Origin of the sequence: Microbispora sp. NBC_01389 (assembly GCF_045040095.1) — a bacterium.
In the GTDB taxonomy this organism is placed as follows: Bacteria; Actinomycetota; Actinomycetes; order Streptosporangiales; family Streptosporangiaceae; genus Microbispora.
In genome coordinates this window covers 3,320,713-3,551,398 of sequence record NZ_CP109552.1, presented here as the reverse complement: position 1 = coordinate 3,551,398, position 230,686 = coordinate 3,320,713, and the positions used below count along the sequence as shown (strand labels likewise).

194 protein-coding genes, 1 other RNA gene and 7 pseudogenes (2 of these 202 running past the window's edge) are annotated in these 230,686 nt (G+C 70.5%); 74 read left to right on the top strand and 128 right to left on the bottom strand.

What is annotated here, in order from left to right:
• Nucleotides 1-646, top strand: partial view of a hypothetical protein gene (locus tag OG344_RS16140; RefSeq protein WP_405088918.1) — the 3' portion only. Its footprint begins 125 nt before the window's first position; 646 of the gene's 771 nt are visible here — the last part of the coding sequence; the start codon falls outside the window, past its left edge; the stop codon is at nt 644-646.
• Nucleotides 647-653: 7 nt separating this feature from the next.
• On the opposite strand, the gene OG344_RS16135 is transcribed toward OG344_RS16140, so the two are convergent.
• On the bottom strand, nt 654-1,601 hold the full coding sequence (locus tag OG344_RS16135) for a threonine/serine dehydratase (RefSeq protein WP_405088917.1): 948 nt from the start codon (nt 1,599-1,601) through the stop codon (nt 654-656).
• Between the two features lie 76 nt (nt 1,602-1,677).
• Between OG344_RS16135 and OG344_RS16130 the strand changes: the two genes are divergently transcribed.
• Nucleotides 1,678-2,670: a LysR family transcriptional regulator gene (locus OG344_RS16130; protein ID WP_405088916.1), complete on the top strand. Its 993-nt coding sequence runs from the start codon at nt 1,678-1,680 to the stop codon at nt 2,668-2,670.
• A gap of 653 nt (nt 2,671-3,323) precedes the next feature.
• Here OG344_RS16130 and OG344_RS16125 read toward each other — a convergent pair.
• On the bottom strand, nt 3,324-3,602 hold the full coding sequence (locus OG344_RS16125) for a helix-turn-helix transcriptional regulator (RefSeq protein ID WP_327044080.1): 279 nt from the start codon (nt 3,600-3,602) through the stop codon (nt 3,324-3,326).
• Between the two features lie 52 nt (nt 3,603-3,654).
• Between OG344_RS16125 and map the strand changes: the two genes are divergently transcribed.
• The 3 genes from map (at nt 3,655) to OG344_RS16110 (ending at nt 5,975) form a co-directional block, all read left to right on the top strand.
• Entirely contained in the window at nt 3,655-4,422 is a 768-nt protein-coding gene (gene map / locus OG344_RS16120) for a type I methionyl aminopeptidase (protein WP_405088915.1), read from the top strand.
• A 47-nt stretch (nt 4,423-4,469) separates the two neighbouring features.
• Entirely contained in the window at nt 4,470-5,108 is a 639-nt protein-coding gene (locus tag OG344_RS16115) for a LysE family translocator (RefSeq protein WP_405088914.1), read from the top strand.
• 126 nt (nt 5,109-5,234) lie between these two features.
• Nucleotides 5,235-5,975 (top strand): VC0807 family protein, encoded by a 741-nt coding sequence (locus OG344_RS16110; RefSeq protein ID WP_405088913.1) that lies wholly within the window; start codon nt 5,235-5,237, stop codon nt 5,973-5,975.
• A gap of 85 nt (nt 5,976-6,060) precedes the next feature.
• Here OG344_RS16110 and OG344_RS16105 read toward each other — a convergent pair whose 3' ends face one another.
• The gene (locus OG344_RS16105; RefSeq protein ID WP_405088912.1) at nt 6,061-7,293 is read right to left on the bottom strand and encodes a damage-control phosphatase ARMT1 family protein; all 1,233 of its coding nucleotides are present in this window, start codon (nt 7,291-7,293) and stop codon (nt 6,061-6,063) included.
• 148 nt (nt 7,294-7,441) lie between these two features.
• On the opposite strand from OG344_RS16105, the gene OG344_RS16100 reads away from it, so the two are divergent.
• Together OG344_RS16100 and OG344_RS16095 are read left to right on the top strand one after the other, a co-directional pair.
• Complete coding sequence (locus OG344_RS16100) at nt 7,442-8,401, top strand: LysR family transcriptional regulator (RefSeq protein WP_405088911.1); 960 nt, start codon at nt 7,442-7,444, stop codon at nt 8,399-8,401.
• Between the two features lie 115 nt (nt 8,402-8,516).
• Nucleotides 8,517-9,674: a S1 family peptidase gene (locus tag OG344_RS16095; RefSeq protein ID WP_405088910.1), complete on the top strand. Its 1,158-nt coding sequence runs from the start codon at nt 8,517-8,519 to the stop codon at nt 9,672-9,674.
• 63 nt (nt 9,675-9,737) lie between these two features.
• On the opposite strand, the gene OG344_RS16090 is transcribed toward OG344_RS16095, so the two are convergent.
• Nucleotides 9,738-10,688: a DUF3068 domain-containing protein gene (locus tag OG344_RS16090; RefSeq protein WP_405088909.1), complete on the bottom strand. Its 951-nt coding sequence runs from the start codon at nt 10,686-10,688 to the stop codon at nt 9,738-9,740.
• A 163-nt stretch (nt 10,689-10,851) separates the two neighbouring features.
• Here OG344_RS16090 and OG344_RS16085 point away from each other — a divergent pair, with 163 nt between their 5' ends.
• On the top strand, nt 10,852-12,102 hold the full coding sequence (locus OG344_RS16085; protein WP_405088908.1) for an acyltransferase family protein: 1,251 nt from the start codon (nt 10,852-10,854) through the stop codon (nt 12,100-12,102).
• Between the two features lie 2,124 nt (nt 12,103-14,226).
• Here OG344_RS16085 and OG344_RS16080 read toward each other — a convergent pair.
• The 6 genes and pseudogenes from OG344_RS16080 to OG344_RS16055 form a co-directional block, all read right to left on the bottom strand.
• Nucleotides 14,227-16,191: pseudogene (locus tag OG344_RS16080) on the bottom strand (alpha-(1->3)-arabinofuranosyltransferase family protein); the annotation flags it as partial.
• A 59-nt stretch (nt 16,192-16,250) separates the two neighbouring features.
• Nucleotides 16,251-17,426 (bottom strand): glycosyltransferase family 4 protein, encoded by a 1,176-nt coding sequence (locus tag OG344_RS16075; protein ID WP_405088907.1) that lies wholly within the window; start codon nt 17,424-17,426, stop codon nt 16,251-16,253.
• A gap of 32 nt (nt 17,427-17,458) precedes the next feature.
• On the bottom strand, nt 17,459-18,274 hold the full coding sequence (locus OG344_RS16070; RefSeq protein ID WP_405088906.1) for a glycosyltransferase: 816 nt from the start codon (nt 18,272-18,274) through the stop codon (nt 17,459-17,461).
• An 8-nt stretch (nt 18,275-18,282) separates the two neighbouring features.
• Nucleotides 18,283-18,411, bottom strand: a complete 129-nt coding sequence (locus OG344_RS16065; RefSeq protein ID WP_405088905.1) for a hypothetical protein — start codon at nt 18,409-18,411, stop codon at nt 18,283-18,285.
• Nucleotides 18,412-18,422: 11 nt separating this feature from the next.
• On the bottom strand, nt 18,423-20,273 hold the full coding sequence (locus tag OG344_RS16060) for a hypothetical protein (protein ID WP_405088904.1): 1,851 nt from the start codon (nt 20,271-20,273) through the stop codon (nt 18,423-18,425).
• A gap of 27 nt (nt 20,274-20,300) precedes the next feature.
• Nucleotides 20,301-22,637, bottom strand: coding sequence for an acyl-CoA dehydrogenase (locus tag OG344_RS16055; RefSeq protein ID WP_405088903.1), 2,337 nt, complete (start codon nt 22,635-22,637; stop codon nt 20,301-20,303).
• Nucleotides 22,638-22,773: 136 nt separating this feature from the next.
• Between OG344_RS16055 and OG344_RS16050 the strand changes: the two genes are divergently transcribed.
• On the top strand, nt 22,774-23,856 hold the full coding sequence (locus OG344_RS16050; protein WP_405088902.1) for a S1C family serine protease: 1,083 nt from the start codon (nt 22,774-22,776) through the stop codon (nt 23,854-23,856).
• A gap of 92 nt (nt 23,857-23,948) precedes the next feature.
• Entirely contained in the window at nt 23,949-24,989 is a 1,041-nt protein-coding gene (locus OG344_RS16045; protein ID WP_405088901.1) for an adenosine deaminase, read from the top strand.
• On the opposite strand, the gene OG344_RS16040 is transcribed toward OG344_RS16045, so the two are convergent.
• Nucleotides 24,962-25,597, bottom strand: coding sequence for a UTRA domain-containing protein (locus tag OG344_RS16040; protein ID WP_327044064.1), 636 nt, complete (start codon nt 25,595-25,597; stop codon nt 24,962-24,964). The two genes, OG344_RS16045 and OG344_RS16040, sit on opposite strands and share 28 nt — an antisense overlap.
• A gap of 24 nt (nt 25,598-25,621) precedes the next feature.
• Nucleotides 25,622-28,069 (bottom strand): DUF222 domain-containing protein, encoded by a 2,448-nt coding sequence (locus tag OG344_RS16035; protein ID WP_405088900.1) that lies wholly within the window; start codon nt 28,067-28,069, stop codon nt 25,622-25,624.
• A 335-nt stretch (nt 28,070-28,404) separates the two neighbouring features.
• On the opposite strand from OG344_RS16035, the pseudogene OG344_RS16030 reads away from it, so the two are divergent.
• Nucleotides 28,405-29,333 (top strand): annotated as a pseudogene (locus OG344_RS16030) (IS701 family transposase).
• Nucleotides 29,334-29,519: 186 nt separating this feature from the next.
• Nucleotides 29,520-29,783 carry a cell division protein CrgA gene (locus OG344_RS16025; RefSeq protein WP_327044062.1) on the top strand — a complete coding sequence of 88 codons (264 nt, stop codon included), beginning with the start codon at nt 29,520-29,522 and terminating at the stop codon, nt 29,781-29,783.
• An 805-nt stretch (nt 29,784-30,588) separates the two neighbouring features.
• Here the strand turns inward: OG344_RS16025 and OG344_RS16020 are convergent.
• The 6 genes from OG344_RS16020 to ftsE form a co-directional block, all read right to left on the bottom strand.
• Nucleotides 30,589-30,990, bottom strand: a complete 402-nt coding sequence (locus tag OG344_RS16020; RefSeq protein ID WP_405088899.1) for a hypothetical protein — start codon at nt 30,988-30,990, stop codon at nt 30,589-30,591.
• 175 nt (nt 30,991-31,165) lie between these two features.
• Nucleotides 31,166-31,553: a transfer-messenger RNA gene (ssrA, locus tag OG344_RS16015) on the bottom strand.
• 361 nt (nt 31,554-31,914) lie between these two features.
• Complete coding sequence (locus OG344_RS16010) at nt 31,915-33,798, bottom strand: penicillin-binding transpeptidase domain-containing protein (RefSeq protein WP_405088898.1); 1,884 nt, start codon at nt 33,796-33,798, stop codon at nt 31,915-31,917.
• Between the two features lie 3 nt (nt 33,799-33,801).
• A complete protein-coding gene (smpB, locus tag OG344_RS16005) occupies nt 33,802-34,284 on the bottom strand; it encodes an SsrA-binding protein SmpB (protein ID WP_405088897.1) in 483 nt (160 codons plus the stop codon).
• Nucleotides 34,285-34,350: 66 nt separating this feature from the next.
• Nucleotides 34,351-35,250 (bottom strand): permease-like cell division protein FtsX, encoded by a 900-nt coding sequence (gene ftsX, locus OG344_RS16000; RefSeq protein ID WP_327044058.1) that lies wholly within the window; start codon nt 35,248-35,250, stop codon nt 34,351-34,353.
• A gap of 14 nt (nt 35,251-35,264) precedes the next feature.
• Entirely contained in the window at nt 35,265-35,954 is a 690-nt protein-coding gene (gene ftsE, locus OG344_RS15995; protein WP_327044057.1) for a cell division ATP-binding protein FtsE, read from the bottom strand.
• A 178-nt stretch (nt 35,955-36,132) separates the two neighbouring features.
• Between ftsE and OG344_RS15990 the strand changes: the two genes are divergently transcribed.
• The gene (locus tag OG344_RS15990; protein ID WP_327044056.1) at nt 36,133-36,324 is read left to right on the top strand and encodes a hypothetical protein; all 192 of its coding nucleotides are present in this window, start codon (nt 36,133-36,135) and stop codon (nt 36,322-36,324) included.
• A gap of 12 nt (nt 36,325-36,336) precedes the next feature.
• Here the strand turns inward: OG344_RS15990 and prfB are convergent, their stop codons facing one another.
• The gene (gene prfB / locus OG344_RS15985) at nt 36,337-37,455 is read right to left on the bottom strand and encodes a peptide chain release factor 2 (protein ID WP_327044055.1); all 1,119 of its coding nucleotides are present in this window, start codon (nt 37,453-37,455) and stop codon (nt 36,337-36,339) included.
• A gap of 83 nt (nt 37,456-37,538) precedes the next feature.
• Between prfB and OG344_RS15980 the strand changes: the two genes are divergently transcribed.
• Nucleotides 37,539-38,663 carry a hypothetical protein gene (locus tag OG344_RS15980; protein ID WP_405088896.1) on the top strand — a complete coding sequence of 375 codons (1,125 nt, stop codon included), beginning with the start codon at nt 37,539-37,541 and terminating at the stop codon, nt 38,661-38,663.
• A 5-nt stretch (nt 38,664-38,668) separates the two neighbouring features.
• Here the strand turns inward: OG344_RS15980 and OG344_RS15975 are convergent, their stop codons facing one another.
• The 3 genes from OG344_RS15975 to OG344_RS15965 all read right to left on the bottom strand — a co-directional run bounded on the left by OG344_RS15975 (nt 38,669) and on the right by OG344_RS15965 (nt 45,503).
• On the bottom strand, nt 38,669-43,612 hold the full coding sequence (locus tag OG344_RS15975) for an NAD-glutamate dehydrogenase (RefSeq protein ID WP_405088895.1): 4,944 nt from the start codon (nt 43,610-43,612) through the stop codon (nt 38,669-38,671).
• Nucleotides 43,613-43,640: 28 nt separating this feature from the next.
• Complete coding sequence (locus OG344_RS15970; RefSeq protein WP_405088894.1) at nt 43,641-44,504, bottom strand: tryptophan 2,3-dioxygenase; 864 nt, start codon at nt 44,502-44,504, stop codon at nt 43,641-43,643.
• A 75-nt stretch (nt 44,505-44,579) separates the two neighbouring features.
• On the bottom strand, nt 44,580-45,503 hold the full coding sequence (locus OG344_RS15965) for a DMT family transporter (RefSeq protein WP_405088893.1): 924 nt from the start codon (nt 45,501-45,503) through the stop codon (nt 44,580-44,582).
• A gap of 179 nt (nt 45,504-45,682) precedes the next feature.
• Here OG344_RS15965 and OG344_RS15960 point away from each other — a divergent pair, with 179 nt between their 5' ends.
• The 3 genes and pseudogenes from OG344_RS15960 to OG344_RS15950 form a co-directional block, all read left to right on the top strand.
• On the top strand, nt 45,683-45,928 hold the full coding sequence (locus tag OG344_RS15960; RefSeq protein ID WP_405088892.1) for a hypothetical protein: 246 nt from the start codon (nt 45,683-45,685) through the stop codon (nt 45,926-45,928).
• 38 nt (nt 45,929-45,966) lie between these two features.
• Complete coding sequence (locus tag OG344_RS15955) at nt 45,967-47,058, top strand: DUF1996 domain-containing protein (RefSeq protein ID WP_405088891.1); 1,092 nt, start codon at nt 45,967-45,969, stop codon at nt 47,056-47,058.
• Nucleotides 47,055-47,462: pseudogene (locus tag OG344_RS15950) on the top strand (NADH-quinone oxidoreductase subunit I); the annotation flags it as partial. The gene OG344_RS15955 and the pseudogene OG344_RS15950, both read left to right, overlap by 4 nt.
• 254 nt (nt 47,463-47,716) lie before the next feature.
• On the opposite strand, the gene OG344_RS15945 reads toward OG344_RS15950, so the two are convergent.
• Nucleotides 47,717-47,881, bottom strand: a complete 165-nt coding sequence (locus OG344_RS15945; protein ID WP_405089235.1) for a hypothetical protein — start codon at nt 47,879-47,881, stop codon at nt 47,717-47,719.
• On the opposite strand from OG344_RS15945, the gene OG344_RS15940 reads away from it, so the two are divergent.
• The 6 genes from OG344_RS15940 to OG344_RS15915 all read left to right on the top strand — a co-directional run bounded on the left by OG344_RS15940 (nt 47,855) and on the right by OG344_RS15915 (nt 53,862).
• On the top strand, nt 47,855-47,992 hold the full coding sequence (locus tag OG344_RS15940) for a ferredoxin (RefSeq protein WP_405088890.1): 138 nt from the start codon (nt 47,855-47,857) through the stop codon (nt 47,990-47,992). The genes OG344_RS15945 and OG344_RS15940 overlap by 27 nt on opposite strands.
• Nucleotides 47,993-48,087: 95 nt before the next feature.
• Nucleotides 48,088-49,560: an FAD-binding oxidoreductase gene (locus OG344_RS15935; RefSeq protein ID WP_405088889.1), complete on the top strand. Its 1,473-nt coding sequence runs from the start codon at nt 48,088-48,090 to the stop codon at nt 49,558-49,560.
• Nucleotides 49,561-49,685: 125 nt separating this feature from the next.
• Nucleotides 49,686-50,336, top strand: coding sequence for a hypothetical protein (locus tag OG344_RS15930; protein WP_405088888.1), 651 nt, complete (start codon nt 49,686-49,688; stop codon nt 50,334-50,336).
• 63 nt (nt 50,337-50,399) lie between these two features.
• Nucleotides 50,400-51,029, top strand: a complete 630-nt coding sequence (locus OG344_RS15925) for an ABC transporter ATP-binding protein (RefSeq protein ID WP_405088887.1) — start codon at nt 50,400-50,402, stop codon at nt 51,027-51,029.
• Nucleotides 51,030-51,064: 35 nt separating this feature from the next.
• Entirely contained in the window at nt 51,065-51,814 is a 750-nt protein-coding gene (locus tag OG344_RS15920) for an ABC transporter permease (RefSeq protein ID WP_405088886.1), read from the top strand.
• 20 nt (nt 51,815-51,834) lie between these two features.
• On the top strand, nt 51,835-53,862 hold the full coding sequence (locus tag OG344_RS15915) for a polyprenyl synthetase family protein (protein WP_405088885.1): 2,028 nt from the start codon (nt 51,835-51,837) through the stop codon (nt 53,860-53,862).
• Nucleotides 53,863-53,898: 36 nt separating this feature from the next.
• On the opposite strand, the gene OG344_RS15910 is transcribed toward OG344_RS15915, so the two are convergent.
• Nucleotides 53,899-54,621, bottom strand: a complete 723-nt coding sequence (locus OG344_RS15910; RefSeq protein WP_405088884.1) for a TetR/AcrR family transcriptional regulator — start codon at nt 54,619-54,621, stop codon at nt 53,899-53,901.
• A 122-nt stretch (nt 54,622-54,743) separates the two neighbouring features.
• Between OG344_RS15910 and OG344_RS15905 the strand changes: the two genes are divergently transcribed.
• From OG344_RS15905 to OG344_RS15875, 7 genes are all read left to right on the top strand, one after another.
• Nucleotides 54,744-55,247, top strand: a complete 504-nt coding sequence (locus OG344_RS15905) for a hypothetical protein (RefSeq protein WP_405088883.1) — start codon at nt 54,744-54,746, stop codon at nt 55,245-55,247.
• 123 nt (nt 55,248-55,370) lie between these two features.
• Nucleotides 55,371-55,628 (top strand): GNAT family N-acetyltransferase, encoded by a 258-nt coding sequence (locus OG344_RS15900; protein ID WP_405089103.1) that lies wholly within the window; start codon nt 55,371-55,373, stop codon nt 55,626-55,628.
• Between the two features lie 103 nt (nt 55,629-55,731).
• Nucleotides 55,732-56,163, top strand: coding sequence for a hypothetical protein (locus tag OG344_RS15895; RefSeq protein ID WP_405088882.1), 432 nt, complete (start codon nt 55,732-55,734; stop codon nt 56,161-56,163).
• Between the two features lie 29 nt (nt 56,164-56,192).
• Nucleotides 56,193-57,785 (top strand): hypothetical protein, encoded by a 1,593-nt coding sequence (locus OG344_RS15890; protein ID WP_405088881.1) that lies wholly within the window; start codon nt 56,193-56,195, stop codon nt 57,783-57,785.
• Between the two features lie 99 nt (nt 57,786-57,884).
• On the top strand, nt 57,885-58,193 hold the full coding sequence (locus tag OG344_RS15885; RefSeq protein WP_405088880.1) for a hypothetical protein: 309 nt from the start codon (nt 57,885-57,887) through the stop codon (nt 58,191-58,193).
• A 118-nt stretch (nt 58,194-58,311) separates the two neighbouring features.
• Nucleotides 58,312-58,515, top strand: a complete 204-nt coding sequence (locus tag OG344_RS15880) for a hypothetical protein (protein ID WP_405088879.1) — start codon at nt 58,312-58,314, stop codon at nt 58,513-58,515.
• Between the two features lie 41 nt (nt 58,516-58,556).
• Complete coding sequence (locus OG344_RS15875; protein ID WP_405088878.1) at nt 58,557-59,183, top strand: Uma2 family endonuclease; 627 nt, start codon at nt 58,557-58,559, stop codon at nt 59,181-59,183.
• Nucleotides 59,184-59,186: 3 nt separating this feature from the next.
• On the opposite strand, the gene OG344_RS15870 is transcribed toward OG344_RS15875, so the two are convergent.
• From OG344_RS15870 to OG344_RS15835, 8 genes are all read right to left on the bottom strand, one after another.
• On the bottom strand, nt 59,187-59,816 hold the full coding sequence (locus OG344_RS15870) for a TetR family transcriptional regulator (RefSeq protein ID WP_405088877.1): 630 nt from the start codon (nt 59,814-59,816) through the stop codon (nt 59,187-59,189).
• Nucleotides 59,817-59,900: 84 nt separating this feature from the next.
• Complete coding sequence (locus tag OG344_RS15865; protein ID WP_405088876.1) at nt 59,901-61,196, bottom strand: hypothetical protein; 1,296 nt, start codon at nt 61,194-61,196, stop codon at nt 59,901-59,903.
• Nucleotides 61,197-61,499: 303 nt separating this feature from the next.
• Complete coding sequence (locus tag OG344_RS15860; RefSeq protein ID WP_405088875.1) at nt 61,500-62,177, bottom strand: DUF4166 domain-containing protein; 678 nt, start codon at nt 62,175-62,177, stop codon at nt 61,500-61,502.
• The gene (locus tag OG344_RS15855) at nt 62,174-62,881 is read right to left on the bottom strand and encodes a hypothetical protein (RefSeq protein ID WP_405088874.1); all 708 of its coding nucleotides are present in this window, start codon (nt 62,879-62,881) and stop codon (nt 62,174-62,176) included. Before OG344_RS15855 ends, OG344_RS15860 begins: the two co-directional genes overlap by 4 nt.
• Nucleotides 62,882-63,134: 253 nt before the next feature.
• On the bottom strand, nt 63,135-63,596 hold the full coding sequence (locus tag OG344_RS15850) for a GNAT family N-acetyltransferase (protein WP_405088873.1): 462 nt from the start codon (nt 63,594-63,596) through the stop codon (nt 63,135-63,137).
• Between the two features lie 13 nt (nt 63,597-63,609).
• Complete coding sequence (locus OG344_RS15845) at nt 63,610-64,932, bottom strand: UDP-glucose dehydrogenase family protein (RefSeq protein WP_405088872.1); 1,323 nt, start codon at nt 64,930-64,932, stop codon at nt 63,610-63,612.
• Between the two features lie 101 nt (nt 64,933-65,033).
• Complete coding sequence (locus tag OG344_RS15840; protein WP_405088871.1) at nt 65,034-66,224, bottom strand: hypothetical protein; 1,191 nt, start codon at nt 66,222-66,224, stop codon at nt 65,034-65,036.
• Between the two features lie 103 nt (nt 66,225-66,327).
• Nucleotides 66,328-67,629: an aminotransferase class III-fold pyridoxal phosphate-dependent enzyme gene (locus OG344_RS15835; RefSeq protein ID WP_405088870.1), complete on the bottom strand. Its 1,302-nt coding sequence runs from the start codon at nt 67,627-67,629 to the stop codon at nt 66,328-66,330.
• A gap of 201 nt (nt 67,630-67,830) precedes the next feature.
• On the opposite strand from OG344_RS15835, the gene OG344_RS15830 reads away from it, so the two are divergent.
• Nucleotides 67,831-69,198 (top strand): hypothetical protein, encoded by a 1,368-nt coding sequence (locus OG344_RS15830; protein ID WP_405088869.1) that lies wholly within the window; start codon nt 67,831-67,833, stop codon nt 69,196-69,198.
• A 127-nt stretch (nt 69,199-69,325) separates the two neighbouring features.
• Here the strand turns inward: OG344_RS15830 and OG344_RS15825 are convergent, their stop codons facing one another.
• The 3 genes from OG344_RS15825 to OG344_RS15815 form a co-directional block, all read right to left on the bottom strand.
• The gene (locus OG344_RS15825) at nt 69,326-69,580 is read right to left on the bottom strand and encodes a hypothetical protein (RefSeq protein WP_405088868.1); all 255 of its coding nucleotides are present in this window, start codon (nt 69,578-69,580) and stop codon (nt 69,326-69,328) included.
• Between the two features lie 91 nt (nt 69,581-69,671).
• On the bottom strand, nt 69,672-70,775 hold the full coding sequence (locus OG344_RS15820) for a methyltransferase domain-containing protein (RefSeq protein WP_405088867.1): 1,104 nt from the start codon (nt 70,773-70,775) through the stop codon (nt 69,672-69,674).
• Nucleotides 70,776-71,149: 374 nt separating this feature from the next.
• Nucleotides 71,150-71,302: a hypothetical protein gene (locus tag OG344_RS15815; RefSeq protein ID WP_405088866.1), complete on the bottom strand. Its 153-nt coding sequence runs from the start codon at nt 71,300-71,302 to the stop codon at nt 71,150-71,152.
• 285 nt (nt 71,303-71,587) lie between these two features.
• Between OG344_RS15815 and OG344_RS15810 the strand changes: the two genes are divergently transcribed.
• Nucleotides 71,588-71,788, top strand: a complete 201-nt coding sequence (locus OG344_RS15810) for a hypothetical protein (RefSeq protein ID WP_405088865.1) — start codon at nt 71,588-71,590, stop codon at nt 71,786-71,788.
• Between the two features lie 85 nt (nt 71,789-71,873).
• Here the strand turns inward: OG344_RS15810 and drmB are convergent, their stop codons facing one another.
• The 6 genes from drmB to OG344_RS15780 all read right to left on the bottom strand — a co-directional run bounded on the left by drmB (nt 71,874) and on the right by OG344_RS15780 (nt 86,034).
• Complete coding sequence (drmB, locus tag OG344_RS15805) at nt 71,874-73,613, bottom strand: DrmB family protein (RefSeq protein WP_405088864.1); 1,740 nt, start codon at nt 73,611-73,613, stop codon at nt 71,874-71,876.
• Complete coding sequence (locus OG344_RS15800; RefSeq protein WP_405088863.1) at nt 73,610-76,768, bottom strand: helicase-related protein; 3,159 nt, start codon at nt 76,766-76,768, stop codon at nt 73,610-73,612. The genes drmB and OG344_RS15800 overlap by 4 nt, the downstream gene beginning before the upstream one ends.
• Complete coding sequence (locus OG344_RS15795) at nt 76,765-78,567, bottom strand: UvrD-helicase domain-containing protein (protein ID WP_405088862.1); 1,803 nt, start codon at nt 78,565-78,567, stop codon at nt 76,765-76,767. The genes OG344_RS15800 and OG344_RS15795 overlap by 4 nt, the downstream gene beginning before the upstream one ends.
• A complete protein-coding gene (locus tag OG344_RS15790) occupies nt 78,564-83,276 on the bottom strand; it encodes a DEAD/DEAH box helicase (RefSeq protein WP_405088861.1) in 4,713 nt (1,570 codons plus the stop codon). The genes OG344_RS15795 and OG344_RS15790 overlap by 4 nt, the downstream gene beginning before the upstream one ends.
• An 86-nt stretch (nt 83,277-83,362) precedes the next feature.
• Nucleotides 83,363-83,980, bottom strand: a complete 618-nt coding sequence (locus OG344_RS15785) for a hypothetical protein (RefSeq protein WP_327044030.1) — start codon at nt 83,978-83,980, stop codon at nt 83,363-83,365.
• Nucleotides 83,981-84,951: 971 nt separating this feature from the next.
• The gene (locus tag OG344_RS15780; protein ID WP_405088860.1) at nt 84,952-86,034 is read right to left on the bottom strand and encodes a DNA cytosine methyltransferase; all 1,083 of its coding nucleotides are present in this window, start codon (nt 86,032-86,034) and stop codon (nt 84,952-84,954) included.
• Nucleotides 86,035-86,305: 271 nt separating this feature from the next.
• Here OG344_RS15780 and OG344_RS15775 point away from each other — a divergent pair, with 271 nt between their 5' ends.
• Nucleotides 86,306-86,692 (top strand): very short patch repair endonuclease, encoded by a 387-nt coding sequence (locus OG344_RS15775; RefSeq protein WP_405089102.1) that lies wholly within the window; start codon nt 86,306-86,308, stop codon nt 86,690-86,692.
• Between the two features lie 114 nt (nt 86,693-86,806).
• On the opposite strand, the gene OG344_RS15770 is transcribed toward OG344_RS15775, so the two are convergent.
• Entirely contained in the window at nt 86,807-87,490 is a 684-nt protein-coding gene (locus OG344_RS15770; RefSeq protein WP_405088859.1) for a hypothetical protein, read from the bottom strand.
• A 190-nt stretch (nt 87,491-87,680) separates the two neighbouring features.
• Between OG344_RS15770 and OG344_RS15765 the strand changes: the two genes are divergently transcribed.
• Both OG344_RS15765 and OG344_RS15760 read left to right on the top strand, forming a co-directional pair.
• Nucleotides 87,681-87,902: a hypothetical protein gene (locus OG344_RS15765; RefSeq protein WP_327044025.1), complete on the top strand. Its 222-nt coding sequence runs from the start codon at nt 87,681-87,683 to the stop codon at nt 87,900-87,902.
• A 125-nt stretch (nt 87,903-88,027) separates the two neighbouring features.
• Entirely contained in the window at nt 88,028-88,246 is a 219-nt protein-coding gene (locus tag OG344_RS15760) for a hypothetical protein (protein WP_327044024.1), read from the top strand.
• 57 nt (nt 88,247-88,303) lie between these two features.
• Here the strand turns inward: OG344_RS15760 and OG344_RS15755 are convergent, their stop codons facing one another.
• The 8 genes from OG344_RS15755 to OG344_RS15720 all read right to left on the bottom strand — a co-directional run bounded on the left by OG344_RS15755 (nt 88,304) and on the right by OG344_RS15720 (nt 95,042).
• Nucleotides 88,304-88,948, bottom strand: a complete 645-nt coding sequence (locus OG344_RS15755; protein WP_405088858.1) for a 2'-5' RNA ligase family protein — start codon at nt 88,946-88,948, stop codon at nt 88,304-88,306.
• Nucleotides 88,945-90,204: a hypothetical protein gene (locus OG344_RS15750; RefSeq protein ID WP_405088857.1), complete on the bottom strand. Its 1,260-nt coding sequence runs from the start codon at nt 90,202-90,204 to the stop codon at nt 88,945-88,947. Before OG344_RS15750 ends, OG344_RS15755 begins: the two co-directional genes overlap by 4 nt.
• 131 nt (nt 90,205-90,335) lie before the next feature.
• A complete protein-coding gene (locus tag OG344_RS15745; protein ID WP_405088856.1) occupies nt 90,336-90,644 on the bottom strand; it encodes a 4a-hydroxytetrahydrobiopterin dehydratase in 309 nt (102 codons plus the stop codon).
• 42 nt (nt 90,645-90,686) lie between these two features.
• Nucleotides 90,687-91,184: a hypothetical protein gene (locus tag OG344_RS15740; RefSeq protein WP_405088855.1), complete on the bottom strand. Its 498-nt coding sequence runs from the start codon at nt 91,182-91,184 to the stop codon at nt 90,687-90,689.
• A 952-nt stretch (nt 91,185-92,136) separates the two neighbouring features.
• Nucleotides 92,137-92,649, bottom strand: a complete 513-nt coding sequence (locus OG344_RS15735; protein WP_405088854.1) for a hypothetical protein — start codon at nt 92,647-92,649, stop codon at nt 92,137-92,139.
• Between the two features lie 192 nt (nt 92,650-92,841).
• A complete protein-coding gene (locus OG344_RS15730) occupies nt 92,842-93,339 on the bottom strand; it encodes a DinB family protein (protein ID WP_405088853.1) in 498 nt (165 codons plus the stop codon).
• The gene (locus tag OG344_RS15725) at nt 93,336-93,983 is read right to left on the bottom strand and encodes a winged helix-turn-helix transcriptional regulator (protein ID WP_405088852.1); all 648 of its coding nucleotides are present in this window, start codon (nt 93,981-93,983) and stop codon (nt 93,336-93,338) included. The genes OG344_RS15730 and OG344_RS15725 overlap by 4 nt, the downstream gene beginning before the upstream one ends.
• Nucleotides 93,984-94,133: 150 nt before the next feature.
• A complete protein-coding gene (locus OG344_RS15720) occupies nt 94,134-95,042 on the bottom strand; it encodes an acyltransferase family protein (RefSeq protein WP_405088851.1) in 909 nt (302 codons plus the stop codon).
• 108 nt (nt 95,043-95,150) lie between these two features.
• Here OG344_RS15720 and tnpC point away from each other — a divergent pair, with 108 nt between their 5' ends.
• Nucleotides 95,151-96,650 (top strand): IS66 family transposase, encoded by a 1,500-nt coding sequence (gene tnpC / locus OG344_RS15715; RefSeq protein WP_405088850.1) that lies wholly within the window; start codon nt 95,151-95,153, stop codon nt 96,648-96,650.
• Between the two features lie 24 nt (nt 96,651-96,674).
• Here tnpC and OG344_RS15710 read toward each other — a convergent pair whose 3' ends face one another.
• On the bottom strand, nt 96,675-96,953 hold the full coding sequence (locus OG344_RS15710) for an acyltransferase family protein (RefSeq protein ID WP_405088849.1): 279 nt from the start codon (nt 96,951-96,953) through the stop codon (nt 96,675-96,677).
• Between the two features lie 225 nt (nt 96,954-97,178).
• Here OG344_RS15710 and OG344_RS15705 point away from each other — a divergent pair, with 225 nt between their 5' ends.
• Nucleotides 97,179-98,486 (top strand): carboxylesterase/lipase family protein, encoded by a 1,308-nt coding sequence (locus OG344_RS15705; protein WP_405088848.1) that lies wholly within the window; start codon nt 97,179-97,181, stop codon nt 98,484-98,486.
• A gap of 17 nt (nt 98,487-98,503) precedes the next feature.
• Here OG344_RS15705 and OG344_RS15700 read toward each other — a convergent pair whose 3' ends face one another.
• Nucleotides 98,504-99,259 (bottom strand): SDR family NAD(P)-dependent oxidoreductase, encoded by a 756-nt coding sequence (locus OG344_RS15700; RefSeq protein WP_405088847.1) that lies wholly within the window; start codon nt 99,257-99,259, stop codon nt 98,504-98,506.
• A gap of 126 nt (nt 99,260-99,385) precedes the next feature.
• Between OG344_RS15700 and OG344_RS15695 the strand changes: the two genes are divergently transcribed.
• Entirely contained in the window at nt 99,386-100,246 is an 861-nt protein-coding gene (locus OG344_RS15695) for a helix-turn-helix domain-containing protein (RefSeq protein WP_405088846.1), read from the top strand.
• A gap of 17 nt (nt 100,247-100,263) precedes the next feature.
• Here OG344_RS15695 and OG344_RS15690 read toward each other — a convergent pair whose 3' ends face one another.
• Genes OG344_RS15690 through OG344_RS15680 form a run of 3 tightly spaced genes read right to left on the bottom strand, consistent with a single transcriptional unit; the run spans nt 100,264 to nt 102,305 of the window.
• Nucleotides 100,264-101,076 carry an alpha/beta fold hydrolase gene (locus OG344_RS15690; RefSeq protein ID WP_405088845.1) on the bottom strand — a complete coding sequence of 271 codons (813 nt, stop codon included), beginning with the start codon at nt 101,074-101,076 and terminating at the stop codon, nt 100,264-100,266.
• A 30-nt stretch (nt 101,077-101,106) separates the two neighbouring features.
• The gene (gene hxlB / locus OG344_RS15685) at nt 101,107-101,664 is read right to left on the bottom strand and encodes a 6-phospho-3-hexuloisomerase (RefSeq protein ID WP_405088844.1); all 558 of its coding nucleotides are present in this window, start codon (nt 101,662-101,664) and stop codon (nt 101,107-101,109) included.
• Complete coding sequence (locus OG344_RS15680) at nt 101,661-102,305, bottom strand: carbohydrate kinase family protein (RefSeq protein ID WP_405088843.1); 645 nt, start codon at nt 102,303-102,305, stop codon at nt 101,661-101,663. The genes hxlB and OG344_RS15680 overlap by 4 nt, the downstream gene beginning before the upstream one ends.
• On the opposite strand from OG344_RS15680, the pseudogene OG344_RS15675 reads away from it, so the two are divergent.
• A pseudogene (locus OG344_RS15675) lies at nt 102,246-102,371 on the top strand (polysaccharide biosynthesis protein); the annotation flags it as partial. The gene OG344_RS15680 and the pseudogene OG344_RS15675 sit on opposite strands and share 60 nt — an antisense overlap.
• Before the next feature lie 517 nt (nt 102,372-102,888).
• Here the strand turns inward: OG344_RS15675 and OG344_RS15670 are convergent.
• Complete coding sequence (locus OG344_RS15670) at nt 102,889-103,785, bottom strand: alpha/beta fold hydrolase (protein ID WP_405088842.1); 897 nt, start codon at nt 103,783-103,785, stop codon at nt 102,889-102,891.
• A 38-nt stretch (nt 103,786-103,823) separates the two neighbouring features.
• Nucleotides 103,824-104,468: a dihydrofolate reductase family protein gene (locus OG344_RS15665; protein WP_405088841.1), complete on the bottom strand. Its 645-nt coding sequence runs from the start codon at nt 104,466-104,468 to the stop codon at nt 103,824-103,826.
• Nucleotides 104,469-104,566: 98 nt separating this feature from the next.
• Here OG344_RS15665 and OG344_RS15660 point away from each other — a divergent pair, with 98 nt between their 5' ends.
• Together OG344_RS15660 and OG344_RS15655 are read left to right on the top strand one after the other, a co-directional pair.
• A complete protein-coding gene (locus tag OG344_RS15660; RefSeq protein WP_405088840.1) occupies nt 104,567-105,064 on the top strand; it encodes a winged helix-turn-helix transcriptional regulator in 498 nt (165 codons plus the stop codon).
• 7 nt (nt 105,065-105,071) lie between these two features.
• Complete coding sequence (locus tag OG344_RS15655; protein ID WP_405089101.1) at nt 105,072-105,758, top strand: cyclase family protein; 687 nt, start codon at nt 105,072-105,074, stop codon at nt 105,756-105,758.
• A 9-nt stretch (nt 105,759-105,767) separates the two neighbouring features.
• Here OG344_RS15655 and OG344_RS15650 read toward each other — a convergent pair whose 3' ends face one another.
• The 4 genes from OG344_RS15650 to OG344_RS15635 all read right to left on the bottom strand — a co-directional run bounded on the left by OG344_RS15650 (nt 105,768) and on the right by OG344_RS15635 (nt 110,087).
• A complete protein-coding gene (locus tag OG344_RS15650; RefSeq protein ID WP_405088839.1) occupies nt 105,768-106,193 on the bottom strand; it encodes a DNA glycosylase AlkZ-like family protein in 426 nt (141 codons plus the stop codon).
• 71 nt (nt 106,194-106,264) lie between these two features.
• Nucleotides 106,265-108,178, bottom strand: a complete 1,914-nt coding sequence (locus OG344_RS15645; protein WP_405088838.1) for an acetoacetate--CoA ligase — start codon at nt 108,176-108,178, stop codon at nt 106,265-106,267.
• Nucleotides 108,179-108,240: 62 nt separating this feature from the next.
• A complete protein-coding gene (locus tag OG344_RS15640) occupies nt 108,241-109,128 on the bottom strand; it encodes a serine hydrolase (protein ID WP_405088837.1) in 888 nt (295 codons plus the stop codon).
• Nucleotides 109,125-110,087, bottom strand: a complete 963-nt coding sequence (locus OG344_RS15635) for a LysR substrate-binding domain-containing protein (protein WP_405088836.1) — start codon at nt 110,085-110,087, stop codon at nt 109,125-109,127. Before OG344_RS15635 ends, OG344_RS15640 begins: the two co-directional genes overlap by 4 nt.
• A gap of 108 nt (nt 110,088-110,195) precedes the next feature.
• On the opposite strand from OG344_RS15635, the gene OG344_RS15630 reads away from it, so the two are divergent.
• On the top strand, nt 110,196-111,740 hold the full coding sequence (locus tag OG344_RS15630) for a penicillin-binding transpeptidase domain-containing protein (protein WP_405088835.1): 1,545 nt from the start codon (nt 110,196-110,198) through the stop codon (nt 111,738-111,740).
• Between the two features lie 134 nt (nt 111,741-111,874).
• On the opposite strand, the gene OG344_RS15625 is transcribed toward OG344_RS15630, so the two are convergent.
• The 8 genes from OG344_RS15625 to OG344_RS15590 all read right to left on the bottom strand — a co-directional run bounded on the left by OG344_RS15625 (nt 111,875) and on the right by OG344_RS15590 (nt 121,142).
• Entirely contained in the window at nt 111,875-112,660 is a 786-nt protein-coding gene (locus tag OG344_RS15625; RefSeq protein WP_405088834.1) for a thiopeptide-type bacteriocin biosynthesis protein, read from the bottom strand.
• Between the two features lie 9 nt (nt 112,661-112,669).
• On the bottom strand, nt 112,670-113,743 hold the full coding sequence (locus OG344_RS15620) for a lanthionine synthetase C family protein (protein WP_405088833.1): 1,074 nt from the start codon (nt 113,741-113,743) through the stop codon (nt 112,670-112,672).
• Complete coding sequence (locus tag OG344_RS15615) at nt 113,740-116,487, bottom strand: lantibiotic dehydratase (protein WP_405088832.1); 2,748 nt, start codon at nt 116,485-116,487, stop codon at nt 113,740-113,742. Before OG344_RS15615 ends, OG344_RS15620 begins: the two co-directional genes overlap by 4 nt.
• 83 nt (nt 116,488-116,570) lie before the next feature.
• A complete protein-coding gene (gene fxlA, locus OG344_RS15610; protein WP_405088831.1) occupies nt 116,571-116,702 on the bottom strand; it encodes an FxLD family lanthipeptide in 132 nt (43 codons plus the stop codon).
• A gap of 14 nt (nt 116,703-116,716) precedes the next feature.
• Nucleotides 116,717-117,949: a methyltransferase, FxLD system gene (gene fxlM / locus OG344_RS15605; protein ID WP_405088830.1), complete on the bottom strand. Its 1,233-nt coding sequence runs from the start codon at nt 117,947-117,949 to the stop codon at nt 116,717-116,719.
• 236 nt (nt 117,950-118,185) lie between these two features.
• On the bottom strand, nt 118,186-119,388 hold the full coding sequence (locus tag OG344_RS15600; RefSeq protein ID WP_405088829.1) for a helix-turn-helix domain-containing protein: 1,203 nt from the start codon (nt 119,386-119,388) through the stop codon (nt 118,186-118,188).
• Between the two features lie 257 nt (nt 119,389-119,645).
• Nucleotides 119,646-120,227: an NUDIX domain-containing protein gene (locus OG344_RS15595; RefSeq protein WP_405088828.1), complete on the bottom strand. Its 582-nt coding sequence runs from the start codon at nt 120,225-120,227 to the stop codon at nt 119,646-119,648.
• 195 nt (nt 120,228-120,422) lie between these two features.
• The gene (locus OG344_RS15590) at nt 120,423-121,142 is read right to left on the bottom strand and encodes an HAD family hydrolase (protein WP_405089100.1); all 720 of its coding nucleotides are present in this window, start codon (nt 121,140-121,142) and stop codon (nt 120,423-120,425) included.
• Between the two features lie 395 nt (nt 121,143-121,537).
• Here OG344_RS15590 and OG344_RS15585 point away from each other — a divergent pair, with 395 nt between their 5' ends.
• The 3 genes from OG344_RS15585 to OG344_RS15575 all read left to right on the top strand — a co-directional run bounded on the left by OG344_RS15585 (nt 121,538) and on the right by OG344_RS15575 (nt 132,540).
• Complete coding sequence (locus tag OG344_RS15585; protein ID WP_405088827.1) at nt 121,538-125,668, top strand: LamG-like jellyroll fold domain-containing protein; 4,131 nt, start codon at nt 121,538-121,540, stop codon at nt 125,666-125,668.
• A 64-nt stretch (nt 125,669-125,732) separates the two neighbouring features.
• A complete protein-coding gene (locus OG344_RS15580; RefSeq protein ID WP_405088826.1) occupies nt 125,733-132,098 on the top strand; it encodes an RHS repeat-associated core domain-containing protein in 6,366 nt (2,121 codons plus the stop codon).
• Nucleotides 132,091-132,540, top strand: coding sequence for a hypothetical protein (locus tag OG344_RS15575; RefSeq protein WP_405088825.1), 450 nt, complete (start codon nt 132,091-132,093; stop codon nt 132,538-132,540). The genes OG344_RS15580 and OG344_RS15575 overlap by 8 nt, the downstream gene beginning before the upstream one ends.
• Before the next feature lie 63 nt (nt 132,541-132,603).
• Here the strand turns inward: OG344_RS15575 and OG344_RS15570 are convergent, their stop codons facing one another.
• The 12 genes and pseudogenes from OG344_RS15570 to OG344_RS15515 form a co-directional block, all read right to left on the bottom strand.
• Nucleotides 132,604-133,236: an HAD hydrolase-like protein gene (locus tag OG344_RS15570; protein WP_327043984.1), complete on the bottom strand. Its 633-nt coding sequence runs from the start codon at nt 133,234-133,236 to the stop codon at nt 132,604-132,606.
• A gap of 50 nt (nt 133,237-133,286) precedes the next feature.
• Complete coding sequence (locus tag OG344_RS15565) at nt 133,287-133,796, bottom strand: DUF6912 family protein (protein WP_405088824.1); 510 nt, start codon at nt 133,794-133,796, stop codon at nt 133,287-133,289.
• Between the two features lie 61 nt (nt 133,797-133,857).
• Complete coding sequence (locus OG344_RS15560; RefSeq protein WP_405088823.1) at nt 133,858-134,577, bottom strand: HAD family hydrolase; 720 nt, start codon at nt 134,575-134,577, stop codon at nt 133,858-133,860.
• Nucleotides 134,578-134,775: 198 nt separating this feature from the next.
• A pseudogene (locus OG344_RS15555) lies at nt 134,776-135,000 on the bottom strand (integrase core domain-containing protein); the annotation flags it as partial.
• A 62-nt stretch (nt 135,001-135,062) separates the two neighbouring features.
• Entirely contained in the window at nt 135,063-135,362 is a 300-nt protein-coding gene (locus OG344_RS15550; RefSeq protein WP_405088822.1) for a DUF6262 family protein, read from the bottom strand.
• Nucleotides 135,359-137,263, bottom strand: coding sequence for a tyrosine-type recombinase/integrase (locus OG344_RS15545; RefSeq protein ID WP_405088821.1), 1,905 nt, complete (start codon nt 137,261-137,263; stop codon nt 135,359-135,361). The genes OG344_RS15550 and OG344_RS15545 overlap by 4 nt, the downstream gene beginning before the upstream one ends.
• Nucleotides 137,229-138,230 (bottom strand): tyrosine-type recombinase/integrase, encoded by a 1,002-nt coding sequence (locus OG344_RS15540; RefSeq protein ID WP_405088820.1) that lies wholly within the window; start codon nt 138,228-138,230, stop codon nt 137,229-137,231. The genes OG344_RS15545 and OG344_RS15540 overlap by 35 nt, the downstream gene beginning before the upstream one ends.
• Before the next feature lie 168 nt (nt 138,231-138,398).
• Nucleotides 138,399-138,941, bottom strand: a complete 543-nt coding sequence (locus OG344_RS15535; protein ID WP_405089099.1) for an IS3 family transposase — start codon at nt 138,939-138,941, stop codon at nt 138,399-138,401.
• A gap of 16 nt (nt 138,942-138,957) precedes the next feature.
• Nucleotides 138,958-139,098 carry a hypothetical protein gene (locus OG344_RS15530; protein ID WP_405089234.1) on the bottom strand — a complete coding sequence of 47 codons (141 nt, stop codon included), beginning with the start codon at nt 139,096-139,098 and terminating at the stop codon, nt 138,958-138,960.
• Nucleotides 139,095-139,463: a transposase gene (locus OG344_RS15525; RefSeq protein WP_405088819.1), complete on the bottom strand. Its 369-nt coding sequence runs from the start codon at nt 139,461-139,463 to the stop codon at nt 139,095-139,097. Before OG344_RS15525 ends, OG344_RS15530 begins: the two co-directional genes overlap by 4 nt.
• A 117-nt stretch (nt 139,464-139,580) precedes the next feature.
• Nucleotides 139,581-140,870: an IS110 family transposase gene (locus OG344_RS15520; protein WP_405088818.1), complete on the bottom strand. Its 1,290-nt coding sequence runs from the start codon at nt 140,868-140,870 to the stop codon at nt 139,581-139,583.
• A 396-nt stretch (nt 140,871-141,266) separates the two neighbouring features.
• Nucleotides 141,267-141,890, bottom strand: a complete 624-nt coding sequence (locus OG344_RS15515) for a hypothetical protein (RefSeq protein ID WP_405088817.1) — start codon at nt 141,888-141,890, stop codon at nt 141,267-141,269.
• 350 nt (nt 141,891-142,240) lie between these two features.
• Between OG344_RS15515 and OG344_RS15510 the strand changes: the two genes are divergently transcribed.
• The gene (locus OG344_RS15510; protein ID WP_405088816.1) at nt 142,241-142,684 is read left to right on the top strand and encodes a hypothetical protein; all 444 of its coding nucleotides are present in this window, start codon (nt 142,241-142,243) and stop codon (nt 142,682-142,684) included.
• Nucleotides 142,685-142,726: 42 nt separating this feature from the next.
• Here OG344_RS15510 and OG344_RS15505 read toward each other — a convergent pair whose 3' ends face one another.
• The 7 genes from OG344_RS15505 to OG344_RS15475 all read right to left on the bottom strand — a co-directional run bounded on the left by OG344_RS15505 (nt 142,727) and on the right by OG344_RS15475 (nt 148,862).
• Complete coding sequence (locus OG344_RS15505) at nt 142,727-144,082, bottom strand: glycoside hydrolase family 3 protein (RefSeq protein ID WP_405088815.1); 1,356 nt, start codon at nt 144,080-144,082, stop codon at nt 142,727-142,729.
• Between the two features lie 202 nt (nt 144,083-144,284).
• A complete protein-coding gene (gene ptsP / locus OG344_RS15500; protein ID WP_405088814.1) occupies nt 144,285-145,967 on the bottom strand; it encodes a phosphoenolpyruvate--protein phosphotransferase in 1,683 nt (560 codons plus the stop codon).
• Between the two features lie 115 nt (nt 145,968-146,082).
• The gene (locus OG344_RS15495; RefSeq protein ID WP_327043979.1) at nt 146,083-146,340 is read right to left on the bottom strand and encodes an HPr family phosphocarrier protein; all 258 of its coding nucleotides are present in this window, start codon (nt 146,338-146,340) and stop codon (nt 146,083-146,085) included.
• Nucleotides 146,341-146,364: 24 nt separating this feature from the next.
• Complete coding sequence (locus OG344_RS15490) at nt 146,365-147,000, bottom strand: HAD family hydrolase (RefSeq protein WP_405088813.1); 636 nt, start codon at nt 146,998-147,000, stop codon at nt 146,365-146,367.
• A gap of 7 nt (nt 147,001-147,007) precedes the next feature.
• Nucleotides 147,008-147,454: a PTS glucose transporter subunit IIA gene (locus OG344_RS15485; RefSeq protein WP_405088812.1), complete on the bottom strand. Its 447-nt coding sequence runs from the start codon at nt 147,452-147,454 to the stop codon at nt 147,008-147,010.
• A 104-nt stretch (nt 147,455-147,558) separates the two neighbouring features.
• A complete protein-coding gene (locus tag OG344_RS15480; RefSeq protein ID WP_405088811.1) occupies nt 147,559-147,795 on the bottom strand; it encodes a glucose PTS transporter subunit EIIB in 237 nt (78 codons plus the stop codon).
• 32 nt (nt 147,796-147,827) lie between these two features.
• The gene (locus OG344_RS15475; RefSeq protein WP_405088810.1) at nt 147,828-148,862 is read right to left on the bottom strand and encodes an SIS domain-containing protein; all 1,035 of its coding nucleotides are present in this window, start codon (nt 148,860-148,862) and stop codon (nt 147,828-147,830) included.
• Nucleotides 148,863-149,013: 151 nt separating this feature from the next.
• On the opposite strand from OG344_RS15475, the gene OG344_RS15470 reads away from it, so the two are divergent.
• The 3 genes from OG344_RS15470 to OG344_RS15460 all read left to right on the top strand — a co-directional run bounded on the left by OG344_RS15470 (nt 149,014) and on the right by OG344_RS15460 (nt 151,850).
• Entirely contained in the window at nt 149,014-149,754 is a 741-nt protein-coding gene (locus OG344_RS15470; protein ID WP_117410363.1) for a GntR family transcriptional regulator, read from the top strand.
• 28 nt (nt 149,755-149,782) lie between these two features.
• Nucleotides 149,783-151,117 carry a PTS transporter subunit EIIC gene (locus OG344_RS15465; RefSeq protein WP_405088809.1) on the top strand — a complete coding sequence of 445 codons (1,335 nt, stop codon included), beginning with the start codon at nt 149,783-149,785 and terminating at the stop codon, nt 151,115-151,117.
• Between the two features lie 262 nt (nt 151,118-151,379).
• Nucleotides 151,380-151,850 (top strand): Rv3235 family protein, encoded by a 471-nt coding sequence (locus OG344_RS15460; RefSeq protein ID WP_405088808.1) that lies wholly within the window; start codon nt 151,380-151,382, stop codon nt 151,848-151,850.
• Nucleotides 151,851-151,956: 106 nt separating this feature from the next.
• On the opposite strand, the gene secA is transcribed toward OG344_RS15460, so the two are convergent.
• Nucleotides 151,957-154,758, bottom strand: coding sequence for a preprotein translocase subunit SecA (gene secA, locus OG344_RS15455; RefSeq protein WP_405088807.1), 2,802 nt, complete (start codon nt 154,756-154,758; stop codon nt 151,957-151,959).
• Between the two features lie 219 nt (nt 154,759-154,977).
• Between secA and OG344_RS15450 the strand changes: the two genes are divergently transcribed.
• Nucleotides 154,978-155,250 (top strand): HGxxPAAW family protein, encoded by a 273-nt coding sequence (locus tag OG344_RS15450; RefSeq protein WP_327043971.1) that lies wholly within the window; start codon nt 154,978-154,980, stop codon nt 155,248-155,250.
• 102 nt (nt 155,251-155,352) lie between these two features.
• A complete protein-coding gene (locus OG344_RS15445; RefSeq protein WP_405088806.1) occupies nt 155,353-156,585 on the top strand; it encodes a winged helix-turn-helix domain-containing protein in 1,233 nt (410 codons plus the stop codon).
• A gap of 59 nt (nt 156,586-156,644) precedes the next feature.
• On the opposite strand, the gene OG344_RS15440 is transcribed toward OG344_RS15445, so the two are convergent.
• From OG344_RS15440 to mtrA, 6 genes are all read right to left on the bottom strand, one after another.
• The gene (locus OG344_RS15440; RefSeq protein ID WP_327043969.1) at nt 156,645-157,349 is read right to left on the bottom strand and encodes a response regulator transcription factor; all 705 of its coding nucleotides are present in this window, start codon (nt 157,347-157,349) and stop codon (nt 156,645-156,647) included.
• Nucleotides 157,350-157,611: 262 nt separating this feature from the next.
• Nucleotides 157,612-158,316, bottom strand: a complete 705-nt coding sequence (gene hpf, locus OG344_RS15435; RefSeq protein ID WP_405088805.1) for a ribosome hibernation-promoting factor, HPF/YfiA family — start codon at nt 158,314-158,316, stop codon at nt 157,612-157,614.
• Between the two features lie 536 nt (nt 158,317-158,852).
• Nucleotides 158,853-159,866, bottom strand: coding sequence for a ComF family protein (locus tag OG344_RS15430; protein ID WP_405088804.1), 1,014 nt, complete (start codon nt 159,864-159,866; stop codon nt 158,853-158,855).
• 46 nt (nt 159,867-159,912) lie between these two features.
• Nucleotides 159,913-161,682, bottom strand: coding sequence for an LpqB family beta-propeller domain-containing protein (locus tag OG344_RS15425; protein ID WP_405088803.1), 1,770 nt, complete (start codon nt 161,680-161,682; stop codon nt 159,913-159,915).
• Nucleotides 161,672-163,423: an MtrAB system histidine kinase MtrB gene (gene mtrB / locus OG344_RS15420; protein ID WP_405088802.1), complete on the bottom strand. Its 1,752-nt coding sequence runs from the start codon at nt 163,421-163,423 to the stop codon at nt 161,672-161,674. Before mtrB ends, OG344_RS15425 begins: the two co-directional genes overlap by 11 nt.
• 15 nt (nt 163,424-163,438) lie before the next feature.
• Nucleotides 163,439-164,116 carry an MtrAB system response regulator MtrA gene (gene mtrA, locus OG344_RS15415; protein ID WP_327043964.1) on the bottom strand — a complete coding sequence of 226 codons (678 nt, stop codon included), beginning with the start codon at nt 164,114-164,116 and terminating at the stop codon, nt 163,439-163,441.
• A 322-nt stretch (nt 164,117-164,438) separates the two neighbouring features.
• Here mtrA and OG344_RS15410 point away from each other — a divergent pair, with 322 nt between their 5' ends.
• The 5 genes from OG344_RS15410 (at nt 164,439) to OG344_RS15390 (ending at nt 170,471) form a co-directional block, all read left to right on the top strand.
• Nucleotides 164,439-166,025: a glycerophosphoryl diester phosphodiesterase membrane domain-containing protein gene (locus tag OG344_RS15410; protein WP_405088801.1), complete on the top strand. Its 1,587-nt coding sequence runs from the start codon at nt 164,439-164,441 to the stop codon at nt 166,023-166,025.
• A gap of 5 nt (nt 166,026-166,030) precedes the next feature.
• The gene (locus OG344_RS15405; protein ID WP_405088800.1) at nt 166,031-166,717 is read left to right on the top strand and encodes a DUF4129 domain-containing protein; all 687 of its coding nucleotides are present in this window, start codon (nt 166,031-166,033) and stop codon (nt 166,715-166,717) included.
• A 73-nt stretch (nt 166,718-166,790) separates the two neighbouring features.
• Nucleotides 166,791-167,945 carry a DUF4350 domain-containing protein gene (locus tag OG344_RS15400; protein ID WP_405088799.1) on the top strand — a complete coding sequence of 385 codons (1,155 nt, stop codon included), beginning with the start codon at nt 166,791-166,793 and terminating at the stop codon, nt 167,943-167,945.
• Complete coding sequence (locus tag OG344_RS15395) at nt 167,942-169,036, top strand: AAA family ATPase (RefSeq protein WP_405088798.1); 1,095 nt, start codon at nt 167,942-167,944, stop codon at nt 169,034-169,036. Before OG344_RS15400 ends, OG344_RS15395 begins: the two co-directional genes overlap by 4 nt.
• Before the next feature lie 7 nt (nt 169,037-169,043).
• Nucleotides 169,044-170,471: a DUF58 domain-containing protein gene (locus OG344_RS15390; protein WP_405088797.1), complete on the top strand. Its 1,428-nt coding sequence runs from the start codon at nt 169,044-169,046 to the stop codon at nt 170,469-170,471.
• An 18-nt stretch (nt 170,472-170,489) separates the two neighbouring features.
• Here OG344_RS15390 and OG344_RS15385 read toward each other — a convergent pair whose 3' ends face one another.
• Nucleotides 170,490-171,482, bottom strand: coding sequence for a stage II sporulation protein M (locus tag OG344_RS15385; RefSeq protein ID WP_327043958.1), 993 nt, complete (start codon nt 171,480-171,482; stop codon nt 170,490-170,492).
• A gap of 165 nt (nt 171,483-171,647) precedes the next feature.
• On the opposite strand from OG344_RS15385, the gene OG344_RS15380 reads away from it, so the two are divergent.
• Together OG344_RS15380 and OG344_RS15375 are read left to right on the top strand one after the other, a co-directional pair.
• A complete protein-coding gene (locus OG344_RS15380) occupies nt 171,648-172,589 on the top strand; it encodes an RDD family protein (protein WP_327043957.1) in 942 nt (313 codons plus the stop codon).
• Between the two features lie 246 nt (nt 172,590-172,835).
• Nucleotides 172,836-173,081: a hypothetical protein gene (locus tag OG344_RS15375; RefSeq protein WP_405088796.1), complete on the top strand. Its 246-nt coding sequence runs from the start codon at nt 172,836-172,838 to the stop codon at nt 173,079-173,081.
• Nucleotides 173,082-173,097: 16 nt separating this feature from the next.
• Here the strand turns inward: OG344_RS15375 and OG344_RS15370 are convergent, their stop codons facing one another.
• Both OG344_RS15370 and ahcY read right to left on the bottom strand, forming a co-directional pair.
• A complete protein-coding gene (locus tag OG344_RS15370; RefSeq protein ID WP_405088795.1) occupies nt 173,098-174,342 on the bottom strand; it encodes an adenosylhomocysteinase in 1,245 nt (414 codons plus the stop codon).
• A gap of 100 nt (nt 174,343-174,442) precedes the next feature.
• Nucleotides 174,443-175,870, bottom strand: a complete 1,428-nt coding sequence (ahcY, locus tag OG344_RS15365; RefSeq protein ID WP_327043953.1) for an adenosylhomocysteinase — start codon at nt 175,868-175,870, stop codon at nt 174,443-174,445.
• Between the two features lie 223 nt (nt 175,871-176,093).
• Between ahcY and OG344_RS15360 the strand changes: the two are divergent.
• Nucleotides 176,094-176,920: pseudogene (locus tag OG344_RS15360) on the top strand (IS630 family transposase); the annotation flags it as partial.
• Nucleotides 176,921-176,962: 42 nt separating this feature from the next.
• On the opposite strand, the pseudogene OG344_RS15355 reads toward OG344_RS15360, so the two are convergent.
• A pseudogene (locus tag OG344_RS15355) lies at nt 176,963-177,232 on the bottom strand (DUF664 domain-containing protein); the annotation flags it as partial.
• Nucleotides 177,229-177,726, bottom strand: a complete 498-nt coding sequence (locus OG344_RS15350) for an SRPBCC family protein (RefSeq protein ID WP_177241249.1) — start codon at nt 177,724-177,726, stop codon at nt 177,229-177,231. The gene OG344_RS15350 and the pseudogene OG344_RS15355, both read right to left, overlap by 4 nt.
• 190 nt (nt 177,727-177,916) lie before the next feature.
• On the opposite strand from OG344_RS15350, the gene OG344_RS15345 reads away from it, so the two are divergent.
• The 3 genes from OG344_RS15345 to OG344_RS15335 all read left to right on the top strand — a co-directional run bounded on the left by OG344_RS15345 (nt 177,917) and on the right by OG344_RS15335 (nt 180,142).
• Nucleotides 177,917-178,249: a MerR family transcriptional regulator gene (locus tag OG344_RS15345; protein ID WP_405088794.1), complete on the top strand. Its 333-nt coding sequence runs from the start codon at nt 177,917-177,919 to the stop codon at nt 178,247-178,249.
• Nucleotides 178,250-178,310: 61 nt separating this feature from the next.
• Nucleotides 178,311-179,480: a sensor histidine kinase gene (locus OG344_RS15340; RefSeq protein ID WP_405088793.1), complete on the top strand. Its 1,170-nt coding sequence runs from the start codon at nt 178,311-178,313 to the stop codon at nt 179,478-179,480.
• Nucleotides 179,477-180,142 carry a response regulator gene (locus tag OG344_RS15335; protein ID WP_405088792.1) on the top strand — a complete coding sequence of 222 codons (666 nt, stop codon included), beginning with the start codon at nt 179,477-179,479 and terminating at the stop codon, nt 180,140-180,142. The genes OG344_RS15340 and OG344_RS15335 overlap by 4 nt, the downstream gene beginning before the upstream one ends.
• Before the next feature lie 36 nt (nt 180,143-180,178).
• Here OG344_RS15335 and OG344_RS15330 read toward each other — a convergent pair whose 3' ends face one another.
• From OG344_RS15330 to OG344_RS15300, 7 genes are all read right to left on the bottom strand, one after another.
• Nucleotides 180,179-181,498: a DUF6114 domain-containing protein gene (locus OG344_RS15330; protein WP_405088791.1), complete on the bottom strand. Its 1,320-nt coding sequence runs from the start codon at nt 181,496-181,498 to the stop codon at nt 180,179-180,181.
• A 34-nt stretch (nt 181,499-181,532) separates the two neighbouring features.
• Nucleotides 181,533-182,129, bottom strand: coding sequence for a DUF6230 family protein (locus OG344_RS15325; protein WP_405088790.1), 597 nt, complete (start codon nt 182,127-182,129; stop codon nt 181,533-181,535).
• Between the two features lie 133 nt (nt 182,130-182,262).
• Nucleotides 182,263-183,204 carry a cation diffusion facilitator family transporter gene (locus tag OG344_RS15320; RefSeq protein ID WP_327043947.1) on the bottom strand — a complete coding sequence of 314 codons (942 nt, stop codon included), beginning with the start codon at nt 183,202-183,204 and terminating at the stop codon, nt 182,263-182,265.
• Nucleotides 183,205-183,247: 43 nt separating this feature from the next.
• Complete coding sequence (locus tag OG344_RS15315; protein ID WP_405088789.1) at nt 183,248-184,393, bottom strand: SIS domain-containing protein; 1,146 nt, start codon at nt 184,391-184,393, stop codon at nt 183,248-183,250.
• Nucleotides 184,390-184,563, bottom strand: coding sequence for a Trm112 family protein (locus OG344_RS15310; protein WP_204284056.1), 174 nt, complete (start codon nt 184,561-184,563; stop codon nt 184,390-184,392). Before OG344_RS15310 ends, OG344_RS15315 begins: the two co-directional genes overlap by 4 nt.
• 4 nt (nt 184,564-184,567) lie before the next feature.
• Nucleotides 184,568-185,923: a phosphomannomutase/phosphoglucomutase gene (locus tag OG344_RS15305; protein ID WP_405088788.1), complete on the bottom strand. Its 1,356-nt coding sequence runs from the start codon at nt 185,921-185,923 to the stop codon at nt 184,568-184,570.
• Between the two features lie 115 nt (nt 185,924-186,038).
• Nucleotides 186,039-186,404, bottom strand: coding sequence for a DUF3499 domain-containing protein (locus OG344_RS15300; RefSeq protein WP_139573364.1), 366 nt, complete (start codon nt 186,402-186,404; stop codon nt 186,039-186,041).
• A gap of 200 nt (nt 186,405-186,604) precedes the next feature.
• Here OG344_RS15300 and OG344_RS15295 point away from each other — a divergent pair, with 200 nt between their 5' ends.
• Entirely contained in the window at nt 186,605-187,072 is a 468-nt protein-coding gene (locus OG344_RS15295; protein ID WP_405088787.1) for a metallopeptidase family protein, read from the top strand.
• 49 nt (nt 187,073-187,121) lie between these two features.
• Here OG344_RS15295 and OG344_RS15290 read toward each other — a convergent pair whose 3' ends face one another.
• The 4 genes from OG344_RS15290 to OG344_RS15275 all read right to left on the bottom strand — a co-directional run bounded on the left by OG344_RS15290 (nt 187,122) and on the right by OG344_RS15275 (nt 194,692).
• Nucleotides 187,122-188,594 carry a DUF5719 family protein gene (locus tag OG344_RS15290; protein ID WP_405088786.1) on the bottom strand — a complete coding sequence of 491 codons (1,473 nt, stop codon included), beginning with the start codon at nt 188,592-188,594 and terminating at the stop codon, nt 187,122-187,124.
• On the bottom strand, nt 188,591-191,569 hold the full coding sequence (locus OG344_RS15285) for a glycosyltransferase (protein ID WP_405088785.1): 2,979 nt from the start codon (nt 191,567-191,569) through the stop codon (nt 188,591-188,593). The genes OG344_RS15290 and OG344_RS15285 overlap by 4 nt, the downstream gene beginning before the upstream one ends.
• 204 nt (nt 191,570-191,773) lie before the next feature.
• Nucleotides 191,774-192,016, bottom strand: coding sequence for a WhiB family transcriptional regulator (locus OG344_RS15280; protein WP_405089098.1), 243 nt, complete (start codon nt 192,014-192,016; stop codon nt 191,774-191,776).
• A gap of 207 nt (nt 192,017-192,223) precedes the next feature.
• A complete protein-coding gene (locus tag OG344_RS15275) occupies nt 192,224-194,692 on the bottom strand; it encodes a hypothetical protein (RefSeq protein WP_405088784.1) in 2,469 nt (822 codons plus the stop codon).
• 171 nt (nt 194,693-194,863) lie between these two features.
• On the opposite strand from OG344_RS15275, the gene cofD reads away from it, so the two are divergent.
• Both cofD and OG344_RS15265 read left to right on the top strand, forming a co-directional pair.
• Nucleotides 194,864-195,799: a 2-phospho-L-lactate transferase gene (gene cofD / locus OG344_RS15270; protein ID WP_405088783.1), complete on the top strand. Its 936-nt coding sequence runs from the start codon at nt 194,864-194,866 to the stop codon at nt 195,797-195,799.
• Nucleotides 195,800-195,842: 43 nt separating this feature from the next.
• On the top strand, nt 195,843-197,234 hold the full coding sequence (locus OG344_RS15265; RefSeq protein ID WP_405088782.1) for a coenzyme F420-0:L-glutamate ligase: 1,392 nt from the start codon (nt 195,843-195,845) through the stop codon (nt 197,232-197,234).
• A 50-nt stretch (nt 197,235-197,284) separates the two neighbouring features.
• Here the strand turns inward: OG344_RS15265 and OG344_RS15260 are convergent, their stop codons facing one another.
• A complete protein-coding gene (locus OG344_RS15260; protein ID WP_405088781.1) occupies nt 197,285-198,076 on the bottom strand; it encodes a carboxypeptidase-like regulatory domain-containing protein in 792 nt (263 codons plus the stop codon).
• A gap of 79 nt (nt 198,077-198,155) precedes the next feature.
• Nucleotides 198,156-200,903 (bottom strand): bifunctional FO biosynthesis protein CofGH, encoded by a 2,748-nt coding sequence (locus OG344_RS15255; protein WP_405088780.1) that lies wholly within the window; start codon nt 200,901-200,903, stop codon nt 198,156-198,158.
• Nucleotides 200,904-201,042: 139 nt separating this feature from the next.
• Between OG344_RS15255 and OG344_RS15250 the strand changes: the two genes are divergently transcribed.
• Nucleotides 201,043-201,636: a hypothetical protein gene (locus OG344_RS15250; RefSeq protein ID WP_405088779.1), complete on the top strand. Its 594-nt coding sequence runs from the start codon at nt 201,043-201,045 to the stop codon at nt 201,634-201,636.
• Here the strand turns inward: OG344_RS15250 and OG344_RS15245 are convergent.
• The 5 genes from OG344_RS15245 to OG344_RS15225 form a co-directional block, all read right to left on the bottom strand.
• A complete protein-coding gene (locus OG344_RS15245) occupies nt 201,621-202,805 on the bottom strand; it encodes a DNA-3-methyladenine glycosylase family protein (RefSeq protein ID WP_405088778.1) in 1,185 nt (394 codons plus the stop codon). The genes OG344_RS15250 and OG344_RS15245 overlap by 16 nt on opposite strands.
• A gap of 64 nt (nt 202,806-202,869) precedes the next feature.
• Nucleotides 202,870-203,973: a sugar phosphate nucleotidyltransferase gene (locus OG344_RS15240; RefSeq protein ID WP_405088777.1), complete on the bottom strand. Its 1,104-nt coding sequence runs from the start codon at nt 203,971-203,973 to the stop codon at nt 202,870-202,872.
• A 457-nt stretch (nt 203,974-204,430) separates the two neighbouring features.
• Nucleotides 204,431-205,558 carry a glycosyltransferase family 4 protein gene (locus OG344_RS15235; protein ID WP_405088776.1) on the bottom strand — a complete coding sequence of 376 codons (1,128 nt, stop codon included), beginning with the start codon at nt 205,556-205,558 and terminating at the stop codon, nt 204,431-204,433.
• A gap of 224 nt (nt 205,559-205,782) precedes the next feature.
• The gene (locus tag OG344_RS15230) at nt 205,783-206,709 is read right to left on the bottom strand and encodes a lysylphosphatidylglycerol synthase domain-containing protein (protein ID WP_405088775.1); all 927 of its coding nucleotides are present in this window, start codon (nt 206,707-206,709) and stop codon (nt 205,783-205,785) included.
• Complete coding sequence (locus OG344_RS15225; protein ID WP_405088774.1) at nt 206,706-207,560, bottom strand: methyltransferase domain-containing protein; 855 nt, start codon at nt 207,558-207,560, stop codon at nt 206,706-206,708. Before OG344_RS15225 ends, OG344_RS15230 begins: the two co-directional genes overlap by 4 nt.
• Nucleotides 207,561-207,706: 146 nt before the next feature.
• Between OG344_RS15225 and OG344_RS15220 the strand changes: the two genes are divergently transcribed.
• Nucleotides 207,707-208,687 carry a lysylphosphatidylglycerol synthase domain-containing protein gene (locus OG344_RS15220; protein ID WP_405088773.1) on the top strand — a complete coding sequence of 327 codons (981 nt, stop codon included), beginning with the start codon at nt 207,707-207,709 and terminating at the stop codon, nt 208,685-208,687.
• Nucleotides 208,688-208,692: 5 nt separating this feature from the next.
• On the opposite strand, the gene OG344_RS15215 is transcribed toward OG344_RS15220, so the two are convergent.
• The 3 genes from OG344_RS15215 to OG344_RS15205 form a co-directional block, all read right to left on the bottom strand.
• Complete coding sequence (locus tag OG344_RS15215) at nt 208,693-209,778, bottom strand: glycosyltransferase family 4 protein (RefSeq protein ID WP_405088772.1); 1,086 nt, start codon at nt 209,776-209,778, stop codon at nt 208,693-208,695.
• Entirely contained in the window at nt 209,775-210,710 is a 936-nt protein-coding gene (locus OG344_RS15210) for a glycosyltransferase family 2 protein (RefSeq protein ID WP_405088771.1), read from the bottom strand. The genes OG344_RS15215 and OG344_RS15210 overlap by 4 nt, the downstream gene beginning before the upstream one ends.
• Before the next feature lie 183 nt (nt 210,711-210,893).
• Nucleotides 210,894-213,080 (bottom strand): hypothetical protein, encoded by a 2,187-nt coding sequence (locus tag OG344_RS15205; RefSeq protein ID WP_405088770.1) that lies wholly within the window; start codon nt 213,078-213,080, stop codon nt 210,894-210,896.
• 341 nt (nt 213,081-213,421) lie between these two features.
• Between OG344_RS15205 and OG344_RS15200 the strand changes: the two genes are divergently transcribed.
• The 4 genes from OG344_RS15200 (at nt 213,422) to OG344_RS15185 (ending at nt 221,078) form a co-directional block, all read left to right on the top strand.
• A complete protein-coding gene (locus OG344_RS15200) occupies nt 213,422-215,008 on the top strand; it encodes a hypothetical protein (protein WP_405088769.1) in 1,587 nt (528 codons plus the stop codon).
• Nucleotides 215,009-215,253: 245 nt separating this feature from the next.
• Complete coding sequence (locus OG344_RS15195) at nt 215,254-217,353, top strand: LCP family protein (RefSeq protein WP_405088768.1); 2,100 nt, start codon at nt 215,254-215,256, stop codon at nt 217,351-217,353.
• Between the two features lie 240 nt (nt 217,354-217,593).
• Nucleotides 217,594-219,819 carry an acyltransferase family protein gene (locus tag OG344_RS15190; RefSeq protein ID WP_405088767.1) on the top strand — a complete coding sequence of 742 codons (2,226 nt, stop codon included), beginning with the start codon at nt 217,594-217,596 and terminating at the stop codon, nt 219,817-219,819.
• A gap of 86 nt (nt 219,820-219,905) precedes the next feature.
• Nucleotides 219,906-221,078 (top strand): glycosyltransferase, encoded by a 1,173-nt coding sequence (locus tag OG344_RS15185; protein ID WP_405088766.1) that lies wholly within the window; start codon nt 219,906-219,908, stop codon nt 221,076-221,078.
• A 42-nt stretch (nt 221,079-221,120) separates the two neighbouring features.
• On the opposite strand, the gene OG344_RS15180 is transcribed toward OG344_RS15185, so the two are convergent.
• The 3 genes from OG344_RS15180 to OG344_RS15170 all read right to left on the bottom strand — a co-directional run bounded on the left by OG344_RS15180 (nt 221,121) and on the right by OG344_RS15170 (nt 223,851).
• Nucleotides 221,121-222,422, bottom strand: coding sequence for an LCP family protein (locus OG344_RS15180; protein ID WP_405088765.1), 1,302 nt, complete (start codon nt 222,420-222,422; stop codon nt 221,121-221,123).
• A 353-nt stretch (nt 222,423-222,775) separates the two neighbouring features.
• Nucleotides 222,776-223,465, bottom strand: coding sequence for a hypothetical protein (locus tag OG344_RS15175; RefSeq protein ID WP_405088764.1), 690 nt, complete (start codon nt 223,463-223,465; stop codon nt 222,776-222,778).
• Nucleotides 223,466-223,500: 35 nt separating this feature from the next.
• Nucleotides 223,501-223,851, bottom strand: coding sequence for a hypothetical protein (locus tag OG344_RS15170; RefSeq protein WP_405088763.1), 351 nt, complete (start codon nt 223,849-223,851; stop codon nt 223,501-223,503).
• A gap of 138 nt (nt 223,852-223,989) precedes the next feature.
• Here OG344_RS15170 and OG344_RS15165 point away from each other — a divergent pair, with 138 nt between their 5' ends.
• From OG344_RS15165 to OG344_RS15155, 3 genes are all read left to right on the top strand, one after another.
• On the top strand, nt 223,990-226,002 hold the full coding sequence (locus tag OG344_RS15165; RefSeq protein ID WP_405088762.1) for a histidine kinase: 2,013 nt from the start codon (nt 223,990-223,992) through the stop codon (nt 226,000-226,002).
• A complete protein-coding gene (locus tag OG344_RS15160; RefSeq protein ID WP_405088761.1) occupies nt 225,990-226,637 on the top strand; it encodes a response regulator transcription factor in 648 nt (215 codons plus the stop codon). The genes OG344_RS15165 and OG344_RS15160 overlap by 13 nt, the downstream gene beginning before the upstream one ends.
• Nucleotides 226,638-226,744: 107 nt before the next feature.
• Nucleotides 226,745-227,494, top strand: coding sequence for an acetoacetate decarboxylase family protein (locus tag OG344_RS15155; protein ID WP_405088760.1), 750 nt, complete (start codon nt 226,745-226,747; stop codon nt 227,492-227,494).
• A 22-nt stretch (nt 227,495-227,516) separates the two neighbouring features.
• On the opposite strand, the gene OG344_RS15150 is transcribed toward OG344_RS15155, so the two are convergent.
• The 4 genes from OG344_RS15150 to OG344_RS15135 all read right to left on the bottom strand — a co-directional run.
• Nucleotides 227,517-228,491 carry an ion transporter gene (locus OG344_RS15150; protein ID WP_405088759.1) on the bottom strand — a complete coding sequence of 325 codons (975 nt, stop codon included), beginning with the start codon at nt 228,489-228,491 and terminating at the stop codon, nt 227,517-227,519.
• A 150-nt stretch (nt 228,492-228,641) separates the two neighbouring features.
• Nucleotides 228,642-229,523, bottom strand: a complete 882-nt coding sequence (locus OG344_RS15145) for a glycosyltransferase family 2 protein (protein WP_405088758.1) — start codon at nt 229,521-229,523, stop codon at nt 228,642-228,644.
• A gap of 174 nt (nt 229,524-229,697) precedes the next feature.
• Complete coding sequence (locus OG344_RS15140; RefSeq protein ID WP_405088757.1) at nt 229,698-230,456, bottom strand: CDP-alcohol phosphatidyltransferase family protein; 759 nt, start codon at nt 230,454-230,456, stop codon at nt 229,698-229,700.
• Nucleotides 230,434-230,686, bottom strand: partial view of an iron-containing alcohol dehydrogenase family protein gene (locus OG344_RS15135; RefSeq protein ID WP_405089097.1) — the 3' portion only. The gene runs 788 nt beyond the window's last position; only the last 253 of its 1,041 coding nucleotides appear in the window; the start codon falls outside the window, past its right edge — the gene reads right to left on this strand; its stop codon occupies nt 230,434-230,436. The genes OG344_RS15140 and OG344_RS15135 overlap by 23 nt, the downstream gene beginning before the upstream one ends.

Genomic DNA, 230,686 nt, shown 5'->3' with positions numbered 1-230,686 from the left:
GCTCACCAAGGCCTTCGCCTCCGCGTGGCAGTCCACGGGAGGCGAGAGCCGCGCCGAGCCGCCCGAGCCGAAGGGGCCGCCCGTCGCCCGCGGCAGCGCGGAGGAGGCCTGGCTGCGGCGGGCCGAGCGCGCCGCCGGGTCGTTCGCCGACCTGACCGCCTCCATGCGCGGGCAGATCCTGCTCGACCGGATCGCGGACATGCGCCCGCAGGTGGACGACACCGTCGGCACGTTGCGGCGGCTGGCCGGGCACGCCTCCGTCACCGGGTCCGCCCTCGCCCGCTTCGACCCCCGTTTCCTCGATCAGGAGCGCGCCCGGCTTACGCAGGCCCGCCGTACGGCCCGGGAGGAGGTCGCGGGCGAGCTCGACCGGTCGATCGCCGCGCTGGACGCGCAGCGTGAGGTGTACGGACGGCTGTCGGGCGCGCGGGAACGGGTGCTCGCCCGGCTGGAGTCCGGCGCCATCAGCCTGGAGGGCCTGGTCGCGCGGGCCGTCGAGATCTCCGCCATGACCGCGACCTCCGGCGGCGCGGACGGCGCGGACGGCGGCGGCCAGGCCCTGAACGACCTGACGACCGAGCTCGAACTCACCCGGCAGAGCCTGCACGAGGTCGAGGAGGCGACCCGCCGGGACCTCGGCCCCTGACCGGCACTCACAGGGCGGCGAGGAGGCGGGCGAGCTCGGCCGGGCCGGCGTTGCCGCCCGTGCAGACGACGGCGACCCGCCGCCCGGCGAACTCCTCTCGCCGGGCCAGCAGCCCGGCGAGGGCGGCCGCGCCCGCTCCCTCGGCGAGCGTGTGGGCCTCGCCGAGCAGCATCCGCTGGGCCCGCAGGATGTCGTCATCGCCGACCAGGACGAAGTCGTCCAGCCGCGCCCGCATCACGGCCTGGGGCGTCGCGAACGCCGAGCCCGTGGCGAGCCCTTCCACGACGGTCTTGACCGGCCTGTTCACCAGTGCGTTCAGCCGCCACGAGTCGTGCGCGGCGGGGGCCTGCGCCGACTGGACGGCGATCACCCGGCAGCCGGGCGCGAGCGCGGCGGCGGCCAGGCACGCCGCCGCCGCTCCGGTGCCGCTGCCGACGGGCACGAAGACCGCGTCGAGGTCCGGCCGGGCGGCGAACATCTCGGCGTAGAGTGTGCCGACCCCGGCGATGATGTCCGGCTCGTCGGCCGGGCCGATCAGCCTGCGTCCGGTGCGCTCGGCGAGATCGCGGGCGTGCCCGGCGGTCTCCACCATCGTCGCGCCCCGGACCTCGACGGTCGCCCCGAGCGCCTCGACCGCCGCCACCTTGGCCGGGTTCGGGTTCTCCGGCATCAGCACCGCGCAGGGCACGCCGTACAGACGGGACGCGTACGCGATCGACTGGGCGTGGTTGCCGGTGGAGTACGTGACGACCCCGCGACCGCGGTCGGCCATCCGGGCCAGCAGCGTGATGCCGCCACGCACCTTGAACGCCCCCGTGGGCTGCACGTTCTCGTGCTTGACGGACACCTCCGCGCCGACCGCGGCGTCGAGCACCGGATAGGACCACATGGGCGTCTCGGGGAGCTGGTGGGCGATGAGCCGCCGAGCATCCAGAATGTCGCGAATGCCTGTCATGCGTACCAGCGTGGCCGGGCACTGGTGGATACGTCCAACTGAAGTGTTCGAGGGAACCGATAGACATGGTTGATAGATGACGATCGACGTCGTACGGCTGCGTGTCCTCGTCGCGGTGGCCCGGTCGGGCACGGTCACGGCGGCGGCGCGCGAACTGCACTACTCGCAGCCGTCGGTGAGCCACCATCTCGCCCGGCTGGAGGCGGAGACGGGCGCGAAGCTGGTGCAGCGGGTGGGACGCGGCCTCCGCCTGACCGAGGCGGGCCGTCTGCTCGCCGAACGCGGCGCCGAGATCCTCGGCCGCCTCGACGCGGCGTCCGCCGAGCTGTCCGCGCACGTCGGGCTGCGGGCCGGGCGCGTACGGCTGGCCGCGTTCCCCTCGGCCCTCGGCACGTTCGTCCCCGCCGCCGCCGCGCGGCTCGCGAAGGAGCATCCCGGGCTGGACCTGCGCCTGATGGAGGCCGAGCCACCCGAGGCGCTGCGTCTGCTGCGGTCGGGCGAGGTCGACGTGGCCGTCGTCTTCCGGTACGACGGGACCGGCCCCGAGGACGACGGCGTCCGGCTGGTCCCCCTGCTCGACGACCCGAGCCTCCTCGTGACCGCCGGCCCGGTCACTCCAAGCCCGGCCGCGAATCTGGCGGCGTACGCCGAAGCCCCCTGGATCGCGGGCTGCGAGCGGTGCCGCGCCCACCTGCTCGCGCTGTGCGCCGAGGCGGGCTTCGAGCCGCGCGTCTCGTTCACGACGGACGACTACGTGGCCGTGCAGGCGATGGTCGCCGCCGGGCTGGGCGTGGCGGTCCTCCCCCGGCTGGCGCTGTCGGCCCATCGGCATCCCGGCGTTCTGACCTCCGAACTGCCGGGCCCGGCCCGCCGCGTCCACGCGGCCACGTACGGCGAGCCGCCCGACCCGCCCGCCACGGCCGCCCTGGTCGCCGCCCTTCTCCGGGCTCAGCTCGGCGCGGGCGAGGGTGCGGGCGAGGGTGCGGGCGAGGGTGCGGGCGACGGCGTGGGGGCGTCGTTGTCCAGTTCGGTGGCGGTCCACACGGCGGTCCCGGTGCCGGGAAGCTGACTGATTCTGGACAGGAACGTGGCGGTGCCGTTCGTCGAGTCGTCATCCTCCTCCGCGAAGACGATGAGGGTCTGCCAGGTGCTCCACGCGTCCGCGGGGAAGAGCAGCCGGGGGCCGATCCGCAGGTCGGAGTCGCCGGACAGCGGCTCGCTGTCGACGGTCACCCAGCCGTACGACGGCCGCCCGCTGAGCCGCACGTGGATGACCGCCGAACCGCCCTCGGGCACGACGATGTGCGACGGCGTGACGATGACGCCCGGCGTGGGGGTGGAGGTGGGGGTCGGCGACGGGCTCCACGAGGAGGTGGAAACCATCCCCTGGGCGGCGACGGCCGCACCCGGACCGGCGAGCCCGGCCGCGGCGGACGCCGTGGCCACGACGGCCGCGAGAACGACCGAACGACGCAGGCGGGCGGGGGCGAGTCGCATCGACACCTCCACGAGGAAGCCGCAGGACCATCCGGCGATCACCGGCGGTGCTCCCAGCGTCGTTTCTTCTCCCCGGCCTGTACAGGAATCAGGGCCGGGCGCCCTCGCCCCGCCGCCCTCGTCCCATCGGCCGCGCGGCCCGCCGCCGGGCCGGTCCACCTGGGCGAACGCCGCCCGAGGCGGTCTCCGGCGGCCGGGCAGCCCGGTCGCGGTCCGGTGAAAGATTCAGCCGGCCCGGCGGAAGTCCGCCGCGGCGTTCGGGCCTTCCGCGCAGGCGGCGGCGAGTTCGTCCAGGGACAGGCCCAGCGCGGCGGCGAGGGCGGCGACCGTGAAGAAGGCCGGGGTCGGCGCGCGGCCGGTCTCGATCTTGCGCAGCGTCTCCGCCGACAAGCCGGCCGCCGCGGCGACCTCGATCATGCTGCGTTCGCCACGCGCCTGCCGAAGCAGGGCGCCGAACCGCTCCCCCCGCTGCCGCTCCTCGGGGGTCAGGGGCACTCTCACCATGACCGTGATAATAATACCGGTATAAGTATTGGTGCCACTTGGAGGGTGCGTCATGGTGGAGATCAAGACCGACGCCGCGCTGGACGCGATGCGGGAGGCGGGGCGTGTCGTCGCCCGCGCGCTCGACGCCGCACGCCGGACCGCCGCCGTCGGGACGCGGCTCAGGGAGCTGGACGAGACGGCGCGCGAGGTGCTGCGCGAGGCGGGGGCGCGGTCGCCCTTCCTCGGCTACCGGCCGCACTTCGCGCCGACCCCGTTCCCCGCGGTGGTCTGCGTGTCCGTCAACGACGCCATCGTGCACGGCGTCCCCGGCGGCTACCGGCTGCGCGACGGCGACGTCGTCGGCGTGGACTGCGGGGCGGAACTGGACGGCTGGACGGCCGACGCCGCCGTCACCTTCGTCGTCGGCACCCCCCGCGGCGGCGACGTGGAGTTGATCGACACGACCCGGCGGGCGCTCGACGCGGGGATCGCCGCCGCGACCGTCGGCAACCGCGTCGGGGACATCTCCGCGGCGATCGACGCGGTCGCCCGCGACGCCGGGTACGGCATGCCGAGGGACTTCGGCGGTCACGGCATCGGCCGCCGGATGCACGAGGACCCGCCGGTGCCCAACCACGGCCGCCCCGGGCGGGGTTATCCCCTGCGGCACGGCCTGGCGCTGGCCATCGAGCCGATGTTCATCGCCGGCGGCCGGGACGGCTATCTCACGGCGGCGGACGGCTGGACGTTGCACACCACCGACGGGAGCCGGGCCGCCCACATGGAGCACACGATCGCGATCACCGAGGACGGCCCCCGGGTGCTCACCCTGCTCTGAGGAAAATCGGGATGCCCGCGCGAGGGCGGCGTCCGTACGATCCAGGCATGCCTACCCTGCCCGCACTCGCCCTCTTCGCCGCCGCCACGCTCGCGCTGCTCATGGTGCCGGGTCCGGCCGTGCTCTACATCGTCACCCGCAGCGTCGCCCAGGGCCGCAGGGCGGGGCTGGTGTCGGTGCTCGGCGTCCACGCGGGCTCGCTCGTGCACATCGCCGCCGCGGCGCTCGGCATCACCGCGCTGCTCGCCGCGTCGGCCACGGCGTTCGCCGTCGTCAAGTATCTCGGCGCGGCCTACCTCGTCTACCTGGGCGTCCGCAAGCTGCTGCGGCGGCCGGAGACGGAGGCCGCCGAGGTCAGGGTCGCCTCGCGCACCCGCCTGTTCGGCGAGGGGTTCGTGGTCAACGTGCTCAACCCGAAGACCGCGATGTTCTTCCTGGCGTTCCTGCCGCAGTTCGTCGATCCCGCGCGCGGCCCGGTGGCGCCGCAGGTGCTCGTGCTCGGGGCCGTCTGGGTGGCGCTCGGCATGGCCAGCGACGGCACGTACGCGCTGCTCGCCTCGGTGCTGGCCGGGCGGCTGCGGTCGTCGGCGCGCGCCCGGCGGCGGCTCGACCGGGGCAGCGGCGTCGTCTACCTCGGTCTCGGCGTCGTCGCCGCCCTGGCCCGTGAGGGGGCCGCCAAGGCCTGACCCGCGTACGACCGGGACATTTGTACTGCCGGAGTCGGGATCGGCGAATCTGTCCGGCGGAACCGGCGTCCGGGAGGCTTGAGGCGCAGGAAGACACCAGCGCCCACCCCCGGAGGAGCCGCGCCGATGACGCAGACCCTGACCTCCCCCGTCCCGCCGGCCGTCCCGCCCGACACCCCGCCCGACACCCCGCCGGCCACCCCGCCGGACGCCGCTCAGCCACGGAAGGGCAACCTCCGCCGGATGCTCGTCCCGCTGGCGCTGGACGTCGCCGCTCCGATGGCGTGCTACTACGTGCTGCACGGCGCGTTCGGGCTGAGCGAGGTCACCGCGCTCGCGGTGAGCGGGGTGATCCCGGCCGTCCGGGTGATCGCGGGGATCGTCCGCGATCGGACCCTCAACGGCATGGCCGCGCTGACGCTCGTGGTCAACGTGGCGGGCATCGCGCTGAGCTTCCTCACCGGCGACGCCCGGATGATGATCGCCAAGGACTCCGGTCTCAGCGGCGTGCTCAGTCTGGCGATCACGCTCTCGGCGTTCACGCGGCGGCCGGTGATGACCGCGGGCATGCGGCCGTTCGTCACGAAGGGGAACGCGGAGAAGGAGGCGGCCTGGGAGCGGCTCGCGGAGGGCTCGGCCCGCTTCCGCCGGGCCGAGCGGAGGTTCAGCGCCATCTGGGGCGGCGTGCTGTTCGCCGAGTGCGTGGTCCGGCTGGCCGGCGCGTTCACGCTGCCGGTCTCCACGATGATCTGGCTGTCCAACGTGCTGCTGATCGCCGCCATCGCGCTGGGGCTCGTGCTCGCCGGCGCGTTCGGTTCCGGGCCGATCATGATGATGGTCAACGCCGAGGCGAAGCGCGGGCGATGAGAGGCGGTGGCCGTCACGGAGTTCGGCACGTGCGCCTACACAGGGGCAGACGCACGTGGCGGCATGGCCTACACCACGTGACCCCCTACACCACCTGACCGCGGCTGGCCTGGATCATGGCGTGGGTGCCGCTGGTGCGCCAGGGGCGGCCGGTCGCGTCCATTTCGGCCGCGTCCAGTTCGGCCGCGTCCAATTCTGCCAGGGTGCGCTCGGGCACGCCGACGAGCGCGTCCGACTTCAGCGTGCGGAGCGCGACGACCGGCCCGGGGAAGTAGCCGGTGACCTCGGCGAACGGGGTGGCCGGGGGCCACATCCGGTCGCCGGTCAGCCTGCGGTAGTTCAGGTCACCCTTCATGATCGTGAGGTCGGCCGCCGCGAACTCGCCGCGCAGGTCGTCCGGCATGTCCGCGTACGGCAGCGGGGCGCACGCGAACGGATGCGCCCGCGGCGTGAGCCGTCCGTCCTCCGTCGCCGCCCAGAGCCGGGCGCCGGCCTCCCCCGCCCGGCCGGGGGCCGCGGCGAGCCGCCGCAGGCACGCGAGCACGTCGGACGGCGTGGCGTCGGACACGAAGTAGGGAGCCGGCTTGACGTGCAGCGCGACCTCGCTCGCCAGGCCGTGGGCGAGGAGGTGGTCGGCCAGCACGAGATCGGGCAGCAGTTCCCGCCCCGCGTTGTCGGCGACCAGGCAGATCCGCGCCGGAGCCAGATCGCCGAGCAGCGCCCGCAGCAGCGGGCCGTCGTCCACGACCAGACCCTCGGCGCGCTTGTGGCCGCCCGCCGCGGTGACAGCGTGGGACAGGTCCGCGCGGTTGCCCCAGAGTGAGCCGAGCAGGAGCGCCTCGGCCCGCTCGTCCGGGGACAGCGCGGCGGTCTCGTCGAGCGCGGCGAGCTCTCCGTCCACGTCCGGCCCGTCGAGCTCGGCCTGCTTCAGGGGACCGAACGGATCGACTCCCCGCCACGGGCCGTCGCCGAAGTATCCGGTGGCCTCCAGCAGCTTCCGGTAGAAGTAGCTCTCGGCCCACAGGAACGGCGCGTCGACCCAGCGTCCGCCGATCTTGCCGCGGCCCCACTCGGCCCAGGCGGCGCCGTCGTGCGCGGACGGCTCCAGCGGCTCCATGACGTCGCGCTCGACCTCGCCGAGGAGCCGGTCGAGCGCGCGCCGCCGGTCCGGCGTGTACGGCAACGCCTCCCTGACCTGCTTGATCAGCACGGGATGCCGCTCCCGGAACACGCTCAGCGCGTACGAACCCGGGACGTTGCCGAGGATCGGCGCGGCGGCCGGCGTCTCGTCCCGGGCATCGTCCAGATCCTGGCTCATTCGGCGTCCTCCCCGCTCGCGGAACTCACCCGTCAGTAAAGCGCAGGGCGCCGCACCAGCCGCACCGCCCCCTCGGCTCACACGTTAAAGTCAAATTTCATGACAATGTGGGATTGCGGCCATACCACTGTCGCCGTAGTTTCCCGGTATGGATCTGGAGATCCGCCACCTCAGGATCGTGCACGCGGTAGCCGAAGCCGGGAGCGTCACGAAGGCGGCCACCCGGCTCGGCCTCGCCCAACCGTCCCTCACCGCCCAGCTCAAACGCATCGAACGCTCGCTCGGCGGGCCGCTGTTCGAACGCGACCGCAACGGCGCCCGCCCCACTCCCCTCGGTGAGATGGTGCTGGCCCGCGCGCGGGTGCTGCTGCCCGCCGTACGCGACCTCCAGGAGGACGCCGTACGGTTCGCCAACACGTCGGTCAAGCTGCCCGGCTACCGGCTCGGCGCCACGCACGGCCCCATACTCGGCGGGCTCGTCGAGCGGCTGACCGCGGTGCAGCCCGGAATCCCGATCAGCACCCGCACCTCATGGTCGGCGGACGAGCTGACCGGGCTGGCCGTGGCCGGGCGGCTCGACTTCGTGCTCCTCGGCAGGTGCGGCGACAGCCCTCCGCCCGCGGCCGACGCGATGAGCTGGACCACCGTGGGCATGGACCCGGTCTTCGTGCTCCTGGGCGAGGAGCACCCCCTCGCCGGGGAGAAGGAACTGGAGCTGTCCCGCCTCGCCGACGAGCGCTGGGTGGTGGCTCCCGGCGACGGATGCTTCTCCGACTGCTTCGCCACCGCCTGCTCGCGCGCCGGGTTCGTACCCGAGCCCATCTACGAGACGGACGTGGGCACCTGCCTGCACCTGGTCGGCGTCGGCAAGGCCGTCGCCCTGTGCCAGGCCACGTTCCAGCTCACGTCCGGGCTCGTGATGATGCCGCTGGCCGGCGCGCCGCTGGGCTGGCGGCACCTGCTCGGCTGGCACTCGGGCTCGATCGGCGCGCGGGCCGCGCCGGTTGTGGCGGCCCACGCACGGGCCGCGTACGCTGACGCCGTCAGGCGCAGCGCGCGCTACGCGGACTGGCTCGTCACTAATCCTGACTACGGCGTCATGCCGTGACATCCTTCGCGGGGGAGCTTTCCATAACGCCGTGATAGGGGCGAACTGATAGATCCGCATGACGCGGAGGGTCAGTTACGTTGACGGCACCCCCCGAAGACAAGGAGAGCCCCACATGCTCCGCAGACGCACGGTAATCGCCGGATGCGCCCTGGTCGTCACGGCCCTCGCCACGGTCGCCACCCCCGCCCTGGCCGAGCCGAGCAACTCCTCCGCCTCTTCCACCAGCACGCCGTCGCCCGGAATGATCGAGGCGATGCAGCGCGACCTCGGGCTCAGCGCCGGCCAGGCCGACACCCGTCTGGCCAACGAGGCCAAGGCCATGAACACCGACGCCAAGGTCCGGGCCACGCTCGGCGAGGCCTACGCCGGATCCTGGGTCTCCGGCGTCACCTCCGACAGCCTGATCGTCGCCACCACCGACGCCTCGAAGGCGGGCGCCATCCTGTCCGCGGGCGCGCAGCCGACGATCGTCGCCCGCAACCTGGCCGCCCTCGACGCCACCGAGGCCGCGCTGGACAAGGCCGCCGCCGGAGCGCCCGCCTCCGCCGCGTCCCTCTGGTACGTCGACGTGCGCACCAACAGCGTGGTCGTGCTGGCCTCCGACACCGCCGCGGCCGAGAGGCTGGTCGCGGCCAGCGGCGCCGACAAGTCGGCCGTACGCGTCGAGCGGTCGAGCGAGGCGCCGCAGACCTTCTACGACGTCCGCGGCGGCGACGCCTACTACATCGGCAGCTCGGCCCGCTGCTCGATCGGCTTCTCCGTCCGCAAGGGCAGCACGCCCGGGTTCGTCGACGCCGGGCACTGCGCCACCGTCGGAAGCACCGTGTACGGCTACAACCACGTCCTCATGGGCACCTTTCAGGGCTACTCGTTCCCCGGCCACGACTACTCCTGGGCCGCGGTCAACAGCAACTGGACCGTCAGGCCCTGGGTCAACAACTACAGCGGCGGCAACGTCACCGTGAGCGGCTCGTCCGTGGCCGCCGTCGGGTCCTCGATCTGCCGGTCCGGCTCCACCACCGGCTGGCACTGCGGCACCGTCCAGCAGCTCAACACCAGCGTCCGCTACTCGCAGGGCACGGTCAGCGGGCTGACCCGCACCAACGTCTGCGCCGAGCCCGGCGACTCCGGCGGCTCGTTCATCTCGGGCAGCCAGGCCCAGGGCGTGACCTCCGGCGGCTCCGGCAACTGCTCCAGCGGCGGCACCACCTACTTCCAGCCCGTCAACCCGATCCTCTCCGCCTACGGCCTCACCCTGGTCACCGGCTGATCGCCGGCGCAGGAGGCTCCCCCGCCCGATCGGCGGGGGAGTCTTCCCGTCGTTGTGACACGCTCAAGCAGAGGGCGGCTCCTCCCGTGTGTGATCGAGGTGCTCGGGGCGCTCCGGTCGCATCAGCCAGGCGCCGACGAGGAGGAGCGCGAGACCGACGATCAACGAGACCAGCGGGATCGTGGTCCTCAGCAGCGTGATCTGGTTCATGTTGTCCCTGGCCGTGCGGACGAGCGAGCCGACCGTCTCCGGGGTGTAGGTCGCGGTGCCGACGAGGGCGGGTGTGCGCTCGACGCCGTCCTCGGTCTTCAGCACCTCGTGGCGCTTCTGCTCCTGCTTGACCGGCAGGCCGGTTTCGGGCTCGACCCAGAAGGTGGTCGTGCCGTCGTACACGCGGTCGGCCTGCTTGTCCCCCTTCCCCTTCATCCCGAGCACGGTGGCGGGCACCTTGAGCGTGTCGGTGACCGTCGGGGGGATCTCCTGCACGAACCGGTAGACCCGCAGGCCGTCCAGCACCTCCTCACCGGCGAACTCCGCCGGGAAGGCCTGCCTGACGGCGGGGTTGTAGACCGAATAGGTCGTCTTCTCGACCCCGAAGGGGAACAGGAAGATCTGCCCCTGCAGCCGCACCGGCGTCTTGTCCACGTTGACCTGGCAGCAGTTCACCCCGGTGCCGTCGTACTTGTTGAAGGCACTGCGGAACAGGCTGAAGGAGATGCCGCGGCGTTCGTTGGTGACGTCGTTGACGTTGGTGAACTGGTCCCACACGACGTGGTCGCCGGCCGACTCCTCCGTGTCGCCACGGGTCGTCACGGTGATGGCGAGGTTCCCGGTGAGGACCTTCATGTCGGCGACGCTGAAGTAGCGGGCGTTCGGCGCGCTCAGCTCGGTCGTGCTGTCCTGGTCCGCGGGCGCGTGCACGAGCCGGTCCGCCGCCCAGAAGCGGAGAAGCGGAGCCAGCACGACGAAGAACACCCCCAGCGCGAGGAGAACGAGTCCACCGGTCCGTCTCATCAAGTCCTCCGGGATCTCCCCAGTACGGCAGCCTCGTTGGCCCGCGTATCGTAGTGCGGGCTCGTGACCGCCGCCAAGAACACGTTCTAACTTCGGACGTCTGAGACGCCGGGCCTGAGATACAGTGTGCCGATCGTACGCCGATGTGCCGGGGTGATCGCGTTTGACCGCCACACAGGCCGGCCTCGGCACGCCGGCGGGACCGGTTCCCGGCGACGGCGGTCGTCTGAACTCCCTCGACGGCATCCGGGCGGTCGCCGCTCTGCTCGTGCTGGCGCTGCACGTCGCCTCGGCGACCGGGGAGATGTACGGCGACTCGGAGTTCTCCTGGCTCGTCGCCCACGGCGACGTGGGCGTTGCGATCTTCTTCGTGCTCTCCGGCCTGCTTCTCTACCATCCCTGGGCGGCCGCCCTCTTCGGCTCGGGCCGACGCCCCGGCACCCGGGTCTACCTGTGGCGGCGTGCGCTCCGCGTGCTTCCGGCCTACTGGGTGGCGGTGACCACCGGGCTCGTCGCGTTCCACTCCGCGCGGCTGGGCTCGGTGCGGACGTGGGTCGAATGGCTCGGCCTGCTCTCGATCTACGATCCCGACCCGTGGTGGACCGGAACCGGCCCCGAGGGGCTCTACCAGATGTGGACCCTCCCGGTGGAGGCGACCTTCTATCTGGCGCTTCCGCTGATCGGCGCGGGAGTCGCGTTCCTCGCGGCACGCGGTGGCGGTGACGCGAACCGGAGGGGTGCTCGCGCCCTGCTCGCGCTCGCCTTCCTCGGCTCGGTCTCGTTCGCCTACATCGCCCTGACCTTCTGGCCCAACTGGAAGCCGATGATGGGCCTGCACCTGCCGCGCTACCTGCTGTGGTTCGCCCTGGGCATGGCCGTCTCCCTGCTCGCCGCCTGGGCGAAGGCGCGGCCGGCCGGCCGGGCCGGCGTGCTGTGCCGCACGCTGGGCTCCTCCGCCGGCGCCTGCTGGCTGATCTCCGCGCTGACCTTCGTCGTCGCGAGCACCGAACTGACCGGCCCCAGGACCCTGAGCGGGGACACGTTCTGGGCCTCGTGCTTCAAGACCGCGCTCTACGGCGTCACGGCGGTCTTCCTCGTCGCGCCCCTGGCCCTCTCGGACGGCCGGCCGAGCTTCGCCGACCGGGCTCTGGGCAACCCGGTGACGCGCTTCCTCGGCCGCGTCTCCTACAGCCTGTTCCTGTGGCACGTGCTGGTGATCGCGGTCCTCTACCGGCTGGCGGACACGAAGCCCCTAACGGGCGGGTTCTGGCCGGTGCTGCTCGTGGTCGTGCCCGTCTCGGTCCTGGTCGCCACCCTGAGCCACTTCCTCGTCGAGGAGCCCGCCCGGCGGCTCGGCCGGCGTCTCGGTCCCGGCCGGCGTCTCGGTCCCGGCCACCGCGAGCGCGACCAGTAGCGCCGCGACGACCGGCAGGCAGAGCAGCTGCGCGGCCCGCTGCTGCCAGGAGTCGCCCCACGAGAGGGTCGCCAGCACCCCGGCGGGCACAAGCAGCGACGGCACAAGCAGCGGCGACCGCGGCAGACGGCCGAGCGCCGGTCCGCCCCACAGGGCGGCGAGGACGCAGCCGGTGACCACCGCGAGCCCCGCGGGACCGGCGATCCACCATCCCGCCAGGGCCGCAACGGGAACCAGCAGCCGCCGGTCCACGGCCGCCGCCCGGGTCCGTACGGCCCGCGGGGTGCGCAGGCGGACCGGACGCAGCGCGAGGCCCCCCACCAGGAGCAGACCGGCGAGTCCCGCGACGAGCACGACCCGGTAGACCCGATCGGGCGGGTAGTCGAGCCGGACGACCCCCGACGTGCCCGCGGGGATCCGCCACGCCTGCCGCCAGCCGTCGATCTTCACGGCCGTCAGGGTGTGCCCGGCGACCGTGGCGGTCCAGCCGGCGTTGAAGTTCTCCCCCAGCACCAGGTAGGCGTCGGTCTCCGCCGAGACGGACACCGTGCGCCGCGAGGCGCCCCAGGACCCCACCGAGACCCTCCCGGAGAACTCCGGAGTGCCGGCTCGTGCCGGGTCCACGCCATCCATCACGCCATCCATCACACCATCCATCAGGACGGAGTCCACCCGGAACGGGTCCAGCGGCACGCCCCGGATCCGGTTGGCGCCCGGGGCGACGCGAACCTTTCCGCAGGAGGTGAAGCGCAGCGGGCGCCCGGTCAGCACGTCGCCGTAGACGCCCTCGACCCGGGTCGCGACCCGCTCGCCGCCGCCCGTCCCGCCTACAGTCCCGCCTACAGTCCCGCCTACAGTCCCGCCTACAGTCCCGCCTACAGTCCCGCCGACCGTCAGGGCCGGCCCGAAGCCGCAGTCGAGGGTGAACGGGACCCCGGCGATGTCCGGCAGCGGCTTGACCCCGTCTATCAGCACGTCGGTGACCTGCAGCGGCGGGGCCACCGGAGAGAACTGGATGCGCAGGCGGTCGGTCTTCACCGGGCGGAACCGCACCTCGCCCTCGTCGTCGAGCCGGCCGCCGCGCACGCTGCCGTCGGCCGCCGTGATCAGCACCGACGTCCACGGCCGCGCCCCCTTCGGGCGTTGGACGACGACCCGGCCGACCGTCCTGGCCTTCGCCCACCGGATCGACAGCTCGGGATGGCGGTCGTTCTCGCCGCTGATCCAGGTGGTGCGCGGGTCGCCGTCGAAGGCCGACCTGGCCGCCGCCACCGGCTGGTCGACGGCCACGCTCGACCCGCTGACCTGGGGAAACTCGGTCAGTTGCGCGTACCGGTCGATGGCAGCGGCGTCCCGCAGCACGGCCCGGCCGGTCAGCCTTGGGGAACCGGCGGCAGGGACCGTGACGGTGTGGTCGAAGGTGTAGCCCTCCTCCCCCTGCCGCTCCGCCGACGGCTGGCACAGCCACCGGACCGGCCCGAGCACGCAGGGCTGCTCCTCTCCCGCCGCCCTGGTCATGACGTACGTCGTGGGCGTCCCGGCGGTCCGCCCGGAGACGTCCGGCGACCGGTACGTCCGGCCGGTGGTCAGGCCGGGGACGGTGATCTCCGCGATGCCCACCGACGTGCCGAAGGAGGTGCCGAACGCGTCCTCCGGCTGTTCGGCCAGCCGCAGGACACGCAGCCGCAGCCAGGACGACGGCCCGTCGGGGACCCCCAGGCTCTGGGAGCCGCCGGTCTCCGCGACATTCGCGAGGTCCTGCTCGACGCGGCCGGCCGCCGTCTCCACGGCGACCCGGACGGGCGGCGGCCCGAGGACGGGATCGGTGACGAACCGCACCGCGATCCGGCTGAGCCGCAGGGGCCGCTCGAAGTCGATCCTGATCCACTGCCCGAGCGGCCCCTCCGTGCCACCCGACCGCCACATCGTCCACGGGTTCCCGTCGAGGGCGGCGTACGGCAGATAGCCGGGCGACTGCGGCATGGCGATGGTTCCGGGGTCGGAGGCCGACGACGAGGCCGACACGCCCGCTATCCCGGTGTAGGCGGCGGTGGCGGAGAACGGCGCCCAGCCCGGCTCCAGGTAGTCGTCCACCACCCCGGTTCCCGGCGGCGACTCTCCGTCGGCGAGCGTCGGCGAGACGCCTCTCCGGATGGTGCCGAAGTGCCGCTGCCTGCGGCGGAGGGAGTCGGTGACGACGGCCTCACGGGCGTCGCCGGGGTCCGTGTTCAGCACCGTGGGCCGCTCCCCGAATCGACCGCTCAGCAGCCCGTGGTCGGCCAGATCGAGCAGCCCCTCCGGAGCCCCGTACACCCGCAGCAGGTCCCCGGCCGGGAGCAGCGAGACGACGCCGGCTGCGCCGCCGACCTCGTACACCTCCAGCGCGGGGTAGGCCGGGTCCTGGCCCAGGACGGCGTCGTCCATGTCCCAGCTCGACCCGACGCCGGGGCCGAACGAGGCGACCCTGGTGATGCCCTCGGTGTCGCCGAGCGCCTGGTGCACGCGGGCGGGAAGGGTGCCCTCCATCGCGCGGCGGTCCAGGTCATTGCGTACCAGGAGGAACCGGACGCCGAGGCGGGCCAGCACCTCGTGCAGGCCCGGGGACCCGCGCCCGGCGGCCACCTGCCGGTCCACCGCGTCGAGCACCCGGGTGAGCCCGGTCGAGCCGGCCGCCCCGATCTGCCGTTCCGCCCAGCGCACCGTGAACAGCTGCTGCATGGGTTCGTCGAGCGGCCGTCCCCACGTGTACTCCCCGAACGCGGAGCCGGGCAGGGCCAGCACCGCCTGGTCACCGGCCCGGCCGTTCAGCCATCGGGCGGCGTCGTGCCAGTAGCCGGGGATCTCCCGGAACGTCCCCGGCCCGGCCAGTCCGAGCTGGAGGACCGGCAGCATGATTCCCGCCAGCGCGGCCACCGCTGCTCCCGCGACCCCGGCCCTCAACCACGCTCCGAACTGGGGACGCCGTACGACCGCGAGCACGTGGGCGATGCCGAGCGCGAGCGGCAGACGCACCACGGGGTCGAACTTGCGCAGGTTCCGCAGCGGCGCGAGGGGGCCGTCGATCAGCTCGCGGACCATCGGGGCGAGCGGCGGCTCCAGCGCGCCCAGGTGGCCCGCCGACATGACGAGCAGTCCCGTCAGCAGCGTCAGCGTCAGGAACAGCCGGTGCGGCACGTCGGCCCGCAGCACGCCGGCCAGCCCGATCGCGGCCAGCAGGCACGTCGCCACGGCCGCCCAGGCCGCGTGGGTGAGCTCGAAGCCGACCGGCATCGTCGGACCCGCGCCGCCCGCGATCGAGGTCACCCAATCGGCGGTGCCGCGCAGGATGTTCGGCAGCGAGGTCACCTGGGTCGTCGTCGCCGCGCTCTCGGTGTAGGGCAGGAACGAGAACGCGTACCTGCCCATGAGCAGCAGCGGCACGGTCCACCAGAGGGTCGCCGCGGCCACCCCCGCCAGCCACCACGCCAGCAGCCGCACCCGCCTGGTGTCCGGGTCGCGGGTGGCGACGAACAGCACCGGGACGACGAGGACCGCGCCCACCGCGACCGCGTTGACCCCGCCGCACAACGCCACCGCGAACGCCGAGCGGGCCGCGCAGACCATCCGGTTGCCGCCCCGCGCGGCGGTGACCAGCGGCAGCAGGATCCACGGCAGCAGCGCCATCGGCTGCACCTCGGCCGACAGCACCCCGAGGTCGGACACCGCGCGGGGGGCCAGCGCGAAGGCGAGCGCGGCGACGAGACGGGTCTCCGGCGTGCCGATTCCCAGCCGGGCCGCGAGCCGGTTCATCCCGGCCAAGGCCGTCACGGCGAGCAGCGCCATCCACAGCCGCTGGACCACCCACCCGTCGAGCCCGAGCAGCTTCCCGAGCAGGAAGAACGGGCCCATCGGGAAGAGATAGCCGGAGACCTGATTCTGCAACTGGCCGAACTGCGCCGGATCCCACAGGTCGAGCGCCCGCCCCAGGAACGCCGCGGGCACGATCGTCAGGTCGATCTTCGTGTCGGCCAGCAGCTCACCCGGCCTGGTCCGGAACACGAGTGCGACGAGCAGGAGCGAGGCGGCCAGCAGCCGCAGCCCGTTCCGCATCCGGAGGTCGCCCGTGTGGCTGCTCGTGTGGCTGCTCGTGTGGATGCTCGTGTGGCTGCTCATCGGCCCTTCCGGGGCGCGTCCGGCAGGAGCCCGGCGAACATCTCGGCGCTGCGGTCCCAGGTGAACCCGGCCGCCCAGGCGCGGCACTCCCGCGCGGTCTCGGCCGCCCGCGCGGGGTCGGACAGCAGCGTGAGCGCCTCCGACGTCACCTTCGCGAGCGACCGGCCCTCCCCCGTGCCCTCGCCCGTGCTCTCCCCGGCCAGCCAGCCCGTGCGCCCGTCGCGTACGGCGTCGCGCAGGCCGTCGACGTCGAAGGCGACCGTCGGCACGCCGAGCGCCGCCGCCTCCAGCACGCTCAGCCCCCAGCCCTCGCCCTGGGACGCGGACAGATGCGCCCAGGCGCGGCCGACGAGCCGTTCCTTCTCCTCCTCCGGGACGTGCCCGTGGAGCCGTACGACGTGGGTGAGCCCGCGCTCGGCCACCAGGGCGGTGAGGCGTCCGAGTTCGGGGCCACGGCCGACCAGGTCGACGGTGAGACCCGGCCATTCCGCGCGCAGCGTCTCGGCGAGGCCGACGACGAGTTCCATCCGCTTGTGGGGCACCATCCGCCCCACGCAGACGAGGGAGGGCCGCTCGGTCCGTTCGTGACGGGCCTGCCGGGGCGGGTGCCCGCCGTTGGGCACGACGGTGATCGGCCCCGTCCAGGCGAGCCTGCGCCGCATGGCCGCGACGGTGGACGGGGAGACCGCCACGCAGAGGCGCCGCCGGTAGACCCGGCGGGCCGCCGGGCCTTCGAGGAACCGGCCCAGCCGGGCGAGCCAGCCCGGGAAGTGCACGCCGAACTGCGCGTCGTGGACGTGGTGGACGACGCACAGCACCCGCACCTCCCGCGGCACGAGCAGCGGGGTGAAGAACGGGATCCCGTTCTGACAGTCGATCACCACGTCGAACGCGCGGCGGTGACGCCACAGCCAGGCCGCCGCGCGGGCGTACACGCTGAAGGTGCCGCCTCCGCGGACGAACCTCACCCCCGCCACGGTCTCGGCGGCCGCCTGCGCGGGGCCGCGCGCGGTGACGAACGTGAGGTCCGCCCCCCACTCCGCGAGCCGCCTGCCGATCTCCCAGGCGTACGCCTCGGCGCCCCCGGCCCGCTCGTGCCAGGGATCACGCCAGTTGACCAGGGCGACGCGCAGGCCGGACAGTCGCGGCGGCACGGCGTTCGGTCCGTTCACGTGTTCATCGGCATGAGGTGTTCCGGCAGGGCTCAGGCGGTGACGGGCGGCGTGTGATCGGGTGACAGGGGTTCCGCGAACGGGCGGGTGGCGGCCAGGGCGAGGCGGGGGCGGGCCATCCTGACCATCTTGACCATCCTGACCCAGATGACCGCGATCTGCAGGAAGACCCCCCAGCTGTGCCGCCAGCACGAGAACGTCGAGCCGCCGACGTCCCTCCAGGTCACCGGGATCTCCCGTACGCCGGCCCCGAGCAGGTGCACGTGGGCCAGCAGTTCCACGTCGAAGGCGAACCCGGTCGTGCGCAGGCGCCGGGCGGCCCGGCGGGCGAGGTCGCCGTGGAAGAACTTGAACCCGCACTGGGTGTCGCCGATCGGGCCCGTGACCCGGCGGGCCAGGGCGCGGAAGACCCGGGCGCCCAGCCTGCGCACCCGGCTGTGCCGCGCCTCGACGACCGAGCCCGGCGCGGCGCGGGAGCCGATGACCGCGGGCTGCCCGGCGACGAGCAGCCGGACCACCGTGTCGAGTGCGGAGAGGTCGGTGGCCATATCCACGTCGCAGAACCCGACGAGAGGCGCGGTGGTGGCGAGCAGCCCGGCCCGGACCGCCGCCCCCTTGCCGCGCGTCTCACAGCGGATCAGCCGGATCGGCGTCGTACGCGAGGGCAGCGCGCGCACGACGTCCGGCGTGGCGTCCGTGCTGGCGTTGTCCACGACGACGATCCGCGCGGGATACGGCAGCGCGGCGAGTTTCGCGCACAGCTCCGACAGCCCTTTGGCGATCCGCGCCTCCTCGTTGCGGGCGGGGATCACGATCTCCAGCAGGGGAGAGCCCTTCGGCGGGGGCATGGCGGGGGTCAGCGGCTGCCGTAGTTGTACAGGGGCTTGTTGACCGGGCTCGGAGACGTGTCGGCCACATGGACCAGGCCCACCGTGGCACCCACGGCGAGCAGACCGCCAACGGCCACCGCCAGAAGCACGCGCATGGAAGGGCTCCTCACTCGACCGTTTCGTCGACACCTGACGATCGACGCCTGACGACACTGGAACCAGATTCTCTTACCATAAAGTAGATATACGAAAGAGCGACAAACCAGCCCAGGATAACGGCGTAGGCAGGCGGGCTCCCGGCAGGTGCCTGCCCAGTCGTCGGCTCAGGCGTCGGCTCAGGCGTCGGCTCAGGGGCGTCGATGGCGTACAGCGCGGCGTACCGGCCGGTGTAGACGGGCCGGGCGCCCCGGAGCCGCAAGTGGAACTCGTTCCAGTTCGACTGGTCGCCGTCGAGCACGACGAAGCGGAATCCGGCCCGCCGCAACCCCTCGGTCAGCGGAGCCCCCGACCGCACCAGTGGAGTCAGCGCCAGGGCACGCGGGTCCTCGGCGCCGACCACCGTGTCCCCCTCGCTGTCTCCCTCGCTCCCCCTCGCGCCGTCTCCCGCGCTCCCCCTCGTGTTGTCTCCCGCGCTGTCACCCACCCGCACCGCGTCGTTCCACACGACCCGCCGGGGCAGATATCGGGGCATCGGATCGAGCACGGAGCGCCCCCCGTTCCAGTCGTAGGCGCGGTACGCCTCCCACGGCAGCAGCAGCACGTCTCCCGGGACGGAATCGGCCGCGACCCGGGCGCGCACCTCGTCGAAGTCCCGTGGATACGGCACCGTCGCGAGCCTGCCCATGCCGCCCAGGGCCAGCGTGGGGAGCAGCAGCAGCGGCGCCCCCGCCGCCACCACACTCGCTGTTACCGCACCCCCTGCAACCGCGCGCGACGGCGCACCGCGTAACCGGGCCGCGACCGCTCCGAGGCCGAGCGCCTGCGCCAGCGCGAGCGGGGCCACGTACTGCTGGGCGTCCCGGAGCACGGCGAACCCCGCCCAGTGCGTCACCAGCACCCGCAGGGCCGCCCGGCCCGGCTCGGTGACGCTCAGCGCGGCCACCGCGAAGCCCGCCACCGCCGCCACCGCCAGACCCGGCCGTGCCGGGACCCCTCTCCCCAGGGCGAAGCCCGCCAGCATCACGACGGCCGCCGCCAGGCGCAGGACCTGCGGCAGCATCGCGTCGTACCCCGGCGGCACGGCCTCGGCGTTCCAGATCCCGGACAGCACGAGGAGGCTACCGAGCGCCCCGAACGGCGTGTCCGCGCGGGCCGCGAACGCGTCGACTCCGGCCGGGTCGCCGGGCACCCCGCCCGGCCGCAGCAGGCTCGGCACCAGCCAGGGCAGACTCAGCACCACCCACGACACCGCGAAAACGCGCAGTGTTCTGTCGCGTGACCTGTTACCTGTCTTGTTGCGCGCGTACGCGGCCACGGGCGCGGCGGTCAGGAGCGTGATGATCATCGCCATGAACCCGCCGGCCGCCGCCGGCAGCAGCGCCAGCACGATCACCCGCCGCCCTGCCCCCCGCTCTCCGCCGGACACCGCGCGTACGGCCCAGGGCAGGCCCGCGTACCCCAGGAGCAGCGCCCAGTGCCCGAGCAGCAGCCGTTCGGCGACGAAGGGGTTCCAGGTGTAGAACACGGCGGCGGCCACCCTCGCCGTGGGCGGCCACCGCTCGGTCAGGGCCGCCATCCCGCAGCAGGCCAGCACGAAGATCCCCAGCAGGACGGCCTTCTGGACCAGCGCCCCGGGCAGGACGAGGCCGAGCGCCGCGACCAGCGCGTCGCTGGGGACGGCGCGAGGCAGCGTGCCGGACAGCCCGAAGGAAGTCGCGCCGAACACCGGCGTCGGGACGAACACGAGGTCGTATGCCAGTGTGAACCCGGGCCCGAGCGCCGGGCCGAGGGCGAGCACGCCGACCAGCAACCCACCCCAGATCGGCCAGCGGCGACCGGCCGCGTCCCAGAAAGACATGTCACCCAGTTCCAACGGCAGAGCCGGCTACCTGCCCGGCTCGGGGTCGCGGGGCAGGCCGAGCAGGCGCTCGGCGATGATGTTCAGCTGCACCTCGGTCGTGCCACCGTAAATCGTCATCGCGCGGGTGGCGAGCACGGCCCGGTTCCAGTAGCCGGCGTCGCCGAGCCTCCAGTCGGCGGCGGTGACGGCGGCCGGGCCGATCAGGGAGACCGCCGTCTCCGACACGTGCTGGGCGTGCGCGGTGGACAGCAGCTTGCGCACCGAGGCGTCGGCGCCCGGCTCCTCGCCGGCGAGCTGTCTGAGGGTCACCCGCAGCGCCAGCGCGTTGATGGAGTGCGCCTCGCAGACGACCGCGGCGAGGCCCTGCCGTTCGGCGGGGGTGAGCTCGCGGCCGAGCCGGCCCACCAGGCCGAGCAGGTCGGGCACCGACGCCCCGGTGCCGCCCGAGCCGGACGACAGACTGACCCGCTCGTTCGACAACGTGTTCCTGGCCACCCGCCAGCCGTTGTTCACCTCGCCGACGACCATCCCGTCGGGGACGAAGACGTCGTCGAGGAACACCTCGTTGAACAGGTTCTCCCCGGTCATCTCGGTCAGCGGCCGCACGGTGACGCCGGGCGCCTTCATGTCCACCAGGAAGTAGGTGATGCCGTCGTGCTTGGGCCTGGAGGTGTCGGACCTCGCGATGCAGATGCCCCACTCGGCGACGTGCGCGACCGAGGTCCAGATCTTCTGGCCGTCGAGCCGCCAGCCTCCCTCGACCTTCTCCGCCTTCATCTGCAGCGAGGCGAGGTCGGAGCCCGCCTCGGGCTCGGAGAACAGCTGGCACCAGACGAGCTCACCGCTCAGCGTGGGCGGCAGGAAGCGCTCCTGCTGCTCCGGCGTGCCGTACGTGACCAGCGACGGCACTACCCACGCACCGATGATCATCTGCGGCGGCCTGATCCCGGCCGCCCTGACCTCCTGGTGGATGAGCACCTGCTCCAGCGGGGAGGCCGCACGGCCCCAGGGCCGGGGCAGATGCGGCATGACGAACCCGGCCTTCGCGAGGGCCCTCTTCTGCGCCGCGCCCTCCAGCGCGGCGATCCCGGCCAGTTCCTCGCGGATCGCCGCGCGCAACGGCCGCGACTCCTCGGGCAGGTCGATCTCCATCTCCCGGGTGACGCCCTTCAGCGCCAGCGCGGCCACCCGATCGGACCACTCGGAGGAGGCGCCGAGCAGCGCGCGGATCGTCAGCGCGCGGCGGTAGTACAGGTGCGCGTCGTGTTCGAAGGTGTAGCCGATGCCGCCGAAGGTCTGGATCGCGTCCCTGGCGCACTGCACGGCGGCGTCGGGCGCCATGACGGCCGCGATCGCGGCGGCGTGGTCGCGCTCCGCGCCTTCGGCCCGGGTGGCGTCCCAGACCGTGGCGCGGGCCTGCTCCAGCGCCACCAGCATGCGGGAGATCTTGTGCTTGACGCCCTGGAACTGGCCGATCGGCCGGCCGAACTGCACCCGCACCTTCGCATAGTCGGCCGCGGCGGCCACGCACCAGGCGGCCACCCCCGCCGCGTCCGCGCCGAGGACGATCGCGGCCGCGGCGAGCACCTCGTTCCTGGTCAGGCCGGTCAGCACGCGCTCGGCGGGCACCTCGAGACCGGACACCTCGACCATGGCCACGCCGCGGGTGAGGTCGAGCGGCCGGACCCCCGTGACCGTCGCCCGGACGGCGTCGATCGCCACCCACTCCTCCCCGGTGTCCGTGGCCACCGGGAGCACCAGCACGTCGGCCGTCCCCGCGCCGAGGACGTGCGCGGCGGTTCCAGTGATCGTGAGCCCGCCCTCCTCACGCTCGCTGTTGATCTCGCTGTTGATCTCGCTGTTGAGGGCCAATGCGCCGGTCAGGGAACCGTCCGCGAGCCCGGGCAGCAGATGCGCCCGCGCTTTCGTTTCGGAGGCGAGGATGGCGGCACTGGCGAGGATGGTGGGCACCATCGGGCCGGGCGTCATCCGCTCCGACAGGGCTTCGATCGCCACCGCCGCTTCCAGCAGGCCGTACCCCGATCCGCCGTACTCCTCGGGCAGGTGCAGCCCGAGCAGTCCCTGGCCGGCGAGGGCAGGCCAGAAGGCTGGGCGCTCCCCTGCGCCTGCCTCTGCGCCTGCCTCTGCGCCTGCCTCTGCGCCTGCCTCTGCGCCTGTCTCCGCGCCTGTCTCCGCGCCGCTGCCTCCCGGCTGTGCTTCCGGCTGTGCTCCCGGCTGTGCTCCCGGCTGGGCGAGGACGCCGACCACTCGCCGTACGACGTCGGCGGGAACGGCCCGCTCGGCCCATCCGGACACCGACTCACGGAGCGCCTCGTGCTCCTCGTTCAGCCCGATCTCCATCTGATCCTCCAGCCCTGACGTCGCGTAGAACCATATTCTAGAGGAATATTCGCCGACGGGTCCGGGGCCGGTCATGACCTGCGCTCGCGGCGGCGCGCCGCCTTGCGACCACGATCGCCGCAGGTAGACAGGGGCTATGCAGCTCACACGGAAGGCCCTCCGTACGGCCGCCGGCACGGCCGTGGCGGCGCTGGTCATCGGAGGGTGCGCGCCGCGGACCCCCGGCGTCGAGACCACCCCGCCCCCGGCGGGGACGACGACGCCGAGCACCCCGCTCGTGCCCACGCGGGCGGTCGCGCTGGAGTCGGCCTACGAGCAGGTCATCAAGAAGGTTCTTCCGTCGACCGTGCAGATCACCACCGGGCAGGCGCTGGGCTCCGGCATCATCTATGACAAGGAGGGACACATCCTGACGAACGCCCACGTCGTGGGCAATGCCACGGAGTTCCGTGTGACGCTGGCGACCGGCGGCAAGTCCAGAAGGGCCCGGCTTGTGAGCAGCTATCCGGCGGGCGACCTCGCGATGATCCGCGTGGAGGACGCCGACGGGCTGACGCCCGCGACGTTCGGCCGCTCCTCGAATCTCAAGGTCGGGCAGATCGTGCTGGCCATGGGCAACCCCCTCGGCTTCTCCGGCAGCGTGACCGAGGGCATCGTGTCGGCCCTCGGCCGCACCGTGACGGGCGAGCGGCACGCCGGTGGCGGGGCCGCGACCATCACCAACGCCGTGCAGACCTCGGCGCCCATCAACCCCGGCAACAGCGGCGGCGCCCTGGTCGACCTGTCCGGCCAGGTCATCGGCATCCCGACGCTGGCCGCCGTCGATCCCGAGCAGGGCGCCGCGCCCGGCCTCGGCTTCGCGATCCCGAGCGACACCGCGACCGACGTGGCCCAGCAGATCATTCGATATGGCCGGGTCGTGAACACCCGCCGGGCCGCCCTCGGCGTACGGGTCGGCACCGCGGTCGACGCGAACGGCGACCCGATCGGCGTCGTGGTCGGCTCGGTGGCCCCCGGAGGCGGCGCGGACAAGGCGGGCATCCGCCCCGGCGACGTGATCGTGCGGGTCAACGGCACCGCGACCCCCACCGCCGCCGCCCTGTCACAGATCATGGCCACGCTCCGGCCAGGAGACAGCGCGCGGGTTGAGATCCTGCACCCGGACGGCACCAGGAGCACGGTCTCGGCCGTCCTCAGCGAACTACCTGCGGGACAATAAGCCGCAACCCCAAAACGCGATCCTGACAAAGTGGTGTGAGATACCCCGAAATCGTTTGGAGCGGGCCTCCATGCGGTTGTTACGGTCGGGGCGTGATCTCCCCCGAACTGACCCGGTTCATCGCCGGGCTGCCCAAGGCAGAGCTGCACGTTCACCACGTTGGCGCGGCGTCACCGCACATCGTGGCCGCCCTCGCGGCCCGCTACGAAGGCTCGACGCCCGTGCCCGCCGACCCCGCGCTGGTGGAGAAGTTCTACGACTTCCGCGACTTCGCTCATTTCCTCCAGGTCTATCTGCAGGTCGTGGACCTCATCAGGAAGCCCGAGGACCTGTGGACGCTCATCTACGGCGTCGGCGGCGACCTGGCCGCCCAGCGGGTGCGATACGCCGAGGTCACCGTCACCCCGCACTCCCACCTGGCCCGGGGGTTCGCGCCCGAGGAGATCTGCGAGGTGATCGAGGACGCCAGGCGACGGGTCGAGGCGGACTTCGGCACCGTGCTGCGCTGGTGCTTCGACATCCCCGGCATCCCAGGCCCGCCCGCTGACGAGACGCTTTCCATCGCGCTCGACCAGCGGCCGGACGGCCTGGTCAGCTTCGGGCTCGGCGGCGCGGAAGCGGGCGTGCCCAGGGAGTGGTTCGCACCGCACTTCGCCGCGGCCCGCGCCGCCGGGCTCCATTCGGTGCCGCACGCCGGCGAGGTCACCGACGCCCAGTGCGTCTGGGACGCCGTACGGGAACTCGGCGCGGAACGGATCGAGCACGGCATCCACAGCGTGCAGGATCCCGCGCTGCTGGAGCACCTGGCCGAGCACAACATCACGCTGGACGTCTGCCCCACCTCCAACGTCCGGACGGGGGCCGTACCGGACCTGGCGGAGCACCCGCTGCCCGCGCTGGTCGCGGCCGGGGTGCCGGTCACGGTCAACACCGACGACCCGCCCATGTTCGGCACCGATCTCAACCGGGAGTACGCCGTCGCGGCCGAACTGCTCTCGCTGGACGCCGACGGCGTCGCCGACCTGGCCCGCGCGGCCGTCCGGGCGTCCTTCCTCGACGCCGCCGGCAAGCGGGCCCTGCTCAGGGACATCGACGCCTACGCCGCTCAGAACTCGTCGGCGCCGCTCACCTGAGTGATCTCGAAGATGTGGCGAGAGGCGGCGCAGACGGTCTCCAGCACATGGATCGGGAGATCGTCTGCTGAGTAGGCGGCGCGCACGATCTGGACCACCCACTCGCCGGGGCCGAGATCGAGCGTGACCGCTTCCTCCCCCTCCGGCGGCCGGGCGACCAGATGCTCCTCGGCCCGGCCGAAGCGGTGGCCCAGTGCCTCGATCGCCGCCTGGAGACTGGGGCGCAGGAAACCGGGCTCGACCAGCGGCGTCTCCCCGAACAGGTCGAGCCGCAGGAAACTGGTGGCCGCCCGCACCGGCACCTCGTCGGCGAGCAGCAGCTTGCGCCGGGCCAGCACCGGCGTCCCGGGCTCGACCCGCAGCCCCGCCGCCACGTGCTCCGGCGCGGGCTCCGGCCCGACGTACAGCATCGTGCGGCCGGCCCGCACTCCCTGCCGCTCCGCCTCGGTCAGAAACAGCGAGGCCGAGGCCCGTACGGCGGGCTGCGACGGCAGGGACCTTCGCACCACCACGCGCGGCTCTCCCGCAGGCTCCGCGACCCGCTCTCCCAACTGCTCCCCCACCTGCTGCCCCTCCTGTTTCCTGGCATGGGGTTCCCTCCCACGCACGCCACGACTCTAGGCGACCCACCTTCAGGTCACCCCCGGAGATCGTCGCGCGCTGCGGGGATTGCGGTAGGTGAAGGCCCAGCGGTCGTCGCCGATCGTTCGGCGGGTGTAGCGACTCGGGTGGCGGTAGCGGTCGCGGTTGTGGAACTGGCACGCCGGCCCCAGCAGCTTGAGGTCGGTCAGCCCGCCGCTGCACCAGTTCTCGGCGTGGTCGACTTGACAGAGGGTGGCGGGCAGGGGGCAGCCGTCGACCCAGCAGGTGGCGTACCGGGCGAAGACCGCCCGGCGCTGGGCGGGGGTGGCCAACCTGACCTTGCGGCCCATGTCCAGGACCTGCCCGGCGGCGTTCATGACGATCCGGACCAGGGTGCTGGTGCGGGCCAGCCGATGCACGTTCACAACGGGCAGCAGGTGCCCGGTCGCCAGGATCAGCCCCGGCAACCCCCGCAACCACACCCCCGGCGGCACATTGCCGCCCGCTCCCGGCGGACTGCTCCCCGGCGGAGCACCGGCTCCCACCCCCGCCCATGCGTCACCTCCCGGCCAGGCGCCACCGCCAGGCCAAGCGTCGCCTCCCCCCGCTGGGGGGCGTTGCATGTCGGGCTCGGCAGCGGCAGGACGGTCGGGGTCGGCGCACTCCCAGCCGAAAGCGGGGGCCTCCGTGGCGGGATTCTCGCCGACGAAGTCGGTAGCCCGGTGCTCATCGCCGTACAGCGACGCGTCGCTCCCGAATCGCTCGCCATCGTGCAGGTGCGCGTCGCTCTCGCGGTGGGTACTCTCACCCACCGGCGCATCACCGGCGGGGGGTTCGCCGCCGGGAGCGGTCGGGGAGTGGCCGGGGTCCAGGTTCTCGCCATAAGGGACGGGCGTGTCGCTGGTGAAGTGCTCGCTGCCGGGGCCGCTCGCGGTGGTGTCGGAGCAGGTCGCGCAGGCGTCGGTCCCGGCGCCCTCCGTGGCGCAGGCGAAAGGCCCGGGGGCAGAGCCGGTGCCTGAGAAGCCGGGGGCAGGGCCAGGTTCGTCACCCGGATCGGTGTCTGAGGGGCCGGTCTCCGACGGCCCGGTCTCCGAGGGATGGGCACCCGAAGGGCCGGAACCAGGGCTGGGACCGGGGCCTGCAGGGTCCCTGGTGGGGTGGTCAGCTGAAGGGTCGCTTGAGGAGTCCGTGCCGGACGGGTGGTCGGCTGCTGGGCCGGTGGCTATGGGGCCGTCTGCTGTGGGGTCGGTGCTTGTGGGGTCGGTGCCTGGGGGGTCGTCAGGGAGGGACTCGGCGTTGACCAGCACCAGAAGCTCAGTGACGATCTTGTTCTCCAAGAACGCGATCAACGCATCCGCGTTCCGCACACTCAACGTACGGTCATCACCATCAGCCTTCGGCCTGGCGTAGACGTCCAGCATGTGCCGCAACCGCGCGGCCGCCTCCACCGGCAGATAGAACTCCCCCTCCAACCCACCGCCCCTCCGCCGGCGCACCCGGAAGAACCGGCGATCGAAATCCGCCTGCTCGTCCTTCTCGTGCCCGTCGGGGTCCAGCACCGCCCGCAGATACCGCCCCGCCTTCGCCACCTCCGCCGCACCCGCCGACCCCGCCAACTCCAACAGAATCCGCTCGGCGATGGTGGCCTGCTCATCGGTCAACCCCGCGGTGGCCGTGCAGATCGCCTCCACGACCCCCTCGGCCAAGCCACCCTCCGCGAACAGGCGACGCACCTCAGCAAGACGGTGCAGTTCCATGCTCATCGTCAACAGGCGCCCCGCCCCCGCAGGCGTCATCCCCCCAGCAGAGCGCAGCCACAACTTGGTGGACGCATGCCCCTGACTCTTCGCCTCCCCCACCCGATGGACACGGCCCACCCGGGCCGCCAACGCCGAAGTGATCCGATCACGGACCGCAAGCAACTCCTCGGCCTCAGCCAGACACACACCCGCGTCCTCAGGCAGCGGCACCAGCGCCACCGCCCGAGCCGCCTCGACGAGAGCCGCCACCGCAACCCACGACGACGACCCAGCACCGCAAGCACCGCCAGAAGCACCACCAAAGGCACCCTCGGAGGCGCCACCATCGACGTCTCCGGCGTCGGCACTCAGGGCGTCAGAGCCGACGCTGTCAGGGCCGAGAGTGCCGCGGCCGGCATCTCCTGTGTGATCCGCAGCGGTGGGAGAACCGGCTTTGGGACCGGGAACGGTAGCGCCGCCAGCAGAACCCTCAACGGAACCGCCATTCGCGGTTTCGTCACCGATGGGGTCTGCAGCGGCAGGAGTCGCGAATGCACGAAAAAAGGAAAAACTCGCCGGAGCGCCGAATCGGCTCACACGATTCCGCGCATCGGAATCAACGATCGGCACATATTCACAGGCAAGCGCCCCCTCGGAAGACCAGAGGGGCGATTTGGCGGTGAGCTGATCCCACCAGTCGCCATCGTCGTCATCGTTCGAACGATGAGGGTGTGCGTGGTCAGAGTCGAACAGATCCATCACACCTCCCCGCCGATTCGAAACCCTGTATTAATTCTTCCACACCGATCCGGCGCAGGCACGCCCGCGCAAGCAAGTTGTTGGAGCTACAGGCGGGCCCGAATCCTGCCACGCTAAGGTTTCCGGCATACCACTGAAAGCGGGGCGAAGTATTCTATAAATCGACTTCACACCGCACGGCAGGGAATCTAGTACTCCAGCCGTAGATGGCGTTCTTGCGCGTGGGCTGGTGGCAGATATGGGGACGGCCACTGCGGTCATCGAGTGTTGTGCTGACGATCAAAGATCGTGCGGTGGCCGCAGGCGATAGCGTACCGGCCTCGCGGTGGCAGGCGATGTTCGACGAGCTCACCGACCGGATCAGCAACAGGTTCTCCCGGGTGGAGCCGCGGCGGCGGGTCCGTTCCCAGCTGGGCGGGCTGCTGGCGGAGTTACCGCGCAAGAACTGTTGGACGCTGGCTGAGCATGCCGGAGACCGTACACCGGATGGGATGCAGCACCTGCTGTCACGCACGGTATGGGACGCCGACGCCGTCCGCGACGACCTGCGCGGTTATGTGGTGGAGCACCCCGGGCAGGACGAGGCGGTGCTGGTGGTGGACGAGACCGGCGACCTGAAGAAGGGCACCGCCACGGTCGACGTGCAGCGCCAGTACACCGGCACCGCCGGACGGATCGAAAACAGCCAGGTCGCCGTCTTCCTCGCCTACTCCACCCCCGCCGGGCACGCGTTCATCGACCGGGAGCTGTACCTGCCCCAGGCATGGACCGACGATGCCGGCAGGTGCAGGCGGGCGGGAGTACCGCAGGACCGCCAGTTCGCCACCGAGGGCGAACTGGCGACGCGGATGGTCGCCCGCGCCCTGGACGCCGGCGTCCGCACGAGGTGGGTGGCCGGTGATGAGGTGTACGGCCAAAGCCCGCACCTGCGCGCGGAGCTGGAAGCCCGCCAGGTCGGGTACGTGCTCGCGGTCGCCTGACCACCGGCGCGGGAGCCTGCCGAGCCGACCAGGTGATCTTCTCGGTGGCGCAGGCGTCGTGGCAGCGGCGCACCAGCGAGCTGGCCTTCTACCGCTGTTATGCCCCCGCCCTGGTCCCGCTGGCGGTCCTGGTCATGGTCGCCGGCCGCCGCTGGACCATCGAGGAGTCCTTCCAGACCGCCCACAGCATGACCGACCTACTCCGCTGGTCGCGGTGGCGACGACGTCATCAAGCCCGCGCCCAGGCCAGCCGCTACCGGCGGCAAGCTCTTTACGAGCCATGATGAGGAACTACGACTGGAGTACTAGGGGGCATTTGGGTCACGATGCTGACCCGCGGGCCACGTCCGCGTCACCTGCCGCAGGAACGCGAAAACAGGCCATCTCGCTCTGCCGTGGTGGGATAGTCTGGTCTTTGGCTATCGTGCGGGTATACGTCTGATTTCTGGCCATGGGCAGGAGCAAAGCAAGTGTCTGACTCTTATATCGAGGACACGGACGAGTCGGCGCAGCACGGCAAACGCCCACTGCGACGGCCCGCTCTGGCGATGGCCGCCTCGTGGATCGTTGGCATTCTGTGGATTGTCGTATATTACGTGGACCCCACCCTCCCGGTTATCGACGAGCTGGGAAATTGGAACCTGCTGATTGGGTTTGTGCTCCTCATTCTGGGTGTGGTCTTCGCGCTGATTCTGCTCGCGAGAGCGACAGCGTCTGCGCGTCGTCGGCCCTAAGACGTTCAAGGTCGGTCGGCAGGCGGGGTCCGTATAGACCTTTCCTGTCCTCCGTCGGTCATGGCCGCCGTCCGGGCCGGAGGCCTACCCGACCCTGCCTCGTGCGGCGGGGAAGAGGTTGTCGCCGCGGGGCCAGGCGTCGATTACCTGGGCGATCCGGGGTCCGGCGGCACCGTCCCAGACCGCGGCCCGGCGGCGACGCACCGGGCGAACGTGCGGCGAGAAGCACCGGGATCAGGCCGTCCCACAGGTGGCCCCGCAGTTCGTCCGGATCCTGCCCCAGCCGCCCGGTCAGCGGGGCGCATGGGGGTCGATGTAGACGGCACGCAGGAGCCACAGGCCGAGAGGGGTGGCCGTCCAGGACGTTCTCCCAGACGGGGCCGGGCGCCGGCGGCAGGCAGGTGCGCAGGTACCCTTCGGCGTCGGCCGGGGTGAGCGGCGCCGGCGCGATGACGGCCGCGGACGGCAACGGCTGCTTCGCGTCGTCGACGGCCTCGGCCAGTTCCTCCGTACGACTGGTGAGGATGTACGACTCCGCCGCGTCCAGAGAGGCGTTGAGCGCCCTGACGATCGCGGCCCGGTGCGGGCGGGGGCAACTCGTCCAGACCGTCCATGACGGGCAGGATGTGGCCGTCTCTGACGAGTTCGAGGGCGACCCCGGAGCCGAACTCCGCCGAGCCCAGGGCCTCGTAGTCGCGCTCCAGGCTTCGATCCAGCCAGGAGTGCAGGTCCTCGGCCGCGGGGTCCCAGCTCGACAGCGACAACAACACCGGTACGGGATCGGCCGGGTCTCGCCCCTTCCCCGTCAGTTCGAGCAGGAGCTGGATCGCCAGGGTGGTTTTGCCGGCGCCGGGACCGCCGGCAGGCCGGTGTCGTCGGTGGGCCGCCAGACCACCGGAATCGGGTCGGGCTCCAGTCCGCGGATCATCGATTCGACCCGCCACGCGTTGCGCACCAGGGCGACCAGCGCGTCCTTGGCCGCGGACACCTGATCGGGACGGGTCGCACGGGCCGCGGCCCACTTCCACGCCGCTCCCAGCGCCGCCGCCCCACAACCCACCGCGGCCAGCGCGACCGCCACCGCGTCGGCGACGTTGGGAGACTCCGTCAGGGACACAGACAAGATCACGAAGACGACGGCCGCGCCCAAGGCGGCCACGCAGAGCGCGACGGCGGGGAACGCGATCCATGATCTGCGCCGGTTCACCCGCACATGATGGCGATCTCCCGGCGGACGGATCCGCCGATCGGCACTAACCGCTACCATCCGGATACTCTAGGCGGCAATTCGGTCACCCGAAACAAGGCCAGACATCACGAGAGCTCAGACACCGTGAAGGCCCACGGAGCGAGCATCCGCTCGCCGCGTGGGCCTTCACGTCCGGTGGAGGTGGCGGGAATCGAACCCGCGTCCTTCAACACCAAGACAGGGCTTCTCCGGGTGCAGCCTGTTGTGCTTTTCTCAGCCCCGGCGATCACACAGGCGAGTCGCCGACGGGCTCAGTCACTGTTTGGTTTCCCGTACGGCCCCGTGACCGGGTCGGACGGTTGAGCCTCCTAGCGATGTCAGTTCCGGGCCGGAGGCACTCCCGGGCTGACAGAGGTTTTTCGCTGCTGCTTAGGCGGCGAGAGCCAGGGAAGCCTGGCTCACCTCAGTGCTCTTCTTATTGGCACTTAGTTGTCGCGGTCACAGTGTTGACGGGGTTATGTCCGCAGTCCCCGACCCGCTTCTCCTGACTTGCAATGCCGAAGTCGAAACCGGTCACCCCCTGGTTCAGCTGATCTTCTTGTCGAACCGGACCCGAGAGCCCGGCAACACAAGCTTACTCATGACAACACCCGCGACGCGACTTCGATTCCTGCCGCCGAGACCCGCCGAGACCCGCCGAAGCCCCCGGAGCGCGGCGTGACGCGGCGCCCCGGGGGCCGACCGGCAGGGTCGAGCCGGTCCGGATGGCAGGGCTCCCCCCGAGATGGAGCCCTGTCCTCATCACGGCGACTGGGCCCGCAACCCCCCGATCGGGTCCCAGTCACCCTGAAAGACGCTGGTCGCGTCCCGAATGGTTGCTCGCGCTCCCCGGTTTTCTCAGGTCGCGCTTCTCAGGTCGGCGCTTTCTCGGGCCGCGCTTTCTCAGGCCTGCGGCTGGGCGCCGCGGAAGAAGGCTCCCGCGACCACTGGAGCGGCCTCAGGGTCGCCGCTTTTCACCAGTACGGCGAGCGCCACGTCCCCCTGCCAGCCGACGAACCACGACAGCCTGGTCCGCTCCTTCTTCTCCACCTGGGTCACCTGAGCCGCCACTCCGTACACGGGTTCGCCGGGAGCGGTGGCGGGGGCCGCCGCGCCCGAGGTGACGCCGGCCCGCATGAGCGTGCGCAGCTTGGCCGTGATCGCCGGGTCCAGCGAAGCCGGCGAGACCGCGGGAGACCCGCCCGCCTCCTCCGCCGCCGGGTCGGGGGCGGCGGGCGAGGTGACCAGTGTCGGCGGCCGCCAGGTGCCGGACTTGACGGCTCCCGCGACCAGGGCCATCGCGAGCGGGCTCACCTTGGCGCCCTGCCCGGCGATGATCTTGGCGACCGCGGCGTCACCCTGGGCGGCGGGCACCGAGCCGCTGAAGGTCCGCAGCGGCAGCTTCCAGCCGGAGCCGATCCCGAACTGCTGCGCGCTGCGGCCTAGCGCCTGGCCGTTGATCCGCCTGGCCAGCGACGCGAGCGCGGTGACGCAGCCCTGGGCGAAGTCGGTCTGGAAGCTCGGCACCGTCACGCCGTCCACACCGGGCTGCTGGAAGCGCGCCCCGCCGACCGTCCGGTCGGAGCTGCACGGCACCTTCTGCTTGGGATCGAGGCCCGCCCTGAGCAGCCCTTCGGCCGCGATGATCGAGAAGGCGGTGCCGGCCGCGTACCTGCCCGCGAGGGCGTCCCGCTCCTGGTGGAGCTGGTTGGTGGAGACGGCGAGCACCTCGCCGGTGGACGCCTTGACCGCGACGAGAGCGGCCGGGCGCGACCCTGCGACGGCGGCGTCGCCGGCGCTCTGCAGGCGGCTGTCGATCGTGGTGCGGACCGGCTCGTTCTCCCGCCCGGGCCACGTCTTGAGCTCCTTGACCTGCCGCCCGGTGGCGTTGTCGAGCACGACCACCCGGGTCTCGGTGGAGCCGGTGAGCTGGTCCTGGTAGGCCTTCTGCAGGCCGTCCCGGCCGAGGGTGTCACCGGCCCGCTGCGGCCCGCCGAGCCGCTGCTCCGCCTCCGGGGTGATGGCCGTGACGACCCCGACGATCTGCGTCGGCGACTTGGGGGCCACCGGCGCGTTGTCGATCTCGAAACGCAGCCCGCCGATGGCCTCCAGCTTCGATTTGAGCTGGGCGAACTTCGTCCGGCCGAACGTCGCGAGCGGGACGAAGTCCTGCGGCGGCGACGACAGGACGCGGCTCAGCAGCCGGTCCTGGGCGAACCCGGTGATCTTCGACAGCTGCTCGCACAGGCGGGCCGGGTCCTTGACCTCGGCCGGGGTGACCCCCGCGACGTGCAGAATCGTCTCGTCCTGCAGGGGGTTGCCCGCGCGGTCGAGGATGGGCCTGCGGCCCTTGGGGACCGTGGCGACCGCGAGACGCTGCCCGGCGTGCAGGTCCGGGTGGATGACGCTCGGCGACCACCGCACCTTCCACCGGCCGCCGACCAGGTGCAGCGGCAGGGCGCCGTCGTACTGCCAGAGGGGGTTGTTCTCCCCGAGGTCCACCTCGGCGTGGAAGGCGGCCCGCGCGGTCTCGCCGTCCTGGCTGATCCCCTTGAGGGAGAAACGGATCGAGGCGGCGTCGAGCTGGAGGCGGGCGTTCTCCAGTGCCTTCCGTACGGCCGCCTGGTCGCCGTCGGCCCGCCCCGCGGCGTCCGCGTAGTCTCCCGTCTGCCAGCCGACGAGGAAGTCGCGCACCGCCTCGTGGGGCGACGGCTCCTCGAAGCAGCCGGTCAGCAGGGGCGCGGTCAAACCCAGGGCGAGCGCGGCCCGTACCACTCTGGCGCGCACGGTCTAGCGGCCCCCCCGGCGGCGGACGGCGTTGGACATCGCCCGCGACATCTCCCGGTTGGCCTGCTTCTCCATCAGCGTCTGGCGCTTGTCGTAGTCCTTCTTGCCCCGGGCGATGCCGAGCTCGATCTTCGCCCGGCCGTCCTTGAAGTACATCGACAGCGGGATCAGGGTGAGGCCCTTCTCCTTGAGCGTCGCGTCGAGCTTGCCGATCTCCTTGCGGTTCAGCAGGAGCTTGCGGGTGCGCCGGGCGGCGTGGTTGGTCCAGGTCCCCTGGCTGTACTCCGGGATGTACACGTTGATCAGCCAGACCTCGCCGCCCTCGACCGAGGCGTAGCCGTCGGTCAGGTTGGCCTTACCCGCCCGCAGGGACTTGACCTCGGTGCCGGTCAGCACGAGCCCGGCCTCGTAGGTGTCCTCGATGAAGAAGTCGTGCCTGGCACGCTTGTTCTGGGCGATGAGCTTGCGCCCGGTCTCACGTGGCATAAGGGGAGCCTACCGTCGCCGCGAGGGGCGAAAACGAGCTACGACGGGCTACGCGGTGCGCGGAACTCACACCCGCAGGTAGCGGCGCAGCGTGACGAACGAAGCGAAGACACAGATCAGCACGCCGATGGCCATGGTGCCGGTGATCACACCGGCGACGGTGTCCCAGCCGAGGGGGGCCACCATGTACGTCTGGATCTCCTCGAAGATGAAGATCTTGACGAGGATCAGCAGGACGCCGGACAGGACGCCGCCGATCAGGCCCGCGATCAGCCCCTCCATCACGAAGGGCAGCTGGATGTAGATGTTGGACGCGCCGACCAGCCGCATGATCCCGGTCTCCCTGCGGCGGTTGTACGCCGACAGTCGCACGGTGTTGCCGATCAGCAGGGTGGCCGCGAAGACCATCAGGATCGCGATGCCGAGCGCCATGTTGCGCAGGGTGTCCATGAAGCCGAAGACCGACTGCAGCAGGTCGCGTTCGTTGATGACGTTGGAGACGCCCGGCTGGCCCTTCAGGCTGGTCACGACGGCCGGCGCCTTGTCGGGGTCCTTCATCTTCACCCGGAACGATTCCGGCATGCTGTCGACCTTGATCACCGCCAGCAGGGTCTGGTTGGTCTCCTGCTGCTGCCATTTCTTGTACGCCTCGGCCTGGCTCTCGTACTCCACCCGTTCGACCTCCGGGAGCGCCTTGATCGCCTGCTCCAGGTTGGCCTTCTCCTCCCTGGTGACGCCGCTCTTGTTCTCACAGGCCGGGAAGGGGGAGTCCTTGACGCACAGGTAGACCGACACCTCGACCTTGTCGCTCCAGAAGCCGGTGAGCTTCGAGACCTGAGAGTTGATCATCAGTCCGACGCCCAGCAGCGCCATGCCGACGGCGACGGTCACGATCACCGCGATGGTCATCGTGAGATTGCGCCGAAGGCCGATCCAGACCTCGGAGAAGATGAAGTTGGCCCGCATGGTCCCAGTTACTCCTAATACGCCTGGCCGTACACGCCGCGCGACTGGTCTCGGACGATCTTGCCGTCCTCGAGCTCGACCACGCGCTTGCGCATGGAGTCGACGATCGCGGCGTCGTGCGTCGCCATGAGGACGGTCGTGCCGGTCCTGTTGATTCGGTCGAGCACCTTCATGATGCCGATGCTCGTGGCGGGGTCGATGTTTCCGGTGGGCTCGTCCGCGAGCAGGATCATCGGCCGGTTGACGAACGCGCGGGCCATCGCGACCCGCTGCTGCTCGCCGCCGGACAGCTCCTCCGGCATCCGGTGGGCCTTGCCCTCCAGGCCGACGAGCTCGATGACCTCCGGCACGACCTTGCGGATGAACCGGCGCGGCTTGCCGATGACCTCCAGGGCGAACGCCACGTTCTCGTAGACGTTCTTGTTCGGCAGCAGCCGGAAGTCCTGGAACACGCAGCCGATGCGGCGGCGCAGGTGCGGCACCTTGAAGTTGGACAACTTCGCCAGATCCTTGCCGGCCACGTGGATCGAGCCGGAGTTGGGCCGCTCCTCCTTCAGGACCAGCCGGAGGAAGGTGGACTTCCCCGATCCTGAGGGACCGACCAGGAACACGAACTCGCCCTTGTCGACATCCACGCTCACGTGGTCGAGGGCGGGCCGGTTTTGGTTCGCGTAGACCTTGGTGACATTATCGAGATGGATCACGGGCGCATCACGGCTAGCCAGTCTAGGGGGTGGGACGGCCGGTGCGGGGGTCGCCGGTCACTTTGCTGTCGATCGACGTTCCGTTGGCCGAAGGCCAGTCTAGGGGTAACACTGGCATGGAACGTCCATAACGGAAACAAAACAATTAGCCCTCGAGCGATGGGCCGGTAAAGCTGCTATGAGCTGCGAACATCTGATCTGCGCCGCGTGCGCGGGCCCCGTGGTGGAGGGCCGTTGCCCCGTTTGCCGCGAAGGCCGCGCCAAGCTGCACAACCATGGGTTCATGGGGCTGACGCCCCTGACCATCACGTTGATCGTGCTCCTCGTCGTGGCCCTGGTCGCGACGGTCGGACACGTCAGCGGTTACTGAAACCCGCCGTCTCTACTGGGCGTCGCCGGCTTCCTGGCGGCGCGTCCAGCGGATCTCGCCCTCGATGAACTCGTCGAGGTCGCCGTCCAGCACGGCGGAGGGGTTGCCCGCCTCCACGCCCGTGCGCAGATCCTTCACGATCTGGTACGGGTGCAGCACGTAGTTGCGGATCTGCGTGCCCCATGACGTCGTCGACTCGCCGCGCAGCTCGTTCATCGCCGCGGCCTCCTCCTGGCGCTTGCGCTCCAGCAGCTTGGCCGAGAGGACGGCCATCGCCGTCGCGCGGTTCTGCAGCTGGGACCGCTCGTTCTGGCAGGAGACCACGATCCCGGTCGGGAGGTGGGTGATCCGCACGGCCGAGTCGGTCGTGTTCACGCCCTGGCCGCCCGGCCCGGACGACCGGTAGACGTCGATGCGCAGGTCGTCCTCGTTGATGTCGATGTGGTCGGTCTGCTCGACCACCGGGACGACGTCCACGCCCGCGAAGGAGGTCTGCCGACGGCCCTGGTTGTCGAACGGGCTGATCCGGACCAGCCGGTGGGTGCCGTGCTCGCCCCTGAGCGTGCCGTACGCGTAGGGGGCCTTGACCGCGAAGGTGGCCGACTTGATGCCGGCCTCCTCGGCGTAGGAGGTCTCGTAGACCTCCGCCGGGTAGCCCTTGCGCTCCGACCACCGCAGGTACATCCGCAGCAGCATCTGCGCCCAGTCGGCCGCGTCGACGCCGCCCGCCTGGGAGTTGATGGTCACCAGGGCCTCTCGGGCGTCGTACTCGCCCGCCAGGAGCGTGCGCACCTCCAGCGCGCCGACCTCGGCCCGGAGCGCGGCGAGCTCCCTGTCGGCCTCGGCCAGCGCGTCCTCGTCGCCCTCCTCGGCCGCGAGCTCGAACAGGACCGGAAGGTCCTCCAGGCGGCGGCTCAGGCCGTCGACGCGGTTCACCTCGGCCTGGATGTGGGAGAGCCGGCTGGTGACGCGCTGCGCCTGGTCCGGGTCGTTCCACAGATCGGGCGCGGCAGCCTGCTCCTCCAACTCGGCGATCTGCTTGCGCAGGGCGTCGAGGTCGAGCACGTCCTGGATGCCTCTCAGCGTGCCGCCAAGCTCGTTGATCTCTTCGGCTGGATCGATGACTGCCACGTCTGTAAAGGGTACGCGAATCGGAGACCCTGTCAGGCAGCGCACCTCGGTAGCATGTGCATCGATCGCATCGGGAGGCTGGCGTGAACGGGGTCGTTCGGAGTGCGCTGGCCCTCGCCCTCCTGGCGTCCCTCCTGGCGTGCACGGTCCTCGCCTGCTCGGGCGGGGAGCCGCCGCGGGCCCCGGCCAGCCCGGCCGCGGCCGTCTCCGCCGTGCCGGGCGCCGGCGACGGGCGTGCCGCGAGCCCGTCCCCTTCGCCCTCCGCGTCGCCCAGCCCGCCCGCCCTGGCCCTGAAGGACGCCTCGCTGGCGCTCGACACGTTCCTGGAGACCGACGAGGTGCTCAGGGCGGCCCACGCGGACCGCTGGGCGTATCAGCTCACCCAGGACGGCCAGCGCCCGATCACGATCGCCGGGATCCGTACGCAGGGCGGCCGGCGGCCGGCCCGCTACCGGTGGGACCATCGCACGGTGCTCGTGCCCCGGCAGAGCGGCGCGGCCCAGTGGTTCGCGGCCACCGCCGAACGGCACGGCGGGCCGGGCGGCGCCCGCACCGGCGTGTTCGTCTTCGTCCGGCAGAGCCAGGACGGCCCGTGGCGCAACAGCTTCACGTCGCTGCTCAATCCCGGCGCGAAACCGCCCGCGGTCGAACTCGACGCGGAGGGGTACGCCACCTCCCTGGGCTCGCGCGACTCGTCGGTGGCGATCAGCCCCAACCTGATGGGCCCGCTGCACGCGACGGTCGCCGAGGAGGGCCCCAAGGGCTACGCCTCCGGGCTGATCGCCCCCGGCCCGCAGACCACCGGCTTCTACGACGAGATCAGCCGGACCAAGGTGAAGGCGAAGGCCGACGACTGCATGGCGTACGAATCGATCTTCGCCTCCGCGCCGAACTTCCCGATCTTCGCGCTGCGCACCCGGGACGGCGGCGCACTGACGATGTACACACTGATCCGGACGTCCTCCTGGATCACCAGTGCGCAGGGGCCGGGCCAGGGCCGGGGGGCGAAGTGCAGCGAGGGCCGCCCGGTGGCGGTCCCCGCCGCGGCCCGCTGGCTGCTGAGCCCCACGAAGGACCTCTTCATCCACCAGAAGCGGCAGATCGTCGAGACCCAGCAGTACGTGAGCGCGGTGCCGCCCAAGGCATCCACCGCGCCCGTGCACGTCGTCGGCTACCAGGGCCTCGTCACCGGCGGCTTCAACCGCTGAGAAGGCTACGCTTCGGCGTGGGGCAGGTTGCTGGTGGAGACCAGCGTCCGCACCGCGCGCAGCGCGACCGACAGCGTCGCCAGGTCGAAGGTGTCGCTCTCCCAGATCTCCGACAGCGTCTGCCGCGACCGGGTCACCGCGGCCTGGTTGGCCTCCGTCCAGCTCGCCAGCCGTTCCTCCGGCGACAGGCCCGGCCGGCTGTGGATCAGCACGTCCCGGGTCAGCGTGGCGTGGGCGGCGTACAGGTCGTCGCGCAGCGCCGCCCTGGCCATGGAGTTCCACCGGCTGTCGCGCGGCAGCGCGATCACCCGCTCCCGCAGCCGGGCGAGCTGGAGCCGGTCGGCCAGGTCGAAGTAGACCTCGGCCACCTCGCTCACCGGCCTGCCGGCGTACGTCGCGATCTCCACGAGGTCGAAGGTCGAGTAGGCCGGCACCATCGCCGCGACCCGCTCGGCCAGCTCCCCCGGCACGCCCCTGGCCGTGAAGGAGTCCCTGCGTTCCTCGTACGCCGCCAGGTCCGGGCCGGTCAGCAGCTTCGGCAGGTGCGGAAGCAGGCCGCCCGCGCCGTCGATGAAGTGGCGGGCCGTGGAGGCGAGGTCGAGCGGGGGGCGGCGGTTGCCGAGCAGCCAGCGGGTGCCGCGCTCGGACAGCTTGCGGCCCTCCAGCAGCATCGCGAGCTGGGTCGCGGTGTCGACCTCGTTGTCCAGCGCCTCGACCTGCCGGACGAACGACGGCAGGTCGAAGACCTCCCGGGTGACCAGGTAGGCCCGCACGATGTCGGGCGCCGTGGCGCCGCTCTCCTCGCCGAACCGGAAGACGAAGCTGGTGCCGCCGAAGTTCACCACGTCGTTGACGATCCGGGTCGTGATGATCTCCCGGCGGAGCGGGTGGGAGTCCATGTACGGCCGGAGCCGGTCGCGCAGCGCCGAGGGGAAGTACGACACCAGCCACGACGCGAGGGACGGGTCGTCGGGAATGTCCGACTGCAGCAGCTCCGCGTCCACGACGAGCTTGGTGTAGGCCAGCAGCACCGCGAACTCGGGGTTGGCCAGACCCAGCCCGGCCTGGCGCCGCTCGGCGAGCACCTTGTCCGACGGCAGGAACTCCAGCTCCCGGTTGACCAGCCCGGCGCGCTCCAGCCTCCGCAGGTAGCGGGAGTGGATGTGCAGCATCTCCGGCGCCTGGGCGCGGGCCGCCGCGAGCACCACGTTCTGGGCGTAGTTGTCCTCCAGCACCAGCCGGCCGACCTCGTCGGTCATGTCGAGGAAGAGCTGGTCGCGCTGCTTGTCGGTCATCTCGCCGTCGCGGACGACCTGGTCGAGCAGGATCTTGATGTTGACCTCGTGGTCGGAGGTGTCCACGCCGGCCGAGTTGTCGATGAAGTCGGTGTTGATCAGGCCGCCGTTCAGCGCGAACTCGATCCGGGCGCGCTGGGTGAAGCCGAGGTTGCCGCCCTCGCCCACCACCTTGCAGCGCAGGTCGGCGGCGTTGATCCGGAGCACGTCGTTGGCCTTGTCCCCGGCGTCGGCGTGGGTCTCCGACGACGCCTTGACGTACGTGCCGATGCCGCCGTTCCACAGCAGGTCGACCGGCGCCCGCAGGATCGCGCTGATCAGGTCGCCCGGGGCGAGCGCGGTGACGCCGTGGGGCAGGCCGAGCGCGGCGCGCGTCTGCGGGGAGAGGGGGATCGACTTGGCGGTGCGCGGCCACACGCCGCCGCCCGCCGAGATCAGCGACCTGTCGTAGTCGGCCCACGAGCTTCTGGGCAGCCCGAACAGCCGCAGCCGCTCGGCGAAGCTCCGCGCCGGGTCGGGGTCGGGGTCGACGAAGACGTGCCGGTGGTCGAAGGCCGCCACGAGCCGGATGTGCTCCGACAGCAGCATGCCGTTTCCGAACACGTCGCCGGACATGTCGCCGATGCCGGCCACGGTGAAGTCGGTGGTCTGCACGTCCACCCCGAGCGTGCGGAAGTGGTACTTCACCGACTCCCAGGCGCCCTTGGCGGTGATGCCCATGGCCTTGTGGTCGTAGCCGACCGAGCCGCCGGAGGCGAAGGCGTCGCCGAGCCAGAAGCCGTACTCCTTGGCCACGCCGTTGGCGATGTCGGAGAACGTCGCGGTGCCCTTGTCGGCGGCCACCACGAGATAGGTGTCGTCGCCGTCGTGCCGCACCACGTCCGGCGGCGGCACGACCTCCCCCGCGACCAGGTTGTCGGTCAGGTCGAGCAGGCCGGAGATGAACTGGCGGTAGCAGGCGACGCCCTCGGCCATCATCTCGTCGCGCCCGCCCCCGGGGGGGTTCTTGACGACGAAGCCGCCCTTGGACCCGGTCGGCACGATGACGGTGTTCTTCACCATCTGCGCCTTGACCAGGCCGAGGACCTCCGTACGGAAGTCCTCCATGCGGTCCGACCAGCGCAGGCCGCCGCGGGCGACCTTGCCGAAGCGCAGGTGCACGCCCTCGACCCGGGGCGAGTACACGAAGACCTCGTACTTCGGCCGCGGCAGCGGCAGCACGCCGATCGCCTGCGAATCGAACTTCAGCGCGATGTACGGCTTGCGCCTGCCGGTGACGAACTGGCTGCCGGCCGCCCCCGCGTCGCGCCCGTCCGTACGGTCCGCCTGGAAGACGTTGGTGCGCAGCGTCGCCTGGATCATCTCCAGGTAGGCCCGCAGGATGCGGTCCTCGTCGAGCGAGGCGACCTCGTCCAGCGAGGCGAGGATCTCCTCGGTCAGCGCGTCGCAGACCTCGGGCCTCGCGTCGTCCGGCCGCCGGGGGTCGAGCCTCGCCTCGAAGAGCCGCACCAGCAGCCGGGCCAGCCGCACGTTGCCGCGCAGCACCCGCTCGATGTACGACTGGCTGAACGTGCTCCCGGCCTGCCGCAGATACTTGGCGTACGCCCGGAGGATCTCGGCCTGCTCCCAGGTCAGCCCGCCGGCCAGCACGAGGGCGTTGAAGCCGTCGTTCTCCACCTCGCCGCGCCACAGTACGGCGAACGCGTCCTGGAACAGGCGCCTGAACTCGTCGCGGTGGACCTCGCCGGAGGGGGTGTAGCGCAGGCCGAAGTCGTAGATCCAGGCGTCCTTGGTGGCGGGGTCGTGGTCGCGGTCGATCTCGTACGGCCGCTCGTCCACGACCTCGACGCCCATCCGCTGGAGCAGCGGCAGCACCCGCGACAGGGAGATCGGCGCGCCCAGCCGGTAGACCTTGAACCGGCGCTCCCCCTCCGCCGCGCCGTACGGCTCGTAGAGGTTCATGCCGATCGCGTTCGGCTCGTCGCCGAGCGCCTCCAGCCGTCTGAGGTCGGCGACCGCCGTACGGGCCGGGAAGTCGGCCTTGTAGCCCTCGGGGAAGGCGACGCCGTACCGGCGCAGCAGCGCGGGCGCGTCCTCCTCCGGGCACAGCTCGTTGATCGCGTCGGTGAGGTCGTCCTCCCAGGAGCGGGTGGTGGCGGCCAGCCGCGCCTCCAGCTCCTCCACGTCGACCGGGGTCTCACCGAGCGGCCTGCCCCGCTCGCCGCGGATCACCACGTGCAGCCGGGCCAGCGCCGACTCGCCGATCGAGGTGCTGTAGTCGAGCGAGGTGCCACCGAGGGCCCTGAGCAGGATCCGCTGCATGTGCAGGCGGACCTTGGTGGTGTAGCGGTCGCGCGGCAGGAAGATCATGCAGGAGATGTAGCGGCCGTAGTCGTCGCGGCGCAGGAACAGCTTGACCTGCTTGCGCTCCCGCAGCCGCAGCACGCCGAGCGCGATCGGCAGCAGCTCGTCCACGGGGATCTGGAAGAGCTCGGCGCGGGGGTAGGTCTCCAGGATCTCGATGAGGTCCTTGCCGTCGTGGCCGTCGGGCGACAGCCCGGCCCGGTCCAGCACATCGGCGAGCTTGCGCCGCAGCACCGGGATGCGGGAGATCGACTCGTTGTACGCCACGTGGGTGAACAGCCCGAGGAACCGGCGCTCACCGATCACCTCGCCCTCGGGCGAGAAGACCTTGATCCCGACGTAGTCGAGGTAGTGGGGCCGATAGACGGTCGCCCGGCTGTTGGCCTTGGTGATGATCAGCAGCTGTTTCTCCCGCGCCTTCGCGCGGACCTCCGGCGGCAGGGCCGCGAAGCTGGCCGATCCGGCCTTGTCGGCCCGCAGGATGCCGAGCCCGGTGCCGGTCAGGGCGCGCAGCGCGGCGCCGCCGTCGGTGTCCTCAAGCCGGTACTCCCGGTAGCCGAGGAACGTGAAGTGGCCGTCGGCGAGCCAGCGCAGCAGTTCCATGCCGTCCTCGACCTGCGCGGGGTCGAGCGGCGGCGGATCGGACGACAGATCGTCGGCGGCCCCAACGGCGAGCGCCCGCATCTTGGCGAAGTCCTCGACCGCGTAGCGCACGTCCTGCAGCACCCGCTGCAGGTCGCCCTCCAGCTCCTTGAGCACGGCGGGGTCGGACTGCCGGTCGATCTCGATGTGCATCCACGACTCGCGGATGACCTGCCCGGTCATGTTCTCCTGGTCCGGGCCCAGCAGTCTGCCGGTCATGTCCCGGCGCACCCGTATCTGCGGGTGGATGAGCAGGTGGGTGCCGATCTCGTGCCGGTCCAGCTCGGTCGTCACCGAGTCGACCAGGAACGGCATGTCGTCGGTGACGATCTGGACCACCGTACGGCCCGGGTCCCAGCCGTTCTCTTCGAGTGTCGGGGTGTAGACGCGCACCAGGGCGCGGCCCTGGGGACGGTTCTGCGCGAGGTGGCGGTGGGCCGTCGCGGGCCCGTACACGTCCACCGGGTCGCGGTCGGCCAGGTCCTCCGGGGGGACGTTCCGGTAGTACTGCCGTAGGAAGGACAGGGGGTCCTCCCCGTCCACGTGCGGCGCCCCCGGCGCGTGTGCGCAGGTCTCGGCGGCGGTGCGGAGAAGCGCCTCCAGCGCCTCATCCGATTCCTGCCGGTTCAGCGCCATCTCGAGCGGCATGTCGCTAACTCACTCCCTTGTGAGGATCTCAAAGCCAGGCCCGTAGTTCCCATAGCAGGGGGAAGAAGTGCAAACGCGTCCGTCCCCGGAGATAAGGTGCCCCAGACGAGCCGCCGGTACCGGATTTCGTCCCGATCTGGCGCTCGACCATCTGTACGTGTCGCATCCGCCACAGAGCGGTCGTCTCGTCGTGGGTGAGAAGATCCTCGGCCAGGTCCCACAGATCGTCGTACGATCCCCGGTCGCGGGCCACGGCCAGCAGGGAGTCCATGATCTCTTCGTCGGAGACCGGCAGGCCACGCTGGGAGAGGGCGGTGAGATAAGCATCCCACAGCGTCGGCTCGGCGAGCCGACGCCGCAGCCTGGCGATTTCCGCGTCGCCCGCGCCCCGCAACCGGCCGAGGTACGAGGGGTCCTTGGCGCCCGACAGGAACTCGAGCTCCCGGAACTGCACCGACTGGAAGCCGCTCGCGGGGGCGAGCACCGACCGGAACTCCAGGAAGTCCTGCGGCGTCATGGTCTCCATCACCTGGACCTGGTCGACCAGGACCTTCTCGACCGCGTGCACCCGGCGGAACAGGTGCCTGGCCCGCCACAGCGCGCCCTCGGCCATCGCGTCCCTGATCCGCTCCAGCTCGTGCAGCAGGAGCTTGAACCACAGCTCGTAGACCTGGTGGACGGTGATGAACAGCAGTTCGTCGCTGGCCCCGGACCGCTGCTCCTGCTGGGCGAGCAGCTCGGGCAGCCGGAGGTAGCCGCCGTAGGAAAGGCGCCCGCCCTCCTCGCCGAAGCTGCGCGGCGGGGGCAGCACGTCTCCCGACCCGGCCCGGCCGTACGGCGTCGCAGGCATGCGCCACTCCTCCACGATGAGCACGTCCCTTCCGATCCCCATTGACCGAAAGCCCGGCACCACCGCACCCGATATCACCCCATGACATCACAGACGTCAACTCGGCGCGCACCGGACCTACCCGGGGGTCCGTGCCCGGCCGGGGCGACGGGAGACGGCCACCCCCACCAGGCACAGAGCCCCGCCGGCCAGCGTGAGCGGGCCGGGAACCTCGTCGAGCAGCAACCACGACATGAGCACCACCAGGGCAGGCACGAGGTAGGTGGTCGCGCCCATCCGGCCGGCCGTCGTGCGGGCCAGGGCGAACGCCCAGGTGGTGAAGGCGACGGCGGTCGGGCCGACGCCGAGATAGAGCATGTTCAGCGTCGCCGGCAGCGGGGCGTGCGCCACTTCGGAGACGAGGACCCCCGCGAAGGGCAGGCAGGCCGCCGCCCCGATCAGGCAGCCGAACGTAGTCACCTGCAGTGCCCCCGCGTGCCGGAGCGCCGGCTTCTGGGCGACCACCCCGCCCGCGTACGCCGCCGCGGCCAGCAGGCACAGCACCACGCCGAGCAGGGAGGAACGGCCACCGCCGGACATGGAGAGCCCGACGACCGCCGCGCCGGCGAACGACACCGCCATGCCGGCGAGCAGCGGGCGCGGCAGACCCTCGCCGAGCAGTCTGCCGCCGAGGAGCGCGATGAGGATCGGCCCGATGTTGACCAGCAGCGCCGCCGTGCCCGCGTCCACCTCCCGCTCACCCCAGTTCAGCAGGACCATGTAGCCGCCGAACCAGAGGATTCCCGAGCAGACGATCCCTGGCCAGGCGGCACGGGCCGGCCATCCCGGCCGGCGAACCAGCGTGATCACGCCCAGCACCAGGGCCCCGGCGAGGAGCCGTCCCAGGGCCAGGGCTCCGGGAGAGTAGGCCTCTCCGGCGCTGCGGATGGAGACGAAGGCCGAAGCCCACAACAGGACCGTGACCCCCGCGGCGGCGAGGGCGGCGCGAGCCGCAGGACGGTGGAGCTTCTGGTTGCGGTCGACGCGCGTTCCGGTTCTCACCCGGCCAACGTTAGGACCAGGACGTTTCGCCCGATAACGAAATTTCCGCGAGCCGGACGGCCCGGCGTTCCGCCCGGCCTGCGTCGCCACGGACTCTTCGGTCGCGACCGCAACGTGGGTGCCGCATCCTGGGGCCATGCCGTCCATGCCGTCCACGCCCTCCAGGCCGTCTTCCGGGCGTGTCACCTCCGGTCTGGCCGCACTCGCCGCGCTCCTCGCCGACGAGACACGGGCGCGGTTCTGCCTGGCGCTGCTCCGAGCGCAGGCCGCACCTGGCGGGGCTCGCCGGAGCGGCGCTGTGCCGCCACGCGCTGGAGACGGGGTGGTGCGTGCGGATCGGCTCGACCCGGGCCGTCCAGGTCACCCCCGAAGGCGAACGCGCACTGGCAGAGCTGCTCGGCCTCCCGGCGGCGGCCCTGCACTGACGGGGGGTAGGCGCTGACCGGGGCGGGCGGAACGCGAGGTGCCGCTCGAACTCCTCGGCCTCGTCGTCGTCCAGCACTCCCAGGGCGTACTCTGCCACGTCGAAGTGCGGCGACGACGCGGACATCAGCTGGCCACCCCCCTCTCCTTCAGGGCCGTACGAAGTGGTTTGCTGATCGGGGGCTCGCTGAGCCCGCTCACCGGCGGAGCCCGGCCCGCCCTCGCCGACCACTGCGATCCGTCCGTCCAGGGCGCGGGGTGCGAGGACGTCGGCCCGGCCCTGGAGGACTTCACCGACATCCGGCAGGTGCCGCCGGGCGACGGCGGCGTACGCGCCGGGCGCGGCTCGTTCACCTCCCGCTGCGGACGCAACGAGAACGGCCACCGCAACTCCGACAACTACATCGTCGCGCCCGGGGTGTCGAACGGCGCGCACCACGTCCACGACTACGTCGGCAACCTCACGACCAACGGGTCCTCCACCGACGAGAGCCTCGCCGCGGGCGGCACGACCTGCCGGCTCGGCGACAGGTCCACGTACTTCTGGCCGGTGCTGCGCAGCCGGCAGGACGTGGCTGGAGAGGATGTGCCGGCGCGACACACGGAGGAGCCGGGCGGCGCGGCCGAGGGCAACGTCGGCACGATCCTCCTCCCCCGGTCGGTCATGCTGCAGTTCCGGGGCAACCCCGTCAGCAGGGTCGTGGCGATGCCGAGGTTCCTCCGGCTCATCACCGGAGACGCGAAGGCCGCCACCAACGGCGGTGCGGGCGCCCGCGCCCAGTGGACCTGCAGCGGTTTCACGAACCGGCTGACCGGCAGATATCCGCTCTGTCCCCGGGGCAGCCCGGTGCTGCGCGTGCTCGACTTCCCCAGCTGCTGGGACGGCCAGAACACCGACAGCGCCAACCACCGGACCCAGGTCGTCTTCCCCGGCCGGAACGGCGCCTGCCCGGCGGGCACCCGGGCGATCCCGCAACTGCGCATGACGCTGGCCTACTCGGTGCCGGGCGGGCCGTCGTTCGCGGTCGACAGCTTGCCGGGCTCGACGAGCATCGCCGGCTCGACCTCAACGCCCATCACAAGTACCACGACCGGCTGCCGGGCCAGACGGTCGACGCGCTCATCTCGATGACCGAGGAGGTGGACCTGCGGGGCCGCGTCGGGGCCGCGTTCCCGTTCGCGCGCAAGCTGCGCGCCGTGTCCGCCCGGGACGGCGAGACGGTCGTGCTGGTGAACGCCGCCGAGGGCGAGCCCGCCAGCCTGAAGGACAAGACCCTGCTCACCCGGGCGCCGCACCTCGTGCTGGAGGGCGCCCTGCTCGCGGCGAGCGCGCTCGGCTCCCGCGAGGTGGTGGTCGCGGTCGGCGCGGGCGAGCTGGCCGAGGCCTCGGTCACCGCCGCCGTGGCCGAGCGCGGCCTGACCGGGCTCGTACGCGTCGCTGCGATCGAGGAACGGTTCGTCTCGGGCGAGGGCGCGCTCGTCCGCGCCGTCAACGGCGAGATCGGGCTGCCGCCGGGCCGCAGGGTCCGCTCCGGCGACAGCGGCGTGTACGGCCTGCCGACCCTGCTGTCGAACACCGAGACCTTCGCCCAGCTCGCCGTGCTGGCCGAGCTGGGGCCGGAGGAGTACGCCGCGGTGGGCACGGTGCAGGAGCCGGGGACGATCCTGCTGACGGTCGGCGGGTCGGTGGGCGCCCCCGCGGTGGTCGAGGCCCCGCCGGGGGTGCCGCTGGCCGACGTGCTGACCCTGTGCGAAGCGAGGATCGGAGACGGGCTGCTGCTCGGCGGATCTCACGGCACCTGGATGTCCGCCGAGGCGGCGTACGGCACGTTCCTGTCGCGGCGCGGCGCGAAGGAGGCGGGCGGCGAGCTGGGCGCGGGCATCGTGGTCGTGCTGGTTGCCAGGGCCACGGCCTGTGCGCGCATCTCGTGCCGGAGCTGGTCAAGCTGGATCACCACGGCTTCCCGGTGTTCATGGACACCGGCGTGCCCTCGTGGCTGCTCGGCGACGCGCAGAAGGCGGTGGAGATGTGCCCCGCGCTGGCCCTGCGGGTCGGCGCGAAGTGAGACACGACACACGGGACGAAGTGATGACACTGTAACCAACCGGACCAGATCAGCGCGCGTCTCACGAGGTAGATCACCACCTCGGGAGTACGACCATGATCGACAGACGGAGCTTCCTTCGCGTCTCGGCCCTCGCCGGGGCCGCCGCCTTCTCCGGCACCTTCTCGGGCATGGCGTTCGCCGCCGCGGGTCCCCGTCCCGCCGACTGGTCCGCGCTCGGCCGGGGGCTGGAGGGCAGGCTGATCCGGCCGGGCGACGCGTCGTACGACAACGCGCGCCACGTGTTCAACTCGGCCTTCGACTCCGTACGGCCGGCCGGGGTCGCGTACTGCACGGGGCCGGCCGACGTGTCGGAGTGCCTGGCGTTCGCACGGCGCTTCGGCGTGCCGGTGACCTCCCGGTCGGGCGGCCACAGCTACGCGGGCTGGTCCACGGGCGCCGGGCTCGTCGTCGACGTGTCGCGGATGAGCGGCGTGGCGTACGCGGGCGGCCACGCCACGGTCGGCGCCGGCGCGCGCCTCGTCGACGTGTACGCCAAGCTGGCCGCGCACGGGGTGAGCATCCCGGCGGGCTCCTGCCCGACCGTGGGCGTGGCGGGTCTCACGCTGGGCGGCGGCATCGGGGTGGTGTCGCGGCAGTACGGCCTGACCTGCGACGTGCTGGAGTCACTCAAGATCGTCACGGCCGACGGGAAGACGTTGACCTGCTCGGAGACCTCGCACCCGGACCTGTTCTGGGCCTCCCGGGGTGGCGGCGGCGGCAACTTCGGCGTCGCGACGTCGTTCACGTTCCGCACGCACGCCACCCGTCAGGTGACGCTGTTCTTCCTGCACTGGCCCTGGTCGAAGGCCGCCGCCGTGCTCAGGGCGTGGCAGGCGTGGGCGCCGTCCGCCCCCGACGCGCTGTGGTCCAACTGCCACCTGAACCACGACCCGTCCCCGGACGTGATGGTCGGCGGCATCTACCTCGGCGGCAGGACGGCGTGCGAGAACCTGCTGCAGAAGCTCGTCGACCGGATCGGCTCCGGGCCCAAGACCCGTTATGTCGCGGTCTCCGCCTACGACCACGCGATGATGGTGGAGGCGGGCTGCTCGTCGCTGACGGTGGCGCAGTGCCACCGCCCCGGCACGCTCCCCGGGCAGAACCCGAGCGGGAGGCTCGTCCGCGACTCGTTCACCGCGAAGTCGCACTTCGCCTACACGCCGCTGTCGTCCGCCGGGATCAAGGCGCTGCTGGCCCAGGTCGCCGCGCCCGGACGGCACTCGGTGCTGCTCGACGCGCTCGGCGGCGCCGTCGCCCGGGTGCACCCGGACGCGACCGCCTTCCCGCACCGCAAGGCGCTGTTCAGCGTGCAGTACTACGCCCACATGTCCGGCGCCGCCGCCTGGACCCGCGCCGCCCACGCCGCCATGCGGCCGCACCTCGGCGACCACGCGTACGTCAACTACATCGACCCTGAACTGAAGAACTGGCGGCAGCAGTACTACGGCGCCAACGCCACCCGTCTGGCCCAGGTCAAGGCGGCCTACGACCCCGGCCGCCTGTTCCGCCTGCCCCAGAGTGTGTGAACGAAGCAGCTCACACCGCCCGTCGGCGTTGACGGCGGCTGGACTGATCCCGAGCCGACCCACCCCCGCTCGTTACTGAGTGTGATAGATAGTTTGCTGACAGCAATCACTCGGGGGGGATGTTCATGAACGTTTCTCGATCTCGCGCATACCTGACCTGCGGTCTCGGCGCCGCCGCGGCGGGCGTGCTGGGCCTGGCCCTGACGGTCGTCCCGTCGGTCGCCGAGGGCGCGTCGAGCGGCAGCAGCCAGAGCACCAGGCCGGTCGCCGACCCCTCTCCGAAGCAGCCGGGTGGCCACACCGTGCTGACGTGCGCGATGAGCACGAGCAGCGCCCAGCCGATCACCGCCGACCCGGCGGTGGGCAAGGAGGCCCGCACGGTGACGGCCCGGGGCGTCCTGACACTCACCGACTGCGCCTCGCCCGACGGCAGCTTCCCCAACATCCGCTCGGGGACCGTCACCCTCCAGGGCAGCGCCCAGGCGTCCTGCACCGGTGTCCAGAACGTCACCGGCACGGGCACGGTCACCTGGAAGGACGCCCAGGGCCAGACGTTGGGCACCTCCACGATCCGCCCCAACATGGACGGGATCGCCTCGTACAACCCGGGCGACATGATGCTGGTCGGCGAGGTCACCGAAGGGAAGCTGAAGGGCAAGCGGATCGCCGGGAATGCCGCTCCCACCTCGGACATCGGCCAGTGCTCCAGCAAGGGCGTGAGCAGCGTCCAGGGCAGCGGCACGGTCGCGTTCATCGCCGTCGACACACCTAAGTAGCGACTAAGTAGCGACGCATCCAAGTAGCGCAGTCAGGTGGGACCGGGTCGAGGGAGGTGGCGCATGCCGTCGGATGAGCCCGTGCTGCGGGTGCGGGACGTACGGAAGGGCTACCGGGGTGGCCCGGTCCTGCGTGCGGTGAATCTCGATCTGCCACCCGGCCGGTTGGTGGGGATCGTCGGGGAGAACGGCGCGGGCAAGACCACGCTGCTGCGCGTCCTCGCGGGCGACCTGCGGCCGGACGGCGGGTCGGTGCGCCACGGCGGGCGCGTCGGTCACTGCCCGCAGGAGACGGTGCTGCACGACGCGTTCACAGTCGAGCAGCACCTGCGGTTCTTCCAGGTCGCCTACGGCCTGGAAAGCCTGCGCAGAGCCGAGGAACTGCTGGACGCGCTGCGGTTCTCCGGCTCCCGCCGGGCCCGCCCCGCCACGTTGAGCGGCGGGACCCGGCAGAAGCTCAACCTCGTCCTGGCCCTGATGCACGACCCGGACGTGCTCCTGCTCGACGAGCCTTACCAGGGCTTCGACTGGGAGACGTACGTCCGGTTCTGGGACCTAGCCGAGGAACTGCGCGGGCGTGGCCGCTCGGTGCTGGTCGTCTCCCACCTCGCGTACGACGCCGCACGCCTCGACGCGCTCCACCGGCTGGAGGGCGGCGTGCTGCGGGTCGCGGACAGGACCGGTGCCGCATGAGATGCCACTGGGCCTGTTACGCCACCGCTGTGCGCATGACGTTCGTGGAGCATCTACGCAACCGGCTGGCTCTCGTGATCATTGTGGTCTTCATCCCGGTGTGGGCGATCCTCATCTACGCCCTGTCCCTGGAGATCGCGCTCCCGTTCCACGTACGCGCCGCGGAGCGGGTCGTCACCCTGCCGGCCAACGTGCTCAACCAGCTCGCCGGGGCGCTGCAGATCCTCGCGCTGATCACCGGGTTCATGATGTTCGTGACCACGTTGAACTCGGCGGCCTTCGATCGCCGGCTGGTGCGGTCGGGCTTCCCCCGGCTGTGCCTGATCGCGGCGAAGCTCACCGCCCTGGTGGTGGTCGCACTCTGCGTCGCGATGTACGCGGCCGGCCTGATCTGCCTGACCCATCGGCCGGCGCAGCCCCTGCTGCTCGCCACCGCCCTCTTCGGCGGGGCGCTGATCTACGGAGGGATCGGCATCGTGCTGGCCGCCGTGCTGACCAGCGACCTGGCCGGTCTGGTCCTCGTCACCGTGATCTGCTCGGTCGATCTGGCCCTGCAGAGCCCGCTCGCCACTCCGGCCGCGGCCGACACCCTGGTGCGTTACCTGCCCGATTACGGGCCGATGCAGGCGGCTGTCGCGGCGGTGGGTCTGGACACGGTGCCCTGGAGCGCCGTCGCCCCGGCCGTGTGCTGGGCGCTGGGCACAGTGGTCCTCGGTGTCTCCGCTTTCGCCGGCCGCACGCGCGTACACCAGCCGGTGGGCGGGCCGGCGACGGTTTCCCCCTGAATCCCCTGTCAGGAGCATCCATGACATCTGAGATAGTCTCCCGTGCCTTTCCCGCCCTGGAATCCGATCTGGAACGGGTGCGCGAGATCGTCGGCCTGGCGGACGTGCCGAGCCGCGCCGATCTGACGGCGCTGACCAGGCAGCCGACCGGTCACCGCCACCTGATCCGGCCCACCTTGGCGCTGCTGTCGTACTACCTGCTCGCCGGCCCGGAGCGGGCCGCCGACGTCCGCGCCGTCAAGGCCGCGGCGGCCGTCGAGCTGCTGCACATGGCGTCGCTGCAGCACGACGACGTCATCGACGACGCACGGCAGCGAAGGGGCAGACCGAGCCTCAACAGCGTGTGGGGAACACGCCTGGCGGTCCTGGCCGGCGACCTCCTGTTCATCAGCGGCAGCCGGATCGTCGCCGAGCTGGGCGAGCGTGAGGCGCTGGTGTCCGCCGAAGCCGTCCAGCACATCTGCTCGGGGATGATCGCCGAGACCGCCGACCGTTTCCTGCTCTCCCGCACCGAGGAGGCCTACCTGGAGGTGACCGGCGCCAAGACGGCCGAGTTGCTGTCCCTCGCCTGCCGGCTGGGCGCCATGCAGGCCGGGCGGGACCGGGAGGCGGAGGAGGCCATGGCGCGGTTCGGCTGGCATCTCGGCATCGCCTACCAGGTGCGCGACGACATCCTCGACCTGACCTCCACCGCCGGGGAGCTCGGCAAGCCCGCCAACTCCGACGTCGTCGAAGGCGTCTACACGCTCCCCGTGATCAGGGCCCTGAACCGCGAACCCGCACTCGCCCGGCTACTCCGCCGCGGCCTGACCACGGCCGAGGCCGAGCGCGCACGGCAACTGGTCCTGTCCTGCGGAGTCGTGGACGAAGCCCGGAAGGTCGCCGACGAGCAGGCGGAGGCGGCTCTCCTGCGGCTCCACGGCGTCGGCGATCCGGCGTCACGCGAGGCGCTGGCCGACTACGTGCGGTCGGTCATGGGCTCCGTGAGACAGGCCGGTCCGGCTGCCGTCACCGTGCCCGTGCCCGTGCCCTCTCCCGATCCCGCCCCCGCTTCCGGTCACGGCGACGTCCTGGTCCGGGTGGTGCAGGAGCGGTTGGACGCGTGGTTGCTGGACACCGGGGTGGCCGCCACCCGGGAGGAGACCCGCCACCCTCGATGGAACGGCCTGGCCGCGGCCACCGCACTGATGTGGCCGGGCGCCGACGCCGAGCAGCTCGAAACCCTGGCCCGGTGGATGCTGGTATGCGTCGTGCTCGACGACCTCTTCGACGAGCCGGGTCTCGCCGACCACGCGGAGGCCGCCCGGCTGCGCCGGCGGCTCTCCCACCTCATCGGCGGGCTCGACGACGCCCCGCCGACCGGCGGAGCGTTCGCCACGGCTCTGGCCCAGGCATGGGAACGAATCCGCCTGGTGCAGCCGCCCTCGTGGCGGAGGCGGGCCATCGGCCACCTGCTCGATTGGCTGGACGCGGCCGAGCGCGAGGCATGCCACCGGCTCAGCGGGTTCGTCCCCAGCCTGCGCGACCAGGTCCCGCTGCGCCTGGGGAGCGCCGGAGTGCCCGTCTTCCTGGACGCCTTCGAGATCACGTGTGGCCGGGAGTTCGAGCCGTCCGTACGCGACCATCCGCTCCTGCGGCGGTTGCTGGACCTCGGCTCGGCCACCGTGCTCGCGGAGAACGACCTGCGGACCCTGGATCAGGACGAGGCCGCCGGGAGTCCCTACAACCTCGTCAGGGTGCTCCGCCATGAGGCCGGCTGCACCAGGCAGGAGGCGATCGACGAGGTGACCCGCCAGGTAGAGGACGGCTACGCCCAGGTGGACGCCATACTCACCTCCGGGCCGGCCATCCTGCGGCCCGCCTCGGGTGGCGCGGCCTCCGCGCCGGTCATCGGCATCCTGGGAGTCGTCCGGGATCGGCTTCCGGGCTGGCGCGCCATCCACGACGTCGACCGTTACAGCTCGTCGTCCACCGATGGCGGGACGCACCTGGCCCGGCTGCGCCGGGCGCTCCTGCTCGAATACGCCGAGACCGTCGCGGCCCGCTGACCCCGGCCCGCTTGTTTCCGGCCGTGCGCCGGGACCTCAGCCGGGTCCGTCCGCGGCGAGGCGGTCGAGCCATTCGCCGAGCACGTGGCGTTCGCCGTCGGTGAGAGCGGTGGCGTCCGGCAGCGCGGCGCGCAATGCAATCGCCGCCGCGGCCGGTCCGGGGGTTTCGACCGCGGGGGCGTCGGTGGTGATGGCGGCTATCGCCGCGTCGCGGGCCACCTCCGACAGGCGCGGGTCGCGCCGCTCCTCGGGCAGTGCGAGCAACGTGAAGACCGTGCCACAGCCCGCGGCGTGCACGAGGTCAGCCGCCAGGCGCTCGCCGACCTTCAGCCGGCCGGCGGCGGCGATGGCGTGGATGCGCTCGCCCAGCATGCGGAAGGCCGCGACGGCGGCGGGCGACCGCCGTCCCGGCGTGGGGTCTCCGTACATGAGCGAGAACAACGCGGGGTTCGCCAGCCCGAAGCCGACGTGCAGATCCCATCCGGCGCGCAGCCCTTCGACCGGGTCACCGGCGGGCGGGCTCGCCTTCTTGTCCTGCAGATAGGAGCTGAAGCCATACTCGGCGACCGCGTCGAGCAGGCCCTCCTTGTCGCCGAACAGCCGGTAGATCGTCGGCGCCTGCGTCCCGGCCGCGGTGGCCACCGCTCTGGTCGAGAGGGCGTCGCGCCCGCCGCTTGCGAGCAGCCGGGCCGCGACCGACACGATGCGCGCCCGCGTCCTGTCGCGGCCGCTCGCCGTCTCGCTCTCCGGATCACTCATGCTTCCAACGATATCAGCTTATTGCTATCACCGATTTTCCAGTGTTAGCGTTCTACCGATCTCAGCGATAGCAAGGAGTGGATCGTGATCAAGGCGCGAACCCGGCCTCCCCCTTCCTTCCGATGCCGTCCCACGCTGAGACGGAGCAGGACCTGCGCGCAGCCGGGGTCGCGTTCACCGCGCTGCGCAACGGCTTCTACGCCACCACCGCACTCCAGTTCGCCGGTCAGGCGCTCGAGACCGGCACGCTCGTCGCACCGGAGGACGGCCCGGTCTCCTGGACCGCCCACGCCGACCTCGCCGAGGCGACCGCCGTCGCACTGACCCAGGAGGGCCGGCTCGACGGGATCACCCCGCCGCTGACAGGTCCCAGGTCACTCGACCTCGCGGACGTCGCCGCGGTCGCCTCCGACCTGACGGGACGCGAGATCACCCGCGTCATCGTCCCGGACGACGAGTGGGTCGCGGGCATGGTGGCGCGCGGCGTGCCCGAGCAGCAGGCTCGCTTCTTGCTGGGTATGTTCGAGGCCAGCCGTCAGGGAGAGTTCGCCGAGGTCGGCCCCGCCCTCGGGGAGCTGCTCGGCCGTAAGCCGATCGCGTTCCGCGACGTGCTCGCGAACCGATAACGGGTTGTCCGCCGGGCCGGGGCCGCGCGCTCCTTCGGCGTATGGGCGACGAGCGGCGAAGCCTCACCGGCTGCCGGCATCCCGGTCATGAGCTACCGGGGAAGGCGTCCGTGACAACCTCCCCTGGGCGTACGCGATCGAGGACATCGGCCCGGACGCCGCTGCGACGACCCGTGGCCGTGGATCGCGGACGTGTTCCGGCGCCCGGAGCAGTCGCCACGTGGTCTCGGTGCGCTCATGCTGTCGACCGCCTTGGTCAGTGCAGCCGCGGACGGTCTGACCATGATCGGTCTGGTGGTAACCGAGGGCAACCCCGCCCGCCGCGTGTACGAAAGGTTCGGCTTCCGGGGGGTCGACGGCGCGATGACGGTTCAGATCTGAACCAGGCGGCCTCGTTTTCCGGGTCGATTTGTATATCGGGACATCCGGCGACCTCGTCAAGGCCAGATATACAGTGTCATCGAATCTTGTAAGGAGGCCGGGAATGCTGGTCGAATGGCTGGCAGCGGTGGCCGCGGCGGGCGGCACCGCGGTGGTGCAGGCCGCGGGCACGGACGGGTGGGTGATTGTGCGGCAGCGGGTGGCGCAGGTGCTCGGCCGCGACGATCCCGAACGTGAGCAGGCGGAACTGATGCGGCTGGATCAGACCGCGGCGGATCTCGCCTCGCTCGCCCCGGGGGAGGCGCCGCTGATACGGGCACGGCAGGAGGCGTCCTGGACGGCCCGATTCGAGATGCTGCTGGAGAGCCTCGGCGAGGCCGAGCGCGAACGGGTCGCCCGCGAACTGAACGACATCGCCGACCAGGCTCGTCAGGCATCAGTGGGGGGCGTGTCGGGGAACGTCTTCCATGGACCGACCGCATTCCAGGTCGGGGACCGCAACCGTCAGGACAACCACTTCGGGCCGAGGGCATGACCCGCGACTCCGAACCAGGCGGAGACGGAGTGTCGGGAAACGTCTTCCACGGCCCGGCCCCCTTCCAACTCGGCGATCGCAACGTCCAGATCAATCACATCCACCAGCCGGCGCCGCAGCGTCGCCGGCTGGTCCTCGCGGGCGTGGCGGTCACGACCCGAGAAGAACTGGCCGCCGCCATCCGTGGCAACTGGGCCGCGGCGAGGCGTCAGTTCTTCGAGGGCGCGGTCGCGACCGGCGCGGCCTCCGATGGTTGGCTCAGCCTTCTCGCCTGGCTGCACGAACTCGACGGTCTCACCGCCGATGACCTGACCGCTCAGATCGAACTCATCGACCATCGGCTCCGAGACGACAGACTCCCGGCCGATCTGAAACTGCTTCACCTGCTGGGCTGGCTCGATCCGAAGGGAGAAGCCGTCTGGCGAGGGACGGTGGTGACCCCGGAGTCGCTTTCCGAGGCATGCAGGATCGGTCGTCTGGGAGAAGGCGGCCCCGAATGGGAGCTCTACCGCGACCTCTGCGAGGGCGGGCTATTGGACGCCCTCTCCAGATTCACCGCGCTGAGCGCGCTGCGAGGAACGCAGCGGGCCTGGGACGAGGTCTGGGCTTCATGGCGGCGGCTGGCCGTACAGGTTCCCGGGCTGCCGCCCGAAGCCCGGGAATGGGCCGGGAGCGGGGCGCGCGGGTTGCTGCTGGCGGCCCTTCTGCCCTACGCGGAGGCCAGGACGTGGTTGCGCACCGGCCGCGAGAGCGTGACGCCACCCCCCACCGGTGAGATCGAGTGGTACGACTGGTTGCGCGCGCGGCACGGCGGCTCGGACACCCCTGTCGGATGGCTCGTGCGCGCCGACTTCGCCGCCTTCGCCGCGGCCCAGGCGGAACAGCGGCGTCGGCAGGCGGAAGCCGACCGGCAGATCCAGCGGACCCGGACCGCGCTGGACTCCGCCTCCGCTCTGCGGCAGCGGCAGTGGGCCGACTACGAGGGCCGGCGGCTCTCGCCCGCCGCCCGGTTGGAAGCGGTGGTCCGCGCGACGCTGTGGCTCGGGGCCTGGGGCGCGGCCACGATCCCGGTGGCCTGGATCATGTGGGGCTGGGTCCGGCCGGACATCGCCGCGAGGCTCTCCTGGTATCTCGTCACGCTGACCCTGGCGGCGTACGCAGGCTGGCTGCCGAGAGTCATACGGCTCGGCGCGGCGTACCAGCCTCCGCTGCGGCGCGTGCGCGCGTGGGCCGAGGAGGCCCGGGCCGACCGCGGGAGAACTCGGAGGGGTCTGTTCAGGGCCGGCCTCGTGGTCGGATTCGTGCTGGTTTTCGGGGTGCTCCTGCATGACGTCGGCGTCATCCTGACGACGATTCTCCTCATGCCGTTGCTGGGCGCGGCGTTTCATTTCGCCCGCAAGGGGGCGATCGACGACTGGGCGGACGATCACCGGGAACGACTGCGGGACCACCAGTCCAGGCGGGCCGGCGCAGGCGACATCCCCCAGCACATCGCCGAAGGTGTTCGATCGCCGTCGGCCAGAGTCCGGGCCGACGCCTACCACGCGTTCATGCGACAGTTCACCGGCCTCGACCGCGGCGGGAAGGACGATGCCGACCGGGAGAACGGCCGCGGCCGCTGAGCGGACGGCAGCAGCCCCCGCGCTGGGCGATGGCCGCGCCCGGCGGCGGTCAATAGGATCCTTACTGATCTGTCGAGGGCATTCCAGCGGGGGCGAGCGATGTCGCATTCCGGTACGAACGGCGACAGCGAGGTGGGGGGCTTACCCGATTCCGGCTTTCGCGGTTCCGGCGACGGGCACGGCTCCGGCCGGGGCGGATGGCCGTCCGGTCCGCGGCACCCCGCCGACCTGCGTACGGGCGATCCGCGCCAGGTGGGGCCGTACCGGCTGGTGCGCAGGCTGGGCGAGGGCGGCATGGGCGTCGTCTACCTCGGCGAGGCGCCGGACGGCACGCGCGTAGCGGTCAAACTGCTCCACCACACGATCGCCGCCGACCCCGGCTTCCGCCGCCGCGCCGCGGGCTGCTGACCGGGATCGGGGCCGGGATCGCCGGGCTGGCCGTGATCGCGACGGTGGTCGCCGTACGGCTCGGCGGTGGTGACGCGCCGCCCGGGGGACCTCCGCGACGTTCACGCGCTCCGCCGCGGTGGCCGGAGACCACGCCGCGCCGCGGACCGGCGCATCCTCCGCCCCGGCCGCGTCACAGGTGCCCCAGGCGGACGGCGGCGACGACCCCGGCAAGGTGGACCCCGCCTGCGGCACCTGGTGGGCCACCCTCGCCCTCGCCCTCGCCCGCAACGCCGTCCCCCCGCTGCGCTGGCCTCGCCCGTCCCGATGGGCCGCGCCCTAAACTGGGTGCGAGGTCGTAACGAACACCATGGGAGACGGCGGATGACAGCTCTGCCCGATGACAGCTGGCTTTACCACCTTCGCCCACAGCCCTCCCGGGTCACGGCAGAGGAGTACGAGGCCCTGCCAGAGGAGATCTGCCGGGCCATCGAGATCGTGGACGGTTACGTGGTCTACTGCGAAGCTCCGAGCCCCGAGCACCAGACGGCGGCCCGTCGGCTCGCCAATCTGATCGAGCGGGAGGCCAAGGCCGCGATGGGCCGGGGGCGCGGATGCCTGACGGTCAACACCGACGTGGACCTGCGGTTGCGCGACGTACCGCTGCTGAACCGGCGACCGGACATCGTCCTCTACCGGTGTCTTGATCGGGAACGCGGTGAGCGGCTCCGCGCCGAGCACGCCCTGCTGGTCCTGGAGATCGTGTCCGCAGGGTCGGAGACACAGGACACCACCGACAAGTTCGGCGAGTACGCGAAGGCCGGAGTAGAGCACTACTGGATCGTCCGGCTCGACGGCACGGGCGTGTCGGTCATCGAGCGCTACCGGCTCGATCACGCTTCGGCGCTGTACAAGCACATCGAGACCTTCATGAAGGATGAGCCGGGAGACCGGCCCGCCGTCGCCAACCCCATCCCCATCACCATCGACTGGTCGGAACTGGAGTTCTAGCGGTCAGCCGGAGTTGACCCTGCGGAGCCGGGCCCGGACCGTACGGCGGACCAGCGGGCCCATGTCGTCCAGCGCCGCGACCAGGCCGGCGAGCTGCTCCAGGCTGTCGAACGCGCGCTTCGCGCCGTCCTCGTCGACCCCCTCGTACAGTTCGAGGCCGACGAAGGCGGCCGCGGTGGCGCGGGCGAGCCCGGCGACGTCCACGAACTCGGCGAGCGGCGTGCCGGTCAGCACCCTTTGCAGCACCTCTTCGATCTCGGTGACCCACATGCCGAGGCCGGCCGAGGTGGCGGGGGCGAGTCTGCCGTCCATCTGGCTGCCCGCGAGCATCTGGGCGAGCACGGCGAGGTTCCCCGCCTCGCGCTCCTCGGCGTGCAGCGAGCGGCCCAGGTCGAGCAGTTCGCGGAGCGAGGTCACCGCCGCGAACCGCTCGCGGTAGACCGTCACCCGCTGCTCCGAGCCGTACCGCAGGGCCGCGGCGAGAAGCTCGTCGACGGTGCCGAAGTGGTAGAAGACGAGCGCCTGGTTGACCCCGGCGGCGGTGGCGACGGCCCGCGCGGAGGCGCCCGCGATGCCCTGCGTACGCAGGGTCTCCAGCGCTCCTTCGAGCAGCCTCGTGCGGGTGTCGCCCATCGTCTCTCCCTCAGCGGCGTGCCTCTTCGCGCCGCGGCTTCACGGTAGCGGGTACGCCATGCTCGGACGTCGCGCCGTTTGCCGTCATCCGCTCAGATCGGTGTCGGCGGCGAACAGGGTCCCCCGGTCCATCCCGCGCTCCCGGTGGATGTTGAGCCCTTCTCTGCGGAAGCTGATCCATCCGTCGTCGTCTTTCAGTCCTCGCACGATTCTGGTCTTCACGATGTCGAGGGTCGCGTAACCGACGACCAGGTGTGTCAGTTTCGAACCGTCCTTCCGGTGGACGTGGAGCCCTTCCTTCGGGAAGGTGATCCACCCGTCGTCGGCGCTTCTCCCCTGGACCCACTCGGTGTTGACGCCGTTGAGATCGGCCTTGTCGGCGTGGACGGTTCCCCACGACCCGCTTCCCTGGCGGACGTTGAGTCCGTCCTTGGGGAAGGTGATCTTCCCGTCGTCGGCGCTTCTCCCCTGGACCCACTCGGTGTTGACGCCGTTGAGGTCGGCCTTGCCGGCCTGGACGGTTCCCTGCCCACCGGAGTTGTCGGTGATTTGCACCCCTGTGCCGGTGAAGGTGATGCGCCCCTTGGTCGCGTTCGCCGTCCCCTGGACCCAGGGTGTGTCGATGCCGGCGGTGGCGGTGAGCGTTTCGAGGACGGGGTGGCGCACTTGAACGGTCGTGGTGAGGAAGTGCTGCTTCTGGGTCCTCGGGTCGGTGGCGATGAGGATGTAGGTGGTGGCGCGCCTCGGGACGGGTGGTGACCAGGTGCCACCCGAAACGGTGTTCCGCCCGCCCGGAAACACGATCTCGTAGGTGAGGTCGGCGGAGCCCTCCCAGCTCAGTGTGAGGTTTTCTCCGGTGCCCACCATCGACTTGTCCGGGCGGAAGTCACGCGGCGCGGGAATCTCCTTTGGAGCAAACTTCACCAGTGCCACCGACGTGTAGCGGGTGTGCTCCCCGTCGTCGTCTTCGGTCTTCTCCCTCACCGTCAGCACAGCCGGCCCCGGGGTGGATGCGACGGTGAAGTTCTCCAGGGTCAGCACCATGTAGTCGCCGGGTCTGAAGGAGGCTGTGCCATCGGCCTGGGGGGTGACTTTGAAGATGTTGCCTCCCTGCTGCCGTTCGATGGTCACTTTCCGGTTTCTCGCCTGGCCTCCCCACTGGTTTTCGGTGTACGTGCCTTTCATCTCCGTGATATTCGGACCGAGGTCGCCGTCATCGTCGCCGACAGGCACCTTCACCTCGATCGCGGACCAGTCCGTCCTCCTGGCGGTGTTGGTGACGATCAGGTGCACCGTCCCGACGGACTTGGACTGCCGCCCCGACACCGACGCCTCCAGGGGCGCCGGGTCGGAGAGGATGGTGTAGGTCAGCGCGGTCATGGTCACGACTCCTTTGAGGACGGCGCAGGCCGTTGACCTGCCCACTACGAAAGGTCCGGGCCGAGGCGAGACAGGCGGCGACACGGGTGACAAATCCGGGACCCGCCTTCTGCGGACGCACCGCAGAAGATCACCCTCTAGATCCAAACCTCAGTTTTGGAGCGTGACAAGAGCCCTCAGGGAGGCAATGGCAGCAGCGCAGGTCGGAGGTTTTACGGATACTCCTATCTTCGCGTTGCGGCCTTTCTGGCTTTCTCCTCAGACGACCGGTGCACCGCGGCACTTTTCTCATTGCGCTGCCGTTCAACGGCGCGCCTCTTCGCGCCGCGGCTTCACCGAAGCGGGTACGCCGTGCTCCACGACGTCGACGTAGCGCGCCCGGAACGCCCCCCAGTAGCCGAACAGTGGGCCGAGCTTCGCGTTGGAGACGGTGACGCCGACGCGGAACAGCCCGGCGTCGTCGTCGTACGACTCCCTGACGACGGCGGTCCCGGTTATGGAATCGGGGAGGCGGCAGGAGACGAGCCCTTCGTGCAGGCGGAACTCGCGGGACCGGATGACGAGGCCCCCGTGCTCGTCCACCTCCATGTCCAGGTCGACCGCAAGATGCTGGTGCGAGCCGAGATAGTCGACGATGCCGCGCCGCTCCTGGTCGTACACCATCGTGGCGTCGAACCGCCGCCGTCGTCGGGGCAGGTCGAAGGTGCGGACGAACGTGACGGTCTCGCGGCCGTGGGAGTCGACGTACGGATAGTTCTCGATGGTGAACGGCACCCGCCGGCCCTTCTCGGGGACCAGGATGTTGCGCCAGGTGCCCAGGGCCAGGAACGGCCGGGTGAACGCGGCGTGCCAGATGTGGTCCATCACTCCCTCTCCGACGCAGGCCCGCCCGCCGGTCACGCTGACGCCGAAGCGGCGGCGTAACTGCGGGTGCAGGCGGGCGAAGTCGGAGCCGAGGGTACGTTCGAAGATCGAGGTCATCGGGTCTCCAGCTCCGGCAGCGGGGCTGTCGCCGCCTGCCGGTCGGGCGGGCGGCTGGTTGAGCGGCTGGTTGGGTGGCGCAGGCAGCGGCGGGCCGCGGGGGTGCCGGGCAGCGGCGGCAGGAGGACCGCGAGCGCCGCGACCAGTACGGCGGCCGCGGGCGGGGCCAGTGCGACGGCCGTGGCGGCGACGAGCACACGTACGCACACCTCGGCAAGGGCCTGCCACAGGGAGCGCTCGGGCGTTCTTCCTGTCTCCAACCAGAGACGGAGCCGGTCGAAGGACCACGCCGTCGCCCAGCCGATGAGTGGCCGGAAGACGAGGTCCACGGCCTTGCCCCAACCGGGGCGGTAGCCGTACCGGGTGAGAAAGCGGACGCCGTCGGAGGTCTGGACATATCGCCAGTAACCGGAGCCCGAGCGAATCGGCGACAGCGGATGCGCCGAGGCGAAGCGCAGGGCGGACGTCCTGTCGTCGGGGTCGAGGCGGTCCCCGGCCGTGACGCCGGCACCGGTGATGACAAGGCCCGGCAGCAGCCGTACGGCGTACCGGAACCACTGCGGCTCGCCGTCGGCACGCGGCAGGTAGTCGATCTCGCTGAACCGCAGATCCCAGCGTTGATGCTGGCCAGGAGCCTGCGTCAGCTCCCAGAGAGCATCCATGGGCGCCCGGACCAGGCACTCGACATACACGAAGCGACCCACACGCCACCTCCACAATTTGAGCGTTCGCTCAAACGTGAGAGTAGGCCGATTTGAGCAGTCGCTCAAGTCCCCTGGTCAGAGCGTCCTTTACCAGTTCCTCCGCCCGCCCGGTTCCCCTGAAGAGTTGCAAGGCCGGCCTATCCCGCGTGCATCTTCCGGCAACCCATGAGCATGATGTGGATCAAGGGCGGGGCCGGCGATGTAGCCCCGGACCCCGGCGGCTCAGAAGGCGTCCCCTCGGGGCCTTGCGTGGTCAGTTCTGCGGCTGCCATATGTAGTGGACGTCCGGTTCTTGTTCGTCGTTGCGTTGCCCGTCTGTTCGTTCGGCTGCGATGAAGCCGTGCCGTTCGAAGAAGCGCTGGGCCGCCGTGTTGACCTGGAAGGTTCGCAGCGTTAGTCCGTCTGGTCGCTGCTGTTTGGCTAGGGCCATGAACTGATCGCCCAGTCCTTGCCCGCGCCAGGAGGGGTCGAGGAAGAGCTGTTTCATTTCCTCACCGTGGAGCACCATGACCCCCACCACGCCGCTTCCGGTGACGGCCACCCAGGTCTCGTACTGCGGTACGAGCACATCGGAGAACCAGGTGCGCACCTCGGCATCGCTGTGCGCGCACTGCACGGTCGGTAGTGCGGCCCTGTAGGAGCGCAGCCACACGTCGGCGGCGTTGGGTGCGTCGGCGCTGCCGGCGCGTCGGATGACGGCGGCATCACTGTTCATGGCGAGGTCTCCTCTACCTTCCGGGGCGTCCAAGCTGGTGGACGGTCCAGCCCGCCGCCCGCCAGGGCTCGGGGTCCAGGGTGGTGCGGCAGTCGACGAGCAGGCGACTGGCGGGGCGGTCTGCGATGGTGCGGGGGTTGGCCTGCTGGTACTCGGGCCATTCGGTGGCCAGGACGACGAGGTCGGCGCCGTTGAGGGAGTCAGGCAGGTCGGCTGTGTAGTCGAATTCGGGGTTGCGCGTCATGGCCGTGGCCACGGCCTGCGGGTCGTGAACGGTGACGACGCCGCCGGCCTGCTGGAGGGCGTGGGCGAGGGCGAGGGCTGGGGACTCGCGGACGTCGTTGGTGCCGGGCTTGAACGCGGCACCCCATACGGTGACCCGGGCACCTTTGATGGGGCGGTCGCCCAGGGCGCAGGTGATGAGGCCCATGGCGACGCTGGTCCGGTTTTCGTTGATCTTCTCGGCCGCGCGTAGGAGGGTCGCTGCGTGGTCGGCGCCGAGCTGCCGCGCGGAGGCGGTGAAGGCGCGGATGTCCTTGGGGAGACAACCGCCGCCGTAGCCGATGCCGGGTCTCATCCCGCCGCTGCCGATTCGGGGGTCGATGCCGAGGATGTCTACGATCTTGGAGATGTCGCCGCCGGCTGCTTCGCACATGTCGGCGACGGCATTGATATAGCTGATCTTCAGGCCGAGGAAGGTGTTCGCTGCGCCCTTGGCGAGTTCGGCGGTCTGCGGGTCGCAGACGAACAGGGGGACACCGGCGTCCAGGATGGGGGCGTAGACGGCGCGGATCGTCTTCTCTGCCTGGGTGGTGGCCAGGCCGGCGATGATGCGTTCTGGGCGAAGGGTGTCGTGCACCGCATGTCCTTCGCGGAGGAACTCTGGGTTCCACACGACATCGACATCCTGGCCTGCGGGGGCCAAGCGTTGGGCGAGGGCGGTGACCTGGCTGGTTGTGCCGACGGTGACGGTCGACTTCCCGACGATGGTGCAAGCCCTGGTGAGGTGGGGGGCGAGCTGGCGGATGGTGCCGTAGACCTGCCGGGTGTCGTAGGAGCGGCCGTCGGCGTCGATGGGGGTACCGACGCAGATGAAGTGCACCTCGGTGAAGTCGGCGGCCTCGCGGGTGTCGGTGGTGAACCGCAGGCGCCCGCTCGTGGTGTGGCGGGTGAGGAGTTCGGGCAGGCCGGTTTCGTAGATTGGGCATTCGCCGGCGTTGAGCCGGTTGATCTTGGCCTGGTCGACGTCCACGCCGATGACCTCATGGCCGAGTTCGGCCATCGCCGCTGCGTGCGGGATGCCAAGGTGACCGCAACCAATCACGGAAACACGCATGACTGTCCTTGTCGTTTGGGGGTCTCGGGCGCACTCCCCGGTGCGCCCGGGACGACGCTATAGCGTGAAGATCCGCATGTAGGCGGGCTTCGCGGTGTTGATCAGGGTGAGATGCCCAACAGCTCGCACAGCCGCTTGAGCGCGGGGACGGCCGCCTGCCGGACGACGACATCGCCTTCTCGTGCACCCTCGATCGGGTACTCCTTGAAGGTGCCGTTCTCCTCCAGACCCTCGGGGTCCACGAAGAAGATCCGCATGCCCCGCTCGCGTGCCCGTGCCTGGACGGCACGCCTGTCCGCGTGCAGTCCGATCACCAGCAGCGCCTTCGCCTCGGGCAGAAGCGGCACTGGGGGGATCTTCTGGTCGTACCGGCGGACGAACACCTCCTCCAGCCCGGCACGGGCGGCGAGGACATCGAAGTTGTGCGTGATCACCGGCCCCACCAGGTGACCGGCGTCGTGCAGGGCCTTCAAGGCATGGTGCGCGGGTGTCGGTTCCGCGAGGAAGCATTTCCTGAACATCCGCACCAGGTCCACGGCCTTGTGCGGTGCGTCGAGCAGCATCTCCTGCACGAGGGTGTCGGCGTCTGGGCTCATGGTGAAGGCGTGCGACTGGGTGAGGGTGTTGTCGTTGCGTGCTGTCACCCGGTACACCTCATGCAAGAAGTGCAGCGGTGGGATTCCGGCCTCGATGGAAGTGCCGCAGCCGACCTCGACTTGGAACGGCAGGAAGTCCAGCAGCTCGGTTAGGTCGGTGGTGATGGTGGGATTGCCTCGCCGCTCTTTGATGCGCATTCCGCCGGCGAGTACATCCCATGGCAGGTTCCGCACCGCGCGGGATACCTCGTAGCCGTCGGAGGTGAAGCACACGTCGACAGAGCGGAACCCTTCGGGTGTTTCGCGTCCGGCCCGCTCGTCCTGCGGGTGGTCGTCGTATTCGGTGATGGTGACGCGCAGGTCGCCGTTGAGCCAGCACCCGTCCTGCTTGCGCCGCCACCGGCCGTCGCTCAGCCAGGAGTCAAGGGTTTTCAGGTAGACGTTGATTTCCCCGGCAGGTGCTGTGATGCAGTGGAACAGGTACAGCTCGGAGAGCACCAGCCGTGGCACCGGAAAGATGTAATCGAGGTCGTAGTTGTAGCGGTAGTGGACGACACGCCTGCGGCCCTGGTTGTCTTCGTCCCAGCCGGACAGTTCGGCGTTGGCCGGGTCCTGGGTGCGCCGCCAGATCCCTTCCTCGATGCTGCGTCGCCGCCCGTGGCCGTTACCGGCGAAGTGCTGCTCCCAGATGGTCACCTGCTCGGGAGTGAGGTGTTCGATCACGGGATAGGGCAGGAACACGGTGTCCTCCTTCTTGATGTGGATGGCAAGCGAGGGGGCCGGTGGTGTGGTGCCGGGTCTAGCCGTTTCGGTCGAGGGCGGTCACCGCGTCGCCGAGCGCCGCAGTCAGGTAGCCGATGTCCTCGTCCGTCGAGTTCAGCGGAGGGGCGACGACCAGTCCCTCGCTTCTCGGGTACCCGGCCCCGGTGAACGGGTAGAAGAACACGCCCCGCTTCTCGCACTCCTCCATCAGGGGCCAGAGCAGGCCGGGCGCGAGTTCCACTCCGTACAGGTGGCCGAGCCCTCGCACATCCCGCACACACGGCATGCCGGTCAGGGTCCGCAGGAATGCGCCGAGCCGGTCTCCGCGTGCGTGGAAGGCGTCGAAGTCCATGGATTCCAGCTCGTCCAGGACACCGAGGCAGGCCGCCGCCTGGAGGGGGTGGGCGGCCATGGTGCCCATCGCGGGCAGGGAGTCGCCGTCCTTGTGGTGGAGCAGCGGTGCGATCTCGGGGGACACCAGCACCGCGCCGACACTGGTGTATCCGCCGCCCAGCCCCTTGGACAGGATGCACAGGTCTGGTTCGGTGCCGTCCCAATGGTTGCTGGCCAGGGGTGTGCCGGTGCGCCACAGCCCGGTCAGGACTTCGTCGTGGATGACGAGGACTTCCCGCTCCCGGCAGATCTCCGACATGCGCTGGAGGTATCCGTCGGGCGGCACGTAGGCGCCGCCGGTGGTGCCGTTGACGGGTTCCAGCAGGACCGCGGCGACGTTCTCCGCACCCCTGCTGTCGATCGCCTTCGCCACCTCCTCGGCGCACGAGGCATCACACGCACCCGCCTGGCCATGGTCGTGGACTGGCGGGTAGGGCGCTGGGAAGGCCGGGCCGAGGCCGAGCGCGTCCTCCGGATGGGGCCGCCGGGCGTGGTTGCCGGCGAGCGCGAGGGTGAGCGCGCTGTTCCCGTGATAACTCAAAGTCGACGTCAAGATGTCCCCGCGCCGCTTCCCGCTGCGGACGCGTGCGATGTTCCGGGCCAGCCCGACGGCGACTTCCACGCCGAGCGTGCCACACGTCGCCAGCGCAACGGAGTCCTCTGGGCGGCCCACGGCGTGGCACAGGCGGTCCATCAGCTCCATCTGGATGTGGGGGCGCACGACGGCGGCGCCGGCGAACGAGGCGCAAAAGAACTGCTGCTCGATGCGGGAGAAGACCTTGGGGCTGCTCTGGCCCGCGTTCACGCAGATGAGTCCGCTCGATCCATCGAACATTCGGCGGCCGTCAGAGCAGTGGAGCCACGGCCCACTCGCTGCCACGACGTCGAAGTCCGGCAGGGGTCTGCTGGAGGTCAGCAGGCGGCGGTAAGGCACATATCGATCCACCGAGAACTCCCTTCCTGGGTGTCTCACCGAGTGGAATCCTGACGCGCCGTCAGCGGCTGTAGAAGCAAGGTGCGACTGCCTCGTGTTGCTTCCTTTTGCCTTCCTATGCCTTCTGGTCGTCGCCTCTTGACCTATCGACCCTGATACGCCTGACACTGGCTGTACCGGGTCGGAGCGAGCAGAACGGGGGCGCAGGGGGACATGGCCGTATCCGCAGAAGACGACCTGCTCCAGCGCGTACTTGACCTCTTCGGCTGCCACGACCACGCCTCGTTCCTGCGGCGCCTGTCGGGATGGCACGAATCCCTCGGCTTCGGGAGTATGGCGACCAGACCGGAGAAGGTCAGTCGATGGAAGCGGGGGGTACGTCCCGACCGCTACGCCGAGACGGCTATGGCTGCCATGCTCGGGGTGTCGACCGAGCAGGTCCGTACCATGGGCTGGCCGAACTGGCTGAACGTGGCCCTAAACGCCGACCAGGTGTTACTGACCGCCCCGTGGACCCCGGCTGGTGCACTCGCAGCGCTGGACCACTTAGGAGGGTCGGAAAGCATGGACCGACGAGCAGCACTTTTCACCGGCGGCGCTCTGGCCGTCACTACTCTCGCCAGTTGGGTCACAGCCTCGCCGGCTACGGCTGTACTTGTCTCCGGCCGGCCACGCGTTACCGACCGCAGCGCGGTACTGATCGAGGCTCGCCTTGCGGCCCTGCGGCAGCTCGATGATGAAATCGGGTCCGCTGAAACGTACGCGCTAGCCCGTGCGGAGCGCAGCTCGATCATCGCGGTGCTGCGTACCCGTTCCTATAGTGAGGCCGTTGCCCGCCGGTTGTTTTCCGCCGCCGCCGAAGCATCCCGGATCTGCGGCTGGTGTGCTTTTGACTCAGGGGACACGGCAGCGGCGGAGCGTCATTACTTGGGAGCCGCGCGGGCCGCCGCGAGCGCCCAGGACCCGGTCGTGGCGGCCAACCTGTTCGCTTTCTGGGCCATGGCCCGCTATAGCGAGGGCGACATCTTCGGCGCCCTGGACTACGTCAATGAAGCTCTGAGGAACGCGCGACGCACCGGATCCCCCCGAGTGATCGCCATGGTCCACGCCCGCGCCGCCCGCGCCTACGCCAAGTCCGGTGATCTGCGCGCCAGCCGTCATGCCGAGGAAGCCGCATTCGCCGCCTACCACCGCGCGGGCCACCCGGACGATGAACCGGCCTGCGTGTATTGGGTCTGCCCGGCAGAACTGCATAGCTGGGCCGCGAGTAACGCCTCCGATCTGGGCGACCCCCGCCGGGCGCTGGCCCACTACGCCGCCGCCGTCAGCCCCCACGAGGGCGAGGCGTACGACGACGACGCCTATCCCCGATCGCGTGCACTACGGCTGAGTCGCGAAGCCCACGCCCATCTCTCGCTCCGCGACGTGGACGCGGCGGTGCACACGGCCGACCGGGCGGTGCAGGCCATGGGTGGCGTGAATTCCGCGCGAAGCACGACTACCCTCACCAAATTGCGGACCAAGCTCCAGGCCCACCAGCAGCTCCCGGCGGTCCGCGAATTCCTCGACCGCACCGTCTGAGCTGAGGGGTGGCCCCCTGGAAGGCCCCGTGTCCGTTGACACTCCAAGCGTGCGCTACGCCTGCCTTCCGGCGCGTCCGCTACGACGTCCAGCGCGAGTCAATGCGCACGCACCCGCTTCCGGTGCGTCAGGCCCGCCTGAAGGTGAGTAGCGGGACGTCGAACAGGCTCGGTTGCCGGGAGCGGGTCAGGGTGGGAGCCATGATCTCGACGACGAGCTCGGCGATGAACTGCACCTGAGTGGCGGGCACATGGCTGGTCCGTCCGTCGGCGGAGTCGGCTTTCAAGCCGGCCGAGACGTGGACGTGCGGTGCCAGGCAGTCTCCCCCATGGTCGATGGCGAAGACGAGCTCGCGGCCGCGGCTGTAATGGGTGGCGCGCATGCGTTTTCCCTGCTCATGAGGGATGTCAGCGGCTTTCGGCGAAGGCGGCAGGGGTCGTCACTCATGCCGCGGCACCCAGCTCCGGAGGCGCCTATCCGATCACATTCGCCGGGGAGTCGAGCCAGACGCGTTGACCCTCCGGCGTGACGGTCAGGCCGAACCGGTCACGGCCGGGGGAACCGGAGGAGACCCACCGCAGGAACGCGGCCTCCAGCTCGTCCCAGAGATCGCGCGGCCCCTTCTGGAGAACGGCCACGTCCTTGTACTCAGGCGAGTAGTGCGCCTGAGCATCGGAGTCGTCCGACCACAGCCAGAGGTGGAACTCGCCGTTGTCCTCGTCGGCGTGCCGGCCGTTCAGGTCGGGGATCATGCCCGCGACCGCCACATCGGCACCGACCGAGGAGCGTACGATCCGGCGGGGGTCCAGGTAGCTTGACGACTCCCGGTAGTCGCCCGCCGCCTCGGGTACGCCGCGACGTTGCGACCGCAGCATCATGAAGGAACAGCCCCGGTAGAACCTCCCCACGGCCGTGCCGTCCCCGGTCATGGTCAGCCTGGTCAGGTGACCGGCCTCCCACCGAGGCATCCAGGGGAAAATGATCAGGCCCGCCGGACGCGTCTGCTCGACCCATGCATGGGGCACCTCATCGACGCCGCAGGTGACGTGGACGCGATCATAGGGTTTGCCATCCGGCCACCCGGCACTCCCGTCTCCCAGGACGAGTCGGGGGAGATGCCCGGCGTTCTTGAGGCTCTCGGCCGCTGCGGCAAGGACGGCCTGATCTATTTCGACACTGGTGACGTTGCCGTCGCCGAGGCGATGGGCCAGCAGGCCCGCCGTCCATCCGGTTCCGGTGCCGATCTCCAGGACCTCGTCACCGTCGTAGGGATCGAGCAGGTTCAGGCCCGCCGCGACTATGCTGGGCATGGAGCATGACGAGGTGTAGTCCCCGCTTCCCGCGCCCAGGTCGGTCGTCCCGTCGTCAAGCTGGGTGACGATCGCCGTGTTCGAGTAGACAGCGTCCATCCACCCGTCCGGGTCGGCGATCCGGTCGACCAGGTACCCCGGCTTGTCGTCGGGGGAGCACCACGCCCGGTCAGGGATGAAGAGGTGACGCGGCACCGCCCGCATGGCGTCCGCCCATCGCGAGTCGAGGTCCTGGAGTTGTGCGATCAGATGCGCGTTATCCGTCACGTCACTTGCCCTGGGGCTTCTCGTGCTGACCGCCCCCTGGGTTGGGGCGGTCCCCGTCCGGGGTCGGCTTCTCGGGTGTGAAGGGCTTGCTCGACGGCTTCTGCCCCTCATGCTTCGGCATGCGGTGAACTCCTTCGTTCAGGGGAACCACGTCGTCTTCCTGTCCGGAGCGCTCGGCCGGCAGGCGGCGTACGTACATCTGGATGCGGTCGCGGTCCTCAGGGAAGACGCTCTCCCACTCGTCGTCGAGTTCGAACCACTTCGGCGGCTCGCCGGTCTGCCCCAGCCAGGCCGAGCGTCGTCGAACTCCAGCACAGCGAGGCGAGAATCGGCCAGCGCCGCGTCCAAGGCCACTTGTCCGGGCACGCCGTGAGTCACCGGCCACACTCCATGGTGCGCGCGAGTTGAGGAGCGCCGATTCCGTGAGCGAGCACGCGCGCCGCTTCCTTGAAGCGGTTGCAGAACACCGCCCAGTTGTCCCAGTGGCGCTCCTGGATGAGAAGTCGGAACAACGTCGGACGGAGCATCGCGTCAGTCCTCCTGAGGTGAGACCAGACAAGATCATGAGAGCATCTAGTGCCGAGCGACGCGTACGGTAACAGCCCGCTCACTCTTGGTGCCCCAGGTCAGGATGCCCCCTGCCTGCTGCCGCCAGCAACATGGTTCAGCAAACTGCTCGACCAGGGTTGCAACCCCTGCGGCGACTCGCCATGCCACGCCGGAAGCGGTGCCGGCATGTTTTGGGCGATAGGAACTACGCGCGAGCCCGGTCTGCCCTCACTCATGAACACTGCCGCGAGCTGCTCGGCACCATGCGACAGGCCATCGCGGTCACCGGCATCCGCCGCGCCCGCTACCGCGGCATCGACAAGGTCCACCTCGAACACGTCTTCTCAGCGGTCGCCCTCAACCTCATCCTCCTGGACGCCTGGTGGAACGGACATCCGCTCGACCGAGGTCACACCAGCCACCTCGCCCGCCTTGAACTGGCCGACCTCGGCCTAGCCTCGTGAGAACGAGTTAGCCAGCAAGGTCGGCGGCTGCCCCAAAGCGTCAACCGGATCGCCGCCCCACTTGGAGTACTTGGCCTACCTCTCTCTATGCTCCGGCGAAGAATCCCAGAGTGGGATTGCCTTGCGTCCCGACCAAAAGGGCACGATCAAGAAGGACGTTGAACTCCTCACAACTGGTCTCGGGAAGCAGTACGCACGAATGACAGGCGGCACGATTCAAATTATCGGTGCCGCTACTGTCCGACTCGATGCACAGGGGATCCGACGAGCACCACGAAATCCTGTCGAGTGCATTATGGATGGAGGCTGCAAGCCTACCCGATTCCACTTGCGCCACAATTCCACCGAGACTACCGGCCGAGTCGCTAGTGGCCGTGTAGACAAGGAATCCCGACATCTCATCCGATACATATAGACGTTCACGCAAGGAGGCGGCCGGGTAGCCAGAGTCGAGACTCCACTCGTTGATGATCGAATGAGCAAGGGTGTGGATCATAACCAGGCGAGGCGTTATCTCGCGATCGGACGGTAGACCAAAGCGAATGAAGCGCTCTTGGTACGCTGCGTCCATCGGTGCGACACGTGCGAGAACATCGGGACGCTTTTCCCATTCTGCGAGTCGAGCACCATCTAGGCGTAGGAAGACTCCTTCACCGATGACCTCGATCGCCGGCAACCAGTCGGGACGGCTCTCCGCTGAGTAGAGCGACGCCCGTTGACGCGGATTCGCGGAGCTGGGCGCAGCCAAGCGACTGAATCCTCGGAGCACCCGGACCTCCCGCAGCCGCTTGACCCGCATGACCTGATCGACGGCCAACTCCGCACCGAGCGACTCATCGTGCCATGGTACACAGACAAAGTCCTGCTTCTCGGGCTTCTCCTCAGTGGTCCTGTTGAGCGCCTGATACTCCTCTAACTTCAACGCCTCCTCGGAGGTATCCGTGTGACCTGCCTCGTCCTGGCGACGCCTCTCTACGGCCTGAATGATCTGCTCAACGCTGTACATACGGTTCGCCAGTTCGAGCTCTTCGATGCGATCGCGAAGGTCAGCAGCCTTCCTAAGCGAATTCCAATGACGTGCGACAAGCTTCTGAACGCCTTCTGACCACGGCGGAATGGAAAGAGCGGATCGGACGTCGGAGAACCAGACCCCTGACGCACCTCGCTGCATTGCTCGCGGCAGCTCCTGGCATTCTTCCCGCGGAAGGTCACCAAGCCATGGGCGCCTACCTGTGCATGAACTGATCCCACTCAAAGCACCCTTGCTAAGGGCACCTTCCATCGTAACTGGGCGTACGCCACAGGCGCATGAAATCTCGATATCCCCGAGCGATGCGCTGCGTCCCGACGCTTTCAGTTTCAGCTCATGCTTGGAACCATCGCTACCGGACGAACCACCACCCTTATGCAGCCAGCGATAGTAGGGGAAGTCATCGATGTGACCGGCGGCGCAGCATACGACGAACCTGGATGGCACTAGCTCGCGATTGCATTTCTGACACTTTGCCGGACTGCGTGTAGCGCCGAAGAACCGAGCCTGGGCGAGCCGGTTACAGCTCGAACAGGACAGCATCTCTGGGAACCGGACGACCGGGATATCACCGTATCTTTCACTGTCGGACGCCGGAGGGAGGCGGAACCTCTTAACTCCAAGTTCCCTCTCAAGCCGTCGTTCATGGATGATCTGATCGTAGGGGCCGACCTCGGACCAGAGGTCGAGTCCGGCGACCATGAATGACTCGCTGCCGACCGCGATCAGGGAGCCGACCCCATAGGTAGTGATGAGTTGGGCGCGGCGTACTCCCCCAATGGGCTTCCCCTTCACCGTGCTCCCCTGTCCAGGTAGAGGGTGGACTCCACGTCCACATCCCGCAGACTCCAGAGAGTCTCGAAGGAATAAGCAAGTTGATCATCTGACTCGTCCCACCGGCCGGCATCCACGAGGAGCCCGGGTTGCCGGTAGGTGCCGTACTTGAGCTCCGGGTCTGCCTCTGCCGCCTCTCGCCACTGGACAATGATCTCGTCGATTTGGTTGGCGGTCATGTCACGCTCAGCCTGTCCGGCAATCCTCTCGACTCGGGCCAAGATCTGATCGCAGTACTTCCGCAGGTCTTGCTCGAACTCGGCGATGAGCGCGGCCCCTTCCTTGGGGCGCGCCATGGGAATCAGTAGGCGCGCCAGGCCGACGACGACGGCGTGCAGACCACGGTCGCGGGCGCGGGCGGAGAACGGCGTCACGCTTGTTGCTTCAACCTGGCGATACAGGGCTGAGTGGTAGGCGGTGAAGTTCTCGTAGTGCGAGCGGTCCCTGGATCTTGCTGCGTTGAACAGGGTGACCACCAGGCCTGGCCATTTTCGTCCGACACGGCTGGTGGCCTGAATGTACTCGGAAGTGGACTGAGGCTGACCCATCATGACCATCAACCCGAGCCGATCGACGTCGACTCCCACGGAGATCATGTTCGTGGCGAGGATCACACCGAGAGCATCAGGCAGGGGCGTGGCCATGTCCTGGAGATGGCCTGGTATAGCGCTTGACGGCTCCCGACTGGTCAGCTCGATGTCACGGCCGATGTCACGTCGCCTCTGAGGTGACCCCTCACTCAATAGATCAAGGCGGTCATTGACGTCGTCCTGAACCTGAAGCTTGGCGCCACCGAGGACCCGCAGGCTGTTGAAGTACCCGAGGAGCGTCCAATACGCATCTCGAACCGCGCCGTCTCCTTCTATCGCCTGGGCATGGTGAAGAAGCGCGGCATAGGCCCGTACCATCAAACTGGCTTGGCTGGTTGCCGGCGCCATGAGGCCCACGTACAGCCTGCTCGCCTTACGGGACGGCGCCGTCTCGACCGAGAAGTAGGAGTCACGAGCGTCGAGTCCAGGCGGTGGAAACTGCTCAACCTGTCGGTCGAACAGCGCGCGTCCCTGGTGCACCGCACGGCGGATGGTGGCCGTTGACGCCACCACCTTCGGGCGACGACCGATGAGGTCGACTGCCGTCTCGTAGAGGCCTGCCAGAGTGCCCAAGGGACCGGAAATGAGGTGCAGCTCGTCTTGGATGATCAGTTCAGGAGGAGGCTCGGCACTGAAGTGGTTGAAGAGGTGCCCAATCTCCGGTTTCCAGGGCAGCCCGGCAAACTTGTCCGCTGTCGCGATGATCAGTGTGGGCCGCGCCGCGTAGATGACCTCGTCTACTACATGGATCGGAAGGCCGTCGGCAAAGTCACAACCCGGCGTACCACAGGCAATTACCAGACGGTCGTCCGAAACCTTGTAGTTGTAGTGATCGAGAGCAGTCCCACACCAGCTACAGGATCGAAGTTGGACAGGGTTCTCCTCCTGCACCACTTCGTTCTTCGCCAGCTTCCGCAGCGACCGTTTAGCTTCGTCCAGAGTATTTGGAGTGGACCCACGACCCACCCACATGCCGATGGATATTTCACTCCGCCCCAGACGGCCGGCTTGCTTGCGACGGAGCCACTCCATGCAACACATGAGGAGAGCCGCACGTTCGAACTGCTGAACCGTGAGCAGGCGGAGCGTATAGCGCATGAGAACGGTAACGCCACCACCGTCTCTCGGATCACGCAGTCGTCTCAGGAACGTCGAGAAAGCGATCAGGCCCAGGTAAGCCTCCGTCTTGCCACCACCTGTGGGAAACCACAGCACGTCGGCGATGTCACGATCGGCGGACTCCCGTTCAGCCAGACCACGCAGCGACAGGAGAATGAAGGCAATCTGAAAAGGCCGCCATACGCCTTCTTTATCGTCAGGAGACGTACTCTTCCGTACAGATGACCTCAGCCACTCCGTCCGAGATCGCTGCATGGCCATAGCCTGATTGGTAAGACGAAATGCTTCCATAGGGATCGAGTCTGCTGTGTCTGCGAGAAGTTCAATCCCCGCCTCCATGCGATCGCAAGCTGCGTTACACCTGTCCAAGTGCTCCCTAGCGGTCTTACGGAGGCTCTCGGTAGCGATGCTTTCAGCCTGAGCGGCCCTTAATCTAATCCACTCCCGATAGCCAGCCGTGAGCGCCTTTAGGGCGGAAACAACCTCGGCATCAGAAGACGTCGCCAGATGATGCATTCCAAGTCGGCGAACGTCGATGGTTGGGTTGGAGTCGGCAAGTCGAAGATCGTGTTCTGGAACGAAGGTCGTGCGTATCCAGCCGGTCGAAGTAACCGAAGTCATATCATTGATGGCAACTTCCGAAGGTTGCCATTCCACAGCGCAACCGTGGCCCGTAGCGAATGTCGGCGCATGCCTGTACAGGAGTCGGTAAGAGTTGAGTTCCTCGTCCGCATCGGTCGCCAGTCCGAGCGACGGGCGTTCTACGAAGGGAGCAGAACCGTCGGCCCCCCTGACTGTGATTCGAGGTTGAAAGAAGGCCATCGCATCTCGGTCAGCGGTTTTCGCCACCGATCGATTCTTGTTCAACAGCGCCAATGTGACGGCTGAAACCATGTTGGAATCCGCAGGCCTCACACGGACGAACAGTTCCAGATTGTCAGCAAGTGGTATCTGGTCTTGAGACGCGGCCGAGACTCTGATCCTCCGAGGCGCGATCGAAAGGGGCTCACGCCGCCAGGAACCCTCGGCGGCAGGACCGGTGCGTCCACGACGTTCTTCGAGAGTCGTCTCAGGCACATAACGTGCAGCTTCCACCTCGACGAGGATGCTGTCCGCTGCCCTGATGTCAACAGAAAAGGTCATTCCCATCGAGGAGGGATACCGAATGTTGGCCATAGTGATGGCCGGGTCGGGCGCCTCGCCCGGATGCTTGTTCTCTGGCTCCTCGTCCAGGGCGTTGACGTCGGCCACCACGTCCTGGGACTGAGGGAAGAGGATGCCGGCCGCGTACTTGGTGATCGGTGGGTCACTGATCGTCTCGCTTGAGGAACCGCTAGGTCCGATCAGGTCTCGTTCTAACCTGGAAACCAGTTCCTGCCGAAACGCATAGTGCTTGTCAAAGCTCACGCTTGCCCCCCAGTCCAGGCGAAACGCCCTAATCCTCCGATTCGTGGCCGAAGCCATACACCTGACCAACCAAGGCCCGCGTTGAGGGCAGCGGCCTCCCGCCCGATGACAGTCTCCACATCGTCCACCCGAAGGTCCTCGATGGATGGAGGCAGTCGGCGGCCCCGGCCGGGAACGAGCGTCTGGAGCGCTCTGGCGAAAGAAGCGGTGGTCACGCCAATGCGTTGGCCCTCATGCTCCACGATGTATCGGAGAGCCTCTTCAGAGGCGTGTTCAGGAGCCGCAACGAACCTGACCAGATCACCACTTCGCACCCTGGTGGCCAGATAGTTCTGGATCTCTCGGGGGTCTTCAACATAGCCAACCGTACCTGCGGGTTCCTCCGCATTCACGTCCTCTGGACGTATTTCTATCCCCAGATATCGCCCTGGCTTGAAGCCCAGTTCCGCCCACCGGCCGTCATTTTGCCGTTTGAGATAACCAGCTGAGAGTTTGCCGACCGGTTTTACATGCATCAGCAGGTCCCTGGGACGGGTCATCGCCACATACATCAGACGTGCACGCTCGGCCTGCTCGATAGGGTCGTCGTCCGGCGCGTCACCTGGATCAACGAGCACGACCTGATCGAACTCAAGGCCTTTGACCCGATGGATAGTCGAGACGACGAGTCGTTCTGGAGGCTGCTGAGGAAACTCCCCGCCAAGCAACTGCTTACGGACTGTCGTGAGGTCGAGCTTCTCCCCACGGCGATTCGGATCCATACGACGTAGGATCTGCCAGGCTTCTTCCGCGTCCATGCCGGCCTTGCCGACCACCGCCAGAACATCGTCCTTGGCCGGCTGCTTGGAGTCGAGTTCGCGGAAGATCGCGGCGACCCACGACGGGATTAGCTGCTCCTGGGCAGAGCGTTGGAGCCGATGGGCCACGCCAAGCTCGTGAAGCCGCCGTGAGACCAGGAGAACCTGGTCGTTTGACCGGCAAAGCACCGCGGTCGGCGCTACCACTCGCGACAGCACCTGTGCGGCCTGGTCCAGCGTACCGAGCGAATCGCCTTCCAGAAGCGCGGTCCGCAGCCCTCGTTGGATGGTTGCGAAGGGGACGTCAACCGCACCCAGCGCGTCGCCGAACGAGAGCGCTACCTCGGCCTCTGGCTCGCGGGCACGGAAGTTGCCGCGGAGAGAGATCTCCTCAAGCTCGGTTCCAAAGCTACTGCGCACATACTGATACAGCCGAGCCGCCCCGGCCAAGCGCTCCTGTGGATCGTCGAGTTGGAAGCCGTATATGCCTTGGGCTGGATCACCCAACAAGGTGAAGCCGTCAAGATCGGTCTCGAGAAGCGCCTGGACGAGCTGTGCTCGAACACCGACCAGATCCTGGACTTCGTCCACTACCAGGTGCCTGACTTCACCTATCTGCTCTGCTGCCTCCGGATCCTCCTTGATCAACCGAGTCGCCTCGCGGATGCGCTGATCGAAGCTCAGGCGTTGCCAAGGGCCGTCCGGCACGAGCTCCGACAAGAGCCAGGTCGCATAGGAGTCGAATGTTCGGACCTCAACTTGGGCGGCAGCACTGTCGAGCGCAACCAGCCTCTTCCTTATCTCACGGACCGCTGCTCGGGAGAAGCTCAGGACAAGAAGTTCTGATGGTTCCAGACCCTCCTCGTCAATGAGATACGTAAGACGATGGATGAGTGAAAAGGTTTTTCCGCTACCTGCAGGAGCCGTCACCAGGAGACGAGCATCAGCCGGCTCTTCGATCAGCCGCTGCTGGGCCTCCGTCCAGTGCGCAGAATCGATCATTGGGTCTTCCACAGGTATTCGAACTGGCGGAACGCCAACTCCTCGCCATACTGCGCGATGTTGTCAGCGACGTTGACGATCAGGCACTCATCCTTGCCCCCGTTCAGAGGCCCACGCAGCCCTCGTCCGATCATCTGCTGATACACATTGGGGCTGTAGGTGGGGCGGGCCACAATCACCGCTCGTGTCGCAGGCGCGTCGAAGCCTTGGGAGAGGACGTTGTAGTTGGTGAGGACTCGAATCCCCCGATTCTTGAACTGATCAATGACGTATCGCCGCTGGCCAAGATCGGTGTCGCCTGACACCGCGGCGGCAGTGACCCCCCTGCGGTTGAGAAGGGCCGCCATGGCCTGGGCATGGTTGACCGAAGTGGCAAAGAGCAGGATCTGCCAGTCATCCGGCAGGGCAAGAATCTTGTCGATCAAAATCCTGTTGCGGGCACTGTCGAGGCCCAGCCGCTCCTCCGCCGTTGGAGGGAGGCGGCGCAGCTGTTGCAGCGTGTCACGCTCGCGAGCAGTGAGGTCGAGCGTCGCGCCTGGTAGCTCCTCATGCCTGACGTGAGCCAGCACGCCGAGCTCCTGTAGCGTCCGGTACGGCTGAGGGCCCAGGATCTCAGTACCGTCCCGATTGTGATCGAGCCGGTTCCTTCCGTACCGAGCAACCAAACGTTCGGTTTCTACCGTGTTCGCTCCACGGAAGGGGGTCGCGCTCAAACCGATGAGTGGGCAGCGGGATCGGTGCGGAGTCAGCCCCAGAGCAGCCAGCACCTGCGTGTAGCGAGGGCTGATTGACGTGTGAGCCTCATCGACGATCACAGCCTGGGTCCCTCGTAACCATGCGTATTCATCGGTCTCGATGATCTTTTCTAGCTTGGCGTCGGTTGCGACAACGAGGTGATAGCCCTCCACAACGGGGTCAGCCTCGTTCGTGCTCCATAGCCTGCTGATGGTCAGCTGCTGTGACGGACCGGTATGGCGCCAGATGGACTGCCAGTTCTGCACGGCCTGCTCACACAACTCCTCCGTCTGAGCCACCCAGAGAACTGGAACCGAGATCGCCTCAGGGGGAAGTGTCCGCAGCCGTCGGATGAGAGCCTCGACGGCGACCCGTGTCTTACCCGCCCCTGTGGGGAGGCTGACCATTCCTCGTTGTGCCGGCCGACTCTGTAGCACCTCCAGGATTCGTCCGACCATGAGCTCTTGGTACTCGTGGAGGGGTGGGAAGTCCACCGGACCCTGGACAGTCAGCAAGGGCTCAAGCCCTGGCTGCCGGAACCCGGCGTACTCCGCAGGAAAGCCAAGGTCGGAGACAAACGCCTTGGCCTGATGGCTGCCAGCCATCTGGACTGGCACCGGGAAGCCCTTTTCCTCCAACTCCTGCCGGAACTCACGCAACACACCGGGGCCATGAACGGCCATCGCGAGTTCGGCAATTCCTCGATCGTCAATCGGCCCTTCCTCGGACTCGACAGCATCGATCAGGCCATACGGCAGTCGTTCACGGAGCACGTCACCACCGAGCATGGCCACCAGCTTGTCCCGTAGGTCCGACATTTGCCGGACCTTGACAATCTGCTGGTCCCGCTGGACGTCCTTGCGGTGCCGAAGCACCTCTCGGCAACGCTCCTCCGACAGCCCGAGTCTGAGTAGGTGGTTCAACTCCCTCAGTAGGGCGAGATCGTCCCCGCGGTCATGCCAGTAGATGGTGTCTTCACGCCGGCCGATGTCCACCGGTTCCGAGGACTGGCCGGACGGGGTACGGACGAGTTGATCCAACTCGTCGCACCGCACGAGGGCGAGACCTCGCAGCGGGCGTCCAGGCTCGAATTTGAGCTGAGGAAACACGTCTTCAAGGGGAGTTGGCTCGCCTGGTCGGGTCGCGCGCAACTCGGTGATGTAGACCTCATCAAAGGTCTTCATCCCCCACGCGTCCACAAGCACTGCGACATCGTCTGACTGCGGGACCAGGATCGCGGCCATACCACCGGCCTGCAGACGCCGGTACTGCACAGGATCCGCAGTGGCGACCACGTCTCCTGGAGGAGAGGACACCCACTGAGAGTCCTGCTGGCAGCGAATTTTGGGAGGCGCGCTCAATTGCGTCGCCGCAACCGCGTAGAGGCTGCCCAGCTCTATGTGATTCTCACTCGAAAGTGCGTCCTTCAGAAGGGAGAACCACAGAACCCCCTTGATGGCCTCCAAGGTGTTCGGCAGTCCGAGAGCACGGGCTAGACCTGGGTCCACATCGGCGACCGGTAGGACGCGAGCGTACTCCTCTAGGCCTGGGCCCACAGAGTCGACAACACGGCGGATACCCATTGAGGTGGCTAGCCTGCCGTTCTGTTCAATAGTCCAGATCAATGGTGATGGTATGGATAGTGGAGCTTCATTCGAGCGAGTCAGCGCGTAGACGGTCCAGGTCGTCACCAATCCTTCGGAAGGGAGCTGCTGGATGTAACGAGCACGCGCACCGGGCGTAAGGCCGTACAACAGACCCAGATGGCCGGCGGGATGGGGACCTGCGACTACGATCTTAGCTGCCTGAGGCCTACGGACATCTGGCGGCAAAGCCTTGTAGTACCGCTCAATCATGTTCGACCGGTAGTCGTCATACCACGAGGCAGAGGAGGGATCCACGCCGGCGCTCGGGCTGTCGGACATGCCGAGGAGGCGGAGCATCCTCATGTCATCGTGATGGAAGTCCTCATCAACCACGAAGTCGCCGTCGTCGGGACTTCCGGAAGGGATGACGGCGCCGGGAAGAAGGACCTGGCTCAGCCGCTTGTACGTTCCATAGCGGTTACGGACCTTGAGTTGTGTGCTCACGCCTTGGCTCGTCAGGTGTTCCACCGCCCGCTCCGCCCCGGTTTGCCGTGCGAGTAGCCAGAAGCGATCCCAGTCGGCGTTTCGGTAGGAGACAAAGCCTCCGGAGACGGCAGCAGCAAATCGGCCAAACGCGTCGGCTTCTCGAATGCCAAGAATGTCAAGGAACCGAGATGTCGCGGAGTCGTTCTCCAACTCGGGGTCGACGTACACAGTGACTTCACTGGACGGGTCCATGGACGTGCGCCTGAACACACGGTCCCCCTGTGGTGGAACCATTCGTCCACTTGCCGTCCTGAGAATGGCCGACTCGCGTGCCTGTTCCGCGTACGGATGCCCCTCTGCGACCATCTCCGCCACGATGGACAGTGCTACAGCAGAGGCAGCGGCGGTTCCGTCAGAGACCAGCGCCTCCAGCCACTCCTGGACGCTACTCACCCTGGCGCCTGCCGACTCAATCAACGAGTCGGCGCGGGCTCGGCGGGTCGCGGAGCTCTCAACGGTGGGATGGCACCAGTTGGTTGGACGACCAGGGTAGCCGGCCCATCTCTCGACCCAGATCTTCCAATGTCTGTCGTCTGCCGCTGTGCCCCGAGGGTGGATCTTGATCGCGCTCGGGCGCTGGAATCTGCCCAGTTGATCAGGCAGAGAGGGGTTTCGTGTGGCCTCTTCTTGGACGCAATTCGTAAGCATCGCATCCGCCCAGTTCCGCGTCTCTCGGCCACGTGCCGTCATGAGCGACAGAGGTCGTGCCGGGTCTTCCGGGGTAGAAAGCGCGGGAAGCGAGGCCACAACGAGGCGGGCGGCCTCTTTCATCAGAGCTTCATTGAAACGGTTTCCTTCAAGAAGATGTTGGCGATCCTCATTGGTTTTCCACGCGGCGTTCAAGACCCCGCGGAGGGTGGTCGCATAGGTCGTGGGGAAGAATGCCCAAAACTCTCCCAGTCGTTCCCGAGACCCGGAAGACGGAACCGCCCACGCTATGGGCACCTCGACGCGGTTACGATACTCACCGGCATCAGTCCAGGCTTCGTCAGGCGGCTGGAAACTGCTCTCGAAAACCGTCCACTCTTCGGATACGTACTCGCCATCACTCTCGCGAACCCTCAGCGACCGACGGTGGCCCTCGCCGCTCACGCTGATCTCTCTGAGCGTTGACGCCTGTCGGTTCTCCAGCACTACTCGTCCTGCATGCGGGGAGAAGACCGCAAAGACTGCAGGGAATTCTGCAAGATCCATGGAAAGACGAGTAGCGTAATCAGGCGTGGCCAGAGGGAGCTTGATCACCGTTGAGGCCCATGCCATCAGCTCATCAAGCGTCTTATCCGCGGTACGTTCTTTCTCAGCATCGAGAAGGTGAGCGATGCGGAGCACCGGGGTGGGACCCGTCCCAGGAACACGTTCTCGGATGCGTTGCGCAGACAGCTGGGCGGACCAACCGAAGGACCCGCTACGGCTGAAGAACTGGGGCTGATCGGAGACGCTCAATACAGATTTAAAGCCGAGGCCGAAGCGTCCGATCTCCGCACCCTTCTTACGCGACAGGTGCGAGGCCAGGATCGTTCCAACTCCGGATGGCGTGACCGGCCTACCGCGGTTGGCACAGTAAAGCGTGTCCGCTGTCAGGACAACGTGGATGAGACCGTTGGGCGTTTCCCGGAGCTCATCGGCGCCGTTCTGAATCAGCTCGTACAGCTGCCGGTGCCCGTAGCCGCCCTCCTTCACGGAGCGCTCGATGTTCGCGTGCTCCTCGATCAGAGCAGAGTTTTCCTTGTACGACCGGAGGCAGGCTTCTGACTGTTGGAGAACGACCTGCGAGACAGGGCTGTCCGCGCCGGCCCAGTCGGAGGAGCCGGCCGCGAACTTGTCCTCGTCTGGATCGACCACTGAGACTCGCTCTCCTTGCGAATGCACACTCGTTGGCCTAGGACCCTACGCCAACCGCGAGGGCAGACAAAAGCGCAGGACTCGACCTAAGCCTCAAGATTCACGAGCCGATAGTGACCAGGCGGGACATCCGGGTCGTCATCATGCGACTGAATGTGCCATCCCCCCTGGTCAATGAGCTCCCGGACCTCCTGCCGCCACGTGGGTGTCTTGGCCACACGTTCGAGCTGTTGCGGGCTTGCCGGCCAGGGGCTGATGTGAAGGAGATACTCAATCAGTCGCTCTGCAGGGCTTCCGCCGCCGATCGACTCGATGGTTTCCTCGCTTGCAGCGACAGCTTCGTCCAGTTGGGACACGTTGAGGCGATAGGGGGCGCCGGCGCCTGCTCCCAGGGTTTCGATGTCCCAGCCAACCTCGCGGAGTTCCCTGATGCGTCGCGCCCACGCACGGATTGCAGCGACCCCCTCCAGCTGCTGAGGTGAGAGAGCCTCTCCAGGGTGATTACGGAAGTAGAGGAGGAGTGCCGTTCGGGCGCCACCGAGAAGGTCTTGACGCACATCGGCCAATGCCTCCCTGGACTCGGCGAGATGAGTCCCGACTCGGGCTGCTGTCTCCAACCACTCCTGCGGCTTCAACTCCTCCTGAGCAGCCTGCACGATGGCGAGAGCGTCTTTGAGCGATTTTTCGAGCCGTGCGAGTTCCACACGCTGTCGCCCATGAGTGTTTCCGCCTGACACTGCCATGATTCACTCAACCTCTAGGTCCTAGACGGCTAGCGGATTCCCCAGCCTGGGGGAATTACTGAGGTCGCGGCACGCTTACGCAGAGCCAGGTGGCTTTTGTCCAGGAAACATGGCTCGTTGTCGTGGTGTCACGCAATCCAGTTAGGCGGTCCAGCCTTCAGGCTTCCAGCTCATCCGGGCAGAACATTTTGGTGCTCCCAGGAGCACCTGCCCTGCAGACTAGATGGCCATCGCAAGGGATGTCAAGACATGGCAATTTGGACACCACTCACGATGGGTCAAATTGGGCAAAGATGCATAAAATGGGCATGTGACCCCAAAAACCGCTTAGGGGGTTGCTATATGTCACAAGGTGTATCTAGGGCGTATTTCGTGATTGCCTCTTGTGTCAACTTTCGAGATAGGCCATTCTGAACGCATCCACGGTTTCGCAGGAGATGACTGTGGATGATACAGAACCACAAAAGCCATTGCACAGGGTACTTGCGTGCGCCGCCGGACGAGCGTGAGCCGAAAGTGGCGTACTGCAAGAACCTCTACTTCAATGGTCCAAATAGCATCTGTCTCCGATCCAGAGAAGGGTGTTGGTGTAGAGCCATGATGATTCCATGCCGGGGAGCTTGAAGCGTCGATTCGGCGCAGCACGTAAGGCTGTTCAGCCCACTGTTGGAGTTGCGGGGTACTCCCTGACGTCCCTCTTATCAGGCGCGCCGCTTCCATCTGTATGGGCACTTCTTGTTGTCGGCCTGGCATGCGCAATCCCCGAGACCGTCGAGAAGATTGTGTACTTGTTGCTGGGAGCTATGGTCATCAGGAGGTTCCCGAAGAAAAGCGATGCCAAGGATTTCGCGATGTTTCGCGAGCTCTTTGAGCGATCACGAGGCGACTAGAAGTATTCACAACTCCGACAAGACTCCCTGATGTCACCCGAACTATGGGCATTCAGAAGCAAAAGCCATGTCGTATATGAATTGGGCAAGCTTCTGGCCAAGTAGAGGTGGCACGGCGTTGCCGATCTGACGGGCAACCTCGCTCTTCGAGCCCACGAACACGAAGTCGTCGGGGAAAGACTGGATCCTCGCGGCTTCGCGGTGAGTGATGGGTCGATCGTGAACGGGGTGAAGGTAGCGCCCTTTTTCCGGCTTGTAGAACTCGGTCCGGATCGTCACGCTGGGACGATCCCACCAAAGCCGCCCCATGACGTCGGTTGTTCCTGTCGCCTTCTCCGCCCAGCAACGGGGCTCCAGGTCTGGTCTATTTCGCCGGAGATCAAACCGGTTTCCACCGGGAGGGATCGCACGATATCGCTCTAGAGACTTCTGTGTCGGAGTCCGACGGATATGAAGGTCCTGCCGGCCGGACTCGTCAACTGTTATTTCGGTTCGCTCAGGATAGTCAGGCAAATCTGCAATGGTGGCGCTTAGAGACACATAAGGTGTGTTACCAGATGAGTTCGGACCATGGGTCGGTTCTGGAGGCCAGGGGACCTCCTCGACGTCGCGTACCGCGACAAAGATTCCCCGCCTCCGGTTCTGCGGGACTCCATAGTCAGCGGCGTTGAGGACTCCGTATCCGAACTTGTAGTCCCTGAGGTCCTTGTCTGTCTCCATGAGTTGGAGCAGACGCGCAAACTGAGCTGACTTTTGAAATTCCGGTACGTTTTCGATCACGAACGCCTTGGGCCGTACTAACCGTACGGCCCTCAGGTACTGCTGCCACAGCTCGTTGAGCACGGCTCGGCTGGCATCGTCCCGATCACGCCCGAGCGGGCTGAACCCCTGGCAGGGAGGACCTCCGATGATCACGTCTGCCTTGGGGTAGTCCTCGTCGGAGACCTTCTCGATAGGTCCGTCGTAGACTGGACATCCGAAGTTCTGCTTGAAGGTTCGTGCTGCGGCGGGATCTATCTCGACCGCGAACACGGTCTGGTAGCCAAGCTTTGCCTGCTTGAACCCTTGGGCAAGGCCCCCTGCGCCTGCGAACAGGTCGATCACTGTGATCGCCTCAGTCGTCAACGCCACCCTCCCCGTGATTTAAACCCCCCGTAACTATAGGGGCGATCGTTGCCGCAACTGGCGGTTGATGCCCGAGGCCCGCGAGCGAGCACGCGAGCCCAGAGGTGCTGGAGGAACAGTCTCCACGGCGGTCCAGGAAAAATCGAGCACCAGTTCGCAACACTCTCGCTTGCCGTCTCGCTGAGATGCCTGAAGCGCCCCGCCGCTCTAACGTTGCCTCGTGGGGATGGAGACCGAGTCGTGGGCGTCGAGCGAGGCCGTTCGCAGGAGCATGCGGTCGAACAAGGGGCGCGACACCAAGCCGGAGCTGGCCCTTCGTCGCGCTGTGCACGCCCTCGGCCTTCGATACCGCGTCGCCATCCGTCCAGTGAAGTCCGTCCGCCGGACCGCCGACATCGTCTTCACGAAGGCCAAAGTTGCCGTCTTCCTGGATGGCTGCTTCTGGCACGGCTGTCCTCTCCACCACACGGTCGCCGTGACAAACGCCGGCTTCTGGGCCCAGAAGGTTCGTCGCACCCGTGAGAGGGACGCGGAGACCGATCAGTTGTTGAAGGAGGCCGGCTGGCGTGTCCTCCGCGTTTGGGAACACGAGGATCCGGCGGACGCCGCCAAGCGCGTGGCGGTCTTGCTCGGAAGGGCGGTCAAGCACCCCTCGTAGATTGAGCGCCTCCCGCAGGTCCCTGCCTTCCTACTCTTCGTGTTCAGCTGCTGATCAGCTCAGATCCTTTCAGCGTTGCGACCTGCGGCAATCGCTCGTAGGGAGCAGTGTCGGTCATGCCGGTGCTGTGTCCAGCCAGACGCCTCGGCCTACTGACCACAGCTCCTTGACGTGGTACGCGAAGCGGTCGTAGAGGCCGTCGTCTTGGTAGCGCTTCAGGTGCAGCATTGGTGAGTCGTGGCCGACCAGCTTGGCCAGGTGCGGGGTGACGAGCATCTCGTCGTCGAACTGGAACACCGACATGGCGATGTGCTCGTCGCCGAAGCGCGCCTCGATACCGGACACCCCCTTGAGGTGCTCCAGCTCGGCGAGGGTGATGCGGATGCGGGTGGACACCGTCAGCGGGACCGCTTCGGCGTCCTCACGGCGGTGAGTCACCTCGCTGTCGGGATCGCCGATCAGAAATCGGATCTGGCAGCCCTGCTCGGCCTTCCGCTTGAGAGCTTTGGCCAAGTTGGGGTGCTCAAGCCAGAGAAAGTAGTTGGTGTATCCGGCGATGGTGATGTTCGACTGCGCTTCAGTGATCAGCGCCCGCCATACGCTTTTGGGACAGGCGGAACGGTAGGGGTAGACCGTAACGATCTCCCTATCGGGTCCGATCTTGACCGTGTTCCGTATCGCCTCGGGCCATAACACCGACTCATCCACCCCCAGAGCATCGGCCGCCGCCCACCGGTGACGCGGATGCGGGACACGCGCTTCGTCAGCCAGCCAGCGGGACACCGTCTTGATGTCCACCTCGCATCGCAATGCGAGGTCCCTTTCGGTAAGTCTCGCATCGGTCATTGCTTGCCGTAGAGAGTCGTTTGACACGCGCGACCTCGAATCGGGAGGACGTTGAGGACGCACCTGAGCGGCAACGCAAAACGTCCCGCACGTCCCAAGAACGGAGTGTAAACGATCCACCACCAAACGTCACGCTGTGGCCATGCGTACGACGACACCTTTGAAGGAACTGCAGGCCGCGTTCCCCGGCTGGACAATCTGGCGAAGCTCCGCAGATCGCCTCTGGGCGACGCGTAATCGGCAGCTCACCGACGTGGAGATGAACCACGGGCTGAGTCACACGATCGACGGGGACGACGCGCACCAACTCGGTGAACAGCTCCGCGACCAAGAGCGGCTCGCTTCGGAGCTACCGCCCCAATGAGTGCGGCACCATCTGCCCTGAGAGCATCCGCCGTCAAGGCGCTCGAAGCCCTCAGCCAGTTTGAAGACGCCTGTCCGGGGCTGCATGTAGCTCCTGAGCAGCCTGGCCACGTCGCGATCCGGTGGATGCGCGAGACCCCGCGCAGTGCCTCCGTCCGGGTCGTCGCCCACACCTGCGACGACTGCTCGTCGCTGGCCTACGAACTGTGCGCCAGCGGCGGGCTGCTGTTCATCCGCCGTACGGACCGGAGCGGCGACCAGCCGAAGATCCGCGAAACCGAACGCCTGCCGCACGCGCGGATGCGCTCGCTGTGGACGGAACTGCTCCTCGGCCGGGTTCGATGAATCCTCAGCGGCACTGATTCCGGCTGGCGGTCTGCTGCTCCTCCAGCCGAGCTGCCCTTATAAGCCGTTCCCGTCGGCCGGAGTGCCAAGAGGGGCTTCTGCGCACGGGTGCCAGTTCCACAGGTACTCGGGACCGTCCTGGAGGACCAGGCTGATGTGGTCGATCGTCACCTTGCAGTCAGGTAGGTGGCGGCCCAGGGCTGCGATGACGGGTTCGGCGGGCTGTGCCGCGCTGCTGTAGGCGACGGTGACGTGAGGTGTCCAGGGGTCGGTGCCCAGGACACCATCACGGCCGGTCGCGGTGCGTGTCGCGGCCCGTACGGCGTCGAGCATCGGCGCCAGGGCCTCTGCGGGGCGTGCTTCTACGGCGATTGCCTCGGGGTGATAAAGCACGCGGCCGAGCGTCACCGTGATGGGCTGCACGTCCGCCAGGAGCTTCCGGGCCTCGGCGACCAGGGTGGTCAGCTGCTCGTCCGTGATCTCGTCCGCCAGGCCGACGACGAGCGTTGTCAGGTGCAGCCATTCGCGCGGCACCAGATCGAGCCCCTCTATCCCGGCCAGCCGTCGATGGGCCTCGCTCGCTATCGCCCGGACTTCAGGGTGGTCGCGGAACAGGACGTGCCAATAGATCCGGCCCTGTCCGGCAGGGAGCATCTCCCGTCTCCCCCAGCGGTCCGCCATGAACTTCGGCAGAGGGCTCAAGAGTCCTCCCCGGAGCCGACCGCCGACAGGGCTGCGGAGGTGAAGTCGCGAATCTGCTCCCGGAGCGACGCCGCGACGCCAGAGCCCAGGAAGCGCCGGTCATCCAGCCGCGCGTCCAACTCCACCAGGTAGTTCGTCACCGTGGACATGCGGAACTCCGGCGGCATGCCCATCACGGGCGCGATCTGCTCGGCGGCGCCGTGAAGGTCGCCCAGCATCGCGTAGGCGTTGGCCGCTCCGAACCTGATCTGTGCCCAGGTGGCGGGTACGCGTGGATCCCCCGAGGCCCAGGCCGACTCCGCCATTCGAGCGGCCTGAAGAGCCTCCTCAGGATTGCCGGCCTGGAGAGCCACCGAGAGCGCGTACAACGCCTGCCGTGGGCGGGGGCACGACCATGGCGATACGCCCGAGTCTTGAGCCTGCTGACCGTGAGCGGCTTCTTCGGCACGTCGAAGGGCTTCTCGTGCCCGCATTCGGTCACCGAGGAGGCCCGCCGCGTTGGCCTCCTGACTCGCGAGCAGCACTCGCAGCGGGCTCGTCGGGCTGCACTCGTACCCTCGCCGGGCGAGGTCCGCCGACGCGGCGAAGCGACGCCGCCATCGTTCGGTCTTCGCCTGGGCGCTGAGCGCGACGGCCGGGCTCGTGCCCGCTTCCTCGGCACACACGACGGCGGCCGTGCCGTGAGTCATGGCGGCGGCGTTTCGGTGCAGGTCCCCAAGGAGGATGCAGGCGTGCGCCAGAAGATCGGCCTCGATGCGGAACAGTTCGCGCGTCTGACGAAGCCTCTGCCTGCCGCCAGACAGCAGCGCGCGAGTGTGCCGCTCAAGGCGGATGACATCAGACAGCACGCGTTTAGGAGGAACGTGGGCGTGAGTTCCGCCGACGCGTTGTGTCTCCTCGGCGAGCATGCTGATGGTGCCGTCGCCCGCGTTGGTCTGCTCGACCCAGGCGACGAGATCGATCACATCGCTTCCGTACAGCGAGCCATCGACCACGGCGGTCGACTCCCCGAACAGATCGCTCTCGGTGAGCGCGAAGGCTCGGGCGTACAGCACGCGGTAGGGGTCGCCGGGGCGGTTGTGACCGGCCTCGTACGCCTTGATGCGGCGCACCATCGTCTCCCGGGAGGACAACCGCGGCCGGGTGTCCTCGTCGGCCGCCTCCACCAGACGGCGGGCCATCTCACGCTGACTCCACAACCGGTTACGCCGCTCGGCCCGCAGCCGTACGGCCCACGCGGGAAGGTCATCACTCATCGAAGGCACCTCTGCTGCAGATCCGGGGGTGACCCTCAACTCCCTGGTAACCGCCTCGATCGGGGCGCTCACCAGAGCCGCGGTGGGTTCCCCAAAGATGGTCTTCCTCAGTCACGGGCGGCGGATCGGGCTTACACAGGCTCAGCGCCATGGCCAGCGGCGATCGTGTCGATGTGGCGGGCGAGTTCGAAGTCCTTGGCGGTCAGGCGGTTACCGGCGTCGTGTGTGGTGATCACGAAGCGGATGCGTTGCCAGGTGATGTGGATGTCGGGGTGGTGGCCGACCTCCCGGGCCTTGGCGGCGACGTACATCGCCAGGTGAACGCACTCGTGGTACGTGTGCGTGTACGTTCGGACGATGATCTCGCCCTGGCGTTCCCATCCGGGCAGCTCGCCCAGGTGTGCGGCTATCTCCTCTTCGGACAACGGCTCGGGGGGCATCCGGCGTCTCCACGTTCGACAAGTTGGACAAGTTGGACGAGGTCAGGCGAGCTGGACGACGATATCGGCCAGCTCGCGGCCGGGACCCGTACCGGCCCAGGCGGTCGCGTACCGCGAGACGGCCTTGATCTCCTTGCGCAACCGGGCCGACCCGGTCCCACCGACGACAGACGCGGCGGCTGACGCGATCTGCACGACGCGTTCCGGCTCGGGAACGGCGGCCAGAGCGGCGGCCTGACGAGCCCAGAACACGCCGTTGTCGCGGCGCGCCGATTCGGGAGCGGTGCCGAGGATCCGATCCCACAGGGCGACGGCCTCTCGGTAGGCACCCAGCCGCAGGTAGGCGGTCGCTCGCTGGACGTCGATGTATCCGAGAGTGCGACGGCAGGCGTTGCCCCAGGGATATTCGTCGTCGACCCGGTCGACGAGCACCGCAGCCCGGTCCAACAACCGGTCGACGAGATCCCTGTCTCTGGCGGGCAGCATCGAGTGTCCGTGCGCCTGGTGGACCAGCGCGCGAGGATGCGTACCTTCGCGCACAGCTTGGCCTCGTCGGCCAGGGCCGCTTCCGTGTAGTCCACGACCGTGCGCCCGTCCTCGAAGTCGACCGCGAGCATCGCCTTGTTCGTGAGCGCGTAGCTGATGAGCTGCGGGTCCTGCGAACGATGCGCCATGCTGAGGGCGACGGCCCGCCAGGCTCGAGCGCGACCCAGGTCACCGGCGTCCTGGTAGAGCCAGCCGAGCAGTGCCGCGTACGCGACGCCGGCGCTCAGGAGGCCGCGGCGTACGGGCGCGTCGGCGGCTTGTGCGAGTTCCCTGATGAGCTCCGCCTGCGTCGCGACGGTCGGGATGAGGTGGCGGGGGCCGAGCCACATGTCCGCCTTGTAGTGGCCGGGAAGCTGTTCGAGGAAGTACATGACGACCTCCGGGGCTACGGGACCGTGATGGTGTACGTCGGCGTCTGCCGGGTCCATGGAGATGTCGTATCGCGCGGCGACACACTGACGCGGCCCCCCAACGCCGCAGCCTTTGTCGGCGGCACGGGAACCACGGTTCTCGCCGAACAGGTCGGCCTCGGTGAGCGCGAAGGCTCGGGCGTACAGGACGCGGTATGGGTCGCCGGGGCGGTTGTGACCGGCCTCGTACGCCTTGATGCGGCGCACCATCGTCTCCCGGGACGGCAACCGCGGCCGGGTGTCCTCGTCGGCGGCCTCCACCAGACGGCGGGCCATCTCACGCTGACTCCACAACCGGTTACGCCGCTCGGCCCGCAGCCGTACAGCCCACGCGGGAAGGTCATCGCTCATCGAAAGCACCTCTGCTCGGATCCGGGGGTGATCCTGGCCGGCCCTCAGTTTCCCTCATCCGCATCTGTGCCCGGGAGGTTACCCAGCGCTGTCATGGCAGGTGAAGCGTAAAAGTTTTCGGGCCTGCGGACGGCGGCACGCCGTACGAGGGCGCCCATCGCCGGGAGCCGCGCATCGCGAGCCGGTCAGCCCACATCGTCGAGGTCGCCCTCGTGGTCGCCGTTGTAACAGGAGGTGCAATTGGCCTTGGCCCTGGCCATCGCGTCCCGCGGCCAAAGCTCGTCCAGGACGTGGTATCCGGCCTCGCGGAGAACCGATGCCGTTTCGTACGGGCTGTGAAGTTTCCGGCTGGACGTGATCAGAAGCTCGGGGGCGTCATTCGGCACGTGATGGACGTAGCCGCCGAAGCGCTCACAGAAAGCGTGGTAATAGGGGGTGTAAAGGATGAACGTGTCCCATGCCCAGTCGACCAGAGGGGACGGCGACAGCATGAGGTCCCTCTTCTGCCCGGCTACCGCGACGAAGATTAACGCCTGGTCGAGCGCGTCTCCCGCCGTGCTCCTGGGGACGGCGTAGTCCTGGGAGATGCGGTCGGCGATCCGGTTGAAGAGGCGTAGAGCGGCATCGTCGTCGCCGGGAAAGTGGGGATCTTCGAGAAGAGCTATACCACTCTTCATTCCGGTGAGCGGAGCCGCCATGGAGGAACTCCTTACCTGGGTTGACCTGGCCTTGATGCTAGCTTCTCATTCGCCGCGCCACCAGGGGAGCCAAAAGTAAGCAGTGCTACATAGCGCCATATCAGGGAAAGTGAATTGGTATGGATGATTTTCCGATTCCACACCTGTGCTTCCATACTGAGGGTTCGACCGGCAGATCGTGACGCGGACCGATCAGTCCAGGACGAGGAACTGTTTGCCGTCGATCAGTTCACGGACCGCGTCGAGGTGGCCGGCGTGGGTCGCCGTCTCGACGAGGACGTGGAGGATCGCCTCACGCAGGTCGCTCGGCGGCTGGTCGTCGCGGTAGTCCGGCCACCAGCGCGGCGCCTGGTCCGGAGCGCTGGAGGCGATCACCTCGTCGGCGCGCGCCGTCTCCTCGCGGTAGAGGGCGAACACCTCCGAGGCGGGCCGGTCGCCCGGCACCTGCCACGCGTCCGCCGGGGTGGCGAGCGAGGCCACCGCGTCGGGGTCACCGCCGAAGACGGCACGGAACCAGAAGCGCTCGACGTCGATGGCGAGATGGCGGACGAGCCCGGCCGGGGTCCAGGCGGACGGCAGAACCGGCCGCCGGAGATCGGCCTCGTCCAGGCCGTCCACCATGTCGAGGACGTGCCGCCGCTTCCAGTTCAGGTAACCGAGGAGGGATGAAATGTCACTCGACGCGCTCACGTTTGATCTCCCGGATGAAGGGCGTCCAGCAGCCGCTGGAGGGCCGCGCGGTCGCCGGTGATCTCCGCCCCGGCCTGGCCGGGTGGCGGCGTCCCATCGATGATCAGGGCCTTGAGGACGGCGGAATCGGTCCGCAGGGCCGCGTCCCACCGGTCCGGCTCGCCCCGGCGGATCGCGAGTTCGCCGCCGGACACGCGGATGGTGAAGACCTCTTCACCGACGCCGACCAGGAACGTGGCGTCGAGGTCGCCCAGCCGGGCGGGGTCGAGATGGCTCTTCACGGCGAGCATCAGCGAATCGGTCCCCAGGGGCGTCGTCGTCTCCTTCCGGGGAGAGCGACGGCCCCATCGGCCCAGGTGGACGAGGATCGGCTCCAGGTCATGGCCCCACTCGGTGAGCTCGTAGACCCACGCGCGCGCTGGCGGGCCCAGCTTGCGGCGCCGGATGACCCCGCCGTCCTCCAGATCGCGCAGCCGCTGCGAGAGCACGGTGGGACTGGCGTTGGGCAGGCCGCTCTGCAGGTCGCTGTAGCGCTTGGGGCCGAAGAGCAGATCCCGCACGATCATCAGCGCCCAGCGCTCGCCGAGCAGGTCGAGAGCGCGCGCGGCGGCGCAGGGGTCGCCGTACGTGCGTGCCGTGGTCACGTCGCTCATTTTACTCTTCCCGGAGCGGACGCTTGCTTTCTTGAAGTCCGGTGCCGGGTGAAGCCTCAGCCGGGCCGGACGCTCTCCGGCGTACAGGGCCGTACGGCGCGCTCCTCGGCGTGCGGCTCGCGCAGGATCCGATGTCCTGCCTCATGGGCTGGCTATGGCCATGTCCACGAGGCGCTTGGCCAGGCGTTGTGCGGGGGCTTCGACGAAACGCCATGTCAGCGCGCTCAGCCCGAGCAGCAGCGTCACCACGAAGGCCAGAGCCGCGATGCGCAGATGCAGGGGTACGGCCAGCGGTTCCGGCCAGAACCACTCGACGCTTTCCAGCAGCAGGGGGTGGAGCAGGTAGATCGAGTAACTGACCAGCCCCAGCCATGCGAGTACGCGTGGCATCTTCTGATCCCGCAGGGCCAGGCCGGCGGCGAAGGTGAGCCAGGCGGCGACCGTGGCCGTCTGTGTGCCGACGTCGTCACGCGCCAGCCAGATCCCGGCGACCGGGACCAGAGCCACCCAGCCTGCTTGCCTCCAGGAGAGTTCCCCCTGCTCCGCTCTGTACAGCGCGGTGCCGGCGAACATCGTGGCCAGGATCAGCAAGCCCCGCCACGGCCCGGGATAGCTCTGGTTGACCGCCAGGAGTGTCAGCACAGTGAGCCCGATGAGAATCGCGCCTGCGTGCCGCACCGCGCCCGAACCCCTGATGGCAGCGGCCAGTCCGGCCGTCATCAGTGTGGTCACCACCAGGGCGACCGTCAGCATCCGACCGGAGTCGCCCGCCGACAGCAGGGCGACCGGGAGGGTGCCGGCGCCCAGCAGGGCCGCCGCGGTGAAGCCGAGTGCGCCGGTGATGCTCCTCCGGTTGACGCCGAGCGTGAACATCGCCGTCAGCAGCAGATAGAACGCCATCTCGTAGGACAGCGTCCAGAGGACGTTGAGCAGGTTGGGCATGCCCAGCAGGTCCTGCAGCATCGTCAGGTGGCCCAGGACGAGGGGGACCGGCCGGGACCTCCACCAGATGTGCGGGTCGTCCCAGCCCGCCAGCGCTAACAGAGCCATGGCCGCCGCAGCGATTCCGAACAGCGGATACAGGCGGAGTAACTGGTTAGGCCCTTCGCAAGGGTGTCCGATTTGATCAGCAGTGCGTGATGCTCGATCATCTGTCGGGTGTCGACCTCCTCCGTGCCGAAGCCGTCGTACGACGAGCTCGCGGCGCTGGTGGTACGGCTGAGCGAGATGCTGGAGCAGGCCAGCGGTGAGTTGGCCAAGGCGAACGCGCGGATCGCTGATCTGGAGGCACGGCTCGGGCTCAACTCTGGCAACTCCTCCAAGCCTCCATCGTCGGATGGACTTGCCAAACCCGCGCCGAAATCGCTGCGTAAGACCGGGCAGCGTAAGCCTGGCCGGGCCAAGGGCCATCCGGGCGAGACGCTGAAGATGGTCGACAACCCCACCCGGCGCGAGCGGCACGAACCGCACGCGTGCCGGGGATGCGGCAACAGCCTGGCCGGCGCGCCCGAGGCGGGTATGGAGCGCCGCCAGGTGTTCGACATCCCGCCCATCACGGTCGAGGTCACCGAGCATCAACTGGTTGCGCGGCAGTGCTCGTGCGGGACCGTTACCCGCGGACAGGCTCCGGAGGGTGTGACGGCGGCGGTGCAGTACGGCACCCGGATCACCGCGATCATCTTGTACCTGTACATCGGGCAGTTCCTGTCCAAGGACCGCACCGCCAAGGCGCTGGAGGAACTGTTCGGCGTTCCGGTCTGCGGAGCGACCGTGCTGAACGTGGGCAGGCGCGCCGCCGCCCGCTTGGACGGGTTCTTGGCCCGCGCGGTCCGGGAGATCGCCGCCGCGCCGGTCGCGCATTTCGACGAGACCGGGTTCCGGGTCCAGGGGCGGCTGCATTGGGTGCACTCGGCTTCCACGGGGAAGTGGAGCCTGATCACCGTGCATCGCAAGCGTGGTGTCGAGGCCATGGACGCCGCCGGGGTCCTGCCCATCTTCACCGGGGTCGCGGTGCACGACGCCTGGGCCCCCTACGACACCTACACCGATGCCACGCATGCTCTGTGTAGTGCTCATCTGTTGCGTGAGTTGCAGCAGGTCGTTGACACCACCCCCGAAGGGGACTGGTGCTGGGCCCAGCAGGCGAGCGACGCTCTGATCGAGATGAAAGCTCTGGTCGAAGCCGCGATCGAGGCCGGTGGGCTGAAGCACCTGGACCAGGCCGCCCTGACCGGGCAGGCCCGGCTGTGGCGCGCCGCCGCCACGATCGCCAAGAACGACACCGCTGCTCGCTCCAGCAAACTGATGAAGAAGCACAACGCGCTGGCCAGGCGGATGCTTGACCGCCGCGACGACTACCTGCGGTTCACCCGAGATGAGCGGGTGCCCTTCGATAACAACGCGGCCGAGCGCGAGATCCGAATGATCAAGCTGAGGCAGAAGGTGTCCGGTTGCCTGCGTACCCTGGCCGGAGCGCAGCAGTTCTGCGCGATCCGCAGCTACCTGGCCACCGCACACAAACACGGCGTTCACTTCTTCCACGCCCTGGTCGAACTCGCCGAGGGGCGCCCCTGGCTGCCCGGAACCGCCCGGCCACTCACACTCCTGGACCGCCTCCGCGACGTCACCCAAGGCGGCGCGCTACTCGCAGTTGCGTGACATCACACGCACCAGCCGAAGGACCTATCCAGTTACCAGGCGGAAGAAACGGGAAATCCAGAATTTCCGTAAGCTCGCCCGCCGTTCCAGGGACGCCGGCACGATGTATCCGCTGACCAAGAAGAACACCATCACGCCGTACCAGCCGGGGTCGAACACCGCTTTCACCGGTAGCCGCGCTTCGGGCAACAACGGCGTAAGTGCGTGCTCGAAGACCACGGTCAGGGCGGCGAGGCCACGGAGGGCGTCGAGCCACGCCAAGCGTTTGCTGGTGCGCCGCGGTACGTCCCGAGTTGTGAGCATTCGGCCCATGCTAGCGATCGATGACAGTACCTATGAGCCGGCTCGCTCCTTAAGCATTTGGATGTGAACGGGATGTGGGAAATTACCAATGCCATATACACCACAGTGGCGGACGGCCGAAATCAGGCTTTCAGGCCCACCCGGCGTCGCTTTCCAAAATGGTTTGCCCGTGGTCCGTACGCGTTGGCATGCTCGACCGGGCAGGTTCGGAGAGGAGACCACGAAGTGGCCGTCGCCGCGTCTGGCACGCCGTACGCGTCCGAGCCGGAAGTCCGCACGGCGGCCGGCGTCCTGCGTGGCGGCCGGGAGGCGGGGATAGCGGTCTTCCGCGGCATCCCGTACGCCGAGTCGCCGGTCGGCGCCCTGCGGTTCGCCGCGCCGCGGCCGGTGGGCGGCTGGGTCGGGGTGCGCCCGGCGGTCGCGTACGGCCCGCCGCCCCCGCAGTCCGGCCTGCTCGGCGGGTCCCAGGAGGCCGCCGGTGACGACTGGCTGACCGTCAACGTGTGGACGCCGGAACCGGACCCGGCGGCGGGGCTCCCGGTGATGGTGTGGATCCCTGGCGGTGGTTACGTCGCGGGCAACTCCGGCCTCCCGGAGTACGACGCCGGGCGCCTGGCCGCGAGCGGAGTCGTGGTCGTGACCCTCAACTACCGGCTCGGCATCGAGGGTTTCGCGCTGATCGACGGAGCCCCGGCCAACCGGGGGCTGCTCGACCAGGTCGAGGCCCTGCGGTGGGTGCGGGACAACATCCGGGCGTTCGGCGGCGATCCGGGCCGTGTCACGGTCTTCGGGCAGTCGGCGGGCGGCGGATCGGTCGCCGCGTTGCTCGCCATGCCGCGCGCCGCCGGGCTCTTCCGCCGGGCGGTCGCGCAGAGTGTGCCGGGCACGTTCTTCTCCCCCGAGCTGGCCGCCGACATCACCGCCGCCTGCGCCGCCGAGCTCGGGCACACGCGCGACGAACACCGCTTGTTCAGCCCGATCGACGGCGTGCTCGGCCAGGTCGCACCCGAGCAGACCGAGACCGCCCTGCGCTTGCTCGCTCCCGGCGCGGACGGCGCGCGCCGCTACCGCGAGGCGTTCCCGGCCGCGGCCGACGAGGAGCTGTACGAGCTGGTCAACGCCGACTGGCTGTTCCGCATGCCGAGCCTCCGCCTCGCCGACGCGCAGATCGCCGGGGGCGGCCAGGCCCACCTCTACGAACTGACGTGGCCCGCCCCAGGGCTGGGCGGCGCCCTCGGCGCCTGCCACGGCCTGGACGTGCCGCTCGTGTTCGGCAACCTGAGCAGCGGACAGCCCGCCATGCTGATCGGCGACCCGCCCTCCCCGGCGGCGGAGGAGCTGTCCGCGCGGATCCGTACGGCGTGGACGGCGTTCGCCGCGCACGGCGACCCGGGCTGGCCTCCGTACGACGCCGAGCGCCGCCTCGCCCAGCTCTTCGACACGCCGTCGACGGTCGCCGCCTACCCGGAGGAGGCCTCGCGACTGCTGTGGCAGGACCACGCCTTCCCGGCGCTCCCGCTGCTCGCGCCATAGGAGACGAGCGGCCGCACTCACGCTCCGCCGGTGACCTTGACCGCCTGTCCGGTGATACCGGTGTTGGCGGCGGAGCCCAGATAGACGACGGCGCTGGCCACCTCGGCGGCGTCGAGCAGGCGGCCGATCGGGGCCAGCGCGCCGTAGTGCCCGCCCGCCTGCTCGACGATCGCGACGTTGGTCTCCGTCCGGGTGAGGCCGGGCATGACGACGTTGGACAGGATGTCGCCGTCCTTGCCGAGCCCGAACGCGGCGGACCTGCTGAACCCGTGCAGTGCCGCCTTGGCCGCGCCGTAGTACTCACCGCCGGGCATCCCGTCGACCGCGATGCCCGAGGAGATGTGCACCAGCCGGCCCCATCCGCGCTCTCGCATGGACGGAACGACCGCCCGGCTGAGCCGGAGCGCGCCCTCGACGTTGGCCCGGATCACCTTCTGCCACCTCTCGTCGGACACGGCCTCGAAGGCGAGGCCCGCGTCCGGCTCGGTGGCGCCCCAGTGCACCGCGTTGTTGACCAGCACGTCGATCCGGCCGGACCACTCGATCACGGTCTCGACCAGAGTGCGGGCTGCTTCGTCGTCGTCCAGTTCGTACGGCACGACGAGCGAGCGTCCGCCGATCTCCTTGGCGAGCCGCTCCGCGCCCTCCTGGGAGCGGTGATAGGTGAGCACGACGTCGGCCCCTTCCGCGGCGAACCCGCGGGCGATCTCGCGGCCGATGCCGCCGGAGGCTCCCGTCACGATGACCGTACGGCCGGTGAGTCCCAGATCCATTTCGACGCTCCTCATCACAGTGGAAACCCAAGGATCCGGCGGCGGCGACCATCGGAGGGAGGCCGGGCCGAGGCTGGCCCCGGCAGGGCCACGATCGGAGACGAGGTCACTCGATAGCCTGCGATCGTGAGCGACAACACTCTGGGCGAGTTCCTGCGGGCCCGCCGCGAGGCCGTCACCCCTGCCGATGTCGGGCTGCCCGGCGGCGGCCGGCGCCGTACTCCGGGCCTGCGCCGTTCCGAGCTGGCCGCGCTCGCGGGGATCAGTATCGAATACCTGACCCGGCTTGAGCAGGGGCGGGACCGCCACCCCTCGATGCCCGTGCTCGCCGCCCTCGCCGACGCGTTGCGCCTGTCCGCCGACGAGCGCCTCCGTCTGCTGAACCACTACAAGGCGGCCGACGGCGCGGGCCGGCTGGTCGGCATGTGCCAGGGGCCGCCCGCGCAGTCGGTGCGTCCCACCGTGCGGGCTCTGCTCGACCGGCTCGAACCCGCCCCCGCGCTGGTGGTCAACCGGCTCGGTGACGTGCTCGCCCATACGGACGGCTTCGAGCGGCTCGCCGGTCCCATCGGTCTGCTGGACCACCGGCCGGCCAATCTGCTGCGCTACCTGTTCGCCGACCCGAGGGCCAGGGCCGCCTATCCGGAGTGGGAGCGGGTGGCCGACGAGCGGATCGCCGTCCTCGGCCTGAGCCTTCGCCGGGAGGACCCGCACGTCGGCCATCTCGTCGACGAGCTGACCCTCGCCGCCGGCGCCCCCTTCATCGACCGGTTGACGGTTTCGCCCGGCCCGCACAGCCGCACCGGCGTCGAACGGCTGGCGCACCCGCAGGAGGGCGAACTGCGACTGGCCTACGAGACCCTCGGCCTGTCCGACGACGACAGCCAGCTACTGATCGCCTATCTGCCCGCCGACGACTCCACCGCCGCGAGGCTCGACCGGCTCACCGGCCGCCACCCCGGAGCCCTCCGCGCCGTCAGCGGCTGAGGCTTATTCCCGTACGCTCACGCCGTACGGTGCTCGTCCACCCGGTCGAGCCATTCGGCGACGAGGGCGGTGAACAGCCCGGACTGCTCATGCGGCAGCGCGTGACCGGCCCGGTCCAGGACGGCGAACGTGGCCCGTGGATACCGCTCCATCAGTTCCCACGGACCGGCGTACCCGACCGTGCCGTCCTGGCGTCCGGCGAGGATCAGTGCCGGGCCGGTGTACGGTGCCGCGTTTACGGCGGCGTCGCTCAGCCGCCAGCGCTCGGAGATCCGCTCAAGGCCGTCGTCGTCGACCAGGGGCAGGGCCGGAGCCACGTACTCCCGGAACCGCTCCACCATGGCGGGCGTCCGCACCACGAAGTAGTCGCGGAACTGGGCCTGTTCGTCAGGGCTCAGCGCGTCGGCCACGCCGGCCGAGCCGTGCAGCAGCGCGTGCGCGGGTACGTCGCGCGCCTCCTCGCCGATGGGGCAGATCAGCGCCAGCCCCGCGACCCGCTCCGGGCGCCGTTTGGCGACGGCCCTCGCGAGGTACGCGCCGAAGGAGTGGCCGACGACCGCGAACGGCTCGTCTCCGGCAAGAGCGTCGATCAGACCGAGCACGACGTCGAGGGTGTCGTCGGAGCCACGGAACCAGTCCGGCAACGGAGTGCGCCCCATTCCCGGCAGGTCCGGATAGATGCGCCGATAGCCGGGCCGGTCGCGGAACACCGGCTCCAGCGCACCGGCCATTTCCCGATGGTCCACGCCCGCGCCGTGCAACGCCAGAACGGGCATTCCGCCGCCGTGCTCGACGACGTGCACCGGAATGCCGCTGATCTTCACGTCCATCACCACACCGTACTCACCAGGTCGGCGGTGTCACTCGGTGTTCGCGTGGGCCTTCCTGGCCTGCTCGTCGGTCACGTCGTGCCGCCGGGCGAGCTCCAGGCAGACGCAGTCGAGCAGCAGGTGCGTGCACTGGTCGAACAGGCTCGACAGGGGCTGCACGGTGGCCGCCTCGCCCTCGCGCCGGTGCTTGGTGGCGGCGGGCACGTGCAGGACGTGCAGCGCGCCGGAGGCGAGGGGCGACGACGGCGCGGTGGTGACCGCCAGCACTCCCCCGCCGCCGTCGGTCACCGCCCGCGCCGCGCGTACGGTGGCCGCCGTCGTCCCGGACCCGGAGACGGCGACGAGCAGGTCACCCGGCCCGGTCGACGGCGTGCAGGTGTCGCCGACGAAGTACGCCGTACGGCCCAGGTGCACGAGGCGCATGGCGAACGCCCGGGCTATGTAGCCCGACCTGCCCTCCCCCGCCACGAAGATCCGCGGCGCGCGGTCCAGCAGGTCGGCCGCCGTCTGCAGCGTGGCCGGATCGATCTCCGCCAGGACTCCGGCCACCTCCGCCTGAACGACGTCGAGGAGGCTGCGTGCGCTCATCGCGTACCTTCCACCGGTAGGTCGGCCGCTAGGAGGGCGTCCAGTTCCGCGCGGATGGGCATGCCCTCGTTGTCCCCCTTGTTGCTGGTGGTGAGCGCCCCCACCGCGCACGCGCGCCGGAGCCGCTGCTCCTCGTCGAGCCCGTCGAGCAGGCCGCTGACGAACCCGGCCGCGAATCCGTCGCCCGCCCCGATGGTGTCGACCGTGACGACCCGGAACGGCGGGCAGGTCCACGACCCCTCGGGCGTGAACAGCATGGCCCCCGCCGCGCCGAGCTTGACGGCGACTCCGCGCGCTCCCCGCGACAGGTAGTGGTCGGCGATGGCCTCCGGCTCGCGCCGTCCGGTCAGCGCCTCACCCTCCAAGACACCGGGCAGCACCCAGTCGGCCCGCGTGGCCAGGTCGCCCACGAGGCGCGTCATCTCGCCGTGGTCCGGCCAGAGGGTGGGACGCAGGTTCGGGTCGAAGGTGACGCCCGCCCCGGCGTCCCGCGCCGCCTCCATCGCCTCGTACGCGAACCGGCGGGCCGTCGCCGACAGCGCGGGCGGGATGCCGGTAGCGTGCAGGTGCCGGGCCGACGCATGCGGGAGGCGCTCGCGGAGGGGTTCGACGTGGTCGTGCACGGCGCCGCGCTGACCCACGTGCCGAGCTGGGAGCGGACCCGCCCGGCCGACTATCTGGACGTCAACGTGATGGGGACCAGCGCCGTGCTCGACGCCGTCCTGGCCGCCGCGCGGCCGCCGAAGCGGCTGGTCTACGTCAGCACCCGACGGCGCCGTCTACAACCTCGGCACCGGCCGCCGCGTCCCGTTCGGCGAGCTGCTGCGGATCGCCGAGGACCACGCCGGGCACGGGCTCATACGGGTCGTCCCCCCCAAACGCCGCGGACCTGGACCTCGACCTCGATCCGGACGCGCGTCTCGGGAGGGACGCGGCGAGTGACGTCTCCCTGGCCCGGCGGACGCTGTCCTGGCGGCCCCGGCCCTTCCGGGAGCAGGCGTCGTCCTACTTCGCCTGGGCCTCCCGCAACCCCGCCTTCTTCTGATCTGCCTAGGGTTCCGTGGAGTCGGCTTGGTCGACTGTCATGCGAGCCGGGCGACCAAGCCAATGCCTGGCTCAAAGCGGAATCGTGTCATCTATTCGCATGCCGATCCGAAGGCATCCGCCCGCTCCGACAGTTCCGGCCCGCCCGGCACCCCTCGGCCGTACAAGCGCCGTGGACGGTCAGGCGAAGAACTCCGTCAGGATGCGCGCCAGCGCGGCCGGGCGCTGCAGCACCGCGTGGTCCTCCCCGGGCATCACCCGCAGTTCGGCGCCGGGGAGGGCCGCCGCGACGGCCTCCGTCGCCTTCGCGAGGCCGGGCGAGGTCCGGTCGCCGTAGACCGCCAGCACCGGCACGCCGATCCCGGCGACCCGCTCGTGCGGCCTCCCCTGCCAGGGCGCGGTGACCAGCACGTCGTACGGCAGGCTGAGGGCCTTGTCCGCCATGAACGCCCACCCCTCGCCGGCCTTGATCCCGGCGATCGCCTCGGCCGGGACGCCGACCGCGTCGCGGAGGAACAGCTCCGTCGCGCCGTCGCGGTCCCCGGCCGCGACCAGTGCCCTGAGCCGGTCGTAGACGTCGGCCGCCGGGCCCGGCTGGTCATCGTCGGCATGGTACGGCGGTTCGTACACGGCGACCCGGTCGATCGGCAGCCCGCGCCTGGCCGCCTCCAGCACGAGGACGGCACCGGAGGAGTGGCCGAACAGCGAGGCCCGGCCACCGGCGTGCTCGATGACAGCCGCCAGGTCGGCGACCTCGTTGACCACCTGGTAGTCCTCGCTCCTGTCGTCGCTGGCCCCCCGGCCGCGCCGGTCGTAGGTCAGCACGGTGAACGCCGGCGCGAGTTCGGCGGCGAGCGCGGCCACGGTCGAGCGGTCGTTGAACGCGCCGCCGACGAGGACGACCGGCGCGCCCTGGCCGATCGTGTCGACGGCGAGGGTCGTGCCGTCCTCGGAGACGACGTTCACGGACGTGATGTCCACAGGCGCGATGTGCCCGGAAACGTCGTCCCCGGAAACCTGGTGCTCGGAAACCTGGTGCTCGGAAACCTGGTGCTCGGAAACCTGGTGCTCGGTCATGTCGGTCGGCCTTCGGGTCGTGGGCTTACGGGCTGGGCTTACGGCCGGGTGAAGGTGACGTGGGTGACGCCGCTGGGGGTGGACACCGACTCGATGCGGAAGCGCTTCTCGAGTTCCTCCAGCCCGTCCCACAGCCGTTCGCCGCGGCCGAGGACGATCGGGACGACGGCGACGTGCATGTGGTCGACCAGGTCGGCGGCCAGGAACTGGCGGACGGTGCTCGGCCCGCCGCCGATGCGCACGTCGAGGTCGCCCGCCGCCTCGCGGGCCTGACGCAGCGCCTCCTGCGGGGTGGCGTCGACGAAATGGAAGGTGGTGCCCCCTTCCATCTCCACGGAGGGCCGGGGGTGGTGGGTCAGGACGAAGACCGGCGTGTGGAACGGCGGGTTCGGCCCCCACCAGCCGTTCCAGTCGTGGTTCTCCCACGGGCCCCGCTGCGGCCCGAACTTGTTGCGGCCCATGATCTCCGCCCCGATGCCCGGGTCCCACGCACGGGCCAGGGCGTCCTCGACCCCGGTGCTCCCGCCGGTCTTCCCCTGCATGGCCTGGAAGGTCCGCGTCTCGACGAACCACTCGTGCAGCCGTCCGCCCGCGTGACCGAACGGCTCCTCGAGACTCTGCCCCTCGCCGGTGGCGAAGCCGTCCAGCGAGACGGCGAAGTTGTGCAACCTCACAAGCGACATGGTCGGTCTCCTGATCTCAAGAAGTGGTTGCAGATTGCAATCACTGGGAAAGAGCGTAAAGTAGGTGGTTGTAAAACGCAACCAGCCGGAGGTCGAGCATGCGGGACGAGCCACGGTCGGGCTGCCCGATCAACGGGTCGGTGGAGGCGCTCGGAGACAGGTGGAGCCTCATCGTGCTGCGCGACATGATCTTCGGTGGGCGCCGGCACTTCCGTGACCTGCTCGCGGGCTCCGTGGAGGGGATCGCGTCGAACATCCTCAGCAGCCGCCTCAAGGCCCTCGTCGCCAAGGGGCTCCTGACCCACGAGGAGGCGGGGCGAGGACGGCGAGGGACCTACAGTCTCACCGAGGCGGGCATCCAGACGGTCCCGATCATGGTCGCGCTGGGCTCCTGGGGCCTGCGCCACCTCCCGGCGACACCGGAGCTGGCCGTACGGGCACGGTTGCTGGAGGAGGGCGGGCCGCCTCTCTGGGAAGACCTGATGGACGAGTTGCGCGAGGCGCACCTGGGCATCCCCCGCCCGGACCCCGGCCGCCCCCGCGCGTCCCAACTCCTCCAGGAGGCGTACGAACGCGTCCTGGCTACGTCATCCTGACCACGTGATGTCTGAGGATCAGCAGCACCCGCGCGCCCGTGTCGTCGAACTCAGTCATGTGGTCCGGCACGGCATGGTCACCTATCCCGGCCTGCCCGCACCGGAGATCACCGATTACCTGACGCGCGAGGATTCCCGCGACCGGTACGCTCCGGGCACCGAGTTCCAGATCGGCCGCATCATGATGGTGGCGAACACCGGAACGTACCTCGACGCGCCGTTCCACCGTCTCGCGGAGGGCGAGGACCTTGCCCAGATCGACCTGTCCCGGCTGGTCGACGTCCCCGGCCTGCTGATCGACGTCTCCGGCTCTCCCCGGCGAGGTATCGGCGCCGACGCGTTCGAAGGCCACGACGTCAGAGGACGCGCGGTCCTGCTGCGTACGGGCTGGGACAGACATTGGGGCAAACCGGCCTACGGCGCCCCGGACCACCCTTTCCTGACGGCGGACGCGGCCGCCCTGCTCGCCGAGCGGCAACCGGCCGTCGTCGGCATCGACAGTGTCAACATCGACGACATGGCGGACGGGCTCCGCCCGGCCCATACCGCCCTGCTGACCGCGGGCATTCCGATCATCGAGCACATGCGCGGACTGGAACGGCTGCCGCACACCGGGTTCCGGCTCCACGCGGCGCCCGTGGCCGTTTCCGGCATGGGCACCTTCCCCGTCCGCGCGTACGCCCTCGTCCCGTAACCGCTTCCTTCACACGTACGCGACGTCCTCGGCTCCGAGGAACGGCAGCAGGCGTTCGGCCTCCTCCGTCACCGCGCTCGTCCCGGCCGCCCCCAACGGCCGGAACGGGACGAGGCGCAAGATGCCGCCCTTGACCGACCAGCTGCCGTGGACGAACCCGTCCACGAGGAAGGTCGGCAGCACCGTCGCCGCGCCCGGCTCACCCGTCTCCGATCGGCGTCGCCGATCACGCGGGTCCGGTCGGCGTGGCCGAGTAGCAGGTTGTCTGCCCGCCGTACGGTCGAGAACCGGTTGCAGCAACGGCCGGAACCGGCGGAAGTCGTCGGCCACCGCCAGGTGCTGGGTGCTGAGCAGCAGCGCCGAGCGCACCACCATCCGTTTGTCCAGCAGGACGCCCAGCCGGGCCTGGGTGAAGCCGTCGATCCGGCTCCACAATCCGACGTCTCGATATAAGTGCGCTTCTTATAAGTGGACTTCTTAGAAGTGTACTTATACGGAGGGCGATCTCAGTGGTCTGGCACGAAGTGGGAGAGGATCTCGGGGTTGGCCATGGCGTCCGGGTTGGCGGCCCGGTCGACGGGCGTGCCGAGCAGGATCTTCCGTACGGGGACCTCCAGCTTCTTGCCCGACAGCGTGCGGGGGATGCCGGGGACCTCGTGGATCTCGTCGGGCACGTGCCGGGGCGACAGCTCGGTGCGCAGGGCCGTACGCAGCCGGGAGACCAGGTCGTCGGACAGGGTCGCGCCGCCGGCGAGCGTGACGTAGAGCAGAAGCCTGCCCTCCTGGCCGAGTTGCCCGGTGTCGATGACCAGGCTGTCGGCGATCTCCTCGAAGCGCTCCACGACCCGGTAGAACTCGCTGGTGCCCATGCGCACCCCGCCGCGGTTCAGGGTGGAGTCGGACCGGCCGTAGATGACGCAGCCGCCGTCGGGGAGGATCTTGATCCAGTCGCCATGCCGCCAGACGCCCGGATAGTCGGCGAAGTACGACTCCCGGTACCGGTCGCCGGAGGGGTCGTTCCAGAACATGACCGGCATGGACGGCATGGGCCGGGTGATGACGAGCTCGCCCACCTCGCCGACGATCGGGGCGCCGGAGGCGTCGAACGACTCGACGGACGCGCCGAGGCAGCGGCACGGGATGACGCCGGCCCTGATCGGCAGCAGCGGCACCGGCCCGACGAACCCGGTGCACACGTCGGTGCCGCCGGAGAACGAGCCGAGTTGCACGCCGGGCCCGACCTCGGAGTAGACCCAGGCGAACCCCTCCGGCGGCAGCGGCGAGCCGGTCGAGCCGATGCCGCGCAGCCGGTCGAGGCCCTCCGGCCTCAGCCCGGCCTTCATCGACGCCACGATGTACGGCGCGCCCGTGCCGAAGTAGGTCACGCCCTCCTCGGCGGCGAGCCGCCACAGGGCCTCGGTGCCGGGATGGGCCGCGCTGCCGTCGTACAGCAGGACGGTGGCGCCCGCCAGCAGGCCGCCGATGAGGTAGTTCCACATCATCCAGCCGGTGGTGGTGTACCAGAAGAACACGTCCCCCTCGCCGAGGTCCTGATGGAAGGACAGCGACTTGAGATGCTCCAGGACGATCCCGCCGTGGCCGTGGACGATCGGCTTGGGCAGGCCGGTGGTGCCCGAGGAGTAGAGCACCCACAGCGGATGGCCGAACGGCACCCGCTCGAACTCCAGCGGCGCGGACTCGGCGCGCAGGTCGTCCCAGCTCGGCGCGCCTTCGGGCGCGTCCGCGCCGAGCCGGGGGATCCAGACGGTCGCCCGCAGCGCCGGCAGCTTCCCGGCGATCTCCCGCACCACCTCCGACCGGTCGTACGCCCTGCCGCCGTAGCGGTAGCCGTCCACCGCGATCAGCACCTTCGGCTCGATCTGGGCGAACCGGTCGGTCACGCTGGGCGCGCCGAAGTCGGGCGAGCAGGAGGACCAGATCGCCCCGAGCGAGGCGGTGGCGAGGAAGGCGATGAGCGCCTCGGGGATGTTCGGGACGTAGGCCGCGACCCGGTCGCCGCGTCCGACGCCGAGCCGCACCAGCCCCGCCCGGACCCGGGCGACCTCCTCGCGGATCTCGCCGAGCGAGTACTGCCAGCGGCTGCCCGACTCGTCGCGGAAGACCACCGCCGTACGGCCGGGGTGGCCGCGCAGCGCGTTCTCGGCGTAGTTGAGGGCCGAGCCGGCGAACCATTCGGCGTCCGGCATCGTTCCCTGGATGACGGGCCCGTCGCCACGCGTGCCGATCACGCCGAAGTAGTCCCATATCGACGTCCAGAAGTCGGCCGGAGACTCGACCGACCACCTCCACACGTCCGCGTACGCCCCGGTGTGGCCCAGCTGTTCCATGTATCGGGTGATCCGGGCGGCACGCACGACGTCGGGCGTGGGTTCCCAGAGCAGAGCGCCTTCCTCGACCATCCCCCCATCTTCGCCACGCCCGGGCCACGTGTCACCCTCGCGGCCCACACAGAACGGGCCTGTCATGTGTGGGTTCTGAGCTGGTCGATCGCGACGCGGGCGGCGGCTCCGATCGCGGCGTCGGCCCGCGGCTGGTTCTGCGCCGTGCTGAGCGACCGGGTGAAGACCGCCACGGCGTAGCGCCCGCCGTCGGGATACTCGACCACCCCGACCTCGTTGCGGAGCGTGGGCAGCGTGCCCGTCTTGCCGCTCACCGCGACGTCGTCGAACGGGAAGCCCGAGGCCAGCCGGTGCGGCCAGACCTGCAGGGCCATGAGGCGGCGGATCGCCGCGCAGGAGGCCGCGCCCGCCGCCTCGTCCCGCCAGATCATGGCCAGCAGCCGGGTCATCTCGCGGGGCGTGCTCCGGTTGCTCCGCCCCGGGTCGAGCGCGCGCAGCCGCGCCACCACCTCGGGATCGGCGCACGCCTGCGTCACATCGGACTGGTCCGCCACGCCCGCGTCCTCCCACAGGCTGGTGAGCATGTCGCGGCAGCCGTGCACCACCCGCGTCTCCGTGAGCCCGAGGCCGTCGAGCAGCGCGTTGACCGCCTCCCGGCCCACCCGGGCCAGCAGCACGTCGGCCGCCGCGTTGTCGCTCACCGTCATCATCAGGTACGCCAGGTCGCGCAGCGACAGCGTGGCGTCGTCCAGCATCGCCGCCAGCCCGGTGCCTCCACTCGTACGGCCCTCCGCCGGCACGCGGACGAGCCCGGCGAGGTCGAGCAGCCCGCGCTCGGCCTGGCGGTGCAGTTCCAGCAGCAGGGGCAGCTTGAAGACCGACGCGAGCACCACCGGCTCGCCGGCCCGCAGGCCCACCTCGCGCCCGCCGTCGACGTCGACGGCGTGCAGCCATCCGGTGACGCCGGCGGTGCGGAAGACGCGCTCCAGCGGGTCCACGCCGGGGCTCACGCGAGGAACCCGGTCGCCGGGCGCGGCGCCACGCGGGGCATGGGCGGCCGGTGCGTGGGCGGCGCCCCTTCGTCCACCATGCCCGCGCTCTCCTTCAGCACCCGTACGGCCACGGCCGTGAAGTCTCGCACGTACGGCCCCGGCTCGGCCCGCCAGGCCGGGAGCCAGCGCCAGGCGAGGGGCGTGCCCGCGAGGGGCCGCCACACCACTCCCGGCATCTCGGCGGGGGCGCCGAACGCGACGGCGGTGCCGGACAGGACCAGGCCGAGGGCGAACTCCGCGCGGTCGGTGCGGGTGATCGCGGTGGGCACGAAGCCGCCGCGGCGGCAGGATGCCAGCGTGTCGTCGTACAGGCCGGGCTCGGCGTCCCGGGGGAACAGCACCAGTTCCCGCCCGGCCAGGTCGCCGAGGTGCACGGTCGCCCAGGCGGTCAGCTCGTCGTCCTCGGCCAGCAGGACGCCCGGGTGCCGGACGAGCATCGGCCCGTAGGCGAGCCCGTCCACGGCGACCGGATGCCGCAGCAGCCCGACGTCGAGCCTGCCCTCCAGCAGCGCGGCGACCTGCGCGGCCGTGCCCATCTCGGCCGGCGCCAGCCGTACGTCGGGGCGGAGGTCGCGGAACCCCGCGATGAGCGCGGCGAGCACGGGGGCGCCCAGGTCGGCGGGCACGCCCGCACGCACGACCGCCGCGTCGCCGCGCGCCAGGTCGGCCATGAGGTCGCGCATCCGCTCCACCCTGGCGACGATCTCGCGGGCCTCGGGCACCAGCAGCCGGCCCGCCTCGGTCAGCGCGACCCGGCGGCTCGACCGCTCGAACAGGCGCATGCCCAGCTCCTCCTCCAGCCGCCTGATGCGCTGGCTCAGCGGCGGCTGGGCCATGCCCAGCCGCGCGGCCGCGTTCCCGAAATGCAGCTCTTCCGTCACGACGAGGAAGTAGCCGAGATGCCGGACAAGGTCCACGAGCTGGGAGCATATCCAAACCACACATGAAGCGCGTTGATATCCATATTGGACATACTCCAGGCCGGTCTGCTGCTCTTGACGCGCACTCGAATCCAAGGGGGACGCATGCGAGAGCGAAGGCGAAGGCGGTGGCCGTACGTCACGGCGGGGGTGCTCGTTCCGGTGGTGGCCGCGGGGGCGACCATCTGGGCGCTGCGCACGAAGGGCTCGCCCGAGGAGACCGCGCGTGACTTCCTCGCGGCCTGGTCGCGCTCGGACTACGCGGCGATGCGCACGCTCACCGCTGACCCGCCGGCCGCGTTCGACAGCACCTACCGCCGCTTCCACGACGACCTGAAGCTGACCGGGCAGCGGTTCCAGGTGACGGGCGTCCAGGAGGAGACCGTGCGGTTCCGGGCCCGGCTCACCGGCCCGCTGCCCGTCGCGTACGACGGGAGGCTGCGGCTGGTCGAGCGCGACCGCGCCTGGAAGGTGGCCTGGACCCCGGCGGCCGTCCACCCGCGGCTGACCGGCGGCGTACGGGCCAAGCTCAGCACGGTGCCCGCCGAGCGCGCCCCGACGACCGCCGCTGACGGCACCCGCATCGACACGCCGGACACTCCCGGCTCCGTGCGGCAGCTCGTGGAGGGGCTGCGCGAAGGGTACGGCTCCCGCCTGACCGGGACCGCGTCCGCACGGGCCGACCTCGTCGACACGCAGACGGGCGCGAGGGTCGTCACCCTCGCCGAGGGCGGGGCGAAGCCCGGCGAGCCGCTGCGGACCACGCTCGACCTGCGGGTGCACCGGGCGGGGGCCCGGGCCCTGGACGGCGTGGACAAACCCGCCTCGCTCGTCGCGCTGCGCCCGTCCACGGGCGAGGTCCTGGCGGTGGTGAACAAGCCGGGCGGCTACAACCGCGCCCTGCTCGGCGCGTACCCGCCCGGCTCCACCTTCAAGGTCGTGACGGCCTCGGCCTTGGTCGCCGGTGGCGTCACGCCGGACCAGAACGTCGAGTGCCCGGCCGAGAAGACGATCGGCGGCTTCCCGTTCCACAACGCCGAGCACCACGACTACGGCACGCTGCCCTTCGTGGACGCCTTCGCCCACTCGTGCAACACGACGTTCGGCGAGATGTCGGTGCGGCGTCTCGGCGCGGACCGCCTGGCCAAGGTGGCCGCCGACTTCGGCTTCGGCGCGAGCATCAAGATCGGCGTGCCCGCCGTGGACGCCGCCTTCCCCGCGCCGCGCGACGACACCGACCTCGCGTCCGCCGCCATCGGCCAGGGACGCGTCCTGGCCAGCCCGCTGAACATGGCCGCGGTCGCGGGCGCCGTCGCCGCGGGCACCTGGCGGCAGCCACGGCTGGTGCCGGCCTCGCTCGTCCCGGACGGCGGCACTCCCCCGCGTACGCTCGAACCCGCGGTGGCCTCCGCGCTGCGCCGCCTCATGCCCGCCGTCGTCAGCGAGGGCACCGCGAGCGGCGTGTCCTTCCCCGCCGGCACGGCCGGCAAGACCGGGACGGCCGAGTACGGCTCCGGGACCAACCCGCCCACCCACTCGTGGTTCATCGGCTACCAGGGCGACCTGGCCTTTGCCGTGGTGGTCGAGGGCGGCGGCACCGGAGCCCAGGTGGCCGCCCCCGCCGCGGCCCGCTTCCTCAACGCCCTGTAGCCAGGGGCGCCCAGCGGAAGAGCAGCTAATCGTGGGGCAGGCGGGTCGTTCGACTGAACTGGAGGTTGGCAGCGGCGGTTACAACGCGTCGCTGCTACGCGAATGACCCGCTCCTGGGCGCTGCCGGCTGACGGTCAGGGGCTTGTGCCCTTCGGCCGAGGCCCGGCACCGAACACAGCTTCTTTCGCGACTTGTGCGAGCATGGCTTGTCCTGGGCCGGGGAGCCCGATCCGGTTCCAGTGGTGGATCACGTGCAGTGCGGTCACTGCGCGGATTCCTCGGGTGAGATCGCCGCGCTCTCTGATCTGCCGTAGCTCGGAGCCTGCTTTCTGAAACGCGGCCAGCCAGTAGTCAGGGAGAGCGCCTGGGCGGGTGGTGCCGAGCAGGAGTCGGCGGACCGCGTTGGTGAACTCCGCCCATGTGGTGGGGTCGAGTGTTTCTCCGAGTAGAGGCGCTCGCTGCTCGGCGACCTGTGCCCACACATCACCCTGTTCGATAAAATCCAGACCTGCGGCTCGCATGAACGTGGTGAGCAAGATGAGAGAGCATTCCCGCCGGTCGAGCGCTTCTCCGGAGAGGAAGGCGACCATGTGGCGGCTGTCGTCATGGAATAGCGTGTGAGCCGCTGTCATGCTCTCGGGGCCACCAAAGGCGTGGACCTCTGGCTCGTAGATATCGCTTGTCCACCTCATTCCGGCGCCGAGCAGGTCGCGTACCGGGTCGGTCCGCGTCGGGTCTGAAAGCCGGTAGCGGACACGCCACGGACCTTTGCGGATAAACCACCATGCGGTGATCGTTCCAGAGCCTTCAGCGGCGGGGAGGATGCGGGACAGGTGGGCGGAGGCTTGCTGTTCGCGGTCGCGGCCGTCACCGGGATAGGTGATGTTGATCTGCCGCCACCGCGTGTTGGTGTCGTCCATGGTCGTCTTTCAGATGAGCAGGAGGCAGGCGTCCCAGCCGGTGGTGATTGTTGCGGTCTCGACCAGCGTGATGCCTGCTGTTCCCTCCAGGAATCCGAAGGGTTCGTCGGAGGACGTCGGCGTGTGCCGGTGTTTCTTCTCAATCAGGGCGAGGGGAATCGGGATACGGGCGTCGGCGGCGATGCGGCGGGCGGAAGCCAGGAGTCCTGCGGTCCCGTGGCACAGGCCCCGGTCGGTGAGGCGGATCAGTTGATGGGGGTCACTCACGCACGCGCTGAACGCGGCTTCAGCGGACTCCTGACGTGCAGGGTCGGTGATGGCGAGGGCGGCGAGTTGGCAGGCGCGGGCGACGCCCGGGGTGCCATAGCACCAGGACGGGCGAAGCGGGCCGGCCTGGGCGGGCTCTGCGCGTTCGAGGTCGGCGAGGGTGATGGTCTGCGGCCACCAAACGGTGCCGTCATCGGTTTGGCGTCGCCAGGCATCCAACCATTCGAGTATCCGTCCCATCGCCTCGATATGGCCGTCGACGTGGACGCCATCGAGGCGGCTGAGGGCCAGGAGGGTGAGAGGGCCGGTGATGCCGTGCGCGATGCCGTGGTTGCCGTGGCCGCCGGGTAAGTCCTCACGGTGCGGTCCGTGGCGGCACCACCAGCCGGGCAGCGGTCCGATCGGATCGGTGAGGCGCACCAGATAGGTCAGCACCTCCCGGAGCAAGTCGACATTACCGGTGCGGCGAAGGGCGACGCCAAGTCCCGTCAGTCCGCGGATCAGGTCGTACTCGGCGTACTCCGGCCGAAGGCGCTGGTCGATGCGGCGATGGGCGGTCTTCAGACGGTGACGGGTAACCGTCGCGGTCCCTGCCGCGGCGGCGGCTTTCGCTCGGGCGAGTCCTGGCTGGTCCGATGCGGCGAGAACGAACGCGAGGGCAGGAGCGCCGTAATAGAGGCTGGCAGCGTCGGCGACGCTGACGCCGGCGGCGACGGCCTGCTCCAGCTCCGCGTACGCCGCCTCCCACATGCCTCTCTCCAGATGGAGGAGGGCCCTGCCCGCCGCTCCCTCGGCGAGTGACTGTCCGGCCGTCATGAGGTCCCCGTGGCGAGGTTGGTCTGAGCGACGGCACGAGCCAAACGCAGGCAGTGTCGTTCGGACGCGATGTCGACACCGATCACGCGAGCGTGGTGCAGATGCAGCAGGTCGGCCAGCACCTGGTCGGTGTCCAGGCCGTCTCGGCCGGCGAGGGTCTCGTAAAGTGCCAGCGCTGTGGCCAGGTCGTCGTCTCCGTAAGGACGGCGGGACTGGGCGAGCTGGGCAGGCGCCAGGCGCGGACCGCTGCGGTGGGGCACGTGGTCGACGAGCCAGCGCGCACCGTTGCCGGTGAACCCGTGGGCGATGGCGATCATCCCCGCGCCTGCGGTGGCCTGCCGGTCACCGGACAGCCGTTGCAGGGCGGCCCGGGAGTCGGCTGCGAACACAGCCTCGGCCGCCGTGAGCGTCGCTCCGATTCCGTAGCGGGCCTCGGGCCGATAGGTGGCCAGCGTGTAGTCGGTCAGCAGGCCGTCGTCGTGCAGGCGCTCCGCCAACAACGCGAGATCGCGGGCGATGCCGGCGAATCGGTCAGTGGCGCGCAGCGGTATTCGTAGCCGCAGATGTGTTTCGGGGTGGGGATAGCGAAGGAACCACCACCCCGCCGGCAGCTTGGGGACTTCGGCCAAGTGAGCGAGGATGTGGTCGGCTTGGCCATAGAGGCGGGCGTCCAGCCACCGTGACAGGGCGGGCCGATGCTGAAGGGTGCTGGCGGGACGTACCAGCCGGGTTGGCGGTCGATGGACCGGTGAGCTGCGGGTGAGAGTGAGCAGGATTTCGGCTGGCCTGTCGTCGATCCAGCCGGACGGCCCGTCGGCCTCGACAAGAACGGCACTCGCGTGCCGGTCCAGGTGGCTCCGCAGCAGCGCCAGATGGGCATTCTCGTCCAGGTCGAGGCGCAACCGGACATCATTCGCGCCGATCATCACCCTCCGCGGCAACCGGTGCCGTTCGCGGTGCCGTTGCCAGGCTGCCCGCCACTGCGGCCACGTCGCGGTGCGAGCGGGGAGCGCGGTCGCGGGGATGGTCCAGCGGGCCGGGTGCAGGATCGAGCGCCCTCGCCGGATCCGTGGCAGGAACGGCAGACCACTGGCGCGCCCCCAGTCGAACCGACAGCATGGAGCCGTCCACGCCGTCCAGATCTCCGTCAGGAACCGGATGAGTGGCTGCTGCTGGGTCGGCAGGAGCACACAGTTGACCAGCAGCGGCTCAACCGGCCGCCCGGTGGCGCGAGACATCAGCCACAGCCGCTGACCGTCGCCCACTACAGCAAGATCATCCAGCGTCCACGACTGACCGTGGTGGAAGTCTCCGACGGGCAGAACAGGCAGCAGCTCGGGAGTGCGGGCGAGGGCAGCCAAGCGAGCGTCGAGTGGAGGTCCGGACAACTGAACCGTGTCCGCCCCGGGCATGGCAGTCGGCAGGCTCGCGTAGACGTGGCGGAAACGCTCCAGATCGGGAGGGGCGAGCAGATGGAGGAACCGGGCGGCCGCGACTCCTGCGTGACGGGCCCCGCTCACCACCGTCAGAGTGAATGCGCCACGTTCGAGGTCCCGTGGTGTACCGGCGGCCAGGGTGAAACGCAGTTCGGTGTGGGGGATTGGCGGACGGTCGTCGTCGCCGCGCAGCGATCCGATCAGAGTGTCGTCGAGTACCACTTCAGCGCATTCGTCCAGGGCGGACTGCTGGGCGAGTGCCACGAGAAGCGTGTCGCGGGCGGTGAACACTCTTGGCGCACGGCGGCTTGAGCCGCGATATCCCGCGGGGAACCCGAGAATGTGCAGGACGTCGCGCAGCGGCACGGCTGCGCCCGGCCCCCACCGTTCGATGAAAGCGCGATGGTAGGCGGCCCAACCGGGCAGGTGTGGTGCGACGGCGACGAGCGCGGAGGCGGCCGACTCAGCCTCACGAATCACCGCGGGCGGCAGCGTCACCGAGCAGTCGACCCGCAGATCCAACGCGACCCTCTCGTCAGGGCCGGGAAGGTCCATATAACAAGCCAGGTGCGCGGCCGGGTCGGTCACAGTCATCGGCGGCCGGACCGCCGACAGCAGCACCCCCGTGTTCACCAATGTGACCAGCAGCCCTTCGGCAGCCGACCTGTCGATGCCAAGTTCCTCGGCCACCTTCGCCGTCAGTTCTCCGAACGCGATCGGGGCGCTGGCCGCCTTGACCGCCACCCGCACCGGAGTAGTCAAATCGATCTCGGCATCCCATACCTTTTCGTCCTCGGTTCGGACGCAGGGCAGCACCCACATCCCGCCACGGGCGTACCCCAGCGCGTTCGTCACCACTGCGACAGTGCGGAGTGTGGGCAGATCCTGTTCGGCTACAGCCGTGCACTCGGCGATGTAACGGTCGTCTGGGCGGGCCACGTCGTGATGGCGATTCCCCCAGCGGACCGCTGCACGGGCGCCGAGCTCGGCCGCAGCCACGCCGGCGAACCTGCCAAATGGCGTCGCGCGGGTCGTCCACCTCAGCAGATACCGGGCCGTCGCCTCCACCAGGCGCCGTAGTCTGCGCGTCTGGACCGGTTCATGGGCCAGTGCCCGGGTGACCTGGGCGGCCAGGTGCGGCGCGGCCTGCTCGACGGCGGCCGCGAACTCCGGCAGCATCCACACTTTCCGCAGCCAATCCAGCCACTGCTCGGGATGGTCCAAGGTCAGGTCGGGCCACGCGGGCAGTGTCAGTTCTGGGGGGTAGGAGGCGGCTCGGATCAACACCGCGTCCGCCGCTTGGAGCATCTCTCACTCCGCGTTCCGGGGCCTGGACGGAAGGAAGGGGAGGGCCCGGCCTCTGGAGGCCGGGCCCGATGGTTGGGCGGGGTTCAGCGGGAGTCGCCGCCCGAGCAGGCGTCCGATCCCGTGTTGCCCGAGCCGCAGTCGTCGTCGGTGCTGGTGGCGTAACCGCTCGCGGCGGGCCCGGCGTCGACCAGCCGGAGGTTCAGTTCGTAATCCATCAGAGTTTCCTTTCTCATCGGGGGGTGAAGGCGAGGACGAGGCGGCTGTGCCGCTTGTCCAGAACCACCCCGTCCGGCAGGTCGCCGTCGGGGATATGCGCGGGAAGGACGTGCAGCACCGGGCACGGGCTGCCCGAGTCCACCCACGCGCGCATGTGCTCGACCATCCGCCCGGCCGCCGCGACGGCCTCGATCCCATGCGCGTGCGCGCCGAGATCGAAAAGCCTGCCGGTCCAACGAAGGGCCGACCGGTAGGCGAACGTGCCATCGTGGAGGGTGGCAGGAGTACCGAAACGCCAGGAGGGTGCGACGATGCCGGACGCGACGGCCGCCTCCTGCGCTGACAGCACCACGAACTCCTGTACCTCGCGTACGAGACGGGTCGCCAGCCACAGATCCAGGTCGGCCAGGACGGTGCGGGGCGGCAGGCTCAGCCCGGCCCACGCCTCCTCGCGGGGCATGGTGAGGAGGCCGGCGACAACGGCGGGATCGATCTGCTGGCCTTCGTCCAGCCGTAGATGAACACCATCGCCGATGTCGACGTACCGCATGTCGTGGGCTCCGGCGCCCTGCATGGGGACGAACCCGCACTGGCGGTGGCTGTAACTGACCAAGCGGTGGCCGTGACGTCGCAGCGCCCAGGAGCGGGTCATTCCAAAAGTACGAAGTGGTACGACGAGAACACCGTCTTCGGTGAGTTGGTCGCACCACGCGGGGGCGACGTCCCACGCCCCGGCTGTGACGATGATCAGGTCGTAACGTCGGCCGGGCTCGATCGGCTGCTCGGCGTCCGCACACACCACGACGACGTCGTTGTAACCCGCTGCCTCCAGGCAGGCGGCGGCCCGGCCAGTCACGTCAGGGTCGATGTCCACGGTCGTGACCGACCCGGCCGGGCCGACAAGTTCACGTAGCAGCGACGCGTTGTAACCGCCGCTGCCAACCTCCAGTACGTGCCGACCCTCCATGCGGCCAAGCGCATCCACCGCCTGACCGAGCATCTCCGCGATCAGGAACGGAGCCGACACCGAGCTGATGCTCTCCTTACCGACCCGCTTGGTGATGATCGCGGTGTTCTCGTATGCCTCCTCCAGTGGGATACCCGGCGTGTACAGCTCACGGGGGACGGTCCGCATCGCGGCCTCCACTTCGGGACGCAGGTCCAGACCCTTCGCGCGATGATCCGCTGCCAGGCAGTCGACCAGCTTGTTGCGGAGACTTTCGCTGGCTGTCGTGCCGACGCTCATGACGGTGCCCTCTCCCGATGCAGGTGGGCCGCCGCAGCGCCGGCGGCCTCTGACTGCCCCCGCGGTGATCCCGGTGGCGGACTCTCATGCTGACGACCGGCGAACCGTTCTCAGTCGAACGACCCGGCCTGCCCCCACAATGAGCCAGGCGGCCGCGAGTGTGAAGGCACGCCATGTGTCACTGAGGTGACCATGTGGCGTGAAAGCGATACGGAGAGTATCAACGGAGAACGCTGTCAGGGAGCGGTGCGCGAGGCGCCGAGGATCGCGGCAAGTTTGCGGTAACGGGAGGCGGTGGGGTTGGCATGCTGGGCGCGGCGGGCGATGACCTCGGGAAGTGCCTGGTGGCGGGCCCAGCCGGGGCTGGCGGTACACACCTCCAGCAAGATGTCGAGGGAGGCATCCCATTGACGGGTCTCGGCGAGGGCGAGCGCGACATCGACGCGGAGCCGATTGCGGGCGGCGGGGGTGAGGGCGGAGGTGTCGCCCATCGCGGCGTAGGTCTCCAGGGCCTTATCAGGCCTGCCGGTCGACACCTGGAGGCCGACCGCTTGTGCTTGGACGGTCGCCGGGCCGAACGCCGTCCCGTTGACCGACACATCCCGGCCGATTCTCGTCGCGACCGCGTGCCCCTGGGAGAGCAGGTCGTCGGCCCGAGCCACGTTCCCGCCGCGGGCCGCCACGACCGCCGCGAACGTCACATGCCACCCGTAAGTGGCGAGCAGTGCGGGATCGTTGTCACTGTAGCGAGGCTCGATCACCACGTAGGAACGCTCGGCCGCAACCGACGCCTGGTCGAGTCGGGCGTCCCGCAGGTAAATCCACGACCGCCCCGAAGCGACCATCGCCGACCGCACCTCATCACCTGCGAGATCGGCCTGTGCGGCGGCATGCCCAATTCCGGCGTAGGCCAGGTCGCGCGCGCCGAACTGGTTGGCGACGTAGGACGCCAGCCGGTAGGCGTCGGCCATCAGTGACGCGGCTTCCCCCTTCCTCCCTGCGGGCATCGCATGAGTGACGGCCGCGGCCTGCCGGACGGCGACGGCCACCAACGCCCCCGCCGTGGCGTAGTACCCGGCGCGGTACCGGTCCCACGCCGCCACGAGTCCGGCCGTCAGCTCGCTGGAGGACACGGGTTCAAGGCCGTCACCGACTCCAGCCGCGGTGTCGTGGACAGCCCGCGACAGCTCTCGCAGCATCGCCCGGTCATTTCGGCGCATCGCTCGACGGGGCTCCTGCTGGCCGAGCACCACCGACACGTCCGTGTGCAGCGCGGCCGAGATCCTCAGAAGGGACGGAAGCCCGACCCCTAAATCTCGCTCGACTTTGCGGATCGTCGCGACCGACAGCTCAGTCGCCTCGGCTAGCTGTTCCTGAGTCAACCCCGCGCGCAGAATTTTGATCCGCTCGCCAGTCGTATAGTCACTCCACCGGGTCATCGGCCTGCCCTCTCCTCCCGCCGGATGCCCGGCGTAGCCGGCTCTCACCCTTTCAAGGAAGCGCGCACCGTTCATACCCAGTATGCGGACGAGGCGTACAGAATGTGTTGCCGACAGTCATATCCACAGGGCGGCCCTGAGCTGTGAGACCTGGGCGTCGAACTGTCCCGCACCCGCGAGAAGAGGATGCCGGCAGCAGAACGCAGGCGGCCATGGTCAGCAGGAACGGTTGTGGCTAGTCGAGACAGGGCGATCTCCTACCCTGCCTGCTCTCCCCGATAATGCTGAAAGAGCGCCAGCGCGGCGATCGAGGGTGCGTCCTTCAACGCACCAGTGCTGATCAATCGCCAGACCTGAGCCTCGGAAAACCAGTGGGTAACAAGGCCTTCCTCCTCTGGAGCGAGGTCGGGTTGGCCGCTTGTGAGGTCCGTCGCAAGGATGACGTGGAAACCTTGGTCGCAGTACCCATAGGCCTCGAACAGATGCCCGAGTGGAGTCAACGTCGCAGCGGTCAGTCCTGTCTCCTCGGCGAGCTCACCGCGTGCCAGCATCATCGGATCCACATTGGTCTGATCCTCCCAGGAGCCCTGCGGAAACTCCCAATAGCGCCCCTTGACGGGATAGCGGTACTGCTCGACAAGATGAAACCCATTGTGCTCGTACGGAATGATGAGCGCGAAATCAAGTTTCTCGACAACACCGTAAATTCCCTTCCTGCCGTCAGAACGGAGCGTTTCGTCCTCCCTGACAGTCATCCATTTGTTCGCATATACGGTCTTGGTGCTCGTGGCCACAAGTTCCTGCTCATACGGTAGCGGCAAAGGCGTGTCAGAGGACATGGTCATGACATTAATGGATCCAGTACGCCGGCCGCCATGCGCCTGTTCGAGCGCCACGCCGATGCCGCAATTGCAGGCGAACTTCCAGGTGTGCAACGGGGACGGCACGAATACGGCATCAAGCGCCCCCGCCTCATCCTCGCCCTCATTTCCTGACGAGAAAGGAGCCGTACGGCCGGCCGGGCACCGGGAGGGTTACCGGGGGGCGCGGCCGGCGGGGGTGGTGAGGCGGGCGACGGCGGCGACGACCTCGGAGGGGTTGGTGAGGTCGGGCAGCACGATGTCCGCGCCCGCCTCGTGCAGTTCGGCCGGGGTGGACCGGCCCGAGGCCACGGCGATCATCGCCGCGCCGCCGATCCGCGCGGCCTGGACGTCGCGGGCGGAGTCGCCGACCAGCACGGTGTTGCCCGCGGTGAAGGCGGCGCCGTGCCGATCCCTGGCCCGGCCCTGGGCGACCTGCAGCAGGGTGGCCTTGGGATAGACCTCCTCGCCATAGCCACCCACCTCGGAGTCGATCCACTTGTCCAGGCCGAAGGCCTTGAGCTTGAGGATCGCGTTGCTCTTGACGGTCCCGGTGAGCACCGACTGCACGACGCCGTCGAGGCGGGAGACGGCCTTGAGCGCGTCTTTGGCCCCGGGCATCGCGCGCCCCTCCCTGGTCAGGCGGTCGCGCCGTTCGGCGAAGCAGACGGCCAGCGCGTCGAGGAACCTCGGCAGGTGATGGTCCTCGACGGCGATGCCGTTGACGGCCAGGGTCTCGAAGACGATCTCGGAGTCGGGGCGGCCCGCAGGGGGCGCGAGTTTCACCAGCGGCCGTCCCGTCACCATCCGGAAGGCGGCCGCGTAGGCGTCGCGGGTGACGATGGCGACGTCGACGAGCGTGAGGTCGACGTTCCAGAGAACGAGGCGGTTGATCGCGGCCTCCGTGGGGGTGCGTCGGGGATCGTGCCCAGCGTACGGCCCACGGGCGGGGCACACGATGCCGCGGCCGCCACCGGTATACCGGCCGGGCGAGCCGGCGGCGGCGAGTGCGCGGCCGAAAATCGGCGCGACACCACACCGGACGGCCCGTTATCAACCATCGGGCATGACCGGAAAACGGCGGGGACGACATACGGAACAGCCGCAATCCCACCCCGGCGGCCCATCCGAATCAACTGATCCTAACCTCCTACGATCAAGCAAGACAAGATCTTGACAAGCCCAGTCACCGGGGGTTCCCTTAACGATCAGGGGGCCTTAACCGATTTATGTCCTTTCCTTGCGGTTCTTAGCTCTCGCCCCACCTTGTCCAGAATGAGGCGGAAGTCGTGTACCGAAAGCTGGGTTTCACAGTGCTGGCCGCGGTCCTCGCGACCGGCCTGACCGTAAACTCCGGGGGTGGGACCGCGGCGTACGCGGCTCCCCGTGCCGCACAGACCGACCCGCGGCCGTCCGACGGGACGGCTCCCACCGACGAGGCGGCCGGGCGGGCGGCCCGCGAGACCGGCCGTCCCGTCGAGGTCCTGGCCAAGCGCGGCGAGGACCGCGAGACCTACGCCAACCCCGACGGCACGTTCACCACGGTCGAGCACCTGCGCCCGGTGCGGGTGCGGCAGGGCGAGTCCTGGGTCACGCCCGACACCACGCTGGTCAGGCGGCCGGACGGCTCGATCGGGCCCCGCGCGAGCACGGTCGGGCTGTCGCTTTCCGGGGGCGGCGACGCGCCGCTGGCCCGGATCGCCAGGGCTGGCCGCGAGATGTCGCTGAAGTGGCCGGGCGGGCTGCCCGAGCCCGAACTGAACGGCGACTCGGCCACCTACCACGACGTCATGAAGGACGTCGACCTCGTCGTACGGGCCGACGTGGACGGCTTCGCGCACACGCTCGTCGTCAAGACCAGGGAGGCCGCCGCGGGCGGCGCGCTTGGCCGGCTCACGCTCGGGCTCGGCGGCGCGGGCGTCGGCGTGCGGACGAAGGAGGGCGGCGCCGTCGAGGCGGTCGACGCCGCGGGCGGCGGCGCGTTGTTCGAGGCGCCCTCGGCGGTCATGTGGGACTCCGGCGCACCCACCCCCGCGTTGAAGGCGGCCACCTCGGTTCCGCTGGAGCGCGGCCCCTCCGACACCTCGAAGGTCGCCTCCCTGAACGCGGCCGTGGAGGGCGGGAACCTCACGCTCACCCCCGACCGGGCCCTGCTCGACAACCCCGAGACCCGCTATCCCGTCTACATCGACCCGGTGTGGAAGACGGTCAAGGCGTCGGCCTGGGCGTACGTGTCGCGCACCTATCCCAGCCAGTCGTACTACAAGTTCGGCGGCAAGGCCGACTCGGGCATGGGCCTGTGCCAGGGCGATTCCAAATGCGCGCCGTCCGATGTCAAGCGCATCTTCTACCGCATGCCTACCAGCGCGTACTCCGGCAAGTACATCATCTCGGCCGACTTCGTGGCCAAGGAGACCTGGTCGTACTCGTGCGACGGCCGCACCGTGCAGCTGTGGCGCACCAAGGGGTTCGTGGAGAGCTCGACCTGGAACTCCACCAAGGACAACTGGACGGAACACCTCGACACCCGCGACGTGGCCAAGGGCTGGTCGTCGAGCTGCCCTGCGGGCGACGTCGAGTTCAACGCGACCAAGGCCGTCAAGGACGCCTCGGCGGGCAAGTGGTCGACCACGACGTTCGGCCTGCGCGCGGGCTACGAGACCGACCCCGGGGGCTGGAAGCGCTTCGCCGACGACGCCTATCTTCGGGTCAACTACAACACCCCGCCGCCGCAGCCGAAGATGTCGGACCTGTCGATGAACCCCGGCGGCAAGTGCGTCTACTCCCCCGCGCCCGCCGTGCGCGTGCCGCCCACCATCTCGGCGGTCCTGCACGACGCCGACTCCGCCGACGCCAAGAAGGTGTACGCCGAGTTCGGCGCGACCTGGGACGGCGCGCAGAAGTGGTCGTCGGGCAAGATCGGCCCGAAGACCACCGGCTCGACCTTCCAGGTGACGCTGCCGTCCTCGATCCCCGAGAAGAAGACCATCAACTGGTACGTCCGCACCTGGGACGGCTACCAGTACAGCCCGTGGAGCTACGCGGGCGACGCCACCGCGTGCTACTTCAGCTACGACAAGAGCGTGCCGGCGGCTCCCGTGCTGTCGTCCACGGCGTACCCGCAGTCGGACCCGGAGAACGAGGACGACCCGTGGTACGACGGCGTGGGCCGCTACGGCCGTTTCACCGCCACCTCGTCTTCCAATGACGTGGTGAAGTACTGGTTCGGCGTGAACTCCAACCCCACCTCCGCCAACGAGCGCAAGCCGTCGGCCACGGGCGGGCCGGTGACCATCGACATCGCGCCCGAGCACGCCGGGCCGAACTACCTCACGGTCAAAGCGTTCGACGCGGCCGGCAACTCCAGTGAGATCGGGCGCTACGTGTTCCGGGTGAAGGCGGGCTCCCCGGCCAAGGCCCAGTGGGCGCTGGACGAGCCGATCGACTCCCCGCAGGTGACCGACGTCTCGGGCGCGTACCCCGCGACGGTGTACGGCGGGGTGACGCTCGGCGTGGACGGCGTCTCGAAGACCGCCATGCAGACCAACGGCACCACCGGCTACGTCAGGACCGCCGGGCCGGTGCTGAACACCACCGCCGGGTTCGCGGTGTCGGCCTGGGCGCGGCTGCCCTCGACCAAGCCCGGGCACGCCGCGATCATCGCCACCCAGATGGGCGGCCTGCGCAGCGGGTTCGAGCTGTACTACTCCTCCAGCTACGACCGGTGGGTCTTCAACCGCTACAACAACGACACGACCGACGGCTCGATCACCCGGGCGGTCGGCGCCGCCGCGCCGCAGGGCGGCGAGTGGGCCCACCTGGTCGGCGTCTACGACGCGGTGGCCAAGACCATCACGCTGTACGTCAACGGTCAGCCGCAGGCCACGACGGCCTACACCACGCCGTGGAACGCCACCGGCCCGGTGCAGATCGGCACGGGCTGGTACGGCAAGCTCGACGCGTTCTTCCCCGGTGAGATCGACGACGTCCGGCTCTTCGACCGCATCGTCACGCCGGAGGAGGTCGGCAACCTGTTCACCCAGCACCCGGTGGTGGCCGCGCGCTGGAAGCTGAACGACTCCGCCTCGGCCGTACGGGCCTCCACCGCCTACTGGAAGATGGACGAGGCGGCCGGGGCCGGGCGGGCGGAGGAGGCCGGCGGCCGCTACCCGGCCGGACCGGCGGGCGGCGTGACGTTCGGCGCGGCCGGGCGCTTCGGCAAGGCCGTGCACCTCGACGGGACCACCGGCTATCTCAAGACCACCGGGCCGGCCCTGCCCGACACCACCAAGAGCTTCTCGGTGACGGCGTGGGCGAAGCTCCCGGCGACCAAGCCGACCCACGCCTCGATCATCGCGACGCAGGCCGGCACCCGGCGCAGCGGGTTCGAGCTGTACTACTCCTCCAGCTACGACCGGTGGATCTTCAACCGCTACAACAACGACAACGACGACGACGTGATCACCCGGGCCCAGTCGACGGCCGTGCCCGAAGGCGGCGTCTGGACCCACCTCGCCGGCGTGTACGACGCGGCGAACAAGCAGATCCGGCTCTACGTCAATGGCAAGCTCAACTCGACGACGGCCTTCACCACGCCGTGGAAGGCCGGCGGCGCGGTGCAGATCGGGGCCGGCTGGTACGGCACGCTGAAGTCCTACTTCCCCGGCGACATCGACGACGTGCGGCTGTTCGACCAGATCATCAGCGACTCGGAGATCGCGACCCTGGCCTCCGGCGCCTCCCTCACCATCGCGGCCGACGACGGGCCGTCCGGGCGGCACGTCACGCTGAACGGCAACGCGAAGATCGACCAGGGGGCGGGCTGGGTCGGCACCCCGCCCGGCGGGCTGGTGCTCGACGGCGACGGCGACTACGCCGCCACCTCCGTCCCGGTGGTCCGCACCGACGAGAGCTTCACGATCGCGGGCTGGGTGACCACCGCGGGCCGGCCGTCCAGGGCCGCGGCGGTCTTCAGCCAGGAGGGCTCGGTCAACAGCGCGTTCACCCTGCGCTACCGGCCCGACGCGGGCGACCCGGCCAACGCGGGCGGCTACCAGATCGAGATGCCGGACAAGGACGCGAGCGGCGCGGCCCGGCCGACCGCCGAGCACTCGGCCTTCCAGTCCGGCTTCGACTGGGACCACGTGGCGATCGTGTACGACGCCTTCCAGGACGAGATGCGGCTCTACGTGAACGGCGAACTGGAGCAGGTGGAGGACACGGTGTCCTGGCGGCACAACGTCATCGGCTTCAACGCGGCCAAGGGGCTCCAGCTCGGCCGCAGCAAGGCGGACGGCGCGTGGGGCGAGTACTGGCCCGGCGTGATCGACGACGTGTGGGCCTTCCAGGGCATCGCCACCGAGGAGCAGATCCAGATGCTGGCCGGCGGCGCCGAACTGGCCACCGACTCGAACTTCTGACAGCAGGCGACTCGAACTCGAACCAGGCCCGGCCGCCGTACGGCGGCCGGGCGGGAGGTCACGCATGAACGGGTTCCCCCACCCGAAGAGAGGTTCCGGCCGCCACCCCGTGAGCCGCCTGTTGGCCCGGCGGTCGAGGCAGCGGTTCAGACGCGGGGTCGCCGCGATCACGGCGCTGGCCACGGTCGCGGCGTCCCTGGTGGCCCAGCCCGCCCAGGCGGCGGCCCCGGACGCGGGACGGCCGGAGGTGAAGAGCGCCGAACGCGTGGTCCGCGGCGAGACGCTGGGCGTCAAGCCCCGCCGCCCCGACCCCGCGGGCACCCCCGCCAAACGGCGGCCGGCCTCCGGGGAGGTGAAGGTCACCTCCCCCGCCGCCGTACGGATGCTCGACCGCGGCGCCGCCGAGCGCGCGGGCGTCGACGGCGCCCTGTTCACCCTCGCTCCCGTCGCCAAGCCGACGAACAGCGCCGCCAAGGACAGTGCCGCCAAGGACGCGGCGGCCGGCGGCACGACGAGCGTCACGGTCGACTACTCGGCCCTCGCCGGCGACTTCGGCGGCTCGTACGGCAGCCGACTGCGGCTGGTCCGGCTGCCCGCGTGCGTGCTGACCACCCCCGACGATCCGGCCTGCCGTACGGAGACGCCGGTCCCGGCGCGCAACGACGCGGCGAACGGCACGCTCACCGCCACCGTCCCGGCAGCACCGGCGGAGGCACCGGCGGGGCTGGCGGAGGCACCGGCGGGGCTGGCGGCGGGGGCCGCGGCGCCGGCGGGAGAGCAGGCGACCGTGCTGGCCGCGGTCTCCGGCGACTCCGGCGACAAGGGCGACTACAAGGCCACCAAGCTGTCGCCGTCGGCCACCTGGACCGTGGCCGAGCAGTCGGGCGACTTCTCCTGGTCCTATCCCCTGCGGGTGCCGCCCGTCCCCGGTGAGCTGGCGCCCAAGGTGGAGATCGGCTACTCGTCCGGCGCGGTGGACGGCCGCACGTCCAACACCAACAACCAGCCGTCCTGGGTGGGCGAGGGCTTCGACTACTGGCCCGGCTACATCAAGCGCGCCTACAAGCCCTGCGCCGACGACGGCGCGCCCAAGGACCAGTGGGGCACCCCGCCCGGCGACCAGTGCTGGGCGTACGACAACGCCGTGATCAGCTGGAACGGGCGCGGCGGCGAGCTGATCCAGGCGTCCGACGGCACCTGGCGGATGAAGAACGACGACGGCACCCGGGTCGAGCGCCTGAAGGACACGGCGAAGGCCAACGGCGACGACGACGGGGAGTACTGGAAGCTCACCACCCCCGACGGCGTGCAGTTCTTCTTCGGGCTCAACCGGCTGCCCGGCTGGAGCAGCGGCAAGCCCGAGACGAAGTCGGCCTGGACGCACCCGGTGTTCGGCAACGACGCGAACGAGCCGTGCCACGCCTCCACCTTCGCCTCCTCGTGGTGCCAGCAGGCCTACCAGTGGAACCTCGACTACGTCGTGGACCCGCGCAGCAACGCGATCTCGTACTTCTACCAGCAGGAGGGCAACCACTACGGCCGCAACCTCAAGCCCGAGGACGAGACGCCGTACGTGCGCGGCGGCTGGCTCGACCGCATCGAGTACGGTCAGCGCTCCGACACCCTCTTCACCGCGAAGGCCCCGGCGCGGGTGGTGTTCGGCGTCTCCGAGCGGTGCCTGAAGACCGACGCCTTCGACTGCGACCCGAGCAAGATCGGCTCGAACCCCACCAAGTGGCCCGACGTGCCGTACGACCTGAACTGCGCCTCGGGCACCGAGTGCAAGGGGACGCACGGCACGCTCGCGCCCACGTTCTGGTCGCGCAAGCGGCTGACCGGCGTCACGACGCAGGTGATCAAGGCCGACGGCACCTACCGCGACGTGGACGACTGGGCGATCGACCACCTGTGGGGCGACGCGGACATCGACCAGGCCCTGCTGGTGAAGTCGATCACCCACAGCGGCCGCGCGACCGGCACCCCGGTGACGCTCCCCGCGGTGACCTTCAACCACGTGCAACTGCCCAACCGGGTGGACAAGCAGGGCGACGACATCCCGCCGTTCATCAAGTACCGGCTCGGGGCGATCTACGACGAGTCGGGCGGTCAGATCGACATCAACTACTCCGACGCCGACTGCGCGCTCGGCTCGCTGCCCACGCCGCAGACCAACACCCGGCGCTGTTTCCCCGTCAAGTGGTCGCCCGCCGGATACGCCGACCCGATCACCGACTGGTTCCACAAGTACGTCGTCACCCAGGTCGTGGAGACCGACCGCACCGGTGGGTCGCCGGACGCGCTGACGACGTACGAGTATCTCGACGGCGCCGCCTGGCACTACGACGACGACGGCATGACCAAGGAGAAGTACAAGACCTGGTCGCAGTGGCGCGGCTACGGCCGCGTACGGGTGCGGACCGGCGGCTGGAACGACCTGCGGTCCCTGGTCGAGACGCGCTATCTGCGCGGCATGGACGGCGACCGGGCCGGGCCGGGCGGCGGCACGAAGAAGGTCACCGTCTCCGACGACGAGGGCGGCAGCGTCGTCGACGAGGACCCGCTCCAGGGCTTCGAGCTCAAGCGGACCGAATACGAGGGCGTGAACGGCGCGGTCGCGGTCAAGACCGTCAACACGCCGTGGCACCAGGAGACGGCCAAGCGCACCCGCAGCTGGGGCACGGTCACCGCGAACATCGTCAACGTCGCCGCGGCGCACACGTGGACCGCGATGGACGGCGGCGGCTGGCGGGAGACCGAGACCGCGACGAAGTACGAGCCCGTCGCCGGCCTCGCCACCCAGATGGAGGACAAGGGCGACCTGTCCACCTCCGCCGACGACCGCTGCACCCGCACCACCTACGCCCAGAACACCAAGGCGTGGATGCTGAAATATCCGTCCAGGGTGGAGACCGTCGCCGTGCTGTGCGCGGCCACCCCCGACCGGTCCAAGCAGGTCGTCGAGGACGACCGCACCTTCTACGACAACGGCGCCTTCGGGGCCACGCCGGCCAAGGGCGACATCACCCGGGTCGAGACGATCGCCGCGCACGACGGCACGACGGCGACGTACGTCGCCAAGGAGGTCTCGACGTACGACTCCTACGGCCGCGAGCTGACCACGAAGAACGCGGGCGGCCACGTCACGACCACGGCCTACACCGACACCCTCGGACTGAACACGGGCGTGCAGGTGACCGGCCCGCCGGTGGTCCCCGGCGACACCGCCACCGCCCACGTCACCAGCCAGCAGAAGGACCCGGCGTACGGGTTCGAGACCGTGAAGCTCGACGCCAACGGCAAGCGCACCGACCTGGACTACGACGCGCTCGGCCGGCTGCTCAAGGTGTGGATGCCCGACCGGTCGAAGGCGGCGGGCCAGACGCCGAACCTGGAGTTCGGTTACCGCATCGTGGACGGACAGATCGTCGCGATCGGCACGAAGAGGCTCGACGCCGAGGGCGGCCAGACCCCGCCGACGTACGAGCTGTACGACGGGCGGCTGCGGCTGCGCCAGACGCAGGAGCCGGGGCCGGACGGCGGGCGGCTGGTCACCGACAAGTTCTACGACTCGCGCGGCAACGTGGCCCGGGAGTACGGCCAGTACTACTCGACCACGGCCCCCGCGACGAAGCTGTTCGGCGCGTACGACGGCGACGTCGAGTCGCAGAAGGTGTTCGACTACGACGGCCGCAACCGGGTGACCCTCGAACGGTTCCTCGTCGGCAACGGCGAGACCAAGGAGAAGTGGCGCACGGTCACGAGCTACGGCGGCGGCCGGGTCACCGTCGACCCGCCGACGGGCGACACGCCGGTGACGACGCTGACCGACGCCCGCAACCAGGTCGTGGAGCTGCGCCAGTACAAGGGCGACTCCCCGACCGGCGACTACGACAGGACGACGTACACCTACACGCCGGCGGGCAAACTGTCGACGGTCAGAGACCCGGCGGGCAACGTCTGGACGCACTTCTACGACCTGCGCGGCCGGGAGACCGAGGTGCGCGACCCCGACAAGGGGACGACGAAGACGACGTACGACGACCTCGACCACGTGCTGACCACCACCGACGCGCGCGACAAGGTGATCTTCAACGTGTGGGACTCCATGGGCCGCAAGACGGAGAGCCGCGAGGGCTCGGCGACCGGCCCGCTGCTCGCGGCGTGGACCTACGACACCGTGCGCAAGGGACAGGCGTCCAGCGCCACGCGGTACTCGGGCGGCCAGGCGTACACGACCACATTCAACGCCTACGACAACCTCTACCGGGCGATCCGCACAACCGTCACGGTCCCGTCCACCGAGGGCGCGCTCGGCGGCAGCTACGTCTTCGACACGCGGTACAAGCTGGACGGCACCGTCCAGTCGGCCACCTATCCCGACGCGGGCGGCCTGCCGGCCGAGACGGTCGTCTACTCCTACGACGACCTGCGCCGGCCCACCACCATGTCGGGCCTGTCGCCGTACGTCACCGGCTCGATCCACAGCCTCACCGGCAAGCCGGAGCAGTACGAACTGTCGACCGGCGGCAAGAAGACCTGGTTCACCTACTCCTACGAGTACGGCACGCAGCGCCTCCACTCGTCGCGGGTGGACCGCGAGAACGTGCCGGGCGTGGACCGCGACGCCACCTACACCTACGACGACGTGGGCAACGTCGTCTCGATCTCCGACGTGTCCCGCACCGGCACCGACACCCAGTGCTTCGGCTACGACTACCTGCGCCGGCTCGCCGAGGCCTGGACGCAGGGCACCCGGACGTGCGCGGGCACGCCGAGCGCGAGCCTCGTCGGCGGCGTCGCGCCGTACTGGCAGTCGTTCGGGTACGACGTGACCGGCAACCGCACCAAGGAGGTCGAGCACGGCGCCGGCGGCGTGGCCGACACGACGCGGACCTACGGCTACCCCACTCCGGGCTCGCCGCATCCGCACGCCCTGTCGGGGGTGACCCAGACCGGCGGCGCGGGCGCCCGCACCGAGTCCTACGCCTACGACGAGACCGGCAACACCACCGGGCGCACGATCGGCGGCACGGCCCAGACCCTGGAATGGGACGTCGAGGGTCACCTGGCCAAGGTGACCGAGGGCACGAAGGTCACCTCCTTCGTGTACGACGCCGACGGCAACCGGCTCATCCGGCGCGATCCCGGCGGCACCACGCTGTATCTCCCGGGAATGGAGCTTCGCCTGGACAAGGCCACCGGGAAGACCCAGGCGACGCGGTACTACACCCACGACACCGCGACGGTCGCCGTGCGCACCACCTCGGGCGTGAAGTTCCTGGCCGCCGACCAGAACGGCACGTCGGAGCTGGCGATCGACGCGGCGAACCAGTCGCTGACGCAGCGCCGGTTCAAGCCCTTCGGCCAGTTGCGGGGCTCGCCCCCGGGCTCCTGGCCGGGTGAGAAGGGCTTCGTCGGCGGCACCGTCGACGAGTCGACCGGCCTCACCCATCTCGGGGCGCGCGAGTACGACCCCGCCACCGGCCGGTTCATCAGCGTCGACCCGATCATCGACCCGCACGACCCGCAGCAGATGAACGGCTACGCCTACGCCGGCAACAACCCCGTCACCTTCACCGACCCCGACGGCAAGTTCTGGGGAAGCTGGCTGGCGATCCTGCTGGCGCTGATGCGGGCCCTGCTGGCCCTCCTCAACCACGGCGGTGGCGGCGGGAACCACGGCGGTGGCGGCGGCGGTGGCGGAAAGCACGGCGGTGGCGGCTACACCGGCGGGGGTGGCGGCGGCGCGCCGCACCGCTCCGGCCCGGGCTTCGGCTCGACGGTCAAGAGCAACACCCTGTCGAGCGTCGATCCACGAAAATTCACCGCCCTGGGCTGGCTGGCGTACGGGCTGGGCGGCCCCGCCGACATGCTCAACACCTGGGGGGAGAACTTCAAGGAGAGCCGCCGCGTCATGGCCGGCGTCTACAAACTCAAGTCGGTCAGCTATCCGGAGGGCAACTGGCTGACGAAGTGGCTGTGGCAGGGGCTCAGCAAGTGGTACGACGCCAAGTCCCTCCGGGTCGAGGCGCGCGGCATCAAGTGGGGCGCCCGGCTCGGCAAGGCGGGCAAGTTCGTCGGCAGGTTCGGAGTCGTCGCCACCTTCGCCGACGGCGCGCTCACCCAGTGGAACAGCGACTCGGGCAAGGACGTCAACACCGGGGAGAAGATCGCGCGGGCGACCATCCGCGGGGCGGCGGTCGCGGGCGGCTCCTACGCGGGCGCCGCGATCGGCGCGGCGGCGTGCAGCCCCGGCGTCGTGCTCGCCGCGGTCTGCGGCGCCGCGGGCGCGTACGTCGGCGGTATGGTCGGCGGCGTGGTCGGCGACACCGCGATAGCGGCCTACGACCACCTCCGTCAGCCGGTGATCAACTCCGTCAAGTCGATGGGGTCGGGTATCAAGAAGGGGTGGAAGAGTGTCTTTGGCTAGTGTGACGGGCGCTCTGTCCGGACCGGCCGGTCTCGCGGCCGCCCCGGCCGAGGTCGCGGGCTACCCGCACGCGCCGGTGTGGGCGGTGCTCGCCGCCGCCGTGCTCGCGATCCTCGGCGTCGTCAACCACGTGAGGTTCGTCCGGAGCGGGCCGGACAGCACCTGGGCGGCCCGCTACTTCGACACCGACAACCCCAAGGAGCTGCGCAACCTGCCGTTCGCGCAGCTCCCGGGGGCAGTCATGCTCGCGATGTGGGCCGTGATGCTCGCCTACACCCGGGTCTCCGGCCAGGAGACCTGGGACGCGGTCATGGGCCTGTTCCTGTTCGCGTCGTTCGTCTTCGGCGGTGTCGCGATCAAGCGGCTCTACCGGCCGCCGCGCAGGGTCAAGCCCCGGTGGCTCCTCGACGAGGAGGAACGCCAGGCCCGCCGGGGCGCGTGAGCCCGGGCGCCTGTCCGGCGGCCCGCCCTCGGGCGGCCGCCGGGTGGCGGCCAGGGGGGACCGTCAGACGAAGTCGAGGGCGTCGGCCAGCGAGTCCACCACGGGGACGCCGACGCCCTCCAGGTCGGACCGCCGCGTCATGCCACCCGTGTAGAGGATCGCGCGGGCCCCGACGTGCAGGGCGGCGTGGGCGTCGTCGACGCTGTCGCCGATGACGACGACCTTGGCCGAGTCGATGCCCAGCGCACTCAGGTGCTCGACCATGTGCTCGGCCTTGTGGCCCCCGGCGGCGGAGCGCAGCCCGTCGACCCGGCGGAAGTGACCGTCGATGCCGAACTCGCCGACCTTGCGGACCAGCCGCTCGTGGCCCCACATGGACAGCAGCGACTGCGTGCGGCCCGACTCGTCCCAGGCGCGCAGGCTCGACTGCGCCCCCTCGGCGAGATTGCAGACCTCCATCAGCCGGTGATAGTGCTCGTGGAAACCCGTGTCGAGCTGTTCCCACTCACCCTCGCGCAGCGGCCGGCCGAGCATGCGCTCGTACGCCACCCAGATCGGCCGAGTGTAGACCTCGCGGAAGCCCTCCACGTCGTACGGCCCGAGGCCGTACGACTGGAAGAGCTCGTTGGTCGCGCCGATGACGGCGTCGACGTCGTGGAAGAGCGTCCCGTTCCAGTCCCAAACTATGTGTGTCATCTCGTCCCAAGCTTAGACGGGGCCTGTGACGAAATCGTGAACGGCGCCGGTCAGCTCAGCAGATCGGGGACCTCCTGCGTGGCGTACCAGAGCAGTTCGTGGTCTTCCACGCCGTCCACGACGAACCGGGCGTCGTCGTCCCCGCCGTCGGCCGCGGACAGCACCGCGATCGCCGCCTCGACGTCCCGTACGGCGGCCGTGTCGTCCACGTGCACCGCGGCGAGCAGCTTCAGCGGGACCGGCTCGACCACCCGGACACGGGCGCGCTCCTCCAGGCCGGCACCGGCCTTCACGGTCTCGTCCGGTACCTCGGCCGCGAGGACCACCCGCCGGGCGGCCCCTTCTTCGTGGCCGGCGGCCGATCCGGCGGCCAGTAGGCGCAGCGAGGCGCGGGCGGCCTCGGTGAGCGCGACGTACTCCAGTTCCTCGGTGTCCCCCGAGGCGTACCACTCGATCAACGAGGGGGTGACCGCGAAACCGTCCAGCGGAGCCGGGCCCAGCTCACCGGCGGCGACGACGCGCGCCAGCGCGGGCAGCGTCGACGGCAGATACACGCGCATGCGTTCCTCGACTCGATATCGGTGCGGCCGGGACACCCCCGGCCCGTCCCTGCGGCTGAATTTACCGGCCGGGCGGCTGCTGCGTGGACCGTGCCGCGCGCAGCGGCAGGCCGAACAGGCGCTCCATCTCGGCGATGGTCGCCACGGGATCGGTGTGGTGGACGCCGACCAACCCGACGGCCCGCGCCGCCGTGATGTTCTCCTCGATGTCGTCGACGAACACGCACTGCCCCGGCTCCAGCGCGAGCAGGCCGAGCGCGTGGTGGAAGATGCGCTCCTCCGGCTTGCGCATGCCGACCTCGCCGGAGATGACGACGGCGTCGAAGATGGCCTCCCAGCCCTCGCGCGTGTAGTGGTCGCCCCACGAGTTCGACACCAGGCAGGTGCTCAGCCCCGCGACGCGGGCGAGGCGCAGCATCTCGTTCATCTCCTCGACCGGCCGGAACCCGGCGAACATCCGGGTCAGCAGGCCGTCGGCCTCGGGCGGGCCGCCGTCGAGGGTCAGCAGGCGGGCGGCCAGGTCGCGCTCGAACTCCAGGATGGGGATCTCGCCGCGCTCCAGCGCGTGGATCGGGTTGCCGCCGCCTGCCTCGACGCCGATCTCGGCTCCGGGCTCGGCTCCGGGCTCGGCACCGGCCCGGTACGCCTGGGCGACCAGCGCGCGCATGACCTCCCGGTAGTGCCGGGGGTCGATCCGGTCGGCCTCGATCCACTCCACGATGGACTCGGTGAGGCTCGTCGTCAGAACCCCGCCCCAATCGATCAGCACACCCTTGAGCACCGCGCCTCCCAGCCGACGTGTCTCAAATATAGGCGTCTGCTGCGGTGTCGGTATCTCCGCACATCCGAGTTGACCAGCAGGGTCAAGCAGGACCCGAGGCCGTTGTGGACGGATAAGGCATCGCCTCACGCGGCTAGGAAAGGATGGTCTGCGGGGGGAGCGTCGGGGTGTCAATCCCCTGAAATCGTGGAGACGGTCCTACGCCACAGCGGCCCTCAGCAGGGCCGTTGAGGTTTGCCTCTTCTCGATCATCTGACGTTCGAATGTGACAGGCGGCAGCCCGTCGTTGGCGGTGTGCCTCCTGCTGACGTTGTAGAAGTCCGCGATCCAAGTCGCGATCTTCAGGCGGGCCTCGGCCCGTGTGCGGAAGCGGTGCCGGTGCACGAACTCCACCTTGAGCGTGCTGTTGAAGGACTCGGCGGCGGCGTTATCGAGCGCTTAACCGGCTAATGATCGTGGTCCTCGGGGTTGGCCGGTTAACGCTTTCAGTTCGTGCGGGTGGTGAGCCGGCGGAGTTGCTCTTCGTGTCGGCGGACGCGGTCGGCGATGGCATCGACAGCGGTGCGGAGAGTGGCGATCTCGTCGGTGATGCCGGTGAGGGTTCCGCTGGCGGTGGTGCGGTGCCGGTGCTCGTCGATGACGGCGCGGAGCGTGGGGTTGCGGTAGAGGGTGGTGCGGCCGAGTCCGGTGATGGCGGCGACGGCGGTGAAGGTGACGGGCTGGCCGTCGTGGTGGAGTCGGGTGCAGGCCCGCTCGACCCGGTTGAGGGTTTCGTTGCTGGTCATCCGGCTTGGGCCTCGCTGATCAGGTTGTCGAGTCGGGCGATGAGCTTGCGGTGCCGTTCGGCTTCGGCGATCCAACCTCGATTTTCGGCGTCCTTGGCGAGGGCTTCGGCGTCGACGCGCTGGGCGGCGAGGATGGGTAGCGAACTGGGTTCGGCGTGGAAACTCGGGCAGTGCTCGCAGATGTTGGCGTAGGTGCACGCGCCCTGGGCGGGCGCGCGCAGGCAGAACCCGCCGGACATCCTGGACTTGATCAGCGGGGTGTCTTTCCAGTCCGCGCCACCGGTGATGCTGGCCAGGGGCAGGCTGACGCGGCCGGGGGCTGGGGTTGGGACTTGTTGTTTGGCCAGGTCGAGGGCGCGCTCGTATTCAGCGCGGACGGTAGTGTCGAACAGCCGTCCGTAGCGCAGGCTCATCTCGGCGGAGGCATGCCCGAGCAGCGCCATCAGTGCCTGCAGCGAGACGCCGGCGTTGACCAGGGCGGTGGCGTAGGTGTGCCGGAGTTGGTGGGAGGTGATGTGGCCGAGACCGGCCTGCTGGGCGGCGCGGTCGAGTTCGGCCCGGACCGCTTGTTGCCCCAGACGCCGTCCATGGTGGGTGAACAGGAACTGGGCCGGGCGCCGATAGCGGGGGTGCGGCATCGGCCTGCCGTGTGAGCGGCGGTCGATGATGTGGTCGATCAACTCCAGGACGTCGTCATCAAGGGGGACCATGCGCTCGGTTTCCAGCTTCCCGAGTGGGATCTTCAGCCAGCTGCCGTGGCCGGGAACCTCGTGGACGCAGTCCAGTTCAAGGTCGAGCAGTTCCCCGATCCGAAGCCCGCAGGCGCGTTGCAGCCGCAGGGCGCAGGCGGCCAGTTCGTTGCCAGGGCGGTCCCGCAACACTTCGGCCAGGCGACGGTCGGCATCGACGGGCAGGTAGCGGGGCAGAACCTGCGGGAGCTTGGGGTTGTCGTCGCGGAAGACGAGCTTGCGGGCGGGCGCCTCGGCCCAGCCCCACTCGGTGATGTCGGTCAAGAAGGCGATCAATGCGATGACCCGCCGGGATCGGTCCGCGACCGTGATGGCCTGGCCGGTCTTGGAGTTGACGGCGTCGACCAGAAAGGTGAGGTAAGGCTCGATGTGGCGTTGCCGGTCCAACGCTGAGATCGACGCCAGCCCAGGATCGACGCGGGCCAGGAACAGGCCGAAGTGGTTGAGGCGGGTCGCGATCCCCGAGACGGTCTTGGGCTGGCAGGTCGCGCGTTTGCGCTCCAGATAGGCGATCATCGTCGTGCGGATCGGTTCTGCCACCCCGGCCAGCCGCTCGGCGAAGGGGACCGGCCTGCCGGTCCGAGGCAGCGTGTCGATGATCCCGAGGTGGAACAGGACCCGCTGGGCGTTGCTGATCGCCGACAGGTAGTGGCGGTGTCCCTTACCGGTGCGCTGGTGCCGTTCGGCGCAGGCCGCGGTGAACTCCTCCAGGTCGGCCAGGGTGAGCTGCTCCAGGGGGCGTCCGGCCTGGATGAGCAGCCGGGCCGGCACCTGAGAGCCGGTGGCGAACCGGACCCGCTGGGTGAAGCCGAGCTCGGCTGCCGCAGCCATGAACCGATCCAGATCACCGGCGATGGGCGAGTCGGTGATCTCCCGCCAGAAGGTGGACAGCTTGCGTTCCAGCAGGTAGTCATAGCCGGGCCGAAGTCCGTGGTGCAGCATGAGGAACGTGATGATCGGCCGGGTCGAACTCCCGGCCGACAAGCGGACCTCCAACGGCTCGGCCGCCCATCGCCGCGGGTCGGGCCAGCACGCGAAGAACACTCGGGCGGCCCACCAGTAGGCATGGTTGCCCCGTCCGGTCCGCTCCAGGTAGTCCAGGTAGGCGGCGTGCAGGTCATTGCTGGGCGCGGATGCGAGTGCGGGCGGCATCGAACTCGGCTTTCACGTGGGCGGGAGCCAGATGGATATAACGGGCGGTGGTGTCGACATGCGCGTGACCGAGCAGAGCCTGCATCACCGCAAGATCAACCCCGGCCTCGGCCAGAGCGGTGCCGAACGTGTGCCGCAACGCGTGCGGATGCCCGCCGGCGATCCCGGTGATCGCGCGGTGATAGCGGAAGATCGTGCGTAGCCCGGCCGCGGTCAGCGGCCGGCCCCGGTTCGGGCCCTTGGCCACCACAAACAGGCGGCTGCTGCCGGAGGCCGGGCGTTCGGCCAGCAGATAGACCTGGATCACCGAGGCGACATCCGCATCCAGCGGGACACGTCGTTCGCGGTCGCCTTTGCCGACCACCTTCAGCCACCGGCCGCCGATGTCGGCGTCAGCGACGTCCAGGCCGAGGACCTCAGCCGAGCGCAGCCCGCAATACAACATCAATCCCGCGATCGCCCGGTCCCGCCAGGTGCGGAAACTCGCCAGCAGCTCGGCCGCCTCCGTCTGGGACAGCGCCTTGGGCAGGCGGCGCGGTTCACGAAGCCGCAGCGCCGAGCGGTTCTTCGGCCGACGCACCGTGTGCGCCAGCATTCCCGACCGCTCGCCGGGCACCCGCCAGCGGGCCTCCCGGCCTTTCGGGACGGGGTTTTTCGCCTGCGGGTCGCGCATCGAGACGAACGTGAACAGCCCTGAAATGGCCGCGAGCCTCCGGTTGATCGTCGTGGCGGCGTACTGATCCATCCGGCGTCCGGACAAGGTGACCACGTTCGGGCCTGGACGGCCGGGAATCCTCGCCTCCCGGCAGGCCCGCAGGAACCGCAGCAGCACCTCCGTCGACACCTCGGCCAGCGGCAGATCCTCGGCGGCCAGCCACCGGCAGAACGCCAGCAGGTCATACCCGTAGGCGCGGACGGTCTTGAGCGAGTAGTTCCGGTCGGCCAGGTGCGCCAGATACTCATCCACCAGCACGAACCGTGCGGCACTCGGGCCGGCCAGCCCCCAGCCGCCGTCCCGTTCCTCAAGCCGAAGCCCCGACTCTGCAATCACAAGAGACAGATGTACCGGCGATGACCACATCCAGCCAGCAAGAAACACGCCACGGCGTGTCGCTGACCTGGGGAAACGCAAACGTTAGCCGGTTAAGAGGGAGCACTCGACCCGGCCCATCGACTGTACGGCGCCGTGCTTGCGGCATTCGGCCTGGTAAGCGGCGGCGGTGTACTCGCTGCCCCGGTCGGAATGAAAGATCACCCCGTCCACATTCCCACCTCGGGTAACGACGGCCATCCGCAGCGAGGCGACCGTCAGCGCGGCGTCGTGATGCTCAGACATGGCGTAGCCGAGCAGCCGCCGGGAGAACAGGTCTTCGACCGTGGCCAAGTAGAGCGGACCCTCGTCGGTGTCGATCTGTGTGCCGTCGCCGACCCACAGCACGTCCGGCGCCACCGCGGTGAACTTCCTCCCGACCAGGTCCGGCGCAGCCTTGCGCTTACCCTGCCGGGTCAGCGACCTGCGCTTCTTCGGCGCGCGTCCGGCCAGGCCCAGCTCGGCCATCCGCGCGGCGACCGTGTTCTCCGACACGCGCCAGCCCAACTCGTGCAGGTCACGGGTGACGCGGGGCGAGCCGTAGGTGCTGCCCGACGCAGCGAACAGCCGCTTGATCTCCGTGTCCAGCCGGGCTCGTCGCTGCTCACGACCGGTCGGCGCCTCGACGCCGATACGGCTTCCACTTGTAGAACCACGCCTGCGACACCCCCAGCGCCCGGCAGGAGGTGGCGTGGTCGACACCGAACTCGGTCTTCTGGGAACAGATGAAGGCCGCCACGCTCACCGGCCCATCGCCTCCTTCACCCACAAGACCACCGAGCGCTTGAGGACATCACGCTCGTCCTCCAGCTCAGCGCGGTCCTTCTCCCAGGCCGCCTTCTCGCGCGCGTGCTGCTTGACCAGCTCGGCCTTCTCCCGCCGTAGCCGTGCCAGCTCCTCTTCGGCCGACTCCTTCAGCGTCCCGCCTCCGCCGTTCCCGCCGGCCTGCCCACCGGCGAGCCGGTCCATCTGCACCCAGTTGTGCAGCGTGTACTCGTTGATACCAAGGTCTCGCGCCACGTGCGAGACGGGCTTACCGGTCTCCTTAACGATCCTTACCGCTCCGGCCCGGAACTCCGGATCAAAGCGACGCCTCGTGGTTCCTGCCACGACCAAACCTCTTCCGGTTCGGTCTCCACGCTGACTCGAGAATCGGACCGTCACCAGGCGCGCGGGAGCGAACCCCAACCAGTGAACCTGAGGTTGGGGCGTGAGGACGGTGATGGGTCAGGCGGATGCACCACCGTGGGCAAGGTCGGTGAGGGTGACTTTGCGTCCGGTAAGCCGTTCCAGCTGGCGGATGAGGGTCCGTTCCTGGCGGTTGTGGTTGATGCGGGACTGATAGAAACCTGAGCCGAGATCGTGGAAGCGGGCCTGCGGATCAGATAGCAGGTGCCAGATGATGGTGAGCACCGAATTGCCGACCGCGACGATGGCGCGACTCTTGCCTCGACGCTTGGACAGCCGCCGATAGCGTTCACCCAGAAAGCTGTCGGTGTGGGAAACCGCAGCCACTACCTCTCCGAGCGTGGCGGCCAGCCAGGGGTTGCCCTTGCCGGTGGATCCACCCCGCTTCTTACCACCGGAGTTCTTGTCGATGGGCGCGAACTTCGCCCACGACACCAGGTGAGCCGCGGTAGGAAAGGCTGCCATGTTCACACCGATCTCCGCGATCAGCTCCCGGGCCGAGATGACCCCGACGCCAGTGATCTCGTCCAGCTGCTCAGCCTGTGAGGCGAAGGGCATGATGAGCTCTTCGATGCGAGCGGCGACCTGGGTGATCTTGGTGTCGATTTCGTCGATGCGATCCAGCATCATGCGGGTGAGAAAGGCGTGGTGCTCTTGAAAATGCCCACGGAGTGCTTCTTCCAGCACTGGGATCTTCGACCGCATCCGCCCGCGTGCCATCTGCGCCAGTACAGAGGGATTGCGTTCTCCGTTAATCAGTGCCTCCAGCATTTGCCGGCCAGAGACACCGCACAGATCCTCGATCACGCTGGACAGCTTGATCTGCGCGTCTTCCAGGAGCTTCTCCAGGCGTTGCTTCTCACGGCTGCGGTCACGCACGAGTGTGCGCCGGTAGCGAGTGAGATCACGCAGCTGCCGGATCGGAGCGGGTTGAACCAGGCTGGGGCGGCACATCCCGCGTTCGACGACCTTGGCCAGCCAGACCGCATCCAGTCGGTCAGTCTTCGGCCGGCCGGGCACGTTCTTGACGTGCTTGGCGTTCAGCAGCCAGCAGGTGAAGCCTTCGGCCTCCAGTAGATAGAACACCGGCTTCCAGTAGCTGGACGTGGCCTCCATCGCCACCAGTTCGACCTGCTGGGAGCGCAGCCAGTCGGCCAGTCTCAGCAGTGACGCGGTGAGCGTGGTGAACTCGCGGATCTCCTGCACGCGTTTGCCCTGGTCGGTGTCATGGGGGACCCGAACGCATGCCACCAAGTCCGCCTTGGCGATGTCGATCGCGCAAACACGCTGCACGATCTCGAGCGGCCCTTCGGCGTCGTCTGTGTTCATCCGCGCTCCTGCCGTTGTCGTGAATCAACGGCTGCCCACAGGAGCTGCGGAAGAAGGAGATGCGGACTCGCGTGCTCATGGCAACAGTGCAGGGCTCCTGACCAGCTCCCGACATCAGGCTAAGAGACGGCCTCGTACGGGGACCAAAGCGTGGACGACGTCGGCGGGCAACCATCCCCGATTCTCACGCCCGGCACGGGCGTTACGGAAGGGACATCGGTGGCTAGGAGGGGAAGCCCAACACCTTCTTCATTTCAACGATCTTGCTCCGCCTTCAGTGCTGAATAGCGGAGGCTAAGGCGGCGCTTCACCCCCCAGAAGCAGCGGCGCCCTGACGCTAAGTGGCTGACGTGTGAGCTCATCGAGGCCGGTCTCCATACTGTGCACCAAACGTGATCATTCGTCCGTTGACCCGATAGATGGCAGCTGCCACGCACTGAGCACATCCCGAGCCGTCCTCGTGAAGTGCCCCTGGACTTTTTCCAGATCACGAAGGGTTTGACGGACCCGCTTCTGATCCTCCTCACCTGGAGTGGCCCTGTCGTCACGAGTTCGTCGCTCGTGGCAGTCCACCATGAGCAGGTGGGCTTTCCAGAGCTGCGTCCAGTAGGCATCCGTGATGTCAGCGACGTTTGCTGGACCGTCTAGTTGGACTGCTCGGCTGAGGGCCTGGATCTCGCTCAACTGTTTAGACGCGGCGATTTGGCAAGTCATTGCATGTTGGGCATCGAAGTCAGCGCCGGCGACGCTGGCCCAATGTTCGTTGAGAGCGCGCCTTGTGTCGTACATCGAATCGATCAAAGCACGATACGCCTCATGTCTTCGGTCTCGTAGCCATCGCTGATGATCAGCTTGGAGATCACGGAGTTGGTGATTCAGCCGAACACGTTCCTCGTGTAACTGCTGTCGTTCCAAAGCTTGTTCGCGTCGTCGCTCGGAGCGAGCGTTGATTACCGCTGTGATCGTGGCACCCGCCAGCGCTGAAGCGGCCGCGATGACCGGAGTAACGTAGTCGTTCATGATACGGGCAAGTTTGCCGTTCGGCTCGGATGCGGCGCTAGTGGAGAGTCGGCTTAAGGCTGATCAGGAACGCTACTGAGCCATTTTCATCCTGATCATGCTGGTCAGAATGAGCGCGGGCAGCTCGCCGAGTGGTCAGTCTGATCGAGACCCACATCGCTGGCACTCCCCTCGGTAGTCGCCGCCTCGCTGCCGTGGTGCCCTCCGAGGTCGGCCTGATCAGGCCTTTGCTTGCCAGGCCAGCGCACACCGGCGCACTGTCCATCCCGTCTGCCGTCGACCCCACCGCGGAGCGGCAGCGGGCCGGCGACGGAGGTGCAAGCCCGGCTTGACGTGTCGCTGTCGCAGACATGCACCTGCGGGTGGAGCTGACGTCGAGCATCACCAGCCCTACTGTCGTGCTCGGCAGTACCCCGCGTCCGGGGCTGGGCCGGCCGGGCCTGTGGCAGCGCGGCCTACGCCCCGCCGACGACCGTCACCGGCACATCACCGTGCACGCCGGGCGGACGCAGTTCACCGCCCACCTGGACCCGGTGACGGCCACCGGCGGTTGGCAGTTGGAGCGTAACCACCATCGCGTGACGGTGGAGCGGGCCGGGGAACTCCTTCACGATGAGGTGGTTCAAGATTCGCCCCTGCACACCTCCATTCGCGACGCCGTCGCCACCCTGATGGGCCCCGGTTTGGTCCCGCCCCCGGACCTGAACCCGCTCCGGCGCATTGCGATGCTCGCCGAGTTCCTCCGCGCCCAGCAGAGGTCACCGGAGGGGCAAATCAGGATGCAGCCCGCTTGATCGGCATGGTGGGCAGCCTAAGGATGCTCTTGTAAGGCGGGGTCAGCGGGACTGGGCGAAGACGCGCTGGGCCACCTTGAGGTGCTCGGGGGACCGCAGGGAGCCCGGATCGGTGTGGATCGGCCCGAAGAGGCCGCGTCTCTCCTTCAGCCGAAGGATCCGCAGCACCGACTCGTTGATCCTGCTCTCGGAGATCCGCCCCGACTTGACCGCCTTCAGGATGGCGTCGTACGCCTTGGGCAGGTTCGGCGGCATGAGGAGCATGTCGGCCCCGGCGAGGACGGCCCGCACGACCACCTCGCTGTCGCCGTACTTCTCGCGCACCCCGGCCATGTCCAGCGCGTCGGTGCTGATCACGCCACCGAAGCCGAGTTCGTCGCGGAGCAGGCCGGTGAGGATACGGTGCGACAGCGTCGCCGGGTCTCCGGACGGGTCCAGCTCCGGCATCACCACGTGCGCCGACATGACGACGTCCACACCGTGGGCGATGGCCGTACGAAACGGCGGCGCGTCCAGCGTCCGCCACTTGGACATCGTGTGCTTGATGACCGGGAGGCCGGTGTGGCTGTCGACGGAGGTGTCGCCGTGGCCGGGGAAGTGCTTGGCGACGGAGGCCACCTTCGCGGCGTGGAAGCCGTCGACGGCCGCGCCGACCATCGGCGCCACCTTCTTCGGGTCGGAGCCGTAGGCGCGCGGCCCGATGACCGGGTTGCGCGGGTTGACGTTGACATCGGCGACCGGCGCGAAGTCGAGGGAGATGCCGAGAGCGCGCAGTTCCTCACCGGTGACCCGGGCGACGTCCCGCGCGTTGGCCGTCTGGCCGGTCGCGCCGATCTGCGCCGCGCCGGGAAGCTTGGTGACCAGGGCCCGGAGCCGGGAGACGATGCCGTTCTCCTGGTCAACGCCGATCACGAGCGGCGCACCACCGTCCGCGCGGGCGGCCTCGCGCAGACCGGTCGTGAGCGCCGCCACCTGCCCGGCCCCGGACACGTTGCCCGCCCAGTCGAACAGGATCACCCCGCCGGGCCGGAACTTCTCCACGACCTCCGCCGGAGTCGCCACGCCGTAGCGCGCCTGGTTCTCCTTGCTCGGCGCCCCGGCCTTCGGGCCCCACACCACGACGGTGAACAACTGCGCGACCTTGTCCCGCAGGCTCATCGCGGCGAGCGTCCGCTCGGCCAGCCCCTTCGACGACCCTCCAGACGACCCCTCCGAAGACGCGGCCGGGGTCGTCGCGTCGGTTGAGGCGGCGGAGGAGGCGGAGGAGGCCGCCGCGGACGCGGACACCGGCGCGGACGCACCCGGCGAGGTCTGCGCGCCCACGGCGCCGGTTCCGGACGAGCATCCGGCCACGAGGAGGGCGGCGAGCATGACCCCGCCTTGTCTGAGTCCTGGCACGCCTTTTACCGTAACCGCACCTCGGGCCTGCTCACCCACCGGCTCGCGAACCGGCTGTGACCCGGCGGTGAACCGGCTCCCCGACCCGCTGGGCACCAGCTCGCCGACGGCTCCCGGACCCGCGCTCAGACCGGCTCCCGGACCGGCGTGGGCGGCGGACGAGGCGCCCGCCGCCCAGGCCGTACGGATGGATCCGTACGGGTCAGAGGCCGAGGTCCGCCAGGCCGGGGAGCATCGTGCGCGCGGCGGCTTTCGCGTCCCGGGCGGAGACGGCGGAGCGGGCCGCCACGGCGGCGGAACGGCACTCGTCGAGCGTGTGCCGGGCCAGCGCGGCGCGCACCCACGGGAGCGCGGAAGCGCCCATCGACAGCGAGGTCACCCCCATGCCGACGAGCACGCAGGCGAGCACCGGATCGGCCGCCGCCTCGCCGCAGACGCCGCAGCCCTTGCCCGCTTCCGAGGCGGCCGAGGCCGCCATCGCGATCAGGTCGAGCACCGCCGGATGCCACGGGTCCTGCAGCCCGGCGACGGCGCTGACCTGGCGGTCGGCCGCGAGCGCGTACTGCGTGAGGTCGTTGGTGCCGATCGAGAAGAAGTCGGCGGCCCGGATGAGGTCCGCCGCCCGCAGCGCCGCCGACGGCACCTCGATCATGATTCCCGCGCTGTCCAGCCCCGCCGTGCGGCACGCCTCGGCGAACCACTCGGCCTCCTCGGCCGTGGCCACCATCGGCGCCATGACCTGGACCTCGGCGGAGGTGCCCGCCGCAGCGGCGGCCAGCGCGCCGAGCTGGGCCGCCATGATCTCGGGATACCGGCGGAACATCCGCAGGCCGCGCTCCCCAAGCGCCGGGTTCGGCTCCTCCTCCGGCGGCGGCAGGAACGCGAGCGGCTTGTCGGCCCCGGAGTCGAGCGTGCGCACCACCACCCGGCCGCCCGGGAACGCCTCGAACACCGCGCGGTAGGCCTCCTCCTGCTCCTTCGCGGACGGCGCCGACGCACGGTCGAGGAAGAGGAACTCGGTGCGGTAGAGACCGACGCCCTCGGCGCCGTGATCGAGGGCGTCCGGCAGGTCGCGCGGGCCGCCGATGTTGGCGAGCAGCGGCACGGCGTGACCGTCGGCGGTCGCGCCCGGGCCGTCTGCCGCCGACAACGCCGCGCGCCGCGCCTCGACGGCCCGGCGGGCCGCCGCGACCCGGTCCGGGCCGGGGGCGAGCAGCACCTCGCCCGAGCCTCCGTCCACCAGCACGGGCATGCCGGGGGTGATCGCGGTGGCGCCCGCGCAGCCGACGACGGCGGGCACGCCCATCGCGCGGGCGAGGATCGCGGTGTGGCTGGTCGGCCCGCCCTGCTCGGTGACGAACGCGGCGACCACGTCCTTCGACAGCAGCGCGGTGTCGGCCGGGGCGAGGTCCCTGGCGACGAGCACGAACGGCTCGGCGGCGCTCGCCGGCACACCGGGCATGGGCCGGCCGGTGAGCACGGCGATCGTCCGGTCGCGGATGTCGTCGAGGTCGGTCACCCGCTCGGCGAGGTAGCCTCCGGCCGCGGCGAGCAGGTCGCGATATTTGCCGAAGGCGTCGAAGACGGCGCGCGGGGCGGCCACGCCCCGGTCGATCAGCGCGCCGACCTCCGCGGCCAGGCTGGGATCGCGGGCCATCAGCGCCTGCGCTCCGAGCACCTCCTCGGCCTCCCCGCCCGCCCTGCCGCCGCGCGCCTCAAGGTCGGCGGCCACCTCCTCGACCGCCCGCTCGGCACGGGCCCGCTCGGCGGCGGCGTCACCGCCGTGCCGCGACTCCCTGTCGGGCTCGGGGATCTCCCCCGCCAGCACGTGGGCCGGGCCGTATCCGGCGCCGGGGCTGACCGCCGTACCGGAGAGCGACCCCATGCGGATAGGCGACCCCGGGCCGGTCGCCCCGTCACCCGCTCCCGTGAGCGGTCCCGGGCCCGTCGCCTCGCCGCCCGCCGGCGTCCGCCGCGTGTTCATCGCGCGTCCGCCGGCGTCAGGGGGCCGCGGCGATCTGGGCGAGTTCGTCGAGCAGCGCGTCGGCCCCCTCGCCCTCCGCGCTGATGACGATCGCCTCCCCCTGCCGTACGTCGAGCGCCAGCACCGACAGGATGCTCTTCGCGCTCACCGGCGTGCCGCCCGCCTTGGCGATGGTGATCTCGTACGACGCCTTCGCCGCGGTCTGCACGAACGTCGCCGCCGGGCGGGCGTGCAGCCCGACCTCCGACGTGACGCTGACTCTACGTTCGGCCACGTTTCCTCCTCTGTGGGCGGTGGTCTAGACCGCCGGTGCTTCCGTCAAAGGCCAGTCAATACCCGACATGTCGGGGATTACCAGATCTGCATGCGACAGTTCATCCGGGTGATGCGTGGTCGCCACCGCGACGCAGGTCATACCCGCCGTCCGGGCCGCCTCGATGCCGGCGAGCGAGTCCTCGAACACCACGCACGCGGCGGGGTTCACCCCGAGCAGGTCCGCGGCCAGGAGATAGCCGGACGGATCGGGCTTGCCCACGATCACGTCCTCGGCGGACACAATGGTCCGGACCACCTCCAGGACCCCGATCTCGGTCAGCCGGGCCACCGCCCAGTCCCGATCCGCCGAGGTCACCAGCGCGAGCGGCGACCCGTGCCCGGCGACCCGCAGGACCAGGTCGGCCGCCCCCGGCACCGGCACGATGTCCGGTAGACCCGGCTGCCCGTAGTAGGAGGAGATCTCGTCCATCAACGTCCGCACGTCCATGTCGGGGAACACCTCGGGGATGACGTCGGAGCCGCGGCGGCCCATGAAGCGCCGCAGCAGCGTCTCGTCGTGGGCGATCCCGTGGTTTTCCAAGAGCATCCGCCACAGGGCCCGGCTGCGTATCTCCGTGTTGATCAGAGTGCCGTCGAGGTCGAAGAGCGCGGCCTTCATGACGCCATCACGACCACTCGAACAACGTGTCGCCCGCGTTCACGCTGCCCTCGGCGATCCCGCCGACCGCGTCCCGCACCGCGTCGAGCGCCACCACCGGGCAGACCGGCGACCGGCCGCCCGCCTCCACGGCCGCGGGGTCCCACGCCACCACCGGCTGACCGGCCCGTACGCGGTCGCCCTCGGCGGCGAGCAGGCGGAAGCCCTCCCCCTTGAGCTGGACGGTGTCGATGCCGAGATGCACCAGCACTCCCCTGCCGTCGTCGCCCACCACGACGTATGCGTGGGGGTGCAGTTTCACGATCGTGCCGTCGATCGGGGCCAGGGCCTCGACGGGCTCCCTGCGGGGATCGATCGCGGCGCCGGGGCCGACCATCGCCTGGGAGAACACCGGATCGGGCACGGCGGACAGCCCGATGGCCGCCCCCGCGACAGGGGCGAGAACAGTCGTCAATGAAGGGCCCTTCCCTGGTGATCCGGGCAGGCGTCACGCCGGGGGCCGCCGGAAGCCCGTGAGGGACGGGCGAGGGACCGGCGGACCCGTCGTGACCTGCCGGTCTAGCCGATGATGTCCTCGATGTCGCTGGCGATGGTGTCGGCCTCGGGGCCCACCACGACCTGGACGACGTTGCCCGCGGCCATCACTCCGTGGGCGCCGGCCGCCTTGAGCGCGGCCTGGTTCACCTTCGACGCGTCGTGCACCTCGGTGCGCAGCCGCGTGATGCACGGCTCCACCTCGATGATGTTGCCGGCGCCACCGAGCCCGGCGATGATCGCCTCGGCGTCTGCAGCCATGGGGGTCCTCCTGTGTTCGATCGGCCCGTCGTTCAGTCGGTCTGGGTGACCTTCTTCAGACCGCGGGGGGAATCGGGGTCGATACCGAGCCTGCGCGCGAGCGCCTCGGTGAGCAACTGCCCCGGGACGATGAGTCCCAACGGCGCCACCCACTCGGGCAGGTCCGGACCGTTCAGCGCGGCGGTCGAGGCCGCGGCGAGCCGCTCGCCGCCCCCGACGCCGTACGCGGCGGCGCCCGCGCCGGTGACCCGCTCGGCCAGCGCGACGGTGCCCGCGAGGGTGGGGCCCTGCCCGGACGCGACCAGGATCGCCGGGGTGTCGGCGTCCACGACCGCGATCGGGCCGTGCAGCAGGTCGGCGTACGAGAGGCCCATCGCGTGCAGGTAGCACGCCTCCTTGAGCTTGAGCGCGAGCTCCAGCGCGGTCGAGAACGCCAGGCCGCGGCCGGAGACGACGACGCCGGGCTTGTCGGCCAGGCCCTCGACCACCGCGTCGAGGTCGCCGGGGTCGGAGACGAGCTTCTCCACGGCGTCCGGCACCCGGCGCAGGTCGTCGGGGTCGACGTCGGCGCCGAGGCCGATGGCGAGCACGGCCAGCGCGGCGAGCTGGGTCGTGTAGGTCTTCGTGGCCGGCACGGCCTTCTCCTCGCCGGCGAGCGTGCACAGCGCGAGGTCGGCCGCCTGGGCGAGCGGCGATTGCTCGCCGCCGTTGGTGACGGCGACGGTCCGCGCGCCGCAGTCCTTCGCCCACTGGAGGGTCTCGACGATCTCCTCCGTACGGCCCGACTGGGACAGGCCCACGGCCAGCACGCCGTCGAGGTCGAGTCTGCGGCGGTAGGCGGTGGCGATCGAGGGGGCGCCCAGCGCGGCCAACCGGCCGGCCCGCGCCTCGATCAGGTAGCGGCCGTAGACCGCCGCGTTGTCCGACGTCCCCCGGGCGACGAACAGCAGGTGCCGGGTGCCGCGCGCGACGGCCTCGACCTCGCCGGTCCGCGGGAGCAGGGCGTCCAGCGTCGCCCGGATCGCCGCGGGCTGCTCGGCGATCTCACCGCGCATTCTGGTCGTCATAGGTGATCATCCCCCGCTTGGCGAGATTTGTCTGTTATGGATCCGTCGCCGGCCCATACATTGACACATATTTCCCGGCTGTGGTCTAGTCCGGACTAGACCAGTAAGAATCTTAACTTATCCACACGATCCGGAGCGAGAAGGGGGATCAGTGGCCCAGATCGATCCGGACAGCCCGGTGCCGAAGTATTTCCAGCTACGGGAGATCCTGCTCGATCTCATCGAGAACAACGAGCTGCCGATCGGCGCGGCGATCCCCTCCGAACGCGACCTGAGCCAGCGCTTCGACCTGTCTCGTATGACGGTACGGCAGGCCGTGGACCACCTGGTGTCCGAGGGGCGGCTGCACCGGGTGCCGGGCAAGGGCACGTTCGTGGCACGGCCGAAGATCGAGCTGGCCCTCCAGCTCACCTCCTTCACCGACGACATGCGAGCGCGGGGCATGGAGCCGGGCTCCCGCGACCTGGACCGGCGGGTGGTCCGGGCCAGTGCCCACCTCGCGCGGCAGCTCGGCATCCAGCCGGGCGACGCCGTCCACTTCATCGAGCGGCTGCGCACGGCGGACGGGGAACCGCTGAGCATCGAACGGGCCCACATCCCGGTCAAGCTCGCGCCCGGCCTCGATGAGTTCGACCTGACGGGACGATCCCTCTACGCCCTGCTCGAGTCGCGCTACGCGCTCGTGATGGACGCCGGGGAGCTGACCATCGACGGCGGCGTCGCCGATCCGAGCGACGCCGACCTGCTCAAACTGCCCCGGGGCGGGGCCGTGCTGCTGCTGCAGCGCCGGTCCTTCGCCGGCGGGGTCTGCGCCGAACTCGGCGTCTCGACCTACCGGGCCGACCGCTACCAACTCCGGACGCTCCTCGGAGCCCCGGCCAGACGCCTCTAGCACTCCCCCCATCCTGGAGGAACAGCCCATGAGTTCCACCTCCGCCGACGCGGGCCTGCCCGCCGCACCCTCGGGCCAGAACGCGCTGATGGCCGCGCTGTCCCGCATCGGCCGCTCCCTGATGCTTCCGATCGCGGCGCTGCCCGCCGCGGCGCTCCTCCTCCGGATCGGCCAGGACGACCTGCTCGGCCGTACGGACAACGCGACCCTGGACAAGATCGCGCAGGTCGTCGGCGGCGCGGGCGGCGCCCTGTTCGACGCGCTGCCGCTGCTGTTCGCGGTGGGCGTCGCGGTCGGCTTCGCCCGGCGGGCCGACGGCTCGACCGCCCTGGCGGCCGTGGTCGGCTACCTCGTCTGGGACCGGGTCACCCACCTGATGTTCTTCGACGCCGCCGCGGACGCGGCGGTCCACAAGAAGGTGGCGCAGTCCGTTCTGGGGGCGGACGGCAAGCCGGCCGAGGCGCTCAACCTGGCCTCGGCCAACCCGACCGGAGTGCTCGGCGGCATCCTCATGGGCCTCGTCGCGGCCGTCCTGTGGCAGCGGTACTACCGGACGAAACTGCCCGCCTACCTGGCCTTCTTCGGCGGCCGGCGCTTCGTGCCGATCCTCACGGCGCTGGCCGGGCTCGTCCTCGGCGTCGTCTTCGGCCTGATCTGGTCGCCGATCGGTGAGGGGCTGTCCACCTTCGGCAGCTGGCTGGCGAACAACTCGGCACTCGGCGCGGGCATCTACGGGATCGTGAACCGGGGCCTCATCCCCTTCGGCCTGCACCACTTCGTCAACTCGATCGTCTGGTTCGCCGTGCCGGAGTGCACCGTCGGGGCCACCCACGCCGCAGGCGACCTGAACTGCTACTTCGCCGGGCAGGACGGCGCCGGCGCGTTCATGGCGGGCTTCTTCCCGGTCATGATGTTCGGCCTGCCGGCCGCCGCCATCGCGATGTGGCGGGCCGCCCCGCCGCACCGCCGCGCCACCGTCGGCGGCATCATGATCTCCTCCGCGCTGATCTCTTTCTTCACCGGCATCACCGAGCCGATCGAGTTCGCGTTCATCTTCGTGGCGCCGGTGCTGTTCGCGGTGCACGCGCTGCTCACCGGCGTCTCGATGGCCCTGGTCGCGTTCCTGGACGGACGCCTCGGCTTCGGGTTCTCCGCCGGAGCCATCGACGCGGGCCTGAACGCGACGAAGGACAACACGCACAACTTCTGGCTGATCATGCTGATCGGTGTCGTGTACTTCGTCCTCTATTACGTGATCTTCAGCTTCCTCATCAAGAAGCTGAACATCATGACGCCCGGCCGGGAACCCGAGCCCGATGTGGACTCCGGGGAGAGCGCCGAAACGGCGCGCGCCCGCGCCTGACGCGTCACGCCCCCTCGCGGGGAACAGGGGCGCCCGGCGATCCCGGGCGCCCCTGTCGCGTTCTCCGCGAATTCCGGATGACCTCAAGGCCCTTCGCCACGTTCCACTAATGGGGGATGTTCCCCCCAGCTCGGCCGGATCTTCCCGGACGAATGGCGGCACGCAGCGGCGATTCTCGGCAAAGTTGGCGAGCCCGGTATCAGGCGGGATGACCGCAACCTCTATTAGGCGTCAGATCCTGGCGCGCGAGAGCGGAGTCACGATGCCCAAGCCCGTCCCCCTGCCACGGCTCGCGGCCGTCCCCCCGGCGGACCCTCCCTACGACGAGCGGGACGGCGGTCCCGTGACGTACGGCGCGCTCGCCCTCGCCCCGGCCACCCTCCCGGCGCCGCCCGTGTCGTACCCGTACGGACGGCCGGGGGGCTCGCTCACCGACGAGCGCCGCCTGCGAGGGCTCGGCCAGGCGCTGGCGGAGATCCTGGCCGGCCGCCGGCCGCCGGAGACGGTGGCCGGCCGGCTCACCGAGCGGGCCTACCGCGAGCTGGTCCGGGCCGGAAAGATGATCGACACCGAGCGGCCGCCGCTGACCGGCCTGCCGCACGTGCAACGGCCCCTGGACGGGGTCATCGAGATGTGCCTGCTGGTCAACTGTGGTCCGCGCAGCCGGGTGCTCGCCGTACGGCTGGAGCGGCACGGCATGCAGTGGCTGGTCACCGACTTCGAGACCGCCTGACCCCGCAGGCCCCCCGGCCCCCTTTACCGGCTCTTTCCCCGGTCATGGAAGGACCCCGCCGGACATGTCCGGCGGGGTCCTCCTCAGCTCAGGTCACGCCTGACGGTCACGCCTGCTGGTTGCGCGGGTCGCCGTGGCAGCGCTTGAACTTCTTGCCCGAGCCGCAGGGGCAGGGCGCGTTGCGCTCGACGTCGCCGTACGCGGCGCGCTGCTCGGGGGTCGACCTGACCCGGCTGACCTCCACGTCGCCGCTCTCGCCGGGCGCGGTGTAGACCATCTCGGTCGGCCGAGACGGCTGCCGCAGCGCCCGGGCGATGATCGACCCGGTCTCCGACAGCGCCGTGTCCTCCTCGGCGTTCTCCTCCACGATCGGGTTGGCCTGCACCTCGACCTCGAGGTTGAACAGGTAGCCGACCGACTCCTCCTTGATGCCGTCGAGCATCGCGGCGAACATCTCGAAGCCCTCGCGCTGGTACTCGATCAGCGGGTCCTTCTGGGCATAGGCGCGCATGCCGATGCCCTCCTGGAGGTAGTCCATCTCGTAGAGGTGCTCGCGCCACTTGCGGTCGAGCACCGAGAGGATGACCCGGCGCTCCAGCTCGCGCATCGCCTCGGGGCCGAGCTCCTCCTCGCGGCGGTCGTACGCCTGGAGCGCGTCTTCCTTGATCTTGTCGGCGATGAGCTTGGCGTCAAGGTCCTCCTTGGCGCCGCCGGCCTCCTCGACGAGCTGGTCGACCGTGAGGGAGACGGGGTAGAGCTGCCCGAAGGCCTTCCACAGCTTGTCGAGGTCCCACTCCTCGGCGAAGCCCTCGCCGGTGGCGCCCTTGACGTAGTCGTCGACGACCTCGGTGACGAAGCCGCGGACCTGCTCGTGCAGGTCGGCGCCTTCCAGCACCCGCCGCCGCTCGGCGTAGATGACCGTGCGCTGCCGGTTCATCACCTCGTCGTACTTCAGGACGTTCTTGCGGATCTCGAAGTTCTGCTGCTCGACCTGGTGCTGGGCCGACGCGATGGCCTTGGAGACCATGCCCGACTCGATCGGCACGTCGTCCGGGATGTTCAGCCGCGTCATGATCATCTCGACCCGGGCGGCGTTGAACAGGCGCATGAGGTCGTCTTCGAGCGACAGGTAGAACCGCGACTCGCCGGGGTCGCCCTGACGGCCGGAACGGCCGCGGAGCTGGTTGTCGATGCGCCGCGACTCATGCCGCTCGGTGCCCAGCACGTAGAGCCCGCCGGCGTCGACGACCTGCTCGTGCTCGGCCTTGACGGCCTCCTTGGCCTTCTCCAGCGCCTCGGCCCAGGCCTTCTCGTACTCGTCCGGCGTCTCGGACGGCGACAGGCCGCGCTGCTGAAGCTCCAGGTCGGCGCGGAACTCGGGGTTGCCGCCGAGCATGATGTCGGTGCCTCGACCGGCCATGTTGGTGGCCACGGTGACCGCGCCCTTGCGGCCCGCCTCGGCGACGATCGTGGCCTCACGGGCGTGGTTCTTGGCGTTCAGCACCTCGTGCGGCACGCCCTGGCGCTTGAGCATGCGCGACAGCTTCTCGGACTTCTCGACGCTCGTGGTGCCGACGAGGACCGGCTGGCCCTGCTCGTAGCGCGCCTTGATGTCGTCGACGCACGCCTGGAACTTGGCGTCCTCGGTCTTGTAGACCACGTCGGCCTGGTCCTGACGGACCATCGGCCGGTTGGTCGGGATCGGGACGACGCCCAGCTTGTACGTCTGGTGGAACTCGTTGGCCTCGGTCGCGGCCGTACCGGTCATGCCGGCGAGCTTCTCGTACAGGCGGAAGTAGTTCTGGAGGGTGATCGTGGCGAGAGTCTGGTTCTCGTCCTTGATCTTCACGCTTTCCTTGGCCTCGATGGCCTGGTGCATGCCCTCGTTGTAACGGCGGCCGTGCAGCACGCGCCCGGTGAACTCGTCGACGATCAGGACCTCGCCGTCGACGACGATGTAGTCCTTGTCCTTCTTGAACAGTTCCTTCGCCTTGAGCGCGTTGTTGAGGAACTGCACGAGATGGGTGTGCTCGGGCTTGTAGAGGTTGTCGATGCCGAGCCAGTCCTCGACCCGCTCCACGCCCGCTTCCAGAATGCCGACCGTGCGCTTCTTCTCGTCGACGACGTAGTCGCCGGTGCTCTCCTCGCCGTCCTTGCCCTCGGTGCCGCGGCGGAGCCTCGGCACGATCCTGGCGAACTCCTGGTACCACTTACCCGACTGCTCACCGGGGCCGGAGATGATGAGCGGGGTGCGGGCCTCGTCGATCAGGATCGAGTCGACCTCGTCGACGATGGCGTAGTTGTGGCCGCGCTGGACGCACTCCTCCATCGACCACGCCATGTTGTCACGCAGGTAGTCGAAGCCGAACTCGTTGTTCGTGCCGTACGTGATGTCGGCGTTGTACTGCCTGCGGCGCTCGTCCGGCGGCATGTTGGCCAGGATGACCCCGACCTCCAGGCCGAGGAAGCGGTGCACCCGGCCCATCGTCTCGGCGTCGCGCTTGGCCAGGTAGTCGTTGACCGTGACGACGTGGACGCCCTTGCCGGAGATCGCGTTGAGGTAGGCGGGAAGCGTACAGGTAAGCGTCTTGCCCTCACCGGTGCGCATCTCGGAGATGTTGCCCATGTGCAGGTTGGCGCCGCCCATGAGCTGCACGTCGAAATGGCGCTGCCCGAGGACCCGGCGGGCGGCCTCGCGCACGGTCGCGAAGGCCTCCGGCATCAGGTCTTCGAGGGACTCGCCGTCGGCATGCCGCTGCTTGTACTCGGCGGTCAGCGCGCGGAGCTCGGCGTCGGACAGGCTCCTGAAGTCCTCTTCGATGGAGTTGACCTGCTCGGCGATGCGCTTGAGCTTCCGCAGAGTCTTGCCTTCGCCGGCGCGAAGGATCTTGTCGAGAATGGCTGGCACTTTTAGTAAAGCTCCTCGCAGGTCTCACCCCGGCCGACCACCGGGGTGTGAGGACGAGACATACTTCCCCGCTAACCATCGTAGGCGGTTCCATCACCAGACACAGCCACCCGCAAACGACGGAGCGCCGCGGCACAATCTCCTTACCCATAGGGAGAAAACCGCCCAGGGGGTTCCCCGATGTCCCGACCGCCCGGGCCATCAGGTAGAAAACGGGGTATGGCACAGAGCGGACACCAGGGCAGCCACGCGGGAAGCGCCAAATCGTGGCTCGCCGTCAGCATCATCCTCATCGGCTTCACGATCGGGGGCGTGGCGCTGACCCTCGGCCCGAACTGGCTGTTCGTGTGGATCGGCGCGGGCATCTGCGCGGTGGGCGGACTGCTCGCCCTCGCGTTCGACATCTTCTCGGACGTGATCGTGGACGCGCCCCGGGACATCCAGGTGCAGGAGCACCACTCCCCGTTCGAGCACCGGTCCATCGGTTCCTGAAACAGTCACGAGGCCGCTGAAGCTTTCACCGGCCCGCCCGGGAGACCCGGCCCTGAACCGCCGTAGGCGTTTTGTCGGTCACCGCGTCTACCATCTCCTCCTGTGACCGACCTGACCGCCGACGAGGCCCGCAGGATCATCCTCCGGGCCCAGGGTTTCCTCGGCGCCGCCGCGCGCGGCGGCGGGGTTCCCGCCATGCTGCGGCGCGTCGGCGCCGTCCAGCTCGACACCATCTCCGTCCTGGCCCGCTCCCACGAGCTCGTCGCGTACGCGAGGCTCGGGGCGGTCGGCCGGGACGCGGTCGAGCGCGCCTACTGGGACTCCCCCGCCCGCGCCTTCGAATACTGGTGCCACGCCGCCTGCGTCCTGCCCATCGAGCAGTGGCCGCTGTACGACTTCCGCCGCCGCGCGTTCCGGGAACGGCGGTTCCGGTGGCACGAGGTGCCGCCCGTGGTCGACAAGGTGCTGGAGCAGGTGCGCTCCGACGGCCCGCTGACCACCGCCGACATCGGCGGATCCCGTGTTGACCGGCGCGCCTCCGGCTCGACACAGGCGGGTGAATGGTGGGACTGGTCGGACACCAAGATCGCCATTGAGTGGCTGCTCGACATCGGCGAGGTCGTCTGCACCCGCCGCGCCGGCTGGCGGCGGGTCTACGAGCTCGCCGAGCGCGCGGTCCCGGCGGAGCTGCTCGGCCGGGACCTGTCCGACGCCGAGTGCGTGACCCGGCTGACCGGCATCGCCGGGCGCGCGCTGGGCGTGGCCACCCGGGCCGACCTGGCCGACTTCACCCGCGTCAGGGGCGCTCACGGCGCCCTGCTCGACGAGGCCCTGCGCAGCGGAGCGGCCGGCTTGGTCCCCGTACGGGTGTCGGGCTGGCCCGCCCGGCGCGGTGGGGGCGCCGGTGGGCCCAACGCCTGGGCCGACCCCGCGGCGCTGGACGGCGAGCCGCGCGGGCGGCACCGCACGACGCCGCTGTCACCGTTCGACTCGCTGATCTGGGAGCGGGCGCGGGCCGAGCGCGTCTTCGGCCTCAGCCATCGGCTGGAGGCCTACGTGCCGAGGGACAAGCGGGTCCACGGCTACTTCGCGATGCCCGTGCTCGCGGGCGGCCGGATCATCGGCCGGGTCGACCCGGCCCGCGAGGGCGCCACCCTGGTCGCCCGCCAGGTCGGGTTCGAGCCCGGGGCGCGGGCCAGGGACGTGACGGCGATGAGCGACGCGCTGTGGGAGGCCGCGAGCTGGGCCGGCTGCGCCGACGTACGCGTCGAGCGGGTCGGGGCGCCCGAGCTGGAGGCCCCGCTGCGCGCCGCCGTGGCCCGCGACCCACGCTGACCACCGCACCGGCACTCGCCGGGCCGGGCATCACGGCGAAGGCAGGGATCGGCCGGGGCTCAGGTGATCTCCAGCAGGCGCTCGCGCACCGCGTAGACGACCGCCTCCATCCGGGAGTGCAGTTGCAGCTTCTCCAGGATGTTGCGGACGTGGTTCTTCACCGTGTTCTCGGAGATGAACAGGTCCTTGGCGATCTCGCGGTTGTTCATGCCCTTCGCGACCAGCCGCAGGACCTCCATCTCACGCTCGGTCAGGCGGGGGACGGGAAGCTGCGGGGGCCGCTCGGCCTCCTTGCGGCTCATGTTCGCGAACTCGGTGATCAGCTTGGCCGCCATGGCCGGGTTGATGAGCGACTGCCCCTCGTGCACCCCGCGCACCGCGTCGGGCACCTCGTCGATCTGGACGTCCTTGAGCAGATACCCGGTCGCGCCCGCCTTGATCGCTTCGAAGAGGTCCTCCTCCTCGTCGCTGACGGTCAGCATGATGATCCGGGTGCTCGGCACCGACTCCTTGATCTTCCGGGTCGCTCCGATGCCGTCCAGCTTCGGCATCCGGACGTCCATCAGGACCACGTCCGGCATCAGCCGGTCGGCGAGCTCCACCGCCTCCTGGCCGTCGCCGGCCTCGCCTACCACCTCGATGTCCGCCTCCGCGGCCAGCGCGAGCTCCAGGCTGCGGCGGATCAGTGCGTGATCGTCGACGATCAGGACACGGATCGGCTCGCTTCTACCGGCTGCTCGAGCCGCCTCGTCGGGTCGGGTCACGGAACCTCCTTGCGGGGGCCAAGGACGCTGGATCGCCATCATGACACGGGTTCCGGAGTGTTAGGGATCTTCGTCGCGCCGGACCGGGCCTCCTCCGAGGGATCGCGCGGTGCCCCGGCCCGCTGCGCGGGACCCAGGCGGCGCCTCGCTGCGTTGTCGTCGTCGGCCGGAGGCTCCGCTCCGACCTCCTCCTCCGCCTTGCGATGCATCCACCTGGATCCCCGCGCGTCCGTCGGGGCCGGGGACCGCACGAGGACCTGCCTCAGGGCTCGACGAGCCTGAGCAGACCGTAGTCGTAGCCCCGCCGCCGGTAGACGACGCTGGGCAGTCCCCCCTCCTTGTCACGGAAGAGGTAGAAGTCGTGACCCACCAGCTCCATCTCGAGGAGCGCCTGGTCGATCGTCATGGGGTCGGCCTTGTGGAACTTCTCGCGCACGATCAGTGGTCCGTCGCCGTCCATCTCGATGGGGACGATCGGCCCGGAATCCTCGACCCGCTCCGGCTCCCGCTCCCACTCGGCGAACGCCGGGGCCGCCGGGGACGCCCGCACCGCCGCGACCTCCGCGACCGGCCCGGGCTCCTCCCGGGCGGTGCGGACCACCCCTCGGGCGTCCTCCATCACCGCCGTGAGCTCGGCCGTCGAGGGCGGGCAGTTCTTCCCGTGGTGGATCTTGCGTCGGTCGGCAAGCCGCCTCAGCCGCTCTTCGAGCTTGCCGATGGCGATGTCCAGGGCCGAGAAGCGGTCGTCCGCGCACGCCTCGGCGCGGATGACGGGGCCACGTGAGTGGATGGTGAGCTCCACCCGTTCGCGTTGCCCGCTCTGCCGGTGGTTGGACTCCTTGGAGACCTCCACATCGGCCTGGATGAGCTTGTTGTCCAGTCGTTGGATTCTGGCCAGCTTGGACGTCACGTGATCACGGAAGCGGTCACTCACTGTGGTGTGCCGTCCCTTGACGATGATTTCCACGCAAAGCCTCCCTTCGCACATCGACTGCGGTGCACGGCTTTCGGAGCACCCGTCCGGCCGACCTGGTCTTCGTCCCCACATCCGCCTGCTGAGGGGTTCGCAGCTCAGTCGCCACTACTGCCCTTCTCCTCTTGCGGGGGACATCTGGACCCCCGGGAGGGCAGGACTTACCTCTAAGCCGCACCGTGATCGGTCGACCAAGAGTCGCCTTACGTGGACCGTTTCGCCTGCGGCTGGCATCGGCTTGCCAGGCCGGACCCCACGAGGGAGTCGGCCCGGCGCAACCACGGACCCGGACGGGTGCCATGTCTGAACGCTAGTCGCTACCGACATGGATGTCAGCCAAGAGGAGAGCCGGACGATCACTTTGCGTGATCCGGGTTGCCGTCTCACCCTTGGAAAACTCGCGGTCATATTCCTGGAATCCCCGCAGATCCGGTGTCCACACCTCCACCGAGCAGGTGGCTCGCCGAATCCTCCGCCTCGCCGTCTCCTCGGCGGCGAGGAGACGGCGAGGGGCGAATCCGCCTCAAGCTTTACCATCCGTGATTATCGGCAATGTGGCGCTTCCGGCGTGTCGCGCCATACGGGACACGCCGGGGGGTGGCGGCGATCGTCACCGCCGCCGACGGTGCGACGCCCGCCGCGCGCAGCGCCCGCGCGGCCTCCGCCAGCGTCGCCCCGGTCGTGACGACGTCGTCCACCAGGACGACCCGGAACCCCACACCACGCCCTGTGCCGCTGTGAGACGGCCCCAGCGTCCCCGCGGCGCGAAGATCCGCCCGGGAGCCCCCCGGCAGGCCGTCGGCCCGCTCCGTCCGCCACAGAGCGCGGAGCGCGGCAAGGGGCTGCGGAGCGCGGAGCGCGACTCCTGGCGGCTGCGGAGCGCGGAGCGCGAGTGTAAGGGGTTCCAGGGCGCGGAGATCGACTTCGAAGGCTCCGGAGAGGTTGGCGGCCCGCTCCAGCGAGCCCAGGCCCGCCTGGTCGGCCACCCGCCGGCGCTGCCGCAGCAGCGGCGCGAGCACGGCGGGGCGGCCCCGCGCGCACAACTCCCGGGCGGCGGCCGTCGCGACGGCGCGCACCGGGTCGTGCCCCCGGCGGCGGACGGCGGCCCGGGCGCTCGGCACCGGCACCAGCCACGTCACCGGCACCGGGCCTGCCGGCCCCACTCCTGCCCGGCCCCCGCCCGCCAGGACTCCAGACGTCGGCCCCGCTCCTGCCCGGCTCCCGCCCGCCGGGCCCTCCGCGCGCTCCGTCGCCGCCTCGGCCTCGGCCTGCCAGGCGGCGACGCAGGTCGCCACGCAGGCGGCCAGGACCGGCACCAGAGCCGTACGGCCGCGTTCCTTGCAGGCGAGGATCATCCGGCGGGCCGCGCCCTCGTAGGCGGTGGCCGACCAGCAGTCCGGCAGGCCCGGCGGCGCCGGGTCCGGCGGTCGTGGAGCCGCCTCCCCGAGCAGCCTCGCCAGGCAGGACGGGCAGGCCGTCGCGCCCCACGCGCCGCATCCGGCGCAGCGGGGCGGGAAAATCAGGTCGAGCAGCGCCGGCACCACGCGCCCAGCATCCCGCCCGCCACCGACATTCCGGCGGGACGGCCGGTCAGCCGAGGGGATAGACCGGATTGGTGGCGCCCTCCTTGGCGAGCTGGTTCCAGGCCTGCTTGTCGGTGCTGTAGCTGATCACCTGGCCCTCGTCGGCCGCGGCGATCACGTGGTCGGGGGCGGCGGCGATCGACTCGATCTTCGAATCCAGCTTGATGGGCCCGGCGTCCGGGTCCGTCCTGCCCTCCATCACCGACCACGGGGTCAGCTCCTGGCCGCTCTTGACCTTGGACAGCACGAGCAGATCGGTGGCATCCTGCCAGGCGATGTCCTCGATCTGCTGGTCGTCGCGCGAGTCGATGAGCGTCCGCACGTCGTCGATCCGCACCTGCTCGCCGAGGCGGAGAATCGTGCCGACCCGCACAGAGGTGCCGAGCCCGTCGTCGAGGATGGCGGCGACCCTCGCCCCGTCGCGGGAGACCCGCAGCTTGATGATGCGCCCGTACGACAGCTCCTCGGAGATCTCCACCCTGCGGGGCTGGCCGGCGACCGCCGTCCAGACGCGGCTCTCGTGCGCGCTCACCTTCTCGGCCGACCAGACGGCGCCGTACCGGTCCCAGGAGGGCGGGCTCATGTTCCGGCCGGCGATCCACCGCTGCCAGGCGCTGCCCGGCGTCATCGGCGCGACGTAGACGCCGTCGCCGTTGACCAGGGCCGCCACCGAGACCGGATACTGGGTCAGGACGGCCGGCTCGGTGAACTTCCCGGCCTGCTCGCCCGCCGCGCCCGGCACGGGGGTGCCGGCGCCCTTCTCCTTGTACTGCAGCAGCCTGCCGCCCTGCATGTAGTAGGCCTGCGGCGAACCGGTCAGCACGTTCGGGTCGTAGGCGTGGTAGTCGGCGGGCCGGAACCGGACGCCGGGGCTGCTGCCGTTGACGCGGATCTCCACGGTACGGCCGGTCACCAGGTCGCCGAGCGTCCACACGAGTTGCGCCTTGAGCGCGTCGAGGCGGTCGACCGGCACCGTGTCCACCTGGGAGGTGAAGTCGACCACGACCGTGTCGCCCTCGACGGTGATCCGGTTGAGGTCGGTGCCGGCCGGGAAGGCGCTGCGCACCGCGCTCGCGATCGACGAGGTCGGCCCGGCGAGCAGGCGGCGGACCCGCGTCTCGGGCACCCCCCTGCTCGGCTCGATGGGCACCCACACCCGGTCGGCCACCAGCCCCGTCGCCGGAATTGCCGGGGGATAGTACAGATCCACCCGCCGGTAGGCCCGCCGCACGTCGTCGCTCGACAGCAGACGAGCGTCCGGCGGGATGTCGATCCGCCACTCGGCGCCCACCTTGACCAGGGTGAACGGCTCGACGAGGGTGCCGGTCGCGGGGTTGTACCTGCCCTCGGAGTCGATCGTGGCGACCTTCGTCCCCTTCAGCGTCACCGTCGTCCGGGTGGCGTGCTCGAGGTCCTGCGTACGGTCCGGCTCGATCTTGCCCTCGTAGACGCGGGTCTGCCGCCTGGGGTTCCAGCGCTGGGCCGCGCCCTGGGTGAGGTACTGCTTGGCGATCCGCAACTCGGCGTCGTCGAAGGAGGCCATGGCGGCCTGGAAGCCCTTGACGATGTCGTCGGGCGACGCGCCCTGCTTCGGCGGCTCCGCGATGATCCGCACGTACGGCTCGCTGAGCGTGTCCTTGGTCTTGTCCTCCTGGGCGAGGCGGGGGCCGCTCGTCGGCACGGTGGCGCAGCCCGCCCCGCCGCCGGCCAGCACGAGGACCACGCCCGCGAACGCCGCGAGGCGGCGGGTCACCGCGCCGCGACGCTCAGTCGGCATCGAAACCGCCCGCCTCGGCGCTCTCCCGCACGCGGGGCCCGGCCTCGGAGATCGCGCCGACGGCGGGGGTCAGGACCGGCGTGGTGTGGCCGCGCCAGGTGCGCCGCATCTCCACCTCCGGCGGGACCAGCGGGAGCGGCGATCCGCGCAGCGGCGCCCCCGCGACACGCGGCAGCGACAGGCGGAACTGGCTGCCCTCGCCCGCGGCGCCCCACGCCTGGAGCCAGCCGCCGTGCAGCATCGCGTCCTCCCGCGAGATCGCCAGCCCGAGACCCGTGCCGCCGATGGTGCGGGCACGCGAGGGATCGGCCCGCCAGAAGCGGTCGAAGACCATGTTCTCCTCGCCCGGCTTCAGGCCGACCCCGTGGTCGCGTACGGCCACGGCCACGGCGTCGCGGTCGGCGCCGAGCGTGACCACGATCTCGCGGCCCTCTCCGTGCTCGATGGCGTTGAACAGCAGGTTGCGCAGGATGCGCTCGACCCTGCGGAAGTCCACCTCGGCCATGCAGGGCTCGTTGGGCAGGCGCAGCTCGAACCGGGTGGCCTGGCGCTCCGCCAGCGTCTCGGAGTCGCCCACCGCGCGCAGCACCACGTCGCGCATGTCGACGGGGTCCAGGTCGAGGGTCGCGGCCCCCGCGTCGTACCGGCTGATCTCCAGCAGGTCGGCGAGCATGGACTCGAAGCGTTCGAGCTGGTTCTGCATCAGCTCGGCCGCCCGCGCCGACGAGGGGTCGAAGTCCTCGCGGCCCTCGTACAGCAGGTCGGCGGCCATGCGGACGGTCGTCAGCGGCGTACGCAGCTCGTGCGAGACGTCGGAGACGAACTGGCGCTGCACCTGGGAGAGCTCCTCCAGCTGGTGGATCTTCACGGCCAGGTTGGAGGCCATCTCGTTGAACGAGGTGGCCAGCCGGGCGAGGTCGTCCTCACCGCGCACCTTGAGCCGCTCCTCCAGGCGGCCGGCCGCCAGCCGTTCCGCCGCCTGACGCGCGAGCCGTACGGGGATCACCACCTGGCGGGTGACGAGCGAGGCGACGCCCGCGAGCAGCAGCACGAGCGCGGCGCCCGCGCCGATCAGCATCCGCTGGACCGCCTGGAAGGTCTTCTCCTCGTCGCCCAGCGGGAAGACGTGGTAGATCTCGTAGGTCCCGTTGACCATGGCGCCGACCACCAGGGCGGGCTCGGGCTGCTTGGCGCCGATGTAGCGCACCGTCACGGTCTGGTGCCACAGAGGGTGGTCCTCGTCGCTGTTCCGGACGTCCGCCCGGAGGGACGCGGGGATGCTCAGCGGGTCGATCTGGCCGGAGACCCTGCCCTGCCCGACCATGCTCGTGTTGTAGATGACGACGTCGTAGCGGCCGCCGGAGCGGTCCGCCAGCGCCTGGGCCGCCGTGTCGGCGGGGTCGCCCACCGGGCCGGGCGCCGTACCGTCCTGCCCGGTGTCGCCGATGTCGGAGAGCCGGCTCAGGTAACCGCTCGCGGTGGCGTTGTTGGCCTGCGACTCCGCGACCGCGGACACCTCGCTGGCCTTGTGCACCGACGCGTAGATCGACTGCATCAGGAACACGCCGAGGACGACCACGACGGCCATCGACAGCACCAGCGTGCTGGTGACGACGCGGAGCTGGAGCGAGCGCCGCCAGACCCTCCGGAGCCGGCCAGCGAGACGGCGCGCGCGTCTGCGGACCCCACGGGCGATCTGACCGGGGGTCCGGCGGCGGGACTTTCTCGCGGGTGCCGGCATGGTGGGAGCGGGCGCCTAAGCGGGGCCGGCCTTGTAACCCACCCCGCGCACCGTGACCACGATCTCCGGGTGCTCGGGGTCCTTCTCGATCTTCGCGCGCAGGCGCTGGACGTGCACGTTCACGAGGCGGGTGTCGGCGGCGTGCCGGTAACCCCAGACCTGCTCCAGCAGCACCTCGCGGGTGAAGACCTGGCGGGGCTTGCGCGCCAGCGCGACCAGCAGGTCGAACTCCAGCGGCGTGAGGTTGATGGCCTCCTCGCCGCGCTTGACCGAGTGACCGGCCACGTCGATCGTGATGTCGCCGATCTGGAGGATCTCGGGGGTGGGCTCGTCGGTGCGGCGCAGGCGGGCGCGCACCCGGGCGACGAGTTCCTTCGGCTTGAACGGCTTGACGATGTAGTCGTCGGCGCCGGACTCCAGGCCGAGGACCACGTCGATGGTGTCGCTCTTGGCCGTCAGCATGACGATGGGGACCCCGGACTCGGCCCGGATGCGGCGGCAGACGTCGATGCCGTCGGCGCCGGGGAGCATCAGGTCGAGCAGGACGAGATCCGGCCGGGTGTCCCGGAACGCGTCGAGCGCCTTGTCGCCGTCGGACACGAATGACGGTTCGAAACCCTCCCCGCGCAAGACGATGCCGAGCATCTCGGCGAGAGCTGCGTCGTCGTCGACGACGAGCACACGTCCTTTCATGGCCCCTCATTCGTACGCGTTTGGGAGATTTGGGCGTTTGTCACAGGTACCCCCGCAGGCTACCGGTGGCCGCCGCTCGGGTGTTACACGACCATGACAGAGGTTGGAGTTTAGGCGGGATGGAGCGTGGGCGCAGCAGACCATGGCCGGGATTATTTGACCAGATGCGGTCACACCGGCGGGAATCCCGTGGTGCGGTCACGTTCCAAGTGTGCGCCCGCGTCCCGTTTTCGGCCATCCCCGTTGTCGGCTCGCTTCCGCCTGTGAAGGGACGCTTGGTGATCACGCGGCACACGCACGTACATCATGCCAGGATTGGGACATGACTGACGGCCCCGGCTCCTCCCCCGACGTGCCCTCCGGCTGGGCGGCCGAGCAACCTCCGCCGTACGGCGGAGCCGCCGGGACCGGTGGTACGGGCGAATCCTGGGCCGCCCCCGGCGGCCGGGAAGGCCCCGCCGGCCCCCAGACCGGCCCGTACGGCCAGCCCATTTCCTATGGTCAGCCCGGCCCGTACGGCCAGCCCGGTCAGCCCGGACACCCTGGTCAGCCCGGCCCTTCCGGCCCGTACGGCCAAGCTGGTCAGCCCGGATACGGCCAGCAGTACGGGCAGCCCGGATACGGCCAGACCGGGCCGTATGGTCCGGGCCCGCAGGCGGGCGGGCCGCACCACGGGTCCGGTCCCCACGCCCAAGGTCCCCACGCCCAGGGCCCGTACGCCCAGGGCCCGTACGTCCAGGGCCCCTACGGACAGCGCCCGCCCGACGCGCCCCGTCCGGGGATCATCCCGCTGCGCCCGCTGACGCTCGGCGACATCTTGGACGGCACGATCAAGCTGATCCGCTCGAACCCGAAGGCCACGCTCGGCCTGTCGGCGATCGTGGCGGCCGTCGCCTCGATCCCGGGCGCACTCGGCCAGGCGGTCGGCCTCGGCATGGTCGGGACAACGCTGGAAAGCTTCGGCTCCGGTTCCTACGGGACGACCACCTCATCCGCGCTCCCGGTCGTCGGCGTGGCCGCGCAGTACGTCGGCGCGATCATCACCTACATCATGACGTTCCTGGGCACGATGATCCTCACGGGCATCCTCACCCGGGTGCTCGGCCGCGCGGTGTTCGGCGGCCGGATCACGGTGGGTGAGGCCTGGCGGCTCGCACGGTCGCGGGTGCTCGCCCTGCTGGGGCTGGCTTTGCTGCAGGCCCTCATCCTCATGGCGCCGCTGCTCGTTCTCCTCGCGCTCCTCGTGGCCCTGGGGCTGGGTGACACGACGGCGGGCGCCTTCGTGACCGTCAGTCTGGTGTTCGTCCTGGCCTACATCCCGTACGCCGCCTTCTTCTACACCCGCTTCTCGCTGGCGGCCCCGGCCGTCGTGCTGGAGGGCCGCGGGGTCACCGACGCGATGGCCCGGTCGTGGCGGCTGGTGAAGGGCGGCAGCTGGCGGGTGTTCGGCATCCTGGTGCTCGCCGCCGTGCTCGCGGGCATCACCTCCAGCGTGCTGGGCGTCCCGTTCACGATCGGCGGTTCCCTGATCGGGATGTTCGGCGGCGGCACGGTCGCCGCCACGGCGCTCACCACGGTCCTCCTGGCCGCGGGCAGCGTCGTCGCCTCCATGATCACCTATCCCTTCCAGGCGGGCGTGGCCGGGCTCCTCTACGCCGACCGGCGGATGCGGGCCGAGGCGTTCGACCTCGTGCTGCAGACGGCGGCCGCGCAGAACCAGTCGCAGGGCTGGGTCCACACCGGCGTCGACGACCTGTGGCACCCGAGCCACGCGGCCGCGGCGGGACCGGCGCCCGGCCCCGGATCTCCACCCTACGACGGGACCCCACCCGGAGCCTCGCCGTACTACGGAACCCCACCCGGGGCCTCGCCCTACTACGGAACCCCGCCGAACGGACCGCAGGGGTGACGACGGTGCCGTTCGCACCGCTCGCCGCGTCGTTCGTGCCGTCGTTCGTGCCGTCGCTTGTGCCGTCGTTCGTGCCGTCGTTCGCCTCGCCCGTCGACATCGGCCGCGACCAGGCCGCAGGCGAGGCGGCGCGCGAGCTGTCGAGGATGGCCTACCAGCACGAGCCGCTGTTCGACCGGTTACGGCGGAAGTTCCTCCAGTTCATCGGTGACCTGATGAGCGGCGACGGGGCGGGCACGGGCGGCGTGCTGTCGCTCGTGGTGATCGTCGTCGTCCTGGTCGTCCTCGCCCTGCTGCTCCTGTGGGCCCTGCGCCGCTTCTCCGGCTCGGGGAGGGCGGAGCCGGGTGCCGTGTTCGGACGACGCGAGCGGACGGCCGCCGAGCACAGGTCGGAGGCCGAACGCCTGGCGGCCGAGGAGGACTGGGCCGGGGCCGTCCGGGAACGGTTGCGCGCCGTCGCCCGCGACCTGGAGGAGCGCGCCGTCGTCGCCCCGCTGCCGGGTCGTACGGCGATGGAGCTCGCCGAGGCCGCCGGGCAGGCGCTGCCGTCCCACGCGGCGGACCTGCGGGCGGCGGCACGCCTGTTCGACGACGTCACGTACGGCGAGGCCGGCGGCACCCGCGAGGAATACCTGACGCTCGCCGCCCTGGACGAGCGCCTGCGATCGGCCCGCACGGGCGTGACGGCATGACCATGCGCACACGCCTCCGACGCCGGCGGACGGCGAGGATCACACCGATGACGCTCGCGCCGGACGTGACCCCATGACCGAGACCGCAACGAGGGCGCGGCGGGGCCGGGGGACGGCCTGGGGCGCGCTGGTGGTGCTGCTCGTGCTGGGCGCGGCGGCGCTGCCCGCGTTGCTCGCACCGGACCGGCCCGCCGGGTGGCTCCTGGACCCGGCCGACACCTCGGTCTTCGGGAGCGCCGCCCTCGCCCATCTGCTCGAAGCGCACGGGGTGGAGGTCGTCCGGGTGGAGACGGCCGGTGCGGCGGTGGCCGCCGCGGGGCCCGAGACCCTGCTGCTGATCACCGAGGCGAGCCTGCTCGGTGACCGGGACGCCGCCGTCCGGCTGGCCGAGGCGCCCGGCGACCGGCTCATCGCCGGACACGCGTCCTTCCTCGACGTCCTCGCCCCCGGCCTGAACAGGGAGAGCGTCGAGCGCGCCCGCTCCCGGGCGCCCCGGTGCGCGCTGCGGGAGGCCGTGCGGGCCGGTGACGCCTTCACCGGCGGAATCTCCTTCTCCAGCCCGCCCGGGTCCACGGGCTGCTACCCGGCGGGCGACGGCCACACGCTGGTCCGTTACACGGAGAACGGGCACACGGTGACCGCGCTGGGCGACGCGACGTTCATGACCAACCTGTGGCTCGCGGACGACGGCAACGCGGCGCTCGCGCTGAACCTGGCCGGTGCGCGGCCGAAGCTGATCTGGCTCGCCCAGGCCGGCGATCCCGCCGACGACGGCGCGACAGGGGCGGACGGCGAACCGGCGAGGTCGCTCGGCGACCTCATCCCGGGCGGCGTCAACTGGGCGGTCTTCCAGCTCGTCGTCGCGGTGGCCGTGACCGCCCTGTGGCGGGCGCGCCGCCTCGGGCCGGTCGTGACCGAGCGTCTTCCCGTGGTCGTACGGGCCTCGGAGACCGTGGAGGGGCGGGGCCTGCTCTACCGATCCCGCCGGGCCAGGGACCGCGCCGCCCTCGCCCTGCGGGCCGCCGCCGCCGACCGGCTCGCCCCTCTCCTGGGCGTGCCGCGTACGGCGACGGCCGAGGAGGTGGCCGACGCCGCGGCGGCGCGTACCGGGCAGGACCCGGGACCGGTGCGGGCGCTGCTGTGCGGTCCCGAACCGGCCGACGACGCCGCACTGGTGGCCCTCGCCGCCGACCTGGACACATTGGAAAGGCAGGTTCGAGACTCGTGACCACCCCCGGACCGGGCGCCGCCCCCTCGGCGTCGTCCCCCGTGCCCCCGGCCACCCCACCGCCGATGCCGCCGGCGCCCTCGACGCCCTCGACGCAGCCGGTTCCGTCGTCCGCGTCGCTTCCGCCGCTGCCGGCGCCTCCCGGCGCCGACGCCGCGCGGGAGGCGCTGGCGGCGCTGCGCGCGGAGGTCGGCAAGGCGGTCGTAGGCCAGGACCCGGTCGTCACCGGCCTGGTCATCGCGCTGCTCTGCCGGGGGCACGTGCTGCTGGAAGGCGTGCCCGGGGTGGCCAAGACCCTGCTCGTCCGCACACTGTCGGCCACGCTCGCGCTCGACTTCAAACGCGTGCAGTTCACCCCCGACCTGATGCCGGGTGACGTGACGGGATCACTGGTCTACGACGCGCGGACGGCGGAGTTCGAGTTCCGCGAGGGACCGGTCTTCACCAACCTGCTGCTCGCCGACGAGATCAACCGCACCCCGCCGAAGACCCAGGCCGCCCTGCTGGAGGCGATGGAGGAACGACAGGTCAGCGTCGACGGAGCGGCCCGCGCGCTGCCCGACCCCTTCATCGTGGTGGCGACGCAGAACCCCGTCGAGTACGAGGGCACCTACCAGCTTCCCGAGGCGCAGCTCGACCGGTTCCTGCTCAAGCTCACCGTGCCGCTGCCGCCGCGCGAGCAGGAGATCGCCGTCCTCGAACGGCACGCGCTCGGCTTCGACCCGCGCGACCTGTCGGAGCTGAAGGCGGTGGCGTCCGCGACCGACCTCGCGGCGGGACGGCGGGCGGTCGCCCAGGTCCACGTGGGCCCGGAGGTGCTCGGCTACATCGTGGACCTCGCGCGGGCCACCCGGCAGTCGCCCTCGCTCCAGCTCGGCGTCTCGCCGCGCGGCGCCACCGCGCTGCTCGCCGCCGCGCGGGCCTGGGCCTGGCTGTCGGGCCGGTCGTACGTCACCCCCGACGACGTGAAGGCCCTCGCCCGGCCCGCCCTGCGGCACCGCGTGGGACTGCGCCCGGAGGCCGAGCTGGAGGGCGCCACCCCGGACGGCATCCTGGAGGGCATCCTGTCGGCCGTACCGGTGCCCCGGTGAGGGCCGCGTGGCGCTGACGGGGCGCGTGGGGCTGCTCGCCGCCCTCGCCGCGATCGTGGTGCTCCTCGCCCCCGAGCCCGGCCTGGTCGTGCCGGCCGCCGCGCTGGTGCTGGCCGCGCTCGTGACGGCCGACCTGCTGCTCGCGGGCGGCGTACGCGGGCTGCGCTTCCACCGGGACGGCGAGAGCCGCGTACGGCTCGGCGGGTCGCTCACGATCGGGCTGGTCGTGGACAACCCCGGCCCGCGCCGGCTGCGGGGCGTGCTGCGCGACGCCTGGCAGCCCTCGGCCGGGGCCGCCCCACGGCGGCAGGCGCTCGACGTGCCGCCCGGCGAGCGACGGCGCCTGGTCACGACGCTGACGCCCGTACGCAGGGGTGACCGGGAGGCCGTGGCCGTGACGGTGCGCTCGGTCGGGCCGCTGGGCCTGGCGGCGCGGCAGCGGACGTTCGAGGCGCCGTGGACCGTCCGGGTGCTGCCGCCGTTCCTCAGCCGCAGGCATCTGCCGGCGCGGCTGGCCCGCCTGCGCGAGATGGACGGACGGCACCCGGCCCTGGTGCGCGGCCAGGGCACCGAGTTCGACTCGCTGCGCGAGTACGTGGTCGGCGACGACGTCCGCTCGATCGACTGGCGGGCGAGCGCCCGGCGCAGCGACGTCGTCGTGCGCACCTGGCGGCCGGAACGCGACCGCCGTGTGCTGATCGTGCTCGACACCGGCCGCACCTCGGCCGGCCGGATCGGGACGGCGCCCCTGGGCTTCGGACCGGACGCCGGCGCGCCGGGCCCGGAAGCGGCCGCGGGCCCCGGACGACGTCCGCGAGCCGGTTCGGGAGCCGGTTCGGGAGCCGGTTCGGGGCCTGGTTCGGGGGCCGCCGGGTGGCCCCGGCTGGACTGGTCGATGGACGCCGCGCTGCTCCTCGCGGCCCTCGCCGCGCGGGCCGGCGACCGGGTGGACTTCCTCGCCTACGACCGGGCCGTACGGGCGCAGGTGTCCGGCGCGTCGCGCACCGAACTGCTGTCGTCGATGGTGAACGCGATGGCGCCGGTCGAGGCGGAGCTGGTCGAGGCCGACGCGGCCGGGATGGCGGCGGCCGTGCTGTCCCGGGCCCGGCGGCGCTGCCTGGTGGTGCTGCTGACCGACCTGAACACGGCGGCCATGGAAGAGGGGCTGCTGCCCGTGCTGCCCCAGTTGTCGGCGCGTCACCTGGTCCTGGTCGCCGCGGTGGCCGACCCGCGGGTGGCCGAGATGGCGGCCGGGCGGGGCAGCGCCGAGGCGGTGTACGACGCCGCCGCCGCGGAACGGCTGCGCGGCGAGCGGAGCGAGGTCACGGCGACGCTGCGCCGCCAGGGCGTGGAGGTCGTCGACGCGCTGCCCGAGGACTTCGCCCCCGCGCTCGCCGACGCCTATCTCGCGCTCAAGGCCGCCGGCCGGCTGTGACTCGGCAGGTGCGGCCCGTCAGGCCGTGGGGGCCAGGTCGGGGGCGCGTTCGATGTCGCCCGTCTCGTTCCGGCGCTCCGCCCGGCGGCCGAAGACGACGACGTAGGTGAGGAACAGCGCCTCCGCGAGCGCGCCGATCGTGATGCGCGCCCAGGTCGGCAGGCCCGAGGGGGTGACCCCCGCCTCGATGAGCCCGGAGACGAACAGCACCACGACGAGGCCGAGCGCGACGCTCATCACGGCCCTGCCCTGCTCGGCCAGCGCGTCCGCCCGCCGCCTCGGGCCGGGGTCGACGACCGTCCAGCCCAGCCGCATGCCCGCCCCCGCCGCCAGGAACACCGCGGTCAGCTCCAGCATGCCGTGCGGCAGGATCAGCCCCCAGAACACGTCGGCCTTGCCGTGTGCGTGCATCAGGCCGCCGAGCACCCCGACGTTGGCCGAGTTCTGCCACAGCATCCACGGAATGGGCAGGCCGAGCAGGATCGCCGAGACCACCACCTGCATGGACAGCCAGGCGTTGTTGAGCCACACATGGCCCGCGAAGGACGCCGCCGGGTTCTCGGAGTAGTAGTCGGCGAAGTCGTGCTCGACCATCTGCCGGATCTCCTCCGGCGTGCCGACGACGCCCTGCACCGCCGGGTCGGTCGCCACCCACACGCCCATGACGTACGCCACGACGAGCGAGGCGACCGTGGCGCCGATCCACCAGCGCCGGGCCCGGTAGGCGACGACCGGGAACGACACGGTGAAGAACCGGGCCACCTCCCGCCAGGCCGGGCTGTGGGCGCCGGTGACGGCCGAGCGGGCCCGCGCGACCAGCGACGACAGGCGACCGGCGAGCAGCGCGTCGGTCGACGCGGACCGGACGATGGACAGGTGCGTGGCCGCCTGCTGGTAGAGCTCCACCAGTTCGTCGATCTCCGCGCCGCGCAGCGAGCGCCGCCGCCGTACGAGGTCGTCCAGCCGGTCCCACGACGGCTTGCTCGCGGCGACGAACGCATCGATGTCCACGGATCGGACCCTATCGACCACGGCCGCGAGGTGCGCGGCCGTGTCTGGACTGAGGAGCGCGCGGAGCGAGGAACGAGCGAGCACGCACCGAGGGAAGACACGGACTGTAGGCGCCCGAGCCGCCGTGCCGAAGGCGCGGCAATTGAACACAGTAGGGTGCGCAGTGTGTCCGAAGTCGTGACGGGTGAGGCCGTCGTCGTCGAGGTCCGCGTGGCCCAGCTGCCCAGCCGCGCCCTGGCCTTCCTGATCGATTTCGTCGCGCAGTGGACCGTGCTCATCGTGGCGGCCGTGCTGGTCTCCAACGCCTCGGTGCTGACCGACGACGCGCTGTCCGTCGCGCTGATCATCCTGTTCACCGTGCTCGTCACCGTGGGCTATCCGGTCGCGTTCGAAACGCTCACCCGGGGCCGCTCACCGGGCAAGCTCGCGCTGGGCCTGCGGGTGGTGAGCGACGACGGCGGGCCGGAACGCTTCCGGCAGGCGCTGTTCCGCGGGCTCGCCGGGTTCCTGGAGTTCTGGACGCCGTTCTTCGGCGCCCCGGCGCTCATCACCTCGCTGCTGAACCCGCGCGGCAAACGCCTGGGCGACGTGTTCGCCGGGACGATCGTCATCGGCGAGCGCGGGCCGGGCGAGACCCCGCCTCCCGAGATGCCGCCGGCGCTGGCGTCGTGGGCGGCCACGCTGGAGCTCTCCGGCCTGTCCGGCGAGCTCGCCGCCACCGCCCGGCAGTACCTCGTCCGGTGGCATCAGCTCAGCCCGCCGATGCGGGAGGAGATGGGAATGCGGGTGGCCGGTCAGGTGAGCGCGCGGATCGCGCCGCCGCCCCCGCCCGGCGTCCCGCCGTACGCCTATCTGGCCGCCGTGCTGGCCGAGCGCAGGCGTCGCGAGGAGGCGCGGCTCGCCGGAATCCGCGAGAACCGCGCCCGCTACAGAAATCGCACGCGGTACGACGCGCAGCGGCACGGCCCGCGCGGGCACGGCGCGCCCGGGGGAAATGCCCTGGTCAGCCGTCAGGTGGAGGCGCGGCAGGCCGCGCCTGGCACCCCTCGCGGAGAGGCGCCGGAAGGGCCGGCGACGACATCCGGAGGATTTGTTCCGCCGACGTAGGTGTAGACCCGCGATTGGGGGGCACCTGTGGCAATTGCAGGTCATGGGGCATCCTGCAGTGGGGTTGAGGCGGGCGCCGCCGGTGTGTTGAGGGAGAGGCCACACCGACGGTGCCCGCCTCCGTGTTGTCCCGGCCTCCACCGGCGGTCAGCGAGCGAGGACCGCCGCGACCGCCCCGCCGAACTCCTGCGGCGGCTACGCGAACCCGACGATCTCTTCATCACCGACGAGAACCGCTGGTTCACCGTGCTGGCGTTCCTCCGTCACCTCGGCGATCCCGCCCAGCAGGCCGCGGTCCTTCGGCGCAGACTCGCGTTCCTGACCCAGCCGGCGTCCTTCTTCTGGGAGGGAGACCGGCCGCTGCGGGCCGCGGACTTCGACGATCCGTTCCGCAGGGGCCTGCTCACCGTCGCCACGGCGACCAGCCGTACGGAGATCCGCTGGCTCCGGGAGACCATCGACGACCTGACCGGTCCCGGCCGTCCGGAATAGTCGTCCCGGCCGCGCGTCAGGACCCGAGCCGCCAGGAGTGGAGATACTCCTCCTGCTCGGCGGTGAGGGCGTCGATCGAGATCCCGGCGGCGGCGAGCTTCAGGCGGGCCACCTCCACGTCGATGCCGGCCGGGACGTCGTACACGCCGGGCGGCAGCCGGGACGGCTCCTCGACCAGCCAGGCGACGGTGAGGGCCTGGGCGGAGAACGACATGTCCATCACCGCGGCCGGATGGCCCTCGGCGGCGGTGAGGTTCACCAGGCGGCCCTCGGCGAGCAGGAGCAGCCTGCGGCCGTCCGCCAGGACGTACTCGTCGGTGTTGGGCCTGATGCCGAAGCGCACCTCCCGGGCCATCCCCTCCAATGCCCGCACGTCGATCTCGACGTCGAAGTGGCCCGCGTTCGCGAGGATCGCGCCGTCCTTCATGGCGGCCAGGTGCTCGGCGCGGATGACGTCGCGGTTGCCGGTGACGGTCACGAACACGTCGCCGATCTCGGCGGCCCGGCTCATCGGCCGCACGTCGTAGCCTTGCAGGGCGGCGTCGAGGGCCTTGACCGGGTCGATCTCGGTGACGACGACCCGCGCGCCGAGGCCCTTGGCCCGCTCCGCGACTCCCCTGCCGCAGAAGCCGAAGCCCGCGACGACGACGGTGCGGCCCGCGAGCAGCACGTTGGTGGCCCGCATGATGCCGTCGAGCGTCGACTGACCGGTGCCGTAGCGGTTGTCGAACATCCGCTTCGTCCGGGTGTCGTTGACCGCGACGACCGGGAAGCGCAGCGCGCCCTCCGAGGCCATCTGGCGCAGCCGGATGATCCCCGTGGTGGTCTCCTCGCAGCCGCCCAGAACGCCGTCGAGAAGCTGGACCCGCTCGGTGTGCAGGATGTTGACGAGGTCGCAGCCGTCGTCGAGGACGATGTGCGGCGCGATGTCGAGCGCCTGGTTGATGTGCCGGTAGTAGGTCGCCCTGTCGACCCCGGCGCGGGCGTGCACGGCGATGCCGTACTCCCCCAGCGCCGCGGCGACGTCGTCCTGCGTGGACAGGGGGTTCGAGGCGGCCAGGGCGATCTCGGCGCCGCCCTGCCGCAGCGCGCCCATGAGCACGGCCGTCTCGGCCGTCACGTGCAGGCAGGCGGCGATGCGCAGGCCGTCGAGCGGCCGGTCGGCGCCGAACCCGGCGCCGATGGCCTGGAGGACCGGCATCGACCGGGCCGCCCATTCGATGCGCCGCTCCCCGGCCTCCGCGATGTCCGGCTGTATCACGCCGGCCCTCCGTCTTTCGTGCGGTTCTCGTACGCGCCTTCTCGTAGGCGCCTTCTCGTTCGGGCCGCGAGGGCCTGCGGCCCCCGCGGCCGTCCCGCCGTCAGTAGCGGTAGTGGTCCGGCTTGTACGGGCCCTCGACGTCGACGCCGATGTACTCCGCCTGCTTCTTGCTCAGCGTGGTCAGCTTCACGCCGAGCGCGTCGAGGTGGAGGCGGGCGACCTTCTCGTCGAGGTGCTTGGGCAGCACGTACACGCCGGTCGGGTACTCGTCGGTCTTCGTGAACAGCTCGAGCTGCGCGATGACCTGGTTGGTGAACGAGTTCGACATGACGAACGAGGGGTGGCCGGTGGCGCAGCCCAGGTTCATCAGCCTGCCCTCGGCGAGCACGATGACGGAGTGCCCGTCGGGGAACACCCACTCGTCGACCTGCGGCTTGATGGTGATCCGCTTGACGCCGTCGATCCGGCCGAGGCCGGCCATGTCGATCTCGTTGTCGAAGTGGCCGATGTTGGACACGATCGCCTGGTGCTTCATCCGCGACATGTGCTCGGCGCTGATGATGCCGTAGTTGCCGGTGCAGGTGACGAAGATGTCCGCGATGCCGACGACCTCCTCCAGGGTGGTGACCTGGAAGCCGTCCATCGCCGCCTGGAGCGCGCAGATCGGGTCGATCTCGGTGACGATGACCCGGGCGCCCTGGCCGCGCAGCGCGTCGGCGCAGCCCTTGCCCACGTCGCCGTACCCGCAGACCACGGCGACCTTGCCGCCGATCAGCACGTCGGTGGCGCGGTTGAGGCCGTCGATCACCGAGTGGCGGCAGCCGTACTTGTTGTCGAACTTCGACTTGGTCACCGAGTCGTTGACGTTGATCGCCGGGAAGAGGAGATTGCCGGTCTTGTGCATCTCGTACAGGCGGTGCACGCCGGTCGTGGTCTCCTCGGTGACGCCCTTGATGTCCTCGGCGACGCGGGTCCACCACTTGTCCCCGGTGACCGTGCGGCGGAGGGTGTCGAGGATGACCGCCCACTCCTCGGGGTCGTCCTCACCGGCGACCGGGACGGCGCCGGCCTTCTCGAACTCCACGCCCTTGTGCACCAGCAGCGTGGCGTCGCCGCCGTCGTCGAGGATCATGTTGGGGCCGGAGCCGTCGGGCCAGCGGAGCGCCTGCTCGGTGCACCACCAGTACTCCTCCAGCGTCTCGCCCTTCCAGGCGAAGACCGGGACACCGGAGGGGTTGTCGGCCGTGCCGTCCGGGCCGACGACCGTCGCGGCGGCGGCGTGGTCCTGGGTGGAGAAGATGTTGCAGCTCACCCAGCGGACGTCGGCGCCCAGCGCGACCAGCGTCTCGATCAGCACGGCGGTCTGGATCGTCATGTGCAGCGAGCCCATGATCTTCGCACCCCGCAGCGGCCGCGCCGCGGCGTACTCCTTCCGGGTCGCCATGAGGCCCGGCATCTCGTGCTCCGCGAGGCGGATCTCTTTGCGGCCGAACTCGGCAAGCGCAAGGTCGGCGACCTTGAAGTCCATGAATGTGTCCCTCTCCGTTGTCTCGTCGGTGCGAGTTTAGGCGTCGCGGGACTCGGGACGCATACGCGGGGGCACGAACCTGACACAAGAATGTGAGATTCGGCCGTCGACGGGTGCCGGAAGGCTCCGGGACTGTCTAGTGCTGTGACCGCATAGGTTCGCCGGGTTGGTGGTCGTGGCGGTTGGATGTGCGCTGACGTCCGATCCGACCGTTGGAGGCGCGGTGGCCGAGCCCGTCCGTGTGCGCAGACTGACCGACCAGGAGGGGCAGAAGCTGCAGCAGATCGTGCGCCGCGGCAGCACCAGCTCGGTGCGCTACCGGCGCGCGATGATGCTGCTGGCCTCCGCCGGCGGGAACCGGGTGCCGGTGATCGCCCAGCTGGTGCAGGCCGATGAAGACACCGTCAGAGATGTGATCCATCGGTTCAACGAGATCGGCCTGGCCTGCCTGGACCCTCAGTGGGCGGGAGGCCGTCCCCGCCTGCTCAGCGATGACGACGAGGGCTTCGTCATCCAGACGGCCACCACCCGCCCGACCAAGATCGGCCAGCCCTTCACCCGCTGGTCACTGCGCGAACTCGTCGCCTACCTGCGGAAGGTCCCCGGCCGCGTGATTCGGATCGGCCGCGAGGCGTTACGTGGCCTGCTCGCCCGCCGCGGCATCTCCTTCCAGCGCACCAAGACCTGGAAGGAGTCCCCGGACCCCGACCGGGAGGCGAAGCTGGACCGGATCGAGGAAGCCCTGGACCGCTTCCCGGACCGGGTCTTCGCCTTCGACGAGTTCGGCCCGCTCGGGATCCGTCCCACCGCGGGCTCGGGTTGGGTCACCCAGAAGCGCCCCGACCGACTGCCCGCCACCTACCACCGCACCCACGGCGTGCGCTACTTCCACGGCTGCTACTCAGTCGGCGACGACACCCTGTGGGGGGCGTCAACCGCCGCAGAAAGGGCGCCGCCAACACGTTGGCCGCCTTGAAATCGATCCGTGCCGCCCGGCCCGACGGCGCCCCGATCTACGTGATCCTGGACAACCTGTCCGCCCACAAGGGCGGCGTCTGCACGCGCGATGGCCGCCAGGTAGTCGGCGTAGACCTCGTCGATGGTCATCCCCTCGGGTACGTACCAGTGCGCCTCCGCGCCTGCCGCGAGCTGTCCGGCCACATCCTGTTCGCCCGCGATCACCCCGGGGAACCAGAAGCGTTCGACATCCAGGGTGAGGTGGCGCAGCAATGCCAGGCAGCTCCAGCCGCTGGGCAGCACCGGCCGCCGCAGATCCTCCTCCGAGAGCCCTTCCAGGACCCCGAGGACATGCTCGCGCTGACGGTCCAGGGCTCCCTTGAGGGCGTCGAGTTCGGCGTTCACCGGGCGGCGCACAGTTCGGCGAGGCGTTCCAGGGTGCTCGCCATCTGCGTCTGCCACCAGGCGCGCCCGCTGTCCACTTCCGCGCGTTTGTCCTCCGGCATGCGCGAACCGTCGAAGGTCTCGGTCACGACCGTCGCCCCGGCTCCGTCCGGGAGCAGATCGAAGATCCACCGGTGGCCCCACGCGGCCCCGGGTGCGGTGGCGTCCGGGTGCCCGCGACCGGGCCTCGGCTCCCAGCCGAGGCGACGGTCCGGCTCGTACTCGACGACGTGGTTGTTCATCTCATAGTCGCCGTATCGCTCGTAATGCATCCGCATCACGAAGACGTCCCCGACGCCCGAGACCACGGCGTCGGAGACGCCACCGCGCAGCATCCCCGAGCCGTCGAGGTCCGGGTGCCGTCCGGGGTCGGCCAGGATCCGGAAGATCTCCTCCGCCGGGGCCCCGATGCGCCGGGACACCACCACCACGGGCTCGCCTGTCGTACTCGTCATCCGCGTGCCTCCGTTAACCGCAGAGCATGAACCCGACTCCGGCCCGGACGCTACACCGGGGGTACGACAACGCCTCGCCGAGGACATTCCACATGCCGTCGGTTGGCGATCAAGGCCTGATCCAGCCACCCGGCGAACCTATGAGGTCACAGCACTAGCGTGGGGTCCGGGAACGTGGACCGGAGGCAACATGCGCATCACCGAGGCGGCACGGCGGCTCGGCATGTCCCCCCGCATGCTGCGCTACCGGGAGGCGCTCGGCCTGCTGCCGCCCGTACGCGACCGGGGCTCCCACCGGCGCTTCGGCCCGGACGAGATCGAGGCGGTGCGGAAGGCGGTGGACCTGGAACGCCGCTTCGACGTCTCGCCGGCGGAACTGGCCTTCGCGCTCCGGGCGCTGTCCGAGCCCGCGGTGGCCCAGGCCGTACGGGACCTCGGCGTGCGCATCGGCCGGATCCAGGCGCCGCGCCGGGCGCTGGACTTCGAGAAGGAGAAGGCCCTGGCCCTGCTGCGGCGTCGATGAACCCCCGAGTTCACTCCTCAGAGTGACGATCCTCCCTCCGATCGGAGACAGACTCTCCCCCGTGGACATCTCTTCGAAGCTCGGATCGATGGAGCGGCAGGTGGCAGCCTTCGACGTCCGGAGAGCCCTCGAATCTCCGCTCCTCGACATCGCCGTCGGCCTCGGCCTGTTCCTCCTCGCGCTGGTCCAGCTCGGCGCGTTCCGCGGTGATCTCGGTCCCATCGGGATACTCGCCACCGGGCTCGCGACCCTGCCGCACACCGTGCGCCACCGTCACCCCGTCGGGGCCGTGGCCCTGACCGGTGTGGGGGCGCTCGCCCTGCTGGTCTTCGAAGGCGCCATCGCCGGGAACATCTTCGGCCTCGGCTATCCCGTGTACGTGTCGGGACTGCTGTCCGCCTACACGGTCTTCCGCATGGTCGGCCGCAGGACCGCCTGGCTCCTCGGGTCGGGCTCGGCTGCCGGGGCCTTCATCCTCGTCTTTCTGGCAGGAGCACAGCGGCCCGATGCCGCCCTGGGCTGGGCGGCGCTGCCGGTCGCGATGGCGCTCCTCGCCGACCTGCGGCGAAGCCGGCACGAGGTGCGCGAAGCCCGGGTGGACAACCTGGAGGCGCTGCGCGAGCAGGCGGCCATGGCGGAGCGCGCCCGCATCGCCAGGGAGATGCACGACATCGTGGCGCACTCGATCTCGATGATCGCCGTCCAGGCGGAGACCGCGCCGTACACGCTCGCCGACCTGGGCGACGACGGCAGGAAGGAGTTCGCGGAGATCGCCGCGACGGCCCGCGGCACGCTCACCGAGATGCGCCGGCTCCTCGGCGTCCTGCGCGCCGAGGCGCCGCCGGAGACCGCGCCGCAACCGGGCCTGGCGCGGCTGCCCGCGCTGATCGAGCAGCACGGCGGGGAGGTCGACCTCGACGTCGTCGGCGAGGTGCGGGAGCTCCCGCAGGCCGTGAACATCTCGGCGTACCGGATCATCCAGGAGGCCCTCACGAACGCCAGGCAGCACGCTCCGGGCGCCCGCGTGTCGATCGAGGTCGCCTACCGGCCGGCGCTGCTCGCGCTCCGCATCGCCGACGACGGACCGGGCCCGGCCGAGAAGACACCGGAGGCGAGCGGACACGGGCTGATCGGCATGCGCGAGCGCGCCACGGCCCTGGGCGGCTGGTTCGTCGCCGGACCGGGCCCGGAGGGCGGCTTCCTCCTCCAGGCGGGACTGCCGACGGAATGATCAGAGTGCTCGTGGCCGACGACCAGCCGGTGGTGCTCAGGGGGTTCACCGCCGTGCTGGCCGCCCAGCCGGACATCGAGGTCGTCGGCGCCGCAGCCGACGGCCGGGAGGCCGTACGGCTGGCCGGGGCCGAACGGCCGGACGTCGCCGTGCTCGACATCAGGATGCCGGTGCTGAACGGCATCGAGGCCGCCCGGACCGTCACCGGGATCGGCGCCAAGGCTCTGATGATCACGACCTTCGACCTGGACGAGTACGTCTACCAGGCGCTCCTCGCGGGGGCGAGCGGCTTTCTGCTGAAGGACATCCGGGCCGAGGAACTGGCCGAATCCGTACGGATCGTGGCCCGCGGCGACGCCCTGCTCGCGCCCAAGGTCACCCGGCGGCTCATCGCGGAGTTCACCCGGCGGCGGGCCGCCGAGCCCGCACCGGCCGGACCGTCGCGGGCGCGGGCGCCGCTGACCGCGCGCGAGTCCGAGGTGCTGCGGCTCATGGCCCGGGGGCTGTCCAACGCCGAGATCGCGGCGGCCCTGGTGGTGACCGAACACACGGTGAAGACGCACGTCGCCCGGATCCTGGCGAAGCTCGGCCTGCGCGACCGCACTCAGGCCGTCATCCACGCCTACGAGACCGGGCTCGTACGGCCCGGAGACCTCGACTGACCGTTCCCGGCCGTGCGGCGCGGTGTGTGCGGCCGGTCAGGCGCCGGCCACCAGGTGGAGATCGTCCGCGCGCAGGGAGTCGGCCGTCACGTACGGCTGCTCGCTGACGACGTCGGTCATCGTCAGCGGCACGTTCAGCGACGGCACCAGCGTGAGCGCCCTGACCAGGATGTTCGGGTGCTCGGCCGTGAACCGCTGGGGCACGCCGAGGAGCTTGCCGGTCATCTTCGTCGTGCAGATCACCACGTTGCCCTCGAAGGTGAAGGTGCTGCCGACGAGCGTCGTCGAGCCTATGGTCTGCTGAGGCCGCTCCAGCACGGCCTTCCGCATGGTGAAGCGGAGCATCTTGACCATGCCGGTCGCGGTGGGCATCTCCACGACCCCGGTGAACTTCATGCCGGTCATGGTGAGGGAGGGGGCGCGTACGGCGGCGGACTCGACCGCGACCCTCACCTGACCGCCCGCGGGTCCGGCGGGCGGGGCCTGGCCCTCCTGGTCGTCCATGCCCGGGGACGGCGACGCGCTGGGCGAACGGGACCTCCCGCCGGTGAGAGGGGCCAGGGGGTTCGCCGATCCCAGGGCTCCCGGCAGGTCGGTGGGCACGATCGTGGGCACCACGTCCGGAACGACGCCGGAGACGGCGCTCGGCACTGCCCCGGGAAGCAGGGTGGACACCGCATCCGGCACGGCATGGGACACGGCGCGGGAGATGGTGCCGTGCTGCGCGGAGGCACCGGGGTCATCCTGTGGCACGCCCGTCCCCGTCACCAGGAGGACGGGAAGCATCGCGATCGCCAGCGCCCTACTCCCCGCACCCGGCCCCCCGCTCCCTTCGTACCGCCCCGGCGGGCCGTCCTGCCCGCCCGAAGGCCGCAGGTGCTCGTCGCGGCCGACGACCCGGCGGGTGGTGAAGGTGATCTCTCCGCCGCCGGGCGCGGGCGGGGCGGCCGCGACGGCGGGCTCGGCGGGCGGGGCGGCGGCGCCGGAGGGCTCGGCGGGCGTCCCGGAGGCGCGGGGGGCCGTCTCCTCCGGAGCCCAGGCGACCGCGAGCGCGCCCCCGACGAGGCCGAGCAGCATGCCGACGAGGAAGCCGCCCAGGTTGGCGTATACGAACGACGCGATCGAGACCAGCATGGCGACGACGCCGAGGAAGGCCCGCTGACCGGGCTGGAGCCAGATCATCAGGCCCAGGATGACCAGTACGAGCGCGATGAGGTAGGTGGCCCCGACCGTGCCCGACCGGATGACGAGCGGCAGGGCCTTCGTCGCGAACGGGATGCTCAGCAGCTCCAGGCCCGCGAGCAGCACCAGCAGGCCGCCCCAGAAGGGCCTGGACCTCCGCCAGGATCCGTTCATCGCCGCCCGCCGAGGGGTTCGACCGGCCGCCGCATCAGAAGCACTCGTGCTCGCCGGGTTCGACGGTCAAATTCAGGCCCGGAAGCTTGAAGGTCGCCGCGTTGACCGACCAGGAGACCTGCCGGAAGTTCTCGATGGAGACCGCGCTCGCCTGCTGGCCGAACATGCCCGCGGCGCCCTGCGCCTCCGGCACCTGGTCGAGCGTGCCGGCGTCGCGGCCGGCCTCGATGCCGGTGAAGACCGCGTTGCCCTGGATCTGGGAGGCATCGACGATCATGTTTTCCGCGGTCACCGGGTCCTTGCCGGTGCCCGCGGTGATCCGGAGCGTCACCGCGCCGACCGGCGACTTCATCAGGACGGTCTGGCACATGTTCGTCAGGGTGGCCTTCCGGATGCCGGAGACCGCGACCGGGATCTTCCGGCCCTTCTTGTTCTCGGTGACGCTGCCGTACTGCACGAAGCCCTGGCCCTGCAGCCTGTCGGCGGAGACCTTGAACGTGTCGCCCGAGACCACGAACGACGCGCCGATGGCGCCCTCGGCGGTCGCGCCGACGAGCACGGAGGCGACCGCGAGCGCGGGTACGAAGACGAGCGCGAACCGTTTCCAGCGCACGCGTCCCTGCTGGATCATGAGTCACCTCCGGAGGGGGGAACCGGTCAGATGCACAAGTAAAGTTACCGACCGGTACCAGGGAGGTTGAAGTGACTCGGGATCACATTTCGATCACGGTGCGCAGTGGGAAGGTGACCGAGCGAGAAGCCGATCAGGCACCGGCGGGCTGCGTCGAGGCGGCGTCCGCCCGGTAGAGGTCCGGCTCCAGGTAGATCACCCGGGCGATCGGCACGGCCTCGCGGATGCGCCGTTCGGCCTCGTCGATGCCCCGGGCCACCTCGCTCGCGGTGTCGTCGTGCTCGACCGCGATCTTGGCGGCGACCAGCAGTTCCTCCGGGCCGAGGTGCAGGGTGCGCAGGTGGATCACCCGGCTGACCTCGGGAGCCGACTCCAGCGCCGCGCAGATCTTCTTCTCCATCTCGGGGGCGGCGCTCTCGCCGATCAGCAGCGACTTGGTCTCGATGGCCAGGATGACCGCGATCACCGCGAGCAGCAGGCCGATCACGAGGCTGCCCGCGCCGTCCCACGCGCCGTTGCCGGTGATCACCGCCATCGCGACGCCGGACAGCGCGAAGACCAGGCCGAGCAGCGCGCCGAAGTCCTCCAGCAGCACGACGGGCAGCTCGGGCGCCTTGGACCGCCGGATGAAGGACAGCCAGGACTCCTTGCCCTTGTGCACCCTCGATTCCTTGATCGCCGTACGGAACGAGAACCCCTCGGCGACGATCGCGAAGACCAGCACGCCGAACGCCCACTGCGGCGACTCCACCGGCTGCGGGTCGGAGATCTTGTGCCAGCCCTCGTACAGCGAGAACAGTGCGCCGATCGTGAACAGCACGACCGCCACGACGAACGCGTAGAAGTACCGCTCGCGCCCGTAGCCGAACGGGTGTTTGCGGGTGCTCCGCTTGGTGGCCTGCTTGCCGCCCAGCATCAGCAGCGCCTGGTTGCCGGAGTCGGCCACGGAGTGGACCGACTCGGCGAGCATGGAGGACGACCCGGTGAAGAGGAACGCCACGAACTTCGCCACCGCGATCGCCATGTTGGCGCCGAGCGCCGCGAGGATCGCCTTGGTACCGCCACCCGCACTCACGTTGAACTCCTCGATGTCTACAGGCCGAAGCGATCCTAGTGCCCTACTGCGAAATCCTGGCCCGGAGTTCCGTGGACACGGCCACCGACGCCGGGTCGATCCCGTACCCGAGAGCCAGGTAGACAGTCGCGTAGTCGCACAGCCCGGCGAGGGCGGCGAGCCGCTCCAGCGGGCGCACGCCGTCGGCCGTGATCTCCGACACCGGCACCCCGCGGTCCTCGGCCATCCGTACGGCGGCGGTGCGGGACCGGGTCACCTGCGGGTGTTCCTCCACGTCACGCAGCAGGAACAGGCGCAGCCGCGGGCCGCCTCCCGGCTCGTCCAGATGAGGGTCGGCGAAGATGTCACGCCCGGCGAGGGGGCCGTCGAACGTCCCGATCTGGTTGTGCGCCGCCTCGGGCAGCTCGCCCCAGATCGCGGGATATCCCGCGTGCGCGCCGAGCCGGGTGGCCAGGAGGTGGGCCGCCACCGCGGCCACCGGAGAGGTGCCCCAGACGACCGGAACCGTGCCGGCCAGTTCCATGGCCAGCGTCTTGCCGGGGTTGATGAACGACTCGCTCGACGGGCGGCAGCGGTGCGCGAGGTCCTCCAGCCGCCCCGCGACCGCCTCGAACTCGTCCTCGTCCACGGGGACCAGCCCGAACGCCGCCGCCGCGAGGATCGGCGGCACCATCAGCGACCACAGGGTCGCCTCGGGCTGCCCGGCCTCCCCGCCGACCGGCACGTACGGCCCGCCGCCCCGCGCGACCAGGGCGGCCAGCGGCGTGTCCGGCGCGCCCACGCCGACGACCCCGCAGCCGCGCCGTATGGCCTCGGCGGTCACGGCGACGGTCTCCTCGGTCGTCCCCGAGCGGGAGACGGCGACGACGAGATCGGCGGCGCCGACCCAGCCGGGCAGCCGGTAGCCGCGCACCGTCACGACCGGAACCGGGGAGCCGTACCGGCACAGCGCCTCGAGCACCTCGCCGGCGAGCCCGCTCGCGCCCATGCCCGCCACCACGATCGCCCGCGGGCGGCCGTCGCGGCCGATCCGCGCGAGGCCGCTCTCCACGGCCGCCCGGTACGCCGTGCGCACCTCGGCGGCCGAGGAGGCCACCGTACGGAGCATGCCGGAGGGGTCGCCCTCCACCAGATATGCCTGGTCGTCGAGCCGGTCGGGCTCGAACCGGGCCCCACCGGCACCGGTCATGCCCGGCGGGCCTCGTCGACGAGGAGGACCGGGATGTCGTCACGCACCGGATAGACCAGGCCGCACGACTCGGACGTGCAGGCCAGCTCGTCCGCCTCCGGCACGGCGCGGAGGGGGGACTTGCACGCCGGGCACGCGAGGATGTCCAGCAGCCAGTCGTCGATCTTCAAGTCGTCAGCTCCTTACGACGGCGAGCACTTCGTCGCGGACGGCGGCGACCTTCTCCTCGTCGGAGGCCTCCGCGTTGAGCCGCAGCAGCGGCTCGGTGTTCGACGGACGCAGGTTGAACCACCAGTCCGGACCGCTGACGGTGAGTCCGTCCAGCTCGTCGAAGGTAACACCCTCACGCGCCGCGAAGGTCTCCCGTACGCGGGCCAGGGCCGCCGTCTGGTCGTCCACCCTGCTGTTGATCTCCCCGGAGGCGGCGTAGCGCGAGTAGCGCGACAGCACCTCCGACAGCGGCCGGTCCTGCTCGCCCAGCGCGGCGAGCACGTGCAGCGCGGCCAGCATGCCGGAATCGGCGAACCAGAAGTCGCGGAAGTAATAGTGGGCCGAGTGCTCGCCGCCGAAGACCGCGCCGGTGCGGGCCATCTCGGCCTTGATGAACGAGTGGCCCACGCGGGTGCGGACCGGCTTGCCGCCGTGCTCGGCGACGATCTCCGGCACGCCCCTGGACGTGATCAGGTTGTGGATGACCGTCGCGCCGGGGTCCTTGGCCAGCTCGCGCACCGCGACCAGCGCGGTGATCGTGGACGGCGGCACCGACTCGCCCCGCTCGTCGATGACCCAGCAGCGGTCGGCGTCGCCGTCGAAGGCGATGCCGATGTCGGCGCCCTGCGAGACGACCGCCTTCTGCAGGTCGCGCAGGTTCTCCGGCTCGATCGGGTTGGCCTCGTGGTTCGGGAAGCTGCCGTCGAGCTCGAAGTAGAGCGGGGTCAGCTCGATCGGCAGGCCCTCGAAGACCTCGGGGACCGTGTAGCCGCCCATCCCGTTGCCGGCGTCGACGACCACCTTCAGCGGCCGGATTCCCGACAGGTCGACCAGGGTCTTGAGGTGGGCGGCGTAGCCCTCCAGCAGGTTGCGTTCCGTCACCGTGCCCGCGCCGGGAGTGCCGCCCAGCCCACTTTCGAGCAGCTCGGCCGCGCGGTCGCGGATCTCCAGCAGCCCGGTGTCGGTGCCCACGGGAACGGCCCCGGCGCGGCACATCTTCATGCCGTTGTACTTGGCCGGGTTGTGGCTCGCCGTGAACATCACGCCCGGCAGGTTCAGGCTGCCGCTGGCGTAGTAGAGCATGTCGGTCGAGCCGAGGCCGGCGTTGACGACGTCGGCGCCGCGGGAGGTCGCGCCCCGCGCGAAGGCCGCGGCCAGCGGGCCGGAGGAGGTGCGCATGTCGTGGGCCGTCACCACCGACGTCGCACCGGTCAGCTCCACGAACGCCGCCCCTACGGCCTGCGCGATCTCCTCGTCGAGCTCGTCGGGCACCACACCGCGCACGTCGTACGCCTTGAAGATCCTGCTGAGGTCGGCCACTGCAGCCCCTAAAAAGTCGTTAAGTCTTCGCACCTGAGCCTATAGCGCCTGATTGCCCCCACAACGGGCGATCCAACGCGGTGCGCGCGATCTCGTCGCGCGGAGCCTGAACGCTTCAGCGCTCCCGATTGGGCTGCGCCGACTTGAGCACGCGCAGATGACCCCGGCGCCCCACCTCGACCGCCTGACCGACCGGCTCTCCCGCCGCGGGGGCGGGGCGGGCGGCCTCGCGGACCGCGTTCGCCAGCGCCTCCAGGTCGTCTCCGCTCGGGGACACGGACTCGGACGGAAGGCGCACGACCTCCCAGCCTCTGGGCGCGGTGAGCCGTTCCGCGTGCTCCGCGCACAGGTCGTAGCAATGGGGCTCGACGTACGTCGCCAGAGGGCCGAGTACGGCGGTCGAGTCGGCGTAGACATACGTGAGTGTGAAGACGGCAGGCTGCCTGCAGGCGGTACGGGAACAGCTGCGGACGGGGCTCACGGAGGGACCGTATCCGGTCCGCGTTCACATTGCCACCACCCCGCCGCTCTTATCGAGCGTGTCGCCACAATTCAGCGTTCTGAGAAGTCCTCATGAGATTGTCGGGCAAAGCGGACACAACGCCACGCGGTCCGTCGTACCCGCGGAAGCGGCTCAGGCGGTGTCCGGCGGATCACGCCGGCACGCCCTAAGCTGACTGCGTGAGCGATCGGAGCGGTGACGGGCCGGACCCCCGGCGGCGGGTGCGCCGGCGCGACCGGCACGGTCGCGGGATGCGTGGCCCGCTCGCGCCCTCGCACGTCCCCATCGCCAAGTCCCGCGGGGAGCGTTTCGACGACCTGGTGCTCGACGCGGTCGACCGGCTCAAGCCCCGGTGGGGCGCCCAGCTCGCCGCCGTCGAGTTCGCCGTCGAGGAGGTGCCGCCGGCCGACGAGTTGGTGGACGGCCCGGCCCGGTTGTCGTCGGACCCGATCCCGCTGGGACGGGCGGAGTCGGCCGCCGGGGACGACCCCGCGACCGTCGTGCTGTATCGCCGGCCGCTCGAGGCGCGGGCCCGCGACCGGGACACGCTCGGCACGCTGGTGCTGGACGTGGTGGTCGAGCAGGTGGCGAGCCTGCTGGGCCTCACCCCGGAGACGATCGACCCCGGCTACGACGACCGTCACTGAGACCACGCTCCCGATACCACGCCCTGGCGCGGGAGCCGGGTCCAGCCGTTCAGGGGAGGACGACGCCCGGTGCGTCGACGGCCGGGGGCACCAGGGCCCAGATCCGGCCCACGGCCAGCGGCTGCGCGGTGACGAGCTGGCCGTCCTTGGTCGCCTCGTCCAGGACCCGGCCGCCGTACACCTGGCCGGAACCGGGCAGCGGGCGCACGACGACGCTGAAGGCGTCCTTGCCTCCGCGCGGCGTGAGCCTGATCTCCTGGGTGTGGGCGGCGGCCAGCTTGACCTCGACGGGGGCCGGCGCCTCCCCCTTGGCGGGCAGCAGCCGCACCTCCACCGTGGCCGGGGCGAAGGGCGCCGACAGCACCAGCCGCGAGACCTGCTTGCCTCCCGTCGCCTGGGCGTCCGCGACGACGCTGCCGAGATCGATGGAGTCGGCGCCGGCCGTGAAGGCGACGTCCTGCCGGGCGCCGGTTCCGGTGATCTTCAGACCCGCCACGATCGGCACGTCGGACTCCAGCACCAGCGCGGCGGGCTGCCCGCCGATGCCGGTGGACAGGTCGAGTGAGGCCGTCGAGCCGGCCGGGACCTCGATCGTCTCCTTGTTCTTCAGCGCGTAGGAGCCGTCCTCCAGCACCGCCTTGATCCGTACGACCGTGTCGGTCTCCCCGGGTGCGGCGACGTACAGCTCGCGCTTCCCCGCGGTGCCCGGGATGCCGGGGACGACGACCCGGGTGGCGGGGGCGGCGGCGACGGGCAGCCAGTCGGCGCCCCGGCCCTCCCCGAGCACGGCCTTGACGGCGGCGGCCACCCGGCCGCTGCGGGTGCTCACCCGTAACGCCATGATCAGCGGTGACGGCGCGAGGTCGCGCAGCCTGATCACGCGGTGCTCCCCGGGCTTGACGACCGCCCCGTTGCCGCGCTCGCTCAGCACCGGGCCCTCGCCCGAGTAGACCATGAACGTGATGTCGGCCGGGGCGGAGTCGGGGTTGGCGAGATAGAGGGTCATCTCGGCCGCGGCGGGTCCCGGCCCGACGAACCAGGTGTCGGCGCCCGGCTCGACGCAGCGCACCCCGGCGAGGCCCCGCTGGGCGCCGGAGGTCTCCCTGGCGGTCTGCGCGCTCTCCAGCCCGGCGGCCATCGAGCCGGTGGCGTCGACCATGAGAGGACCGCCTCCGGAGGCGATCTCCCGCTGCCACAGCAGACCCGGCCGGTCGATGACGGCGTCTTTCTTCCCCGGGTCCTCGCCTGCCTTCTTGTCCGTGCCCTTCGCGTCCGGGGCGGCGATCGCCGACACGGTGGCGCTCCCGGGTCCACCGGCGCCGGGCGGGGTGACCACGCTCACCCTGCTGCCCGCCGGCGCCGGGCACACGGCCGTCACCGACTCGACGGGCGCTCGGACGGCCTGCGGCCGCACCTGGGTCACCGGGGCGGGCCTGCTGACGAAGGCCACGCCGAAGAGCGCGCCCGACGCGATCAGCACGAGGGCGAGCAGGCCGAAGCGGTTCTCAATCAGTCTTCTCACGCGGGCACCGTTTCTTCCCTGCCCCTGTCGTCGCCGCCCCTGCCTTCGCCGCCTCTGCCGCGGCCCCCGCCTTCCCGGCCCTTGTCGTTCCTGCCCTTGTCGTTCCGGGCCCTGTCATCCCGGCCTCGGCGGCGGCCACGCGGCCCCTCCTCGGCCGGACCGTCGGCGGAGCCGCCGTCGGGATCCGCCGTACGGGCGCCGGGCGAGGCCAGCACGAGGACGAGCACGAGCAGCGCGCCCTGCGCCCACAGCCACCCGCGGTGCAGCGCGCTCGCGGGCGCGGCGGGCGGCGGCACCGTGACCTGGCCCGACATGCGCCACAGGCCACCCGCCTCCGACAGGCTCATCCTGGCCAGGGCGGGCTCGGAGTCGAGCGCCCGTTGCAACGCCGGATCGACCGGGGCGGGCACCGACACGAAGCGGACTCCGGACGACGCGAGCGTCCGCGCGTACTCGCCCCCCCGCCCGGAGGCGAGCCCGGCGACCGCCGCACCGAAACCGGTGCTCGCCTCGCCCGGCGGTTCCAGGTCGGACTCGCCGATCAGCGGCCCCCGGCCGCGCAACAGCGTGTAGCCGATCTCGCCGTCCCTGGAGCGCAGCAGCAGCGTGCCCTCTCCCGGTGCCGACTCGACCGCGGCGAGCAGCGGCACGGGATCGGCCACGTCGTGCCGCAGCGGGCCGTCCGCGCTCCTGGCGACCCACAGCCCGGCGGCGGCCAGCGGCGTGGCGAAGGCGACCACGACGATGAGCATCGCGCCCAGGCGGCGCAGCCCGCGGGCGGCGCGGAACTCGGTGATCCGGTGCGCGGGATGCGCGGCCGCGACCAGCAGGCCGGTCGCCGCGAACGCCAGCGGCACGCCGGGCCATACGGGGACGGCTCCCCCGGCGGCCTCCCCGATCGCTCCGCCCACGTGGACGGTGATCCGGCTGACCACGATCGCCACCAGCAGGCCGAAGAGCATCACGCCCCAGCCGATGGCGACGACCATCTGGTGCCGCCGCAGCAGCAGGGCGGCCAGTGCCACCGCGACCAGGCCGGCCGTCGTCCACACGGGCGGCACCCCCGGGCCGCCGGGACTCAGCATGAGCAGCGACTCCGCGGCGAGCCGGGGGTCGGAGAGCCGGGGGTCGTGCAGGCCGGACTCCAGCAGGATGCGCCCCGGCTCCTGAGCGATCTGGACCAGCCACGGGAACAGCAGGACGACCGGGGTGCCGAGACCGATCGCGATCGACCTCGTGGCTCCCCTGCGGACGCCGCCGAACGACACCGCGGCGAGGCCGCCGAGGATCACCACCAGCACGTACACGAGCGGGACGAACGCCGTGCCCACGGCCAGGAGCAGGCCGAACCCCCAGGCGGCCCGGCTCGACCCGGCCGTCACCCGGATGGCGAGCGCCGCGTAGACCGGCAGCAACACGATCACGATCGCGGTGCCGAGCCGTCCGCCGGCCACCGCGCCCGTCGTCACCGGAAGCAGCGCGTAGGTGGCGGCCAGCCAGACCCGCGCCGGCGTGTAGGGGATCATCCGCTTCGTCGCGGCGTACGCCGAGAACCCGGCCAGCGGCACGCAGCCGAGCAGCAGCACGCCGACGACCAGCCAGGTCTTGCCCAGCGCGAGCGCCGACAGCCCGGCCAGCACGGCGACGTACGGCGGGGCCCAGGTGCCGGAGCCGAGCCCGGCGGCGTGGTGGTCCTCGACGTAGAGCCGCCAGAGGTCGGCCGCGCTCCCGGTGACGGGCACCAGCGCGCCGCCGCCGAGCAGGCCGTCCGGCAGCAGTGTCCGTTCGGCGGCCAGCGTGATCGCGGCGAGGATCAGGCAGAGCACCACTCCGGGGCTGCTCAGCAGGCGCTGGACTCCGCCGGAATCGGTGAGCAGTTCGTCGCCGTCCTCCTCGCCGGTCTCGGCGGCGGCGTGGTGGCGGCCCGCCGAGTCGACCGGGCCCGTCCCGGCCAGGAAGCCCTGCACCATGTCGGCGAGACGGCGCAGCGCGGCGCCGGGCGGGGTGAGCTTGCGCCTGATCGCGGGCCAGCTCTGCTTCCTGCCGTTCCTGCGCGCCTTGCGGGCCCGCAGCAGACGCCACGGACGGCCGAGGACCGAGCCGAGCGCGGCCACTTCGTCCAGGGCGTTGGCCGGCTGTTTGGCCAGCAGGAACAGCAGGGCCCGGAGCGCCGACCCGAAGACGTTGCGCAGTACGGACCGCGCGAACGCGCCGAACGGGAGGTTCGCCATCAGGACGAAAAGGCCGTTGCGCCGGTCGAGCCTGCGCGGGTGCTCCTCACTCGTGGAGATGCGGCGGCGGCGCCGCGCGGACGCCTCGGCGTGCCAGGCCACCGCGTCGCTCACGTTGAGCACGCGATGGCCCGCCGCGCGGGCGCGCCAGCACAGATCGAGGTCGTCGCGGAACAGCGGCAGACCGGTGTCGAGGCCGGACAGCTCGTCCCAGACGTCCCTGCGGATGAGCATGCCCGCCGTGGAGACCGACAGGACGTCGGCGAGCTCGTCGTGCTGGCCCTGGTCGTACTCCCTCGGCTCCAGGCCGGTGTCGCGCCGTCCGGACCTGCTGACGGTCACGCCCATCTCCAGCAGCACCCGCCGGTCGAGCCAGTCGCGCAGCTTGGGGCCGAGGATCGCGGCCTTGGGGTCCTGCTCGGCGGCCCACAGCAGGGCCTGCAGGGCGCCCGCGTCGGGAGCGCAGTCGTCGTGGAGCAGCCAGACCCACTCCTGGCCGGGCGCGGGAGGCAGCCGCCGCAGCACCTCGTGGACGGCCTCGCCGAATCCGGTGGACCTCGGCATGGTCAGCACGTTGTGCGAGCCGAACGCCTCGGTCAGCAGCTTCGCACTGCCGTCACGGCTGCCGTTGTCGACACCGACGACACGGTCGAGAGGCCGGGTCTGGCGCGGCAGCGCCGCCAGCGTCTCCTTGAGCCAGCGGGCGCCGTCGTGAGCGACGACGATCGCGGTCACCGAGTGCACGTCGAGTCCTAAGGGGGTCGTACGGCTGAGCGCCGACCACGATACGGCAACCCGGACTCACCCGATCACATCCAGGCGAAACAGGATGTCAGCACAGACTTCGGGGGCACTCCCCGACGCGGCTCCCCGGACGAACCACCGCACCCGAACCCCGCCGGACATGACGCGGGGCCGCGCGCCGAGCGCACGGCCCCGTTCGCGTCGTCAGACGGCCTGGCGCTTCATCTTGCGTCGCTCGCGCTCGGACAGACCGCCCCAGATGCCGAAACGTTCGTCATGCTGAAGTGCGTACTCAAGGCACTCCGCACGAACCTCGCACGAACGGCACACCTTCTTGGCTTCCCTGGTGGAGCCGCCCTTCTCAGGAAAGAACGCCTCAGGATCGGTCTGCGCGCACAGGGCGCGTTCCTGCCACCCAAGATCTTCACCATCGAGCGCCTGTGCCATGACCAGCTCGGTCACTGCACACCTCCCTGTCGCTCGCCCGCCCACATGAGGCCCCCCATAAAAACGCCTGCCCCATACCCACCGTCGGGAAGGCGTAACAACATGTCTGTAATTACACGCGCGTGGCGCGTGTGGCGTCAAGCGGCATAACGATACCCGGGGAAAGACCTGCTTGCCCCGGTTCGTATGCCCCGTTGTTCGGTCCTGTCAGCGTTCGGAACCATACCAAGGGAGGTTGGGGTCGGTTCCGCGGCCTGCCTGATCGGGGGCGGAACCTTCCTCATACTTTGCCTGCGACCTGTCCGGGGTGTAGATCGCCGTCGGATCGATGGGCTCCTCCCGCCGCAGCGGGTCGGTGAGCGGGTCGCCGCGGTAGCCGGAGGGGTCGAAGCGCAGGGTCTGCTCGCCGGGTCCCGGCGGCGGGGCCTGGAACGGCGCGGGCTCGGAGCTCTGGGGGTGGCCGAGCGGGTTGTCGTAGTACTCGGGCAGGTCCTGCGGACCGGTGGGGTGGTCCGGCAGGACGATCTTCTGGTAGCTCTGCGCCTGCTGGTAGGCCTGCGCGAGCTGCTGTTCCCTCGGGTCGGCCGGGCTCTCGTACGCGGGGGGAGCGTCGTAGCCCGGGCCGCCCGCCGCGGGCTCTGAGCCGGGGTATCCGGAGTGACCGTACGGCTGCTCCTGCTCGTAGGGCCTGCCCTCGGCGCCGGCCGGGGGGAAGCCGGGCACTTCGGGCGGGTTGGGGAAGCGGCCGTAGCCGCCGTTCTCGCTCTGCTGGCCGGCGTAGCCGTACTGGTCGAACACCGGGCCCTGCGGCGGAGCGGGATACTCGGAACGCTGGTGGGCGGGAAGGGCCTCCGGCTGCCTGCCGTAGGCGCCGCTGTCGCCCTGACCGCCGTACGAGCCACTGTCGCCCTGCCGGCCATAGGCGCCGTTGTCACCCTGGCCGGCGTGCGAGCCGCCCTCGGGCTGGTGACCATAGGAAGCGCCGGCGGGCTGCTGGCCGTAGGAAGCAGTGGCGGGCTGACCATAGGCACCGTTGTCGCCCTGCTGTCCATAGCCGCCGTTGTCACTGTGCCGGCCGTAGGAGCCGCCCTCGGGCTGCTGTCCGTAGGAGGCACCGGAGAGCTGCTGACCGTAGGAGGCATGGCCCGGCTGCTGACCATAGGGGGCGGCCTCCGGCTGCCCGCCGTACCGTCCGCTCTCCGGCTGCCCCGCGTGCTGACCACCCGAGGCCGGCTCCTGCTGGTAGCCGGGCGCGCCGTAGTCGGAGTAGTGCGCGCCGGTCTGGACATCCTGCATCGACGACCGGCCCTGCTGCTCAGCCTGCCACGGCTGCTGCCCCTGTGCCTGTCCCGGTGCCTGTCCCGGTGCCTGCTCCTGTGCCTGGGGGTGGCCTGGCGTGCCGGGCTGCCCGAACAGCGGAGGCTGCGGGGCGGTGGAGGCGGGGGTGTAGCCCCCCTGCGGCTCGTAGGCGTCACCCTGCCCGGGAGCCGCGCCGCCGTACGGCTCACGCGGCTGGTCCTGGCCGTAGACGTCCTGGGGCCGCTCCTGTCCGAAGGCACCCTGGCCGCGTTCCTGGGAGTAGGACGCGTGCGACCGGTCCTGCGGAGCGTAGGCCTCCTGGCCGTGCTGCTGCTCGGCGGCCATCGCGGGCTGGGGATATGCGGAAGCACCCTGGGCCTGACCCTGCTGCGCCTGACCCTGCTGCGCCGGCGCCTGCTGGGCGTGCTGGGCCTGCTGCGACTGCGGATCGCCGTACGCCGGTGCCTGGACGGGACCGGCGCCCGGCGCGGACATCCCGGCGGGCTGACCCGCGTGCTGGGCGGCGTGCTCACCGAAGGGGGGCTGACCGGTGTGGTGGAGGTTCTGCGAGCCGTTCTGCCGGCCCTGGTCGGGCTCGCCGTGGAAGTCGTGGCTGACGGGTTGCCGGCTCTGCCCCTCGTGGCCCGGCCCATTGAGGACCGCGCCGTTCGGAACCGCGCCGTTCGGAGCCATGCCGTTCGGAGCCATGCCGTTCGGAGCCATGCCGTTCGGAACCATGCCGTTCGGAACCATGCCGTTGGCGACCGGGACGCCCTGTGACGGACTCTGCGGCTGGCTCTGCGGCTGGCTCTGCTGCTGGCCGTAGGAGGATGGGCGGCCCTGGGCGTCGCCGTACCCCTGTGGCAGTGCCGGGACGTTCGGCCGGGACGGATAGGCGTCGTCGCGCCGGCCGAAGAAGTCACCCGCGGGCCGCTGCCCGGACTGGAGCGCGGCGGCCGTGCTCATCGCGAACAGCGCCCCGAAGACGGCGAGAGCGAGCATCGGCAGGCCGGTGATCAGGGACTCGAAGCGGTCGCGGAAGCTCGGCAGGTCGCCCACGAGGACGCCCAGCACGCCGATCACGCCGAAGACGGCGCCGAGGCCGAGCGACCCGGCCGCACCCAGCGCCACCAGGCGGGCCCGGGGCGTCGGGGCGCCCGCCTTGGCCACGAGCAGCACCGCGCCGGCCGCGAGCGCGGTCGAGAGGGGGGATGCGAGAGTGTGCAGGCTCGCGGCCGCGCGTAGGCCGAACGTGCCGCCGAGCGCGGAGGAGCCGATGAGTAACCGTGCGATGCCCACAAGAACGCTTGTGATCACCACCGCGAGCATCGTCCACGCGGCCGGCTCTCTGAGCCGGTCGGTATCGACCTTCAGCACGGCTACCCCCAACGGTCCAGATGGCCCTCGGGGAAGTTTCGCACATGCCGGACTTAAGTGTCGGCAGTCCCAAGAACCTCACAGGCCCGACACACCCTACATTTCCCTGGTTAACGCGTTAGGCGGGGTGGGTGGGCGGCCCGCCCGCCGCCCGGTGGAAGACTTGGCGGCATGCGCATCGTGTCCCTCGCCGGAGGTATCGGCGGCGCCCGCTTCCTCCGAGGTCTCAAGGCCGCGGCGCCCGATTCGGAGATCACCGTCATCGGCAACACCGGCGACGACATCACTCTTTTCGGGCTACGGGTGTGTCCCGATCTCGACACCGTCATGTACACGCTGGGCGGCGGCATCAACGAGGAGCAGGGCTGGGGCCGGGACGGCGAAACGTTCACGGTCAAGGAGGAGCTCGCCGCGTACGGCATGGAGCCGCAGTGGTTCGGCCTCGGCGACCGCGACTTCGCCACCCACATCATCCGCACCCAGATGCTCGCCGCCGGATATCCCCTCTCCCAGGTGACCGAGGCGCTGTGCGACCGCTGGCGGCCCGGGGTGCGGCTGCTGCCCATGTCGGACGACCGCACCGAGACCCATGTCGTCGTCGCCGACGACGCGGGCCGGCGGGCCGTCCACTTCCAGGAGTGGTGGGTGCGGCTGCGCGCGTCCGTGCCGGCCGAGCAGATCGTGCTCGTCGGCGCCGACGAGGCCCGCCCGGCCCCCGGCGTGCTCGACGCGATCCGCGACGCCGACCTCGTGATCCTCCCGCCGTCCAACCCGGTCGTCAGCATCGGCACGATCCTGCAGATCCCGGGCATCCGGACGGCGCTGGAGGACAAGACGGTCGTCGGCGTCTCCCCCATCATCGGCGGCGCTCCGGTGCGCGGCATGGCCGACGCCTGCCTGACGGCGATCGGCGTCGAGACGAGCGCCCAGGCCGTCCTCGAACTGTACGGACCGGCTCTGGTCGACGGCTGGCTCGTCGCGGAGGAGGACAAGGGCGTGGCGCTCGACGGCGTGACGGTGGAGGCGCGTCCGCTGCTGATGAGCGACCCCGGTGCGACGAGGGACCTCGCCGCCGCGGCCCTCGCCCTGGCCGAGTCCCTGCGGTGACGTCCCTCCGGTGATCCCCTTCCACGACGCATCGAGGCAGTCCATGACCCACATCACCGTAATCGGCGTCACCGGCGTGCCCGAGGTCGCGCCCGGCGACGACATCGCGCTGCTCGTGGCCGAGGCCGCGCCGGTCCTGGAGGACGGCGACATCCTGGTCGTGACCTCCAAGATCGTGAGCAAGGCCGAGGGCCGGATCCGCCACAGCGACGCCGGCGAGGCACGAGACGGCGGCGGAGCGCCACCGCACCCACACCCGCAGCTGCAGCCGCACGCACCAGACGCGACGGCGGCCGGACGCGGAGCGCCCCCGCGCGACAGCCGTACGGCCGCGATCAAGGAGGAGACACAGCGCGTGGTCGCGCGGCGCGGTGACACGGTGATCGCGCAGACGCGGCACGGCTTCGTCATGGCCGCGGCCGGCGTGGACGCCTCCAACACCGCCCCCGGCACCGTGCTGCTGCTCCCCGAGGACCCGGACGCGTCGGCGAGCCGGATCCGTCGCGGGCTGCGCGAGCGGCTCGGCGTACGGGTCGGGGTGGTCGTCTCCGACACGTTCGGCCGGCCCTGGCGGCACGGCCTCACCGACGTCGCCATCGGCGCGTCCGGCGTACGGCCCCTGGAGGACCTGCGCGGCGGAGCCGACGCCTACGGCAACCCGCTCAACGCCACGGTGGTCGCGCTGGCCGACGAGATCGCGGCGGCGGGCGACCTCGCGAAGGGCAAGCTGTCCGGCGTGCCGGTCGCGGTCGTGCGCGGGCTGGCCGGCCTGGTGACCGAGGAGGACGGGCCTGGCGGACGGGCGCTGGTCCGGCCCGCCGACGAGGACATGTTCCGCTACGGCTCGGCCGACGTCGTCTTCGCCCGCCGCACGATCCGCGAGTTCTCCGGCCGGGAGGTCGACCCGGCGGCGGTGCGGCGGGCCGTGGCCGCCGCGATCGCCGCGCCCGCCCCGCACCACACCACCCCGTGGCGGTTCGTGCTGCTGGAGACCCCGCGGGCGCGTACGGAACTGCTCGACGCGATGCGGGACGCCTGGATCGCCGACCTGCGCTCCGACGGCTTCTCCGAGGAGTCGATCACCCGCCGGATCCGGCGGGGAGACGTGCTGAGAAACGCGCCCTACCTGGCGGTGCCGTGCCTGGTGATGGACGGCTCGCACACCTACCGGGACGAACGCAGGAATGCCGCCGAGCGGGAGATGTTCGTGGTGGCCACCGGCGCCGGCGTGCAGAACTTCCTCGTCCAGCTCGCCGTGCAGGGGCTTGGCTCGGCGTGGGTGTCGTCCACGATGTTCTGCCGCGAGGTGGTCCGCAAGGTGCTCGACCTGCCCCAGAACTGGGACCCCATGGGCGCCGTGGCCGTCGGCCATCCCGCCGCGCCGCCGAAGGACCGGCCGCCGCGCGACCCGGCCGACTTCTACGTCACCAGGTGACTTGGCGTATACAGCGGGTCCGATCACGACCGCCGCCGGGCCCGTCCGCGTCACCCCTGTGGGAGCCCGAGCTCCAACTCGATCCAGTAGACGCCGGTCATGAGCGGGCTGAAATCGGCGACGACCTCCTCCGCGTAGTCGCCGCCGTCGAGGAGCTTCACCCTGAGAGGACGGCCCTCGTAGTCGGCCGCGATCCGGTAGCGGCCGATGGGTATGTCCTCCAGGCCCGAGCCGTCCCCGTTCCGGGTCGCCCGTCGCACGATCCGGGGGCCCTCGGAGCCGTCGATCAGCGGGCCCTCCGGAGTGAGGGTGAGCCGCACCTTCTCGTCCTCCAGGAAGGCGCCCGCGTTGATCTGGTCGTTCAGGTCCAGGCGGAACAGCACCTTGCTTCCGTAGAAGCCGAGATCGTCGGGCTTCTTTCCCGTGAGCCTCCAGGTGAAGTTCCGGATCGCGCCGCTCGGCCCGGCGAAGGGCGCGTCGTCGTCGGGTGCCAGGCTCAGGGTGTACTCCCGGCCGTTGTACGGCCTGACCACCGTCGCCGACGCGTGGAAGGTCGCCCTGGCGTCGGTGCCGACGCGGTAGAGGCCGTCGCCACCGGTCCGCGCGACCGCGTTGCTGTTGTAGAGCAGCTGGTTGTCGGCGACGATCTCGGCCCCCTCGATGGGCCTGCCCTGCGCGTCGACCACCCGCCCCTTCAGCACGCCGGGTTCGACCTCTCCGAGTTCCCCGCCCCGCCCGGGCCGTTCCCCGCGCATCGAACCGCTCACCTGGCCTTCCTCCACGATCCCGCATCCGCTCAGAGCCGCCGTCAGCAGGACGCCGAGCGCCACTCGTCTCTCCATGCCGACGGAGAATAAGATCATGATCTTGCAGTCGGCTTGGAAGCGACGTGCGGCGCGGCGGGCCGGGCTAGCCGATCGGCTACCGCCCGGTCTGGGGCGTCTCGAGGAACCGGACACGGCGGACCGACTGGCACACCCCGTCGCTGCGCCGGGCCGCCTCGGCCCGCTCCTCGCTCGGCCGGCCGTACGACGTGGTGCGCTGGCGCAGTGGACGGCCGGTCGGCGCGACCATGGCCGCGATCTCGCTGATCGTCTTGTAGGACCCGTTCTCCGAGCCGGCCATCCTGCTGATCGTCTCCTCCATGAGCGTGCCGCCGAGGTCGTTCACGCCGCCGGCGAGCACGTCCCGGCACAGGTCGTCGCGCAGCTTCACCCAGGAGCACTGGATGTTGCGGATCGCACCGTGCAGCATGATCCGCGCCAGCGCGTGGACGGCCCGGTTCTCCCGCGCGGTCGGCCCCGGCCGGGCGATCCCGGCCAGGTAGATCGGGGCGCTGTGGTGGACGAACGGCAGCGGCACGAACTCGCTGAACCCGCCCGTCTCCTCCTGGATCGACCGGATCAACCGGATGTGGCGCACCCAGTGCTCATGGGTGTCCACGTGGCCGTACATCATGGTCGAGGTCGTCGGGATGCCGACCCGGTGGGCGGTCGTGATGACCTCGACCCACTCCCGGGTGGGCAGCTTGCCCTTCGTCAGCACCCACCGGACGTCGTCGTCGAGGATCTCGGCCGCCGTGCCGGGCAGCGAGTCGACCCCCGCCTCCCGCGCGGCGTGCAGCCACTCCTCGACGGACAGGTTCGCCCGGCTCGCGCCGTTGACGACCTCCATCGGCGAGAACGCGTGCACGTGGATCTCGGGACAGCGTTCCTTGACGGCGCGGGCGATGTCGAAGTAGGCCGTGCCCGGCAGGTCGGGGTGGATGCCGCCCTGCATGCACACCTCCGTCGCCCCGGCGTCCCACGCCTCCCGCGCCCGGTCGGCCACCTCGCCCAGCGACAGCGTGTACGCGTCGGCGTCGGTGCGCCGCTGGGCGAACGCGCAGAACCGGCAGCCGGTGTAGCAGACGTTGGTGAAGTTGATGTTCCGGTTGACGACGTAGGTCACGTCGTCGCCCACCGCCTCGCGGCGCAGCCCGTCCGCGATCCGGCACAGCTCGTCCAGGCCCGCGTCGTCGGCGCCCGCGCCCGTCTGGTCTCCGGCGAGGCCGAGCAGCGCCGCCGCCTGCTCGTCGGTCAGCCGCGCTGGGTCCGTCTCCGCCCGCCGCAGCGCCTCCCGCACGCCGCCGTCCACCCTGCCGTCCACGCCGCCGTCCACCCTGCCGTACGGGTGACCGCTGGATGAGCCATCGGTCGTGTGCCCGCCTCCGGGCAGGCGCTCACGCAGCGCGTCCCAGTCGCCGTACACGATGTCGAAGTCGTCGCGGCGGTCGCTCGCGCGGCCCTCGGCGTCGACGGCGGTGTGCAGGTCGGCGCGTCCGCCGGTGACGAGACCCCCCAGGCCGCCGTCGGGCTCCTGCCAGGGACGGCCGCGCGGCACGGCGCCCTCCCGGGCGAGCCCGGTGGCGGGGTCGGCCAGCGCCGCGACGTGCCCGGCGAGCCGGGGATCGAGCCAGGGCTCCCCGGCGAGCACATACTCCGGATAGATCGTCAGGCGCTCGCGCAGCGTGAACCCGGCGGCGGCGGTCCGGTCGGCGAGGTCGTCGATCTGCGGCCACGGCCGCTCGGGGTTGACGTGGTCGGGGGTCAGCGGGGAGACGCCGCCCCAGTCGTCGATGCCCGCCCGCAGCATGAGGGCGTACTCCTCGCCGATCAGGTTGGGCGGCGCCTGCACGCGGACCTTCGGCCCGAGCACCAGCCGCGTCACCGCGATCGTCGCGGCCAGTTCGTGCAGGTCGGCGTCGGGCATGCCGCGCATGGCCGTGTCGGGCTTGGCGCGGAAGTTCTGGACGATGACCTCCTGGACGCCGCCGTACTCCCGCGCCACCCGGCGGATCGCGAAGACCGACTCGGCCCGCTCCTCGATCGTCTCGCCGATGCCGATCAGCAGGCCCGTCGTGAACGGCACGCTGGAGCGGCCGGCGTCCTCCAGCACGCGCAGCCGTACGGCGGGGTCCTTGTCCGGGGAGCCGTGGTGGGCCTCGCCCTTCTCGGTGAACAGCCGCCGCGAGGTGGTCTCCAGCATCATGCCCATCGACGGCGCGACCGGCTTGAGCCGCTGGAGATCCCGCCAGGTCAGCACGCCGGGGTTCAGGTGCGGCAGCAGCCCGGTCTCCTCCAGCACCCGGATCGCCATCGCCCGGACGTACGACAGGGTGTCGTCGTACCCGTGCGCGTCGAGCCACTCGCGCGCCTGGTGCCACCGGTCCTCGGGGCGGTCGCCCAGCGTGAACAGGGCTTCCTTGCAGCCCGTCGCCGCGCCCTGGCGGGCGATCTCCAGCACCTCGTCCGGCGACAGGAAGGCGGCCGGCAGCCGGTGGGGGGCGGTGGCGAACGTGCAGTAGCCGCACCTGTCCCGGCACAGCCGCGTCAGCGGGATGAAGACCTTGCGGCTGTAGGTGACGACGCCGGGCCGCCCGGCCGCCTCCAGGCCCGCGTCCCGGACCCGCGAGGCGTACGCGAGCAGCGCGTCCAGGTCGGCGCCGCGAGCGCGCAGCAGGACCGCCGTCTCGGCGAGATCGAGCGTCTTGCCGTCCCGGGCCCGCGCGAGCGCCCGGCGTGTCCCGCCGCCGGAGGCCGGGCCGGCGTACGAGCCGGCGGTGGCCGGACCGGTGGATGCCGAGGTCGAAGGGGTGCCGTCGGGGTCCGGAGGTCGCTGCGCCGTCATAGCCCGCAGCCTATGAGCCCTGCGTACGGACGGCGCGGCCGCCTCCGGACCAACTCTTGGACCACGGACGGCGCGGCCGTGCCGGGTGGTGGGGTATCAGCCGGTCGTGTACTTCCGATCAGTAGCGCGACTGGTCATCGTGACGCTCGTCCTGAATACGCCGGGACCACCGACGGCCCAGGCGTTCGCGGCACCGGACCCCCGGCCCATTCCGGTGACCGACCACGCCGGCCACGCCGGCCACGCCGACCGTCCGGGCCACGGCGGGCATGGCGGGCATGGCCGTCCCGCCGGAGACACCGCGCGGGCGCGGCGAGCCAGGGAGGCGGGGCACGCCCGAGGGACTGGGCAGGCACGGGAGGTGCGGCAGGCGGGGCGTGGGCGCGGTGGTCGGGGCGGCGGGCAGGGCGGCGGGCAGGGAGGCGGGCAGGGAGGCCGGCAGGGCGGCGAGCGCGGCGGCGCCTGGCAGGTCACGAGCGGCGTGCGATCGGCTAGCGCGCCGCAGATCGGCAGCCCCGTCCGGCAGGTGTCCACGGGCAGGCGCAACGTGAACGCTCCCGGCGGCAACAGCGGCGCCGCCGTCACCGGCCTGCAGCAGGTGGCGGGCGACAGCGTCTTCTTCAACACCCTGAACGGCGGATGCCTGCCGGCGGTGGTCCACTGCGGGATCAACCAGACCCTGCGTTCCGGTCCGGCGGGCGGCGCCGCGCGGGGCGCTCAGAAGGAGCGGTAGTCGCGGGCGGCCATGCGGGGACCGCGGGCCGGCGGCCTGACCCCGCTGAGCTCGATCAGCTTGACCACCCGGTGGCGGTGGCCGCGGAACGGCTCCAGCAGTTCGAGCATGCCGTTGTCGTCGGTCTTCCGGCCGGTCAGGGCGTAGCCGACGAGGCCGGGCAGGTGGAAGTCGCCCACGCTCGGCGCGTCCGGGTCGCCGTGCGCGCGCTGGCGCACCTCGGCGGAGGTCCACACGCCGATCCCCGGCAGCGCCCGCAGCAACCGGTCCGCCTCCGCCGAGCCTTCGATCCCCGTCACGCTATCCACGTCGGCCACGACCTGTGCCGCGCCCGGTGGGCCCGCTGAGATCGATGCCGCGTCAGGTGGCCGCGCCGGGTCCGGCGGATCCGGCAGATCCGCCGAGCCGGCCGCGCCTGTCGTGCGCTCCAGTTTCGCCGCGTGGCGTGCGGCGTTGACGATCGTCCTGGCCCGTACGGCCTCCGCCCCGGCCCGGTGCCAGTCCCACGACGGGACCACGCGCCACACGTCCGGCGACGGGACGACGTACATGCCCTCGGGAGCCGGGCCGGGGGCGGGCTCGCCGTACCGGCGCAGCAGGAACCGCCAGGCCCGCCACGCCTCCCTGCCGACCACCTTCTGCTCCAGCACGGCGGGCGCGAGCGCCTCGAAGACCCGCAGGCTGCGCCCGATCCGCAACCCGCCGGCGCGTCCGGCCAGATCGGCGACGAACGCGGCGGCGCGGACCTGCCGCGAATCCCCGGAACGGGCGAGCCGCGCGAGCAACGCGGCGAAACCGGCCACGTCGTCGTCGGCGCCCAGCAGGCAGGGAAGCATCTCCAGGAGCCACCCGGCCCCCGGGCCCCACGCCTGTCCGAGGATCTCGCCGTCACTGCTCCCCGTCACGCGCAGGGTGCCGGGGCCTTCGGGGGTGCGCGAGGTGCGCCAGAACGCGCCGTCCGGCGTACGGCGCCAGGCCGGGTCGCCTCCCCCGCGCCGGTGCGGCGACAGCGTCAGCGCCACGTCGACCGGCGCGGCCGGGCGCCACCGCCGCTCCCGCGCCTGCGCCCCCGGGCCGCGACCGGCATGAACCCCGCCCAAAGGAGCCACACCGGAAGGAGCGGTGCCCGCCGCGACGGGCACGCCGCCGGGCGCGGATGATCTGGGCATTCGGCTCGCCTCCACCCGCCCAGTCTGCCGCTCCCCCCGATGACGGGTGGGCGCGGGACCGGTGTCACACGTCGCTGGAGAAGCGGACGGCGCACTCGGGCAGGGTGACCCCGGGCCACACGCGCATGCCGGCCGTGAGCTCGTTGCCGGGGCCGATGGACGCGCTGTCACCGACCACGACCTGGCGCAGCACGGCGCCGGAGGCGACGCGGGCGCCCACGCCGACGACCGAGTCCACCACGGTCGCGCCGGACGCGACGTGGCAGTCCTCGGAGAGCACGCTGCCGCGCACGCTGGCGCCCGCCTCGACGGTGGCCCGGGGGCCGACGACCGTGCCGCCGGTGACCTTGGCCTCGGGCGACACGACGGCCCCGTCCAGCAGGAGCCGCTCACCGGCCGGGCCGGGCAGGGCGGGCGAGCCGAGCTTGCCCAGCACAAGATCGGCCGAGCCCTGCACGAACGCCGCGGGCGTGCCCACGTCGAGCCAGTACGACGCGTCGGCGAAGCCCAGCACCGGCTCACCGGCCGCGATCAGGCCGGGGAAGGTCTCCCGCTCCACCGAGACCACCTGGCCCTCGGGGATCGTGTCGATGACCGAGCGCCGGAACACGTAACAGCCGGCGTTGATCCGGTTCGTCACCGGATTGGGCGTCTTCTCCAGGAAGGCGGTGACCCGGCCGTCATCATCGGTCGGCACGCAGCCGAACCTCGACGGGTCGTCCACCTCCGTGAGATGCAGGGTCACCGCGGCGTCGCGGGAGACGTGCAGGTCCACCTGCGCGGCGATGTCGTGGCCCGACAGGATGTCGCCGTTCAGCACGAGCACCGGCGCATCGGGCGGGCAGGTCAGGGCTTGTGCGGCGTTGCGGATCGCGCCGCCGGTGCCGAGCGGAGTGTCCTCGGTCACATACACGATCTCCAGGCCGAGCCCCGCGCCGTCGCCGAACGCCTCGGCGAACATCGAGGCCCGGTAGGACGTCGCGAAGACCACCCGGCGCACCCCGTACGCCCGCGCCTTGGCCAGCTGGTGCGCGAGGAAGGGCACCCCCGCCGTCGGCAGCAGCGGCTTCGGCGTGCTGAGTGTCAGTGGCCGGAGACGCGTGCCCTGGCCGCCCACGAGAAGGATCGCCTCAAGACCGTCCGGCGACCGCACAGAACTGTCCCTCACAGCCGCGAGAGTAGCCTAGACAGAACCTTCGTATGGCGTCCCGCCACAGACCAGTGTCCGGTATTTCCTGGCAGGCGCGCTATCTCCGTCCTCGAACTCTCAAACCGGACGGCACGCAGGGCCACAAACGGACGACCGAAAACGAACCAACCATAATTCACTTTTTGTCGGCCGTATCCTCGGCCGCATCCCGGAGGCTGGAGTTCCGGCACGCTTTTTCTCTCACTCGCGGCGGCTTGGCGGCGTATCCGATCGGACATACAGCCCTAAGCGGGTTCCCGATCCATTGTCAGTCGCGCAGACATCAGCGCATCGCTGCTGGTCATGACGGGAAACGACGAAGCTGCGCAAATCCCTCACACCCGTACTGGGGTAGCAATCAGCACAATGCGGTGTGACATACCACTTAACCGGCACATTACATGTGTCGGCGCGGCCAAAGTATTCACGGGCGCCGCTAACCCTCGACGGCGCGTTGGTAGGCGACGAGGTGGGCCTCGGCGGAGTGCTGCCAGGTGAACTCGCGCGAGCGGGTGACCCCTGCCGCGGCCAGGGACTCGCGCCGTTCCGGCGACTCCAGCAGGGCCCGCAGCGCCCGCGCGATGCTGTCGGCGTCGGGCTCGGTGTAGACCACGGCGTCGCCGCCCACCTCCGGCAGCGAGGCGCGGTGGGTGGTCAGCACGGGCGCCCCGCAGGCCATCGCCTCCAGCACCGGCAGCCCGAACCCCTCGCACCGCGAGGGCGAGGCGACCGCGAGCGCCCCGCCGAGGAAGCCCGGCAGGTCGGCGAAGGGCAGGTAGCCGGGGCGCACGACCTTCACCCGGGGCGGCAGCGCCGCCACCGCGGCGTCGACCTCCTCGTCCCAGGCCGGGCCGCCCGCCAGCACAAGCGCGGGCGGGTCCGACAGGTGGGCGACCGCCCGGCCGAAGCCGGTCACCAGGTTCGGCACGTTCTTGCGCGGCTCCAGCGCGCCCAGATAGGCGACGTACGACCGGCCGTGCAGGCCGATGCGGCCCGCCACCCGGCGCACGTCCTCGGGCGCCGGCGGGTGGAACAGCGCGGAGTCGACCCCGTGATAGGCGACGTCCACCCGGGTCGGGTCGGCGGCGAGCACCCGCACCAGCTCGTCCCGGGTGGCCTTGGACGGCACGATCACCCGGTTGGCGTGGCGGACGGCCGTACGGGTGGCCGACCGGAAGAACGAGGCCCTGACGGGGTCGTGCAGGTCGGGGTCGGTGAACGAGGTGGCGTCGTGGACGGTGACCACCGTGGGCAGGCCGCAGCCCAGCGGGATGGAGTAGTAGGGGGCGTGGATCACCTGGGCCCCGGCCTGCCGGGCGAGGACGGGCAGGCCCGTCTGCTCCCAGGCGAGCCGCTTGTCGCGGTTAGTGATCGCGGGCGGCCCGGAGAGGATCCGGGCCGTGGGGGCCAGCGCCGCGTACCGCTCGGCGTCCGCGCGCTGGCATACCAGGGCGAGATCGGCGCCCGTCTCGTGCAGGGCCGCGACCAGGCCATCGACATACCTGATGAGGGCGCCGCGGTCGGCGGGAACGGCGGCGGCGTCGACGAGCACTCGGGGTGTCAAGTGAATCGCTCCCCTCACTGGGCCCGCTCCGGCGGAGCTCCCCCCGTCCTCGCGGTCCCGCTGTTCCGGCAGGTGGTCCGGCAGGGACCTGGGGCCCCCGCCACACACGGACGCCTGCCCAGCATCCCTCCCTTGTCACTCTATTTCCGGCGTCCCCCGAAACGTGAGGGTTATCACATGGGGGTTGTCTCCCAGGATGCGCAATGCGCGGTCAATCCACGGAATCAGGCCCGGATGACGGGTTCCTCCCGCGTACGGGTGGTCCGTCGGGCGGCGAGCCCGGCGACTCCGGCGCACACGAGGTCGCCGAGGGACACGATCAGCCGGGAGCACAGCGCGGCGGCCCAGGCGCCGGGCTGGTCGAGCACGGGCGCGAGCGCCGCGATAATCGCGGCCTCGCGCACACCAACGCCGGCCGGCGCCACGATGAAGACGAACCCCAGGCACCAGGCGAGCGCGAACGCGCCGACGCTCAGGATCATCGCCGAGGGCCCACCGGCCCCGAGGCCGTGCACGATCAGCGCCAGGTGCACGCCGTACGCGGCCCAGCCGGCCAGAGCCCAGCCGCACGCGACGAGCAGGCCGCGGCGGGTGAGGGGCCGTTCGAGCGGCTCCCTGCGCAGTTTGCGCAGTCCGAAGGCGATGATCCGGTTGACCACGGCGGGATGCAGGGCGGCGACGAGCACGGGCACGAGCAGCAGGAGCCAGGCATATCGGGCGACGGACTGCCCGGCGAGCACCGGCAGCGTGACAGCGGACACCAGCAGGCCGGTGCCCAGATAGACCGGATAGGTGAGGAAGAAGGCGGCCGCGCTCCGGGAGCGGGGCACGCCGTGGTCGCGGCCCATCTCCATCTGCGCGATCATCGGCCACACCGACCCGGGGATGTACTTGCCGAGCTGGCCCACGAAGAAGATCTTCGCCGCGTCGGTGAACACGAGCGGCGAGCCGAGGTCGGCGAGCAGCGCCCGCCACATCAGCATCCCCGCGAGCAGCGCGCCGAGCACCGCCGCCAGCGAGCCGGCGAGCTCCGCCCACGACAGCCGGGCGAAACCGTCCGCCACGTCGCTCCACTTGCCCGCGACGGCCCAGATCCCGAAGCCGAGGGCGACCAGCAGGAACAGCGTGCGTACAAGCTTGCGGCGGTTCATCGCGACGTGCGCACCGGCTCCGGCGGCTGCGGCAGGGCCGCGCCGAGCGGACGGCGAGGCGTCTTGGTGGCCACCCACAGATAGGTGGGCACGACCGGCAGCAGCGCCCGCAGCGCCGGGCGCGGGGTGCGCTCCAGCGTGGCCCTGGTGACCCGGCCCACGGCGCCGGCGAACAACTCGCCCCCCGCGAACCGCTCGGGCGCGGCCAGCACCGGGAACGTGTAGTCCCACACGTGGAAGTCCGCGAGCATCCGCCGCAGGCCGGGGCGGGTGCGGAAGCGCTCGTAGTAGTGGTCGGCCCGGCCGGACGCGCGCACGTAACGGTCGGCCGCGGCGGGCGGCAGGTAGGACAGGAAGGGCAGCTTGTAGTGCGGCTCCATCACCCCGAGCCGGTTGCCCAGCCCCAGGTAGAGCACGCCGTCGTCGGACAGCACCCGGTGCATGTCGGCGATCACGGCGTCGGGGTCCACGACGTGCTCGTAGATGTGGTTGAAGACCAGCACGTCGACCGACCCGTCCGGCAGCGGCAGCCGGGAGCCGTCCGCGCAGACGAACCCGACCCGGGCCCCGAAGCGGTCGGCCGCCCTGCGCAGGCCGGGGACGTCGATGTCGAGCCCGAGCGTGCGGCGCGCGCCCGCGGCGGCCAGTTCGTCGGCGATGAACCCGGCCGAGCACCCCACGTCGCCGACGGTCAGCCCGGACAGCGCCTCGTCGGGCTTGCCGGCGTCCCTGCCCAGGAAGTGCGCGAGCACCGCGATGATTTTGGCGGCCTTGCGGCGGCGCTTCTCCTCGTCGAGCATCGCGGCCTGGAGCTCGGAGTATTCCAGTTGGGCCGCGCGTTCCCCGCTCACCGGTCGATCACCCTCGCGTCCTGACGGTCGTCCACGCGGCCCAACACTACCCGTGCCCGCCCCACCCCCGGCGCCGATCAACCGACCCTGTGGGCAACCGCGCGCCGGACCTACCGGCAGGTAGCGTCAGGCCGTACCCTGTGCCCGTGCCGCGCCTGCCAAAGGGCCTGCCGAACCGCCTGCTGAACGGCCTGCCGAACCGCCTGCGCTCCGGCCCGCTGCCGCGCGTGCTGCTCGCCCTCGCCGCCCTCGCCTTCCTGGCGTACGGCCTCGCCCGGAACGGGACGGAGACCTGGGCCGCCCTGGAGCGGCTGTCGTGGTGGTCGCTCGGGGTCTCGTTCCTGGCCGTGCTCGCCGGGCTGGCGTTCATGCTGGTCGCCTGGCGCGACATCCTCGCCGGGCTCGGCTCCCCGCTGCCGCTGCGCGTGGCCGCGCGGGTGCTGTTCGTCGGCCAGCTCGGGAAGTACATCCCCGGCGCGGTCTGGGCGTTCGCCGCGATGATGGAGCTCGCCCGCCAGCACGGGGCGCCGCCCAGGCGGACGTTCGGCGCCACCGCCCTCGGGCTGGTGACCTCGCTGGGCTGCGCGCTCGCCCTCACGGCGGCGACGCTGTCGGGGCAGATCGCGCGCGAGGCGTGGTGGCTGCTCGCGCTGGTCCCGCTCATCCTCGTCGGCCTCCACCCGCGCGTGCTGGCCTGGGGTCTCAACCTGGCCCTCCGCGTCGCCCGCCGGGACCCACTCGACCGGGTGCCGAGCGGGGCGGACATGACCAGGGCCGCCGCCTGGACGATGGCGGGCTGGCTCGTGTACGGCGTGCACCTGTGGGCGCTGGTCGGCGGCCTGCGGCCTGGCGGGGTGTCCCTCTACGCGATCGCGGCCGGGGCGTACGCGCTGGCCTGGTCCACCGGCATCCTCACGGTCGTGGTCCCGGCCGGGATCGGCGTGCGGGAGGGCGCGATGGTCGTGGCCCTCGCCCCGCTGCTCGACACGCCCAGCGCCCTGGTGGTCGCCGTGGTGTCCCGGGTGATGTTCACCCTCGCCGACGTCACCTGGGCCGGCCTCGGCTTCCTCCTCGCCCGCGGCGTCCGCGCCGAAGCACCGGGCGACCTCGCCCCCCGGCCCCGCTGAACCGCTCAGGCCGGCGGGGCGGTGGCGAGCAGGGTGTCCAGGTAGGCGGCCCAGTGCGGCCCGGGATCGACGGGCGCGACGCCCGCCCGCAGCCGTTCCGGGGTCCCGGGCTCGTAGAACCTCTTGATCGCCTCGGCCAGCGCCCCGGCCGAGCCCGGCTCCACGAGCAGGCCGTCCACGCCGTCGCGCACGTTGTCGGGCAGCACCCCGACCCGGGTGGCGATCACCGGCACTCCGTGCTCGTGCCCGAGCCAGACGTTCTGGCTGGCCGTCGCCGAACGGTAGGGCAGCACCAGCGCGTCGGCCTCGGCGAACAGCCCCGGCACGTCGCCGGCCGCGACGTACCCCGGCCGCAGGCCGACCCGGCCGGCCAGGCCGAGACGGCCGATCAGGGCGCGCGTCTCCTCCAGCCCGCCCCAGAACTCCCCCGCGACGGTCAGCCGTACGTCCGGCACCTGCGCGAGCGCCTCCAGCAGCAGGTCGAGCCCCTTGTACGGCCGGACGATGCCGAAGAAGAGCAGCCTGCCGTACGGCTCGCGGCCCTCGACGGCCCGGGCGCCGCGCGCGGGCAGGTGCGGCGCGAGCGCGGCCACCCGCACCGGCGCCGCGCCGAGCCCGCGGGCGAGTTCCGCCTGCTGCTCCGAATGCGCGAGCACGCCGTCCACCCGGCGCAGCAGCACCTTCATCAACGGCCGGTCGTACGGCTTGGTCTCGTGCGGCAGCACGTTGTGACACAGCCCGACGACCCGGGCCCGGCGGCGCAGGCCGTACAGGATCCCCAGGTAGGAAGGCACCTGGACCGGGCTGAGCACGGCGAGCACGACGAGGTCGGCCCCGCGCAGCCGCCGCCCGCAGGCGACCCAGCCGTCCGGCCTGCGCCAGTCGAGGTCACGGCGGGTGCCGGGGTACGGCTCGCCCTCCGGGCTGTCGATCGTCTGCTGCCCGGGATACAGGAACGACGGATACTGCGCCCGCCACGACTCGATGACGACGTCGTGCCCGGCCGCCCGCAGCCGGTGGGCCAGTTCTGTGGTGTGCTGCGCCCCGCCGCCCTTGTACGGATACGTCGGGCCGACGATCGCGATCCTCACGAATCGCCTCTGGATCGCACGATCAGGTCGGCGAGCAGCGCCACCGCCCCGATCAGCATGCCGGACAGGAAGGTCACGACGGTGTTGCTGGTGAGGTAGAAGGCCAGGTGGCTGATCATGTCGTACACGCCTTTGACCAGGCCGATGCCGACCAGCCAGAGCGCGGGCGGCATGAGCACCTTGAGCGGGTTGAAGTACATGACCATCCGCAGCACCTGCAGGATGTAGCGGTAGGCGTCGGAGACGAAGTTGAACTTCGACTTCCCCGCCCGCTTCGCGTACTCGATGGGCAGGTAGTAGACGTCGTGCTGGTTCGACATGAACGCCAGCGTGATCGTCGTGACGCAGGAGAAGCCGGGGGGCAGCAGCCGCAGGTACGGCCTCGCCACAGACCTGCGGAAGGCCCGCAGCCCGGAGTTGAGGTCGGGGATCTTCTGCCCGGCCAGCCGCTCGGCGACCTTGCGGATGAACCACTTCGCGGGCACCCGCAGGAGCTTGTGCGAGCCCTCCTCGGTGGTCCGCGCGCCCACGACCTGGTCGATCGTCGGGTCCTTCTCCAGGATCTGGACCAGCTCGGGGATGCGCTCGTTCGGGTAGCTCATGTCGGCGTCGGTCCACACGACGATCTCGCCGCGCGCCTCCTGGCTGCCGATCCGCCGTACGGTGCCCGACCCGCCGTTGCGGTGGAACGCCCTGATCCGCATGTTCGGGAAGCGCGGCGCGGCCTCCTGCAGGCGCGCGAGCGTCTCGTCCGTGGAGCAGTCGTCCACCGCCAGCAGTTCGTACGTGTAACCGCTGGCGTCCATCGCCGCGGAGATGCGCTCGACCTCGTCGACGACGTGGTCCTGCTCGTTGTAACAGGGCAGGACGATCGTGACGTACGGTGTCTGTGCGGGAGTCACGGCGCTTCCAGAGGTCTCGGGCGTGGTCACGTCCGGCAAGGGTACTCTCCCCCGCCAAGTGCCGGTCTCACTTCGCGGGCGCCGCCCTCACAGCCGATTCCCCTTCGTGGTCGCGTCGACCGCTCCCACCACGAGCACCCCGTCCGCGCCGCGCAGTGCCCGCTTGACCTCACGCGGCACCGGCATCAACGGCGCGCTGCCGGATCTGTCGGTCTATCCGGTGGGAACGGTCATCCAGACGTCGATGCTCAGCGACCAAGTGCCGTTGGGCGCGTCTGCCAGCGACCGCTCGTCCTGCCGGGTGTGCAGGCTCATCACCCGGCTCGCCGGGCCGTACGGCATGAGCTGTTCGGGCTCGGCCGCGAGCAGCACGGGCACGCGGCCGGTACGCCGGACGGCTCCCGCCAGGCGCAGTACGTCGGCGGGGCGCGGCACGTCGGCGCCCTTGGGATAGACGACCCGGGCCGTCGGCAGTCCGCACTCACCCCGCACGACCTGTGTGAGGCGGTCGCCGGTGACCCGTTCCACGATCAGCACCGAGGCGTCCTTCGGCAGCGCACCGCACAGGCCCGCCACCGCCGCGGCCTCGCCCCGGTTGACCGGCGTGAACGCCGTGCCGATCGAGGTGATCGCGGGAGGCACGACCAGCAGCAGCGCTCCCGCCCCGGCGGCCGCACGCGAGCGCCACGGCCGACCGGCGAACCAGGCGAGCCACCCGAACGGCCCGGCGGACTCTTCCCCGGCGGCGCGGGCCGCGAGCCGCTCCCGCAGCCGTCCGGAGAGCCAGCGGAGCCCCCAGACGGCCAGCAGCACCAGCCCGGGGATGACGACCGGCACCAGCCTGCGGGAGGCGAAGGGATGGTCGGGCGTGATCGCGGGACGCCAGAGCGTCGTCACCGTCGTCCATCCGATCACGGCGAGGGGCAGCAGCCAGGCGAACTCGCGCCCCCTGAGCAGGCGGTGGGCGAGCACCGCCACCGCGACGGTCGCGAGCACGACGACGGGAACGCCGACGTACCAGAACAGCCAGTTCAGCGAGTGCTCGTAGTACAGCCGTGTGCCGTCGGGCGTCAGGCCGTTGGCGATCTGCGTCTTCTCGACGAACTCCGAGGTGAGCCGGTCTTCGGGCGTGACCGCGACGCGCCGCACGGTCTGCACCCAGGGCCGTACGGCGAAGCCCGCCATGACCAGTACGACGAAGGCCGCCGCGGCCTTGGGCAGCCACCGGGCACGAGGGACGGACGACCGCGTACGCGACGCGAGCCACGGAGCGAGAGCGGCGCCGGCGGCCGTGAGGACCACGACGACGACGCAGATCGCCAGGAGGGGCGTGAGCGAACCGGACAGATAGGCGAGGTAGGGCCGGGCGAGGACGTAGCCATCGGTGAAGCCCCACGTCGCGCCGACGGCCAGGCCCACCAGGAGGGGCACGCCGAGCCGGCCTTCCGCCCTCCGGTTCCCGGTGATCCTGGCGAGCGCGATCAGCACCCCGGCGAGGATCAGGACGGGCAGCACGTCACGCAGGCCGTCGATGCGGACCAGCAGCGCCAGCCCGAACGACAGCCCCGCGAGCGCGGCGGGCACGAAGCCCGGATTCAGCCGTTTCGCGAGCGTGGCCGGCTCCTGGTCCACTGGACCCGACTCTGTGCCCGGCCCGGGTCCCGGGTCCTGCTCCGAGCGGGACGGCGTGGCCCGGAGCCGGGTCCGCGCGTCGAGCAGCAGGTTCATCCCGCCGAACAGCAGGATCAGGGACGGGATCTCGCTGAAGGTGGTCCGGGACGCGTAGAGGACCGGCAGGCTGACCGCGAAGATTAGTGCGGCCAGGGGCGCCGAGCGCGGGCCCGCGAGCCGCGCCGCGGTCCCCGCGACAGTGAGCACCGCGAGCACGCCCAGCACGGGCGGCACGAGCAGCAGGCCGGGCACGCCCCCCAGCCAGTGGCCGATCGCGTGGATCATGGGCGGCCCGGCCATGAACTGGGGGACGATCCCGCCGTCGACCAGGTAGAAGCCCATGCTGTCGAAGCGCAGGGCGGGATCTGCGCCGCCGAAGTCGCCCACCGGGATCGGCAGCGACCCGTGCCGGGCCAGCCAGACGGCGTACTGCGCGTACGTCGCCGGGTCGCGCCGGACGATCAACTGCTCGCCGTGGAGGAGCCCGTTGAGGACCCCCGACCCGAGCGCCACGGCGAGGACGGCCGCCGTCGCCCATCGCTGCGTCACCGCGGCCCCGGGCAGGCGACGCAGGCCGTACGCGCACAGCAGGACGGCAGCCCCGCCGCCGAGCAGCGTCATCGGCAGCGGCCGGAACCAGCCGAGCAGCAGCAGCGGCAGCCCGGCGAGCAGCCATCCGCTCAGCGCGAGGGCGGGCACGACGGAGACGGCCGCGAGCACCCTGCCCATTGGTGTGCCCACCGCCCCGTCGGCCGCCTCGCCCGCCGCCCCGTTCGAGGGGCCGCCGGTCGGCAGCCGCGTACGCCCACGACTGTTCGCTGGAATGCAGCCGAGACTATCGGTCGCCCCCGGCCCACGCCCTCCCCCGGCCGTTCCCCACCCCACGCGTCGCCGTCGTCCACAGACGCACAGCGGCTCGCGCAGAGGGGGTTACGGAGCCGGTAGCGTACGCCGGAAAGCGGGCAGGGGGGCGAGTGCGGGTGTCGGACAGCGGGGGCGGGCCTCCCGCGCTGGAGCGGCTCCGGCGCTGGGGGCGGAGCCGGCCGGCTCCCCGGAATCCGGTACGCCCGGTGGCATGGGCGCGCGAGGACCTTCCGGGGTGGGCGCGCCGGCACCGGTGGTTTCTCGGGGTCTTCGGGCTGGGGGCCCTGCTGCGGCTGGTGACCGTGCTCGGCTACCGGCCCGCGCTGTGGTTCCCCGACTCCTACACGTACGTGGTCACCGCCATGCGGCCGAGGCCGGACCTCGTCCGCCCGGCGGGCTACTCGATGTTCCTGCGGCTGTTCGAGGCGTTCCACAGCTTCGCTCTGGTGGCGGCCGTACAGCACGTGCTCGGGCTGCTCGTCGGCGTGATGGTCTACGTGACCGTCCTGCGGCGCGGAGGCCGCGTGTGGGCCGCCGTCCTGGCCGGTGCGCCGGTGCTGCTCGACGCCTACCAGGTCGAGCTGGAGCACCTGCTCGTCTCCGACTCGCTGTTCACGTTCCTGCTCGTCGCGGCGGTGTGCCTGGCGATGCGCCGGCCGCTGACGGCGCGTGCGTCCGCCGCGCTCGGCCTCCTGCTGGCCGCCGCCACGCTGACCAGGACCATCGGACTCCCGCTGATCGCCGTCTTCGCGTTGTTCCTGCTCGCGTACGGCATGCGGCGAGCGGGCGCCATGGCCGAAAGCACAGCTGAAAGCCCGGCCGAAAGCCCGGCCGAAACGACGGCGGGGACCGGAGGCACGGCGCGGTCGAGCACGGCGCGGTCGAGCACGGCGCGGTCGAGCACGGTACGGCCGGGCGGGGTGGTGGCCGCGATCGTCCTGCCCTTCCTGGTGACCGCGCTCGTGCCGGTCGCCGCGTACGCCGGCTGGTTCTACGCGACCCACCAGCGGTTCGGGATCATCGGCTCGAACGGCGTCTTCCTCTACGCCCGGACGATGTCGTTCGCCGACTGCGCGGTGATGGACCCGCCGGCCGACCTCGCCGTGCTGTGCGATCCCCGGCCGCCCGCGGCCCGCCCGGTGTCCCAGGAGTACATCTGGGACGCCGCGTCGCCCCTGGTCCGGCTGCCCGGCATCACGTTCACTAAGGAGACCGACACGCTGGCCGGGAGGTTCGCCTCGCTCGCGATCCGCAGCCAGCCGCTCGACTACCTCCGTACGACCCTGACCGAGCTGGGCCGGTCGTTCACGCCGGGGCGGCCCGTCTACCCGGACGCCGACACCTACGGCTACTACCGTTTCCCCGCGACCGTGCCGCCGCCCCCCGGCCGGTACCCCGCCCTGGTGGGCAAGGAGTTCGCCCGGCGCTACGAGCAGGGGCCGATCACGGTCCGCGTCGCCGAGCCGTTCGCGGGCTGGATGCGGGGCTACCAGCGGGTGGCGTGGCTGCCCGGGGCGGCCCTGCTGGCCCTCCTCCTGGTGCCGCCCGCCGCGTGGGCGGCGAGGCGGATGACAGCGGCCCGGAGGGCGCCGGGAACGCCGGCGCCCGGCGGCTGGAGGCTCGGCTGGACGACGGCCTGGGCACTGCTGCTCGTTCCCGCCGCGACGGCGCAGTTCGACTACCGCTACACGCTGCCCGCGGTGCCGCTCGCCTGCCTGGCCGCCGCGCTGGCCGTCGCACCGTCACGTGATGTGACCTGGACGAATGGCATGGAGAACACAAATTCAGGGTAAAGACAAACTGATTCTCATACCCAAAATGTCGGTGTTTAGTATGCTCTGGCCCTGGATCAGGGGGGCATGGGTACGGCGCATGCCGGGCCTGGATCCTCCCAATCGTGGCGCCCTCAGGCGCTCCCGTGACCTACGCTCGGAGCGCGCCCAGTGATCGCCAGGCAAGGAGGACAAGTGTGCGAGCGAAACGTTGATCCTGGCCGCCTCTCGCCCACTCGTCCGGCCCCTTCCTGGGCGGGCCCGCGGTGAGCGAGCGCAGGCGCGTCACCCCGCCCGCCGGGCCTCCTCCCGCCTCCGCAGACCAGAGGGTCTGGGGGCACTCCGACGACGGCTCGTACGGCGGCGCCTTCCAGCCGCCGTCGCGTGACGGCCGAGGGGCGGCCCCCGTGCCCGCCGGGTACGCCGACCTGCCGGCCGACCCCGCGGGCTACGCGGACATGCCGCGCGGACGGAGGCAGCAGGGCGACCTTCCTCCCGGCCCGCAGGAGGGCGGCCGGGGACGCCGCCGCTCCGGCCAGCACCCCGAGCCAGGTCAGGGCCCCGGCCATGACCCGGGTTACGGGCCAGATTATGGGCCGGGTTATGGGCCGGATTATGGGCATGGTGACGAGGCCCGTTTCGAACCGACCCGCGAGGCCCGCCGCCCGGCCGGCGACGGCCACGAGAGCGAGCCGCCCCGGCGGCGGGGCCGCAGACGCGGCGACGAGGAGACCGCGTACGGCGCCTCCCCCGCCGGGCCGGGCGGACCCGCCACACCTGGCGGACCCGGCGAACCCGCCGGTCGTCGGCGGCGCGGCGAGCCCGGCGACGAGCGGGGACCTCGCGCGTCGGATGGCGGCGACGGCCTGCCTCCGGACGACGAGCCGCCCTCCCGGCGCGGATCGGGCGGCGGCCGGTCGCGCCTGGGCGTCGGCGGCTGGATCAGCATCGCGCTGACGTGCGTGCTGGTGATCGGCACGCTGACGGCCTACAAGGTCTACCGGAGCACGCTCGGCCTGATCAACCGGGGCGCGTCCACCGACGAGCTCGACAAGAACCGTCCCGTGAGCCCGACCGGCGCGATCAACGTGCTGCTCGTCGGCTCGGACACCCGTGCGGGCGACAACAAGAAGTACGGCCAGCACCTGGTCAACGACGGCGAGCGCACCGACACGATCATGCTGCTGCACGTGTCGCCCAACCGGGACACGGCGACGCTGCTGAGCTTCCCCCGCGACTCGATGGTGCTGATCCCCGCCTGCTACTCCCACAACAAGACGCTGGTCCCCGCGCACACCGGCATGATCAACTCCGCGTTCTCCGACGGCGGGATGATCTGCACCCGCCGTACGATCGAGAGCCTCACGAACATCCGCATCGACCACTTCATGAAGGTGGACTTCACCGGCTTCAAGAACATCGTGAACGCGCTCGGCGGCATCCAGATCTGCCTGCCGCAGGCGGTCAACGACAAGAACTCGAAGCTCACGCTCCCCGCGGGCAAGCAGGTCGTGATGGGCGAGGCCGCGCTGGGCTACGTACGGCTGCGCCACATCGGCGACGGCAGCGACATCTCCCGGATCAAGCGCCAGCAGGTCTTCATCTCCCAGGTGGTGAAGAAGGCGACCAGCAGCGCGCTGCTCACGGACGTCACCAGGCTGCAGAAGTTCATCACGGCCGCGGCCCGGTCCGTCACGATGGACGACGCGCTCAACACCCAGGAGCTCATCAAGATCGCGACGAGCGCCCAGAAGCTCTCGGCCAAGGGCTTCAAGGCCACCACGGTCCCGTGGGAGCCGTACGCCGCCGACAAGAACCGCGTGCAGTGGAAGGAACCGGCCGCCGGCAACCTGTTCCGGGCCATCGCGAACGACACCGAGGTGACGCCCACCGCCTCCGCGAGCCCGGCCGCGTCCGCCGCCGCCTCGCCGAGCGGCCCGGTGGTCACCCAGCCGCAGCAGGTCAAGGTGCAGGTGTTCAACGGCACGAACACGTCCGGCCGGGCCAAGGAGGTCGCCGAGGAGCTCACCGCGCTCGGCTTCAACGTCGTCGGGGTCGGCGACGCGAAGAAGCCCGACGGCAGCGACCAGCCCAAGACCATGGTCCGCTACACCGGCCAGGGCTGGAACTACTCGAAGATCCTGATCAGCAAGCTGCTCAACCCCGTCTCCCCGGAGACGGGCAAGGCGGCGACCGGTCCGGTCACGCCGTTCACGCCGGCGTCGCCGCCGCCGGACGCGCCCAAGGGCCGGGTGCGCGGGCCGATCGTGCAGCTGGTGATCGGCGCCGACTGGAAGGGTGTGCGGATTCCCCTCCAGGTCGGGGACAACGCGGTCACCTCCGAGACCGACATCTGCTCCAGCTAGACACGTCGCCGGGGGCCGGACGGGACAGATACACCTGGGTTACGTCCGGCCCCCGAGGCGACAGAGGTGTCCAAGAACGTTAGGGTGGTGATCTGGCGAACGCGCCCTTGTTCGCCCGTTCGGCTGATGCGCCGGGGCGCCTTCGCTAGTGTCCGAAAGGACGCGGTGACACGCCTCGGGTGCCCCTGGAGCGTGGCCGTCCCCCGAGCCTCCCCCGACAGATAGCTGAGCGTTTCTCCCGTGAGTGACATCCGCCGTCATCCCCCGGTTCCCGGTTCCCCGCCAGGCGTCGACGCCGACGCCGAAGAGGCCCCCACCGGAGTGATAGGCCGCATCACCGGAGACTGGCCCGCTCCGGACGGCGGCCCGGCCCGCCGGGAGCCGCCGGCCACGGGCGCTCCGGTGCGGGAACCCCACGCGGACCAGCCCGGCGTTCCGGTTCACGGCCGCCACGAGGGCGGCCTTCCGGGTTCGGCCCCGGAGGACGGCCCCGGTCTGCCCGTGCGCGGACGCCACGAGGACGGCCGGCCGGGCGAGGCGACGCCGCAGGCGCAGGCCCCGGCAGGCGGGGCGGCTCCCCTGGGCCATGCGACGTACGAGAGGCAGCCCCTGCCCGTACGCACGCCGCGCAGGCCGGGGGCCGCCCGGCTGGGCGCGCCGCCCGAGTCCGCGCCCTCCCCCCCGGGATTCGACTACTTCTCCGCCGGGCGGGGGCAGACCGGTCCTGGCCGGGGACCGAACGGGCCGGGAAGGCGGCCTCCGGCGTCCGGCCCGGACGCCCCCACGCCCATCCCCGGCGACATCCCCGCCTTCCCCGCACCGGCCTTCGGCGGCGGCGAAACCGATGTCTTCGGGACGCCGCCGGCTCCCGCCTGCCCACCGCCCGCCTTCCCCACTCCGGCCTTCGGCGGCCCCGAGGCCGGCCCCGACCTGTCCGTGAACCCGTTCCTGGACACCCCGCCGACCGGCACCGCCGCGCTCTCCTCGCCGGCGGACGATCCCTTCGGCGCCCCGCCCTACCCGCAGCGGACCGCGTCCGGTGGTCGCGGCGAACAGCCGTTCCCGGACGACGACCCGCCCACCGCCTTCCAGGCGCCGATCACCGACTTCCAGGCCCCTCCCCCGCCCCTCGGAGGCGCGGCCTCCCAGGCTTCGCCCGGCGCCTTCCCCGCCGCGCCCGCCGCCTTCCAGGCCGCGCCCGTACCGGAGGCCCCGGCGGCCCCCGCGTGGCCCGGCCCGGAGGGCGACCCCGGCCACTGGGACCCCTGGCGGCGCGCCCAGGACGACGGCGTGCCGGACTCCCGTCCGACGGGCCCGCTCGGCAGGCCGCTGCGCGCTCCGCTGCCCGCCTGGGCCGAGGCGCCCAGCCGGTCCGCCGATCCGTCCGCCCGGCGTACGGACCGGCAGGACGGGATGGAGGGCGGCGAGTCCGAACAGGAGCCCGCGCCCCGGGCCAGGAAGCCGCGCGATCCCTACCTGGACAACGTGAAGTTCGTCGGCATCGCCCTGGTGCCGATCGGGCACGCGCTGGTCCCGACGCTCGCGGCCGACTCGTCCCGGGCGGCGTACCTGTTCATCTACGTCTTCCACATGCCGCTGTTCGTCATCATCAGCGGCTACCTGTCGAGGAACTTCTGGAACTCCAACGCCAAGACCAACAAACTGGTCGACACGTTCCTCGTGCCGTACGTGATCGTCGAGGTGGGCTACGCCCTGCTGCGCACCGCTTTCGGGCACAAGTTCAGCATCACGATCATGGACCCGGCGTGGCTGAACTGGTATCTGCTGGCGCTGCTGTTCTGGCGGCTGTCCACACCCGTGTGGAAGCGCATGCGCTATCCGTTCGTCATCTCGATCGCGGTGTATCTCTTCGCCGGGTTCTCCGAACTGACCGGTGACTTCAGCATGGACCGGTTCTTCGGCCTGCTGCCGTTCTTCGTGCTCGGCCTCGTGCTCAAGCCGGAGGTCTTCGACTTCCTCAAGCAGCGCTGGGTGCGGGCGCTGTCGGTGGTCGTCCTGCTCGGCGCGGCGGCCGTGGCCGTCTTCCTCGTGACGAACTACTCCATCAAGCTCGGCCCGATCTACTACAAGAACAGCTTCAAGGACCTCCACCTGGTGTGGTGGAAGGGCATGGCCCTGCGCGCGGGCCTGCTCGTGGCCGCGCTGGCGATGTCGGCGGCCGTGATGTCGCTGGTCCCCCGGCGGCAGACGTGGTTCACCGACCTCGGCACCCGCACGCTCTACTGCTACCTGCTGCACGGCGTGCCCGTCATGATCGCCAAGGAGATGGGCTGGCTCAACGTGCCCTGGCTGTACGGCCCCCTCGGGGTGGCGGCCATCGCGTGCTCGTGCTTCGCCCTGGCCATCGTGCTGTGCCTGCCGGTGACCCGCACCGCGTTCAAGTGGCTGCTGGAGCCCCGGCTCATCTGGCTCTACCGCAGGCCGAGCGTCCAGGCGACGAAGTAGCGCCCGCACGGGAAGTTCAACCGCATTTCGGGGAGCATTCACCCGAGGCATCCGGTCATTTCGGACTGCGCGGCCAGCCTCCCTGTATGAGGGTATGTGTCGCCACGACCGTGCATCACCCGGAGGACGCGCGGATCACCCACCGGCAGATCCGGGCGCTGCTCGACGCGGGACACGAGGTGACCTTCGTCGCGCCGTTCACCCACTGCAACGTGACTCCGTCACAGGGGATCCGGGCCGTCGACGTGCCCCGGGCGGTGGGCCTGCACCGGAGCAGGGCGCTGCGGGCGTCCTCCTCGGCCCTGCGCAGGGCGTCGCGGGATGCCGACCTGCTGCTCGTGCACGACATCGAACTGCTGCTCACCCTGCCGCGCAGAAGGCCGCCCACGGTCTGGGACGTCCACGAGGACACGATCGCCGCGCTGGACACGAAGTCGTACCTGCCGGGGCCGCTGCGCGGCGTCCTGACGCCGCTGATCCGGGCGATCGAGACCCGGGCCGAGCGCCGCCTGCACCTGATCCTCGCCGAGGAGGCCTACCGGGCGCGCTTCCCCGGCCCGCACCCCGTCGTGCCCAACCACACGTACGTGCCGCCGGCGCCGCCTCCGCCGCCCGGCGACTCCCGCGTCGTCTACGTCGGGCACATCTCCGCGGCGCGGGGCGCCGCCGAGATGATCGAGGTGGCCCGGCGGCTGCGCCCGTACGGCATCCGCCTGGACCTGATCGGGCCGGCCGACGCCGCGGTCCGCCCGATGCTGCGCGACGCGCAGCGCGAGGGCGTGCTCGACTGGTTCGGGTACGTCCCCAACCGGCACGCCCTGCGAATGGCCGAGGGCGCCCTGGCCGGGCTGTCCCTCCTGCACGACCTGCCGAACTACCGGCAGTCGACGCCCACGAAGATCATCGAGTACATGGCGCGCGGCATCCCCGTCGTGACGACCCCGCTGCCGAACGCCGCGTCCCTGGTCGGACGGGTCGACTGCGGCACGATCGTCCCCTTCGGCGAGGCGGAGCCGGTCACCGGCCCGTACGGGTCGGCGTCCGGGTCGGCGTCCGGCACGGTGGCCGACGCGGTCGTACGGGCGGTGCTGCGCCTGCGCGACGACCCCGACCGGCGGGCCGCGATGGGCACCCGGGGATACGTCGAGGCGCTCAACCACTACCACTGGCCCGTGGTGGCCGGGGAGTTCGTCGCCCTGCTGGAGCGGTGGACCGAGGCCCCCGATCGGGTCGCCGTCCCTCGCGCCGCAGTCCTTTAGCCGCCGCGTTCACCCTGGTTCGAGGGGCGGAGCCGCTTCGCTTCAGGACGCGGTGCAGCTGTCCTGGGTAGCGTCAAAGCCCTCCACGTCGTCCAGCGTCCTCGGAGGCTTCATCCCCTGCCAGTCCGCGCCGAGGACCAGAACGAGCGTCTGGGTTTGCGCGTTCTCGACTGGGTGGCTCGTCGTCTTCTTGAGTTCACGGAACAGGCGCGGTGCCCGGCTCTTCCCGTTGGGGGAATACTTGATCACCGTCCGCGCGTACGGCTTGCGCGCGGCAACGATCTTGACGATGTGATAGCCGCGCTGCTCCAGCTCGGCCGCGACCTCGCCGCCGAGGCCCTGTCGGCCGCTGCCGTTCTGGACGACGATATGAATCTGGGACTTGGGAATCTTCTGCTCACCGGTCTTGACGTTCTTGCTGATCCGGTCGGCCGCGACCATCTTGAACAGGCGATCCGCCTGCGGGTGCACCCACTCCACCCGGCCGGGATTGGTGACCGAGTAGCGCCAGGGCGTGGTCACGAACCGGATCTGCCCTGCCGTGATGCCCTCGGCACTCGTCACAAGGTCTTTCAGGACTCCCATGGTGAGCTCGGGGTCGGTGGTGATCGATCTGGTCGCGGCGTCGAGGAAGTGGAACAACTTCTGGGGGTTGGTCAGTGTCTCCCCGCTCATCGCCTGCTTGGCCATCGAGGCGAGGAACATCTGCTGCCTCTGGATCCGCCCGATGTCCGACCCGTCACCAAATTTGTACCGCGCCCGCACATAGCCAAGCGCCTTCTCCCCGTCGAGGAGCTGCCTGCCCGCGGGAAGCTTCAGAAGCGCCTTCTTGTCATCGACCGGCTCGGATAAACAGACCGGCACACCGTCCAGGGCGTTCACCATCGCCTTGAACCCGGTGAAGTCGACCTTCACGAAATGGTCGATGTGGATACCGGTCAGCGACTCGATGGTCCGCCACGTGCATGCCATACCGCCGAAGTTGAACGACTCGTTGATCATGCCGACATGCGCCTGCTGGCCGGGGAGCCCGCCTTTGGCCGGGCAGGCCGGCAGCTGAACGAGCGAGTCGCGCGGAAAGCTGATCAGCAGGGCTCCGTCCCGCGCGGGAGAGATGTGCGTGAGGATGATGGTGTCAGTCCGTTCCCCGGGCACTTTGCCGTACTTGGCGTTCGCCCCGTCTCGCTGGTCGGAGCCGACCACCAGGACATTGAGCGCCTTGCTGATCTTCGCGGGCCGCGGTCCGAGCTCCTGCTTGGTCACCTGCTCGTGCCTCACGTTGCCGGAGAGCTTGACGTAGCCCCCCACCGCGAACGTGGCGCCGCCGGCGACGACGCCGACCACCCCGGACAGGACAACCCAGAGCCATGCTCGCCACTTGGGGGCATTGCGAGGCGGTGCCGGTAGGTCCTCCGCCGGGAGGGCGGGGCGGACATCGACATGACCCACGATCGTGCTCCTGGGGGTCGGACCACGGCTTGTGCCGAGGGCGAGATGCAGTAGCGGCAAACCGGGCCCAGTGTAGCGATCTCTCGTCAGCTTCTCGGCCGCAAACGACCGAGCTTACAGCTCCTCGCCGTCGACGGATTCGACGGTTCAGGCCGCGTCGTCGGCAGCGTGACTCACTGCCCAGCCCGCGACACCGCGCGCCCCCGGTTCCAGAGACACCGGTCCCGGCGTCCAGGGAACGTTCCCGGTCACCGGGACGCGGCCAGCAGGCGCGCACCGGTGACGACCAGGCCGACGGCCTGGGTGACCGCGCCCGCGACCTCGAACCACTCGGTGCCGGCCACGAGCCCGATCACGTGCAGCGGCGGCCACAGCATGATCCCCGCGGCGGCCCAGAGCGGCACCACGCGGGCGCGGAGCAGGGCCAGTCCGAGCAGCAGCGTGCCGACCAGGTTGCCGAGCACGAAGAGCAGGAACACCCAGATGACCGACGGGTCGTTCTGGGCGCCGTCGAGAATCGCCGCGTAATCCGCGACCGGGCCCCCGCGCTCGGCCATGACGGTGCCGGTGATTCCCGCGAAGGCGACGGCGAAGTAGCAGATGTATCCGGCTGCCATGAGGGTCGCGCCGAGGAAACCGAGCGTCCGGCTCCGGTCTCCGATGAGCCGCCTGGCGCCGAGGACCGCCGGGACCATGAGCAGGCTGCCCAGCATCGCGGCGACCGTGGACAGGCGCATCTCGCCGGGGTGGGCCGCCGTGAGCGCCAGCGCCTCCGCGCCGGTGCTGTCGCTCCCTCCGTCGCGGGTGGCCCACGCGTACGCGGCGTTGGCGACGACGAAACCCCACGGCGCGGTGAACAGCGCCAGGGCGAGCGGCACATGACGAGCGCGCGGCGGAGCCGCCGCCTGACTGCCGGATGACGCGACGGACGTTTCCATGGATTCTCCTCAACCGCTGAAGACGACGGGGATGGTCAGGCGTGGGAGCGCAGCGCCGGGGCGACCAGCGCGACGCTGGCGAGGGTGAGCACGATGCCGACCGCGGCCACCGCGACCGCCGGCGCCGGGACCCCGTCGGCGAAGAACGCCGGCGCGGCGCTGAGCGCCGACAGCAGCCTGGTGACGATCACGGCCACCACCCCGGCGCGGCTGCCGCGCCAGGCCAGCACGACGCCGACGACGGTGATCAGGCCGAGCACGCCGTCGGCGAGGGCCACCGCGAACGGCGGGTGCTCGCCGTCGCCGAACGGCAGCGAGACCACGTCGATGAGACCGAACAGGCCGGCCAGGACCAGGCCGATGATGAGGGGAACGGAGCGTTTCATGTGCTTCTCCTGAGCCGCGGGATGTCGATGTCCGAAGTGTGGGCGCGCCGGCCCCGCCGGCGGATCCGGGCCGCCCCTGGACCGGTCTCCGTGCTGGCACGTATTCACCCCGGCCGCCCCGAGGCCTACGGTGTGCTCGTGGCACTCCCCCGTCTGCTCGCGTACGCCGCCGCGATGCTGGTGTGCGCGCTGATGGGCGTCGCGGTGGTGCCGGCCGTCGCCGGCGACGGAACGGTGGCGCAGGACGGCACGGCGCTCGTGATCGGCATCGCGCTCGCCCTGCCCTCCGTCGTGCTCGGCGTGCTGGTCGCCACCCGGCGTCCGCGCAGCGTGGTGGGCCTGCTGCTGGTGCTGACCGGCGCGACGACCGTGCGCCTCGGGGTCGGTGAGTCGTACGCGAGCCTGGCCGCGCGGCGGCCGGGGCTGTTCGCCGAGGTCTACGCGGCGCTGTCGCAGGGCGACTGGATGTTCCTGTACGTGCCGGCGGCGCTGCTCACGCTCGTCTTCCCCGACGGGCGGCTGTTGCCGGGGCGGCGATGGCGCTGGATCACCGCCGGGCTGCTGGTCGTGCCCGTGCTGTTCATGCTGATCGCGGCATGCCTCCCCGATTCGTACGAGCCGCCGTTCGAGCGCACGCCACCCCTTCTGCGGCCGCCGGAGGCGTACCTGCCGACGCTGGGGATCGTGGGAGTGGCGCTGCTGCCTGTCTTCCTCGGGCTGCTGGTCGCGTCGGCGGCGGCGATGGTGATCCGCTACCGGCGGGCGGCCGACGAGGTCAGCCGGGCGCGGCTCAAGTGGTTCGCCCTCGGTGGCGTTTTCCTGCCGCTCACGCTGCTGTTGTGCTGGGCCGGTTACCTGCTCTCCGGCAGTCCCGACCTGGTGGTGTTCGGCCTGGTGGCGACGGCCGTGTCGATCCCGGTGGCGACCGCGATCGCGATGCTGCGTCACGACCTCTACGACGTCGACCGGGCGATCAGCGCCGCCATCACCTACGGCCTGGTCACCACGATCCTGCTGGCCTTCTACACGGCCTCCTCGTTCCTCGCCGGCCTCGGCGCCGGGCGCGACTCACCCGTCGCGGCGGCCGCCGCCACCGCCGTCTGCGCCGCCGCACTGTCCCCGCTGCGGGTCCGGCTCCAGCGCCGGGTGGACCGCCGGCTCTACCCGGCCCGGCAGGCCGTGCTGACCGCCATCGCGCACCTGCGCGACCGGGTGCACGCCGGGCAGGCGCGGCCGGAGGAACTGGAGGCGGCGCTGCGCGGCGCGCTGCGCGACCCGGCGCTGCGCGTCGGCTACCGGCTGCCCGGCCCCCGAAACGACGCCGACGACGATGCGGCCGGCCTCGTCGACGCGGCCGGACACCCGCTCGACCCCGGTGACGCCCAGGTCACGCCGGTGCGGCTCGGGGGCCACGAGATCGGCGCGATCGTACGCGGCCGGGCCGGGAGCCGGGAGCTGCTGCGCGAGGCGGCCGACGCGAGCGCGCTGCTCATCGAGGTGGTCCGGCTGCGCATCGAGGTGAGCCGGGCGCTCGAGGAGGCCGAGGCCAGCCGGACCCGGCTGCTGCACGCGGGTTACGAGGAGCGGCGGCGGCTCGAACGCGACCTGCACGACGGCGCCCAGCAGCGCCTGGTGTCCCTCGGCATGGCGATCCGGCTCGCCCAGCGCCACCTCGGCGACGGCACGGCCGACGTCGGCGCCCTGCTTGACGCGTGGGTGGCCGAGCTGGCCGTCGCGGTCACCGAGCTGCGGCAGATCGCGCACGGCCTGCGGCCGAGCAGCCTCGACGACGGCCTCGGCAACGCGCTGGTCACGCTGGCGGGCAAGGTCCCGGTGCCCGTCGCGCTCGACGTGTCGGCCGACGACCTGCCCGACGACGTGGCGACGACCGCCTACTACGTGGCGAGCGAGGCGATGACGAACGCGGTCAAGCACGCCGCCCCCGCCGCCATCGGCGTCCGCGTCAGCCGGGCCGGCGACCGGGTCACCGTGCGGATCAGCGACGACGGGCGGGGCGGTGCCGAGATGCGGCCGGGCGCCGGGCTGGCGGGCCTGGCCGACCGGGTCCGGGCGGCGGGCGGCGCGCTGCGGCTGTCCAGTCCGGAGGGCGGCGGAACGACGGTGGAGGCGGTGCTGCCGTGCGCGTCGTGATCGGTGAGGACTCCGCCCTGTTCAGGGAGGGGCTGGCCCGGCTGCTCGCCGACGCGGGGCACGAGGTCGTGGCCAAGGCCCAGGACGCCCCCGGGCTCGTCGCCGCCGTCGACGCCGCCGATCCCGACCTGGTCGTCGCCGACATCCGGATGCCGCCCGACCACACCGACGACGGCGCGCGGGCGGCGCGCCGGATCCGCGACGCTCACCCCGGCCTCGGCATCGTCCTGCTCTCCCAGCACGTCGAGACCCGGCACTCCGTCGATCTGGTGTCCCGCGGCGGGTTCGGCTACCTGCTCAAGGACCGGGTCTTCGACGTCGACGACTTCCTCGACACACTGCGTCGGGTGGCGGCCGGCGGCTCCGCCCTCGACCCCGAGGTCGTCTCGCGGCTCATCGGCGTCCGCCGGGCCACCGACCCCCTCGGGTCCCTCAGCGCGCGTGAGCGCGAGGTGCTGGCGTTGATGGCGGAGGGCCGCACCAACGTCGGCATCGCCCGGCGGCTCTACCTGACCGACCGTACGGTGGAGACCCACGTCAGCTCGATCCTCGCCAAGCTCGGCCTGCCCGGCTCGGAGGAGGACCACCGCCGGGTGCTGGCCGTCGTGCTCTACCTCAACCGTTCGCGGGCCTGACGCGGGCGACGAGCACCCCTGAGGCGACCACCCCTGATGTGGAGGTCTGGGACAACCTTGCCGCCGTACGACTGTCCTCCGGCGGCCGGGCTTGCTGTACTGGAACCATGGCAAGCCATGTCGTGCAGGGGCGCCGGGTCGAGATGCCGGTGGAAGTCCGCGACGCCTCGATGTGCCTCGCCGCGTATCTGGTACGGGCCGACGCCGCCCGTGCGGTCCTCGCGTACTCCGGGATGGACGTCACCGAGGTGCTGCCCGGCAAGGCCCTGTGCACGCTGGCGTTCGTCCGCTACCGCGACTCCGACCTCGGCTCCTACGACGAGTTCGGCGTGATGTTCCTCGTACGGCCGTCCGGCGCGGGCGCCCCGCCGAGGCGTGGGCTGCTCGCCGGTCTGAAGGACCTGCGCGGGGCGGGATCGGGCGCCTTCGTCCACTGGCTCCCGGTCGACCAGGGCTTCACGGTGGAGGCGGGCAGGAGCATCTGGGGCTTCCCGAAGGAGCTGGCCGACGTCGATCTGCGGCTCGGCTCGCCGTACAAGCGGTGCGTGCTGCGCAGGGACGGCCGGATGGTCGTCGACCTGCTGATCAGGCCCGGGATGCCGGCCGCCCCGGCACCGCTGGTCGGCGGGTCCGTTCCGGTGCCGGACGCCTACACCCATCTGGACGGGGTGACCCGGCGGGTCTCCTGGGCCGCCCGGGCCAGGAGAATCCGGTGGCGGCCGGGCGGCGCGCTCGTCCGGCTCGGCAACCATCCGATCGCCAAGGAGCTGAGCGAGCTGGGGCTGCCCCGGCGGGCCCTGCTGACGGTCACCGCCGAACGCGTGTCGATGACGTTCGAGGAGCCGCGGGAGGCGTGACACCCGGCCGGGGATCGGCGGGTCACGGGTCCCGGCGGCAGGAGCAGAGCTCGCCTTCCGGTGGGCCGCCGGGTTCCACGGCCTCGGGCTCGGTGGCGAGCGCACCGCGAGCGGCGTCGGCGGCCGCCGCCTGAGGGCCCTCGCCGGGTTCCGCGCGAGGAGCGTCACCGGGGGCCGCGCGGGCGGCGGCGGAGGCGGGCAGGCCGGCCGTCAGCCGGTCGATCCTCTCGTTCAGCGCCCGGATCTCGTTCATCACCGCCGTGTGCTGCTCCAGCTCCAGCGCCTGGTCCTCCTCCCACCGCGCGGCGTTGACCTCCGCCTCCATCGCGGAGACGATCACGCCGATGAGGAGGTTGAGGACGAAGAACGCCGTGATCACGATGAAGGTGGCGAAGAAGATCCAGGCCATCGGCTCCTTGACCATCACGTCCTCGGCGATCTGTGGCCAGTTCTCGACCGTGAGCACCGTGAACATGGTGAACAGCGACGTCCCGAGATCTCCGAAGTACTTCGGGGCCGCCTCGCGGAAGAGCTGTTCGCCGATCACGGCCGCCATGTAGAGCGACAGCAGCAGGAGGACCAGCGCCGAGGCCAGACCCGGAATCGCGGTGAACAGCGCGGAGACGACCCGCCGCATGCCCGGCACCACGGAGATCAGCCGCAGGACGCGCAGGAACCGGAAGAGCCGCAGGATCGACAGCGACTCCGAGGCCGGCACGAGCGCGGCGCCCACGATGATCAGGTCGAACCAGTTCCAGGGGTCGCGGAAGAAGGCCTTCCCGTGCGCGGAGATCCGGGCGAGGAGCTCGACGACGAAGATCGCGATGATGACCCGGTCGACCACGAGGAAGGCCGTGGCGTGGCGGTCGGCCAGTTCGGGCGACGTCTCCAGCCCGAGCGTCACCGCGTTCAGCGCGATGACCGCGATGACCACCCGTTGGAAGGCCGGCGTTTCGACGAGGACGCGGAGTCGTTCGCGATGAGCCGGCAATCCCACACCCCAGGAGTTCAGACGACAACAATCGCCCGAAATCCTATAGTTCGCGGCTGCATGTGGTTCCGGTGGCCATATGTCCCGTCCTGGCCGGTGGGCCGACGGTGCGCACGATCACCAGGCCGCCCGTACGGAGTGGTCGTGAGCGCGGCGTCAGACGATGGGAGGGCGGCCGAGGCGGAGCATGCGCCAGGCGGTGCGCCAGGCCATCGGGCGGCGCTCGCCCGCCGGCTCACGCACCCCTTCCACGAACCCGCCGAACCACGCCCTGACGGCGGGCAGCGACCGCTCCCGCACGAGCGTGAGCACCATCCAGTTGAGCAGGTAGAGCGCGGCGAGCGGCCACGGCAGGTTGCGGCGGGCCAGCCACACCCGGTTGCGGGCGTTCAGGCGGTAGAAGTGCGTGTGCCGGCTCGGCAGCACCAGCGGGTGGTACATCACCGTCTCGGCGTCGTACTCGATGCGGTAGCCCTCGCCAAGTAGCCGCCAGGCGAGGTCGGTCTCCTCGTGGGCGTAGAAGAACCGCTCGGGCAACCCGCCGACCTGGAGGAACGCCGACTTGCGGATGGCGCAGGCGCCGCCCAGGAAGGTCGTCACCGGAGAGGAGCGCTCGGGGTCTCCGGCCCGCAGGCGGGGAACGTGGCGCCGCTGCACCAGGCCGCCCTCGGGGTCCATCACCCGGAAGGAGATCACCGCGAGGTCGGGCTCGTGCGTGAACCGCTCGCGGATGTGCGCGGCCACCTTGGCGTTGGCGTACCAGCCGTCGTCGTCGAGGAACAGGACGATGTCGCCGGAGCACTCCTGCACGCCCCGGTTGCGCCCCTCGGGAATGCCCGCGTTGTGCTCCAGCCGGACGGTCTTGATCGTCGCCGCGGTGCCCGGCGGCGGCGCGGCGGTCAGCTCCGGGACGTCCGCGCCGTTCCCGACGACGACCACCTCGATGTCGCCGTCGGTCTGCGTGAGCGCGGACTCCACCGCCCGGTCGAGCTCGGCGATCCTGTTGCCCATGGTGAGGATGACACAGGAGATCTTCACCGCGTCATCGCCTCGACGCGGGGCGCACTGCACACGACTTCATGTTCACCGAGTCTGTATGGCCGGGCGATCCGGGAGCTGCCTGGTTTACCGTGGCACAAGGGTATCGGAACTGCCACCAAACCCCCACCCAACCGCGGATGTACGAGCGATCGGCACGCCGCGCCGCCCCCGTCACGACAGCCGCCGGGAGGCGAGGATGCTGACCAGGTGCAGCACGAGCTGGACCACGGCGATGACGACGCAGGCGACCATGAGGATCCGGGTGGCGGAGAACCAGTTGTCCAGCACTGCCGCGGCCACGACGATCAGCGACAGCTCGACGGCCTGGATCACCCGGTGGAACCGCAGCGCCGCCGCCGCCCGGCGGGCCAGCGCGAGCCGCGGCGAGGCGAACTGCTGCGCCGCCGCCTCGGTGGTCGCGACCAGGCCGGACCGCGCGCGGGCCACGTCGACCAGGTCGGTCTCCGCCTTGATCAGGATCGCGCCCAGCGCCGCCGCCACGCCCATGACCGTGTACCAGTCGGGCAGCGTCTCCGACGCCCGGAAGCCCAGGCCGATCAGCAGCGCCGCCTCGGCGAAGTAGTGCCCGACCCGGTCGAGGTAGACCCCGGTGATCGAGGTGCGGCCGGTCCAGCGGGCCAGCTCGCCGTCCGAGCAGTCGAGCAGCAGGTAGACCTGGATCAGCAGGGCCGCGGCCAGCGCCGCCCAGAGCCCGGGCAGGGCGAGGACGGCGCCCGCCGCCACCCCGCACAGGATCATCAGGCCGGTGACCTGGTTGGGGGTGACGGGCGTCTTGGCCAGCAGCCAGGTGGCGTAGACGGACAGCCGCCGCATGTACAGCAGGCCTGCCCAGTGCTCGCCGCTGCGGCGGTCCATGGTGGTCTGCGGCTGGGCGACCGCGCGAAGCTCAGCTACCGACGGCGCGGACATAGTCCTCAACTCTCGCGCGGACCTCGGGCTCCGACAGCCGGAGGTGCTCAAGGATGGTGTAGCGGCCGGGCCGCGTGCTGGGGGCCAGCAGGACGGCCTCGGTGAACTGCTCGTGCGTCAGGCCGACGTCGCCCGGTGTGACGGGCAGCCGGTGCTGCCGCAGGCAGCCGGTGATCTGGCCGAGCCGGTGGGAGTCCTCCCGGAGGAAGAAGCAGAAGGCCGCGCCGATC

Bases quoted from the DNA above. Each gene is read 5' to 3' on its own strand.
- OG344_RS15970 (WP_405088894.1), bottom strand. From the start codon at position 44,504: ATGGGGATCGGAAGGGACGTGCTCATCGTGGAGGAGTGGCGCATGCCT.
- OG344_RS16130 (WP_405088916.1), top strand. From the start codon at position 1,678: ATGACGATCGACGTCGTACGGCTGCGTGTCCTCGTCGCGGTGGCCCGG.
- OG344_RS15930 (WP_405088888.1), top strand. From the start codon at position 49,686: ATGAACGTTTCTCGATCTCGCGCATACCTGACCTGCGGTCTCGGCGCC.
- OG344_RS15410 (WP_405088801.1), top strand. From the start codon at position 164,439: ATGACTGACGGCCCCGGCTCCTCCCCCGACGTGCCCTCCGGCTGGGCG.
- OG344_RS16110 (WP_405088913.1), top strand. From the start codon at position 5,235: ATGACGCAGACCCTGACCTCCCCCGTCCCGCCGGCCGTCCCGCCCGAC.
- OG344_RS15895 (WP_405088882.1), top strand. From the start codon at position 55,732: ATGCTGGTCGAATGGCTGGCAGCGGTGGCCGCGGCGGGCGGCACCGCG.
- OG344_RS15710 (WP_405088849.1), bottom strand. From the start codon at position 96,953: ATGCTCACAACTCGGGACGTACCGCGGCGCACCAGCAAACGCTTGGCG.
- OG344_RS15935 (WP_405088889.1), top strand. From the start codon at position 48,088: ATGATCGACAGACGGAGCTTCCTTCGCGTCTCGGCCCTCGCCGGGGCC.
- OG344_RS15905 (WP_405088883.1), top strand. From the start codon at position 54,744: ATGCCGTCCCACGCTGAGACGGAGCAGGACCTGCGCGCAGCCGGGGTC.
- OG344_RS15480 (WP_405088811.1), bottom strand. From the start codon at position 147,795: ATGGCTGCAGACGCCGAGGCGATCATCGCCGGGCTCGGTGGCGCCGGC.
- OG344_RS16070 (WP_405088906.1), bottom strand. From the start codon at position 18,274: ATGCCCCCGCCGAAGGGCTCTCCCCTGCTGGAGATCGTGATCCCCGCC.
- OG344_RS15915 (WP_405088885.1), top strand. From the start codon at position 51,835: ATGACATCTGAGATAGTCTCCCGTGCCTTTCCCGCCCTGGAATCCGAT.
- OG344_RS15335 (WP_405088792.1), top strand. From the start codon at position 179,477: ATGATCAGAGTGCTCGTGGCCGACGACCAGCCGGTGGTGCTCAGGGGG.
- OG344_RS15465 (WP_405088809.1), top strand. From the start codon at position 149,783: ATGAGTTCCACCTCCGCCGACGCGGGCCTGCCCGCCGCACCCTCGGGC.
- OG344_RS15645 (WP_405088838.1), bottom strand. From the start codon at position 108,178: ATGGTCGAGGAAGGCGCTCTGCTCTGGGAACCCACGCCCGACGTCGTG.
- OG344_RS15655 (WP_405089101.1), top strand. From the start codon at position 105,072: ATGTCTGAGGATCAGCAGCACCCGCGCGCCCGTGTCGTCGAACTCAGT.
- OG344_RS15140 (WP_405088757.1), bottom strand. From the start codon at position 230,456: ATGTCCGCGCCGTCGGTAGCTGAGCTTCGCGCGGTCGCCCAGCCGCAG.
- OG344_RS15700 (WP_405088847.1), bottom strand. From the start codon at position 99,259: ATGGATCTGGGACTCACCGGCCGTACGGTCATCGTGACGGGAGCCTCC.
- OG344_RS16060 (WP_405088904.1), bottom strand. From the start codon at position 20,273: ATGTCTTTCTGGGACGCGGCCGGTCGCCGCTGGCCGATCTGGGGTGGG.
- OG344_RS15810 (WP_405088865.1), top strand. From the start codon at position 71,588: ATGCGACAGGCCATCGCGGTCACCGGCATCCGCCGCGCCCGCTACCGC.
- OG344_RS15625 (WP_405088834.1), bottom strand. From the start codon at position 112,660: ATGGACGACACCAACACGCGGTGGCGGCAGATCAACATCACCTATCCC.
- OG344_RS15460 (WP_405088808.1), top strand. From the start codon at position 151,380: ATGCCCAAGCCCGTCCCCCTGCCACGGCTCGCGGCCGTCCCCCCGGCG.
- OG344_RS16105 (WP_405088912.1), bottom strand. From the start codon at position 7,293: ATGAGCCAGGATCTGGACGATGCCCGGGACGAGACGCCGGCCGCCGCG.
- mtrA (WP_327043964.1), bottom strand. From the start codon at position 164,116: ATGAAAGGACGTGTGCTCGTCGTCGACGACGACGCAGCTCTCGCCGAG.
- OG344_RS15545 (WP_405088821.1), bottom strand. From the start codon at position 137,263: ATGCCGCCCGCACTCGCATCCGCGCCCAGCAATGACCTGCACGCCGCC.
- OG344_RS15170 (WP_405088763.1), bottom strand. From the start codon at position 223,851: ATGAAACGCTCCGTTCCCCTCATCATCGGCCTGGTCCTGGCCGGCCTG.
- OG344_RS15665 (WP_405088841.1), bottom strand. From the start codon at position 104,468: ATGTCGCTTGTGAGGTTGCACAACTTCGCCGTCTCGCTGGACGGCTTC.
- OG344_RS15615 (WP_405088832.1), bottom strand. From the start codon at position 116,487: ATGCTCCAAGCGGCGGACGCGGTGTTGATCCGAGCCGCCTCCTACCCC.
- OG344_RS15845 (WP_405088872.1), bottom strand. From the start codon at position 64,932: ATGCGTGTTTCCGTGATTGGTTGCGGTCACCTTGGCATCCCGCACGCA.
- OG344_RS15910 (WP_405088884.1), bottom strand. From the start codon at position 54,621: ATGAGTGATCCGGAGAGCGAGACGGCGAGCGGCCGCGACAGGACGCGG.
- OG344_RS15325 (WP_405088790.1), bottom strand. From the start codon at position 182,129: ATGATCCAGCAGGGACGCGTGCGCTGGAAACGGTTCGCGCTCGTCTTC.
- OG344_RS16125 (WP_327044080.1), bottom strand. From the start codon at position 3,602: ATGGTGAGAGTGCCCCTGACCCCCGAGGAGCGGCAGCGGGGGGAGCGG.
- OG344_RS16135 (WP_405088917.1), bottom strand. From the start codon at position 1,601: ATGACAGGCATTCGCGACATTCTGGATGCTCGGCGGCTCATCGCCCAC.
- fxlM (WP_405088830.1), bottom strand. From the start codon at position 117,949: ATGAGCGTCGGCACGACAGCCAGCGAAAGTCTCCGCAACAAGCTGGTC.
- OG344_RS15750 (WP_405088857.1), bottom strand. From the start codon at position 90,204: ATGAGTGATGACCTTCCCGCGTGGGCCGTACGGCTGCGGGCCGAGCGG.
- OG344_RS16065 (WP_405088905.1), bottom strand. From the start codon at position 18,411: ATGCGCGTGCTTCTGGCGGTGGCCGTTGGCGGTCTGCTCGCCGTGGGT.
- OG344_RS15230 (WP_405088775.1), bottom strand. From the start codon at position 206,709: ATGAACCGCCGCAAGCTTGTACGCACGCTGTTCCTGCTGGTCGCCCTC.
- OG344_RS15400 (WP_405088799.1), top strand. From the start codon at position 166,791: ATGACCGAGACCGCAACGAGGGCGCGGCGGGGCCGGGGGACGGCCTGG.
- OG344_RS15245 (WP_405088778.1), bottom strand. From the start codon at position 202,805: ATGCCCAGATCATCCGCGCCCGGCGGCGTGCCCGTCGCGGCGGGCACC.
- OG344_RS15920 (WP_405088886.1), top strand. From the start codon at position 51,065: ATGACGTTCGTGGAGCATCTACGCAACCGGCTGGCTCTCGTGATCATT.
- ftsX (WP_327044058.1), bottom strand. From the start codon at position 35,250: ATGCGGGCCAACTTCATCTTCTCCGAGGTCTGGATCGGCCTTCGGCGC.
- OG344_RS16035 (WP_405088900.1), bottom strand. From the start codon at position 28,069: ATGGATCTGTTCGACTCTGACCACGCACACCCTCATCGTTCGAACGAT.
- OG344_RS15345 (WP_405088794.1), top strand. From the start codon at position 177,917: ATGCGCATCACCGAGGCGGCACGGCGGCTCGGCATGTCCCCCCGCATG.
- OG344_RS15350 (WP_177241249.1), bottom strand. From the start codon at position 177,726: ATGACGAGTACGACAGGCGAGCCCGTGGTGGTGGTGTCCCGGCGCATC.
- OG344_RS15875 (WP_405088878.1), top strand. From the start codon at position 58,557: ATGACAGCTCTGCCCGATGACAGCTGGCTTTACCACCTTCGCCCACAG.
- OG344_RS15850 (WP_405088873.1), bottom strand. From the start codon at position 63,596: ATGAACAGTGATGCCGCCGTCATCCGACGCGCCGGCAGCGCCGACGCA.
- OG344_RS15600 (WP_405088829.1), bottom strand. From the start codon at position 119,388: ATGACCCGGTGGAGTGACTATACGACTGGCGAGCGGATCAAAATTCTG.
- OG344_RS16050 (WP_405088902.1), top strand. From the start codon at position 22,774: ATGCAGCTCACACGGAAGGCCCTCCGTACGGCCGCCGGCACGGCCGTG.
- OG344_RS15975 (WP_405088895.1), bottom strand. From the start codon at position 43,612: ATGCCGCTCGAGATGGCGCTGAACCGGCAGGAATCGGATGAGGCGCTG.
- mtrB (WP_405088802.1), bottom strand. From the start codon at position 163,423: ATGCCGGCACCCGCGAGAAAGTCCCGCCGCCGGACCCCCGGTCAGATC.
- OG344_RS15735 (WP_405088854.1), bottom strand. From the start codon at position 92,649: ATGGCGGCTCCGCTCACCGGAATGAAGAGTGGTATAGCTCTTCTCGAA.
- OG344_RS15830 (WP_405088869.1), top strand. From the start codon at position 67,831: ATGGCCGTATCCGCAGAAGACGACCTGCTCCAGCGCGTACTTGACCTC.
- cofD (WP_405088783.1), top strand. From the start codon at position 194,864: ATGCGCATCGTGTCCCTCGCCGGAGGTATCGGCGGCGCCCGCTTCCTC.
- OG344_RS15280 (WP_405089098.1), bottom strand. From the start codon at position 192,016: ATGGCACAGGCGCTCGATGGTGAAGATCTTGGGTGGCAGGAACGCGCC.
- OG344_RS15620 (WP_405088833.1), bottom strand. From the start codon at position 113,743: ATGACGGCCGGACAGTCACTCGCCGAGGGAGCGGCGGGCAGGGCCCTC.
- OG344_RS15475 (WP_405088810.1), bottom strand. From the start codon at position 148,862: ATGACGACCAGAATGCGCGGTGAGATCGCCGAGCAGCCCGCGGCGATC.
- OG344_RS15580 (WP_405088826.1), top strand. From the start codon at position 125,733: ATGAACGGGTTCCCCCACCCGAAGAGAGGTTCCGGCCGCCACCCCGTG.
- OG344_RS15205 (WP_405088770.1), bottom strand. From the start codon at position 213,080: ATGGGCAGGGTGCTCGCGGCCGTCTCCGTCGTGCCCGCCCTCGCGCTG.
- OG344_RS15255 (WP_405088780.1), bottom strand. From the start codon at position 200,903: ATGACGGCGCAGCGACCTCCGGACCCCGACGGCACCCCTTCGACCTCG.
- OG344_RS15690 (WP_405088845.1), bottom strand. From the start codon at position 101,076: ATGGACGTGAAGATCAGCGGCATTCCGGTGCACGTCGTCGAGCACGGC.
- hxlB (WP_405088844.1), bottom strand. From the start codon at position 101,664: ATGAGCGCACGCAGCCTCCTCGACGTCGTTCAGGCGGAGGTGGCCGGA.
- OG344_RS16100 (WP_405088911.1), top strand. From the start codon at position 7,442: ATGGATCTGGAGATCCGCCACCTCAGGATCGTGCACGCGGTAGCCGAA.
- OG344_RS15330 (WP_405088791.1), bottom strand. From the start codon at position 181,498: ATGAACGGATCCTGGCGGAGGTCCAGGCCCTTCTGGGGCGGCCTGCTG.
- OG344_RS15990 (WP_327044056.1), top strand. From the start codon at position 36,133: ATGAGCTGCGAACATCTGATCTGCGCCGCGTGCGCGGGCCCCGTGGTG.
- OG344_RS15885 (WP_405088880.1), top strand. From the start codon at position 57,885: ATGTCGCATTCCGGTACGAACGGCGACAGCGAGGTGGGGGGCTTACCC.
- ptsP (WP_405088814.1), bottom strand. From the start codon at position 145,967: ATGGGGTCGCTCTCCGGTACGGCGGTCAGCCCCGGCGCCGGATACGGC.
- map (WP_405088915.1), top strand. From the start codon at position 3,655: ATGGTGGAGATCAAGACCGACGCCGCGCTGGACGCGATGCGGGAGGCG.
- OG344_RS15760 (WP_327044024.1), top strand. From the start codon at position 88,028: ATGCGCGAGACCCCGCGCAGTGCCTCCGTCCGGGTCGTCGCCCACACC.
- OG344_RS15925 (WP_405088887.1), top strand. From the start codon at position 50,400: ATGCCGTCGGATGAGCCCGTGCTGCGGGTGCGGGACGTACGGAAGGGC.
- ahcY (WP_327043953.1), bottom strand. From the start codon at position 175,870: ATGGACTTCAAGGTCGCCGACCTTGCGCTTGCCGAGTTCGGCCGCAAA.
- OG344_RS15425 (WP_405088803.1), bottom strand. From the start codon at position 161,682: ATGCCGACTGAGCGTCGCGGCGCGGTGACCCGCCGCCTCGCGGCGTTC.
- OG344_RS15570 (WP_327043984.1), bottom strand. From the start codon at position 133,236: ATGACACACATAGTTTGGGACTGGAACGGGACGCTCTTCCACGACGTC.
- OG344_RS16090 (WP_405088909.1), bottom strand. From the start codon at position 10,688: ATGAGACGGACCGGTGGACTCGTTCTCCTCGCGCTGGGGGTGTTCTTC.
- OG344_RS15870 (WP_405088877.1), bottom strand. From the start codon at position 59,816: ATGGGCGACACCCGCACGAGGCTGCTCGAAGGAGCGCTGGAGACCCTG.
- OG344_RS15520 (WP_405088818.1), bottom strand. From the start codon at position 140,870: ATGAACACAGACGACGCCGAAGGGCCGCTCGAGATCGTGCAGCGTGTT.
- OG344_RS15515 (WP_405088817.1), bottom strand. From the start codon at position 141,890: ATGAACGACTACGTTACTCCGGTCATCGCGGCCGCTTCAGCGCTGGCG.
- OG344_RS15175 (WP_405088764.1), bottom strand. From the start codon at position 223,465: ATGGAAACGTCCGTCGCGTCATCCGGCAGTCAGGCGGCGGCTCCGCCG.
- OG344_RS15795 (WP_405088862.1), bottom strand. From the start codon at position 78,567: ATGATCGATTCTGCGCACTGGACGGAGGCCCAGCAGCGGCTGATCGAA.
- OG344_RS15185 (WP_405088766.1), top strand. From the start codon at position 219,906: ATGAGGGTATGTGTCGCCACGACCGTGCATCACCCGGAGGACGCGCGG.
- fxlA (WP_405088831.1), bottom strand. From the start codon at position 116,702: ATGGATTACGAACTGAACCTCCGGCTGGTCGACGCCGGGCCCGCCGCG.
- OG344_RS16095 (WP_405088910.1), top strand. From the start codon at position 8,517: ATGCTCCGCAGACGCACGGTAATCGCCGGATGCGCCCTGGTCGTCACG.
- smpB (WP_405088897.1), bottom strand. From the start codon at position 34,284: ATGCCACGTGAGACCGGGCGCAAGCTCATCGCCCAGAACAAGCGTGCC.
- OG344_RS15865 (WP_405088876.1), bottom strand. From the start codon at position 61,196: ATGACCGCGCTGACCTACACCATCCTCTCCGACCCGGCGCCCCTGGAG.
- OG344_RS15450 (WP_327043971.1), top strand. From the start codon at position 154,978: ATGGCACAGAGCGGACACCAGGGCAGCCACGCGGGAAGCGCCAAATCG.
- OG344_RS15550 (WP_405088822.1), bottom strand. From the start codon at position 135,362: ATGACCAGCAACGAAACCCTCAACCGGGTCGAGCGGGCCTGCACCCGA.
- OG344_RS15155 (WP_405088760.1), top strand. From the start codon at position 226,745: ATGGCAAGCCATGTCGTGCAGGGGCGCCGGGTCGAGATGCCGGTGGAA.
- OG344_RS15630 (WP_405088835.1), top strand. From the start codon at position 110,196: ATGCGAGAGCGAAGGCGAAGGCGGTGGCCGTACGTCACGGCGGGGGTG.
- OG344_RS15565 (WP_405088824.1), bottom strand. From the start codon at position 133,796: ATGCGCGTGTATCTGCCGTCGACGCTGCCCGCGCTGGCGCGCGTCGTC.
- OG344_RS15260 (WP_405088781.1), bottom strand. From the start codon at position 198,076: ATGGAGAGACGAGTGGCGCTCGGCGTCCTGCTGACGGCGGCTCTGAGC.
- OG344_RS15315 (WP_405088789.1), bottom strand. From the start codon at position 184,393: ATGACCGGTGCCGGTGGGGCCCGGTTCGAGCCCGACCGGCTCGACGAC.
- OG344_RS15825 (WP_405088868.1), bottom strand. From the start codon at position 69,580: ATGCGCGCCACCCATTACAGCCGCGGCCGCGAGCTCGTCTTCGCCATC.
- OG344_RS16055 (WP_405088903.1), bottom strand. From the start codon at position 22,637: ATGGAGATCGGGCTGAACGAGGAGCACGAGGCGCTCCGTGAGTCGGTG.
- OG344_RS15510 (WP_405088816.1), top strand. From the start codon at position 142,241: ATGCACCTGCGGGTGGAGCTGACGTCGAGCATCACCAGCCCTACTGTC.
- OG344_RS15265 (WP_405088782.1), top strand. From the start codon at position 195,843: ATGACCCACATCACCGTAATCGGCGTCACCGGCGTGCCCGAGGTCGCG.
- OG344_RS15595 (WP_405088828.1), bottom strand. From the start codon at position 120,227: ATGTCCTCTGACACGCCTTTGCCGCTACCGTATGAGCAGGAACTTGTG.
- OG344_RS15765 (WP_327044025.1), top strand. From the start codon at position 87,681: ATGCGTACGACGACACCTTTGAAGGAACTGCAGGCCGCGTTCCCCGGC.
- OG344_RS15815 (WP_405088866.1), bottom strand. From the start codon at position 71,302: ATGCTCCGTCCGACGTTGTTCCGACTTCTCATCCAGGAGCGCCACTGG.
- OG344_RS15745 (WP_405088856.1), bottom strand. From the start codon at position 90,644: ATGCCCCCCGAGCCGTTGTCCGAAGAGGAGATAGCCGCACACCTGGGC.
- OG344_RS15860 (WP_405088875.1), bottom strand. From the start codon at position 62,177: ATGACCTCGATCTTCGAACGTACCCTCGGCTCCGACTTCGCCCGCCTG.
- OG344_RS15670 (WP_405088842.1), bottom strand. From the start codon at position 103,785: ATGACCGAGCACCAGGTTTCCGAGCACCAGGTTTCCGAGCACCAGGTT.
- OG344_RS16115 (WP_405088914.1), top strand. From the start codon at position 4,470: ATGCCTACCCTGCCCGCACTCGCCCTCTTCGCCGCCGCCACGCTCGCG.
- OG344_RS15775 (WP_405089102.1), top strand. From the start codon at position 86,306: ATGCGGTCGAACAAGGGGCGCGACACCAAGCCGGAGCTGGCCCTTCGT.
- OG344_RS15720 (WP_405088851.1), bottom strand. From the start codon at position 95,042: ATGGCTCTGTTAGCGCTGGCGGGCTGGGACGACCCGCACATCTGGTGG.
- OG344_RS15490 (WP_405088813.1), bottom strand. From the start codon at position 147,000: ATGAAGGCCGCGCTCTTCGACCTCGACGGCACTCTGATCAACACGGAG.
- OG344_RS15660 (WP_405088840.1), top strand. From the start codon at position 104,567: ATGCGGGACGAGCCACGGTCGGGCTGCCCGATCAACGGGTCGGTGGAG.